The following is a 228,844-nucleotide window of genomic DNA, read 5'->3' on the forward strand; positions in this document are numbered from 1 at the left end:
CAGTTGGAAAAGGCAGAGCGAAAACATAGAAAGCTAGCGGTGATACTGATCGACTTGGACCGCTTTAAATTGATTAATGACAGTGTTGGGCATTATGCGGGCGATGAAATTTTAAAGCAGATTGTCCAGCGCATTCAGCATGTGTTGCCAATGGGAGCGCAGTTAGGAAGATTTCATGGAGATAAGTTTTGTCTGCTGCTACCGGGAGGGATGGATGCGGAAGCGGCATTTGAAACAGCGACGTGCATTGCAAAAGAAGTAGCGAAACCGATTTTGTATGAAAGCAAAGAATTTTTTATTACGGCGAGTATTGGCATTTGTTTTTATCCGGATGATGGGGTAGATAAACATTCATTGTTAAAAAATGCGGATATCGCCGTCAATATGGCGAAAAAAAGCGGAGGCAACCGAATTCAATTTTATGCTGCAAAAATGAACGAAGAAATGTTATATCGTTTAGAAATGGAAGGATATTTGCGGAAAGCGCTGGAAAATCAAGAGCTGTTTCTTTGTTACCAGCCGATCATGGATATACATACCGGTGCCATCATCGGCAATGAGGCGTTGATTCGTTGGCACCATCCGAAGTTGGGGCTTGTTAGACCAGGCGAATTTATTCCGTTGGCGGAAGAAACGGGGCTCATTCACGACATTGGCCGCTGGGTGCTGACGACTGCTTGCAGACAGACGAAAGAGTGGCAACAGCTAGGGAATGAGCAACTCTCTGTTTTTGTCAACGTATCAGCAACGCAATTTCAGCATGAACACTTTATTGATGATGTCAAACAGGCGTTAAAGCAATCACAGCTTTCCCCAAACTGTTTGCATTTAGAGCTGACAGAAAACTCGATGCTTCGTCATCTTTCGAGCAGCATTCAAGTGATGAACGAGCTAAAGCAGCTCGGTGTCGGCATTGCCGTCGATGATTTTGGGAGTGGATACGCTTCCTTTAGCTATTTAAAAAGGTTGCCGGCAACTACCTTAAAAATCGACCGCTCTTTTATCGAACAGCTTCATACCAATCAATCTGACACTGCGATTGTCAAGGCGATCATTACGATGGGCCATGGATTGGGACTAAAAACGATCGCCGAAGGAGTGGAAACGGTGGAGCAGCTGGAATTGTTAAAAATGCTTCATTGCCGCTACGCCCAAGGATATGTGTTATATCCGCCGCTGGCGGCAGAGGAGTTAGCGGGATATATGGTAGCACGGGAAAAATAAAAAAGCGGGGAAAGAATTCTCTCTTTCCCCTGTTTATCCAAGCTGAGTGCAAATAAACCGCTCTCCGTTATTAAATGTGATTTCAAAGTGATCTTTATATGTATTCCCGCGTTCGTAGTAGTGCTGAACGTTGCTGATTAGTTCGGTGTTGTCGTAAATAATGAAATTCACGCCTGTATATTTTGCAAACAACAATCCATTGTAGCAGTATAAACAATCATATAACGAAAAACCAAGCTGATTTAGCCATTGTACGAACTGAAAAAACGTTTGATCCGGAAGCGCTGCCAGCCACTGCTGATAAGCATAGGAAAAGCGTTTGCGAAAACGAACGCGGTCGCCGGTCTGAAGCGGAAACATGCCGATGCTCGTATCGACAGTTCCGTTTTCCAGCAAATAGCCGCACAGCCAATGGCCGTAACGGAACACTTCTATTTTCCCTTCTGTCATTTCCTCTAGCAATGATGCTTCTTCCTCTTCCTCATCAAAAAAAACCCACTCATCGTTTACAAATTCAACGGTTCCTTGTATATAGGCACGCTGTTGTTCATTGATGTATTGCAGGCGTTGTTCGATGTTCAAGTTTGCTCCTCCTCCTTATATTTCTTGTTTTTCCAGATCACCTTCTATTTATTCGTGCTGTTGTTGCCATCGGACAATTCATCGAAATGGGGGGGATTGCATAAAATGGAATCATGCCAATGCGGAGAAGGAGCATGTTGCTAACAGGAAAGACAAGTGTTGGTCGCTGACGTTCGAACAATATAGTTAGCTTTGTTGAAGGAAAGCGAGAAAAGTTCGGAGGATAGGATGTCAAGGAAATAACTTTTTTGTATTTATAAAGAAAGGATTGGTTCGTATGTGCGGCATCACCGGTTGGGTAAATTTTCAGCGTGATTTGCGAATAGAAAAAGAGATTATCTCGAATATGACCGAGACACTAGCAAAACGCGGACCTGATGACACGAATGCATGGTTTGGCCAACATGCTGCGTTTGGACATAAACGGCTTGTCGTCGTGGATCCGGCAGGCGGGAAACAGCCAATGACAAGGCAAAAAAACGGTTACAGTTATACCGTTGTTTATAATGGGGAATTGTACAATACGGAAGATATTCGAAAAGAGCTGTTAAAGAAAGGATATACTTTTCAAGGGCATTCGGATACCGAAGTGTTATTGAACGCTTATATCGAATGGAAAGAACGCTGTGTCGAGTGGTTCAACGGAATTTTTGCCTTTGCGATTTGGGACGAACAGCGGGAACAGCTGTTTTTAGCACGGGATCGTCTTGGCGTCAAGCCGCTTTTTTATCGTCACGGCGATGATGGTTTCTTGTTTGGTTCGGAAATTAAGGCTATCTTGGCACATCCGAACGTAAAGGCGGAAGTGGATTATGAAGGGTTGGCGGAAGTGTTCGGATTGGGTCCATCACGGACGCCAGGCCACGGAGTGTTTTGCGGGATCAAAGAATTGCGCCCGGCGCACGCGTTAACGTTTTCTCGTGAAGGGCTAAGAGTATGGCGCTACTGGAATGTGCAAAGTGACGTCCATCGAGATTCGTTGGCAGAAACGGTGGAAAAACTGCGTTCTCTCCTTATCGATGCGGTGACGCGCCAGCTTGTTTCCGATGTGCCTGTATGCACCTTTTTATCCGGTGGGGTCGATTCGAGTTCCATTACCGCCATTGCGGCGGCGGTGTTTGCCAAAGAAGGAAAAGGGCAGCTGCATACGTATTCCATTGATTACGAAGGCAATGACCAATATTTTAAAGCGAATGATTTCCAGCCCAATGCTGATGCTCCTTTTATTGAACTCATATCGAAAAAATTTCAAACCATTCATCACCGCTGCGTCATTAGTCAAGAAGACTTGTTTGACCATTTACGGGAGGCAGTGATTGTCCGGGACGTTCCAGGTATGGCTGATGTGGATTCTTCTTTGTTATGGTTTTGCAAACAAATTCGCAAAGATTTTGTCGTTAGCTTATCGGGAGAATGTGCCGATGAAATTTTTGGCGGCTACCCGTGGTTTCACCGTCCAGACGATTTGGCGCGGAGCGGATTTCCATGGATGCGTTCGACAGAAGCGCGCATCGATTTGCTAAAGGAAGACTGGAGAAAGAAATTGCGGCTGGATGAATATGTACAAACACGCTTTAGCGAAACGATTGCCGAGGTTCCAAGGCTCGAAGGGGAAAGCGCCGAGGAAGCGAAGCGGCGCGAACTGTTTTACTTAAACATGATTTGGTTTATGACGACGCTCCTTGACCGGAAAGACCGCATGAGCATGGGGGTTAGCCTAGAAGTCCGGGTGCCGTTTGCCGATCATCGGCTAGTCGAATATGTGTGGAACATTCCGTGGGAAATGAAAATGTATGGCAACCGTGAAAAAGGCATTTTGCGCAAGGCGCTCGAGGGAATTTTGCCGGAAGAAGTGCTCTATCGCAAAAAAAGTCCATATCCGAAAACGCACCATCCGCTTTATACGGAACTAGTGAAAAATTGGCTGAAAGAGCTGTTGAGCGATCGATCGTCGGTGCTTTACGAATTTTTCGATGCAAAAAAATTGGAAGAGTTAGTGGAAACAGAAGGGAAATCGTTCCAAGTGCCTTGGTTCGGGCAGCTAATGACAGGACCGCAGCTGTTGGCGTACCTCGGTCAAGTGCACGTATGGTTCCAACACTACGGCATTACGATAAAGGAATAGAGAAGAGCTGCGATAATGCAGCTCTTTTTATCATAAACGAGCGAGAACCCTCCGCTTCAACCAGAGGTAAGTGGGGAGGAGGTCAATTTGGTGAAAGGATTTGCTATTTATCTGTAATTATCGGATATTCTTTGCACAAAAACAAATTATCAAAGGGGTTTCAGAGGGAGCGGTAACACAGTATTATCTTCTGCTTTATAAATTCCTTCTTTTACAATTTTGTTAATATGGAACAAAGGGGGAATAACCGTTATGATAAAAATGGTATTACCCCTTTCCGATAAGGCAAACGATATTACGATTAAAGGGGGGAAACGGAAATGGGGAATCGAGTATTCAAACTGTTTATACTTTCGTTTCTTCTTTTTTATGCGTTTCCGGTACAAGCCGCTGAAAAAGAAGAACGAACATGGCAGGATGAAGCAATTTATTTTATCATGGTTGACCGCTTTAACAACATGGATCCAAGCAATGATGACGATGTCAACGTCAATGACCCGAAAGGCTATTTCGGCGGGGATTTAAAAGGAGTGACCGCCAAACTGGATTACATTAAAGACATGGGGTTTACGGCGATTTGGCTGACGCCGATTTTCAAAAACGAACCGGGCGGCTATCATGGCTATTGGATTGAAGATTTTTATAAAGTCGATCCGCATTTTGGCACGATGGAAGATTTAAAAAAGTTGGTCAAAGAAGCGCATAAGCGCGACATGAAAGTAATTTTAGACTTTGTTGCCAACCATACCGGCTATCATCATCCATGGCTGAATGATCTGGCAAAAAAAGATTGGTTCCATGAGAAAAAAGAAATTTTCGACTGGAATGACCAAAAGCAAGTGGAAAACGGCTGGGTGTACGGCCTGCCTGATTTAGCGCAGGAAAATCCCGAAGTGAAGCGTTATTTGATTGATGCGGCGAAATGGTGGATCAAACAGACAGATATTGACGGCTATCGTTTAGACACCGTCCGCCATGTGCCAAAATCGTTTTGGCAAGAGTTTTCCAAAGAAGTGAAGTCCGTAAAAAAAGACTTCCTCCTCCTTGGCGAAGTGTGGAGCGATGATCCACGCTATATCGCCGATTATGGTAAATATGGCATTGACGGATTCGTCGATTACCCGCTTTATAATGCGGTAACGAAGACATTGACGAAGCGCGATCAATCGTTGCGTCCGCTTTACGACGTATGGGAATATAATAAAACATTTTATGACCGCCCGTATTTGCTTGGCACCTTTTTAGATAACCATGATACGGTCCGGTTTACGAAGCTGGCGATTGACAATCGGCAAAATCCGATTTCACGAATCAAGCTGGCCATGTCTTATTTGTTCTCCGCTCCTGGCATTCCGATTATGTATTACGGAACGGAAATTGCCATGAACGGGGGACAAGACCCGGATAACCGCCGCTTAATGAATTTCCGCGCCGATCAGGAAATCATCGATTACATTAAAAAACTTGGCGAATTGCGGCAAAAACTTCCTTCCTTGCGGCGCGGCGATTTTACGTTGCTGTATGAAAAAGACGGCATGGCCGTATTTAAGCGCCATTATAAAGACGAAACAACGGTGATCGCGATTAACAATACGGAAAAAACGCAAAAGGTGCATATCACGAATGACCAGCTGGCGCCGGGAAAAGAGCTACGCGGGCTGCTTGCCGGCGATTTAGTGCGGAGCGACCGTGATGGCTATGATATTATTATCAATCGCGAAACAGCGGAAATTTACGCGCTTGCCGATAAAACAGGGATTAATGTTCCTTTCATCGTGGCGATTGTCGCTGTTTACGTATTATTTATGTTATTTTTGTATCTTGTCAAAAAGCGGTCGAAACAGGCGACGTAAGCCTAGCGTTCCAAAACAGCAAAATTTGCAAAAAAATAAATTTCCCTTTGTCGTCATCGGGAAGCCGCATCAAAAGGCGGAACAAATTATCCCGCATCGGATTGTCGAACGGTTTTCATGTGATTACTATCGAAAAAAATAAAAGCTGACCCAAACGATCGTAACAACCGATCGTTTGGAGTCAGCTTTGTTTTTTCCTATCTAGAAATACATTGCCGTAGACAGACTATTCATTCATCGTGGTATAACTAAGATTGCCGCCATTGGAGTCATCGTTATACACAAAAAAACTTGCAACAAATTGTTGCAAGTCAAGGAAGAGAGGGTGCCTTTTGCTATACGTGCAAAAGGTTGAGGAACTTGGATCAGAAGCAGCATGTATTTTTATCATAGCGGCTATATACCGGCAGCTCAACAAATATGTCAGAAAATATTACATAAAATTTACATGGTGATGAAGAATACTTCGTTTTCCGCTGCTTTCTACCCATTGATAATCTTTCCGCCATTTACATGTATCATTTGCCCCGTAATATAGGATGCCTCCTCGCTCGCTAAAAAGACGTAGCTTGGGGCGACTTCGCTCGGCTGTCCCGGCCGTTTCATCGGAGTGTTGGAGCCGAAGGTGGCGACTTGGTCGCTTGTGAATGTCGATGGAATAAGCGGAGTCCAAATCGGTCCCGGTGCAACGCCGTTGACGCGGATGCCTTGCCCGGCGAGCGATTTTGCCAGCGAACGCGTAAAGGCGACGATCGCTCCTTTCGTGGCCGAGTAGTCAATCAATTGTTCATTGCCTTCATAAGCGGTAATCGACGCCGTATTAATAATGGCGCTGCCTTTTTGCAAGTATGGAAGCGCTGCTTTTGTCAAATAAAAATAGCCGAAGACGTTCGTGCGGAATGTTTTTTCCAGCTGTTGTGAGGTGATGTTGAGCAAGCTTTTTTGCGGATGCTGCTCGGCGGCGTTATTGACGACGATGTCAAGTTTGCCAAATTGGTCGATCGTTTGTTGGACCGCTTGCTTGCAAAAGTTTTCATCGCCGACATCGCCAGCGATCAGCAAGCATGTTTTTCCTTCCTGCTCGACAAGCCGTTTTGTCTCTTGTGCGTCTTCGTGTTCGTTTAAATAAATAATCGCGATATCGGCGCCTTCTTTGGCGAAATGAATCGCGACCGCCCGGCCGATACCGCTGTCGCCACCGCTAATGATGGCGACTTTATTATGTAATTTCCCGCTTGCTTTGTATTGTTCGCTTACGGAAATTGGCTGCGGGTTCATTTCCGTTTGCAGTCCGGGCTGGTGGTTTTGGTGCTGCGGCGGCAGCGTTGTCTGTTGTTTCGTAACCATCTTCCATTCCTCCCTATGCATCATTTGTCATCGTTAGTATGGGATAAGGGAAGGGAAATATGTAATGTTGGCAAACAATCATTGCTGACCACATTGCATAAAAAAGCTGGCCGTTTTGGGCCAGCTTTTTACAGTACGTTGAAATAGCGCGCTTCTGGATGGGCGAAGACGATCGCGGAGACGGATGCTTCCGGCTCCATCATATATCCGTCCGTTAAATGGATGCCGATTTCTTCCGGATGCAGAAGGCGGAACAACTTTTCCTGATCCTCTAAGTTCGGACACGCCGGGTAGCCGAACGAGTAGCGCTGCCCTTGATATTTGGCGGCAAAGCGTTCTTCCATCGTAAAATCCGGGTCATCCGGAAAGCCCCAGCGGTCGCGCATAATTTGGTGAATGCACTCTGCAAATCCTTCCGCGATTTCGAGCGCCAATGCCTGAATCGCATGGCTTTTTAAAAATTCGCCGCTTTCTTTCCATCGCTGCGCCAGTTCGCGGATGCCTTTGCCAGCGGTGACGGCGAAAAAGCCGACGTAGTCAATTTGCCCGCTGTCTATCGGTTTTAAATAATCGGCGAGGCAAAGATACGGGGCCCGCGGCTGTCTTGGAAATTCAAACGTTTCGATCACTGTCTTCTTGTCTTCCAGAGAATAAATGTAAATGCGGTTTCCATCGCTTTGCGCCGGGAAAAATTGATATACCGCAGCTGGTGTAATCCATCGGTTTTGTTGAGCTTGTTGAAGCAGGTCATCGACGACTTGCTTTAGCATCAGCGCTTTTTCATCTTTTTCCTCAAGCAGCCGTTTCACTTTTCCTTTTAACCCAAGGTGATGTCCTAATACCATTTGCCAGTTGATGTACGGAACAATATGCGAAAGCGAAATATCTTTCAATATATGGCGTTCTAAATCTGTTGGCACAAACACGGGAACGTCGGTTGAGACGTTTGATTTTGTCGCAATAACCGTTGGCGCCGTTTTTTCTGTTTCCGTTTCTTGCTTTTTTGTTTTTGTATATTCGATTTCGTTGTGCTGCAATTGGTTGGCGAGCGCCAGCCCTTCCATCGCGTCTTTGGCGTATAGGACAATTCCATCGTATTCCGGAGCGATTTTGTTTTCTGTAAATTTACGCGTCAGCGCGGCGCCGCCGACTAAAATCGGCGTCGAAATGCCCGCCTGCCGCAAATCTTGCGCGGTGATGACCATTTGCTGCGCCGATTTGACAAGCAACCCCGATAAGCCGATGATATCCGGCTTTTCCGCCTGAACGGCTTCAATGAGCTGCTGCGGCGCCACTTTAATGCCCAAGTCAATGACATGGAAGCCGTTGTTGCTTAAAATAATGTCGACTAAGTTTTTGCCGATGTCATGCACATCGCCTTTCACGGTGGCGAGAATCACCTTTCCTTTTGTGCTGCTTTCTTTTTTCTCCATGTATGGCTCTAAAAAGGCGACCGCCGCTTTCATCACTTCTGCGCTTTGCAATACTTCGGCGACAATGAGCTGGTTATTGTTAAAGAGCCGGCCGACTTCGTCCATCCCGGCCATCAGCGGGCCGTTAATGATGTCGAGCGGGTCGGAATACGTTTGCAGCGCTTGTTCCAAATCGGTGAACAGCCCTTCTTTCGTGCCTTCAACGACATAGCCCGCAAGCCTTTCTTCTAAGCTAAGCTCTGTTTTCGCTTTTTTCGGCTCTTTTGTTTTGTCGCGGTAAAATTGGATAAACGTATTTAATGTTTCATCGTTCGTGTTAAACAGCAGTTCTTCCGCTAACCGCACTTCTTCTTCCGGAATTGAGGCGAAGCGCTCCAATTTTTCCGTGTTGACGATTGCGTAATCAAGCCCGGCCTGCGTGCAATGGTATAAAAAGACGGAGTTTAAAATTTCCCGTCCGACCGGCGGAAGCCCGAACGAGACGTTGCTGATGCCAAGCATCGTTAAACAGTGGGGCAGCCGCTCTTTAATGAGGCGGATGCCTTCGATCGTCTCTTTGGCAGAGCCGATGTATTGTTCATCGCCGGTACCGACCGGGAACACAAGCGGGTCGAAAATAATGTCATGCGGGGATACCCCGTATTTGTTGACAAGCAGATCATACGAGCGCAAAGCGATTTCCAGCTTCCGCTCGGCATGAATCGCCATTCCTTGTTCATCAATCGTGCCGACAACGACGGCGGCGCCGTATTTGTGAATGAGGGGCACGACTTTAGCAAACCGTTCTTCGCCGTCTTCCAAGTTGATCGAGTTAATGATTGCTTTTCCTTGTGAATAGGTGAGGGCGCGTTCAATGACCTGTTCGTCGGTCGAATCGATGACGAGCGGCACTTTCACTTTTTTAACGACTTGCTGAATGAATTTTTCCATATCCTCTTGTTCATTGCGGTCCGGGTCGGCCAGGCAGATGTCGATGACGTGCGCGCCGTTTTTCACTTGCGCGCGGGCGATTTCTGCCGCTTCTTCGTATTTTCCTTCAGCGATCAGCCGTTTAAATTTGCGCGAGCCGATCACGTTCGTCCGCTCGCCGACAAACAATGGCCGCATTGTTTCGTCGTAAATAAGCGGATCGATGCCGGAGACGGCATGAATGGCAAAAGACTGCGGAATTGGCCGCGGCGGAAGATCCCGGACCGCTTCGGCGATGGCGCGGATATGTTCCGGCGTCGTTCCGCAGCAGCCGCCGACGATGTTGATCCAGCCTTTTTCGGCAAAACGCTGGATTTTTTTCGCCAGCATTTCCGGCGTTTCATGGTAATGCCCTTCCTCATCAGGAAGACCAGCGTTCGGGTAGCAGCTGACCGCCGTATTGGCGAGGGAAGCGAGCGTGCGCAAATGGTCAGTCATAAACTCTGGGCCGGTCGCGCAGTTTAAGCCGACGGCAAACGGCTTCATATGCTGAACGGAGATGAAAAACGACTCAATCGTCTGTCCGGCCAGCGTCGTGCCCATCGGTTCAATTGTGCCGGAAATCATGATCGGCACCCGCCTGCCGACCGCTTCAAACGCCTTGGAAATGCCGATAAAGCCGGCTTTGACGTTTAAGGTGTCCTGACACGTTTCCAAAAGCAGCAAGTCGACGCCGCCCATTAATAGCCCGCGTGCTTGTTCTTCGTAGGCAGCGACTAATTGGTCAAACGTCACACCACCTGTGACGGACAGCGTTTTTGTCGTCGGTCCCATCGAACCGGCGACAAAGCGCGGCCAATCGGAAGTCGAGTAGGCGTCGGCGGCTTTGCGTGCGAGCTTGGCCGCTTCGATATTTAACTCAAGCGCTAAATGGCCGAGCTGATATTCATCTAACACGATGCTTGTTGCGCCAAACGTGTTCGTTTCAATAATGTCCGCGCCCGCCTGCAAGTACGCTTCATGAATGCGCTCGATCACATGTGGGGCGGTGAGCGTCAAATATTCGTTGCATCCTTCGTATGGTTCGCCGCCGAAATCGTCGGCCGAGAGCTTTGCATTTTGAATCATCGTTCCCATTGCGCCGTCAATGATGAGAATCTTTTTGGCAAGTTGTTGCTCGAGTGTTGTGTTAGCCATGGAGTACCTTCCTTTCTTGCGCGGCTTTTTCTTTTTCGTGAACATAGCGGACGAGTTCGACCGTCATTTCATAGCGTAAAAACGGCGTAATGAGGTAGATGCCGTTAAATAAGTCAAAAGCGGTGTCAATGAGCGATTTGGCGATCGCAATTCCTTCGCGCGCTGATTGCACTGGGTCGTTGCCGCATGCCGCCATGCGCGCGCGGATTTCTTCCGACAGCGTGATGCCCGGTACTTCATGGTGAAGGAAATCGGCGTTGCGCGCGCTCACTAGCGGCATAATGCCGATGTAAATAGGCGTCTCAAGATGTTTCGTCGCTTCGTACACTTCCTCGATTTGCCGTTCGGAATAAAGCGGCTGGGTAATAAAATAGTGGGCGCCGCATTGAATTTTTTTCTCCAGGCGCTCTACGGCCTTATCCAAATGGCGGACGTTCGGGTTAAAGGCCGCGGCGATCGAAAAATTCGTTTTTTGCCCGAGCGGTTTTCCCGAATACGAGAGCCCTTCATTAAACTGGCGAATGAGCCGAATCAAGTCAAACGACGATAAGTCGTAGACCGATGTCGCTCCAGGGAAATCGCCGATTTTCGATGGGTCGCCGGTAATGGCGAGCACATCGGTGATGCCGAGCGTATGCAAGCCCATTAGGTGCGACTGCAGCCCGATCAAGTTACGGTCGCGGCAGGTAATATGAATAAGCGGACGGATGCCAAGCTGCTCTTTGACGATGGAGCCGAGCGCCATGTTGCTGATTCGTGGGGTAGCCAGCGAGTTGTCAGCCAGTGTCAGCGCATCAATATTTGCTTCTTTCAACGCTTTGGCGCCCTCTAGAAATTTGGTAAGCCCTAATTTTTTCGGTGGATCGAGCTCGACGATCACCGAACGACGCTCGCGAACGATGTCTTGCAGCGGCGGCGTTGTGTTTGGTTCGTTCATTTGGATGGAAATTGGAACATGACGTTGTTTAACGACTTTTTCTTTAATTGGTGTTCGATCCACTAAGGCGTTTGCCATCGCTTCGATATGTTTTGGCGTCGTGCCGCAGCATCCGCCAATCAGGCGCACGCCTTGCTCACGGAAGGCGAGCGCTGTTTCTTTAAAATAATCGGTGTTTGTTTCATAGACAAGCCGCCCGTCGCGATAATCCGGCAGGCTTGCGTTCGGATACGCAGAGAGAAACGCTCTATTTGGCAGCGGCACTTCCTCCAGCGAACGGATCATATGGTACGGGCCGAGACGGCAGTTTAGACCGACGACATCAGCTCCCAACTGCTCCAAGCGCGCCAATGCTTCGGCAAGCGGAGTGCCGTCTTGCAAGACGCCGACTTCGTGGAGGGAGACGTGCGCGATAATCGGCTTATCCGTTTCTTTGCGCGCGATCGCAAGCACTGTCTCTAATTCTTCTAAATCGTAATACGTTTCGAGCAACAAGCCGTCGACGTCCTCGTTTAACAGCACAAACAATTGTTCGCGAAACGTCCGCTTTACCTCTTCGATGGAAACGGCGCTTTTATTGATGCTGCGCAACCCGCCGATCGTCCCAAGCACGTAGGCTTTATTTTTGGCCGCCTGTTTGGCGAGCCTTACCGCCGCGCGGTTAATCGCCGGCACCTCGTCTGCGAGTCCATAACGGGAGAGTTTGACGTAGTTGGCGCCGTACGTATTCGTTTGAATGACCTCGGCGCCCGCGGCGATATATGCTTCATGAATATGAATGATATCTTCCGGTTTCGATAAATTTAGTTCTTCAAAACATCGGTCGACGCCGTGCGAGTATAATAGCGTTCCCATCGCGCCATCGGCGATGAGGATGCGTTCTTTTAAATCTTGCAAAAGTCCCACGCTCATTCCCCCGTTCTATGAAAATGGTAAAAGAAAAAAGCCTTCTATAAGAAGAAGACTTTTTATGTATCGTCTCTTCTTATCTTCCAGGCGCTTTCGCCTGTCTGGATTTAGCACCTTGGCTTCCGCCAGGTTGCTGAGGGTTCACCGGGCCAGTCCCTCCCCCTCTCTTGATAAGAAATTCGCTATGAAGTTGTAGCCAAACGTTTCAACGATATAATTAATATATAATGTAAAGCATTTTCTGAAAATATTCAATATAATGGAATCGTTTTCAAGAAAATATTCCATCCTTCATGGAAAAAGCATTAGTGCTTGATATTTAATGAAAATAGGTTTATCCACTATAGTGAACGTATATGATTGGAATCAATAACTAGGTAGTAGTGTCGCAACGGCGGAAAGAGAATAAAAAACGCTTATAAAAAAGGAAAAAAAGCTCCCATGAAAACTTTACTCACAATAAGAGAACTTACGGCTTGCAAAAACTAATAATATTAGTTATAATAAAACTAACAATATTAGTTTCAAGAAAATGAGGTGAAACATTTGCGAATCATCCGCAAAAAAACGGTTTTTCAACTGACATTTTTGCCGCGTTTTTTTCCCGTAAATTGTTACTTGATTGACGAAATGGACGGATTGACCTTGATTGACGCTGCTCTGCCCTACAGCGTGAAAGGAATTTTGAAAGCGGCTGAAACCATCGGAAAACCTATCACGCGCATCCTTCTCACCCATGCACATGGGGATCATGTGGGAGCACTTGACGCGCTAAAACAAATTCTTCCGCATGTACCCGTTTATATTTCGGAACGTGACGCCCGCTTAATGTCTGGAGACAGGTCGCTGGGTCCGAACGAACCAAACACACCGATTCGTGGCGGAGTACCTAAAAAACTGCAGACACGAGCAGATGTTTTGCTAAAGGAGGGAGATCGAATCGGCTCGTTGCTGGCGATTGCCACACCGGGACATACGCCCGGTTCAATGACATTTCTCGACACGCGCAACAACGCCTGTATCGTCGGTGATGCATTTCAAACAAAAGGCGGGATTGCTGTATCGGGACAGGTACAACCATGGTTTCCCTTTCCGGCAATGGCTACATGGAATAAAGAAATGGCGCTCAAAAGTGCATACAAAATACGTGAGTACCATCCATCCTTGCTAGCGGTGGGACATGGGCATATGTTGGAGCAACCAGGTGTAGCCATCGACCGTGCCATTGCCAAAGCCGAACGGAGTTTCATACATCCCCCTACAGGAAAGGAGTGACGCAGATGTCTCCAAGAATCGGTTTAGATTTGTCAACGATTCTGCAAACTGCAACAGAAATTGCCGATAAAGACGGACTGGATGCCGTCACATTGGCTACATTGGCTAAAAAACTCGGCGTCCGCCCCCCATCCTTGTACAACCACATCGAAGGATTGCACGGTTTAAGAAAACAACTCGCGGTTTATGGCCTTGAACAACTTTACAGCACCCTGGCGCAAGCGGCCATCGGACGGTCCGGTGATGATGCGGTGCATGCGCTTGGGAAAGCTTATGTAACGTTTGCTCGAACCCATCCTGGCTTGTATGAAGCAACCTTGCAAGCGCCCGATTCACTAGATCCAGATATACAACGTGCAGGTCGTGAGATTGTGAACCTGACTCTGCGTGTGCTTCACGCATACGATCTTGATGACGAAACAGCACTGCATGCAGTGCGTGGTTTGCGAAGCATGTTCCATGGTTTCGCTTCCTTGGAACAGAAAGGAGAATTTAGAATTCCACTCGACCATGACGTGACACTCCGGTTTCTGATCGATACGTTCCTGACAGGGATTCGCCGAAAACAGAAATCGCTGGAGTGAATCCAGCCTCAAAATGACAAAACGACTGAATGATGTCAAAAAAGGAGAATGAACATGGAAATTAAACTGGCGAATCTATTTTTGCGTTTCCTTTTGGAAGTATGCGTTTTGGCCGCACTCGCATATTGGGGATTCAAGAACGGAGAAAATATGCTCGGTAAGATCGGTTTGATGGTTGGGATCCCGCTTTTGATCGCGCTGATTTGGGGGACGTTCGGTTCCCCCGGTGCGCCGTTACTCCTTCCAGAACCGTGGCACTTTATCTTGGAAGTGACGATTTTTGGGGCGGCATCCGTCACCTTGCATGCTGCCGGACATCCCAATCTTGCCAAGGTTTATGTGTTTGTCGTAGTATTGAACCGTTTTCTCATGTTCGTCTGGAAACAATGATCCAAATTCAAAGATTTTTTCGACGCCGGCGGCCTTCCTGTCACATACGGCATTTCCGGCAACGATATAGAGAGTCAATATATCGAAATAAGGATGCTAAAAGTGAGTCGATTTCATAAGACCATGCATGTTCGCTGTTCCAATTGGAAATCATGATCTTGTCCACCCCTTGGTAGTTGGTTTTGGTCACTGTATATGATCTTCAAGGTGGTGGATTTTTTATGTGCATTTATGCATCCATTATGCGTTTTGCAACACGTTCTAGAGAATAATATATATCCACTATAGTGGATAAAGGGGGAGGGGGGGCATGTTCCATGCATGATGCGATTCATTTCTTATTAGCAGGGTTACCTATTTTATTCGCTCTCATTTGTTTAGTTTGGCTTAAAATGTCTGCGCTGTACACCGCTGTCTGTTCGTATGGATTGGCTTTCGTATTGGCTTTTTTTTCTTTTGATGCCTCGGTGCAGAATTTATTTCATTTCTCCGTTCGTGGAATGCTGCTGGCGGTGACGGTCATTTATGTATTAGGGCTTGGGCTGTTTTTATACAACTTGCTGAATGAAAGCGGAGCGATGAATATGATGTCCTACGGTTTATCACGCTTTTGCCGCTCAAAAGCAGAACAGGGGCTGCTTATTTCTGCCGCTTTAGGTCCTTTTCTAGAAGCGGTCAGCGGATTTGGCATTGCTGTGGTGATTGCTGCCCCATTATATCTTTCGCTAGGATTTTCAGCGAAAAAGACAATGATGTTATCGTTATTGACGCAGTCGGCCGTGCCGTGGGGAGCGCTTGCCATCGGTACGGTCATTAATGCGGAGTTATCTGGAGTTCCTTTGCATCAATTGGGGGAGTATAGCGCGATGGTAAGTATGCCGCTTTTTCTTTTTTATGCGGTTATTATTGTGGCCATTAGCGGCGGCAAAAAGTCGATAAGACAATATTTTGATTCCATTATTATCGTTTCGTTCGTGCTGTCATTTGTGACATGGGCTTCCAGCGTGTATATATCTACCGAACTGGCGGGCGTATTGGCGGGAGGAGCTGCCGCTTTTTTGCTCATTGCCTATTGGAAACTAAAGGCGTTAATCAGCCAAAAGAGGGGCAAGGCCGCTACGACGCATGTAGTTATTGGGAGGGGAAACTTTTGGAAGGCAATGGTACCATATGCCGTTTTAACGATATATATATTCGTTTCCCATTTCTCTGCTGCATGTAAGAGCATAGTTACAAGCATCCTCGTTATTCAATGGCCAGAATATCATTTTCATTTGGAGCTGTTGTATAGCCCAGGTTTTGCCCTGTTCCTTGCTTCGCTGACAGCGATATGGCTATATCGGCTGACTAGCGTTCAACTAAAAACCTGTATAGAAAAAACCATCAAACAAGTATATCCCGCCGTAATAGCAACAACGGGCTTTATCGCGATGTCGAGCGTGATGGAGGGGGCGGGAATGACGAATTTCCTGGCTGCTAATATTGCCGCATTAGTAGGTTCGTGGTTTATCATCGCTTCTCCGCTCATCGGTGCGATCAGCGGATTTATGAGCGGCAGCAACAGCGCGGCTAACGCTATGTTTTCCCATTTTCAAAGCACGATGGCTGAGCAATTACATAGTCCCGCACTATTATATGCCACCGCACAAAATGTCTCCGCATCGAACATGACCATGGCATCTCCATCGAGAATCGCTTTAGCAGCTTCTATCACTAACCAGTCTGGACATGAAGGGCAATTTGTGCGAGACATTCTTCCGATTGCTTTTGCTGCTTTGTTGATCATTACGTCTAGTATTGTCGGGCTGGGGCTTTTTCTTTGAATAATTGTGTCTAAAACGCATAATGGAAATAGAGGGAAAGGGCATGAAAAAAGATGCTACGGGCGATTAGTGCCCGTAGCATCACGTTTTTATCGATAATTGACAAATTGCACATCAATCGGCAGGTCGGCTTCGCGAATCGCGGCGATAACCTTTTGCAAGTCATCTTTGCTTTTGCCGCTGACGCGGATTTGATCGTCCTGTATTTGGCTTTTCACTTTCAGGCCGGTGTTTTTTATGATCGTGTTGATTTTTTTCGCGTTTTCCTTGTCGATGCCTTGCACAAGTTTAGCGCGTTGGCGCACCGTCCCCCCAGAAGCCGGCTCAATTTTGCCGTATTGAATATTTTTCGTCGGCACGCCTCGTCTAATGAGCTTGCCAATCAGCACGTCCTTGAGCTGTTCCAATTTAAATTCATCGTCGGAAATAAGGACGAGTTCGTCTTTGTCTAGAGAAATGTCGCTTTTGCTGCCTTTAAAGTCGTAGCGGTTTTTAATTTCTTTCAGTGCGATGTTGATCGCATTGGTGACTTCCGATAAGTCAACTTTCGAAACAATATCAAAGGAACTTTCTTTTGACATACACGACCTCCAGCATTTTTTATTTTATTATAGTAAAATGTGGCAAGGGACACAATAAGAAAAGAAGGATTGGAGCTGAGTACGATGGAAGCGTTCTTGTGATGCAGGGAAAATGACGTTTTACGCGGAACTGTAAACTGGAGTGGGGAATAATAAGCGTGAAAATATAGACAAAGGAAGAGGTTGCGATGAAACGATTAATTCCTGGAGAAATCATGACATTAACGGTAAAACGGGAAGTGCCGTTTGGCTACTTTTTAACGAACGGCACGGACGAAGTGCTGCTACATAAAAGCGAAGCGAATGAAACACTTGCGGTGGACGACGAGGCAACGGTATTTTTATATCATGACCACGACGGGCGGCTATGCGCCACTATGAAAATGCCGAAAATCACGAACAACCGCTACGATTGGGTTGAAGTGGTGGACGTCGTTCCGAGATTGGGCGTTTTTGTCGATATTGGCATTTCTAAAGATATGCTCGTGTCCATCGATGATTTGCCGCCGCTTCGCTCGCAATGGCCACAGCGCGGCGACCAATTATATTGTTCATTAAAAACAGATAAACGCGGTCGCCTTCTTGCTAGGCTCGCTGATGAGGAAACGATGAAACAAATCGCCGTGAAAGCGCCGGAATCAGCGTTTAATCAGAATATTCGCGGCCGCGTCTACCGCGTGATTAAGGTAGGGGCATCCCTTATCTCCGATGTCGGTTATCTCGGTTTTGTGCATGAATCGCAGTGGCGAAACGCACCGCGGCTTGGGGAAGCAGTGGAAGGGCGGATTATCGCCGTCAAAGAGGATGGGACGGTGAACGTATCGCTCTTGCCGCGCAAGCAAGAAAGCATTGACGAAGACGCGGCGGCCATTTATGCGTACTTAGAAAGCCGCGGCGGGGCGATGCCGTATCATGACAAAAGCGATCCCGATGATATTCAAGCGCGCTTTCATATGAGCAAGGCCGCGTTTAAACGCGCTTTAGGCCGCTTAATGAAGGAAGGAAAAGTATATCAAGAAAATGGTTGGACGTATAAGAAGGAATGAAGAGGGCAGAGCCAGTCCGGCTTTGCTTTTTTTCTGCCAAAAAACTTAACAAATATCGAACCGTGCCGATAAACAATAATGGACACCATAAAAAGAAAGGGACGAACCAATGAAACAGCAAAGACGTATATGGCAACTTGGTATCGCGCTATTGGCTATGTTTGTGATGATGTCCGGCTGTTCGACGAAAGAGACAGCGGGAAAGAAAGACAGAATCAAAGTCGGGATTATGTTGTCAGACGTCGGACTTGGGGATCAATCGTTTAGCGACTCCGCGTTTCGCGGATTGATGAAAGCGCGTGATGAACTAGGCATTATTTTTGATTATCGTGAATTGAAAGATACGAAAACGTATGAACAAGGGCTAAAGGAGCTTATTGAAGATGGCAATGATATCGTCATTGGTCTTGGCTTCATGGTACAAGAAGATTTGGAAAAAGTGGCGAAACAATATCCAAAGCAACGCTTTATTTTAGTTGACGCTGTTTCTGATTTGCCAAACGTGACGTCCATTACGTTTAAAGAAGATGAAGGAAGCTTTCTTGCCGGAGTGGTAGCGGCGCTGACGACGAAAACAAACCGTCTCGGGTTTATCGGTGGGGCGGATGTGCCGTTGATTCATAAATTTGCGACGGGATTCGAAAAAGGGGTTCACGCCGTAAAGCCGTCCGCTTCTGTTCAAATTGTCTATGCCGGCGATTTTGGCAATGACAAGCTTGGCGCTAATATCGCCAAAGACATGTTTGCCAAAAAGTGCGACGTCGTGTATACGGCGGCTGGTTTTACCGGAGTCGGTGCGCTTCGGGAAGCGGAAGCGCACGGCGTGTATGCGATTGGCGTTGACAGCGACCAATATTTTTACGCGGAAAAAGCGGTCGTGACATCGATGGTCAAAAATGTCGATGTCGCGTTGTTCAATGTGTTGAAGGAATATGTACGAAACGGGAAGTTGCCGGCGGGAACGGTGGAGCTTGGCCTTGCGGAAAATGGCGTCGGCTTGGCGCCAATTCGCGTCATTCCTTGGGATGAGCAAAAACGGGAGCTTGTAGAACAATGGAGACAAAAAGTGATTGATGGTGAAGTGGCAACAAGATAGATTACAGGAAAAGGGGATTAGAATGACAATTCGCAAAAAATTATGGCTTCATTCGTTTCTTTCGCTTATTGCCGCGATGCTCCTAATGGGGTTCATTATCGTCAATATGTTGTCGATTCAGGCAACGAATAAAAATATCGTGCCGGTGTTGCTGACGGTCGAACGGCTCGAAGCAAGCATGAAATCGGCAAAGCAAAGCTTAAACAACGCCGCTTACAACATGACGGAAGGAAATAAGCAGGAAGTGCTGGCGCAAATCGAAACGACAGAAAAGTTGATTAACAAATTAGAAAAATCGTTGAAACAAAAGGAATTTCTCGCTCTATTAGCGAAAGCGAAACAAAAATTCGCCGATGTGCACACCGAGTCGCTCGCCGCGCTTGACCACCGCAACGCATCAGAGGCAAGACGGCAGGCGATGCGGATTGAAGGTGCGATTAATGACATCTATACGCTGCAATTGTATACAAACGATTACTACAACGAACTTCAGCGCGATTTGCAGGGGCAAATTCATTTTGTCATTTGGACGGCGGTCATCGGCAGCATTGCCCTTATCATGCTGTCAGGAGCGATAAGCCTGCGTCTGACGCGCTCGATTACGAATCCGCTCAAGCGGCTTGCCAACAACGCGGCTGAAATTGCAGGGGGCAATTTGCTCGTCGCGCGCATTGATTATAAACACAACGATGAGCTAGGTGCATTAAATGTGGCATTTCATACAATGGTCGAGGAGTTGAAGCGGCTGCTTCGCTCGGTAGAGGTGGCTAGCCAACAAGTCGAAACGTTTGCCAAAGAAATTGAAGCAGACAACCAAATGCTCACCGAGATTAACCGGCAAGTCGCGGTATCAACGAATGAACTGTCCGCGGGGGCGCAAAGCATCTCTGAAGAATTACAGCAAGCAGTACAGCAGATTGAAAAAATGGATGATACGTTTGCCAAAACAGCGGAGCGAACCAAGCAGACAGCACATTACAGCAAAGCGGCGGTCGAAGCAATTCAACATGGCCAGCAGGCAATAGAAAGGCAACTGCACGCTATCCGAGAAAGCAATGCAGCGATGTTGTCCATTGAAGAAGCAACGAATAAGTTTGCCAGCTATGCTGCTAACATTGAACAAATGGCAAAAGCGGTATCGGATATTGCGGAGCAAACGAATTTGCTGGCGTTAAACGCGGCGATTGAAGCCGCAAGAGCGGGAGAAGCGGGGAAAGGATTTGCCGTTGTCGCCGACGAAGTGCGCAAGTTGGCCGAGCAATCCGCGCAGGCGACAAAGCAAATTTTTGAAACGATTTCGCTGATTAAGCATGGCATTGCCTCGGTTTCCGCAGTTGTCGCCCAAGGAGTAAAAATCGCCGAGCAGCAATCGCAGTCGATTGAAACAACGACAAAGGCGTTTGCTGAAATCGAGGACAAAGTTGCTGGGATCTCCGCCGATATTCAAGCGCTTGTCGATGATGTTAGCATGTCGAAACAATTAGAAGAGAAAGTATTGCAAAATGTGGAAAGCATTAGCGCCGTCGTCGAACAGTCGGCGGCCGGCAGCGAAGAGATCGCCGCTTCGATGGCGGAACAGCTGACGGCGTTTGAAAAAATGGTGGAGAAAGTGACGAAACTGAGACAATTGACCGATGAGCTGCATGAGGTGATGGCGAAGTTTCGGATGGAATGACAATAAGGGCTGTCCAGCATAAAAGGACAGCCCGTTTTTTACAAATGATCCGTCTTCTTCGAATACGCAAATTTCCCCGCCTGGCGGTTTTTTTCGCGCAGCATGTTTTTCTCATGGCGTTTCGCGTTGTTGTCAAGCGCTTTTTTATCGTTATCGCTTGTACGGGACATAGCGGTGTGCACTCCTTTATATAAGATGTACACCGATAGTGTTTTCGAAACAAAGCGATTTTATTCTTCGATATATTTGTTCAAGAAAAAGAGCGCCAATGTGCCCGGACCGGCGTGTGCGCCGATCGCGCCGCCGATTTCAGAGATAAAGAAGCGCGTGCAACCATGTGTTTTTTCAATGAGCTGTTTCAACTCCAATGCCGCTTCTTCGTCGTCGCCGTGGCTGATGCCGATCACTTGTTTTTGCAGATCATCGCCGCGTTCGCCCATGATTTCGACCATGCGCTTTAACACTTTTTTGCGGCCGCGTAATTTCTCAAGCGGAATGAGTTTGCCGTCTTCGACATGGAGAAGCGGCTTAATGTTCAAAAGGCCGCCAACCATTGCTGATGCTTTGCTGATTCGCCCGCCGCGCGCCAGGTACTCAAGATTATCGACCGTAAAAATATGTTCCATATGGCGGCAGTAAGAAGCAATTGTTTCGCATAATAAGTTGTACGGCGTTCCTTTTTCTGCTAGTTCCGCCGCTTTCATCACCGCCAGTCCTTGTCCAAGCGAAGCGCACTTCGAATCGATGATCGTGAGCTGAAACTCAGGATATTCCTCGAGCAATTCATTGCGAATCGCCATCGCGGTTTGATATGTACCCGACAATTGCGAGGAAAACGCGATATATAGGCAAGGGCGGTTTTCTTTCGCATATTGCGTAAACAACTCTTTCATTTTCAGCGGATTCGCTTGCGCGGTTTTCACGATTTGTCCGTTTCGCATCGCGTCATATACTTGTTTTGGTTCGATGGTGATAAAGTCTTCGTATTCTTCGCCATTGAAATGGACAAGAAGCGGCAAAAATGCGATGTTGTGCTTCTGCAAATAAGAATATGGAAGATCACAGCCACTGTCCGTAATAATTTGAATTGACACTGTATCCACCTCTTATAAAGTTAAGATATCTTTTTAGTGTATCGATTATTATAAAGGAAAAACACAATTTTTTCATCCAGAGAAAAAGGCTGTGGAAAGGACTTCACAGCCTTTATTGCGTGAGCTGATCGAGCTCTTCTTGAAATTGACGCAACTGCGCTTTTTCCGCCGTATTGGAATGCGCGTAGGCCGACGATAAGGCGTTTTTGGCGATGGCAATCGCGCGGTCTAGGTCTATATCGGCTTGGCCGCTTGCCGCCTGTTTCGCCTGCATCACCGCTTTGCGCGCTTCTTGAAACAATCGGTTGCCCATCGTTATTCGCCTCCGAGCGATGTTTCGAACGCTTTTTGCGCCTTGCGCTCTTCCGCTTCGGCGTATGTCATATGATAAGGGATTCGTTCGTCATGTTTTTCTACCGCATCGACGCTTTGCTGGATGAAGCGTTTCGATTTGTTTCGTTTGCCCAAGACGTATTCCCCCTTTGGAAAAGTAAAGACGCAACGTTGCGTCATGGATAGTGTAACCGCAAAAGGGGGATTGTAATAAGGCAATTCGTTACAGCTTTAACATCGATTTTAAATATACGCCGATGCCGTCTTCCTCATTGGTGGCCGTTACATCATTAGCGATTTGTTTCAGCGGCTCAATGGCGTTGCCCATTGCGATGCCATGACCTGCCCATTCGATCATCTCTAAATCGTTATCTTCGTCGCCAAATGCGATGACCCGCTCCTTTGGAATATGGAAATAATCAGCGATTTGTTTCAGGCCAAACGCTTTATGGACACCGCTGCGGACAATCTCAATGATATGCCAAGGCTCATTCCAGCGTCTGTGGTGCAATACGTTCGCATGCACATCTGATAAATACGTTTGAATTTGTTCGATATGTTGTTTGTCCGTATGAATAAGGATGCTCGTTGGGTCATCTTTTAATGCATAGCGCAAGTCACCGATTTCGATGGTCGGGTTGCCAAGTCGGACAATATCAAGCAGCACTTCATCATGTTCATGAAAGTATACGTCATCCATCACTTCGGCCAAAATGTTTTTAATCGCGTACGTTTCGCTGAATTCGATAATGTCTTTCACTGTTGGGAGCGGGAGTGGAAAATGGCGGATTCCCCAAGAATGGTCGCGGGGATGATGCACGAATGCGCCGTTGAAGTTAACGATTGGTGTTGTCAGTCCAAGCTCTTCGTAATACATTTTACTGGCGCGGTACGGTCTTCCTGTGGCGATCACGACAAGATGTCCTTCTTCTTTGGCGCGCAAAATCATTTCCTTTGTAAATGGAGAAATCGTTTTGTCATCTTTTAGCAATGTACCGTCTAAATCTAAGGCAATTAAATATCGTTCCATAATGACTCCTTTACCTTCATTTTTTAATGAATGACCGTATGATTGACGATATGGTTGCGGTGATTTTAGTTTTTGTTACATTATAGTGTAACTCTTTTCCAAAATTTTTGTCTACATGTTACTATACCTTATGAGAAAAAGAAAAAAGGAGTTTTGTCGATCATGGTCATTATTGAAAAAGAGGAGATCGCCCAAATACCTGTATTGCACGTTGTTCAAAATAAGAAAAGGGAGGAACGGCTGCCGCTCATTTTATTTATTCACGGATTTACGAGCGCCAAGGAACATAATTTGCACTTTGGCTATTTGCTTGCCGAGGCGGGATACCGCGTGATTTTGCCGGATGCGCTGTATCATGGCGAAAGAGAACAAGCGTTGACCGAGACTCAGTTGCAATTGGCGTTTTGGAATATTGTGACACGTACCATTACGGAAATTAAGCAAATCAAAGAAGAATTAGAACTTCGCAAGCTCATTCAGCCGGACCGGGTAGGGCTTGCCGGTACCTCAATGGGCGGAATTGTCACATTTGGTGCGCTTGCCGTGTATCCATGGATTAAAGCGGCCGTTTCACTGATGGGAAATCCAATGTATGAAGCGTTTTTTGACGCCTTAATTGAAACAGGCAAAAAAATGGGAGTGACGATTCCGCTTTCCGATGAACAACTGAAGCAGGAAAAGGTGCAATTAATGAAATACGACCTTTCCAAACAGCCGGAGAAATTAGCCAATCGCCCGCTTCTCATTTGGCATGGAAAGTGTGACCAAGTTGTGCCTTATTCTTATACATATGAGTTTTATGAGCAGATAAAACCACTTTATCAAGGGAAAGAAGAAAATTTAAAATTTATTTCCGACGATACGGCTGGGCATAAAGTGACAAGGGAAGCGTTTTTAGAAACGGTGAAGTGGTTTATAAAACATGTGTAATAAAAAACGGCTGTGCTGTTTAAAGCATAGCCGTTACATGTTTTGGGAGGATAAAAGCGGTTTAACAGATTTTCCTAAAGGAAAAGCATGGCGTATCGTCCCGCCGGACAATATTTCGGTTCATTAAAAACCACTTAATTGCCGCAACGCTTCTTCGCTCATTCGATCCGGCGTCCACGGCGGATTCCATGTAATTTGCACTTGTACATCGCGGATTCCGTCGATATGTTCCAACGCCCGTTTCACACCGCCGACGATCGAGTCGTGCAGCGGACATCCCGGTGTCGTAAGCGTCATTAAAATATATATGTTGCCATCGTTAATTTGCAAATCATAAATTAATCCTAAATCAACGACATTGATCCCTAATTCAGGGTCAATCACTGTTCGCAGTTGTTCAAGTACTAATTCACGAATATCCATCACCATGGCCCCCTTATCATTTCCATAAAACAGAAATTATTGTACTCGTAAAGAAAAACGAAAATAATGTCATGGCGCTTTGGGCAGCGTAAAAGAGCGGGAGGCTGGAAACGGTTAACGCTATGACCACTCCGACGAGACTAACGGTAAATAATAGGCATTGGATGATCGTCCATTTTTTATTGATCATTTGCTTAAGCGTCGGAACGTTTTCTTGTCCGATTTTTTTGCTGTAGCGGTGCGTCCACCATAAAAACGGGACGATTTTATATAGATAGCCGATAATGCTGAACATAATCCAGCCGAGCACATAAGCGTAAATGACGGTCGCCATGCCGCGGTCATTGCCGGAAAGCGGCAAGAGGAATGCCGCCGTGTGCAAGGTTAAGCCAATGCCGATCGCCAGTAAAGCGAATTGAAACGGCCGGTCTAGTTTTTTCTTTACCCGTTTTTGCAGGATCGTCCATATATGGTAAGCAAATAAGGTAAATCCAGTCAATAAAAGACCGGCACCAGCGGCAAATGGGCCGCGTCCATCCTGGAAAAAGCTGATGAAGGTGACAACCAGTCCCGCCACATAGAAGGCATATACATATCGCGCCAGCTTCATCGAAAATCCGTGGGCGAGAGAGAACATTGGCACCATTTTATACGAAAATCCCATAATCAGCAGGGAAAACCAGCCACACACCCCAAATAAAATGTGTGTTTTCAGGATGAAAAGGTGATCGGCCACTTCGTTGCCGCTCCAAAAATGAAGGGCAAGCGTCAGTCCAAACAGGATGGTCAATAGTAAAAACGCAAGCGCGGAACCGACGAACAATGTCATGATATTTTTTTTCGCCTGTTTCCGCAGCGTCATCCCCATTTGGAAAAGGAAAAGAACAATGCCAAGTACAAGCAGTACCCCCGGGAACAATGCCGCATGGGTATAAAATGTCAAGCTTATGGAAAATGCGATGATGCCGGCTGCTGTTATAAAAAACTGCACAAATCCTAGCAGCTCGCTCCAAATTGGCGTCAAAAATGCGACTGGGACGAGCTGGTACATTGCTCCCATCGCGATCATTAGCGCAAAGCCGAGCACTGCCAAATGAGCTGCCGCCCAGATGTTCGGCAAGCGAAACACGCCGCTGGTCACTGCGGGTCCGGCGGCAAGCAATATCGCCTGTGCCGCAACAAAGGCAACGACGCCAAACACGATGAACAAAAGGGGAAGGCGAATATTCGTTTCATATGCTGTATTGGTTGGGATCATTGCTGTCATCCTTTTGTAATCGTAATTTGAAAGCTGCCGTCTTCCCGCTCCACTGTTTCATATTTATAGCCAAGTTCGTCAAGCTGTTCGTATAAAAACATCGGGCGGCGGTCGTTAATGATGGTTAACGTTTCCCCCGGCTGCAGTTTCCCTAACGCCGCCAATGTTCTCATCATTGGCTGCGGCGGCTCTAGTCCGCGATTATCAAGAATCATCATTCTCACCCCTGTTTGACGAACGTAACTTTCCAATGTTTTTTCTCGATCTGTTCCGCTTCATACGAAAATCCTTTTGCTTTCATAATCGGAAACAGCGGGATCGGTTTAAATGGCGCATGCAAAATAAAGATGTCTCCGGGCTGCAGCGGCTTAATGGCATTCATAATTTTTTCAAACGGTTCGATTTTCTTTTGTAAATCCTCACGAACATCTAACTCTACGATCGTTCCCACCATCATCCCTCCTTTACTGCTATGATAGTAATTTTCATTTTCATTTGTTGTGATTTGCATCACATTCATTAGAAAAAGATTTCTTTTTCTAATCCTTCTTTATCAATAAGGTAAAATCCATCTTCATTAATATCGATCAATCCTTTTCGTTTTAATTGACTGAGCGTTCGGCTTACTGTTTCCCGTGAGGTGCCGATCATATTGGCAAGCTCTCGGTTCGTCACATGAGCAGTCAAAAGGTAAAGCTTTCCTTGACGCACCGCATTTGTTTTCGTTAAGCGCAACAGAAGCATAATAATTTGTTCATACGTGTTATGGAGAATTTGTTCTTCTAAACGATTTTGCAAGTCAACGATTTTTTCGCCCATGACGCGAAATAATTTAATGCATAACTCTGGATAGCAAATTAACGTTTGTTCGAAGTCCGCGATTGGAATCACAATTAACGTTGCTTCGTCGATGACTTCCGCGTGCGCAGGGTACGTACCTTTTAAGAAAAAACCGGTATGCGGAAACATTTCACCTGTCTGCAAAATCGAAACAATTTGTTCTTTTCCGCTCATATCGGTTTTATAAATTTTTACCGTTCCGGAATGGATGAAATAGACGCGTTCTAACGGATCCCCTTGCATAAAAACAAATGTCCGTGGTTTATAAACGCGTACATGGGAAATCGATACGAGTGATTCCAGTTCATGATCGGATAACTCGCGAAAAAGCGGAACATTTTTTAGTCTCTCTTTCATCCAATCATTCGTCATGCTTCCATCTCCTTATACAAATTTTACAAAAATGTGTCTTTTACCAAGTGGAATTCCTTTTGATAAGAATAAAGGAACTACAAAGCTTTCCGTTATTTCTATACTACCATTTTATGAGTTTCTGCATATGCGAGCTGTGACATAAATCATAGTATGCGTTTGTCATGACTCACATTTTTTTTATTTTTGCAGCGTTACAATCAGGGTGAATCAAAGATAGGAGGTTGAGGATAGATGGAAGTGAACCCATCAGTCCGTCCGTCTTTACGTCCCGAACGGCGGACACAAAATAGTTTCCTTAAATCAATATTAGTTTTTACGATTTTAATCAGCTTTACCGTCCTGCTTGTCGGCGGATACTGGATTTTTAAAGAAATGGCGCCGCGGCCGAAAGAAGTGCGGAGCGAAAGCGGCAAAGTGTTGATGACAAAAGAAACGATTATCGGCGGACAGGCCGTATTTCAAAAGTATGGCTTGATGGATTACGGTACCGTACTTGGGCATGGATCTTACATGGGTCCAGATTATACAGCAGAGGCATTGAAGATTTACACAGAAGGAATGCAAGAGTATAAAGCAAAAGAACTTTATGATAAACCGTTCTCGCAACTATCCAAAGATGAAAAAACGATCATTCGTGATAAAGTAATTAAAGAAATGCGGAAAAACCGCTACAATCCGGTTACTGATGTGCTTGTGCTAACCGATGCGCAAGTGTATGGACTCGAAAAAGTCCGCGATTATTATCGCGATGTATTCACCAACGGTGACGGCTGGGGCTTGCAAAAAGGGCTAATTAAAGAATCAGATATGCCGAAAACACATCGCGCCTGGGTAGCGGACAGCGACCAAATTCGGCAAATTGCTGATTTCTTCTTCTGGACAGCTTGGTTATCAAGCACTCCAAGAATTGGGGACCACATTACGTACACAAACAACTGGCCATATTATGAAGATGCAGGAAATACGATGTCGTTTTCCGCCATGTGGTGGAGCGGAGCAAGCGTGACCATCTTAATTTTATTTGTCGGGATTATTTTGTTCTTCTTCCATCGCTATCAATTGAGCATGCAGGAAGCATATAAAGAAGGACAATTCCCGGTTATCGATTTGCGTAAGCAGCCATTGACTTCTTCGCAAGTGAAATCAGGAAAATACTTTACGATTGTTGCTGTGCTGTTTTTCGTTCAATCGATGTTTGGTGCGTTACTTGCCCATTATTATGTAGAGCCAGACAGCTTTTTCGGCATCAAATGGATTCATGATTTATTGCCGTTTAACATTGCGAAAGGCTACCATTTACAATTAGCGATTTTCTGGATTGCGACATCATGGCTAGGCATGGGGGTTTTTATCGCACCGCTGGTCGGCGGGCATGAGCCGAAAAAACAAGGGCTTCTCGTTGATATTTTGTTCTGGGCGCTTGTTGTTCTTGTCGGCGGCAGCATGATCGGTCAATGGCTCGGAGTAAACGGATATTTAGGAAACAGCTGGTTCTTGCTTGGCCATCAAGGTTGGGAATATCTTGAGCTTGGCCGCATTTGGCAAATTATATTAGTAGTAGGCATGTCTATTTGGTTATTTATCGTCTTCCGCGGCATTAAGAGCGGATTGAAACGGGAAAGCGATAAAGGCGGATTGATTCACTTATTGTTCTACTCGGCGATTGCGGTGCCGTTCTTTTACATCTTTGCGTTCTTTATGAAGCCGGACACGAACTTTACGATGGCCGATTTCTGGCGCTGGTGGATTATCCACTTGTGGGTAGAAGGAATTTTTGAAGTGTTTGCGGTTGTTGTGATCGGCTTTTTGTTGGTGCAAATGAAACTTGTCACAAAACAATCTACAGTAAGAGCGTTATATTTCCAATTTACGATCTTGCTTGGCAGCGGGGTCATTGGCATCGGTCACCACTATTATTACAATGGTTCGGCGGAAATATGGATCGCACTTGGTGCCGTCTTCTCGGCGCTCGAAGTCATTCCGCTTACATTGCTTATTTTAGAAGCATATGAACAGTATAAAATGATGCGTGATGGCGGGGTTAACTTCCCTTATAAATCGACATTCTGGTTCTTAATTTCTACAGCGATTTGGAACTTAGTCGGTGCGGGAGTGCTTGGATTCCTCATTAACTTGCCGGCAGTCAGCTACTTTGAACACGGACAATTTTTAACGCCGACTCACGGCCATGGGGCGATGATGGGAGTATACGGAATGTTCGGTATTGCCGTGCTGCTTTATTCATTGCGTAACATCGTGAAACCGGAAGCATGGAATGATAAATGGTTAAAATTCGCATGCTGGATGCTCAATATCGGGCTTGCAGGAATGATTGCAGTGACGCTGCTGCCAATCGGTATTCTGCAAATGAAAGAAGCGTTTGAACATGGCTATTGGGTATCGCGTTCTCCAGCGTTTTTACAACAGGATCTTGTACAAAACTTGATTACGATCCGTGCTGTTCCAGATACGATTTTCTTAATTGGTGTCATTGTGATTATGGTATTCAGCGTCAAATCGCTATTCCATTTGCGTAAACCGACACACGGTGAGAAAGAAGCGCTTCCGGTTGCCGATCTAACCAAAGAAGAATAAATAAAAAGAATCACAGCACAAATCGCTGTGATTTTTTTTATCTCTGTATGATAGCGCTTTCTATTTTGTTCATTGTTAGCTGCTTTTCGCTTCTTCTTTTTCTTCGTAACATTGAAAACAATACAACGTTTCTTTTTCGTCGCTAACGATGCCGTTTAAAAACCCGTGCAAACAATGTATCGGTTTGCCGCACTGCGAACAAAAGCCAACAAGCTCTTCCAACATCATTTCTCCTTTCATAAACGATTGAAAATTATCATTCGTAAGTTGTGATGTTCATCACTACGACAAACGACAAAAACGATTATGATGTGTATATAATTCATTATACTATAAAGGAGGCAACAATTATGAGACAATTTGCCATAAAAATTCATGCTCCTGATTATGAACCGCGCGAAAGACATCCTGCGATTTTTCGCTTATTCGATAGCTTGAAACCAGGTGAAGTGATGGAATTAACAAACGATCATGATCCGCGTCCGTTACATTATCAGTTTATGATGGAGCGTCCAGAACAGTTTACTTGGGAGTACTTAGAAGAAGGACCGGAAATTTGGCGAGTGGCAATCGGTAAAAAATAAATAAGATTTTTAGAAAAGATTCCTAGAAAATTACGGGAATCTTTTCTTTTCGTTGCCTTCATGATACAGTGAAACAGAGAGTTGGCGAAAGGGGACAGACGGTGAAAGGAATGACAGGGATTGTTCTTGCCGGGGGGCAGTCGCGGCGTTTTGGCAGCCCGAAAGCGTTTGCCAAGTTTAACGGAAAATATTTTTTTGAAATTGCTGTAGAAACGTTACGCACAGTGACAGAGGATATTTATATTGTTAGTCATCCTTCACTAGTAGACTGTTTTCGACAAAAGACAGTGGAAAAAGTGGTCATGGACGATGAACGATATCGTGGTCAAGGACCGCTTGCTGGAATTTATACGGCTATGAAAGAAAGCGAAGCGGAATGGATGTTTGTGCTTCCGTGCGATATGCCGCATATGCGGCCGGAAGTCGCGATAAAACTTGCGGAATATGTTAACGAGGAATTTGATGCGATTATATGCGCGCATTTTGGCCAAATTCAGCCGTTAGTTGGCATATATCATCGACGGACATGCGAGCAAATCGAAAAGTTGCTGCAAGCAAAGGATAACAGGATGAAGTCGCTTTTTCATCGTTGTCAAGTCCGCTATGTGACGGAACAAGATTTTTGGGAAGATGAGATCGTATTTCGCAATGTAAATGAACGAAATGAGTATGACGATATTGTGACATAAATGGTTTTGTGATTTATGTCACATGAGTATTCCTTCCTATGCAGTACAATGAAAGCAAGGAGGGGAAATAAGTGAGGGACTTTAACGAAAATCCGTTTATTGTGATTTGGGAATTAACAAGGGCATGTCAGTTAAAATGTCTTCATTGCCGGGCGGAAGCGCAATATCACCGCGATCCGCGCGAATTGACATTCGAAGAAGGGAAAAAGTTAATTGATGATATATATGAGATGGACCAGCCGCTTCTCGTGTTTACTGGCGGAGATCCGCTCATGCGCCCGGATGTATATGATCTTGCGAAATATGCGATTGACAAAGGCCTTCACGTTTCAATGACGCCAAGCGCGACGCCGAACGTTACAAAAGAAGCAATTCGAAAAGCGAAGGAAGTTGGGCTTTCACGTTGGGCGTTTAGTTTGGACGGGCCAAACGCGGAAATTCATGACCATTTCCGCGGAACACCTGGTTCCTTCGATTTGACGATCAAAGCGATTGAATATTTGCATGAGCTTGATATCCCGGTGCAAATTAACACCGTTATTTCTCGTTACAATGTTCATGCTCTTGATGAAATGGCAGAGTTGGTTGAAAAACTAAAATGTGTGCTTTGGAGCGTCTTTTTCCTTGTGCCGACAGGACGCGGAAAAGATTCGGACATGATTTCGCCGGTAGAGCATGAAAAAGTGTTTCGCTGGCTTTATGAAACGAGCAAGCGTGTCCCGTTTGACATAAAAACAACGGCAGGGCAGCATTACCGCCGTGTCGTGTTACAATCGAAAATGCGGGAAAAACAAATCACCGGCGCTGGAATTAACTATGAAGATGTGTTGATGAAAGGACTGACCGGTCAAGTCGACGGTCTTGGCCGTGCGCCAAAAGGAGTTAACGACGGCAACGGATTTGTTTTTATTTCTCATATTGGTGATGTCTATCCGAGCGGACTGCTTCCGGTAAAAGCCGGAAACGTCCGTGAAACGCCGCTCGCGGAAATTTACCGGAATTCGCCGATTTTCCAAGACTTGCGTAACCCTGATAAATATAAAGGAAAATGCGGTGTATGCGAATTCCGCTACGTTTGCGGCGGCTCGCGCTCGCGGGCGTATGCTGTTACCGGCGATTACTTAGAAAGTGAACCGTATTGCGTATACATTCCAAAAGCGTTGCGGCAAAAAGACAAGCGTTTATCTTAATCACAATGTTCACTGGCTCTCTTTTATTAGGGAGCCAGTTTTTTATTTGCGCGTTCACGGAAACGGTTTTCTAGACATGTTGACATGATAAAGATGGAAATCAACTTTTTACAATTATGTGACACTACAATAAAATGTGACAAACTTCACAAACATTCTTTTTTTATTTCCGTATGATGAACTCAAAAGCAGATAAATGTTATATAGCTGTGACCAAAAAGGAGGATTTTCGCGATGAATAAGCAAAAAGCCCTTTTGCCGATTACAACGTTGGCGATGACGTTTGCGTTTGCGGTATGGGCGGTATTTTCTCCGTTGGCAAGCACGTTTCAAGAAATGTATGGTTTGACTTCGACACAAAAAAGCATTTTAGTTGCGATTCCAGTTTTGCTTGGTTCCGTTATGCGCATCCCGCTTGGGATTTGGACGGACCGACTTGGCGGTAGACGGTTGTTTTCGCTGCTGCTATTGTTTTTGATTATTCCGCTAATTGGGGCGGGTTTTGCTAATTCGTATGCCATGTTAATGTTTTGGGCGTTCTTTATTGGAATGGCAGGGACGTCGTTTGCAATTTCTGTTACGTTCGTATCGCGCTTAACACCGCCAGAAAAACAAGGAACAGCGCTCGGCATTAACGCGATGGGCAATATTGGAACGGCAGTGGCAAGCTTCTCTGTTCCGTCGATCGCGGCAACATTTGGAGTACAATGGGCGTTTTGGGGAATGATTATCCCGGTTGTAGTCATGCTCCTTCTTGTTTGGTTCTTTACTCCGGATATGCCAAAGCCTAAGCAGCAAAAAACGATGCTTGATTCGTTATCTGTGTTGAAATATAAACATACGTGGACTTTATCGCTCTTTTATTTCGTTACATTCGGGGCATTTGTGGCATTCAGTATTTATCTGCCATCGCTGCTTATTGATTTATATGGTTTAACTCCGGTTGATGCCGGTCTTCGCGCCGCTGGATTCACCATTATTGCGACACTCGCAAGGCCGATTGGCGGAAACCTTGGCGATAAAATCGGTGCCGAACGGGTATTGAATTTTGTTTATGCTGGCATTACGATTGGAGCGCTTGTCATTGCGTTTGGCATGAAAAATATCATCTTGATGACAGCGGCATGCTTATTTATCGCGATGGTGGCTGGATTAGGAAACGGTGCGGTCTTTAAGCTGGTCCCGCAGCTGTTCCCGGCAGAAACAGGTGCTGTCACCGGTATCGTTGGCGCATGGGGCGGACTCGGCGGCTTTTTCCCACCAATTTTAATGGGGATTGTGAAAGACATAACAGGCTCTTATGTGCTCGGATTTATTCTCCTTAGCTTGTTTGCCCTTATTTGCTTCCTGCTTAACCGCACGGTTTTCGGCAAAAAAGTGGGCGAACTGTCAAATCCATATGTGTAACAAACAGCGGGTCGTTTCAAGCGATCCGCTTTTTTGCTTATATTATATAGCTAAATGTTTAAGTAAAACGTATTTCGTTCAATCCATCATTATCGACGGTAATCCAAACAACCATCTAAAAGGCTTGCAGACCGTGATGCTTCCGGCGAGCGGAGGCGCAGTCGTTGAGTTTACCGTCACACGCCCGGGCAGCTACCCGATCGTCACTCACCAATTCAACCACGCACAAAAAGGCGCCGTCGCAATATTAAAAGTAACGGAAACTGGTGAAGATGATGGCACAGAAACAAGCGGGCACTAACCGTTTCCCGTTCCGCCAAACGAGAAACGGCATGCCGCTACAAAAGATTCCCTTCTTCTATTGTAAAGGATTATAGAAAAATATAAGTGATGTACATCACACAACATAAAAGGAGAGATGAAAACTCTCCTTTTTGAAATGTGAAGTGATCCAGTAAATGGGACAAGGAAAAAACACCTCCTGAATCGAATATATAACTCAATTCGATTCAGGAGGTGTTTGTTTTATAAGGACAAGAGTTCATGATCCGGAGGAGATCAAGTGATCCAAATGGAAAAAGGAGAGATTTTATTCAATACAACAAATATCCGCCGGACAGTCTTCGCATTGAATTTCCTGTTTTAAATAGTTGAGGTCATGGATCGTGATTTTTCCTTTTTTAATGGAAAGAACGCCTTGCTGCTTTAACACGTTTAACATGCGGTTGACGCTTTCGCGGGTGGTGCCGCAAAAGTTGGCTAAATCTTGGTTTTTCAGTGTTAAGTCGATGAGGATGCTTCCGTTATCCAGCTTGACGCCATAGCTGTTGCACATACGGATGAGCGTAGAATATAGCGCTCCTTTTTTGCCGTGCATAATTAAATCGCGAAATTTCGTTTGTGTCCGACGCGCATGCATACTGACCCATTGCATATATTCATAGGTAAGCGAAGGATTGGTGAGGAGCTGCTGTTCTAAATCATTTTTTTTAATGACTGCTACTTCGCCATCTTCGATTACTTTTGCTGTTAATAAATAGCGAGGTTCTGTTGTAAACAATGTTAGCTCGCCGATAATTTCCCCAGGGCCGCAGATGCGGAAACACATCTCTTTTCCGTCAGCGCAAATTTTGCTTATTTGCACTTTACCCGAAAGGATGAGATATAATTCAGCGGCGACCATTCCTTCTTGGAATAAAAACGTCCCTTTTTGTATTTTAACTGTATGTTTGGCAGAACGAAGCAATTCGCGCAAATGGGCAAAGCGGTTTTGCGGGTTGAACGTTTTGGCTGCAAGCATCTGTTTCACCTCAATGGTTTGTAGTTACTTTCATTGTAAAAAACAATGAAAGTGTTTGGGAGTGATAAAAATCACAAATTTTTTCGATTCGTGATCGTTGTTATAAACTTTTCTAACTTTTCTAAAACTATTTGCATATTTAGTATGTTAAAATGTGAGTAGCATCACAACATTTTTCTTCCTTTTTTTATATAGTGGAACAAGAAACGGTGTTGTTGAAAGAGGTTTTGTGATGATGGAGTTTTGGTCACCGGTTTGGTTATCGATAAAGGTCGCATTTGTTTCTGGAGCAATGGTTGTGCTTTTCGGCATCATCACGGCCAAGTTGATGGCGCGCCGTCGGTTTCGTGGAAAAATCGTCATTGAAACACTGCTGATGCTTCCGCTCGTGCTGCCGCCATCGGTAGTCGGCTTTTTCCTTATCATTTTATTCGGAAAAAACAGCGTAATTGGCAAGGGAATTGAAACGTTGTTTCACGCACCGGTGATGTTTACATGGTACGCAGCGGTGATTGCGGCCATTGTTGTTTCCTTTCCGCTCATGTATCAATCCGCCAAGGCTGGATTGGAAGCGGTGGATGAAACGATTGAAGGAGCGGCGCGTATCGACGGAGCAAATGAATACCAAGTTTTTTGGTATATATCGATTCCGTTGGCGAAAAAGGCGCTTATTTCTGGGGCGATTTTGGCATTTGCCCGCAGTCTCGGCGAATTTGGCGCTACACTGATGTTTGCGGGAAATATTTCGGGGAAAACGCAAACGATGCCGACCGCCATTTATGTGGCGATTGAGTCGGGAGAAATGAATTTAGCGTGGGCGTGGGTCGTCGTTACAATGCTTTTGTCGTTTTTCCTGTTGTTGTGTGCGACCGCGTTTAAATCACATTGAAAGGAGGAAGAGGGATGGAGAAAAAAAAATCGGAGGCCGTTGCCGATCGCTGGAACCGACCGCTTCGTGATTTGCGCATTTCGGTAACGGATCAATGCAATTTTCGCTGTGTTTACTGCATGCCGGCAGAAATATTCGGTCCGAATTTTCGTTTTTTGCGTGAAGAAGAATTATTAACGATAGAGGAAATGGTGTTGCTTGCCGAAAGTTTTGCCGAGCTTGGCGTCGAGAAAATTCGCATTACCGGGGGAGAGCCGCTGCTAAGACGGGATTTGGATGTCTTAATTGAACGATTGACACACATTCCCGGCATTCGTGATATCGCGCTGACGACGAATGGTATCCATTTAGTGAAATGGGCCAAACGTTTAAAAGAAGCGGGGTTAAAGCGCGTCAATGTCAGCTTGGATGCGCTTGATGATGACGTATTTAAGAAAATGAACGGCGTCGGCGTCGGGGTGGCACCGGTGTTAAAAGGGATTGAGGCGGCCGAGGAAGCTGGGCTTGGCGTCAAAGTAAACATGGTCGTGAAAAAAGGAATGAACGACTCGCAAATTATTCCAATGGCCAATTATTTTAAAGAACGGGGCATTACGCTTCGTTTTATTGAGTTTATGGATGTCGGCACAACGAATGGATGGGATTTCTCACATGTTGTCACGAAAAAAGAAATGTATGAACAACTGCAGCAACTCCATCCGCTCGAGCCAGTGGAAAAAGCCTACTTCGGTGAGGTGGCAAGCCGCTACCGCTATGTTGGCACGAACGTGGAAGTCGGCTTTATCGCCTCGGTGACCGAATCGTTTTGTCGCAGCTGCACACGGGCGCGCATTTCCGCCGATGGTACGCTGTATACGTGCTTGTTTGCGTCAAGCGGTGTTTCGTTAAAAGAAAAGCTGCGTTCGGGAGCGGATAAAGGGGAGATCAAGAAAGTGATTGCATCCACATGGAACATGCGGACAGACCGCTACTCGGACGAACGGACGGAGCAAACGGCGAAAATGCGGAAGAAAATCGAAATGTCTTATATCGGCGGATAAACAAACCGGACTTGCTCGTTAGTGGAGCAGTCCGGTTGTTGTTTATTCTGTTTCATTAAGAACGCGTGGAAATAAAATGTTATTTTCCAAATGGATATGTTCAAATAAATCTTCTTCTAGCGCTTCTAGTCGATTGTAGACAAGGCGGTACGTACCGCATGCATCTTCCGGTGGGGTAAAGTCATTCGTAATTTCACGAATCGTTTTGATGATGTCGCCAGCAACGTCATGTTCATTGACAAGTTCGTGAACCACTTGTTTCATCGTTTCTCTGTTTTCCGGAGTCGGAGTTTCTTCAAATTGCAAAATAAGTGGGAAAGCGTAAGTTTCTTCTTTAACGGTATGCTGTTCCAATTCGGTTTTCAGCTCGTTAAACAGCTTATGAACTTGTGCAAGATGCGGATGATGCATTCCGTGGACGCGCATCACTTTTGTGACGTAAGGGCTGAGCTGCGGCAGTTCTTCCGCCAAGTAACGATGATGTTTTCCAATGATATGATCGATCAGCTCGCGATAAGAAGCTTCCTTCCAGTTTTTATCGATTTTTTCGAGCGATTGGGCATAAAGCGTGTTCAGCTCTTCTAAAATCGCTTGTCCGTCCAAACCGCGCTCTTTTATTGCCTCCTGCAATGGGCGCTGCCCTCCGCAGCAAAAATCAATTTTGTATGCTTTGAAAATATCGCTTGCCTTTGGGAATTGTGCTACGATATCACCGATGAGCGCTTGCTCTGTAAACCATTTTTCCATGGCTGATACCTCCATCTTTATCAATCATTACAACTTAAGCATATTTCTTTTCTTTTTTGCATGTCGTGATGTACATCACATAAATGAAGAAATTTTGAACAAATTGTGTTAGGAAAGAAATGAAACGGATAAATGTGAGGAACATCACAACTAACTTTGTTTCGTTTCCGTACAATAAAAAACAAGAAAGAAGAAAAGAGGGAATATGATGTTCCGATTGCTAAGGTCTGGCTAGTTGGAAACCGAAAATAAACAGTTAGAAAGTCGCCTAAAAGAAGTAGAGAAGCGGCTTGCTGAAAGAGAAGATACGATGCAGCAGTTTATTCGAAGAGTTTGGCGAAACGATCCAACAGCATGAGTTAGTAAGCGGCCAGCATACTGTCCTAGCGAAATAGTTGAAAAAATTATGAAAAAAGTTGATAATGTCAATAACGGTAACGAGAAGAGGGAGAAAAGCATGTTGGAAAAGCGAACTCCGATTCCGGTAACGGAAGCGATCGAAAGGGTCATGAAATATGCACGGGAAGGGGAAGCGGAAACGGTTCAGCTTGAGGAAGCATACGGTCGGTACTTGGCTGAAGAATTGCGCGCCGATCATGACGTTCCGCCGTTTGACCGCTCCCCATACGACGGTTTTGCCATTCGCGCTGTGGACTCCGCACAGGCGAAGCTGGACAACCCGGTCGAATTTGAGGTAATTGAAACGATTGGAGCGGGGCAAGTAGCTATGAAAACGGTTTCGCCATTTCAGGCAGTGCGCATCATGACAGGAGCGCAAATTCCCGCTGGATGCGACGCGGTTGTCATGCTTGAATTAGCGAAACGATATGAGCGGGATGGCAAAACATATATCTCGATCAAACGACCGTTCCGTCCGGGAGATAATATTTCGTTTCAAGGAGAGGATGCGAAAAAAGGCGATGCGCTTGTTCCAAAAGGTACGCGGATCAATCCCGGCGTGCAGGCGCTCCTCGCGACCTTTGGATATGCCGAGGTAAAAGTGGCGCGCAAGCCGCGCATCGGCATTTTCGTGACAGGCAGCGAGCTTTTGGATGTATCTGACCCGCTCGTGCCGGGAAAAATCCGCAACAGCAACGCCTATATGATTCAGGCACAAGTGGCCCGCAGCGGCGCGGAGCCGGTTTATTTCGGCAAATTAATGGACGATCTGGATACTTGTTTTGCCGCGATCCAATCCGCGCTCGATCAAGTGGATATGTTGATTACAACAGGAGGCGTCTCCGTCGGGGATTATGATTATTTGCCGGCCATTTATGAACGTCTCGGCGCTGAAATGCTGTTTAATAAAGTAGCGATGCGGCCGGGCAGCGTGACGACGGTTGCGCACCTTGACGGCAAGCTGTTGTTTGGGCTGTCGGGCAACCCATCCGCCTGCTATGTCGGCTATGAACTGTTTGTACGCCCCGTTGTGCGGACGTGGCTATTTTCCGCGAAACCGTATTTGAAAAAAGCAACGGCAACGTTGACGGTCGACTTTCCAAAGCCAAACCCGTTTACCCGCTTTGTCAGAAGTTACGTAGCGTTCGAAGACGGACGGTTAACGGTGGCGCCGGTTGGCATGGATAAATCGAATATTGTCACATCACTCGCGAAAGCGAACGCCCTGATGGTGCTTCCGGGAGGGACGCGCGGGTTTGCCAAAGGCGATACCGTCGAGGTGTGGCTGCTAGAAGACGAAGAGGGAAGCGACATATGAACGTCTGGCAAGTAGTCGGCTATAAAAACAGCGGCAAAACGACGCTGATTGAAAAATGGGTGAAAATCGCGTCTTCCGAAGGATACCGTGTTGGAACGATCAAACATCACGGACACGGCGGTGAGCCGGAAAGACGATATGCGAATGCCGACTCAGAGCGCCACGAGCGGGCGGGGGCGGTTTGTGTGTCGGTGGAAGGAGACGGATTGCTCGAGCTTCATGCCCGCCGGCCATCATGGTCGCTCGCGCAAATTTTATCGTTCTATCAACTGTTGCCGCTTGATTTTGTCCTTGTCGAGGGCTACAAAAGCGAACGATATCCAAAAGTAGTAATGGTGCGAAACGAAGAGGACTGGGATTCGCTCTCCCAGCTTTCGAACATTATTGCCGTTATTATGTGGCAACCTTTTTCACAGCCACCCTTTCTTTCATATCCTTTATTTTCCATTGATGACGAAGAAAGTTATTTACATTGGTTGATGAATGAGGTGAGAAAAAACGATGAATGAACGTCTTTTTGTCATTACGGACAAGCCGATTTCCGTCGAAGAAGTGATCCAAAAAGTGATGCGTCCGGAAGCTGGCGCGGTGGCCACGTTCATCGGCACGGTGCGCGAATGGACGAAGGGAAAGCGGACGTTATTTTTACAATATGAGGCGTATGTGTCGATGGCAGAAAAAATGCTCGCACAAATCGGTGCAGAAATTCAGGAAAAATGGCCGGAAACCAAAGTTGCCATTACCCACCGAATCGGCAGGCTGGATATCGGGGAGGCTGCTGTAGTCATCGCCGTATCATCGCCGCACCGAAACGACGCGTATGAGGCAAACCGGTACGCGATTGAGCGCATTAAACAAATTGTTCCGATATGGAAGAAGGAACACTGGGAAGATGGCACGGAATGGGTCGGCAATCAATTAGAGACAAAAGCGTACCCGACAGGGAGACCGGAAGAGGAGGATTTGCGATGATTACACTGCTTTTTTTCGCCCACTTGCAGGAGGCGGTTGGCGAAGAACGCGTCATCCTGCCGCATGTCCCAAAAACGGTAAAAGAATTAAAGGAAGAAGTGAAGCAACGTTACCATATTAGCCTAGAACAAGTGATGGTCGCGGTCAATGAGGAATATGCCGGCGATGAGCAAACGCTTCAGCCTGGCGATATTGTCGCCTTTATTCCACCGGTAAGCGGAGGATGAGAACAATGAAAAATCAGCAAAAGAAATGGATAGTTCCGAAACAACACGGGGCCTGGGCGATGTTGATTGTTCCATTTTTGTTAGGCGCATATGCAGGCGGATTTACATGGCTTCATGTCCCGCTGTTTGTCGGCTGGTTTTTCCTATACTTAGCGACATATTGCCATGATAGTTCTTTATTCATAAAAACGAGGTGCGCATGTTGACGCACCTCGTTTTTTAATAGCGCATTGCCGATGATCAAGCGTCTTTCAATTTGCTTCGTCAATGTGCATCGTTCATTTCCTTTCAAAGAGGGAGACTACTCGAAAAATGTTTAAAAATATTAAAAAAATAATTAAATATACATTTGATTTTATTTTTATACAGTATTATAATGATTACTACATGAAGTACAATTCGTCTGAGGAGGAGCGCCATGAATATTGCCATTATCGGTGCGACCGGCTACGGCGGTGCGGAATTGCTAAGGTTTTTACGCAACCATCCTCATGTGCGTCGTTGTCATCTTTATTCATCTTCGCAAGAAGGAATTCATCTTTCGGAAAGTTTCGCGCACGTCGGTGAAATAGCGGGAGCGGTGCTGCAAAAAATAGATGTCGAACAAATTGCCGATGAATGCGAGGTCGTTTTTTTCGCCACTCCGCCGGGAGTTTCCGGTACACTGGCGCCTGCATTGATCGACCGAGGAGTGAAAGTGATTGACTTATCGGGTGATTTTCGCTTAAAAGACGGATCGGTATACGAAACGTGGTACAAGCGGCAAGCGGCTTCCGATCATTATTTACAGCAGGCGGTATACGGGCTAACGGAGTGGAATAAGCCAAACATCCAAGAGGCGCAGCTTCTTTCCAACCCGGGATGCTATCCGACGGCGACATTGCTTGGTTTGGCGCCGCTTGTCAAAGAACAGCTTATCGAAGAAAATTCGATTATCGTCGATGCCAAATCGGGAGTATCGGGAGCGGGACGAAAGGCGTCATTGAACACCCATTTTTCGGAAGTGAACGAAAACGTCAAAATTTATAAAGTAAATTCCCATCAACATATTCCGGAAATCGAGCAAATGTTGCAAACGTGGAATGAACGCATTCAACCGATTACGTTCAGCACGCATTTAATTCCGATGACAAGAGGAATTATGGCAACGATTTACGCAAAAGCAAAGCAACCCCTGTCTGTAGACATGTTGGTAGATTTATATAAAACAAGTTATAAAGATTCCATGTTTGTCCGCATTCGTAAGCCTGGGCAATTTCCATCGACGAAAGAAGTATATGGTTCCAACTATTGCGATATCGGTGTTGCTTATGATGAACGGACAGGAAGAATTACCGTCGTTTCCGTCATTGACAACCTTGTCAAAGGGGCGGCGGGGCAGGCGATTCAAAATTTCAACGTGATGATGGGCTGGAACGAAGAAAGCGGACTTACGTACATGCCGATTTATCCGTAAGGAAGGAGAGCAAACGATGGCGATTGCAAAACAAGAAGCAAAGATAGTTTCCGTTGACGAAGGCACGGTAGTAACACCAAAGGGATTTAAAGCGGCCGGAGTTCATGCCGGCTTGCGTTATACGAAAAAAGATTTGGGCGTCATTCTATGCGAAGTGCCGGCATCTTGCGCCGCCGTTTATACACAGAACGATTTTCAGGCGGCACCGCTCAAAGTGACGCAGCAAAGCATCGCCGTAGAGCAAAAGCTGCAGGCGGTCGTTGTCAACAGCGCCTGCGCCAATGCGTGCACGGGCCAGCAAGGATTAAAAGATGCTTATGAAATGAGAGAGCTATGCGCGCAGCAATTCGGCATTGCCCCGCATCGTGTCGCTGTTGCTTCCACCGGAGTGATTGGGGAATTGCTGCCGATGGAAAAAATCCGCGCAGGAATCCAAAAGTTGCAGCCAGGAGATTCGCTCGACCATGCCGAGGCGTTTCAAACAGCGATTTTAACGACGGATACGGTGATGAAAAAAGCATGCTATCAAACGACGATCGACGGGAAAACCGTAACCATCGCTGGAGCGGCAAAAGGATCGGGAATGATCCATCCGAACATGGCGACGATGCTGGCGTTTATCACCACCGATGCCAATATTTCTTCACCGCTATTGCAAGAAGCGCTTCGTTCGATCACGGATGTGTCGTTCAATCAAATTACGGTAGACGGCGATACGTCCACGAACGATATGGTAATTGTTATGGCAAGCGGGCTTGCTGGAAATAAGGAATTAACGCCGAATCATCCAGATTGGAAAAACTTTTATGAAGCGCTGAAAAAAACATGTGAAGATTTAGCAAAGCAAATCGCCAAAGACGGTGAAGGGGCGACAAAGTTAATTGAAGTGCGGGTGAACGGGGCGAAATCGGATAACGATGCGAAAAAAATAGCCAAACAAATCGTTGGTTCTAATTTAGTAAAAACAGCGGTCTATGGTGCTGACGCCAACTGGGGAAGAATTATCTGTGCGATCGGCTACGCAGGCGCAATGGTGAATCCGGACAATGTCGATATTGCGATTGGACCGATTGTGATGCTAAAAGGAAGCGAACCGCAGCCGTTTTCCGAGGAAGAAGCGAGCGCCTATTTACAAAACGATGTGATCGTTATTGAGGTGGATCTGCATCTAGGCAGCGGCAAAGGAGTTGCCTGGGGATGTGATTTAACGTACGACTACGTGAAAATTAATGCAAGCTATCGCACGTAACAAGGGGAGAGAAAGATGGGAGAGACGGTTGTCATTAAATGCGGCGGCAGCGTATTAAGCGATTTGTCTTCAGAGTTTTTTACTAGTTTACAAGCGATGTATGCACAAGGCATGAATATTGTTCTCGTTCATGGCGGTGGCCCGGAGATCGGACAGATGTTAAAGCGGCTCGAAGTTCCCAGTGAGTTTGTGGACGGCTTGCGCAAAACGACAAAGGAAGTATTGGACGTCGTGGAAATGGTTTTGGCGGGAAAAGTGAATAAACAGCTTGTCGCAATCTTGCAGCAGCATGGCTTGCCGGCCGTCGGCGTTTCTGGCATCGATGCTGAGCTGCTCGAAGCGGAGCCAATCGATTTTATGAAGCTTGGCTACGTGGGCGAAGTGGTCAGGGTCAACGCCGCTTTGATTCATCACTTGCTGCAGCTGCGTTACATTCCGGTTATTTCGCCCCTCGGCGCGGATAAGGACGGACAAAAATACAATATTAACGCCGATACGGCGGCAGGGGCGATAGCGAAGGCGATCGAAGCAACGCAGCTTTTATTCGTGACGGATGTTCCGGGGATATTGCGGGACGGTGCGGTCGTCGAGCGGGCGACGGTCGAGGCGATTGAGCAGATGATCAAAGACGGCGTGATTACAGGCGGGATGATTCCGAAAGTAAAAGCAGCGCTGGCCGCGCTGTCGGAATCGCTGCATGAAGTGATGATCGTCAGCGGAAAAATGTCATTTTACCAAAACGGAAGTTGGTACGGAACAACGATTCAAAGCGAAGTGGGGGTATATTAATGGGAGCGCTATTTCCGACATATAACCGTTGGAGCATTTGTGTACAATCCGCCGAAGGAACGACGGTTACCGATATAAATGGGAAGCAATATTTAGATTTTGTTTCCGGAATTGCGGTTTGCAACCTCGGGCATCGCCATCCGGCCGTGCAAAAAGCGATCGAAGCGCAGCTAAATCAATTTTGGCATGTATCCAATTTATTTACGATTCCGTTGCAAGAAGAGGTGGCGCAGCTTCTTACGGCAAACAGCTGCGGCGACTACGTATTTTTCTGCAATAGCGGCGCGGAAGCGAACGAAGCGGCGCTGAAGCTGGCCCGCAAACATACCGGACGGCATAAAGTCATCACCTTTCAGCAGTCGTTTCACGGACGGACGTTCGCCACGATGGCGGCGACTGGTCAGGAAAAAGTCCATAAAGGATTTGGTCCACTTTTGCCGGAATTTGTTCATCTGCCGTTTAACGATGTGGAGGCGCTCGAAAAAGAAATGAACGAAGAAATTGCCGCGGTGATGGTGGAAATCGTACAAGGAGAAGGCGGCGTCAGACCGGCGGAGCCAACGTTTCTCCAAAAGGCGGCTGAACTTTGCCAGCAATACGGCGCCCTATTCATTGTCGATGAAGTGCAAACCGGCATCGGCCGCACCGGCAAACCGTTTGCCTATCAATATTTTAATATCGAACCGGATATTATTACGACGGCGAAAGGGTTAGGCAGCGGCATTCCAGTCGGCGCGATGATCGGCAAAGCGTTTTTGAAGGATACGTTCAGTGCCGGGGTGCACGGTTCGACGTTTGGCGGCAATGCGATTGCGATGGCAGCCGCGAAAGCAACGTTAGAAATTATTTTCCAGCCCGACTTTTTACAAAATGTCCAAGAAAAAGGAACATACTTTTTAGCGAAGCTTCAAGAAGCGCTCGGGGAATTGGAGTTCGTGAAAGAGGTGCGGGGACTTGGTTTATTAGTTGGCATTGAATGCCATGGAGAGATTGCGCATTTGCTTCCAGCCATTCATGAAAAAGGATTGCTTGTCTTATCAGCGGGACCAAATGTCGTCCGCTTGTTGCCGCCGTTGATCGTGACAAAGGAACAATTGGATCAAGCGGTGCAGATCGTGAAACAAACGATGCAAAAGGCGGGAGTCGCAGCGGCGAAATGATCGTCGGCTGCATTTTTATCCTTATTAATAAAAACTCGATCATGAGGTGTCATAAATGAAAGCATATTTGCATTTAGCCAACGGAAAGACGTTCACCGGACAATTGGCATCGCCGCTTCCCAATGGGGAAGTAAGCGGGGAGATCGTCTTTTTCACCGGCATGACCGGCTATCAAGAAGTATTGACAGACCCTTCTTATAAAAATCAAATTATTGTGTTCACGTACCCGCTCATCGGAAATTACGGAATTAATGCCAATGATTTTGAAAGCAAGCGTCCGCATGTGCAGGCGGTCGTGGTCTATGAGGTGAGCAATCAAGGATATCACTACGAAGCGAAGTATAGCTTGAAAGAATATTTGCAGCAATGGAACATCCCGCTATTAACCCATGTCGATACGCGCGCATTAGTGAAAGAAATCCGCAATGAAGGAACGATGATGGCGCAGTTGACGGTATCACCGTCGTGCACGTTCGTGGAGCCGGCTTACAATTTATTTCCAGTACGCGATGTGTCGACGCCGCAAATCGAAACGTACGGGGATGGCCAACTGCATCTCGTGTTAATCGATTTCGGCTACAAAAAATCGATTTTGCAGTCTCTCGTCACACGCGGATGCAAAGTGACGGTCGTTCCATACCATACTTCGCTGCAAACGGTCGAATCGTTAAAACCGGATGGCATCGTTCTATCCAACGGCCCGGGCGACCCGAAACAGCTTTCTCCGCATTTAGCCAACATCCGGCAACTCATCGACCGTTATCCGACGTTGGCGATTTGTCTAGGCCACCAGCTAGTGGCGCTTTCCTACGGGGCTGACACGGAAAAACTTCGCTTCGGACATCGGGGGGCCAATCAGCCTGTCTTTGATGCGGTGAAACAAAAAGTGTTTATGACCTCGCAAAACCATAGTTATGTCGTCAAAAAAGACAGTTTGGCGAACACCCCATTTCATATTCGCTTTACCAATGTCAATGACGGTTCTGTCGAAGGCATGGTGCACCGCCATAAACCGATTTTATCGGTGCAATACCATCCGGAGGCGCATCCAGGCCCTGGCGATACGGATCATATTTTTGACGAGTTTCTACAAACGGTGGTAAAGGGAGAGAAAGTCTATGCCTAAAGATACATCACTACAGTCGATTCTTATCATCGGATCCGGCCCGATTGTCATTGGCCAGGCCGCGGAGTTTGATTATTCCGGCACGCAAGCATGCATTGCCTTAAAAGAAGAAGGCTACCGCGTCATTTTAGTGAATAATAATCCGGCGACGATTATGACCGATGACGTTCATGCCGATGCCGTTTATTTTGAGCCGCTGACAGTAGACAGCGTCGAGGCGGTGATCGCCAAAGAACGGCCTGATGGGCTGCTCGCGACGTTCGGCGGACAGACGGGGTTAAACTTAGCGTTTCAGCTTTATGAAGCAGGAATTTTGGAAAAATACGGGGTGAAACTGCTCGGAACGCCGATTGAAGCGATTAAAAGAGGGGAAGACCGCGAAGCATTTCGCGCCTTGATGTATGAATTAGGCGAACCTGTTCCGGAAAGCGAAATTATTACCAATATCGACGAAGCGGTCGCATTTGCCGAAAAAATCGGCTTTCCGATCATTATTCGTCCTGCGTACACGCTCGGCGGAACCGGGGGCGGCATTGCCGAAAATATGGAGCAATTTGTGGCACTCGTCGAAAAAGGGCTAGCGGAAAGCCCGATTACACAATGCTTGATTGAGCGGAGCGTCGCCGGGTTTAAAGAAATTGAATATGAAGTGATGCGCGATCATACCGATACGTGCATTACTGTCTGCAATATGGAAAATGTCGATCCTGTCGGCATCCATACGGGCGATTCGATCGTCGTCGCCCCGTCACAGACGCTGACAGACGAGGAATATCAAATGCTTCGCTCCTCGGCGATTAAAATTATTTCCGCGCTTGGCATTATTGGCGGCTGCAATATTCAATTTGCCCTCGACCCGTTCAGCAAGCGCTATTATTTGATTGAAGTCAACCCGCGCGTCAGTCGTTCCTCGGCGCTTGCTTCCAAGGCGACCGGATATCCGATTGCCCGCATTGCCGCGAAATTGGCCGTCGGCTATACGCTGGCAGAACTGTTGAACCCGGTAACGAAAACGACGTATGCCAGCTTTGAACCAGCGCTCGATTACGTCGTCGTAAAATTTCCGCGCTTGCCGTTTGACAAATTTCCGCTTGCTGACCGCCAACTCGGCACGCAAATGAAAGCGACCGGAGAAGTGATGGCGATCGACCGTAACATGGAACGCGCGTTTCAAAAAGCGGTTTATTCGCTAGAAGGCAAAAATAACGGCCTGTATTTGCCGGAGCTGGCCGAAAAAACAGAAGCGGAACTGAAACAGCTGCTTGTAAACAGGGATGACCGTCGTTTCTTTGCCATTCTTGAGCTGTTCCGGCGCGGGGAAACGATCGATACCGTCTATGCGCTAACGAAAATCGACCGTTTCTTTTTGCATTCGTTTGATCAGCTCATCAAATTGGAAAAGAAAGCGAAAGAGACAAATCTAGACGAAATTGACGAAGCGACGTTCCGTCTTTTGAAGGAAAAAGGTTTTTCGGATGCATTTTTGGCGGAAGCGTGGGGCGTGAAAGAGAAAGACGTGAGGGAAAAGCGAAAACAGCTCGGTATCCTTCCAGCCTATAAAATGGTCGATACGTGTGCCGCCGAATTTCGTTCGGAAACGGATTATTATTATTCCGCTTATTTTGGCGAGGACGAACGGAAAAAAAGCGATAAGGAAAAGGTGCTGATTATCGGAGCCGGGCCGATCCGTATCGGCCAGGGAATCGAATTTGACTACAGTTCTGTCCACAGCGTCTATGCTCTGCAAGAAGAAGGATATGAAACGGTGCTAATGAACAACAATCCGGAAACGGTCAGCACCGACTTTGCCGTGGCGGACCGGCTTTATTTTGAACCGTTGACGTTAGAAGACGTGTTAAACGTCATTGAAGCGGAACAAATCAATAAAGTGATCGTTCAATTTGGCGGACAGACGGCCATCAATTTGGTGAAAGGGCTGGAGGAAGCCAATGTCCCGCTTCTTGGGGTTACGTACGATGTCATTGACCAGTTGGAAGATCGCGACCGTTTTTATCAGCTGTTAGAAGAGCTTGATATTCCGCACGTGCCGGGAATGATGGCCAATAACGAAACAGAGTTGCTTGCCAATGCTGAAAAAATCGGCTATCCGATACTGCTTCGTCCTTCTTATGTTATTGGCGGCAGAGGAATGTTTATTGTCAAAGACGAACAGCAGTTGGCAGCGCTGTTAGCGCAAGGGATGATTGCGTATCCGTTGCTGATTGATGCGTATTTAGACGGAAAAGAAGCGGAAGTCGATGTCGTGACCGATGGAAACGATATTTTGCTGCCGACCATTATAGAACATGTCGAAAAAGCAGGGGTGCATTCCGGAGACAGCTATGCATGGCTGCCGGCCCAAACGCTGACAAAGGAAGAGCAAAACAACATGATCGCTTATGCGGAAAAAATCGCGAAAAAGCTGCAATTTAAAGGGATTATGAACATCCAATATGTCCTGGCCAACGGGCAAGTCTATGTTCTCGAAGTCAATCCGCGCGCAAGCCGGACCGTACCGATTGTCAGCAAGGCAACAGGGATTCCGCTTGCGCAAATTGCGACAAAATTATTGCTTGGGAAATGTTTAAACGATGTTGTTGGCGAAAAACAGCGGCGTTTGGCGAACTTGCCATATATCGTTTTGAAGTATCCGGTATTTTCAACATATAAATTACCGGGGGTTGACCCGCTTGTCGGGCCGGAAATGAAATCGACCGGTGAGGGGATCAGCATTGCAGCGACAAAAGAGGAAGCAGCAACAAAAGCTTTTTATTCGTATTTAGGGAAAAAGCGCGAGGCGCGGGAAATTTATATAAATGGAGAAATAGATGAACCATTGCGTGAACAAATAAAAGAAAAACAATTAATCATTGTTTCTGGCGTGCCATTTTCCGAATGGGTGAAGCGAAAAGAAGCACTGGCGTTTCTCGATTTGCAAAAGGATGAAACAAGTTTTGAATATCGAACGATTGCGTTGTCCCGTCAAATCATGGTGTTTACCGAAAAAGAGACGCTTGCTCTCTTTTTGCAAGCGATCGGCGTGAATCCGTTTGCGGTTTCGTCGATTCAAGAGTGGCTTGAAAAGAAAAAACAAATGGAGAAAGCGGTGATCGTATGAACACAGTCGTTTCCCTAAAAGGAAAAGATTTTTTAACATTGATGGATATTTCGACAGAAGACATTCATTATTTACTGACGCTTGCTGCGCAATTAAAAGAAAAGCAGCTTGCCGGACAATCTTACACTCCGCTTATCGGGAAAACGTTGGCGATGATTTTTGAAAAACCGTCTACGCGTACGAGGGTATCATTTGAGGTAGGAATGATTCAGCTTGGCGGGAGCGCGCTTTATTTAAACAGCAATGATTTGCAGCTCGGACGCGGTGAAACGATCGCCGATACCGCACGAGTGTTGTCACAATATGTAGACGCGATTATGATTCGGACGTTTGCACATAGTAAAATTGAGGAGCTCGCTCAATATGCGACGATTCCGGTGATTAACGGATTGACTGACGATGATCATCCGTGCCAGGCGCTTGCCGATTTATTGACGATTTATGAAGTAAAGAAGACGTTAAAAGGATTGAAACTTGCTTATGTCGGCGATGGAAACAATGTCGCTCATGCGCTGATGATTGCCGCTGCTAAGGTCGGCATGGACTGCACCATCGCTTGCCCGCATGGCTATGAACCGAAAGAAACTTATGTAAATGCAGCCGTGCAAATTGGGAAACAATGCGGGGCAACCATTACGGTGACACACAACCCAATCGAAGCCGTTGCCGATGCCGACGTTATTTATACGGACGTATGGACGAGCATGGGCCAGGAACAAGAAAGCGAGCAGCGTCTTGCCGTATTCCAGCCGTTTCAGGTAAATGGTGAATTAGTGAAACATGCGAAACCGGATTATATGTTTTTGCATTGCCTGCCGGCCCATCGTGGGGAAGAAGTGGTCGCGGATGTGATTGATGGACCGAATTCGTACGTATTTCAGCAGGCGGGCAACCGCCTTCACGTGCAAAAAGCGATTTTAGTTTCTTTATTGAAATAGCACCGGGAATATACCCGGTGTTTTTTATGCAGCCATTATTTGTCCGGTTATGAATAAACGAGGGAGAGGGAATGATAAAAATGCACTCTAAATAAAGGGGGAATACGACAATGGGTCAATCACGCCATTTCAAACCAGGAGATAAAGCACCGAACAACGGGGTATACATCGAAATTGGCGAAACAGGAGATAATGTCAAAAATCCGAAAAAAATCAAGCTCAATGCAGGAGATACGTTTCCAGAAACATCGAATCATAATCGCCATTGGACATATGTGCGAAAACCGTAACGGCAATAAGCCAAGAAAACCGGCGTTGCTGCCGGTGGCCAACGTCAAAGGGGATAAAATAAGAGGTTAAGATGGGCTTTGGCCCATCATAAAGCCATTCCGGTCAAGGAGTGGCTTTCTATTTGAAATCACAAGGAAGCATCCGCTATAATATATACAAAGGTCAAAAAAGGTCAAAAAGGAGGGGAGTAGATGGATATTCAAAAATTTACCGAAAAAGTGCAAGAGGCATTGATGACGGCCCAGTCGACTGCCGTGAAACATCACCATCAGCAGCTCGATGTCGAACATTTGCTGCTGGCCTTATTGGAGCAAGAAGAAGGACTTGCCAAAAGAATATTCACACTGCTTCGTGTTAACATAGACGCATTCATTCATGAACTGCAAGTGTTGTTAAAGAAAAAGCCAGAGGTGCTAGGAACGGGAGCGGAAAGCGTTTATTTGTCTTCGCGGCTGCAGCGGGTGCTGACGAATGCGGAAAAAGAAGCGAAAACGATGCAAGACGAATATATTTCCGTCGAGCATTTGCTGCTTGCCATGGTGTCAGAAACGGATGATATCGGCGAGCTTTTCCGCCGTTATGGCATCCACCGTTCTTCATTATCGAAAGTACTGATGGAAATAAGGGGGAATCAGCGCGTGACAAGTCCAACGCCGGAAGCTACATATGAAGCGTTAAAAAAATATGGCCGCGATTTAGTCGCGGAAGTGAAAGCGGGAAAAATCGATCCGGTGATCGGCCGCGATAGCGAAATTCGCCGCGTTATTCGCATTTTATCGCGGAAAACGAAAAATAATCCGGTATTAATCGGCGAGCCGGGGGTCGGAAAAACGGCAATCGTCGAAGGACTGGCCCAACGCATTGTCCGCAAAGACGTTCCCGAAGGATTAAAAGACAAAACGATTTTTGCGTTAGATATGAGCTCGCTTGTGGCGGGCGCGAAATTCCGCGGCGAATTTGAAGAACGTCTTAAAGCGGTGTTAAACGAAATCAAGAAAAGTGAAGGGAGGATTATTTTATTTATCGATGAATTACATACGATTGTCGGTGCCGGCAAGGCAGAAGGAGCGATAGATGCGGGCAACATGTTAAAGCCGATGTTGGCGCGAGGCGAGCTGCATTGCATCGGTGCAACAACACTGGATGAATACCGGCAATATATCGAAAAAGATCCGGCGCTTGAACGACGTTTCCAGCAAGTGCTTGTTGAAGAACCGAGCGTGGAAGATACGATTTCGATTTTGCGTGGCTTAAAAGAGCGATTTGAAGTTCATCACGGTGTGAAAATTCATGACCGTGCCCTTGTTGCCGCCGCGACATTGGCGGACCGCTACATTTCCGACCGCTTTTTGCCGGATAAAGCGATTGACTTAGTTGATGAGGCGTGTGCGACGATTCGTACGGAAATGGACTCGATGCCATCGGAGTTGGATGAAGTGATGCGCCGCGTGATGCAGCTCGAAATCGAAGAAGCAGCGTTGCGAAAAGAAACGGATGAGGCGAGCAAAGAACGTCTTGAAGCGCTCACGAAGGAACTTGCGGATTTACGGGAAAAAGCAAACAGCATGAAAGCGCAATGGCAGCAGGAAAAAGAAGCGATTGGGCGCGTGCGCGACGTGCGCGAGGCGCTGGAAAAAGCAAAACGTGAGTTAGAAGAAGCGGAAAATGAATATGATTTGAACAAAGCGGCGGAACTTCGCCACGGCCGCATTCCGCAGCTTGAGAAACAATTAAAGCAGCTAGAACAAGAAATGAACGAAAATGATGAAGGAAGGCTGCTGCGCGAGGAAGTAACGGAAGAGGAAATCGCCGAAATCGTTTCGCGCTGGACGGGAATTCCGCTGACAAGGCTTGTCGAAGGAGAACGGGAAAAGCTATTGCGTTTGCATGAGCTGTTGCATGAACGGGTCATCGGCCAGGACGAAGCGGTGGAATTAGTGGCCGATGCGGTGCTGCGGGCGCGTGCCGGCATTAAAGATCCAAACCGCCCGATCGGTTCCTTTATCTTTTTAGGGCCGACCGGCGTCGGAAAGACAGAATTGGCGAAAACATTGGCACAAGCATTATTTGACAGCGAAGAACAAATGATTCGCATCGATATGTCGGAGTATATGGAAAAACATGCCGTTTCCCGTTTGATTGGCGCTCCTCCAGGCTATGTCGGCTATGAAGAAGGCGGACAGCTGACCGAAGCGGTGCGGCGCAAACCGTATTCCGTCATTCTGTTAGATGAAATTGAAAAAGCTCATCCAGAAGTGTTCAATATTTTATTGCAAATGCTCGATGACGGGCGGATCACCGATTCGCAAGGTCGCACTGTTGACTTTAAAAACACGGTCGTGATTATGACGTCCAATATCGGCTCCCATTTGCTGTTAGAAGGGATGACAGATGACGGGGAAATTAAAGAAGAAACGCGCGAGCAAGTCTTGCAGCAGCTGCGCGCCCATTTCCGTCCGGAATTTTTGAATCGCATCGACGATATTGTTTTGTTTAAGCCGCTGACGGTGAACGAAATAAAAGGGATTGTCGCGAAATTTGCCAGCGAATTATCGAAACGGCTCAGCGACCGCCATATTTCACTTTCTTTGACGGATAAGGCAAAAGAATATATCGCTGAAGCTGGATTTGACCCGGTTTACGGGGCGCGGCCGTTGAAACGGTTTATGCAAAAGCAAATTGAAACTCCGTTGGCGAAAGAAATCATCGCCGGACGGGTGAAAGATTACAGCACGGTAGTGGTCGATTACGAAAACGGGCAAATTGTGATAAAAACGCAATCATAGAAGAAGGCTGTCCACGTTTTGGACAGCCTTCTTCTATAAAGCAAGTAATTAATGATGGTGATGTTCTACCGGCTCATCCGGAATCAGACTAGCGACAATAAAGATGAGAACGGTCACAATGACGCCAAGCAAGGCCCCGGTAGAAAAATTATAGGTGATTCCTTGCATAGATCCCATCACATAGGTAGCCATCTGCACTAACAGAAACGTCCAGAAAAACGTCCAAAACAGCCGCATCTTCTTTCCTCCCATCATTTCAAATTCCTTTTCTTATCTTACCACAACTTGATCATTTAGGCATATACCCATACGTTTTTTTATGCGCCGCATATGGTATACTGTACAATTATGCATCGTAAAACAAGGGTGGATATCCATATGACGGTTCAACAACGGTTTTTTCAGCTCGATGACCAATGGTGCGTTATTCATCTGCCAGAACGGCCAAATGGGTTCGCTCTCTTTATTATTGGAGATACGAACCATTTTGTTAACGAACATACAAGTTATTGGATCGAGCACCAAGGTCGCCGCAATCTTCTTGATCAGATGCTCGAATATGGTTACACGGTATTTTACTCTCATCTGTATGGCCGGCATTGGGGGTGCCCAAAAGCGGTACGTCTGGCGAAGCAACTGATTTACTACGTATTAAAAAGTGAAATTTTAAACAATCGCATTTACATTCTCGCTGAAGGAATGGGTTCGCTCATTGCTTTGCAGCTTCTCGAAGCGATGCCGAAACAAATTCGCGCGGTTGTGATGTTAACTCCTTGTCTCGATTTGCGCGCCCAGCTCGAATATGAAAAGGAAAATCAATTTTTTTATAAACGCATGGTAAAGGAGATTGCGCATGCCTACGACATAGCAGAAACAAACGTCGAAAAAGCAGTTCCTTCACTGCTTCTCATCCCGCACCAAGTACCTATTAAAATATGGCAATTATCGGGAGTGACCCGTTATCCATCGTCGCTTCATTGCCGCAAGTATGAGCAATGGATGAAAGCGACGAATGATCATGTTTTTGTCATTTATTACTTACCAGAAAAGAAGTACCAATTGGCAAAGGCAATTGCTCAATTTTTTCAGAAATATAACGAGCTTCCGTAAATTCCTCTATCTTCGCTAAAAGCGATAGAGGAATTATTTTGATGGCTAAAAATAAAAGGCGCTTGCAGGCGGCGCCTTTTATTTTTTTAGCATGTCGACAAAGGAAGTGATTTTTTTCATTAACGGCTTTAATTGATCAAATGAGGCGACAAGCGTATCAATATTTTGGAGAAGTTGGATAAAATCAGGACCTTGTTGTGCAGGAGCATCATCTTTCATTGATGGGTTATCGTTTGACTGGCGGGACGGTGGAAAGGGACCGAACATTAAGCGTGAAAAACGGTCTAGCGGTTTGTCTTGCTGCTGTTGCTCATTGTCAGCCATCGTACTGCCCTCCCTTTTCATTTTCCTTATTAGCACTGTATGGTAAAGGGGGCAAAAGTGACTAGACAAATCACACGTTTTTATTGCATGCTTTTCATTTTTTCGATAAAATTAGTACCAAGTAATAATAATTGGTTATATAATTTTAAAGGAGATGTTCGGCGTGGGAGCAGGTATTATTGGAATCGGCCGGTATGTGCCGGAAAAAGTGGTAACCAACTTTGACTTGGAGAAAATGATGGATACGTCCGATGAATGGATTCGGACGCGAACAGGGATTGAAGAACGGAGAATTGCTGCAGACGACATGGACACTTCCGATATGGCCTATTTGGCGGCGAAAAAGGCATTGGAAGACGCGAAAATTGCTCCGCAAGACATTGATTTAATTTTAGTAGCGACAGTAACTCCTGACAGAGCGTTTCCATCTGTCGCCTGCATGCTGCAGGAGCGGCTTGGAGCCGTCAAAGCGGCGGCGTTGGACATTAGCGCGGCGTGTGCCGGTTTTATTTATGGTATGGTCACCGCAAGCCAATTTATTGACAATGGGGCGTATCGTTATATATTGGTAGTCGGGGCAGAAAAATTATCTAAAATCATGGATTGGAACGACCGCAATACAGCCGTGTTATTCGGCGATGGCGCCGGAGCGGTCGTTATGGGACCTGTTTCGCAAGGCCGCGGAATTTTGTCATTTGAATTAGGGGCTGATGGAACAGGAGGAAAACATTTATATAAAGAAGAATATATCGTGATGAATGGCCGGGAAGTATTTAAATTTGCCGTTCGGCAAATGGGAGAATCAAGCATTAATGTTTTAGAAAAAGCAGGCCTAACGAAAGAAGATGTCGATTTTCTTATTCCGCATCAGGCGAACATCCGCATTGTGGAAGCGGCAAGACAGCGCCTTGAGCTGCCGGAAGAGAAAATGTCGACAACAATCCGCAAATACGGCAATACGTCAGCCGCCTCGATTCCGATTTCGCTCGTTGAAGAGTTGGAAGCAGGGAAAATCAAAGAAGATGACTTGATTATTATGGTCGGATTTGGCGGAGGACTGACGTGGGGCGCAATCGCTTTGCGTTGGGGCCGATAATAGCTCAAGATCGATGAAAAAGGAGAGACGAAACAATGGAAAAAAGACGAGTCGTTGTTACAGGTCTTGGGGCAGTGACCCCGCTTGGAAACGATGTGGAAACAACATGGAAAAACATCGTTGCCGGCCAGTCCGGAATCGGGATTGTTACCCGTGTCAATCCCGATGAGTTTCCGGCGAAAGTAGCAGCGGAATTAAAAGACTTTAATCCGGAAAGCTTTATGGATCGCCGCGAAGCGCGGAAAATGGACCGTTTTACGCAATATGCGGTCGCCGCTTCGTTAATGGCGGTAAAAGATGCAAAACTGGAAATTACAGACGAAAACGCAGCAAGAGTCGGCGTTTGGATCGGCTCGGGAATCGGCGGCATGGAAACGTTTGAGCAGCAGTTTGAAATTTTCCAACAACGCGGCTACCGCCGGGTCAGCCCGTTTTTTGTACCGATGATGATCCCGGATATGGCAGCGGGGCAAGTATCTATTATTTTAGGTGCAAAAGGAATCAATTCTTGTACGGTTACCGCTTGCGCGACAGGAGCCAATTCGATCGGCGACGCGTTTAAAGTGATTCAGCGCGGCGATGCCGATGTGATGATTACCGGCGGCACGGAAGCGCCAATTACGAAAATGTCTTTTGCCGGATTTTGCGCCAACACCGCTTTATCGACGAATCCGGACCCGAAAACGGCAAGCCGCCCGTTTGATAAAAACCGGGATGGGTTTGTCATGGGCGAAGGCGCAGGCATTCTCGTATTAGAAGAACTAGAGCATGCGTTGCGCCGCGGGGCAACCATTTATGCGGAAATTGTCGGATACGGAGCAACAGGGGATGCGTATCACATTACCGCGCCGGCTCCAGGCGGCGAAGGCGGCGTGCGCGCGATGCGCCAGGCATTGCAGGATGCGGGAATGAAGCCGGAAGAGATCGATTATATTAACGCCCACGGCACGAGCACGGAATACAATGACAAATATGAAACGATGGCGATTAAAGAAGTGTTCGGCGACTATGCCTACAAACTCGCCGTTAGCTCGACGAAATCGATGACTGGCCATTTGCTTGGTGCGACCGGCGCCGTCGAGGCGATCTTTTCGATCTTGGCGATTAGAGATGGAGTCATCCCGCCGACGATTAACTATGAAACTCCGGATCCGGAATGCGATTTGGACTATGTGCCAAACGTGGCAAGAAAGCAGGAAGTAAACGCGGTGTTAAGCAATTCGTTTGGATTTGGCGGACATAATGCAACATTGATTTTTAGAAAATATGTAAAATGACGGTCAGGCTATCTCTCCAAACGGTGAGATAGCCTCTTTTTTCACCTCTTTTTCTGCTGCATCATACGATAGTGAAAAAGAGGTGAGAGGACGTGGCCGTTTGCCGGACAGACCGATGGCTCACGAAGGACTATGACCAGCCCATTCGTATATGCGAGCGCCTTACCCGTTATTTCCCTGATGCCGATGCTCGAGACATTTATCAATATTTGCTTCATTACGGTATGTATCGACCAACGAAAAATATAAAAGAGATCGTTGAAAAAATGAAACAGAATGATATGTGGGAACGGGTGGAGGCGGTTTACGAGAAGCGAAAAAAAGATTGGAACGGTCCGGACGTCCCCGTTTTCCTGTTTCCAGCGGACCCCTATAACCGGAAATTAGCGCGTGAATTTAATGGAAAAGGCGGCATCGCTTTTCATGACAAGCTCGTTCTTTTTCTATTGCCGCATCACACCGATAAAGAAATCGAAGCATTAGTGACACATGAATATAACCATGTTTGCCGCTTAAACAAACAAAAAAAGAAGCACGAAGAGATGACGCTTTTAGATGCGGTCATATTAGAAGGGCTTGCCGAAAGCGCTGTAGACCGTTATGTTGGAAAAGATTATCGGGCCAACTGGACTTCTTATTACTCGGATGAACAGCTTTATCGTTTTTGGCAGCGCTATGTAGCCCCGCATCGCTCGATTTCCACGCAGCATCCGTTATACTCCCGCATTCTTTACGGACTTGGTTTTTATCCGGACATGGTTGGGTATGCGGTTGGATATGCGATTGTCCGTCGTTGCTTGGAGAGGGGAAAAGAATTGGCCAAGTTGATGAATATGGATTCGGAGCAAATATTGCAGCTTGCCGCATTCGAAGGCGGCGAGTAGTCATGATTACCATCGGGTGCTCATATATGTAAAACTAGGATGGACAAGTTGAAATGAAAGAAGTGGGACCCGATGGTTCGCATATTTTTGTACTTAGTTGGCTTTGGCTTTTCCGTTGTCGGCGGAATGATGATGATTACTTACTTAAACATCATGACACCAGAGCGGGGATGGAGTGAATATTTTTTCTATATTTGCACGAGAAGCGAGTGTTATTTATTTCCTATTGGTGTATTGCTTATGTGGGGAAGTTTATATTTTCCCAGCCGAGAGCCATAATGGAGAAAAGAGGTTTGCATGGAATAAAATTCTTCCCCTCTGCCTATACTGATGGACAAACAGGTTTGGAAGTGAGGGGTATCGTATGCTGTATCTGCATGACATTTGGGTGAACTGGTTTGAAGGGGAAGAGAACGGATACAACGTATGTCATTTCCATGAGTGGCGAAAGGACGATCAAGTCGAATTGCTCGATCAGGTGCCGCTGTTAAAAGTTTCTTCCGCCTTATTTGACTATATTGAAAACAGCTTATCTGAGATTCCAAAACCACTTTTAGAGGATGTATATCAGAAGGCGTATGTGCGCAAAAATCATGAACGCATTCAGCTCGATTACTGTTTTGTGATAACAGACGGCTTTGGCATTCTTGCCGTCGACACGATTGGTTATAACATTCCGATTCGTAAAAGCCGTCTCATTCCAAGACAGGAACAGCTTGTGTATGAAATGGTAGCCGATCAGCATGAAGAACCATATCCGCTGCCAGCATACGAAAAAGAGTATCATATTTTATCTCCAGCCCCTGAGCTAATGCATGGGCTGACACGGAAAGAGCGGCAGTTGAAACAACTTTTATTTATGGCGCTTGATCAGCTCTACTCGACGAAAAATGTGGCAGAAGTGCGCTACTGGTATACGGAATGGGCGCCGCAAAAATACCCTGACATCCAAAAGATGTCATTTGAAGAGGCGTGGCAGCACTTATACGAGGAGACAAAATACGGATGGTCGGAGCGGCATGAGCAGCTTTGCGAAAAATTAATCAAAGGGCAGCCGTTTTTTGAAAAGATTTGGGAAATGGAGCAAGAACCAAAAGTCAATTAAATAGAAGCACAAACAATGATGGGATGTTTTTCGCTTTTTATTGGCCAATTCCGGCAGAAAAACGGATCATGAACGATTCATTTTATTGATTTATCAACACGCCTAAGGTGATGAAACATGAAAAGTGGCTGACATGATTTTACGTCAGCCACTTTTTTCTTTAGCGCCTTCTGCCAAGCCCCATCGCCTGTTCCATTTTTTCGAGCATTTCCGTTGCAGTCTTATTCGCTTTTTCCGCACCTTCATCGAGCACTTGGTCGAGCGTGCTGCTTTCGAGCAAGTCATAATATTTTTCTTGAATCGGCGTCAAGGTATCGATAATGACTTGAGCCAGGTCCGCCTTAAAGACGCCGTATCCTTTTCCTGCATATTCTTGTTCGAGCTCTTCGATCGTTTTGTTCGCTAAAATGGAATAAATGTTGAGCAGGTTGGAGATTCCCGGTTTCTTTTCTTTATCATAGCGGATGACACCTTCAGAGTCCGTGACCGCGCTTTTGATTTTCTTTTCGATCGTTTTCGCGTCATCCAAAAGGGTGATAAATGCTTTTTTATTTGGATCAGATTTGCTCATTTTTTTCATTGGGTCCGCCAGCGACATAATGCGCGCGCCGATTTTCGGAATGCGCGGTTCCGGAATCGTAAAGATTTCGCCATACCGCTTGTTAAACCGCTCCGCCAAGTCGCGCGTCAATTCAATATGCTGCTTTTGGTCCTCTCCGACAGGCACAATGTCGGTTTTATAGAGAAGAATGTCAGCCGCCATCAACGGTGGATAGGTGAGCAGCCCGGCGCTAACCGCTTCCTTGCCTGCTGATTTATCTTTAAACTGCGTCATTCTCTCGAGTTCGCCGATGTAGGCAATGCATTGCAGCATCCATCCCGCCTGCGCATGCGCCGGAACTTCCGATTGAATAAACAGTGTCGCTTTATTTGGATCAATGCCAACCGCCAAGTAGAGAGCAGCTAGGCTGCGAATGTTTTTTTGCAGCTCTTTTGGATCTTGCGGAACGGTAATCGCGTGCTGATCGACAATGCAAAAGTAACAGTTGTACTCGTGTTGAAGTTCCAAAAATTGGCGCATCGCTCCGATATAGTTGCCGAGCGTAATGACGCCGCTTGGCTGGATGCCGGAAAAGCTTGTTTTCATACAACCACTCCTTTATGTTGTAATATAAAAAGGCCCTACCCCCTAAAGTTAGGGACGGTAGGACCGCGTTGCCACCCTAGTTATTGCACGTTGCGTGCAATCACTTAGCCCATGTGCGCTTGCACATGGCGCCTTGATAACGCAAGGCAAACGTCCAAGCCTACTACTTGCGGTTCAGCCGGATGCTCGAAAGCCCATTCCATATTGCTAGCCGCTTGTTCGCACCAGCCACAAGCTCTCTGAAGGCATCGCAACATGTACTCTTCTTTCTCATCGCATGTTTCATATGATCGATTGCTTTATATTATAGAACAAAGCGATAGTTGCTGCAACTTTACCGTATGGCATATCCGGCGGCGATCATCAAAAGAAAAAGAATAAGGCTTGAAAACAAGAGCGGATACGTAATGGCAAATTTTTTTGGCTGAACCGGCTGTTCAGCGGATATGCCTTGCAGCTCCGCTAGATAACGTTCCGCTTTCGAACTGCTTTTGCGCAGCTTCCGAAGCCCATATGCAAAACCGTTAAAAAAACCTTGTTCGTACACGAATAAAAACCCGCCGATCACGAGAGGCAAAAGCGAAAGCAGAAACGTAACATTGACAAAAGAAAGAAACGTCCATTCTCCCCGAAATAGAACGATAAAGAAACTAATGATTAACATGGCTGCCGTAAGCAGGCATGTACTTCTAGCAACTACCTTCACTTTCTACCCCCTAAACAGCTAAATTTTCAGTTTAATTGTATCACAAATAAACTAAGAAGACTTCTGTTTCGGTGGCCAATCGGGAAATAAACTTTGTAGATATTATTAAAGAAATTATATTAAGAAAAAATATGAATTCTTGAAAAAGCCTATAAATATTTACTTTGAATTCTAAATTTACAGGAAAACATTATATTGTAAGCGTTTTCTTAAATAGGTTTTGAAAATTTTTTATTTACATTTAGGGAAACTCCCGTTAAAATTCAAAGTAACTGTATAGTTACTCAAAACAAAAAAATTAGAAAATTTCTATTCAAAAAAATAAAAAAATTCTTTTCAAATATATTAATACTATATATAATAATGGGTAAGTGAAATCTTCTGAAACATAACATTCAGAAGATTTGTAATAAATTACATACCATTAAGGGGGGACTTTTTAGTGAAGAAGAAACTATCATTGTTTCTTGTGCTTCTCCTGGCTGTAACCACGTTTCTAGCAGCCTGTGGAGGCAACAACGACACAGCAAAAGACAACAATGGCGGCACCGCAAATAAGCCGGCCGAAAAGAAAGAGCAAGTGTTGAACTTGCTGGAAACTCAGGAAATTCCATCGCTTGATTCCGCGCTTGCAACAGACGAAGTATCTTTCATTGTATTAAACAACGTGATGGAAGGTCTTTACCGTTTAGGCAAAGACAACAAACCTGTTCCAGGTGTGGCGGAAAGCTATGAAGTAAGCCAAGATGGAAAAGTTTACACATTCAAACTCCGCAAAGACGCAAAATGGTCGAACGGCGATCCTGTTACGGCGCATGACTTCGTATTTGCGTGGAGAAGAGTATTAGATCCAAAAACAGCATCTGAGTATGCTTACATCATGTATGACATTAAAAATGCGGAAGAAGTCAACCAAGGCAAATTGCCAGTTGATCAGCTTGGCGTAAAAGCGGTAGATGACCATACACTTCAAGTAGAATTGAAAAACCCAGTTCCATACTTCATAAGCTTAACGGTATTTGGATCGTTCATGCCGCAAAACGAAAAATTTGTAAAATCGCAAGGTGAGAAATATGGCTTGGAAGCAAACACGACGCTTTACAACGGTCCGTTCGTATTAAGCGAATGGAAACATGAACAAGGCTGGACATATAAGAAAAATCCAAACTATTGGGATAAAGACAGCGTGAAGCTAGAAACAATCAATGTCAAAGTCGTAAAAGATACCGCAACAGCTGTAAACCTTTACGAAACGAAAAAAGTCGACCGCGTTGGTCTAGCTGCAGAGTTTGTTGATAAATACAAAAATGACAAAAACTTCCACACATATCTTGAACCATCTATTTTCTGGCTGCGTATGAATACGAAAAACGAATTGTTGAAAAACGTCAATGCTCGTAAAGCAATCGCCATGGCGATTGACAAACAAGCGCTTGTTGACACGCTTTTAAACAACGGTACAGTTGTGGCAAACTACTTAGTTCCAAAAGACTTTGTTGAAGGGCCAAACGGAAAAGATTTCCGTGACGAAAACGGTGACTTAATGAAAACTGATGTAAAAGAAGCGAAAAATCTTTGGGAACAAGCGAAAAAAGAACTTGGCAAAGACAAATTCACCATTGAATTGTTAAACTACGACGACGACGTTGCGAAGAAAATCGGCGAATACTTAAAAGAACAGCTTGAAAAGAACTTGCCTGGCCTTACGGTCAACATTAAACAACAACCATTTAAACAAAAGCTTGAATTAGAAAGCAACATGCAATATGACCTATCCTTCTCTGGCTGGGGCCCGGACTATCAAGACCCAATGACATTTATCGATCTTTGGGTAACAAACAGCCCGCATAACCAAACAGGCTGGTCCAACCCAGAGTACGACAAGCTTGTTAAAGATGCGAAAACAACGTTGCTAAGCGACTTGCAAGCCCGCTGGGATGCAATGTTAAAAGCAGAAAAACTCTTGTTTGAAGAAATGCCGATCGCGCCGCTTTATCAACGTGGTAGAGCGTACTTGCAGCGCGAATACGTAAAAGATATTGTTATTCACCCATTTGGTGGAGATTTCAGCTATAAATGGGCATATATCGAGTAATAGTTCTGCAATAATTGCGGAGGAGAGTATATGTGAAAAAGCATATACTCTCCTTTTGACTGAAAAGGCGAAAAATGTCGAAAAACAACAAAGATTCAAATTATTATATTAAAAACATTTATTGGAGGGGGTGCTCCAATGGCGCGATATACGATCAAACGGCTTGTGTATATGGTCATTACGTTATTTATTATCGCGACGGTGACGTTCTTTTTAATGAAATTGCTTCCTGGTTCGCCATTGCAAAACCAAGAGAAATTAACGCCAGAACAACGGCAAATTATTTTAGAAAAATACGGGTTGAACGATCCCGTTCCTGTTCAATATGTCCGCTATTTAGGTAATTTGCTAAAAGGGGATTTAGGCGTTTCGTTCCAATATGATAACCGTCCCGTAACGGAATTAATCGGGGAACGAATCGGACCATCGGCGCAGCTCGGCTTTCAGGCGATTGTATTTGGTACTATTATTGGACTGTTGCTTGGCATTTTTGCGGCGATTCGCCATAACACGTGGGGAGATTATATGGCAACCGTTATTTCTGTATTAGGAATCTCCATTCCATCGTTTGTGCTTGCTGGATTTTTGCAGTACTTTATCGCCGTAAAATTACAATGGCTGCCAGTCGCGTTTTGGGAAGGGTTTGAATATACGATTCTGCCAACGCTTGCATTGTCGGCTGGAGTCATTGCCAATATCGCTCGCTTTATGCGGACGGAAATGCTGGAAGTATTAAGCTCTGACTATATTTTAACGGCAAGAGCAAAAGGAATTAGTAATGCGGCGGTGATTGTGAAACATGCGATCCGTAACTCGCTCATCCCGATTATTACGATTCTTGGTCCAATGGTTGTCAACTTAATGACGGGGACCCTTGTCATCGAGAACATTTTCGCTGTTCCTGGATTAGGGGAGCAATTTGTCCGTTCGATTGCACTAAACGATTACCCTGTTATTATGGGAACGACGTTGTTCTACTCCGCATTGCTCATTTTGGCGATTTTTATCGTTGACATGCTATATGGTGTCGTCGACCCACGTATTCGTTTAGCGGGAGGGAAAAAATGATGGCTAAACTAAACTATGAAAATCTTTCACTAGATCTGTTTCAACCCGCTCCACCGAACGTTAGTGAACATGAAAAAATTACCCGCCCAAGTTTGACATTTTGGCAAGACGCCTGGATTCGTTTGCGGAAGAATAAAGCAGCCATTGTTGGCTTAATCATGATTATTATTTTAACATTAACAGCGATTATCGCTCCGATGACGAGTAAGCACACGTATAAAGAACAAGATTTAAATCGTGCGAAATTACCGCCAAAAGTTCCTGTCTTAGAGCATATTAGCTGGCTCAACTTAGACGGGAAAGACGCAAACGGCGTTGATATATATAAAGAGAAAGGTATTAAAGAATACTATTGGTTTGGAACAGACGATTTAGGCCGTGATTTATGGACAAGAACGTGGTACGGAACGCGTATTTCCCTTTACATCGGGGTATTGGCCGCGTTAATCGATTTGTGTATCGGAATTGCGTACGGCGGCATTTCCGGTTATTACGGCGGCCGCGTCGATAATATTATGCAGCGGATTATTGAAATATTAAATGGTATTCCGCACTTAATCATCATCATTTTGTTTATTTTAATTTTTGAACCTGGAATTATCTCGATTACGATGGCGATGGTTATTGCCGGCTGGACGACGATGGCGCGGATCGTTCGCGGCCAAGTGCTGAAATTAAAAAATATGGAATATGTGCTTGCAGCCCGTACGTTAGGGGCATCCAACTCCCGGTTAATTTTTAAGCATTTAATTCCAAACGTCATCGGTCCGATCATTATTACGACGATGTTTACGATTCCAAGCGCGATTTTCACCGAAGCGTTTTTAAGCTTTATCGGTCTCGGAATTCGCCCGCCGGAAGCATCGCTTGGTTCATTAGTCAGCGATGGATATAAATCGATTCAAACATTTCCGCATATGATGATTATTCCAGCAATTGTCATCAGTTTATTAATTTTGAGCTTTAACTTAGTGGCAGACGGGCTGCGCGATGCGCTAGATCCGAAAATGCGCAAATAATGGACGGAAGGAGAGGAGAACATGGAGAAAATATTGGAAGTGAAAGATTTACACATCTCCTTCGACATACATGCAGGCGAGGTGCAGGCGGTCCGAGGCGTTAGCTTTGATTTATACAAAGGGGAGACGCTAGCGATTGTTGGCGAGTCCGGCTCGGGAAAGTCGGTGACGTCAAAAGCGTTGATGCGGCTGTTGCCAACTCCGCCAAGCCGAATTAAACAAGGAGAAATTTTATTTGAAGGAAAAGATTTAACAAAGCTTTCCGATAAAGAAATGCAAAATATCCGCGGCGCAAAGATTTCAATGATTTTCCAAGATCCGATGACGTCGTTAAACCCGACGATGACCATTGGCAAACAAATCATGGAAGCTATTTTAAAGCACCAGAAAATTTCTAAAGAAGAAGCGCGCAAGCGGGCGGTTGAACTATTGCAGCTTGTCGGCATCAAAAATGCGGAGCCGCGCATGAAACAATATCCGCACCAGTTTTCCGGCGGGATGCGGCAGCGTGTCGTGATTGCGATCGCTCTGGCGTGCAACCCGAAAATTTTAATTGCCGACGAGCCGACGACAGCATTAGACGTAACCATCCAGGCACAAATCCTGGAACTGATGAAAGATATTCAAAAGAAACTAGGAATGTCGATTATTTTCATTACACACGACCTTGGTGTCGTTGCCAATATGGCTGACCGTGTGGCGGTTATGTATGCGGGAAAAATTGTTGAGATCGGCACAGTCGATGAGATTTTCTATAATCCTAAGCACCCATATACATGGGGATTGCTTGCTTCGATGCCAAGCCTTGATCATAAAGATATGGAGCTTTACTCGATTCCAGGTACGCCGCCAGATTTATTGAATCCGCCAAAAGGCGATGCGTTTGCGCCAAGAAATCCATATGCACTAAAAATTGACTATGAATTAGAACCACCGATGTTTAAAGTGTCTGATACGCATTATGCAGCGACATGGCTACTCCATGAAAATGCACCAAAAGTAGAGCCGCCGCAAATCGTGCGCGACCGTATAGCTAAATTTGCGCAAATCGTTGCTCGGAAAGGAGGAGGACCTCGTGGCTAGACAAAAACTCCTCGAAGTAAAAAATTTAAAGCAGTATTTCCATGTCGGCAGAGGTGAAGTCGTTAAAGCGGTCGATGGAATCACCTTTGATATTTATAAAGGGGAAACGTTTGGGCTTGTCGGTGAGTCGGGATGCGGTAAATCGACGACCGGAAGAACGATTATCCGCTTATATGAAGCAACGGAAGGAGAAGTGCTATTTAACGGGGTTAACGTGCATGGCAAAAAGTCAAAAAAGGAATTAAAAGAATTAAACCGTAAAATGCAAATGATTTTCCAAGACCCATACGCCTCGTTAAATCCACGGATGACCGTTGCGGACATTATCGCGGAGGGTATCGATATTCACGGTCTGGCGAAAACGAAAGAAGAACGGATGCAGCGTGTATATGAGTTGCTCGAGACCGTTGGCTTAAACCGTGAACATGCGAACCGCTATCCGCATGAGTTTTCGGGCGGTCAACGTCAGCGGATCGGCATTGCCCGCGCGCTAGCGGTGGAACCGGAGTTTATTATTGCCGATGAGCCAATCTCCGCGCTTGATGTGTCGATTCAGGCGCAAGTGGTGAATTTAATGAAAAAACTGCAGCGCGAAAAAGGATTGACGTATTTGTTTATTGCGCATGATTTGTCGATGGTCAAATACATTAGCGACCGCATTGGTGTGATGTACTTTGGAAAAATGGTGGAGCTTGCGGATGCGGAAGAATTGTACCGCAATCCGATTCATCCATACACAAAAGCGCTCTTATCGGCAATCCCGCTTCCTGATCCGGAAACCGAACGGACGCGGAAACGGATTATTTACGATCCGTCGCAGCATAATTATAAAGAAGGGGAAGAGCTGGAATTTCGTGAAATTACCCCAGGCCATTTCGTATTATGCTCAGAGGCGGAATATAAAACATATCAATCGATGTATAAATAAAACGATCTCAGCTTAAGAGATCGTTTTATTTTTGCCGCCGACGAGATTCCAGCCGCTTTGTATATGTTTTGATTCATTGACGTGTTCTTTTCGTTTCGAACCTCCGAAAATGCGTTCACCAATACCGTTGGCAATAATCCCCATTAATGCGGTAATTCCGACGATCAATACAGAAGCGATGATGAAATCGATAAAATATTGCGCCATTGCTCCTTCCCCCTCAAATCGTTCTCATTTTATTGTAGATGATTTTTCTGTTTATTGGAAGAAGCGGAGAAAAATTAAGGAAGAAAATAAGAGAGTTTTTTGAAAAACTATATCTTTATTTATATATTTATTGTATAATATATCATGTTAGATTAATTTTAAATTACAATTAATTGATAATGAAGGCCCGTGGCTGAAGGCATCGGGATGAAGTGAGGATCGGTTTTGAACCGAGCCGATAGGACGCAAAGCACCAACGAGGTGTTTGTCTATGAAAGTCCAGCGAACAAGAGTGATCGTCTATACGAAGGTGTAGAAAAAGTGCTTTTATACGCTAGAACGTGCCGATTTCCATCCATAGGCTTCATGCGTCATTGATAGTTAGTTCGTTCTGTTGGTATAGAAGACAAGGTGATCCTTGTTGAAAGGGAGTGAGATAGATGGTGAAATTGTATATTTCGCCAAGTTGCACGTCATGCCGGAAAGCGAAAGCATGGCTAGAAAAACATAATATTCCTTATGTTGAACGCAATATTTTCTCCGAACCGTTAACGATTGAGGAGATTAAGGAAATTTTACGTATGACAGAAACAGGAACGGACGAAATTATTTCCACAAGATCTAAAGTGTTTCAAAAGCTGAATATAAATCTCGAAACATTGCCGCTTCAAGATTTATATGAGCTAATTCAAAAAAATCCGGGAATTTTGCGGAGACCGATTATTATCGATGAAAAACGGCTTCAAGTCGGTTACAACGAAGATGAAATTCGCCGTTTCTTGCCGCGCAAAGTGCGAGCATATCAGCTTCGCCAAGCGCAGCGGCTCGTTAACGAATAAGGGGAATAAACTTCTACATGGTCCGTCATGTAGAAGTTTTTTATTAAATAAACAAACGGACGCGGTTTAGGTCCAGCGTTGAAACTTGCGCCGATTGATCATGAAACCAAGCAGTACGGTCAATCCGGCTGTAACAAATGGGAATACTGATTTCCATGCAAAAGCACTATCATATAAATGGCGGATTTGCTGTTCGGCAGTGATCATTTTTCCGGCAGTATAGGCCAATAACGCTCCGCCGATGTAAATAAGGAAGGAGTAACGTTCCATCGCATAAAGGATAAGTTTGCTGCCTAAAATGATAATAGGAACAGAAAACAGGAAGCCAAAGACCACAAGAGCAGTATGACCTTGAGCAGCTCCAGCGATCGCGATCACATTATCTAACCCCATGGCTACATCGGCTATTACAATTGTCTGTACCGCCTTCCAAAGCGATGTTTCCGATTTAATCGATGCATGTGTTTCTTCTTTTTGAATGAGCAGCCTTAAGGAGATCCAAAGCAAAATACAGCCGCCAATTAGTTGTAAAAATGGAATTTTTAATAACATTACCACCATGATCGTCAGAATCATACGAATGAAAATGGCCAACGCTGTACCAAGCACAATCGCGATATTTCGCTTTTGTTCCGGCAGCTTTCGGCTTGCCAATGCGATGACCACAGCATTGTCCCCACCAAGAATAACATCAATGCCAATGATGAGCAGAATGGAAATCACATATTCGTCAATCATGTGTGTCCCTCGTTTCATTTGTTTTCATCACCATTATAGTAGGACGTGTTGTGTTTCATGCCCAATTTTTAAAAACGCGTTTTTTTATTTCCCTTCTTTCGCTTTTTGTCATAAAATAAAAGTACAAGACATAGTCTTGTATTTAAATAGAATTTTTGGGGGTAAAAATCCCTTCAATTTTATTCTTTTTCAGAAGGGAGAGTTCGGCAAGTGGAAATAGAACGCATTAATGAACATACAGTCAAATTTTATATTTCGTATGTTGATATAGAGGAGCGCGGTTTTGACCGCGAAGAAATTTGGTATAACCGTGAGCGCAGTGAAGAATTGTTTTGGGAAATGATGGATGAAGTCCATAGTGAAGGGGATTTTTCCCTTGAGGGTCCTCTTTGGATCCAGGTGCAGGCGTTAGAGAAAGGGTTAGAAGTGTTGGTGACGAAAGCGCAGTTATCAAAAGATGGAAGCAAGCTAGAACTCCCTCTTCCAGAAGACAAATTGCGTGAATTTTCCGTTCCAGTTGATGAAAAAATTGAGGCGATTTTGGATCACCATTTCCATATTTCGCGCGGCGATGAGTCGTTTGCGGACGAGGATGATCATGAAGTTCTCCAGTTTACCATTTGTTTTAAAGATATCGAAGACGTCATTGCCCTCGCCCATCGTGCTGATTTTACAGGATTTGTCAATCATCTTTTCCAATTTGAAGAACGTTACTATTTGTTTGTGCAATTTAACGAAGAAGATTATACAGAACATGAGATTGACAATATGCTAAGCTTGCTTTTAGAATATGGAACGGATTCGCAAGTAACCATTCACCGTTTAGAGGAATATGGGAAAGAAGTCATTCGTAACAATGCTTTAGAGACGCTTAAAACATATTTCCCATTGAATTAGCTGCGCCTGAAAAGTAGCCGCCGATTTCGCTGTTGGAAATCGGCGTTTTCTTCGCCATCAAGTTCAGAAAATAGGTAAGGTGAACTTTGTTGAGAAATGCGTTAAGAGTCATTATCTTTGCTTTGTTTGTAGCCGCTTTTTTATTTTTGGCCAATGATTATTGGGAAGGGAAGCTACTTGGTATTCTTAGTGTACTCATTTCTTTTTCGGTCGTTTTTATTGCGTTTGTTATTTCTTTGGAAAATCGGAAACCTGCCCATACGATTACGTGGTTAATCGTATTAGGAAGCTTTCCTTTGCTTGGTTTTTTGTTTTATTTAATGTTTGGAAGAAATTATTGGCAACAACGGCGTTTTAAAAAGAAAGCTGAGTTCGATGAAGAGATGTTTTTGCAATTTCAAGAGCAACGTCAAATGAATATGGAGCAAATGCCAATTGCGGAGCATCAGCGTCCGTTGCTTCAACTTGCTCATCAAATTGGCCAAAACCCTGTTTCCCTTGCGACGGAAACAAGGGTATTAACAAATGGACAAGAAACGTTTTCAACTATTTTTGAAGAGCTTGAAAAAGCGGCACATCATGTTCATCTTGAATATTACATTGTCCGCCATGATGAAGTGGGACAAAGATTAAAAGCCACTTTAATAAACAAAGCGAAACAGGGGGTACGCATCCGATTTCTTTATGATGCCGTTGGCAGCTGGAAATTGTCGAAAGCCTATATTCAAGAGTTGCGTGATGCGGGAGTAGAAATGATTCCTTTTTCGCCGGTTCGTCTTCCATTTTTAAATAATAAAATCAATTTTCGCAACCATCGGAAAATTATCGTTATTGACGGGACGATTGGTTTTGTCGGCGGTTTAAACATCGGTGATGAATATTTAGGCAAAGACAAATATTTTGGTTTTTGGCGTGATACACATTTATGGATTCGCGGAGAAGCGGTGAGGACGCTGCAGCTCATTTTTTTGCAAGATTGGTATTATATGACAGGTGAAAAATTATTTACTCCAGAGTATTTATCTCCTCAACTAGTTCATTATGAAGGGCAGGGGGGAGTGCAACTAATCGCCGGGGGGCCGGATCAAAAATGGGAGGTTATCAAGCACTTATATTTTGCGATGATTACGTCAGCACAACGGTCGATTTGGATTGCCTCCCCGTACTTTGTCCCTGATGAGGACATTTTAACAGCGTTGAAGGTTGCTGCTTTAAGCGGCATCGATGTTCGCATTTTAGCGCCAAAGCGGCCGGATAAAAAGATTGTTTTTTATGCGTCCAGATCTTATTTTCCGGAGTTACTGGAAGCTGGTGTAAAAATTTATGAATATGAGAAAGGATTTTTGCACAGCAAAGTAATGATCGTTGATGGCGAGCTGGCGTCCATTGGCACGGCGAATATGGATATGCGCAGCTTTCATCTGAATTTTGAGGTCAATGCGTTTTTATACCATACCGATAGTACGAACAAGCTTGCCGCTGATTTTATGGAAGATTTAAGCGATGCCAATGAAATCGATTATGAAGCATTCCAGCGGCGTCCATTATCGATTCGCGTCGTTGAATCGATATCACGGCTGTTGTCACCTTTGTTGTAAACATGCGCCCGGGCGATGCCCCGGCATTTTTTATTTCGGCGATAGGAAAAACCGCCGCTTTTGTTGAAATGTTCACTATACCCTTAATGATGAAAGGATGTGACCGCTTTGCTTATTGCCATGCTGCAAAACGGGGAAATGGTTTCGTTGGCAGGAAGGTGGACAAAAGAAAGACTGATTCTGTTAAAAAGAGAAACGTTCTTTTGCCCCGCGTGTAGGCAGGAAGTGGTATTAAAGCTCGGCAATCACCGCATTCCGCATTTTGCCCATAAAAAAGGTACCGCTTGTCCGTACGAACATGAACCAGAGTCCACCCGTCATGTAACAGGAAAATTGGATTTATTTGAATGGCTTAAGCGCCAAGGCATACCGGCCAAATTGGAGCCATATTTGCCGTCGGTACAGCAGCGGCCGGATATTTTACTTCAGTATCGCCATCATGCCTATGCTTTGGAATATCAATGTTCTGCGATTAGTGAACCGCTGTTTCAAAAACGCAACGACGCTTATCGCCTAGCAGGAATTCGCCCAATTTGGATCCTCGGCGCCCACCATTTGCGTTGCCAGTCCAATATGCCCCACCATGTTGCAATCCCCCGCTTTCAATGGATGTTTGCCCATCATTTTCCGTTTGTTCCCCGTCCGCTTCTTTTTTACTACTGTCCGCACACAAAACGGCTTACCCGCCTCGTTCGCCTTATTCCGCTATCCGTTCGCCGCGCATTTGCCATTCCGCTCGTTTTCCCGTTACATTCGCTTTCGTTCTCCGATTTGCTTTTTTCTTCTGCTGCTTCGCTGCCCCCGTCATTTTGGGACGAGTGGCTTCATCATAAAAAGCAATGGCGGCTTACGTTTACTTTATATCCAAATAAAACAACAAGGCTGATTTGCGCCGATTTTTACCGCTTTGGCATCATCCCTTCTCTTTTTCCCACGGAAGCAGGCTGGCCGCTTCACCATGGCTATTTGTTGGAAGCTCCGCCGTTTATTTGGCAAACGTACGTGCTGATTCCATTGCTGCGGTCGGAAGGGCGCACTGTCCCGCTTTATTCTATTTACCGTTTCATCGAGGAAAGAATACGGACTGGCCGAATTGCGCTCCGCGTGCTGCCGCTTGCCACAGGACAGCGCTATACACAGGCGGTTTATGAGTATTTGCAATTGCTCACAAAGCTGGGCTATATCGAGTGGGAAAACCGCCGTGCGCTTCGTTTCATCAAACCGCTTACGTTTCCGGCAACTATGGATGAAGTGATCAAACAAGACAAGCAGATGGCCGAACAAATAAAAATGACACCGTCACTTCGCGATTATGTACGGGAGCTGGAGCTGGGCAAAAACGGCAACTGGTCGTAAACATTTATTTTGTTAAAACAGGAAATGATAGTAAAAAAGCGAATATGATGTATGATATAATTTTCCAAAGGAGGTTGACAAAATGGAAGCGAAGCAAACGAAAAAATCGCTGCCGTTACGCAGCGAAATTCCTGTTGAGGAAACTTGGCGTTTAGAGGATATTTTCCCGACGGATGAAGCGTGGGAGCAGGAATTTCAAGAAGTGAAAAAAATGATTCCGAAATTAGCGGAGTATCAAGGCCGATTGGGAGAGTCGGCGGATGTGCTGTACGAAGCGCTTCAATACCAAGACGAAGTGTCGATGCGCCTTGGCAAGCTGTATACATATGCACATATGCGCTACGACCAAGATACGACAAACGCTTTTTACCAAGGGCTCAACGACCGGGCGACAAGCCTTTACAGCGAAGCTTCGAGCACAATGGCGTTTATCGTTCCGGAAATTTTAGCGATCGATGAGGCGAAATTGCGTTCGTTTTTAGAAGAGAAACAAGAATTAAAACTGTATGAACACGCGTTAGACGAAATTAACCGCCAGCGTCCGCACGTGCTGTCAGCAGAGGAAGAGGCGCTGCTTGCTCAGGCAGCAGAGGTGATGCAATCATCCTCGTCTACTTTTAGCATGCTGAATAATGCTGATTTAACGTTCCCGACGATTATTGACGAAAATGGCGAAGAAGTGGAAGTAACGCACGGACGCTTTATCCGCTTTTTGGAAAGCACGGACCGCCGCGTGCGCCGCGATGCGTTTAAAGCGGTGTACGATACGTATGAAAAATATAAAAATACGTTTGCCAGCACGCTCGCCGGCACGGTGAAAAAAGATAACTTTTTCGCGCGCGTCCGCCGCTACAAATCGGCACGGGAAGCGGCATTAAGCGGCAACAACATTCCGGAAAGTGTCTACGATAATTTGATTGAAACGGTCCACGAGCATTTGCCGCTGTTGCACCGTTATGTGCGCCTGCGCAAAAAAGTGCTTGGACTTGATGAGCTTCATATGTATGATCTGTACACGCCGCTTGTCCAAGACGTAAAAATGGAAGTCACGTATGAAGAAGCGAAAGAATATATGCTAAAAGCACTTGCTCCTCTTGGTGAAGAATACATCAGCATTGTGAAAGAAGGACTGGAAAACCGCTGGGTCGATGTGCGCGAAAATAAAGGAAAACGGAGCGGGGCTTATTCGTCAGGGGCATATGGCACCCATCCGTATATTTTGCTAAATTGGCAAGATAACGTGAATAATTTATTTACGTTAGTCCATGAATTCGGCCATTCTGTTCATAGCTATTACACGCGGAAAACGCAGCCATATCCGTATGCGAACTATTCGATTTTTGTCGCCGAAGTTGCATCGACATGCAATGAAGCGCTGTTAAATGACTATTTATTAAAAACGATGGATGAGGAGAAAAAGCGGCTCTATTTGCTGAACCATTATTTAGAAGGATTCCGCGGCACGGTCTTTCGCCAAACGATGTTTGCCGAGTTTGAACATATGATTCATATAAAGGCGCAGGAAGGGGAGGCGCTGACCGCTGATTCATTGACTTCGCTCTATTATGAATTAAATAAAAAATATTTTGGCGAGGACATTGTCGTTGATCAGGAAATTGGCTTAGAGTGGGCGCGCATTCCGCATTTTTATTACAATTATTATGTATATCAATATGCCACAGGTTTCAGCGCTGCGACAGCATTAAGCAAACAAATACTTGAAGAAGGCGAGCCGGCGGTGAAGCGCTATATTGAGTTTTTGAAGGCGGGAAGCTCTGACTATCCGATTGAGGTGCTGAAAAAAGCCGGGGTAGATATGACGAGCGCGGAACCGATTCGTCAAGCATGCCAAGTGTTTGCGGAGAAACTGGAGGAAATGGAAAAGCTGTTATCATAACTCGTTAAAAACGAATGTGGCGTCAAAGCCACATTCGTTTTTGATAAAACCCTTTAAATTGGTTGCGGCTGTTCCAAGTAGCGACAAAGCCGAAAATCGTAAAAAATAAAAGCGGCATCGTAATAAACATTGGAATAAGATGCATGAGGCCAAACAAATTAAGGCAAAATGCCATCAACATGGCGAACCCCCAAAGAAACAGTGCCATTCGCTTTTTCATGTTTTTCCCTCCTTAGCGGATTTCACTTTCATTATATGAACGGCGCCAAGAAATACATGCGTATTTATGACAATAATGTGAACAAAAGCACAAATCGGTTGTCAAACCTTGCTGTGATTTGTTAAGATAATATCGTGAACGAAATCACAAAACCTGATACCCCTTTGTTTGACCGTGAAAAATTTCTCCCATCCCCTTTGTTGTCTTGACAAAAAGAAAAAGCCCGGCATCCGGCCGGGCTTTTTCTTTATTTTTCATCACAAATATAGCGCCAAAACGTTCCGTGTTTTACCGGTACTTTTTTGACTTTTTGTTTCAGCTGCAGCTTTTTCATTTCCTTTTCGGCCTCATGGACAGTCATATTATAAACAACGGCAATCTCTTTCGTGGCGACGAATTTGAAATGGCTTAAAAATGACTCGAGCGGGGGAGGAGGGGACGGTTCTGGATGGAAGCCAAGCATTTCATAAATAAGTTCGACGTAAATTTCATAAGGATAACATCCGGAAATTTTAATGCCTTCATCCTCAATGTTTTCGTTAAAAAAGACGAGCGTTGGAATTTCATGGACATCCATCTCTGACGTAATTTTTAAGTCGCACTGAAACGCTTTTGCCGCGCTTGACGACTGTAAATCGCGAACGAATTCATCGATATCCAGTCCAACGTGTGCGGCACAATCAATTAACACAGAGATGTCCGATACATTTTGTTTTTCCAAAAACAATACTTCCTGCAACTTGCGCAAAAAACGGATTCCTGCGCGTTTCCCCTGCAATTCTGCCGCTTTGATAGCGATCGATGGGGCAAACGGGCTAGAAATCGGATTTTCCAGCCATAGGCTTCCATCACATGACATTCCCGAACGACTCGCCGTCCGCTCCCACACTTTGGCGATTGTTTCCGGCTTCTGGCGCTTCCGTGTATTGAGCGTCGCCAATTTTCCGCCTAGGACATGTTTCAATGTAAAAAAGCGTCCGTATTCAATCACCAGCTTTTTAATAATTGGTTCAAGCCCCCAGCATTCTGGACATAAAGGATCGATGAACAAATAAATCTCTAACGGTTTTTTCTCGTTGCTGCGCGGCTGGGAAGCACACCACCACTCCGGTGCCGGCTTCCCAGCTAACTTGTCATTCAAGGGAATGCTCCTTTCTCTCCAAATTGTCTGGGGTATTGATCATATGATGGGCCGTTAGCACGAGACGATGATAAAATTGCTCTCGTGCGGGGCCGGACAGGCCGATTTCATCCATTGCCGCGCGCATGCAGGAAAGCCATGCCTCAGCCCGGGTTGGCGTAATTTCAAACGGCATATGACGTGCCCGCAGCATTGGGTGTCCGTGCTCTTGCGTATAAAGGGGCGGCCCGCCTAAATATTGCGTTAAAAATTGCTTTTGCTTTCGCGCTGTTTCCGTTAAATCTTCTGGGAAGATGGGGCTTAAATCAGGATGTTTGGCAACGCGTTTATAAAAAGCTTCCACAAGCCTCGCAATCGTTTCTTCCCCACCGATCGCCTCGTAAAGTGTTTGCCATTGTTCAGCCATCGTTGAATGCTCCTTTGTGCGTAAAGTATGGTGTACAGTGATTTTACTGCTATTTTAGCAATGAAGTGTATTTATCTCAAACAAAGTGACTTGAAAAAAAGAAACAATTATTTCATAAAATGGATTACATGCAAACGCGTTAAGAGTAGTATGTGCGAAGTATTTTCTCTACATATGTTCTTGTTTCGGCAAACGGCGGAATTCCCCCGTAGCGGTCGACGTTCCCCGGACCGGCGTTGTATGCGGCAAGGGCAAGCGCGACATTGCCGTTATAGCGGTCTAATAGCTTACGCAAATATTTTGCGCCGCCTTCAATGTTTTGCACCGGATCGAATGGGTTATCGACCCCAAGCATCTTTGCGGTGCTCGGCATCAGCTGCATAAGGCCAATGGCACCTGCATGGCTGCGTGCGTTTGGATTAAAATTCGATTCGTGGCGAATAACGGCGCGAATCAGCTGCGCGTCCAAGCCATATTTTTCGGCAGCTTGGGCGATCAGTGTATCGATATCGTTATGTTTAAAGCTCGATGCCACTTCATGGCTGGCTGGCGCAGCCGTAGCTGTACCTTGATTTTCAGAGGCTTGCGGCACCTGCGCTATGTATTGCTGTAATAGCTGCGTAAACAACCATGGCTGATTTTGCTCCGGTGCGGTTGGGCGTTGGGTGGAGAAATTTTGCAACGCCTGAAGCTCTAATAGCAATTTGATGGTAGGAACGGTCATCGTTACTCCTCCGTTTGATATTTTTTTGCATAGAAGCGCTGAATTTTATTTGGCGCTGGCCGGATCGGAATGTGCAGCGAACGAAGCAGCTGTAAAAATTGCTGTTTTCCAGTTTCTGCATCTTCCGTTTCATATTCCAACTCGTAATCCTCTGTATGTAGGTAATAATTGCGATCAAGAAACAGCGTTCCGCCTTTGTACGTCCATTGAGCGCGATCGGTCGTTAACGTGCCGAAATGGCGGAGCGTTGCGGGCGGCACGCCGATCTCCTGAAGAATGGCTGCTACTTTGCCTTGAACAACGGCCGTGCCGTTTAAAAGGGCGTTTGCCTCTTCTTTCGTAAGCTGTTGATGTGTCTCAAGCAGCACTCCTTCTGCTTTCGTCTGTTTTAATGTTAATGTGTAACTGCCGTTTTTGACACGGATGCGCAAGGCTGCCAGCTTGTCCTTTAACGTGAATTGCGGCGTATCGAAATAATGATTTTCCTGGCGTTCAAAAGCGTGGTCATCAATGTGAAACAATTCGCGGATTTGCGTAAATTCCGTTTTGGTTAATAAATTTTTAAATTCGATTTCGATTTCTTGACGCATCGTTTCTCTCCTCTATCCATCCGTTTCAATTTTATTATCGGATGTTTATCATTGAATATCAATTATTTATTGCGCATAGGGTGATTATGGTAAAATAAAAAAGGATTGTTGATGTGGAAGGAGATTTAGCATGCATAAAAAATTAGTGGTCGAAAAAGTGGAAAGAAAAGATAGACAATTATATCTCATTAACGATCATCCCCCATTTTCGCTTAAAGAGGCGAGGCCCAAAGATCATATGCTTGTGGATTCCGATCATCTTTCGTTTATTTATATATTGGAAACGGACGAAGATTTTATTTACGTCGCGATTCCATATGAGTTTTGGAGCGATGTGAAACAAGCATTGGCAGAAGAGGCTGCCGTTGTGCTAAAAAGCGGAGAACTGGAACTGGAATTAACAAGCTTTAAGGAAGAGTTAACTTATTTGATCGAAAATATTGACGGCAACGCTAATTATGGCGAGCAAATGGAGCAGGCAGTAAAAGAAATTTTTCTTACATAACATTGGTAGGTGGTACGATGGTCAAACATTGGGATTTATTTTTGGCACCGTATAAGCAGGCAGTCGAAGAGTTAAAGGTAAAGCTCAAGGGGATGCGCGCCCAGTTTGAAATGTTGGGGGTGCATTCGCCGATCGAGTTTGTCACTGGCAGAGTCAAGCCAGTCGCCAGCATTTTGGATAAAGCGCAAAAGAAAAACATTCCGCTTGATAAATTAGAAGAACAAATGCAAGATATTGCCGGGCTGCGGATGATGTGCCAATTTGTCGATGATATTAAGACAGTAGTAGAGTTGCTGCGGAAACGAAACGACTTTGAAATCGTTGAGGAGCGGGATTACGTTACACAGAAAAAGGAAAGCGGCTATCGTTCCTATCATGTCGTCATCCGCTATCCTGTGCAGACGATACATGGTGAGAAGAAAATTTTGGCGGAAATTCAAATCCGCACCCTTGCCATGAATTTTTGGGCGACGATTGAACATTCATTAAATTACAAATACAGCGGCCGTTTTCCTGAAGATATTAAAGCAAGACTGCAACGCGCCGCTGAAGCAGCCTATCGTTTAGATGAAGAAATGTCGAAAATTCGTTTTGAAATTCAGGAAGCGCAAGCCGCTTTTTCACGAAAACAGGAAGCAAAAGGAGAACAATTATGAGAGGAACACAAGCGCCGCTGAAATTTGCAATCACCTCAAAAGGGGATGAAACATCCAACGCGTTGACACAAAAGATCAAAACGTATCTATTGGATTTTGATTTACAGTACGATGAGGATACTCCTGATCTTGTCATTTCCGTTGGCGGCGACGGGACGCTATTGTATGCGTTCCATCGTTATTGCCGACGCTTGGATAAAACGGCATTTGTTGGCGTGCATACGGGTCATTTAGGCTTTTATGCCGACTGGGTGCCGGAGGAAATTGAAAAGCTCGTGATCGCTATTGCGAAAACGCCGTATCAAGTCGTCGAATATCCGTTGTTGGAAGTGATTATTCGCTACATAAACGGGGGACGGGAGGCAAAATATCTTGCTTTAAATGAATGCACGGTAAAGAGTGTCAGCGGTACGCTTGTCATTGATGTAGAAATTCGCGGCGATCTATTTGAAACGTTCCGCGGCGATGGGTTATGCATCTCTACGCCAACAGGAAGCACGGCCTATAACAAGGCGCTGGGCGGCGCGATTTTGCATCCGTCGCTTGAAGCCATCCAAGTTACCGAGATGGCGTCGATTAACAACCGTGTATTCCGGACGATCGGATCGCCGCTTATCCTCCCTGCCCATCATACATGTATGTTAAAGCCGGTAAATGATGTCGATTTTCAAATTACGATTGACCATCTATCGCTTTTGCATAAAGATGTGAAATCGATCCAATGCCGCGTCGCAGATGAAAAAATCCGGTTTGCCCGTTTCCGGCCGTTTCCGTTTTGGAAGCGGGTGCGTGATTCCTTTATTGCGGATTGACAAATAAAAATAAAGGCAGGTAGACAATGTTGTCGCAGTTTACGCTCACTTGGGTGATTACAAAACAAGAGGAAGGCAAGCTTGTCCGCGAGTTTTTAAAAGAAAACGGCATTTCGAAAACGGCATTGACCGATATTAAATTTCATGGCGGAGCTATTTATGTCAATGATCAGCCGGTGACGGTCCGCTACCGCCTTAGCGAAGGGGAGACGCTGCGGGTCGTATTTCCTCCGGAACTTCCCAGCGAAGGAATGGCACCGGAGGCGATTCCGTTGGATATCGTATATGAGGATGAGTATGTATTGGTGGTCAACAAGCCGCCGTGGATGGCGACGATTCCCTCGCGCCAGCACCCTGGGGGGACGCTAGCCAACGCCTTGCTTTATCATTATCAAGAGCAGCAGCTAGCGTCGACGATTCACGTTGTCACCAGGCTTGACCGCGATACTTCCGGGCTTGTGCTGATCGCCAAGCACCGCCATATTCATCATCTTTTGTCCACTTTGCAAAAACAAGGCAAAGTGACAAGGCATTATGAAGCGATTTGTCACGGACGCGTCGGCAAGGACGAAGGGACCATTGATGCGCCCATCGCCCGCAAAAACGACAGCATTATTGCGCGGGAAGTTCGCGAAGACGGCCAGCGTGCCGTTACTCACTTTCGTGTGCTGCAGCGGTTTCCTGACTATACGCACTTGTCACTGCGGCTAGAGACAGGGCGCACTCACCAAATTCGCGTTCATTTGGCGCATATTGGCCATCCGCTCGCCGGGGATGAGTTGTATGGCGGAAGCCGGGAAGCGATCAGCCGCCAAGCGTTGCATAGCAAAGAGCTTTCGTTTTTTCATCCGTTGGAGAAACAGCAATATACGTTTTCCTGTCCGCTTCCGGATGATATGAAGCGGTTAATCGAGCGGATCCGATAATAGGGGACAGGCTCGTGCTAATCAAACGTTCTGAATTTTTCCGGAACATATGGTAAAGAAGATGGAACCGAGACCGTTTCCATTTCTGGATAGCGAAAAGCGGTCAACGCGCCGCCAAATACGCAGCCGGTGTCGATGTTGATCGTATGATTGATGATTCTAGGCTGTTTTACGGGAGTATGGCCGTATACAATCCATGCTTCTCCTTTGTAATGTTTCGCCCAGTCCCGTCTCACGGGCGTTCCGTCTGGATTCGTTTCCCCGGTAATATCACCATAAAGCACGAACGTTTGCACTTTTTTGTCGGTTCGCCCAATGTAGTCTTGACGGATTCCGGCATGGGCGATAATCAGGCGGCCGTTGTCAAGCTGGGCATATAGCGGCGCTGTTTCATACAGCTTCATAAATTTTTTGCGAATCATCGCCTGCTCGCCGGGCGGCAGCGCGCGATACTCCGCCACCGTTGTTTCAAGACCGTGGGCAATTTGCACGTTTCTTCCTAAAAAAAAGCGGTATAGTTTATTGCAATGATTGCCAGGAACGTAATATGCCAGATTTTTTCTAACAAGAGAATAGACGGTTTCTATCGTTCGCAATGATTGTGGGCCGCGGTCGGTTAAATCGCCGACAAAGCCGAGCTTTCGTCCATCGGGATGAACAGGAATGCCGCTATTCCATTGATAGCCAAGCTGTTTTGTAAGCATGACAAACTCGCTATAACATCCATGAATATCGCCAATAATATCGATTTGCATGAGGTTGTTCTCCTTTCTCAATGATTAGTATAAAGTAAAAAGCCGCTGATCATGCGGCTTTTTACTCCTCAGTGGAAAACATAAATTTTTTCGTGCGCGAATGAACATTGAGCACAAGGCCGATTGCCAGCATATAAGTGGCGAGCGAACTTCCCCCATAGCTAATGAAAGGAAGCGGAAGGCCGGTAATCGGCAACAGGCCGATCGTCATGCCGACGTTTTGAAATACTTGGAACGTAATCATGCCGATGACGCCGGCGCATAGGTAGCTTCCATATAAGTCGTTGCTTTCTAGCGCAATATGAACCATGCGGTAAACAAGCAGGAAAAAGAGAGAGATGACAATGCTCGCGCCAATAAATCCGAACTGCTCGGCGATGATGCCGAAAATAAAGTCGGTATGTGCTTCCGGGAGGTATACTTGAATGTTGCCAAATCCTTTTCCATACAATTCTCCTGATCCGATCGCAAGCAGGGAACGAATAAGCTGGAACCCTTGTTCATTCGAATATTCGTACGGGGCAAGCCAACCGTAGAAGCGGTTTAATTGATATTCCTCCAAAATATATTTATGGAAAAAATCAGGGAATTGAAAGAAAATAAATACAAGAATTGCCGCAGTCGCCACCCCGGAAAAGATGATGCCAAAAATAATGCGCCAGCGGATGCCGGAAACGAGCACAAGCGAGCCGGTAATTGCGACAAACACCATCGACATTCCTAAGTCTGGCTGTTTCATCAGCAAAATAAGCGGCGGAAAAACAGTTAAGGCGATTTTGCCAAGGAGCCTAAAGTCATCTTTCACGGTCGGTTCTGGATATTTCTCGCGATGATTGACGATAATGCGGCTAAGGACGATAATCATAAAAATTTTCATCAATTCCGATGGCTGAAAGTTTCCACCTGGAAGAGCATACCAGCATGTTGCCCCTTTAAGGGTGACTGCTCCGGGAACGTGCAATGCGAGCCCAAGCAACAGCAACATGCCAAATCCATATAAATACCAAGCGATTTGAAAAAAACGGTCATAGTCGATAATCATCGTTAAGGCGATCACAACGGCGCCAATTCCATACCACTGCAATTGCTTATAGGCGAAATTGACATTCTGCAATTTTTCCGGCAAGGTAGCCTCTGCACTATGAATTGCGATCGCGCTGACGATAGCCATTAAAAACAAAATAAACAACAAATTATAATCCAGTTTGGACTGTGATAAGCGATCTCGTTCCATATGATGATCCTCTCCGTCATAATAAAAACGTGCCATATATCATATTAACGAATTACGATATTTTTGCAAAGGGGTTTGCCTCATTTACTTTCCTAGTAACTTATCATATAATAAAGTTAACACTAGGTACTAATAACAAATATTAATTGTAATGGATATAGGAGGATGACGAATGAATTTATCGTTAAAGGGACGTACATATGTCGTGATGGGAGTGGCGAATAAACGCAGCATCGCCTGGGGAATCGCAAGATCTTTGCATGCGGCGGGGGCGCGCCTTGTTTTTACGTACGCCGGAGAGCGTTTTGAAAAAGAGGTGCGCGCGCTTGTCGATACGCTCGAAGACGAAAGCACCCTTCTGCTGCCGTGCGATGTGACAAAAGATGAGGAAATTGTTCAATGCTTTAAGCAAATTAAAGAACAAGTCGGCGTCATTCACGGCGTGGCCCATTGTATTGCCTATGCAAACAAAGAAGACTTAAATGGAGAGTATATGAAAGTGAGCCGCGAAGGCTTTTTGCTTGCCCATAATATTAGTGCTTATTCATTAACTGCGGTTGCCAGGGAAGCAAAAGAGCTGATGACGGAAGGTGGAAGCATTGTTACGCTGACATATCTTGGCGGCGAGCGCGTCGTCCAAAATTATAACATTATGGGAGTGGCAAAAGCGGCGCTCGATGCGAGCGTGAAATATTTAGCCAACGATTTAGGAAAATACGGCATCCGCGTCAATGCCATCTCTGCCGGACCGATTCGCACATTATCGGCAAAAGGGGTCAGCGATTTTAATTCGATCTTAAAACAAATCGAAGAACGCGCCCCGCTTCGCCGCACGACGACGCAAGAAGAAGTCGGCGATACAGCGTTGTTCTTATTTAGCGACCTGTCGCGCGGCATTACGGGCGAAATTATTCACGTTGATTCTGGATACCATATTTTAGGATATTAATGCAAAAGCGAAATTAGATATTGATTAAACAATCAGCGATACTTGCCGTAATATATTAGCAGACTGTTCCTTTATCGAGGGACAGTTTTTTTTGACGAACTTCAGGGCAAATCTCATGATTAAGCCGCATACATATATAAGGTAGCAGCCGAAATAAGGAGGGGGGACCACCGATGAAACGAAGCGATATCGTCGAAAACGAACCGCTTCTTTATATTGTGCAGCCCAAATTGGAGCGTACGGTCGCTTATATGCAGCGGACGTTTAAAAGCAAAGCGCCCGTCAAACAAGAATTGAAACATAAAAGCGAATGGGAGAACGGCGAAATTGTCCAAGAAAATCTAAATCAACAGCAGGGGAAGCAGTTTCAACAGATGTCATTAGAGGAACAATTATCATTTTTAGCAAGCCCACCTGCCTCTCTCTCTCATGTGAAATGCAAGCTTGTTAGCATCGATGGTGAAAAGGAAGGGATTATTCGTAAATATGACGGAACGGAAATCACCATCGATACGGTTTCGGGAACATTCGTTATTCCGAGAAAGGAGGTTGTTTCCGTTGCGTTAATCGGGCTATCGAGGAAGGAGGAAGAAGAACCGCGTGACGGCGACTGAACTTTTCCTTTTTATTTTAGGAACGTTTCGCCTAACGAGATTGATGATGTACGACTCGATTACGTCTTTTTTGCGAAAGCCTTTCCATGAAATTGTTGAAGAAACATTGCCTGACGGAACGGTACAATCGTTTTTGCATATTAAAGGGAGCGGATTGCAGCATTGGATTGGCGAGCTGTTAAGTTGCTATTGGTGCACGGGAATTTGGTGTGCGGCTATTCTTTATATCGGCAATATGCTTTACCCTGTATTATTTCACCCGCTGCTGATCATATTGGCGATTGCTGGCGGTGCCTCGCTAGTCGAGTGGGCGGTTGAAAAAGTAGATGCGTAAACAAGAGCGAGGAAAACGATAGGTTTCCCGCTCTTTTTTCGTTTGTTATAGAATGTCCACGAGTACAAGTAAAGCAAGATGCAGTTGCAATGTCATTTTATGTCGTTGCTACTTTTACATGTTTTTTATTATATTCGAAAAATCAAAACGTGATGAAAAAGGAGAAACACATTCTGTTTGCACCACATAAACTAATACTACATTAAACAGCTTGGAGGTTATAGCGATGAAAAAAAACATTCAATCTCCCAAACAAATTAAGGCAAAAAGAGTGCTTTCTCCCCAAACGCCGTCTGTAAAGCGGGCAGGAGGATGTGGCTGCGGCAGAACGAGAACGATAAAAAGAAATAATGGATGAACTGTGAAAAATGCCTATACCTCCATTGGTCTAGTTGCATAGTCTAACAATGCAACAAGGTGACAGGAAGGAGGAGTGGGCGTGTCCAATCGTAAAAAATCTCGTGTCATCCATGTTGATAAGCTAATTATTCACGCTGACGATGTGATCGTTATTCCAAAAGGACGCATTCGCGATCCATGGTTGTTTCCGCGTCGTTCTGATGTAGAAGCAATCGAAGATGTTCATAAAGAATTATCACACGATGATCATGAACATGATGATCATGAACGTGACGATCGTGAAGAGGAAAGAAGACCTTTTTCTTGGATCTAAACACTTAGCGAAAATTGATGGAGGAAACGTAAGTGGAGCGTTTTAAAAACTACGGTCTTTGGCTGGCCATTGGTTCTTTTGCTATTTTGGCATTACAAACATTTGGTGTTGATATCGATTTAGGGAAATACGAGCGGCTATACGAAGCATTTTTAAGCATTCTTGTCATGGCAGGGATTCTCAACAATCCGTCTCTTGGCCGCGGTTACTCCGATAAGGTGAATAAAGAAAAATAGGCTGTCCGATTCAACGGACAGCCTGTTTTTTGTAAAAAATTACAATTATATTTTCTCCCTAAAAAACCATTCTAACAATTGTAATCCCCTTAAAACAATCGGGAGGTAACCCAACATGACAGTTGCAACACAAGTAAAACAAACATTAGCAGGTTTAAAATCAGCACAAGCAAGCTTCGAAACATTCGCATTGCAGACAGAAAACCAAGCTGCAAAACAACTTTATCAACAAGCAGCGCAACAAACACAAGCGATCGTTGATTTAATCAGCTCGCGCGTGCAAGAAATTGAAAACGAAGAGCCACAATATAAACAACAATAACGTAGGAAGAGTAAGTGTTGGGATGATGATGGAAAAAGGTTGGTTACTGGCCAACCTTTTAAAAAAATACATAAATGAATGGGTTGATGAACATGAGAAAGTGGTTGCTCATGGCGCTGGCCGTCGGCATCGTGATGGGCGGTTGCGCCAAAGAAAACGGGGTAAAACAACAATCGATGCGAGGAACGAATCTAATTCGCACAAATACGGATGGAACAGCAAAACACGCCAATATAGATCAGCTGCCGGCAGAGCAGGCAGTAGCATATGTGCGTTCGCGGGATGATATTAAAGATGCCGTTGCCGTCAACACAAGTAAGAAACTGCTCGTCGCTTATCAAATCAAGCATATGGACCGCTTTTACCGTAAACAAATTGAAAAAGAAATACACGATCAGCTAAAACGCTTATTTCCCGATCATCAAATTACTTCATCTAGTGACTTGAAAATATTTTGGAAAACAAGGGAGCTAGTGGATGATTTAGAAAATAATAATTGGGATGAAGCAAAAACGAACAAGCAAATCGAAAAAATTAAGCGGCTAAGTGAAGATTCCGCATAAGGGGTGGCACTATGGCAAACGAAAAGCGAAAAAAACTTACTCCTGTACAACAGGAATATCATTTGTTTGAAAAAGAACGGGAAACGAAGCGTCCCGTCGTAAAAAACTGCTTGCGCGCTTTTCTTGTCGGCGGACTCATTTGTGTGATCGGGCAAGCCATTTCATACTGTTATATGTATTTTTTTGACTTTACCGAGCAAACGGTAGGAAACCCGACGGTGGCAACGATGGTATTTATTTCGATGATTTTAACTGGGCTTGGGGTATATGACCGCATTGCCCAATTTGCTGGTGCAGGAAGCGCCGTTCCGGTTACCGGCTTTGGGAATGCGGTGATTTCAGCAGCGATTGAGCACCGGACAGAAGGATTCGTGCTTGGGGTCGGCTCGAATATGTTCAAACTTGCCGGCTCGGTGATTTTATTCGGCACGTTTGCCGCCTTTGTCGTTGCCTTAGTCAAGACACTCGCCACGCAGTGGGGTGGTTTGTAATGTTAAAAGGGCATCGGACATGGGTGTTTGACAACAAACCAGTTATCGTTTCCACGGCAACGGTTGGCGGACCGTTTGAGGCAAACGGCCGCATCGCTGACGATTTCGATCTACTTCATGAAGATTTATGGCTTGGTGAAGATTCTTATGAAAAGGCCCATAAAGTGCTGTTGGAAGAAGCGATGTTTAAAGCAATGGAAAAGGCCGGAATAGAGAAAGAAAAAGTGCAATTTCTAATTGCCGGAGACCTCATTAATCAGATGACCCCAACGAGTTTTGCGGCAAGAACGATTGGCGTCCCGTACCTTGGCGTGTTTGGCGCCTGTTCCACCTCTATGGAAGGGCTGGCGCTAAGTGCTTTTATTGTGAATTACGGCGGGGCAGACTATATATTGACGGGAGCGGCGAGCCATAACACGGCGGTGGAAAAACAATTCCGCTACCCGACGGAATATGGCGGACAAAAACCGCCGACAGCCCAATGGACCGTAACAGGGGCAGGAGTAGCCCTCATTAGCCCGAAAGGAGACGGGCCGCGCATTACTGCAGCAACGATCGGCCGCGTCGTCGACATGGGTCTGAGCGATCCATTTAATATGGGAGGAGCGATGGCGCCGGCAGCGGTAGATACGATTGAGGCGCATTTGCGCGATATGCAAATCGATGCCTCTTACTATGATTTAATTGTTACTGGCGATTTAGGGAAAATTGGCCGCAATGTGTCGCTCGATTTGCTTCATCAGCATGGGGTGAAGATAGAGGAAGAACGTTATCAAGACTGCGGTTTGATTATTTATCGCGAAGGCCAGCCGGTGCTAGCGGGAGCGAGCGGTGCGGGGTGTTCTGCGGTGGTTGTATACGGGCATCTGTTAAATCGGATGAAACGGGGGGAATTTAAGCGAATTCTTGTCGTTGCCACGGGAGCGCTGTTATCTCCGCTTTCGTTCCAGCAAAACGAAACAATCCCGTGCATTGCTCACGCTGTGGCGATTGAGTATGGAGGTGAAGCGTAAGATGCTGGCGATGTTTTTTTGGGCATTCGTTGTTGGAGGCTTGATTTGTGTAATCGGACAAATTTTAATGGACGTGTTTAAATTAACACCTGCCCATACGTTGACAATATTAGTGGTTATTGGCGCCATTTTAGATGGATTCGGTTTGTACGAACCGCTTATTGATTTTGCCGGCGCCGGCGCGACGATCCCGATCACCAGTTTCGGCAACTCCCTTGTCCATGGGGCAATGCACGAAGCAGAAAAGCACGGGATTATCGGGGTGCTGACGGGAATGTTTGAAGTGACGAGCGCCGGCATTTCCGCAGCCATTGTTTTCGGCTTTATCGGCGCGTTATTATTCCGTCCGAAAGGATAGGAGGGAGAGAAATGACCGTTGCTTCACAAGTTAAGCAAAGTTTAGCAAGCTTAAAAAGCATTCATGCTGGATTGCAGGAACTCGCCCTTGTTTCACAGGATGAAAAAGCGCAGCGAACATTTCATGAAGCGATGATGATGACGGAAGAAATCATTGCCGACATTAAAAATCGCATCGGCAAACTGGAGCGAGAAGAGCCACAATATCAAGGACAGTAAGGAGCATGATCGATGCCTGTATGGTTAGAAGTAGCAATTCGTTCGATTTCCATCATTATTGGCTTGTTTATCATTACGCGAATACTGGGAAAAAAACCATTATCCAAACTCTCCTTTTTTGAGTATATTGTCGGCATTACTGTCGGTGATATCGCCGGAACGATGTCAATGGATTTAAGTATTAGTTTGCAGGAAGGCATCACAAGCATTTTAATTTGGTCGTTATTTCCCGTGCTCACTTCTCGCATTTCACTACGAAATAAAAAATTCCGTAATTTTGTGGAAGGAAATTCCACTATTTTTATCAAGAATGGAAAAATATTAGAGGAAAATTTAAAACGTGAAAAGTATACAGTAGACGAACTTCTTGAACAACTTCGCAAAAAAGACGTATTTCGTGTGGCAGATGTGGAATTTGCGGTGCTCGAGCCAAACGGTGATTTAAACGTGCTGTTGAAACGGGAAAAACAGCCGCTAACGGTCGGCGATGTATTTCCAAACCCGCCTTCGGAAAAAGAGCCGCAAACGGTCATTATGGACGGCATGATTTTGGACGAGCCGCTGGCGACAATGGGGTTAAGCCGCGGCTGGCTGAAGCAGCAGTTAGACAAGCAAGGAGTTGCCATCGAAAACGTATTTTTGGCGCAAGTCGATTCTTACGGACAGTTGACATTGGATTTGTATGATGACAAAATCCAAATTTCCGAGCCGCAAGAGAAAAAACTGCTGCTGGCGGCGATCAAAAAAGTGCAGGCAGACTTTGAATTATTCGCTTTGCAAACTGAGTCAAAAGAAGCAAAAGAGCTATATCGAACAAACGCTGAAAAAATGCAAACATTATTACAAAAAGTGGAGCCATTTTTAAGAAACTAAGGGAGGCATCATGATGGAACAAAAACGAACTCGAACAACCGATGAAGAAATTACGGTCGAATTGAAAAAAAGCGACCGTGGGCAAAAAGCGAATACGACAGATGAAGAAATATCGATCAAATTTATGCACAGCGGAAATAATGTCACACACCAGCCAAAAGATTATGAGGAGATTGAGTATTAAGCCTGGCTTTCTTGACGCCTTGCGAAAAAAGCCGCTCACGAAATAATCCGTGAGCGGCTTTTTTGTGTCTATATAGTCAACGATTGCAAAAATGCTTTTACTTCTTCCGGCGTTTTCGCGTTGGCGCTGTGGAGATGGGCAACTTTTTCCCCATTTTGGAACAGGAGCAAACTTGGGATGCCCAATACTTGATATTGTTCAGCGAGTTCTGGAAATTGATCACGGTTCATTTCAAACCAATCGTATTGCGAATATTCCTTCACAATGTCATCGATAAACATATTTAATCTCGTGCAGTCTGGGCACCATGTTGTATAAAATTTAACAATTACTGGTTTATCGCTGGAAATAATTTGCTGGAATTGCTCAGTCGTTTGTATTTCTTTCAATGTTCTTTCCTCCTTGAACAAAATGATATCGTTTATACTTTATCATATTTTGTTCGAGAAAAAGAATTTAAACGCCTTGGCACACTACGGTGTGTGCTGCATACACAAATGGTAAGGAAGGAGGGGAACGGAGTGAGCAAGGAGTTGGAAAAAGCGCTAGAAACATGGGCAAATTCTAAAAAAGAGGGACATGAGCAGTTTATCCAGTTGTTTGAACAGTGGGGAAAAAATTTCGATAAGCAAATTCAGGAAATCGAAAAGTTAAACAATCAATTTTTAAAGGATATACAAGGAAATTTGGATTATATCAACAAGTGGTTTGCCAAAAAAGAAAATGAATTTGCCAAGTTATTCCGCATCTTTGGATAATGCATTTCCACATGTGCCTATACCATTTGCAAGTACGATGAATACGATAAAGTAACAAAGCGTAAGGAGGTGCACCACTATGGGCTTTGGATGCTGCGGTTTCGGCTATGGCGGCTATGGCTATGGCGGCTATGGCGGTTTCGGCTATGGCAATAGCTTTGTGTTGATTGTTGTGTTGTTCATTTTGTTAATTATTGTTGGTGCTGCATTTGTAGGCTAATATCATGCAGCGGGTACGGGCTGTTCTATTCAACGGGCAGCTCGTACTTTTTCTTTCCGATGCATGCACTTCTTGTTTTTCATTTCATACGATATAAGAGGAAAAGGAGGATTTGGTAAATGGATAATCAATTTTTTAAAAATATCGAAAAGAAAACAGGCGTCAATATGAGAGACATATTGGAATTAGCAAACTCCTTACAAAATGCCAATTTTAAAGATGAAAAAACGGTTCGTCATGTCATTCAGCGTGTCGCGCAAATCGCCAATCGGAAAGTGCCAAAGCAGTTAGAAGACCAAATCGTCAAAACGATCGTTCAAAATGGAAAACAGCTTGATTTTAACACGATTGCCAACATGCTCAACAAAAAATAAGCAAAAGGGAGCCTTCCGAATTGGAGCTCCCTTATACCATTTCTGCGTATTTATTTCTCTGGAAAAGAGGAATAGAGCCAAAAAAGAAAAAAACATAAAAAAGAACCGTACCATTGCTTGATACGGTCTTTACCATGTTTTGACCATCGTGACATGCGGAATTCCGGCATCCATAAACACATCGGATACGGTTTCGTATCCGAGCTTTTGATAAAATGGTTCGGCATGTGTTTGCGCATTTAATTTTACTTTTGGGACACCTTGTTCTTTTGCGAATTGCTCGATCTTTTCCATAATCAGCTTTCCCGCCCCGCGGCCGCGGTATTGCGGCAGTACGCAAATTCGTTCAATTTTTCCAAGACCTTGATCAACGATGCGAAATCTGCCTGCGCCGACGGGCTTTCCTTCATCATACAGAACAAAATGGGTCGCTTCCTGATCGAATTCATCAATTTCCTCTTCTTCCGGGACATGTTGTTCTTCAATAAAGACCGTTCGCCGAACGAGCAGGGCGTCATTATATAAGGAAGCGTCACTTTTTTTCCCAATGGCCACATTCATGTTATTCCTGATCCTTTCCTCCAACCAAAAATGTTTCATATACCGTCCAAGAACCGTTTTCTAGTTGATATAGGAGATGGAAACGATCAACTGTTTCTTCAAAATACACGTCTTGCATCCGCAACTGTCCATACACATCCGCGTACTCCGCACTTGGCAAATCGCGGCCGATCGTAATATGAGGGACAAATACGAATTCTGGCTGGCCGGCGAAGATCCCGCTGTGGAGCCGTGCGTGGAGGCGCTGCAGCGTTTCATTCGGTTCTACCTTTAAATAAATGACATTGCTTGCCGGGTAAAACGAGCTGAATTTCGTCACTTTTAACGGGATGACATCCGTTTCGGCCGCGATTTTGCGCAGTTCTTTCACCATTTCTTTAATTTGCTGGTCATCCGCTTCAAAAGGTTCTTTTAAGGTTAAATGCGGCGGAATGAGGGCGTAATGGCTATCGTAGCGCTTTCTATAGGAATTAGCAAAGTCCTGTATCCGCTTTGAAGGAAACAAAGCAATACCGTATTTCATAAAAAATCCCTCCTTAAATGAAGTAGTACTTAATTATAACAAAATTTTGAAAAGTATTGTAGTGCTTACATAGAAAGGATCCAGGCAATGGCTCGTGGAACATCAGGCTGCCAATACGTCCACGCATGGTCGCCGTCAAATTCATTATATTTATACAAAAAACCTTTTTCGCTAAACGCTTCCCGTGCTTTCCGGTTTGGCGCAATAAAATCGCGTACGTGTCCATCTGTTGTTTTTACAGCGGTTTCCTTTGTCCCGACCGAATGATAAATTTGCAATAAGGATGGTTCAGAAAACTGGCGGATTTTTGCGATGATGTCTTCGTCTATATACGGTGACTGCATCGCGATTTTTCCAAATGTATGCGGATACAATAGTCCTGCCATCAAGGATACCGTACCGCCGAGCGAATCGCCAATGAGCGCACGCCCTTTTCCGATTTGATACGTAGGAAACGTTTGATCTAAAAACGGAATGAGCTCATGGGCTAAAAAGCGCAAATATTGGCTGTTTTTCTTTCCGTTTGGATGATATTTCTCATAACGGTCCTTAACATTATGATACGGAATTCCGATGACGATGGTGCGATCAATTTCGCCGTTTTCCATCAGCTGTTCGATCACGCTTTTTATTTTCCCGTACATAAAATAATCTTTTCCATCTTGCGCAATTAAAAGAGAATATTTATGAAGCGGGGAAAAGGTGCTTGGCAAATAAGCAAGCAGCGTTACTTCTTCTTCGAGCGCATTGCTGTAAATCGTATAATCCTGCATCGTTCCTTTTTGCGTCGCCATGATGTATCCTCCATAAACATAACGATTCACCTGTTATTGTAACATATTTTTGCTAGAACATGTTAATAAACGCCGTCTAATCGTGTGAGTTTTTGAAAAAATAAGCGGCTTTTTTGCTGTTTTTGTCATAAAATAAAGAAATGTACTGCCATCAGTTAGAACATATGAAAAACATGTTGATAAAAAATTACTTGCAAAATTATTATGAATGGGTTAAATTTTTAGATAATCAGACAAATGAATATCGGCAAGATGCATTCTTATCAAGAGAAGCGGAGGGAACTGGCCCTGTGAAGCTTCAGCAACCAGCCAAATATTGGCCAGGTGCTAAATCCAGCGAATTGAGTTTTCAATTCGGCAGATAAGAAGAAGCACTGACAATGGTTATGGAAAAGTCTTCTTCTTAGAAGACTTTTTTTATTTTACCAAAGAGGGAGAGAGATAAATGGAGAAACTAGAGACATTGTTAGCGCAAATCGGAAACCGCAGTGAAACGGTAACAGGGACGGTCAATCCGCCTGTCTACTTTTCGACGGCATACCGTCATAAAGGAATTGGACAGTCGTCTGGGTTTGACTACATCCGCACCGGCAACCCGACGCGCAAAATCGTCGAGGAAGCGATTGCCAAGCTCGAGGGCGGCGGTCAAGGCTATGCGTTCAGCTCCGGCATGGCCGCAATTCAGACAGTTCTTGCTTTATTTGAAAGCGGGGATGAATTTTTAGTTTCCGCCGACCTTTACGGAGGTACATATCGCCTGTTTGAACGGGGCTGGAGAAAATACGGGTTGTCTTTTCATTATGTAGATTTTCGCGACATACGATTAGTAGAGAACGCGATTACCGAAAAAACGAAGGCGATTTTTTTAGAAACGCCGACCAATCCGCTCATGCAGGAAACCGATATCGCTGAAGTAGCGAAGTTGGCGAAAAAATACGGTTTGCTTCTTATTGTCGATAATACGTTTTATACCCCGGTTCTGCAGCGCCCGATCGAACAGGGGGCCGATATAGTCATTCATAGCGCAACCAAATATTTGGGCGGCCATAACGACGTATTAGCCGGCCTTGTCGTTGCGAAGGGAGAGGAGCTTTGTCAACGCTTGGCGGAGTATCATAATGCGATCGGCGCCGTGCTTTCTCCGTTTGACTCGTGGCTATTGATTCGCGGCATGAAAACATTGGCGCTGCGGATGCGCCAGCATGAAGAAAACGCGAAACGCATCAGCGAGTTTTTAGCATCCCACGAAGATATTACCGATGTCTTATACCCGGGAAGAGGCGGCATGTTATCGTTCCGTTTGCGCGAGGAAAAATGGGTCAACCGCTTTTTGCAAAGCTTACGCTTAATTACGTTCGCCGAAAGTTTAGGAGGTGTGGAAAGCTTTATTACGTATCCAGCGACGCAAACGCATGCTGACATTCCGGAGGAAATCCGCATCGCCAACGGCGTCTGTAACCGGCTGTTGCGCTTTTCTGTCGGCATCGAACATGCCGAAGATTTAATCGCCGACTTGGCGCAAGCGTTGAAAAACATGAAAGAGGTGTAGGGGGATGGAACAACGTGTTTCTTTTCAAACGAAACTGCTTCATAACAAATGGAAAATCGATCGGCAAACAGGGGCAGTAAGTGTGCCGATTCAGCATGCTTCGACGTTCCATCAATTCGATTTTGACACATTTGGCAAATACGATTACAGCCGCTCCGGCAACCCGACGCGCGAGGCGCTCGAAGAAACGATTGCCGAACTGGAAGGCGGCGTGCGCGGCTTCGCTTTTTCCTCGGGGATGGCGGCGATTTCGACTGCGTTTCTTCTCTTGTCCAAAGGTGACCATGTGCTCGTGACCGAAGATGTTTACGGGGGCACGTATCGCATGATCACCGAAGTATTAAACCGTTTTGGCATTGAATATACGTTTGTCGATATGACCGATTTACATGAAGTGGCTACTCATATTCGTCCGAATACAAAAGTGATCTATGTCGAAACGCCGTCCAACCCGCTTTTAAAAGTAACTGATATCCAAGGAATTGTCAAACTCGCGAAAGCCAATGGCTGTTTGACGTTTTTAGATAACACATTTATGACTCCCGCGCTCCAGCGTCCGCTCGACCTTGGCGTCGATGTCGTTCTTCATAGCGCGACGAAGTTTTTGGCAGGGCATAGCGATGTCGTGGCGGGACTTGCCGTGGTGAAAGACGAGGAGTTGGCGAAACAGCTGTACAAATTGCAAAACGCGTTCGGCGCCGTGCTTGGCGTGCAAGATGCGTGGCTGGTGTTGCGCGGATTAAAGACGCTGCACGTCCGCCTCAAACAGTCATCCGAATCAGCGCTCGCCATCGCCCGCTATTTATCTAGCCATCCGAAAATAGAGGAAGTGTATTACCCAGGGCTCACGCACCATCCTGGCCATTCGATTCAACGCTATCAAGCCTCGGGATTTGGCGCAGTATTATCGTTCCGCCTCGCCGATGAAGAAGCGGTGAGAACGTTTGTGAAACACGTTCGCCTTCCTGTATTTGCTGTCAGCTTAGGCGCGGTCGAATCGATTTTGTCCTATCCGGCGAAAATGTCGCACGCCGCGATGCCGAAAGCGGAACGGGAGCGGCGCGGCATTACCGATGGTCTGCTGCGTCTTAGCGTTGGCTTGGAGGCGGTTGAAGATTTAATCGCCGATTTCGAGCAGGCATTATCCTATGTCAAAGAAACGCCATCCGCCGTTTCCGCACGCTGAAAGAAAAAGGTATGCGCCAAAAATATGGGCGCATACCTTTTTTGATGCTGCTGTTTTCGTTTCTTTTAGCAGGTTAAGGGGATTGGCGATGATAGGAGCCGCGCCGTGATCGTGTGGATCGCTGTTGGTAATTGCCCAATAGCGTCGATAATCGAAGGCGAGATGGTGAAATGAAAAAAATGATGGCCATAGAATAAAAATCTATTTATTTGAAAATTATGATAAAATAAAAATCAAGGTAAAAATAGGATAAGGGGGTAAAAGTTGTTTGCATGATTTCTGGATGAAAAAACTGCTCGAATTTTCGGTTACGATCGTCGTCATCGTTTTCAGCAGTTATGTTGTGTTTTACGCTATCCCGAATTTTCAGAAAGAAGGGTCGCTGCCTTTTCTTTATTATGCTGACGCGCATTATTCTTTTTTTGATTATGTGAAGGAGATTGCATCACCGTTTGACGTTACATTTCCGAACTACACAACAGGGAGACAAACAAACTTTTTCGAGTACATCCAAGAGCCATATATGTATTCCTTGACGTTGATCGTACTCTCCTTGTTGCTTACTATTGTGTGCGCGACCGTGCTCGCTTGTATCTATGTTTTATCTAACGAAACGATGAAGCGGATGATAGAACGTATTTCCGTATGGATGGAATCGGTTCCGGATTTATTATGGATTTTCGCGCTCCAGCTTTTTCTTGTATGGATATTTAAAAAGACGGGGATGGAAATCATTGCTATTTACGCGTTCGGCGATACAAAGGCGTATTTTTTGCCGGTTTTGTGCATGACGCTTGTGCCGACACTGCATTTTTTCCGCACGATTGTGCTGTTCGCCCAACGGGAACAAACGAAACCGTATATTGAGTTTGTTTATTCTCAAGGATTTCCAAAATGGTATATCGTAATATTTCACCTATTGCGCAATACGCTGTATCATTTGATTCATCAATTGCGTGTGCTGTTTGTGTTTATGATATCGACGCTGTTTTTGGTTGAGTTTGCGTTCAACATCTATGGGTTTACGGGTTTTATTTGGAAACCTGGTTTTTTAACTCCGCCAACGTTATGCCTATGGCTGCTTCTCCTGTACGTTCCGTTTTTTATCGTATTTTCCGTTATGAGCTATTTCATTTATCGTATCGTGGGAAGGGAAGCGTATGAATAACAGCGTATTTCGTTCAAAACGATTTTTGTTTGGAATCGGTTATTTTATTGTGCTGCTTGCTGCCAGTTTCTTTGTCGGCCAGCATCACGACTTGTTTTTTTCCGAGCACCAGACCCTCATCATGAATGAAAAAGGGGAAATTGTAAAAGAAACTCCTTTTGATCCATGGACCGCACCGCCTTTTGGCACGGACCGCCAAGGAAACAGCATGTTTTTCAAGCTGCTGGACGGCGCGCGATTTACCATTCTCATTGTGTTTAGCATATGTGCCATCCAAATGGTGCTAGGGATTTTGATTGGCAGTGCAACGGCTTACGCGCCTTCCTTTATTCGCAAGGGGATCGAGCAGATTTGTCAGACCTACCTTTACATTCCGACGATTTTATGGTCGATTGTTTTGATGATGCCGTTAATGGTGCAAAGCGGGCAGGAGGGGTATCGATTTTCGCTTGTTTTGTATCAATGCGCTGTGTTAGTCTGCGTGTCGCTGCCTCCGCTCATTCTTGCGATCGGAAAAGAGATGCAATGGATGAACAAACAAGAATATGTGATAAGCTCCCGATTGCTGGGGGCAGGAACGCTGCATGTATTTCGAAAACATGTTTGGCCGTATCTGCGGGAAACGATCGTCGTTCTGTTTTTGCAGCAAGTCGTGCAAACATTGATTCTATTAATCCATCTCGGGTTTTTTGAGATTATTATCGGGGGAAGAATAGAGAAAACAGATATCTTGACCGGCGAAGCATCCGTTCACCCGTTTGTGCACGAATGGTCGAGCATCATCGGGCTCAGCCGCGACGAACTGATTCACGCACCGTGGATCGCTTTGTCGCCGCTCGTCATGTATATGGTGACGATCTTTGTCACCAACGCGATGATAGAAGGGATGAAAGGCAGCGGAAAATGGCGGATGTATTCGGTACTAAATAACAAATAAGGCGGCGGAAATCTTCTTCCGCCGTCTCGTCAGGCGACCGTGTGATGCAGCTTCTTCAGTCCCGTCCATTACTTTCGATATTCGCTGGATTAAACAATGAAAAATTCCCTTCCCAAGCCGTTTTCATCGCCACCAAAAAATTTTTTAAAAAAGTATTTGACAAATCCGCTGCTCGTCCATATAATAAAAAATGTGTTCAACAGAATAACATGATTCCGTAGCTCAGCTGGGAGAGCGCCACCTTGACAGGGTGGAGGTCGCTGGTTCGAGCCCAGTCGGAATCATCACATGTCAGAGAACCGCGTCAGATTAACGTCTGATGCGGTTTTTTCTTTTCGTTGACTTGACGTTGACTGTGCTGCAGGGTAGCGGTTGCCCTCGTTGCACGGTAGCGAATGGGGACAACACGAAAATCATTATTTCTCAACTTACAATATTCTGAAGAGTGTGGTAGTATAGGTCTGTATAGACATTACTTCAGCCTGGAGGACGACAACATGAAACCTTTATATGAAACTCATCTTGAGGCACTTGCAGCGGTAAAAGCAACTGGACAGGACATGACTGATGCAGATATAGGGTTTTAGAAATGGCGTATGAAATGGGATATCCAAACCTGACTCTTTAGCCACATGGGTGATGGATTTATCCCCCTCCAAGCATAATTCAACAACCTGAATCTTGTACTCCTTATCAAAAATTCTCTTTTTTATGATTGGACACCTCGAACCGATTGTAATTAAGTTTATTACAATCTCCCTGTTCTCCGTGTCCAATTTTTAGACTAACATCAGTATAAAGTTGTTATAGTATATATAAATTTATAAATAATAATGATATACTATAAATTGAATAGTGATATACTTATAATCGAATAATCAAATAGTGCTATACTATAATTAAGATATAATTGCTGTAGAAAAGGTGCGTGGCGAGGACCCTGGATCGCTTTAGCTTAGGCAGGTGCGCCTGCATCCTTTCTGCAAATAATAATAGGGGATAAGGATGGGAAAAATGAGCAACAGACAAACTAGAACAGACGTTATCTTAATTGGTGCCGGAATCATGAGTGCGACTTTAGGGACACTGTTGAAAGAATTAGCACCGGAATGGGAGATTAAAGTGTTTGAGAAGCTCGGCAAACCAGGAGAAGAAAGCTCTAACGAATGGAATAATGCGGGAACGGGGCATGCTGCACTATGCGAGCTTAACTACACACCGGAGAAACCGGATGGATCTATTGATATTAACAAAGCTATAAGAATTAATGAACAGTTCCAAGTTTCCAGACAGTTTTGGGCTTACCTTGTAAAAAACAATCTGTTACAAAATCCGCAGGAATTCATCAGACCGTTGCCCCACATAAGTTTAGTCCAAGGGGAAAATAATGTGAGATTTTTAAAGAAACGTTTTGAAGCACTATCAAATAATCCATTATTCCAGGGAATGGAATTTTCTGATGACCCGGAAAAACTGAAAGAATGGATTCCGCTTATAATGGAAGGCCGTACATCGAATGAACCGATCGCGGCAACCAAAATCGACTCAGGTACGGATGTTAACTTTGGTGCTTTAACGCGCATGTTGTTTGACCACTTAAAGAGGAAAGATGTCGAAATAAACTATAAGCATAGTGTTGAGGATATTAAACGTACCAGCGACGGCCTGTGGGAATTGAAAGTGAAGGATCTCAATAGCGGTTCTGTTGAAATCCATAAGGCTAAATTCGTATTTATTGGAGCCGGCGGGGCAAGTCTGCACTTACTTCAAAAATCTGGTATTCCAGAAGGCAAACATATTGGTGGATTCCCTGTAAGCGGATTATTTATGGTATGTAATAATCCAAAAGTTGTAGAGCAACATCATGCAAAAGTTTACGGTAAAGCTAAAATTGGTGCGCCTCCGATGTCTGTTCCGCACCTTGATACACGGTATATCGACAACAAAAAAATGTTGCTCTTTGGACCGTTTGCAGGCTTCTCGCCTAAATTCTTAAAAAATGGCTCAAATATGGATTTGTTTGCTTCCGTAAAACTGCACAATCTCGTAACTTTGTTGGCGTCAGCTTTTAAAAACTTTTCTTTGGTAAAATACTTGGTCCAGCAGCTTATGTTAACGAAAGAAAAACGCATGAAAGAGTTGCGCGAGTTTATCCCGACGGCTAAATCAGAGGATTGGGATATAGTCGTCGCGGGCCAACGTGTGCAAATTATCAAAGATACTGAAGCTGGCGGTAAAGGAACGATTCAATTTGGTACGGAAGTTATTACTGCCGCTGATGGCTCGATCGCTGCATTGCTCGGCGCTTCTCCTGGTGCTTCTACTGCCGTACACGTAATGCTTGAGGTGATTAAAAAATGCTTCCCACAACATATGAAAGAGTGGGAACCGAAAATAAAAGAAATGATTCCTTCTTATGGCGTGTCACTAGCGGAAAACCCAGATCTTTTCCAAAAACTTCATACTTCAACAGCAGAGACGCTCGGTCTAAGCGAAAAAGAACTGGTTTATAGTTAATTCTTTGGATGCAGAAACGAAGCCAATAAATAAGAACCTAAAACTGTATATATTTAGAAAATCGAAGAGGCTATCTCAAAAGGTCGTTAAACTGACCTTTTGAGAGTAGCCTCTGTTTCTTTAACTTTATGAATATAGGAATTCCCATTGTGGCTACGATTCTGGGTTGGAAAGTCCGCCGAGATAAAAATTTATGAGGCGTTCAAAAGTTTCATATATTATTATATGTTACACAGGCTTTGCCGTTTCCTTCCGGGTGACTTCGTCAATTTTATCTACAAACATTTGGAAAACACGTCTTTTCTCTTCTAAATCACGAATAGATTCTTTCAGTTTTTCATATTTCTCTTCAAATGGTATATGGTAACGCTGGCGAATCGTTTTAATGATTTCTTCGTTCACTGTCGACTGAATCACTTGCTTTGTAATGTTGTATTTATACGCGTAAACTCTTAACTCTTGTTTGACTTGCTCATATTCTTGATTAATCTGGCTCAATACTTCAGATATATCTTTCTTCCATTCTTCAAGGGATTTCTGTATGTATGATTGTTTCGTCATTTCATCCATGAAAACACCTTCCCGCCGTCTATATAGTTGGTCCCTTCCTCATTTTAACGCAACTTTTTTACACCCCGTTTACTGAAAAATTACATTGTCATTTCATTTATGATTTATTTTAGGTGGGAACTATAATTGAACTACCCCCACTTACCGGCTAAAGCCGGTGGAAGTGGGGGATTCTTGTTTCCTCTGGCCGTAGTTGCTCAAAAGTTCCAAGAACCCCCTCCGTATCTTGCAGAAAAAGGATAGTGGTTTGGTTAATTAAAAGAACGTGTTGCAAAACGCATAATGGATGCATAAATGCATATAAAAAATCCACCACCTTGGAAATTATATACAGCGACCAAAAACAAGAGGTGGACACGCTCATGATTTCCAATTGGAACAGCGAACATGCATGGTCTTACGAAATCGATCCACTTGTACTGCATGTGTTATGCTGCATCCTTATGCATAACTTTGAGTTTTTACTCTAGTTTTGCAACACCATCATTCAACTAAAAATCACTTTGTTGAACTATCCCGATTGTTCATATGTTTGGAGAGTATGAGAAAACAGATTATCATGTTACTAGAAAAACGCTTAAGTCAATCAACCGGTTTACGGATGAGATAACCTGTTGGTACGCTAAAAAATCTTCAGATCACCAAGTTACGTTAAAAAGAAAAGGTGTGAATAAAATAAGATGGAACATGTATTAGAAGTACAAAGCGTTACGAAAAAAATAGATAACAAAACTATTGTAGATTCTCTTTCCTTTCATATAAGGCGGGGAGAAATATTAGGATTATTAGGTCCGAACGGTGCAGGAAAAACGACGACAATGCGAATGATAGTTGGTTTATCGTCAATCACAGAAGGAGAAATTTTCATTGAAGGGCACAGCATAAAGACGAACTTTAAACAAGCTATTTCGAAAATCGGAGTCGTCGTCGAAACCCCATCGTTTTATCCATTTTTAAGCGGCTACGATAATTTAAAATATTATGCCCGAATGGCAAAAGGAGTAACGGTTGAACGGATTAAAGAAATTGTGGAATTGCTTGGTCTTGAACATGCAATTCATAAAAAAACAAAAACATATTCCTTAGGGATGAGACAGCGGCTAGGGATTGCCCAAGCTCTTTTACATCGACCTTCCGTTTTGATTTTGGACGAACCTACGAATGGACTTGATCCCGCGGGAATTCGTGAAATGCGGGATTATTTAAAAAACGTTGCCCGTCATGAAGGAACAGCAATATTAGTATCGAGCCATTTGCTAGCAGAGATTGAACTGATGTGCGACCGCGTCGTAATCATTCAAAATGGCAAACATATAAAAACATATGACATTACGGAAAAATCGGCACAAGAAGAAATTACATTTATTGTGGGCGACGCGGAAAAAACAGTGCAAGTTTTGAGGAAAGAGTTCGGAGAAGCACGAATTCGCGTAAAAGACCATGCATTGTTCATATCAATGAAGGAAGAAGATATTCCTTCCGTAGTCAAAGCTCTCGTTTCTAACAACATTGATTTGTATTATATTTATCGCTCCAAACAAAGTCTTGAAGATATTTTTTTAGAAGCAACTGGAGGGAATATCATTGAATAACCTGATTTATAATGAGCTGTTAAAGATAGTAAAGCAAAAGTTTTTCATCGCATCGTGCATTATATTGTTCATTCCTGTTATTATCCTTGGAAGATGGGAATATGTAGATCTGCAAAAGGAGAAGCGAGCGGGGACAGATTGGAAACAAGAGCTGATAGAGCAAAATGAAAAAATTCAGCAAGAATTGACTAAAGGAAATTTATCGGCAAAGCGGCTGCAGGATGAATTGAAGTTGAATGAATATCGTCTGAAACACAACATTCCTCCGAATGCCCATCACAGCGCCCTTGGATTTATGAACAAATGTGCGGATTTAGTGCCAGTCGTCAGTTTAATACTCATTGCTTACGCTAGTTCTATGGTTTCCAAAGAGTATCAGTGGGGAACGATGAATCTTTTAATGGTAAGACCGGCAACCCGCACGGAAATTCTGCTTTCCAAATTCGCGGTAGTTGTGGCTTTATACATGATTTTGTGCGGAATATTGGCTTTATTTTCGTTAATGGAGGGGCTAATTTTATATGGATTTCGTATAGATTCGTATCCTACATTAAAGATAGTAGATGGAAAAGTGGTTGAGCAATCTGTCGTACTGGGCATTCTAAAATCTTATTTTTATCAGTTTTTTCCTGTTTTGTTCTTTGCGACCGTTGCGTTTACGATATCTACGATTTTGCGATCAAATGGTCCCTCAATTATCATAGCAATCGTCGCTTCTTCAGTCAGCGACCCTATTGCCCAATTGTTAAGTAAATACGATTGGAGCAAATACTTAGTTTTTGCCAATACAGATTTGCGTATGTATGAAGAGGGGGCACCGTTAATAGAGGGAATGACTCTTGGTTTTTCGGTAATGATATTGCTTATTTATATCTCCTTGTTGTTATTTCTTTCTTTATTTGTGTTTAAACGCAAAGACATATGATGCAAAAGAGGCTTGATATAGGATGCATTAGATTGGATAACAAAAATAAATGAACTTAATCCGGAAGATTGGATTAGCTGTAATTGGCACTATGTATGGTATAGGTCGTGTCGTTAAATCCAAAGTAGATAAAGTTATCGGCTCGAAACTTCATAGTGATAATGTATTGGTTACAGATGCTTGATGAACCTACAAGGCGTATGCCAAAGAAAAAGGATTGGAACATTATCGAATCAAATCTGCTGATGGCACACACGTCATAAAGGCATCTATCATATCCAAAACGTCAACAGCTTCCACAGATGTACGAAACAATGGATTGACCGATTCAAAGGGGTTGCGAGTAAGTACCTTGACAATTACTTGGTTTGTTTTTGTTCGTTGATAGAAGAGGATTATGAAACTACGATGCAGAATATTAAAGATATGCTTCTATCCTCTTTTTCATTTGAAATGAATGTTTGGACTTTAATTATCTGACAACCATAAATCCAGAACAAATCGCTCATACCAAAAAATACCTTTAAGAATACAATAGGTTTCTAATGAAAGCAGATAATAAAGTGAAGGAAATAAACAGATTGGAAAAACTTTCTAAAAATATTTAGAATTAAAAAAACAATAGTAGATAAATACTCTCTGGCTTGATAAGCCTGTTGAGGGTATATAAGGCATTAAAACCCGTAATAGAATTAATTAAGCAAAATGTGATAAACTTAAATAAAATACCAACCAAGGTAGTGATGTAAAATGATAGTAAGAAATATTAAAGTGAAAATAAAACATAATTTGGATATTGATGGTAAGGAAACTATTAATCACATTATTACACCAATACAAAATTTATTTGATGATATTCTTTTAAGAAACTTTAGTTGTCTGATGAAAAGCGAAGCAAATGAATATACCGTTTTGCTAAATAAAGACTTCATTGAGTTTTCCATTAATAGGTGGGAAGATTATAATATCATTTCGACTGTTTTGAACTCTCTTCGAATCTATAATTTTCGTGAAGAACCGGGTTTTGCCCTTATTTCAGAAATAAATTTTTCCAAAGAAGAGTTTAATTATTTATTCAATTTTGTTCCAGAAGGAGTAAATACTGAGTTTATAGGGTTTAAATATAGTCTAAAATCCCGCCCTTTTTTTATCTCTCTAGTGATAAATAATGACAAAAATATAAGTTGTAGAATAGTAACTTCTATAAATTGTAAGGAAGTTGAAATGATAGAGAGAAATCTTTTAGATTTGAAGCATTTCATTGATTCAGAGATCACTTTGCAAATTAAACGATTTTTGAGAGTGTGATTTAACAATGACACCAATATTGGATTGCTTTAATAACTATGTGGAATACATTGATTCCCCAGCCTCATATACTGTATCAAATCAGGAGTTATGGTTTGAGGACTACAAACAAATATACATCGAAGAAAATGTGGGTGAATTGGCTTCTTTATTATTTAATAAGTATGAGGATGGTATAAATAATTATGTTATTGTCAAACCTACTCCTAGTATTAATGAGGACAGTGAGGTTGACAATATGCGGGATGGGGAACTAAAGTCTGATGAAGAATTGTTTAAGGAGGCTTATGACTCTGTTGCTGCTCAAGATATAAATGATTTTAATATTGAGGGGTTTATTGACTATTGTGAGAACCTTTATAAAATGAATACTAAAGAATTTTTAAGATGGTTCAAGGAAAGGGATTATGAAGGAAATGTAGATATGCAATTATGGGCGTTATATGCAAAACAACTTGGCTTAGATGGTGAGTTAGATAATGACTAAGAAACGATATATACTGACTCAACAAGATGTTCAAAACGCCAAAATTCAGGATTTACATTTGATCGGTAAAATGACCCCGGACGATTATTACCGTTCTCTACTTAGAGCCATAAATCAGTTAGGCTTGAAGATCCAGAGTTCTGAATCAACAGGTTTCCCGCTGATTATTCAAAAACAGGATGAACCTGTAATAATTGAAGAACGGCCTTTTTTAGTAATGAGAATTTGTAATCCTTTACCGGAAAATAAAAAAGAAAAGCCAAGTGGATTAATTTTTGATGACTTAAGTTATTTGCAAGTGAAAGAAGTATTATTACAAGACATTAGAAATAAACATTTATATATTTTTGAGTATAGTTACCATTATGGAATATGGGACTACAGGGATGAAGATAGGGAAATTTATTTTTTTAGATATGACAGGGATATTTTATTAAAAAACCCGCCTAAGAAAGAAATTGAACATCTCCATGTTTACTACGATAAGCCTCACTTTAGTTCAAATTTTATTAGTTTTAGTAAGATAATTGAGTTTATAAGACTTAATTGGAATTTTTCTGTAAATCGTTTTGATATTAAAGAACTTACTTCATAAAAAGGAGACTAGAAAATTAAGGTAGTCTCCTTTTTATTTCCCCTATCCAATGTTACGATGAACCGCATCAAAAAAGTATTTTTGCTCACAAATTTGGCCACATAATTTAATAAATTTCCGATTACACAAGGAAATAAGCAAAACAAGAAAATGCACACAGCCCTTGATACGAGTAGAGTTGCGGATATTTTAGGAAATTATAGAAAATTCCTAAACGAATCTTGACAGGGTGGAGATATCCCTAGTTCGAGCCCGGGGCTGATCATACCGGGAATGAGCTGACCCTAAAAATTCCTTTGGAAAGGTTATCCGCTTATTTATGTTGTATTTGGGCAACAAAAGCCTCCTAATTAAATAGCACACATGACTGAATAAAAATTTAGGGAGGTAATATTTAACGATTGGAGTGGGAACTGTGAACAAAACAATTTATGTAGATTGGGGAGGACAAAACGTGAAGCTCACATGGATTCCTTCCGATCAGTTGCCCGATTTGAGTAAAGTCACAAGTGTGCATGGATTCTGTTTTTATGAAAATAAAATTCTATTAGTTCACATAAAAGGCAGAGGGTTTAGTATTCCAGGCGGACATGTAGAACAAGGCGAATCTCCAGAGCAAGCTTTTCACCGGGAAGCCTATGAAGAAGGTTGTGTAAAAGGAAATATTAAATATTTGGGAATGATTGAAGTGAGCCATGAGGATAATCCCTTATTTGACCCTAACGGCAAGTATCCGCTCATTGGATACCAATTGTTTTATAGGATGGATATCACCCAATGTTTACCATTTTCTCGTCAAAATGAATCCACTTCACGAATATGGGTTGAACCGGAAGAAGTTCCTTACGTGATCAATGACCATGAGTTATCCTTGTTGATTTTGGATGAAGCTTTAAAGAAGGCCTAATTTCAATACTACGATCGTATGGCTGATTGATGGAAAACGGCAATTCTTCCGTCGATCAGCTTTTTCTTTTATAGCGAGCCGATGGACGTATGCATCATGCCCGGCAGTGAATACGTCATGGTATCGTTTTTATTCATTTAATCTGTATAAAAAAGAGACTGACTACATAATTATTATGGAAAAGTCGGTAGAAAAAGATTTTACTACAATAGGCAAAAGAGCTCACTGGCTGTTAAGGGGTGGGGGATTATTGTTAGATTTTATTCATTATCAAAACGAAGCGTTTATTGTACAATAAAATATGGCGTTCCGTCATAAGAACGCAGACGTGGATTGGTATGTGACGTTGGATGATTTTTCTTGGTGCGGAGGAGTGCGATGGAACAGCATCATTTTTTCTTAAAAGCGAATTGGTCTGGCGGAAGAAATGGCAGCGGCTTTATTGACGCCGGTCAGTTGAAGACGAAAGTATCCGTTCCAACGGAAATGGATGGCCCGGGAATTGGGACAAATCCGGATGAAATGTTGTTAGGCGCAGCAGCAACATGTTATTTGATTACGCTGGCGGCGATGTTAGAACGTTCTTCGATTGCGGTCGATGAGCTCACAATGGAATCAGAAGGAATTGTGGAGGTAGAGCGAGGAGTAATTACCTACAAAACGATCATCCATCGCCCTGCGATTACATTGGCTGCCGGCGCGACAGACAAAGATGTCCAAAAAGCAGCGCTCCTTGCGGAAAAAGCGGAAAAAAGCTGCATGATATCAAGAGCGATAAAAGGAAATGTCGAGATGAAATTAGAAGCGGATATACGTATTTCATCATAATGAATAGAAAAGTAAAGAGGGAAAAGCGATGTCTGCAAATGATATGATTTATCAAGAATTAGTGAAAATTTGCGGGAAAGAAAATGTATTGCGTGATGAACCGCTGAAATACCATACGTTAGTGAAAATCGGCGGAAAGGCGGATTTTCTTGTCTGGCCGACGACGTATGAACAAGTCGTTGGCGTTATTCGCCTGAAAGAAAAATATCAGCTTCCTTTCACATTGCTTGGAAACGGATCGAATGTGATCGTCCGCGACGGCGGCATTCGCGGCATTGTCATGCAATTAAAACATCTTGCGGAAATAAAGGTGGAAGGGGAAAAAATTATTGCGCAAAGCGGCGCCGACATTAAAGCTGTTTCCCGATTCGCCTTGGAACATAGCTTGACAGGACTCGAATTTGCCTGCGGCATCCCTGGCTCTGTCGGCGGCGCGATTATGATGAACGCGGGCGCCTACGGCGGGGAAGTAAAAGACGTGCTGGACCATGTGAAGGTTGTCACGCAAAAAGGCGAGCTAAAAACGATGTATAAAGATGATTTGCAATTAGGCTACCGCACGAGCATTATCAGCAAGACGCGCGACATTGTGCTCGAAGTCGTGTTTCAGCTCGAAAAAGGCGATCGGCAAAAAATCAAAGCAAAAATGGACGATTTAACGTTCCAGCGTGAATCGAAGCAGCCGCTCGAGTACCCATCGGTCGGCAGCGTATTTAAACGCCCGCCTGGATATTTTGCCGGCAAACTCATTCAAGACAGCGGCCTGCAAGGAAAAGGAGTCGGCGGCGCAGAAGTGTCGACAAAACATGCCGGGTTTATCATTAATAAAAATAATGCGACTGCCGCCGATTATATCGCGACGATCGAAATGGTGCGCAAGACGGTGAAAGAGAAGTTTGGCGTCGAACTGGAATTAGAAGTAAAGATCATCGGGGAAGATTGATGAAAGGAAGAGAAATCCGAACTCAAACGGGGAGTTCGGATTTTTTCTTTTATGAAAGAAAAATCGGGTTAAGATTTGTCGGACATTGCTTCATACAAAACAAAGAAATAATGTACAATAATGTTAATCTATGTATATACGCATGCAATTAACCAAAAACCATCGGAAATCAATTAATAGATTTTTAGCGGAGAAGAGGGGGAAGAATGAAACTTTATTTTATTGTCAATCCAGCGGCGAAAAACGGGCGGTGCAAAAAGGTATGGAAAAGATTAGAGAAAGTTCTTCACGAAAAACATATTTCGTATCAAGTATTTTTTACCGCGAGGCAAGGTGATGGAAAAAGGATCGCCAGGAAAATCATGGAGAGTACGAGTGAAACTACCGCCATTATTGCCGTCGGCGGCGACGGCACGGTCCATGAGGTCGCAAACGGTGTCTTTCCATTTAAGCATGGTATTGTCGGCTATATACCAGCCGGCACGGGCAATGACTTTTCGCGCGACATCCACATTCCGAATCATCCCCGAAAAGCGCTGGAGCATATTCTCTTATTGCTGAAAAACCATTGTTTTTCTGCCTATGATATCGGCCAATTTGCAGGCCCACATGTACGAGAAGGGCTGTTTGTGAACAATTTAGGCTGCGGCTTTGACGCGCAAATTGCGCGAAAAGCGAACAGCTCTAAACTAAAGTCGCTGTTCAACCGCCTTGCTCTTGGTAAATTCGTCTATGTGTTTTATTTAATGAAAGAATTAATGTTCTATCAGCCGGCCAAAGTAGTTTTACAGATTGATGGAGAGAAGCATTTATTTGAGCGGACCTGGCTTGTCACGATATCAAACCATCCTTATTATGGGGGAGGAATGAAAATAGCGCCGTACGCAAAATCGGACGATGGTCTGTTCCAGATCATTGTCGTGGACAACATATCACGGTTAAAAATATTGCTGTTATTTGTGACGGTTTTTTGGGGCGGGCATACAAAAATGAAGGAAGTGAAAGTGCTTACTGGGAAACAGATTCACATACATACCAGTTCTCCTCTTCCTTTGCATGCCGATGGGGAAAATATCGGCTCGGGGAGCGTATCGGTTTGTGTGCAAGCGAATGCGCTGTCTGTTATTCGTGAAAAGGCAAACTAGTCAAGTATTTTGCAGGAATTACATGGATGGGAAGCGAAATAGAGAGCAGGAAAATGCAAGATAGGTGGAAAGCAAATGTCTAAGCAAGTGGTGCTGCTTGATGTAGTATGCTATATCATTTTTCCATTAGTTGTTTGGCATGCGGCGCGCGGACATATCGGCGACTATTATGCGATGCTCATTTCCGCCGTTCCCGGCATGGTGTACACCGTATACCGCTTTCTTTCCATTAGAAAAATCAACTTTTTTGGCATATTTATGATCGCTAATTTAGTCATTGAAACGCTGTTAGACGTGCTGGCCGGCTCTGCGCTGCAAATGTTATGGAACGAAGTATATTATTCGGTGGCATTGGCGATTTTGTTTCTGGCGACGATGGCGGCAAATAAGCCAATCATCCTTTATATCTCGCTGGACTTTGTGGAGATGCAGGGAGCAAATCGTCAAGTGATGAAACAGCGGTTTTTTCAAAAAGACGTCTTATCTTTGTTTCAATGGATAACATTGGCCTTTGCATTGCGTGATTTGCTTCTTGCTGGCATCAAAGCTTGGTTGATCGCACATTATGGCGTCGAAGCGTTTGATAAAGCAAGAATTCTTAGGCAAGTAATCAGTTGGGGAATATACGTGCTTTGCTTCATCGGATTTGTCCGTATTTCGAAGCTTATCAATGCCGGGCAGCAAGAACAGACCAGCATTCACCAATGAACAAAAAGGCATGGTCGCGGGATGAAAATAGAACTAAGCAAATTTTGCATAAATAATTCTGAATATTAGAAATAAAATATTATTGTTAAGGGACAACAAAGAATAGGGGGGAATACCGGTGGATAAGGGAGTATCACGTCGTGTGCTAGTGGCAAGTCTTGTCGGGAGTTCGATCGAATGGTTTGACTATTTCCTGTATGGAACGGTAGCCGCGCTTGTCTTTAATCAATTGTTTTTCCCAAGCGAAAATCCAACAGTAGGGCTGCTTTTATCCTATGCATCATTTGCGCTTTCCTTCTTTATTCGCCCACTAGGCGGCGTTATTTTCAGTCATATCGGCGATAAAATTGGGCGGAAAAAGACATTGATTTTTACGCTAAGCTTAATGGGACTTGCGACTGCAGGGATGGGGCTTCTTCCGACGTACGAAACAATAGGGGTATGGGCGCCGATTTTGTTAATTTTGCTTCGCCTAATTCAAGGGCTCGGCCTTGGCGGCGAATGGGGCGGCGCGCTGTTGCTTGCCGTAGAGTACGCTCCGAAAGAAAGACGCGGATTTTTCGGCAGCATTCCGCAAATGGGTGTGACGATTGGCCTGTTGCTAGGAACATTCGTTATGTCATTAATGACGCTAATGCCCGATGATGCCTTTATGACATGGGGCTGGCGGATTCCGTTTTTGTTAAGCACGTTCCTTGTCTTTTTTGGGTTATGGATTCGCAAAGGGATTGATGAGACACCGTCATTTAAGAAGATTCAAGAAAAAGGAGAAATTGCGAAAGTTCCGTTATTAGAGACGCTGAAGACACAGTGGAAAGAAGTGTTGATCGCGGTGGGCGGAAAAGTGGTCGAGACCGCTCCGTTCTATATTTTTGGAACGTTCATTGTTTCTTACGCGACAACATATTTAGGATTTTCAAAAACAGCGGCATTAAACGCGGTAACGATTGCGACCGTTTTTACGACAATTTTAATTCCAATTATGGGCAGCTGGTCCGATAAGGTCGGGCGCAAACCGCTTTATATTGGGGGAACCGTGTTGATGATCTTGTATGCGTTCCCGTATTTCTGGATGCTGCAGCAAGGCTCGGTTACGCTGATGATTATCGCGACGGTGATCGGGCTCGGCATCATTTGGGCGCCGATTACGGCCGTGTTAGGGACGATGTTTTCGGAAATATTTAAATCCAATGTGCGCTATACGGGCATTTCGCTCGGATACCAAATCGGGGCGGCGGTTGCTGGCGGAACGGCTCCGCTTATTGCGACCGCATTGCTAGCGGCGTATGACAATTCGTATGTACCTGTGGCCCTGTATATTATTTTCGCTTCGCTTATTTCGCTGATTGCCGTTTGGTCGGTTCGCGACCGGAAAAACGAAGCGCTGGACCACGACGTAACCAATAAAAGCGGAATCGCCTAGGCGGTTCCGTTTTTTCCTAACAGGGGGGAAGGGGCAATGATTGTTTTATCGGAAAGAGAAATCCAATCCGTCTATACGATAGAAGATGCCATTCGCGACGTGGAGGCGATATTGCGTGAGGAGCGCAGCGGAAAGCTGCAAAACCCGGAACGCACCGTGCTGAATTTCCCTGAGCGAGATGCCTCGGTTCTTTATATGCCATGCGCCGCATCATCGATGGCAGCAGTGAAAGTCGTCAGCATTTTTCCGCATAATCTGAAACATGGGAAGCCGACCACCCAAGGGGTGATCGTGGTAACAAATACGGAGACGGGCGAGCATGCGGCGCTGCTGAACGCCACGTACTTAACGAGGCTGCGGACGGGGGCGGTGTGCGCGATTGCCGCGAAATATTTAGCGCGGCGGGATGCTTCGCGGCTGGCGGTAATTGGAACGGGAGCGATGGCGAGGGAGCAGGTAGCGGGAATGCTTGCAGTAAGGCCGATTACGAAAATGTTTCTTTATAACCGAACGAAAGAAAAAGCGGAGCAATTTGCGGCATATATTCGGGAAGCGTATCCCGAGTGGCAAGGTACGATCCACGTGATGGATAATGCAGATGAGGCGGTACGTCAAGCGCATATCGTTATTTGCAGCACGCGCTCGACAACTCCAGTTTTTTCAGGAACGGCATTGCAGCCGGGGACGCATATTAATGCCATTGGCTCCTATCTTCCGCATATGCAGGAATTAGATGTAGAAACGATTTTGAAGGCGGATCGCATCGTGGTTGATACAAAGTCAGGAGTCAAACACGAAGCGGGCGAGCTTATTCAAGCAGCAAACACTGGAACATGGTCGTTTGAACAAATCGACGCTGAAGTCGGTGAATTGGTAACAGGCGAAAAAAGCGGAAGGCAACATGAGAAAGAGATCACGTTATTCAAATGTGTCGGTGTCGCTTCATTGGATCTTGCCGCCGCAATGGGAGTATATAAAAAAGCGGTAGAGAACGGAAAAGGAACGGCAATTTCGTTATAAAAAGAAAGGAAAGGTCTTTATCAAGAACTAAAATCTAAAAAGGTAAGCACATATTAGTCATGTTATGTGCCTATAGTTTATAAACCTCTGCGTAAGCAACACCATCAATGAAAAAGAGGATATATGCTCTTATATTGAACATAGTATCCTCTAATCATTATAGTATATTTAAATTACTTCCCGCTTTTTTCCTTTTTATCTTGTTTGTCTTCAGAAGCCTTGGCAGCATGATTGGCTGCTTTTTCTTCTTTTGTTTTTGTTACCCCAATTTGTAATTTTGCAGATAGTTGTTTTTCAACGTTATGGCGTGGCTGTTCTGTTACATGTTTAGCGGATGGTGCATGTTTTGCCGTTTTAGCTTTTGCCGTTGGCTGTTTTTGTTTGTTTGCTTGCGTTGTGGCGGTTGTTTTGCTTGTCACGCTTGCTTGTGCCGCATGAGGTTTTACCGCCGGCAGTTTTGCTGCTGTTTGATTTGTATTCGTTGTATCTGCTGTCGGTTGTTTGGCTGTATCAGTTGATTTGTCTGTCGTTTCTGTATCATTTGTTTGTTGCTCATTCATGTTTGTTGTTTTATTGTTGTCTGTTGTTTCGTCAGTTGGTTGTTGATTAACGTCAGTCGTTTCTTCAGATTGTTGTTTTTTCTCCCATTTTTCTAAACGTTTTTCCATTTTCGCTTCCAGTTTTTCTTTTGCCTTTTCAATGTTGCGGGCCAGCACTTCTTTTGCGTGAGGATTTTTGACTTTTTCTAGCGCTGCTTGTAAGGCAAGGATATTTTTCGAGAATTTTTCTTCCAGCTGCTTGCGCAACTCATCCGTGTTGATTGCTGTTTCGTCATCTTTTTGTTCCGTATCTTTTTGTTCTTCTTTTTGGCTTTCTTCATATGTTTTGAATGCTTCTTCTTGCTGCTGCAATGCTTTTTCTAAAACTTCTTTCGCCGCTTGTGTTTCGCCTTTTTCTAAAAGTGTTTTTGCTTCAGCGATGCGGTTTTCGGTAAAATCCGCAAGTAGCTTCGCTTTTTCGACATCATTGAAAGTGAGGGCCAACTCAATTTTTTCCATCATCGTTTTGACGAAGTAGAAAAAGTCGCCAGGTAAAAGTGATGGAGCTTTTGTGTTGGCATCAACTTGATTCGCGGTGTTTGTCTGCACTGTGGTGTCCGTGCTAGCGAATGTAGGAGAGCCGCTGAAGGAAAAAGCAACGATGGCAGCCAGCGCACCACTAGATAGGACGCGATAAATCGATTTTCGTTTGTTCATATGTACCCCTCCTGAAATATGTTCATTATTTGGTTTCGCTATATGTTTCGTAAAGAAATCCACTTTTTTTGTCTAAAAAGGAGAAAAACAAAAAGAATCGTTCCAGAGACATAGAAAGATGGAAAAGAAAGGAGAGTAACCATGTCATCGGTTCGGTGATGAACGGGGAAGGATGATGACAAAAGTTTGTGTTTTTTGTAATAAATTGTAATAAACGTTTCCATACGTGATCAGTGCAGAAGAATAAGAACGAAAAAACAGATGGCTGATAAAAACTAATTATTTAGAACAATCAAGGAAGAAACTATGCAAAATTGGCAATGAGATATCTTTTTGTTATAATAACGGACAGAGTGAATAGGCGATGGAGTTCGCCATAACTGCCGTTCGGGCTGATGACTCCTACCAATAAATCATTATTGGTAGGGGTTTGTTTTTTGATAAATTTAAGAACAAGGAGGAGGCTCAGTGGTTTATATTGTTGTCGGTCTCGCTGGAATTGTCGGCGCGCTGCTACGCTATTATTTAGGGTTGTTTGTGGGCGGCTGGTGGAACGGATTGTTTCCTTTGGCGACATGGCTGGCCAATATGATCGGCTGTTTTGCGTTAGGCTGGCTGACTACCTATTTGCCGCGGCTGCGCAATCTCCCTCCTTATGTGGTAACAGGACTGGGAACGGGACTAGTAGGATCATTTACGACTTTTTCTACGTTCAGCGTCGAGACTGTTCAGTTGCTGCGCACGTCCCATTGGACAATGGCGTTGTTTTATGTATTCCTCAGCCTATGCGGAGGATTGGCAATGTCATGGCTGGGATTTCGGTTTGGAGAAGGCGGCTTGCGTACCCGGAAAGAAACGGCGGAGTAGGGGGGAGCCTTATGTTATGGAATAGCGTACTTGTAGCAGTCGGCGGGTTTTTCGGCGCAATCGCGCGCTTTGGCGTCAGCAATTGGATCAAACGTAAATACCCTTCTTCCTTTCCGCTCGCTACATTATTGGTCAATTTAGTCGGCTCTTTTTTGCTTGGATATATTATTGGAAAAGGATGGGACGCTTCCTGGAACCTTCTTTTTGGAACAGGGTTTATGGGGGCGTTTACGACTTTTTCAACGTTTAAGCTTGAGAACATTACTTTATATAGGAACAAGCAATGGCAACTGCTCATTCTCTATCTTGTGGCCAGCTATATGCTTGGCATATTGCTCGCATTTCTTGGTATGAAAGCGGCGGGGATGTAAAAGAAGGAAACACTGTTGTGTAACGATCTATTTTTTTGTAATATCTCAAAGTAAAGTATAGATGGAGAGGTGAAACATGCCAACTTATTCAGACCGAACGAATGAGATTGTCGAAGTTTGTCTGCTCGCAGGGAAAATTATGCTCGAAAGCGGTGGGGAAACGTATCGCGTGGAAGATACGATGACGCGTATCGCCGCTTCCTTTGGCATTCCCCGTTCGCATAGCTATGTGACGCCGACAGGGATTATTTTTTCGATTGATAAAAAGAATTCGACACAGTTTATCCGCATTTCCGAGCGCTCGACTGATTTGCAGAAAGTAGCGCTGGTGAACAGCATTTCCCGCAAGATTAGCAATGGGGAGCTGTCGCTTGAGGAGGCGTACGAACAGTTAAAAGAAGTGGAAGCGCAGAAATTCACCTACCCTCTTTGGCAGCAAGTGGTCGCGGCAGCGATCGCGAGCGGTTGTTTTGCCGTTATGCTTGGCGGATGGAATAATTTTCTTCCTTCGCTTCTTTCCGGAGGGGCGGGGTTTTATTGCTTTGAAATGATTCATCGTCTTGTGAAAATCCGCTTTTTCGCCGAGTTTTTCGCTTCATTTGTTGCTGGCGGGTTGGCGCTGCTAATGCTGATGGCGGGGTTAGGAACGGATTTAGGAAAAATGATGATCGGGTCGGTGATGCCGTTAGTACCGGGATTAGCGATTACTAACGCGGTGCGGGATTTAATGGCAGGACATCTTATTGCCGGGCTATCCCGGGGAGCAGAGGCGTTTTTGACGGCGTTTGCCATCGGTACGGGCATTGCGCTTATTTTATCGATTCGTTAATAAGGGGAAGTGTGAATGATTGTTCAGCAATTATTGCTCAGTTTTATTGCTTCGGCTTTATTTGGGGTGATTTTTAACATTCCAAAAAAATTATTAATCAATAGCGGGTTTGTCGGAATGGTCGGCTGGATGGTCTATATTTTGTTTGCCGAACAGCATGTAAACCATGTGATGGCGACGTTTATTGCCGCTTTTTTCGTGGCGATGCTCAGCAATTTGTTTGCGCGGCTTTATAAGACGCCGGCCACCATTTTCAGCGTTTCCGGGATCATTCCGCTCGTGCCGGGGGGAACGGCGTTTGAAGCGATGCGCCATGTCGTTCTCAATGACTATAATACGGCGATATCGCTTGCGGCCAAAGCGTTTATGATTTCCGGAGCGATTGCGATGGGATTGATTTTTTCCGAAGTCGTCAATCAGCTGATCAAACGATGGCGGGCATGATGCGTCCTAAACTTCGAATCGCGAAGTTTAGGACTTTTTGTTGTAATTACCAGTAGTTTTTCTCGTTTAATCAATATGCCTAAGGTTGCAACATTTTTTTTGAATATTATAATAATGTGTAATAACTTTTTTGAAACGCTCCAATGTTTCGAAAAGTTGACTATGATATCAGCGGGGGAGAGCAGAATGAGGAACATCATCAACGAGATGGGGGAAGAGATATTAGAAATTTTCGACTATCTCCATCGTCATCCGGAAATTAGCTGGGAAGAGTGGAAAACGACACAGTTTATGAAGCAACAGCTGCTGCAGGAAGGGTATCGCGTCCAAACGTTTGCCGATTGTCCTGGTGTGGTTGGGGAAATCGGAAGTGGACCGTTGACGGTTGGACTGCGTAGCGATATGGATGCCCTTTGGCAGGAAGTAAACGGCGTATGGAAGGGGAATCATGCGTGCGGACATGATGCTCATATGACAATGGTGCTGGGGGTAGCAAAGCTGTTTAACCGCATTGGCTATAAGCCGCCTGGGAAATTAAAGCTTCTTTTCCAGCCAGCAGAGGAAACAGGAGCAGGGGCGTTGAAATTTGTGGAAAAAGGCGTAGTCGACGACATTGATTTTCTGTATGGCGTCCATTTGCGACCAATTCAGGAAGTGAAAAGCGGTTATGCGGCGCCGGCCATTTTGCACGGGGCAGCGCAATGCATTGAAGGACGGATTAGAGGGGTGGCAGCGCATGCCGCAAGGCCGCATCTCGGCGTCAATGTCATTGAAGTCGGCAGCGCGATCGTACAAGAGCTAAGCAAAATTCATATTGATCCGCAAGTTCCAGCGTCCATTAAAATGACGAGGTTTCATGCCGGAGAAAAAAATGCGAATATCATACCGGATTACGCCGAGTTTGCCCTTGATTTGCGCGCGCAGACAAACGAAGCGATGGACCAGTTAGTGGAGGGATTGAATCACGTTGTGAAAGGGATTGCCGCTATTTATGATGCCGAGATTGAGCTGCGTGCTAATGCGCGCATCGTCGCCGCGAATCCTGATCCGCAGGCGCAGCAATTCATGGAACGGGCGATTATCGACACGCTAGGCGAAGACAAATGCCTGCCGCCGGTCGTGACATCAGGAGGAGAAGATTTTCATTTTTATTCCTTTAAAAAACCGACGCTAAAAACGACGATGTTAGGGCTTGGCTGCGATTTAAAACCGGGATTGCATCATCCGCAAATGACATTCCGGCGCGAGGATTTATTAGTAGGCATTGAAATATTAGCAAAAACCATTATAGAAACATTTGATCATTTCACGTTGCAAGGAGAGGCAGAAAGTGAGTATCTTGCTGCGAAAAATTGAGACGATGGAAGAACTTAATGAAATGGCGCGATTGGAAGCGGAAATATGGGGAACCTCCCCGATTCCAACCCATCAGACGGTGACGGTGGCGAAAAACGGCGGCATTATCATCGGTGCCCTTGCCGATGAAAAAATGGGATGCAGATCATTCCTCTTTTTTGTTGGTAGCGATTCCCCTTCAGTTTCAGGAGCTGAAAGAAAGAAATCATTCACTGGTACTTGATTGGCGCTACAAAACCCGTGCTGTTTTTACTCTCCTCTTTCGCGATGGATGGGCGGTGGCGCATGTCATTCGCCGCGAACGTGAACCTGTATTATATTATGTGTGTGTAAGGCGTGACCAACTGCCGTTATAAGTAGGAGGAAAATACAAATGGGAATTAATGTAAAATACGTTATACTGCGCCATTTGCAAATGGAACTGAAATCGCCGTTTACGACAAGTTTTGGGACGTTTCGAAACAAAGAGTTTATTTTAGTGGAGGCAATCGACGAGGACGGGGTGTCTGGATGGGGGGAATCGGTCGCCTTTTCGTCCCCATGGTATAATGAGGAAACGGTAAAAACGAATTGGCATATGCTGGAGGACTTTTTATTGCCGCTTTTATTTCAAGCGCCTATTTCCCATCCGCAAGAGCTCGAGCAGCGTTTTTCGCCTATTCGCAAAAATCAAATGGCGAAAGCGGCGATAGAGGGAGCGATATGGGATTTATTTGCGAAAAAGCAGCAATTGCCATTACATAAAACACTCGGCGGAACAAAAAAGTACATTGAAGTCGGAGTAAGCATCGGCATTCAGCAAAGCGTCGCTGATTTGTTGCGGGTGATTGACCGATACGTGCAAAAAGGATACCGGCGCATTAAAATCAAAATTAAGCCTGGGTGGGACGTTGATATCATTCGCGAAGTCCGTCGCCGTTTTCCGGATGTTCCGCTGATGGCAGATGCGAATTCTGCCTATTCTTTGCAGGACATCGACCGTTTAAAAGCGCTAGATGAGTTTCAGCTGATGATGATTGAACAGCCGCTTGCCGCTGATGATATTATTGATCATGCGGCATTGCAGCGGCATATCAATACCCCAATTTGCTTAGATGAAAGCATTCACTCGATGGAAGACGTCCGAAAGGCAATTCAGCTTGGCAGCTGCCAAGTGGTGAACATAAAAATTGGACGGGTCGGGGGTTTGACGGAAGCGAAACGGATTCACGATCTTTGTCAAGCAAACGGCATCCCCGTCTGGTGCGGCGGCATGCTTGAAGCGGGGGTTGGACGGGCGCATAATATTGCAATGACGACGTTAGAAAACTTTACGATGCCAGGAGATACCGCCGCTTCTTCCCACTATTGGGAAAAAGACATTATTGTTCCGGAGGTTGTTGTTCAGGATGGAATGATAACTGTTCCGGAGAAGCCTGGCATTGGATATGAAATTGACCGTCGTCAAGTGGATCGGTATACTAGCTTTGCCAAAGTATATCGTGCTTGACGATTCAAAAAGGTGGTTCGTGAACTTAAAAATAAAGCTGGATTGTTGCGTAGCAGCACAATCCAGCTTTAAACGTGTACTAGACATGTTAGTTAGCAAGTTCTTTGATTCCTGTATTCGCTTTCACAAGAATTTCATCAAATTTTTTGCTGTCCTCTTTTTGCGAAGAAAGAAGCGTACCGATAATCGCAGCAATGAACCCTAGCGGAATCGAAACGATGCCAGGATTGGCAAGCTTAAAGAGCGGTTCGCCGACCAAAATAGCAGCGCCCGGTTCCGGCGACCAGACGTTTGGACTGAAGAAGACGAGCAACAATGCACTGAATAGACCGACGATCATCCCTGTAATGGCGCCGGTTGTATTAAAACGCCGCCAGAAAATAGTAAAGACGAGAATCGGCAAGTTGGCGCTCGCTGCGACGGCAAATGCTAGCGAAACAAGGAAGGCGACGTTCATTTTTTGCGCGAATAACGCTAGCAAAATCGATAAAATCGATACACCGACAGCCGCCCAGCGGGCCGCAACCATTTGTTCCTTTTCCGTCGCTTGGCCGCGGCGAAGAATATGGCTGTAAAAGTCATGGGCAAACGCGGATGCCGCAGATAAGACAAGACCGGCAACTACCGCCAAAATCGTCGCAAAGGCGACTGCGGAAATGAACGCGAAGAGGAAATCTCCGCCGAGCGTTTCCGCCAATAATGGTGCCGCCATATTTCCTGCTGGGTTGGCAGCGACAATTTTGTCATAGCCAACGAATGCGGCAGCACCGAATCCTAAGAAGATCGTCAATACGTAGAAAATGCCGATAACCCATGTCGCATAGACGACCGATTTGCGCGCGGTCGGTGCGTCTTTTACCGTGAAGAAGCGGATTAAAATATGCGGAAGTCCTGCTGTTCCTAAAATGAGCGCCAAATTGAGCGAGATCGTATCAAGCGGGTCTTTGAATTTGTTTCCTGGATTAAGAAACGCTTCGCCGAGTGGCGTAGCCGTCTTTACTTCGTTAAACATTTTGATGAGGCTGAAGTCAAATTTTGCAAAGACCATGATCGAAATAATAAACGTACCAAACATTAATAAGACCGCTTTTACGATTTGCACCCAGCTGGTTGCCATCATGCCGCCAAAAACGACGTAAATCGTCATTAGCACGCCAACAATGAGGACGGAGTATACATAATCAATTCCCAATAATAGCTTAATGAGGCCGCCGGCGCCGACAAGCTGAGCAATCATGTAAAACGTGGAAATAGCAATCGTATTCAAGGCGGCAACACCGCGTACTTTTTTATCATCGAACCGTGCGGCAATCATATCAGCCATCGTATATTTTCCGAGGTTGCGTAGCGGTTCGGCGACAATATAAAGCACGACTAAATAGGCAACAAGGAAGCCAATACTATAGAAGAAGCCGTCAAATCCGGCTAATGCAATCATTCCGGCAATTCCCAAGAATGAGGCAGCAGACATATAGTCGCCAGCAATGGCCAAACCGTTTTGCCAGCCGGTTAAGCTGCTGTCGGCTGTATAAAACTCGCTCGTTGTTTTTGTTCGTTTCGAAGCGAAGTAAGTGATGACAAGAGTCAGCGCCACGATGATTAAAAAGAGGAAAAAGGCTAATCCATGCATTATACACTTCCTCCTTCCTTCGCTTCTTGTTTAATTTGCTCAACCATTTCGTCAAATTTGGCTGATCGTTTAGAGTAAAGCGCACATAATGTCCATGTCATAATGAACTGGGCAAACGCAAACAACCACCCCCAACTGATCGGACCGATCGCAGGCGAATTTAACACTTTAGAATAAGAAGTCAAAATTGGGAGGGCAAAGTAAAAAATGAGGAAGAATAGTGTTAACGGCAAAATGAAATTTTTCTTTGCGCGCATCAGTTGCTGAAAAGAGGAAGATTGCGCAATTTGCGTATAATCGATCGATGTGCGTTCCTTGAGAGAACGTTCCTGTAATGCCATGGAAAAATCCCTCCTTAAGTTTATTTAGATTTAGTTGGAATGATCAAAAAACGATGTGTTCCCCCTTTCATTATTCAAAAAATTGCCACAAATTCATTATATATTTATCTGAAAAATTTGTAAATTAAAAATCTTCTTTGATATAGGGAATTATTTCGTAATTTTAATGCGTAAATGGTAAAAATTTTTTGTTGTTTTTGTTATTTTCTAACTTTACAAAAATTAATGAATCATGTAAAATCCTAATTGTATTATTCGACAAATTTCCGCAAAAAACGACAAGGAGAGACATTATAATGAGTTTATTGAGGAAAAAGCCTATACAAATGCTTTTAGGTGGGGCTGGTCAAAAAGGCGCTTCCTTAAAAAAGGAATTGGGTGCATTTGATTTAACGATGCTCGGTATTGGTGCGATTATTGGTACGGGAATTTTTGTGTTGACTGGGGTTGCCGCGGCAGAACATGCCGGTCCGGCATTGGTTCTTTCCTTTATTCTTTCCGGTCTTGCTTGTGTGTTTGCGGCGCTTTGCTATGCGGAGTTTGCTTCAACGGTTCCGGTATCAGGAAGCGCTTACACATATAGCTATGCAACGTTTGGAGAATTAATCGCCTGGATTTTAGGATGGGATTTAATTTTAGAATATGGCGTAGCCTCCTCAGCCGTTGCGGTCGGCTGGTCCGGCTACTTCCAAGGTCTGCTTTCGGGATTTGGCATCGAACTTCCAAAGGTGTTGACGAATGCCTATGATCCGGCAAAGGGAACGTTTATTGATCTACCGGCAATTTTGATTGTCCTTTTTATTACCTTTTTGCTAAATCTTGGTGTAAAAAAATCAGCTCGTTTTAATGCCATTATTGTTGTGATTAAAGTGGCGGTTGTATTACTGTTTTTGGCTGTTGGGGTATGGTACGTGAAGCCGGAAAACTGGTCGCCATTTATGCCGTTTGGGTTTTCCGGAGTAGCAACCGGTGCGGCGACAGTCTTCTTTGCATACATCGGTTTTGACGCGGTTTCGACCGCGGCGGAAGAAGTGCGTAACCCGCAGCGGAATATGCCGATCGGAATCATTGTTTCGCTGCTTGTTTGCACGTTATTATATATCGCGGTCTCGTTAGTGCTGACTGGAATTGTTCCATATGAACAATTGAATGTGAAAAATCCGGTTGCGTTCGCGTTAAACTATATTCACCAAGATTGGGTTGCAGGTTTTATTTCGCTAGGAGCGATTGCTGGGATCACAACGGTATTGCTGGTGATGATGTATGGGCAAACTCGCCTGTTTTACGCAATCAGCCGTGACGGCTTGTTGCCAAAGGTGTTCTCGAAAATAAATCCGACCCGTCAAGTGCCGTTTGTCAATACTTGGATTACAGGAGTCGTTGTTGCGATATTTGCAGGAGTGATTCCTTTAAATAAACTGGCCGAACTTACCAATATCGGAACATTATTTGCTTTCATCACTGTTTCTATCGGTGTTCTTGTTTTACGAAAAACACAGCCGCATTTAAAACGTGCTTTCCGCGTACCGCTCGTTCCGGTTATTCCATTATTGGCTGTCGCCTTTTGTGGATATTTAGTTCTTCAGCTTCCGCGAATGACATGGATAGGTTTCGCATCATGGCTTGCAATCGGCCTTGTCATTTACTTTGTATACGGCCGCAAGCACAGCACGCTCAACTATGAGAAAGAGACAGAAGAAAAAGTCGGATAATCGATCAGTCCACAAAGACCTTTGTCCTAGGGCAAAGGTCTTTGTTCTTATGCACGCAAATAAAAATGTAACAAATTTCCGATTGAATAACCACCAGATTTCCGTTAAGATGTACGAATGATATTCCTAGGGAGCGTTAGTTCGTCTCTCGGATAAATGGGGTGAAATCCATGTTTAGCATATTATTTTCATTAAAAAAGGAGAGAACGATCGAACAACAGGTAAGCGAAATCCAGAAAGGCAATCAAACGCTGCGTAATCAGCTTATTCAGCAATATAAACCGTTTATTATAAAAACCGTTTCAAACGTATGCAAGCGATTTATTCGTGAGGAGGATGATGAGCTGAGCATCGGGTTGATCGCGTTTAACGAAGCGATTGAGAAATATGCGCCGCATAAAGGGGGTTCTTTTATTTCCTTCGCCGAGCTGCTCATTAAAAGACGTTTAATTGATTACATCCGCAAAGAAGCTAGGGTTAGGGATATTGTATTACATACGGATGAAGATGATGAAAATGCTGTACAAACGTATTTAGATACAAAATTGTCAATAGACGAATTTTACAAACAAATCGAGCAGGAACAGCGCCGCGAGGAAATTATCCATTACCAGCAAGTGCTTAAGGAATTTGGCATTCACTTTTATGACCTTGTTGAGCAATCACCGAAACATAAAGATGCCCGCATTAACGCGATCAACGTGGCTAAATTGGTGGTTGATGATAAGGAGCTGTTAAAACAGCTTTTTCAAAAAAAGCAATTGCCCATTAAGCAATTGGAAAATATGGCCGAAGTGAGCCGCAAGACGATAGAGAGAAATAGAAAATACATTATTGCGGTGGCCGTTATTTTAGCGGGGGATTACGTTTATTTAAAGGATTATATAAAAGGGGTGCTTCCATCGTGAAAAAAGGGATTGTATTAGAACTAGACGAGGAATTTGTAACATTATTGACGCCGGAGGGGGAGTTTATTCAAGTAAGGAAAGAGAAGGACTATGAAATAGGAGAAGAAATCGAAGCGAGGGTGATGAAAAAACCCATTGTTTGTCGTCGTTCATTCCGATATGTCATAACAAGTTTGGTGGCAGCAGTGGCACTTTTAGTTGCAACATTGTTTCATTTTCCTTCTAGTGAAGTTTACGCTTACATGTCCATTGATATTAATCCAAGCATCGAAGTTGGAGTGGATGAGCAGCTAAAAGTATTAAAATTAAAGGCATACAACAAGGAAGGAAAAAAGATTATTTCACAGCTCTCTCATTGGAGGAAAAAAGCATTTGTTGACATTACCGAGGAAATTATCGAATTAAGTATGAAAAAAGGATATTTGCAAAAAGGTGGGCAAGTATTGATTACAACAGTGGAGAGAAAACACCGTGCTGCATCTTCACGGGAACTTTCTACAGAGTTAACGAAAATTCAACATTCGTATCAGCAGAAAAACATTATCGTAAAGACAGAAGAAAGCACGATGGAAGTACGAAATAAAGCGGTAAAAAAGGGAATGACAACGGGAAAACTGCTGCAAATTGAACAAAAGATCAAGTCAGTTTCGCCTAAGGAGAAAAAAACAGAAAAACCGTTGAAACAAAACGATGGGGAGAATGACCGGCAGACGAACAATTATTGGTTCAATGAAAAAGATGAGCAGAATCACGAAAAAAATAACGGTCATGAAAAAAATGAGCAGCAGATGATCAACTATCCATTACAGAAGAAAGATCAACAGGAAGAAAATAAAAGTAATGAAAAGAAAGAAATGCAACAAAATCATTATCCATCTGAGGAAGAAGATGGAGAGAAACAAAAAAAAAGTAACGATAAGGAATTTGGAGAAAAATGTAAATCATCTATAAAAAATAGTCAACCTCATAACCGTCATCGATCGTATGATCATCACTGGAAACATCATCAAAGAAAGAACAATAAACAGGACGAATATCATGGAAAACAAAACTATGACAAGAACTCCCAAAAAGCATTTAAACATGATGAACACGAAAATGAATGAGAAAATGAACAGGAAAAGCAAAACAACCACGTATTAGTAAGCAATAAGCCGAGTGAATCCACTCGGCTTTAGACGCCATATTATTCAGTTTTTTGGGAAGTCGAGCCGGCAAGCTGGCTTTGCGCTTGAGCGACTAATCGTTTTGTAATTTCTCCTCCGACAGAGCCGTTTGAGCGAGAAACGGTATTAGCCCCTAATTGCACGCCAAATTCTTGGGCAATTTCATATTTTATTTGTTCTAACGCCTGTTCAATTCCAGGAACAAGCAATTTATTGCTTGATCTTGCCATTGTCTTCAGCCTCCTCATGTATAAAATTTGTTGCATGTTTAGTATGTGGAATTAGAATAAGTCGTATAATGAAAATTAAAGAGATTTTTGTTAAATTTTGGTATAAATATTTAAAAATATTCTATTGTGGCGAGAAGGCTATAGCAGGAAAATGATTTTTGATTCCAATATATCACAAACGAAAAATGGAAAAATATGTGTCTTGTCTCATTGTAGGCAAGGTTTTTGTTTTTGTATGGTTAACGAAAAAACGGAAATGATAAACATGTAACATTAATGAAATAAGAGGCAGGAATGAACGATGGAATGGATAGAGCAAATGCCGAAACAGGCAAGGAAAGTGGCGGGAAAAGGGTGGGTGACTGCATCCCTTGCTTCAATTCCGCTAGTGATGACGCTTGGAAATTCAATGTTAATACCAGTGTTACCGACCATTGAAAAGCAACTACATATTACTTCATTTCAATCGAGCTTACTCATTACGATGTATTCGGTTGTGGCAATTATTTTTATCCCAATCGCTGGATATATGAGCGACCGGATTGGGAGAAAGAAAGTGATTATTCCAAGTTTATTGCTGGCAGCTATTGGAGGGCTTATTTCGGGATGGGCATCATGGAAGATGAACGAGCCGTATGGAATGATCATTGCCGGAAGGATGTTGCAAGGACTTGGAGCAGCGGGAGCGTTTCCGGTTGTGCTGCCGCTTGTCGGTGATTTATTTCCTGATGACAGTGAGGCGAGCAGTTGTCTAGGGACAATCGAAACAGCGAATACGTTTGGTAAAGTATTAAGCCCGATCTTAGGCGCGATATTCGCGAGCATCGTTTGGTTTTTACCGTTTTTCGCGTTTCCGCTGTTTTGTGCTATTTCGCTTCTGATGATGCTTTTGTTTGTAAAATCTCCTTCGAAACAGGATCATCCTCTTCCGTTTCAGCAATTTTTACAAAATGTTAAAACGATTTTTCAAAGAGAAGGGCGTTGGCTATATGCGATTTTTGCCATTGGAGGTTTATTAATGCTCGTTTTATTTGCCTTTCTTTTTTTCTTATCAAGCCGTCTTGAAGATTACGGCATCGATGGAATGAAAAAAGGATGGGTGCTTGCCATTCCGCTTGGTGCGCTTTGCGCAGCATCATTTATTACGGGAAAGAAAATCGGTGAAAATAAAACGTTAATGAAATGGATCATTGCCGCTGGTGGTATGCTGGCTGGGACGGCCATCATTGCCATCAAATTCTTTCCGTCTCTTTGGTGGATGGTTGCGCTTTTTTCGCTTTCCGGCGTTGGCATTGGCATGATGCTGCCGTGTTTGGATGCGTTGATTACGGAAGGAATTGAAAAAAAAGAGCGGGGAACGGTGACATCATTTTATAGCTCACTAAGATTTATTGGTGTCGCAGCGGGACCGCCGCTTGCTGCGCTGCTTATGAAAAAGGAGACATCCATGCTGCTGTTTTTGTTAGTTGCATTATGTTTTCTTGCCAGTGCCATCACATTTGTAGCGATTAAACCAGAAAAAGAAGGAGAGAAAGCAACAGGAAAACAGTAATATGTAAAGCAATGCCCTGGTATGATTGCTTATCGACTTCCTTTCGATGACGCGAAACATCCATACAAATTCTTTGATGAAAAGAGCGATGTAAAACCGAAATATAGCAGCACAAGCAGAGGAAAAGGGATATCACAATAGTGAGGATATCCCTTTTTTGCTTTTTGAAAACGTCAATAAATGTTGTTGCGAAACGAGGAAAGGAAAGCGAGACTTTAGGCTAATCTTGTCCATAGCTTGTATCAATGCTTGGGTGCATAAATGGAATACCTTGTGACTGCCGTTTTGCTTCAAGAAGCTCGCGATTTTCTTCTGTATTCCAGCCGATGTCGTTTGTCGGATGCACCCATTCGTCGCCTGCCATGATGCTCGGGTCGATATCATCACTCCAGTGATTCAGCGGCGAATTTGGCGAGTTATATTTGCTGTCGCCGATCACGACACCATATTTATTGACAAATGGAGGCTGCATTTTTATGCCAGTTCCTTTAAATGATGGGGCATGGATTTGATGAGGCATTGTCTCATCAAGAATTGGCGATTCGACTTTCTTATCTTCATCCATGTTTATCACCTCAATGGTAGTGTGAGCGAAAATATATATTGTTATGAATAAACCGTACAGTGTTTAAGGGAAAATAAGAAAAATGGCAAAGGGGGATGTCAATGAAAAGCAGTTCATTTCCTGTCGCCCATCTGCACGAGGGGGCGCTAAAAAAAGTGCAAGACTTAGAAAAACGTTTACGTGAGGAAACAGGAGAAGAAATCGTGCTTATTGCCTATAAACATAAAAACAATGCACAGGAGGGAGATAAATGAAGAGAAAAGTGAAATTTGATGCGGCGAAAAACAATAACAAAACGCCGACAGAAAGCTTGCCGGATACTGAATTTGCCGCTCAGTATGCCGGAGAAGAAGACATGATCCGTGGTGCGAACCGCAATTCGAAAAAAGGGCGCCAAGGAGAAGGGCAATGAAGCCAAGAGAAGAAGAAAAACGAGAGCGCGGACATAACGAAGCACACGAGGAAATGGCGTTTGAATTTGGTGACTTTAACGCCCACCAGCCGTTTCAGCTAATGGAAGAGAGAAAACAGCAGAAAAAGGCGAAAAAGCAAAAGTAGGGGACATCCCCTACTTTTTTATTGTAGTATTCGGAAAAGAAGATAGCGGTGCGGAAAAAATCATTGTTTGCCATTGAATCGGGTCAAAATAAGCGATCATAACAGTCGGGATGAAACGTATTTCTTTCGTTTCTGTATAGTGGGTGATGTCGATTGGGACAATTTCCATGACCGTATGTTTAAATAAATCCTTTTCATCCAGTTCCAGCGCGATAAATTCACGGCCGAGCAAATCAGGCTGCTCAAGCAGTTGGCGATACAACGCAGCGCGCAGCGATTTGTCCGTTTTTTCCTCCCACCACGGTTTGCGCGGCTTATGTTTTTGATTGCGCAAATAATCGTACTTCATTAACGCTTCAATGATTGGAAGTTCATCCAGTTTTTTTGTTTGCAAAAATTCATATAGACGGCGGAATAAGTCTTCGAGCTGATGCCCGATTTTCGCCCAACCGCGTTCGTCCCAGTAGGTGCCGAATTCTTGGAAGAAATCAAACGGCGACGGGAATACGTTGGTGACTAAATACTCGATTGTCTCATCCATCCGATGCGCGTTCCAATATTTCTCTAACACATCTTCCACTTGTTTAATGCGGATGATGTCATCAAAAGAAAGCACGTTATTTTGCAATACTTCATATGGTGCGTGGTCCATAAATACGTAGCCGTAGTCTTTTGCGCGCAGACGAAGACCGGTGCCGCGCAGCATTTTTAGAAAGCCAAGCTGCAATTCTTCCGGGCGGAGGGCAAAAACGTCGTTAAACGTTTTGCGGAACGATGTATAATCTTCTTCCGGAAGGCCGGCAATTAAATCGAGGTGCTGCGCAATCTTTCCACCTTCTTTAATCATTGTGACCGTGCGCGTGAGCTTGGCAAAATTTTGCTTGCGCATAATCAGCCGGTTAACTTCATCGTTGGTTGACTGAACGCCGATCTCAAAGCGGAACAGCCCCGGCGGCGCTTCTTTATTTAAGAACTCAATGACTTCCGGGCGCATAATATCGGCGGTAATTTCAAATTGAAATACGGTCCCAGGAACATGTTCGTCAATAAGAAATTGAAACATATCCATCGCGTAGCTGCGGCTGATGTTGAAAGTACGGTCGACAAATTTAATCGTGCGCGCGCCATGTTTCATTAAGTAGCGGATATCTTCTTTAATTTTTTCGCGGTCGAAATAGCGCACGCCGACCTCGATGGAAGATAGGCAAAACTGACAGCTGAACGGGCAGCCGCGGCTTGTTTCGACATAGACGATGCGTTTTGGCAAATGGGGAATATCATCTGGGAAACGAAACGGCGAAGGCATATCCGTTAAGCGAATCTTGTTTCGCTGCGGGTTAACCACGATGTTTCCATTGTCGCGGAACGCGAGTCCATGAATATGACGGAAATCGCGGTTTCCTCGCATCTCTAGCAAAAACTGTTTAAACGTTTCTTCCCCTTCACCAATGACAATAAAATCAAACTCCGGCACCGTCTCCATCCATTCGCGCACATCATAGGATACTTCCGGTCCACCCACGACGATCGCAATATCGGGAGCGACTTTTTTTAGCATTTTCACTACTTTGATCGTTTCTTCAATGTTCCAAATATAGCAGCTGAATCCGATAATATCTGGTTTTCGCTGATAAAGATCTGTGGCGATATTGATTGCGGGATCTTTAATGGTATATTCGACAAGCTCTATATCAAATTCCGGCTGGGCATACGCTTTCAAGTAACGAATCGCCAAATTCATATGAATATATTTCGCGTTTAGTGTTGTGCAAATAATTTTCATTGGAACAAACCCCTTTATCAAAGCATAGAAAAACAACATTTTAATATAACATATTTTAGACAAAAGAAAAAGGAGAAAAACTTGTCGAATATTGCAAAAATTTATTTCTACGGAATTTTAAAAAAATAGAGAAGGAGTAAAATTTTCCATAGAGAATATATATTAATTTGATATGGTTATGGAGAAGGAGAGATCTTTATGAACCATAATCTTTCTCCCCGTGAAGAACGAAACGTAATAGCGGACGTAAGATTGTTGGAAGAAGAAAATAGACGGCTAAAAGAACGGTTAAACAGTTATTCGATCATTTTTGAACGTTCATTAGATGCGATTGTCATTTTTAATAAACACGGTGAGTTTGTTGATGTGAACGAAGCAGCTTGTAAACTATTTGAAATGGATAAACGTGAGTTAATTGGCAAAAAATTATCGATGTTTCTCGAGTTAGTCCCACCGGATATTTTAATGTTTCAGCAGTCGATGTTACATAAATTTGGTTCGTTCAGCGACGAGTTGTTGATCAAGCTGGCAAACGGAAAAGTGAAGCATATTGAGTTTTCCATCAAAAAAGATGCGTTTAACGAATACGACTTGGTGATTATGCGTGATATTTCCGCCCATAAAGCGCTGGAGCGGGAGCGGATTATTCATGAGTTTTTGTTTAAAGATGTGTTTAACCGGGCGGTGGACAGCATTGTCATTTTCGATGAATTCGGCCGGTTTATCGATGTGAATCCCGCTTTTTGCATGAGTTTAAATCTAGAGAAAACAAAATTATTAAATCTATCGTTTCAGCAGTTCATCGCAAAAGAATATGTCGATGATTTTGTCCGCCTGCTTGCCGAGCTGAAAGAAAAAGGAACGGCAAAAGGGGAGCTGTCGCTCGTCCGTTTGGACGGCACGGTCAAAATGTTTGAACTGACAACGACATCCAATGTATATAGCGGTTTTTATATGGCGATTATGCGCGATGTGACTGATCGGAAAAATATGGAGATTAAACTGCAAAAAAGCGAAGAAAGGTTTCGTGCCATTTTCGAGCAGGCGCACGAGGCGATTTTAATTTGGGATGACTATGGGTATATTTTGAATGCCAACCGTGCCGCAAGCCGGACGTTCGAGTTGCCGTTGAACTTGCTTGTACGGAAAAATTTGCTTGATTTCCTTGACTATGACGATGAGAAAGTAAAGTGCATTTTTGCGAAGTTTCGCAAAAAAGGGGAAATCCGCGATGAACTGACGTTTCATATGCCGAACGGAGAAGACAAGCAGCTGGAATTTACGATGAAAAAGGGAGCAATTGATGGGTACCATTTGACGATTTTCCGCAACGTAACGGAACGGAGAAAAATAGAAAAGGAACTGCGCGAAAGCGAGCAAAAATTCCGCAGCATTTTTGACCACGCGATGAATGGAATATTATTATGGGGCCAAGGGTATCGCATTTTGGATGTTAACCCGATCGCCTGTGAAATATTCCAAGCGGAGAAAGAACAACTGCTTCACCGGCCAATTACAGAATTTATCCCGGAAAAGGCGCGCAAGCATTTCCAGAGGCTGATCCACCAAAGCGAGCGCGTTGGAGAGGCGTATGCCGAGGTCGACTTTTCCAATGATGGCAAGCAGAAAATTATTGAATTTGCACTCAAAAAGGAAATCATCCCTGGCGTCGGAATGATGATGCTCCGGGATATTACTGAAAGAAAGGAAATGGAGCTGCAGATAAGAAAATCAGACACCTTGAATATAGTAGGAGAACTGGCCGCGGGCATTGCTCATGAAATCCGCAATCCGATGACAGCGCTGAAAGGATTTATTCAGTTATTGCAAGGAAGCATTAAAGAAGATTATTCGATGTATTTTAACGTCATTATGTCTGAATTAAAACGGATTGAATCCATTATTACCGAGTTTCTCGTTCTTGCCAAGCCACAGGCGATTCAATATCAGCAAAACGACGTATGTAAAATCATGCAGGATACAATCGATTTGATCAACGTGCAAGCGATGATGCACAACGTGCAGATTGTCGCGGATTTCGCTCCGCAGCTCCCGCTTATTTATTGCGAGCCAAACCAACTAAAGCAAGTGTTTATCAATATATTAAAAAATGCGATTGAAGTGATGCCAAAGGGCGGGGATATTACAGTTCGCATTTGGCAGATCGATCGCAACCACATTCGCATTTCCATTACCGATCAAGGCTGCGGCATTCCGCAAGATAAAATTAAAAAGCTCGGCGAGCCGTTTTATACCACAAAAGAGCGCGGCACTGGACTAGGATTGATGGTTAGCTATAAAATTATTGAGGAACACCAAGGAAAAATTGATGTAGAAAGTGAAGTCGGCGTCGGTACGACGTTCTATATTACACTCCCGATCAAAAGGGTAGAGAAAGAGGACGATCATGAAACTTGAATTCAGCATCTATCCATCTGATTTACTCGGAAATATCTATGTAGTTTCCGACGGCGAAGCGATCGTCAGCGTCCAGCTGTTTGAGGAAGATTGGCGCGAGCTTTGCCAGCAATATGAAATGATAAAAAGCCGTTCTCCCTTATTAGAAAACGCTGTGTCGCAGCTCGATGAATATTTTCGCGGCAGACGGAAAGCGTTTGACCTGCCTTTGAAGTGGAAAGGAACGGACTTTCAGGAACAAGTATGGCAGGCGCTTTGTGAAATTCCGTACGGAACGACGGTCAGCTACAGTGATATTGCGAGCAAAATCGGTCGCCCGAAAGCGGTGCGGGCGGTTGGACAAGCAAACCGCGCCAACGAGCTGGCCATTCTCGTTCCTTGCCATCGGGTAATCGGGAAAAACCGCTCGCTGACGGGATACGCCGGCAGCCGCATCGATGTCAAGGCGCAGCTGCTCGAGCTCGAACAACGGTATAATATGACATAAAAAAACTAGAAGCAGTGGTCCGCTTCTAGTTTTTTATGAGCATGAATGAAACATTCCTATTTTTTTTGTATATGCGATAAAGCGAGCGCTCCTACTAAAATTGCCCCTTTAATAATATCTTGGGCGTAATACGGAACGTTCATCATCGTCAACCCGTTGAGCAGAACCCCCATTAAAATCGAGCCAAACAGCGTGCCGATGACATTCGGTTTTCCGGCGCCAAATACGGAAAAGCCGATATATGCGGCCGCTACGCCGTCCATTAGAAAGGAAGCGCCGGCCGATACTTGTCCCGTTCCGATGCGGGAGGCGAGAACAATGCCGCCAAGCGCCGCAAAAAAGCCGCTGATGACGTACGCATATGTGCGATAGCGGTTGACAGGAATCCCCGAAAGCCGTGCTGCTTCGCGATTTTCCCCCGTCATATAGAACAATCTCCCCGGTTTGGTGTACGTCAAAAACAAATGGGAAGCAATAACGATGATTAGCATAAGCAAAACGGAAAACGGAATGCCAAACACTTCCCCTTGGCCGATAAATAAAAAGGAAGGAATGAATTTGCCCGGCGCCGTTCCTCCGTCTGGAAGCGGCATGTCGTTGTAGATGGAAAATCCTTTCGTATATGTCAGCTGCACGCCGTTAATCGCATACATCGTCGCCAATGTAGCCAATAAATCCGGCAATTTCAATTTCACAATTAATAACGAGTTTAATAAGCCGACGGCGATTCCAAGCAAAAGCGGAACAAGCAACGTAACGAGAATTTCCTGGCGATATAATACGAGCGCCGCGGCGCTGGCGATGGTTGCTAGGCTGACAGTCGAGCCGACGGATAAATCAAATCCATCGACAATAAGAGAAAATGTAATGCCAATCGCAACGAGTGTAACGATGGAAATCGAGCGCAAAATATCGCTGAAATTTTCGTACGTAAAAAAGCGGTCTTGTGTGATGCCAAAATAAGCGATAACAACGAGAATGGCAAGCAATGTGCCATGTTTATACAAAAATTCAAGAAGAGATGGCGCTTGCCTTTTCTTGGCGACCGAAACGGCTGGCTGTGCCATCCACCTCACCTCCGCTGCAGTAATAAATGAGTTGTTCATAGGTGATATCATGGGCAGGCACGCGTTGGATCAGCTTGCCGTCCACCATGATGTAAATCGTATCGGCAATATCAAGCAGTTCTTGAAATTCGCTTGTTAAATACAAAATCGCTTTTCCCTCGTCGGCAAGGGAGCGGATGATCGAAAATACTTCTTGCTTGGCGTTGATGTCAATTCCTTTTGTCGGCTCGTCAAAAATAAATACGCGCGCATCGGTTTTTAACCATTTCCCGATCACGACTTTTTGCTGGTTGCCGCCGCTTAATTGCCGCACGCTTGCTGACAGGAAAGGCGGATGAATTTGCAAGGAATCGACAAGTTGCTTGGCAACGGCCGTCTCTTTCTTCTGCAGCACCCACTGCCATTTCGTCAATGAGGATAGCAGCCGGACGGTAAGATTGGTGCGAACCGATTCCTGCAGAAAAAGCCCTTGTTTTCTCCGTTCTTCCGGAATTAAGCAAATGCCGGCCGCAATCGCCTCTTTTGGGGAAGAAAACACATAACGTTTTCCGTCTATCCACCATTCGCCTGTCGTTTTGCTGCTGGCAATTAAACTTTCCGCCAATTCCGTTTTTCCTGCTCCGACAAGCCCGGCGATGCCGACAATTTCCCCTTTATGAACGTGCAGGTCGACCGTTGTGTTTGTTTTTGCGATATGGAGCTGTTTCACTTCAAAAAGAAGGTCATCCCCGTATGTGCGCGTTTCCCTTTGCGCGGCTGTATAAGAGCGTCCCACCATATAGCGGATCATTTCCTCTAGAGAAAGAGAGGCGACATCCCCATGGTGGACGACGTTCCCATCGCGCAAAATCGTGACGCGGTCGCAAATCTCTTTAATTTCCTTTAGTTTGTGAGAAATATAGATAAATGAAACACCTTGCCCTTTGAGCTCATTGATAATCGCAAACAGCCGCTTTGTTTCCGTCTCGCTCAGCGCGGCGGTCGGCTCATCCAAAATGATGTAGCGGGCCGAGGAGGACAGGACTTTTGCCAGAACAATCAGCTGTTTTTCATGCAGGGAACATTCGCGGATGAGCTTGGCCGGCGAAATCGACAGGCCGACGCGGCGCAACAACTCTGCAGCCCGCTCTTTTTGCTGTTTCCAAGAAAGAAAAGGCTTTTGTTTTGTCTTGGCGATCTCATCGGCGGCAATATTTTCATAGACGGTCAGTGCCGGAAAGAGAGCCGTATCGACTTCCTGAACCACTAAACCGATGCCCGCCTTTTTGGCATCGGCAGGCGAGGAAAACTGATATTCTTTTCCATCAATCGTAATCGTACCTTGATCAGGGGAAAGAGCGCCGGCCAGAATTTTCATTAATGTGCTTTTTCCGGCACCATTCATCCCTAAAAGGGCGTGAACTTCCCCATGTTGAACATGGAGGCTCACGCCGTTTAATACGTTGACAGCGCCAAATGATTTATAAATATTGTTCATGTAAAGGCCGTTCATTTGTTCTTCACCTGTGCTTCCAGCGTTTTCATCCAAGGGGAAATCGCCACATTCGACTGTCCCCATCCGGCGATGTATTGGTGAAGGTCTTTCATCGACACTTGTTGGTTAGGCAAGTCGGACCGTTTGACTAAATGCGGTTCGAGTGAGTAAATGTTTGGCGTTTTTTCCCCGGCGATTTTTTGATAAGCAAAGCGGACTTGGACGCGGCCGACTTCCGCCGGGTCTGTTGCGGTTGTAGCGACCCATGGGCTGTTTGGCTTTTGCATCATTTGCAAATCTTCATCGCTTAAATCAATGCCATATACTTTAATTTCACTGCGTCCTGCTTGTTCGATCGCGCGCGTTGCGCCTTTGGCAAATTCGTCCCAAGTCGCAAACACCGCATCAATATCGCCTTTATTCGGATATTTTTTCAAAATCGCTTCCATTTGCGTTTGCGTGTCCAAAGCGGTATTGGCGCTGGCTGTACCGAATTTCGCCACTTCTTTGATGTTCGGATAGCGCTTTTTAAACGCATCGTAAATCACATGGCGCCGCTCCATCGGCGTAAACCCGCCAACCCAAATCGTGACAATGTTTCCCTCGCCATTTAAGTCTTCGGCCAACGTTTTTAACGTTTTCCAGGCGAGGCTGTAGTCGTCTTGGTCAATGACCGTTACGCCTGGGATGTTTAAATCGTTGTCAAATGCGACGACAGGAATGCCTTTTTCGACCGCCTTTTTCACCGGTCCTTCGAGCGCATCGGCACGACCATGGTCTAAAAGAATCGCATCAACATTTTGCGTAATCGCTGTTTCGACATAGGAAGCCATTTTCGTTAAATCGTTGTCCGCGTTGTAAATTTGCACCTCGCCGCCGAATTTTTGCACTTGTTCTTTTACGCCGGCGATATATTGCGAAGAAAAGGTGCCGATCGACATTTGCATAATGGCGGCGATTTTAATCGGTTTCTTTAATTTGGCAGGGATTTCTGCCTGTTCGGTCGCTGCCGCCGTCGTTTTGCTTGTTGTCTCGGCCGTGCCGTTTTCTTGTTTGGCCGGTTTGGAACTGACGGCATCTTGTTCGTTCATGCAGCCGCTCAGGATGATGATAACGGAAAAAAGAAATGCGAATAAATAGTTCAGCCTAAATCGCTTCATGGTGTGCCTCCTTTGCAAATAGTGCTGACAGTTTGGTTTCATAATTGCCGCGAATAATGCCTTTTTCGGTAATGATAGCCGTAATGAGATGGTGCGGCGTGACGTCAAAGGCTGGATTATAGACGTTGACCCCTTCTGGGGCAATTCGCGTTCCGGCAAGATGGGTCACTTCTTCCGGATTGCGCTCCTCAATCGGAATTTCATCGCCTGTTTTTGTCGCTAAATCGATCGTCGACAGCGGCGCGGCTACATAAAACGGAATGCCGAACGCTTTGGCCAGCAAGGCAAGGCCAAACGTGCCGATTTTATTGGCCGTATCGCCATTAGCGGCAATGCGGTCAGCACCGACGATGACGGCGGTAATGTTTTTTGCTTTGATCGTCTGCGCTGCCATATTGTCGGTAATAAGCGTCACATCTACGCCGGCCTGCATCAATTCCCACGTCGTCAATCTTGCCCCTTGCAGGACAGGGCGTGTTTCCGATGCGTACACGTGCAGGTTCATTCCTTTTTCTTTCGCCAAATAAAACGGGGCAAGCGCTGTGCCGTACCGGGCGGTGGCGATCGAGCCGGCGTTGCAAATCGTTAAAATGCGATCGCCGTTTTGAAACAAAGAAAGCGCATGTTCCCCGATCCGTCGGCAAACGTCTTCATCTTCAATTTGAATGCGAATCGCTTCATGGACGAGCGTCGTTTTTGCTTCATTGACAGAGGAAACATGGGAGACGCTCGTAACGAGGCGGTCTAGCGCCCAAAACAGATTGACCGCCGTTGGCCGGGCGCTTGCTAAGTAGTCACGGTCTTTTTGCAGTTGTTTTTTGAAATTTTCCACTGATTCTGTTTCATATTGCTGAGCGGCAAGCGCGAGGCCGTAAGCGGCGGTAATGCCGATTGCCGGTGCGCCGCGCACTTTCAGCGACGCAATCGCCTCCCAAACGTCTTTAATATTTTTCAATTGCAAATATTCCGTCACTAAAGGCAACTTTTGCTGATTTAAAATCGTAATATGCGTGTCGTTCCACTCTACAGAGCGAGGAATTACGAATGGTTCTGCCATATGGTTCTTCCTTTCATTATGTTAATTCGCTGGTGTTAGCACGGTTTGTGCGAAAAGAGAACGAATTTCTTTGGTACTAGATAATGTTTCACGTTGCAAGATGAGGCTTCTGCCAAGACGAAGCGCATGTCGTTTTGCTTGCAAACGGTTCTCTTTATTTTCGATGCCGTCAAGATCAGCAACATGTGCCAACCCAATCGTGCGGCGGATTACTTCGCAGCCGGCAAAACCGATCGCATCGACAAAGGTGTTGTGCAGCACCTCTTCTAATAGTCCTTTCGTTTTTGCATACGGCTCGACATTGTGCGTATGCCAAAGTTCAGAAAAGATCGTCGCAAATACATCCCAAGTTTTGTCGATATGGGCAAATAACGGTTCTTGTTGTGGTTCTGGGCGGGACAACGCATTTAACAATAAGTTTGCGAAAAACTGACCGATATCAAAGCCGAACGGGCCGTAAAACGCAAATTCCGGATCGATAATTTTTGTTTCTTCTTCGCTGGCGAAAATGCTGCCTGTGTGTAAATCGCCGTGAATGAGCGCATCCCCTTCGGTTAAAAACTTGCGCTTTAATTTGGCAACTTCTAAATGAAGCTTGTCATCGTTCCAAAGCGCTTCGACATCGTCGCGCAGTTCTTCTTCAAAGTTGTTCGTTTCATGATTAAAAAACGGATCGGTAAATACGAGATCTTCCGTGATTTTGCACAGTTCGGGATTGACAAAGCTTTGCGCCAGCTGTTTTTTTTCTTGCTGATTCATGCCGAAATCCGACGTGTAAAATAACGTTTTTGCGATAAATTCGCCGATATGTCGGGATAGAAGCGGATATGTTTTTCCTTCGATTAAGCCTTTGCGGGCAATTTGCAAATGGGATAAATCTTCCATCACGGTAATGGCTAAAGATTCATCGGAATAGTAAACTTTTGGCACATATTGCGGCGCATAGCTTGCGAATGTGCGCAGCGCATTGCTTTCGATTACCGCGCGTTTTAAGGTGAGCGGCCAGCTTTCCCCAACGACTTTCGCATATGGAAGGGCTTGTTTGATGATAATTCCTTTTTTCGCTTCTTTATCGACGATGCGGAAAACGAGATTAAGGTTACCGTCCCCGATTTCCCGGCAGACAAGCGGCGCTCCTTCGCGGAAGAGGCCGAGGCGCACGGCTAAAGAAATGGCTCCTTGTTCTGTTAACGGTTCATAAACGGATGAATGTGAGATCGACATTGGAATAAAATCCCCCTTCATAACTAAATTAAAAAGCCTCTTTCTGCGTAGAAAGAGGCTTGAAGATTCCAATTCTTCGCACCTCTTATCTTCCAGAAAGAACGAGTCTTTCTGTTGGACTTAGCACCGTGCCCTGCGGAAGTTGGAACTTCCGGCGCCGAAAAAACGTGCGCCCTATCTCACGATAGTATTACGGTCGGTTGCTGGGCTTCATTGGGCCAATTCCCTCAGCCAACTCTTGATAAGAGTATTTTCAGTATATTCATTTTTCGAATTTTTGCTTATGTTAGAAAATATTTGTGCGTTTGATTCGAATCATACACGCTGACGAATTTATTTGTCAATACTTTTTGTAAAATTTTTTTCTGCCGCCTGATAATATTCAGGACGGCGGTCGGCAAAAATCGGGATGCGCGCCCGCACTTCCTGCACTTTTTGCAAATCGATTTGCGCCGTGAGTGCGCAAGGCTCCTCGCCCGCCTCGGCAATGATTTCTCCCCATGGATCGATGATCATGGAATGGCCGGCAAACACGTTGTTCGGGTCGCTGCCGGCGCGGTTGCAAGCGACGACATAGCATTGATTTTCAATGGCGCGCGCCGCAAGCAGCGTGCGCCAATGGGCAAGGCGGGGGAGCGGCCACTGGGCAACGACAAACAGCACTTCCGCCCCCTGGACCGCATGGACGCGGATCCATTCCGGAAAGCGGATGTCATAGCAAATGACACCGGCGCATAAGGTGTTTTCGAGCGTAAATAAACCGGTATCCTCCCCAGGCTGGAGGTAAAGATGTTCATCCATCAACTGAAAGAGGTGCAGTTTGCTGTATTCGCCAACGACTGTGCCGTTTCGGTCGACGACATACATCGTGTTTGTCACGCCTTTTGCCGTTTTTTTGGCGACTGAACCGGCGACAAGATGGACGCGGTACGATTTTGCCAGTTTGGTAATGAACGCTTTCACACGTTCGCCGTTTTCATCGGCGATTTCATCGAGACGAGTTAAGTCATAGCCAGTCGTCCATAGTTCAGGAAGAACGATGACATCCGGACGTTCTTTTGCAATTTTTTCTATTTCTCTTTCTACAACCTGTTCGTTTTCGTGCGGACTGCCGAAGACAATATCCAGCTGCAGGCAGGCAATTTTTAATGTCATTCGTGTTCACCTCGAAAAAATTTACTTTACATTTTGATTTTTACGATATATGATGTTGCACTAGAATTTCAAGAAATTTTTGAGAAGGTGTTAAGCATGACAAAACAATTTCCGTTATCCGACCTGTTAGAAGGGCTTCCAAAGCAGTTTTTCGCCTCATTAGTCGCGAAAGTAGCCAAAAAAATCGCGGAAGGATACGATGTCATCAATTTAGGGCAAGGAAATCCGGATCAGCCGACACCGCCACATATCGTTGAAGCGATGCAAAAGGCGGTGGCAAACCCGAAATATCACAAATATTCGCCGTTTCAAGGGTATTCTTTTTTGAAACAGGCGGTTGCCGAGTTTTACGAACGGGAATACGGCGTGACCGTTGACCCCGAAAAAGAAGTCGCCATTTTGTTCGGCGGCAAAGCGGGGCTTGTCGAGATTCCGCAATGCCTCGTGAATCCTGGTGATATCGTGCTCGTTCCTGACCCGGGGTATCCTGACTATTGGTCGGGGATTGCGCTGGCGCGTGCAAAAATGGTGATGATGCCATTGCGTGCCGAACATGGGTTTTTGCCTGATTATAGTGACATTCCTCGCCATATTGCAGAAAAAGCTAAACTTATGTTTTTAAATTATCCAAATAATCCAACCGGAGCGACTGCTTCGCAGGAATTTTTCGAGGAAACGGTGTCGTTTGCCGCCAAGCACGGGATTTGCGTCGTCCATGATTTTGCTTACGGTGCGATTGGCTTTGATGGAAAAAAACCGGTTAGCTTCCTTCAGGCAGAAGGGGCAAAAGACATCGGCGTGGAAATTTATACGTTTTCGAAAACGTATAATATGGCGGGCTGGCGCGTCGCATTTGCCGTCGGCAATGAAAGCGTGATTGCGGCGATTAATTTGCTTCAGGACCATTTATACGTCAGCCTGTTTGGCGCGATTCAAGAAGCGGCAGCAACCGCTCTTCTTTCCTCGCAGCGCTGTGTCGAAGAGCTTGTCGCCTTATATGAATCACGGCGCAATACGTTTATGGCGGCATTGCGGCAAATCGGCTGGGATGTCGCGCCACCGAAGGGCTCGTTTTTCGCGTGGCTGCCGGTGCCGCACGGCTGGACGTCGGAACGTTTTTCCGATTATTTGCTTGAAAAAGCGCATGTGGCTGTCGCGCCGGGAATCGGGTTTGGCGAGCATGGGGAAGGCTATGTGCGCGTTGGCTTATTGACGAGCGAAGCCCGTTTACAAGAAGCCGCGGAGCGGATTGGCAAGCTTTGTCTTTTTGAAAACAAAAAAATGATTGACAACGTTTAAAAATGCTGTCATAATTCAAATTAAATTTGCATGCACGAATAGTCCGAAAAGTGAATACAATATTGCAAGCATTCTTATCAAGAGTAGGTGGAGGGACAAGCCCAATGAAGCCCGGCAACCGGCTTGGCGGTGATCGCGAAGCACGGTGCTAATTCTTGCAGCGGAAACGCTGAGAGATAAGAAGAGTGTCAATTTCAATGCCTCTTCTTATGAAGAGGCTTTTTTGATGAAGAGAAAGAGGGATGAACATGAGTCAAGTCATTGCCACATATCTTATTCACGATGAGAAAGATATAAAGAAAAAAGCAGAAGGCATCGCCCTTGGCTTAACGGTTGGCACATGGACCGACCTGCCTCTATTGGAACAAGAGCAACTGCGCAAACATAAAGGGGAAGTCGTCCATATACAAGAGTTGGAAGAAAGCGAACGGGTAAATCAGTATTTTGGCAAACGGCTGAAGCGCGCGATCGTGCAAATCGCTTATCCGACAGTCAACTTCAGCGCTGACATTCCGGCGCTTTTGGCAACGGTGTTCGGCAAGCTGTCTTTAGACGGAGAAGTAAAATTGCTAGATGTAACGCTCCCTGACGCTTGGAAAAAACAGTTTCCGGGTCCGCGCTTCGGCATCGATGGGATTCGCCAAAAAGTCAATGTATATGACCGTCCGCTTCTCATGAGCATTTTTAAAGGCATTATCGGCCGCGATTTAGCATATTTAACCGAACAGCTGAAGCAGCAGGCGTTTGGCGGGGTCGATCTTGTCAAGGATGATGAAATTTTATTTGACAGCGATGTGCTGCCGTTTGAAAAACGGATTGCGGATGGGAAAGCGGTGCTCAACGAAGTGTTCGAACAGACGGGAAAACGAACGTTATATGCCGTCAATTTAACCGGCAAAATGTTCGAATTGAAAGAAAAAGCAAAACGCGCGGTGGAGCTGGGCGCGGATGTATTGCTGTTTAACGTTTTTGTATACGGGTTGGATGTATTGCAAGGATTACGCGAGGATGAAGAGATTGCCATTCCGATTATGGCTCATCCGGCATTCAGCGGCGCGCTTACCCCGTCGGAATTTTACGGTGTTAAAGCGTCCTTGCTGCTTGGCAAGCTGCTTCGTCTTGCCGGGGCCGACTTTGTCTTGTTCCCATCGCCGTACGGAAGCGTCGCGATCGACAAAGAAGAAGCGCTTGGCATCGCCAAAGAATTAACGGATGAGAAGGAGCCGTTAAAACAGGCGTTTCCGGTGCCGTCAGCGGGCATTCACCCAGGGCTGGTGCCGCTTCTGTTCCGCGATTTCGGCGTAAACAGCGTCGTCAACGCCGGCGGCGGCATTCACGGCCATCCAGACGGAGCGGCAGGGGGCGGCAAAGCGTTCCGCGCTGCCATCGATGCTGTGCTTGCCGGCAAATCTTTACATGAAGCGGCCCGTGACAATGAGGCGTTGCAAAAAGCGCTCGACCTGTGGGGCGCAGTAGAGGTGACATCATGACCAAACGAGTGATCTTTTGCGATTTTGACGGAACGATTACGGACAATGACAACATTATCGCGATTATGAAGCAGTTTGCGCCGCCCGAGTGGGAAGCGTTAAAAGATGATATATTGGCGCAGCGCATCTCCGTGCAGGAAGGGGTGGGGAAAATGTTTTCCCTGCTTCCATCGAGCCGGAAGGAGGAAATTACGGATTTCATTTTGCAAACCGCCCGCCTTCGCGACGGGTTTCGCGAATTTGTCGCATTTACAAAGGAGCACGACATTCCGCTTTATGTCGTCAGCGGTGGCATCGACTTTTTTGTCTATCCGCTGTTAGAAGGACTGGTCGAAAAAGAGCGCATTTTTTGCAACAGTGCTGATTTCAGCGGCGAGACGATCCGCATCACATGGCCGCATGCGTGCGATGGCCAGTGCCAAAACGGCTGTGGCTGCTGCAAGCCATCCTTGTTGAGAAAACTGGCCGTGCCGGATGCATTTCATATCGTGATCGGCGATTCGATCACTGATTTAGAAGTAGCGAAACGGGCTGACCACGTCCTCGCCCGCGACTTCCTGCTAGACAAGTGTCAGGAGCTCGATCTTCCGCACACGCCGTTTACAACGTTTTTCGATGTCATTCATTTTTTGCAGACGATGGAGGTAAACGTATGAGCATCGTTGTGAAAAAATGGAGGGAGTTGGCCGAAGTCAAGGCAGAGCTGGCAGAGCGCGATTGGTTTTTCGCGACGAGCGGCAACTTGTCCATCAAGGTAACGGAGAACCCGCTGACTTTTCTTGTCACCGCAAGCGGTAAAGACAAGCGCAAGCAGACAGACGAAGATTTTTTGCTTGTCGACGCGTTCGGGCATCCGGTCGAGAATACAAATTTAAAGCCGTCCGCGGAAACGCTGCTGCATGTGGAAATTTACAATCGGACAAATGCCGGCTGCAGCCTCCACGTCCATACAGTTGATAATAATATTATTTCCGAGCTGTACGGGGATAAAGGAGAAGTCGCATTTTCCGGACAGGAAATCATTAAAGCGTTCGGGCTGTGGGAAGAAGATGCGACGGTCCGCATCCCGATTATTCCGAATTATGCGCACATTCCGACGCTGGCCAAGGAATTCGCCAAACATGTCAACGGGGATGCCGGTGCGGTGTTGATCCGCAATCACGGCATTACCGTCTGGGCGCGGGACGCGTTTGAGGCAAAGAAGTTTTTAGAAGCGTGGGAGTTTTTATTCAGCTGGCACGTCAAGTGGCTGCTGCTGAAGCAGACCGCTGTGCTGCCGGTTGTTAAACCATAAAATTGATGGAGGGGGAAATTCCAATGGCAGTAATCAAAGTGAGAAAAACGGGAGAAGTGATTGAAGGGGATGAAAATGTCCGCAGCTTTTTAAACAAACAAGGCGTGTTGTACGAGCATTGGGACATTAACAAACTACCGGAACATTTGCGCGACAAATATGTATTGACCGACGAAGAAAAAGAGGAAATTTTGGCGACGTTTAAAGAAGAAATTGAAGATTTGGCGGCGAGAAGAGGCTACAAAACGTGGGATATTGTCGCCTTATCGGATGCGACGCCGAATTTAGATGAACTGTTGAAAAAGTTTGAACAAGTGCACATTCATACGGAAGATGAAGTGCGCGCTATTACTGCTGGCCATGGCATTTTTATCATCAAAGGGGACAGCGAAACCGGCTATTTTGATGTCGAATTGGAAGCTGGCGATGTCATTTCCGTGCCGGAAGGAAACCCGCATTATTTCACCTTAATGGACGACCGCCAAGTCGTCGCCGTCCGCTTGTTTATCGACCCGTCCGGCTGGGTTGCCCATCCGTATGAAGAAAAAGAAGAAGTAGGCCAGTAAGGCGATAACCCCCCTGTTTCCCTTCGGGCAGGGGGGTGTTTCATTAAAACGATTCGACTAAAAAAATCATAAATAATATGCCGATGATAAACGAATAGGTGGATGTCCGCTCATTTCCGTCTCCGTGGCTTTCTGGAATCAATTCTTTATAAATAATAAACAGCATCGCTCCTGCGGCAAAGGCAAGGCCATACGGAACCAGCTCGCGAAAGATGGAGGTTAAATAAAAGCCAAGCAGAGAAGTGACAATTTCCACCGCACCGGTTAATGTGGCGATGATAAACGCTTTCCATTTTCCGATTTGCTGGTTAATCAAAAAAAGCGCGACTAAAAATCCTTCCGGCGCGTTTTGCAAGCCAATCGCCAACGCGATTAAATTGCCGGTCTCCGCTACATTGGAAGCGTAACTAACCCCGACCGACAATCCTTCGGGAAGGTTATGCAACGTAATCGCCGCGATAATCAGCATCGCCTTTTCATCAAACTGGATTTCTTTTTGCGTATGCTCTAAATCGATATGCGGCACGGTCATCTCTAAAACCGTTAATGTAAGAACGCCAAGAAACAGTCCAACCGTTAAGGCGGCAAAGCCTCCCATTTCCAACGCCCCAGGGATTAAACTCATCATCGAAGCAGCCATCATAATGCCTGCGGAAAACGCCAGCAATATATCCCGCCAGCGGTGGGTAATCGATCTCGCCAAAAATAAAATCGGCACCGCTCCCAACCCGGTCGATAACGCCGACAATATACTGCCGATTAATACTTGTTTCATCGCATCCCCCTTTTCGTGCTTCCAGTATTTTTACCATATGCGTTCTCTGATCGAATGTGATAACCGCCTAAACAATAAATAGAACCTATTTCATACTATTAATATAATAAACCAAATCACCAAATGATGAGTATGGCTGTGCTTTAAAAAACATTTGCGCCATATCAAATAGTTAAAGTATAATGCAAGTAAGAAAACGGTGTTTTGTGGAAATCAACAGGACATGCCTTTATAAATTTAGCGACAAAAGGGTTTGATTGTGAATGGAGAAGGACATTAAGCAATCATTAAAATTGTTTATCGTTTTATCAAGAGCATATCGATCTGTTAGTGACCAAGCGAATAAATCGATTCAATCGTTCGGCGTCAATCCAACCGAGTTTGCCGTGTTAGAGCTGCTTTACCATAAAGGGGATCAGCCGCTGCAGCAAATCGGGGAGAAAATTTTGCTCGCGAGCGGAAGCATTACTTATGTGGTCGATAAGCTCGAAAGCAAAGGATTGATTGTACGGAGGGCATGTGAGAAAGACCGCCGCGTCACGTACGCTTCAATCACGGAAAAGGGAAGAGCGTTTATCGAAAACGTTTTTCCAGAGCATGCGCAGACGATTCACGAAACGGTTTCCGGCTTGACGGCTGAAGAAAAGGAACAGGCGATTTCGTTATTAAAAAAATTGGGATACGGAGCAAAAAGAGAATAATTTGCGATCGTTTAACATAAGTGGCTGCCGTGAGCAGCCACTTTTTTTATGCCAAATATTGCTCAAACCACCCGACAATAGGATAGAGCCGCTCAAGGCGAAGCGCCGGTGGACTGCTGCGGGACAGATCATGAGCGCAATATACTACAAAGCCGACAAAAACAGAGTGTTCGAAAATTTGTCATGAAGATTTGACAAGATGCGATAAAAAATTTCTTAAAAAACTTGCAAACAAAATGCTATATTGTAACACTATCGTAAAAAATGTTAATTTTTATCTTTTTCTTATACTTTGTCAATCTTTTTTTTGCAAGTAATAGATGGGAATGATTTATATCAATTACAAAACAGGATTAAATACCCGTGAAAGATATTTTTTTACAATATCAGTTTTTATCGGGGATCGATCTCGATTTTTTTATGAAAAAAATCTTTTCTTTCAGAAAACAATGGTAAATTAATCTAATTTACATATTTATCCACAAATATTACAAAAAACCCGTGTTATTATGTATGTGCAAGCAAGGGATGAGATTGAAGGAGGAGAAACCGTGAACAAAAAAGTCGTATTTTCACTTGCTGCATCTTTAGCGATTTTAGGAGGATCTTTTACAGCGAAAACAGAAGCAGCTGGGCCTGCTCCATGTCCGGCTATCCAAAACTATGAAGTTAAAACTGTCTATCCATCTAGTATTCAAGATATCGAAAAATGGGTGCAGTTTATTTTAGAACAAACAGGAAATGCAGAATTGACAAAACTGATACAGCAAAAACCAGCTACAACTACTGTCCAAAAACCGTCAACGAATGTACAAACTCCTGTAAGCAAGCCAGCAACGCAGGCGCCTGCACCGAGCCAAAAAGTAAATAATGAAGCAGGATTAAAGGCTTATGAACAACAAGTAGTAGACTTAACGAACAAAGAAAGAGCGAAATATGGTTTGCCGCCTTTAAAGGTTGATTTAGCGTTAAGCAAAGTGGCCCGTGAAAAGTCAAGAGACATGGCAGTGAACCATTATTTCTCCCATAACAGCCCGACATATGGCTCTCCGTTTGACATGATGAGAAAATTCGGCATTTCTTATACAGCCGCTGGAGAAAATATTGCGAAAGGCCAACGGACTCCGCAAGAAGTAGTGGCAGCTTGGATGAATAGCTCAGGCCATCGGGCAAACATTTTGAACAAAAACTACACTCATATCGGAGTAGGTTTTGAAGAAAACGGCTACATCTGGACACAGCAATTTATCAGAAAATAAGAATCAACGTTTCTATACCACACCACTAAGGTAAGCACTAGTGGTGTGGTTTTTTCGTGCACCCGGCATGGGTGCAGTCTAGGCCCACATATCGAAATCGTTCGTTTTTTTACAAGAATAACTGCCACGAAAGCCCGTGACGTTAGTCATCGGGATGAAGTGGCTGAATGATAAAATTATTAGAATATTCTTTATTATAATTGTAACCTATCTAATGTTTGGTTATCATGATATTAGATAGGGGTATTTAATGTCTAATGATCAATATATACATAAAGAAGGAATGGTTTATCTTCATCCATATCATGTGATTTTCTGTCCAAAATACAGACGAAAAGTGCTAGTCGGTGAGATGGAAAAAGATTTAAGAAAAATTTTTTATCAAGTGGCGAAAGAAAATGATGTGGAAATCAAATCTTTAGAAATCATGCCTGACCATGTTCATCTGTTTATTTCCTTTGACCCAAGAGTTCATATTCATACGTTAATCCGGAAATTTAAAGGTAGAAGCAGTCGTATTTTGCGTGAAAAATATCCGTCATTGAAAAGCAGACTGCCTTCCCTTTGGACTCGCAGCTATTTTTGTTGTACAGTTGGATGCATTTCAGAAGAAAACGTTATGAAATACATTGAAAATCAAAAGCATGTGTAAAGGAGGTGGGTTGCATTGGCGGGAGCGAAAACACCAAGCTATGTATTGACGTTGCGGCTCCAGACAGAAACATGGCAAGAACATATCCTCGAAAAGCGGTTTGAAATCGGCCGTCGTTTGTATAACGTCTGTTTAGAGGAATGTTTGAAGCGGTACAAAAAACTCCAACATGATTCCCGCTATCAAGACATCGCTCAACAGAAGCCCTCAAAAGAAAGAAATCGTCAACTTGCCGACTTACGAACCGAGTACGGACTCACCGAATATGCGATGCACGCTTTCGTTCAGCCAATGCAGCACCACTTCCGCAAACACATGGACTCGCATACGGCGCAAAAAATCGCCACCAGAGCATGGAAAGCGGTGGAAAAGCTCCTGTTTGGCGATGCCAAATGGGTGTATTTTAAACGGTTCGGCGAAATGGATTCGTTAGAGGGAAAATCGAATTCCGCAGGGATTCGCTTCAAAAGTCATGCCATCCATTGGAATGGGCTGATCCTCCCTGTCATCATCAAACCAAATGATGTGTATGCTCATCTCGCCTTGCAGGACCGAATCAAGTATTGCCGCATGGTGCGTAAACGGATTCGGGGAAAAGTAAAGTATTACGTCCAACTCATTTTGGAAGGGGTTCCGCCGCAAAAAATCAATCGGCAAACCGAAGAAGCCAAGCATCCCCGCTGTGAAGGGGTGGTCGGCATCGACATTGGCACGCAAACGATCGCCATTTGCGCTCCGAACGAAGTAAAATTGTTGGAACTCGCTCCAAGTGTGGAGGACATCCATCGGGAAAAAAGGCGGTTGCAGCGAAAACTAGACCGACAACGGAGAGCAAATAATCCACATAAGTACAACGAAGATGGAACCATCAAGCAAGGAAACAAAGAAAAGTGGGTGTGGAGCAAAAATTATATCAAAACAAAAAATCAATTAGCGGAACTGCAAAGGAAGTTAGCGGAAAAACGCAAGCAAGACCATAACAAATTAGCTAATTGGATCCTAACACTAGGCGATAACATCAAAGTTGAAACGATGAATTATAAAGCATTGCAAGCAAGAGCGAAAGAAACAACGATGAATGAGAAAACAGGAAGGTATAATAGAAAGAAACGATTTGGTAAAAGTATAGCGAATAAAGCTCCAAGCATGTTTTTAGCCATATTAGACAGAAAATTACGGTATGACGGAAAAACGCTCAAAAAAATAGATACATTCTCTGCGAAAGCAAGCCAATATAATCATATCACGGGTGAATATGTAAAAAAGAGGTTATTCGAACGATGGAACGATATGAATGGCTGTAAAATTCAACGAGATTTATATAGTGCGTTCCTCATCATGAATGCGAAAGATCACTTAAAAGAAATCGATAGAGAAAAATGTTTTGCGACATGGGAAAGATTTAAGCGACTCCATGATAAAGAAGTAGAACGGTTAAAAAATAGTGGTAATAAATTATTAAGCAGTATGGGAATTTAAATGATGAAAAGCGTCTTGAACCGGGCGCACAGGGCGCTAAGCACCAGTGAGGTGTTTGCCCATGAAAGTCTTGTGGAACAAGAGGGAGTGTCTATACGAAGGTATAGACGAAGCTCTTTGGTACACAAGAACCTGCCGACTTTAGTCGTGCAGAGGTTCAGGCCGCAGCTAAATACGGTTTCGCTCGAAGATTTGTCGGGACTACACCTAACGGACGAAATAATCTTTCCGCATTACGGCAGAGAAGATGTGTTTCCGGGTGATTCCTCCATCGAAGAGCGGCTGCAAACGTTTGAAACACAATTCCGATGTCGTGTAACGAGGCTCAAAGATTCAGAAGCGTTATTGATTAACGGAAATGAAAAAAGAAAAGTATAAAAAACGAACGTCCGAAAGCCCGGACGTTCGTTTTCGTTATGCCGACATTCTTTGTTTTTCTTCTGTTTGCTGCGCTGCTTTTTTTACTTGCGGATAGAAGAAGATGCCGCTTAAAAGCAGGATGACCCCAAGCATAAACGTTTTGATATCGGCGGTGCCGGCGATGATAACCCAGACCGAATAAATAGTTGCCAGAGCGGCAACGATTCCATCGATCATGCGGCCCCGTACTGCCCCCTTGTACGTTTCGCCGGTCAGCGTCAGCTTTAATTGGAAGACAGAGGCGATAAAATACGGGACAAGATACGCCAATGTCGCGATGTAGATGACAAAGTCAAACGCCGCTGACATCGAGTTGGAAATCGTCGAAAAAATAAAGATTTGCGCCAATCCATTCGAAAGAACTAAAGAAAAGCTTGGCACTTTCTTTTTATTTTCCTTTAAAAACGCTGGAATAAACAGACCTTGCTTTGCCGCCTGGTACGGCACTTCGGCGCTTAACAGCACCCAGCCAAGCGTTGAGCCGAGCAAGCTGATTAAACCGAGTCCCGCAAGAACGTAGCCGCCGCTTGGGCCTAAAATCGTAACAATCGCGTCAACAAGCGGTTTTTCCGACTGAATGAGTTCCTTTTGCGGCAATACCCCCATGACAAGGATACTAATGCCGATATAAATCGCAAGGGCAATCAACAAACCAAGGATTGTCGCGCGTTTGACGTCCGCTTGCTTGCGCGCACGAGATGCGAAAACAATCGCCGATTCGACGCCGATAAACGCCCACAATGTCGACACCGCTGCATTATTAATTTGTCCTAACAAGCCGATGGAATGACCGGTTTCATCATAACGCGGGACAACGAGCGAGCCGATGTTGCTTTTTTCAAACGCAAATAATGCAATGACGATAAATAGGAAAAATCCAAGCACTTTTGCTGCCGTAGCGAGAAAGTTCAGCTTTCCTGCACCTTCAATGCCGCGCAAAATGATGAAATGCATGCCCCAAAGCAGCGTCGTGCAAACGATAAAGGTGAGCAAGTTTCCTAGTTTTACGTCAAGCGAACCGATCGTAAATAACGTTTGCTTGCTTGTTAAAATTGGGAAAAACGTCGATAAATAGCTGGCGAATGTCGTAATAATCGCCACGTTGCCGGCAAAGTTGCCGATCCAATATCCCCATGAGGACATAAAGCCGGATAGAATCGAGATGTTCGATCCTTTTGGAAACAATTCTTTTGCATAAATTTGCGGTCCGCCGTTTAATTCCGGCTTACGGATCGCTAAGTTACCGAAGACAAGCGCCGTCATTAAGACGCCTGCGCCTGTTAATAGCCACGCGAAAATAACGCCAAGCGGACTTGCCGCTTCCGCGAGCGAGCGCGGCAGCATGAAAATACCTGAACCGACCATATTGCCAACGACAAGCGCCGTTAATAGCCATAATCCTAGCTTTGGTTGTTGCATGACGATGATGCTCCTTTCTTTATCTCAAAAAAAATACACCCTTGCGTTTTCAACGGGTGTAAAACATCCGTTTCCAACTGCCAAACGATAGCGCTCCGCCGTTTTTAACGGCGGCAGTGCTGCGCCTGTTTCGGATGCAGCCCCAGCCTGCGGCGCCAGAGAACACCGCAAACTGAACCCTTTCAGCGAAATTCATCGACCCTCTGCATCTCCTTTCGCTTACTATTGTTCATTGCGGCCTCTATCACAGCGACATTGATGAGAAAGAAAAAATATTCAATGGACGTAATTATTATACAAATTTCGACAAAGTTCGTCAACGAGCTTTTTGATTAGAAAAAAAGGATTTTCCGTGTATGAATGGAATACAATCTAAGATAAGGAAAACGAGAGAAAGGGAAGGGATTGCATTGAAATTTTCTGAGTTTCGCTATGAACGGCCGAACATCGAGAAGCTGAAAGCCTCATTTCAACAGGCGCTGCAATCGTTTCAAAAGGCAAGCAATGCGGAAGAACAGAACGAGGCGATGAAGGAAATCAATCAGCTTCGCAACGATTTCAGTACGATGGCGCAAATTTGTTATATTCGTCATACAATTGATACGAACGATGAATTTTATAAGCAGGAACAAGACTTTTTCGATGAGGTCGAGCCAATTGTTAAAGGCCTTGTGAACGATTATTACCGGGCGCTTGTTTCGTCTCCATTCCGTTCGCAGCTCGAGGAAAAATGGGGAAAACAGTTATTTGCGCTCGCCGAGACGGAATTAAAAACGTATTCTCCGGACATTGTGGAAGATCTGCAGCTGGAAAATAAGCTGACGAGCGAATATACGAAATTGGTCGCTTCGGCGAAAATTTTCTTTGAAGGGGAAGAACGGACGTTAGCGCAGCTCCAGCCGTTTGTCGAATCGCCAGACCGTGATATGCGCAAGCGGGCAAGTGAGGCGCGTTTTGCCTTTTTCCAAGAGCATGAGGAAAAGTTCGATGAAATTTACGATCAGCTTGTGAAAGTGCGCACCGCCATCGCGCAAAAGCTCGGATTTAAAAACTTTGTGGAACTTGGCTATGCCCGTTTAGGCCGAACGGATTATAACGCCGAGATGGTTGCGAAATTCCGCAAGCAAGTCGAAAAGCATATCGTTCCGATTGCCGTGAAGCTCCGCGAGCGGCAGCGGGAGCGCATCGGCGTCGAGAAGCTGAAATATTATGATGAAGCTTTTGTGTTCCCAACTGGCAACCCAATGCCAAAAGGGGACGCAAACTGGATTATCGAAAACGGGAAGAAAATGTACGAAGAACTGTCGCCGGAAACGGGCGAGTTTTTCCGATATATGATCGAGCATGAACTAATGGACCTTATTGCGAAAAAAGGAAAAGCGAGCGGCGGCTATTGCACCTATATTGAAAATTACAAAGCGCCGTTTATTTTTTCGAACTTTACCGGCACATCCGGAGACATCGATGTACTTACCCATGAAGCGGGGCACGCGTTTCAAGTGTACGAAAGCCGCCATTACGAAATTCCGGAATACAACTGGCCAACCTTGGAGGCATGCGAAATTCATTCGATGAGCATGGAGTTTTTCACATGGCCGTGGATGAAGTTATTCTTCAAGGAAGATGCGGAAAAATATCAATTTTATCATTTAAGCGACGCGCTCTTATTTTTGCCGTATGGCGTAGCGGTGGACGAATTCCAGCATTTCGTATACGAAAATCCGAACGCGACGCCGGCGGAACGAAAACAAGCATGGCGGGCAATCGAACGGAAATATATGCCGACAAAAGACTATGACGGCAACGATTATTTAGAACGCGGTGGCTTTTGGCAGCGGCAAAGCCATATTTATACCACTGCATTCTATTATATTGACTATACGCTTGCGCAAATTTGCGCCTTCCAATTTTGGAAACGTTCGCGTGAAAACTATAAAGAGGCGTGGAACGATTATTTGACATTATGCCGTCAAGGCGGAAGCAAGCCGTTTACCGAATTAGTCCGCGTCGCTAACCTTATTTCGCCGTTTGAAGACGGCTGCGTCCAATCGGTAGTTGGCGAGATCGAGGGATGGTTGAATAGTGTTGACGATCAGAGCTTATAGATGGAAATAATAGTTAGGGGGGAAGAAATCAAGCGAGATTTCTTCCTTATCTTTTAGGAAAAATATAGAGAAAAATATAATGGGAGGTGTAGACCTGGTTACTAAAATCGTTGTTGTGTACTGACCGATGGAAGGAATGGTGCACGACAGGTGCCGCCGCTAACAGCGAGCCACGGGGTGTCTTTCACAGCAGGTGAGACATTAGGATTCTCTTCCTGATGGAACTCAGGTGTTTCCTGAGCGGCAAGCTGTTTTGCTGGTTCCATCGCGATGAGTCGATTTTTATAGATTTTAGTAGCCGGGAAAACTATGTTGTCAAAAGAAGAAATCCTTCGTTTTTTATCACAAAATTTTCGATTATTAAAAGAAAACTACGGAGTCAAACGTATCGGCGTTTTTGGATCTTATAGCAGAAATGAACAAACAGCTGACAGCGATATAGACATTTTGGTGGAGTTTGAGCCTTCCGCCATCACATTTGACCATTATATGGATTTAAAAATTTTCTTAGAAGATCATTTTCATAAACCGGTCGACCTAGTGATACTGGATGACATTAAACCTGCGTTAAAACCATATATATTGGAGGATGTTCAATATGCCGAGGGAGCCTAAGGTTTTTTTGGAAGATATTCTTATGGCGATCGATAAAATCCAAAAGTATACGAAAAATATGGATTATGAATCTTTTTTAGATAATGAACTTGTATGTGATGCGGTTATTAAAAACATATTGGTGATTGGTGAAGCGGCGAAAAACATTCCACAAGAAATAAGGCAGAAGAATTCACAGATTGAGTGGAGAAAGATAGCAGGTATGCGTGATATGATGATCCACGGCTATTTTTCTGTCAATTATCGTATCGTCTGGGATGTGGTAATCAATAAAATTCCAGTACTTAAGCAGGATATTGAGAAATTGTTAAACGATACAAATATGTAGTGAACGGAGCAAATATAGTACGAATTGGGGGAAGGGGCATGAATGTTCGCAAAGCAACGACCGATGATGCGCACGCCATCGCCATCGTGCATGTCGAAAGCTGGAAAACGACATATGAAGGGATTGTGCCTGCGGAGTATTTGGCGCAATTAAGCGTAAGCGAAAAAGAACAGCTTTGGCAACGTGGATTAAATCAATCGAAACATTCGATTTTTGTCGTTGAAGAAGACGGAAACGTATGCGGATTTATTTCCGGGGGCAAGAACCGCGCTACACAAGGGAAAGAAGCGGAGTATGAAGGGGAAATATACGCCATCTATTTATTAAAAGAAGCACAAGGGAAAGGATACGGAACGAAGCTTGTCAAAGCGCTAGTGGATGATTTTCGACGTGATGGGATTCGTTCTATGATTGTGTGGGTGCTTGCCGACAATCCGTCGCGCCGTTTTTACGAACAGCTAGGGGGCGAGAAAATTGCCGAAGAGGTTGTCGATATTGGTGGGAAAAAGCTGGTGGAATGGTGCTATGGATGGAAAAGCATCGAATATTTCGCATGAATAAGTAGCTGCCTAGGCGAATGGCAGCTTTAAAAAAATTATTTAATGAGTGATTACTCACTTTAAAATATAATCGATATCGTGTAAAATATAAGTGAGTAATCACTCACTGTAGAAGGGGGAAAGTTCATGTCAGAGAGGCTTTGTATTCGTATGGAACATGTATCCAAACGCTTTGGGAAAAAGACGGTTATCGAAAATGTATCCCTTGACGTATACAAAGGAGAAATTTTTGGATTGCTTGGACCTTCTGGGGCGGGAAAAACGACGATTGTCAAAATGATTGCCGGCATTGACGAAGCTACTCATGGAACCATTCATGTGTTAAATACGAAGATGCCGAATCTTCACGTGATGAAGCGAATCGGTTTTATGGCACAGTCTGATGCGTTATATGGCGAATTAACGGCATTAGAAAACTTGCAGTTTTTTGCTTCCATTTACGGATTAAAAGGGAAAAAGCAAAAGCAGCGCATTCACGAAGTGATGGAGCTTGTCGATTTAACGGACCATGTAAAAAAGACCGTCAACCAGTATTCGGGTGGGATGAAGCGGCGATTGTCACTCGCTGTTTCCTTGTTACATGAGCCGGAAGTATTAATCTTAGACGAACCTACGGTCGGAATTGACCCATTGCTTCGCCAAGCGATTTGGGATGAGTTGGAGCGAATTCGTCAAAATGGTACCACCATTGTGGTGACAACCCATGTCATGGATGAAGCCGAGAAATGCCAGCGCCTCGCCATGATTCGCGATGGCCGTCTTATTGCCGTCGGAAGTCCGGCAGAGTTAAAGAAAGAGACGGGCTCACAAACTATTGAACAAGCATTTTTATATTTTGGAGGTGCACGGCAATGAGAGTTTGGGCCATTGTGGTACGCATCATTCGCCAGTTTTTCCGTGATAAACGAACGCTTGCGTTAATGATTGTGGCTCCCATGTTTGTGCTATTTTTAATGAATCTTGTGTTTAATGGAGAGGAATATAAACCAGCGATTGCCGTTAGTAAAAACGTTCCGGAAATTGTTGTGGAGAAGTTAGCGAAATACGATGCTGATGTTCAAGAACTTACGAAAGCAGCAGCTCGTAAACAGCTAGAAAAACAACAAATTGATGCGTTTATGGAAATGGATGAAGGAGCACCGAAAATTACGTTAGAAGGAAGCGATCCAACGGTTAATAAAGCCGTGCTTATGACTGTGCAAAAAGCGCTTCAAGAATTAGCACCGCAAACACAATCGTTGCGATTGAAAACAACGTACTTGCATGGTTCAGAAGACATGGCGCTATTTGATAATTTCGGCCCTGTGTTAATCGGATTTTTCGTTTTCTTTTTCGTTTTTTTAATTGCCGGTGTTTCTTTCCTGCGCGAACGTACAGGGGGAACGCTCGAACGCTTGCTAGCGACACCGCTAAAACGTTGGGAAATCGTGGCTGGCTACATTATTGGGTTTGGTTTATTTACGACGTTGCAAGCGAGCTTGATTGCATGGTTTGCTGTTGATATTCTTGACATGATGATGGAAGGTTCTTTCCTTTACGTGTTATTGATTACGTTTTTATTGGCGATGACCGCGTTAACATTAGGAACATTGCTGTCTGCGTTTGCCAACAATGAGCTGCAAATGATGCAGTTTATCCCGCTTGTCGTCGTACCGCAAATCTTCTTCTCTGGCTTGTTTAATTTAGATACGATGGCCGAATGGCTTCGTTCGCTAAGCGTGGTTATGCCGCTGACGTACGGAGCGGATGCGCTGCGGGAAATTATGATCCGCGGCAATGGCTGGAGCGAAATTGCCAAAGATGTATATGTTTTACTTGGTTTTGCTGTATTGTTTATGATATTAAATGTAGTGGCATTAAAAAAATATCGAAAATTGTAAGGGGTACAAAGAATGAACGAGCAGCAGTGGCTGAAAGAACTGTTGAAACTAAATGAGGAAGATGTGAAGCTTAGTGAAAAACAAATCAAAATTTTAGAAGCGGCGATTGAAATGTTCGCGGAAAAAGGCTATGCCGCCACTTCGACAAGCGAAATCGCCAAGAAGGCAGGCGTGGCGGAAGGGACGATTTTTCGCCATTATAAAACGAAAAAGGATTTGCTGCTAGCCATTGTCACTCCGACACTATTTAAATCTGTCGCCCCATTTTTAGCGAAAGAGTTTGTCAAAGAAGTGTTCGATAACCAGTATCAAAGCTATGAAGATTTTATTCGTGCTCTTTTGAAAAACCGTTATGAATTTGTAAAAAAATACCTCCCAGCGATTCGCATTTTCTGGCAGGAAATGGCGTTCCATGAGGAGATTAAGGAGCAATTTCAGCGCATTTTTACGGCACACGTATATCAAAAATTTAAGCGAATTATAGAACATTTTCAAACGAAAGGAGAAATTGCCGCGATTCCTATTGATTCGGTCATTCGCATGACGATCACGACGATTGCTGGATTTTTGGTGACACGGTTTATCGTGTTGCCGGACTATGAATGGGATGATGAAGCCGAAATGGAACGGACGGTCCAGTTTTTAATGAACGGTCTTGCGAAAAAAATGCCTAATTCGTAATGAACATTTACAACACTAATGCCAATCATATATATATAAAATAAGACCGAAGTGCCGCAACACCTCCGGTCATGCAATAGACGGTTCCCTTCAAGGGGGATCGGCAGTAGGACGGAAATAATCCACCCACCGCGTCAGTTCAAGGGTGGATTATTTCTTTTGGTTGTAAGACAGTATTGAAACGACGATCCATTGCGGATGTCAGTCAGCGTGACGTAATCGCCCTAACGGATATGTAAATCGTTGAAGAAGATATTCAAGTCATTCGTGTTGGAGATGATCGTGTTTAGGGAAGCTCCTTTTTCCTGAAGGTAGGTGGTATACTCATTTAGCATCTTTCCCACCCTTTGACTTATACGATGAGTTTGGAAAGGCACCGCTAAAGCATATCAGTTAAAAAATAACATTATATGACGAGTATATCATAAAAAAGACTAGATTGTTAGTCATATAACGTAGATTATATGTCTAGTTTAATCATATAAAAAGTAGGTATATAAAAAAAGACGAGGAAAAATCTCGTCTCGTTTTGTTGGGTATTGTTGAATGCAACATATTACAGATTATGCTAACTAAGAATGTATAGGATATGCACTTGTTTGTTAATATTTTTTGAGTATGTCCAAGTTTGATAGACTTTTGCACCAAAATTGAATAGAGATCTACATCGTAAAAAAGCTCTAAGAAGGATATCGTTGTTTTGTCGTTTTAATAAAGACTGAGATACCTTTAAATGAAGAACTTACTGCTTATTTTGGGTAAAATAGGGTATGTTTGGAATCACTTTTCCGATTCGTGATTCGTCTTGTAAAGCGACAAAGATGTTTCGGTTTTGCTCAACAGGCGGGGTGTGCAGAGATTGTGCGAGCGGAAGATATAATGATACTTGCGTACCCTTGTTGACTTCGCTCGCAATTTGGATCGTTCCACCCATCGATTCGACAATTCGATAGACGACCATCATTCCAAGCCCGGTACCTCTTCTTCCTTTTGTTGTAAAATATGGTTCTCCAAGGCGTTCGATTTGCTCTTTTGTCATTCCGACACCTGTATCAGAGATACGGATGAGTACTTGCTCTTTTTCGATAGAAGAGGAAACTTCGAGTGCGCCGCCATTTGGCATTGCTTCAATAGCGTTCTTTATAATGTTGAGTAAGCATTGTTGAAGCTTTTGGCGTTCCCCATTGACGTTACAAGGAATGAGCGATGTTTGAACTGCAACACTATTCATGTTTGCCAGCGGACGTACAATATCGATGACTCGTTCAATTTCTGTTTTCACATTTAGATTTTCTATACTTTCTGGAGCCGGTTTGGCGAATGTAAGATAATCAGTGATAATTGCTTGAGCACGATCTAATTCTTCGATGGCAATGTGAATGTATTGCTTCCGCTTTTCTTGCGATAAATCATTTTGCTCCAGTAATTGTATAAACCCTCGCGCGATTGTTAGCGGGTTGCGCACTTCATGGGCAATGGAAGCAGCTAAGTGGCTGACCATTTCCATTTTTTCCGCGCGAACAATTCGTTTTCTTAATGCGCTGTTTTTATATAAAACTTCCTTAAGATAGCATGTGAAAATCATACTGATTGGCTGAATAGACAAGTAGAGCCAAAGCGCTGAAGAAGCCGGCAATGTGTGATAAAATGATTGGGTCAAAACAACCAGAAGTATCTCGGAAACAGTTGATAATAGAAAAGCGAGTAAAATGCGCTGTTTTGAAGACAAGGCCAAAAACTTTTTCGATAAGGCAATGCTGGTCAGTATAACGAAGATCGATATAATAGAAGTCAGCATCAATTCTTTTCCACCAAAAAAAGCGCGGTAGCCAATCGTAACCATGCAAAGAAAAAGGCTGGCGATCGGCCCTTTATACAAACTGACTAACCAAAGAGGTACTTGATGTAAATCGTAAATATATTCTGTATTGGTATTGATAGGAAATGCCATACAAAGAATGATGATAACAGCGGAAGCAAGTGCTAAAATGTACTTCCTTGTTTTTTCAGGTTCGTTTCTTTCCTCAAGCCATAATGCAAGAATGAAAACTGGGATCAGAATGAAAAATAAATTTAATAAAACGTTTTTTACAATATCGAGGAACATATTGCCCCCTCCTTATTTAATATTGTAAAAAAAAGGAATGTCAGATGTTAAGTATGAATGATTAGTTTTTTTAACACAATATTTGTTTTTCGACATGGCTCTTCCTAATAAAAAAATAATGATGTTACAAAATTAGAATAAAAGTTTAAAATTATGTATAATTATACATGTAGTAAATGGCGGTTAAATCTATCTATATTAACGTAGCTGTTCTAATGAATGTGTAAAGAACCGATGTTTGCCTGGTTGAAATGAAAAAAGCTGTGTCGCCGTGCCGGTCGTCATCGTCCAAAAAAAGATCCAGCCCTATAAGCGGACGCAGTCGGGAAATGTTCCAGACGTCCGGCTTACCTCTGCAAACTGAAATCCGATAATAAAGAATGTTGTTAAAACAAGGCCAAGCAATACACCATTTGTGCATATGCATGCTATATCCCCTCCCTTATAGCTTATAAGCGATGCAAGAATAAGAAATATTGGGAAAATGATGAAAAATTCGAGTAAGAATACAGAAGCAAGCGTGCCTTTTAACGGTGTCTCTTGCTTTTTCACTTTTTTAGTGCTTGTTTTCGTTTGTTGCGATTGCGGTTTTGTTATCTTCTATACCTACTCCTAAAAAAACCCATACCAACTTTATCATACAAAATCATGTAGAAAATGGTAGGAGAATTTATCGAGTTCATAAATTGTTCATTTCTTATTTTGTCATCATAATAATTTTAAAAAATTGATATAACAATGATTTTTCTCACATATAGCCGAAAATAAATATGAAAATATTGTGAATATTATCTTCTATTGCAGCTGTCGAGCGGAAGCAGTCGGATCCATCCTACAACAGGTAGCGGCCTCAGCTTGCCCCCAGTCGCTGGCAGCAGACACCGCGCTTCCTTATTAGTAAGAAAATGATTATTTTTGGGATGCTAATAATAGGGGCACTTTTTGCCCGAGTTCGACAGTCACTAGACAAATAAAACACCCATAAACCTAGGCCAGATCAGGGATTATGGGTGTTTTTGTGTTGTTTATGTGTGTATCTAGGGTTTAGGAAGGATTTTGAGAAATCAACATCCATCGTTCTTCCGGATGATGTTCAACCGATCACGACATCTTTACATTTACGATTCCTCCACGCCAGTTGTTGACGATTCACGCATATCCATCTGCACCTGTTCATCCACCTAATCCATGCTACGAAGTACGAGTAACCTATCCACCTTCCCCTACCAGACGTGTCATCGTCAATACATTTGGGATCAATGCTGCGGGTGTTTCACAAGAGGGGAATACGGTACTCCATAATCAGTGGCCACCTACTCCCGTCTAAGTGAATAGATCGACTGTAATAGAGTGATAGGATAAAGAACATCTTTCGAATAGTAACTTCCGATAACGCTGATTATGCAGCATTCCAAACTTCTCCATAAAATCATCCCCCCGTGAAACATCAGGGGGGACGAGTATATCATAAAGGCGTCATTTTGAATTGCGTATAATGTATATTATATGTCTAGTTTCATCGTATAAAAAGTAGGTATATAAAAAAGACGAGGAAAAATCTCGTCTCAGCTTGTCGATAAAGCCGACAAGCTTTTTTATTATTGTTGGTTTTGAAAAATTACCCAAACATTTTTGATTAATAATTTCGATTAAATCAACGAACTCTGACTTATTTAATTCTCATATCTATTAAAAATTGGATTTATAAAAAAACTCCCCTATCCTTCAGCAGCGTTTCTCCACTTCATCCAAAATGTTGTTTTGAAACAATTATCTGTTTGGGGATTTTAAACCGGCAATCCTGAGGAAAAATAGGTTCTTACGTTCTTTTGATGAAAAGTCGAGATAATTGAGAATGAGCAGCTAAAAAATTCTAATTTGCACACTAATTTTCTCAATTAGCCTCTCCCTATCATCAAGATTACGTAAGAACCAAAAACTAATCGCCCTTGACAAATAAAGCTAATCTAGAAAATCACTAGTTGCTTTTTTGCGATTGATATGATTGATATATTTGTTCCAACTCACTTAATGTAAGCTGGTACAGACGAGGATCAGATTTTTTGTAAATTCCTGCTTCCAAAATCCTTTTCATATAAAATTGTTTTTTCTTTTTAATAGCTTCTCTCAGGAGTTTAGACATCGGGCTTCCTCCTTTCTCATGAAATTTTACCTAAGTTTCACTGGCGTATTTTGCAAAGTTCTTAACAGATCAAAGTCCAAAATTTCGAGCTAAAACTCTCCATTCTCCAACAGTTCGTCATGAAGCAAACCCGATTCAATCATCTTTTTTGCCAAATGTACCGATCCAACTCACACTTCCTCCTTTTATCACACACATATTTCATCATCTCACCTAATCACCAACGATAGGATTGGAATAAAAAATGACACAAGAACTGCAGACATAGTCATCCCTACACTTCCTATCGCTCCAGCCTCTTCTCCCCATTGAAATGATTTGCCCACACCGAGCGCCTGTGCGCATGCACCCATGGCCAAACCTTTTGCAATTTTACTTTTGATACTTAACCACTCTAAACATCTAGGGCCGAAAATGAGCGAAATAAGCGCGGAGGTTAATACAAATAAGATCGTTAAAGAAGGTATTCCTCCAAGCGCCTCCGCAGCAGACAAAGCAACTGGTATGGTAACGGATTTCGGAATTAGTGACGCAATGACTTCTGTCTTTAACTCCAAAACTTTAGCAGACAGCCAAACAAAAAATATTCCAAGAAAGCTTCCAAACATGATACTTACAAATATTTTATGGAAATGTTTTTTGAGGAACGGCCATTGCGAGTACAATGGGACAGCCATTGAAACTACTGCTGTTCCTTGAAGAAGTGAAAACAGTCGAGTGCCATTGGAGTACGTCTCATAATCCACCTGTAGTAAAAGCAACAGTATGACAAGTAGAATTGTTGCTGTATATAAAGGATTTAGCCATGACTTGTTAAACTTTTTAAATAGTTTTAAAGCAAGAAGATAGACTATCCATGTAATTAACACACTGAACAATGTATGCCCGACATAAGACATTAACATTCATCTTCCCCCTTTTTAAACTTTTCATATAATTCGGCTGCATATCCGGTTCCTAGCAGACCAAGCAAACTGCTGATGATCAAAACGACGATAAGTTTCCAAATCTGCCCTTGAAGTATGTTTAGTTTAAAGAAAATTCCCGTAATTGGTGGGATAAACAACAAAATCATATGCTTGAAATGGAGATCAGCAGCAGCGGAAACCCAATTTATCTTCACAAGTCCGGTACCAAGTGCAACTAGAAGAAGAATCATCCCCATAATACTTCCTGAAAAAGGAATGTGAAAAAATCTGACAATCACATTTCCAACAAGAAGCGCGGTTAGAATGATGAAAAACTGAAATATTAACCGGAACAGCGCGCATCACCTCCGTGTTTAGCCCGTTGTATGACTTTATTATATAAAAAACAAGTGCGATAATATCAATTTATGTAAATAAATCTAACATACATTTTCTTTTGAATAAGAATTTTATGTTAGATAATCTTACAAAAATATGGCCGATCAGGGCGAATTGACATATATTAAGGAGTAAGAGTAAGGAGTTATAAAGGAGTAGATGCCCATGTCAATAAAAGATGAAACCTACAAAGATAAAAAAGTCATTTCGATTGGTATTGTTAGTGAGATTACAGGATTATCGGAACGGCAAATCCGTTATTATGAGGAACGGAAATTGATTTTTCCGCATCGTACAAAGAAAGGAACAAGGAAATACTCTTTCAGTGACGTGGAACGATTAATGGAGATCGCTGAAAAGATTGAAGAAGGAGTTCAAACATTTGAAATTAGAAAAGAGATGTTAAAGAAAGAAAAGGCGGTAGTCCGGGAAAAAATGATTCGCGGGCAATTAAATGCAAGATTCGGTATTCCAAAATCATCATAACTCGATGATAAGTTACTATGTCCATAGTGGTATTACATCCAAACCAATAACAGGATCCATCTCTAATAACGAAATCGCCGGTAACCCCTCGTTCCTTCTTGTAGCATCATAGGTTCGCTTGTTATACGGGACCGCAAGCCCCAAAGCCTGAATCATGTTTCTACAAGTGGGGGCGAACTGTTTAGCCAACAGGGTCTAGGCCCCGCAGGTGCGGACGTTCTGCCCGGCTACCGTTATAATAAAACTATCACTTTTGGGACACCCTAATAGTTATTCTATATTCTCCAAATAAGCATTCAATTTTCGTATTGCATCTCGATATATTCTTATTTGCCTTTTCGCAAGCATGAAAAATTGCCAACTCCATTTACAAACCGAGGAGGCATTACGTTTTACACAGTTGGTGAGGCATTATTGTTTAGCTTTTACCATGAAGCATTACATATCGAAACGATTAAGCGATTATTATATCGATCTATTTCTTCTGAATAACCTGAAAATCTACACATAATGAGAGGTATGATTGTGCGTCTCTTTTTCACAAAAAAACCTCTCAGGCAGATAAGGGATGAATCAGCCTGAGAGGGTAACAAAATATCACTATCCGCTCAGCCTCTCGACGCCAAGCTGCCCGATGAAGACGCCCGAGCAGGCACCGCACTCAACGCCGGTTGCGACTCCTTTACCGACTCATCAGAAGTGATGCCGTGATACACCGGATCGAGACCTTGCTCCTCTTCCTCAGCGGACACCCGGATCCCCATCAGTTTATTGACCAACAAGCCCACAGCAAAGGCGGATACAAACCCCCATAACGAAGCCGCTGCCGCTCCCGCCAGTTGCACGGTCAACAGGTGGGTCTGACCGGTGGTCAGGATCCCTTCCTTCAGGTCAAACAAGCCAACGGCAATGGTGCCAAACAATCCGTTAAATCCATGTACGGCCACGGCACCCACGGGATCGTCCACCTTCAGCTTATCCACCCATTCGGTGCCCAACAACACGAGCACACCGGCCACCAACCCGATCACGATGGCAGCCGTCGCGGAGACGAAGGCACATCCCGCTGTGATCGCCACCAAACCGGACAGGAACCCGTTGATGGCCATTCCCGGATCGGCCGTCTTCAGACGTATGACGCTAAACAGGGTTGCCGACGCCCCTCCGGCGGCCGCAGCGAGGAACGTATTCAGCGCAATGTCCGCCAGCCGTCCATCCATCGCGTTCAAGGTGCTGCCCGCATTAAACCCGAACCATCCGAACCACAGAATAAACCCTCCGGCGGCTGCCAACGGGATGTTGCTTGGGGCGAACCCGCCTTTCCGGTCATATCGGTTGGCCCGCTGTCCCAAGATCATGGCCAACGCAAGGGCGGCAAACCCTCCCATCGCATGAATGGCCGCTGATCCGGCAAAATCTTTCATCCCCATTTTGGCCAGCCACCCGTCGGCCGACCAAATCCAGTGACCGGAAATGGGATACATCAAACCACAAACGGCAACTACGATCACTATGTATGAGGAAAACTTGATCCGTTCCGCCACAGCACCGGATATGATGGATGCAACGGCGATGGCAAATCCAATTTGCAACAACACGTAGGCTTCCATCGGCAGTCCTTGGGGACCGGTCGCACGGCCGAAACCGACGACACCGAAGGCATCTTTTCCGAACATCAGATGAATTCCGATCACATAAAAGGCCAGTGCGCCAAACGTCAGATCTACAATGATCTTCATCGTAGCGTTGACGGCGTTTTTACTGCGAACAAACCCTGCTTCCAATAAACTGAAGCCGCCCTCCATGAAAATCACCATGGCGGTCGCAATAACTATCCATACCGTATTCAATGCCGCAGTCATGCTCACTTTCATTTCCCCCGATTCACTTATTTGTTTAATTAGAGTATAAATCATCATGTCACTTTTATCAACCGTATATGTAAGATTAATTGACATGTTTTTGTATGATATTATTACAAACGTTAAAAGCGTTATTTTGAATTGCGTATAATTCAGATTATATGATTAGTTATATGACGAGTTTAATCATATAGAAAGTAGGTATTACTAAAAGATGAGGAAAAATCTCGTCTCATTTTGTCGGATATTGTTGAATGCAACAAAAATCATTATGACTATACAATACAATCATTTTTTTAGGTTAAAATCAGAAAAGTATTAATAATATTATTAATAATCACATTTTTTTAACAACTAACAAATGAGGGGGAAGAGGTAATGAAAGCTGCGAAAATTATTCAGCACAAAAAGCCATTGGAAATTTTAAATGTCCCAGATCCTAAACCAGGGCCGGAAGATGCAGTGATTAAAATCGAAGCTTGCGGGGTTTGCCGCAGCGACTGGCATGCGTGGCAAGGGGATTGGTCGTGGATCGGTTTATCCCCGGAATTACCGATAACACCTGGACATGAATTTGGAGGTGTAGTCGAAGAAGTTGGTAAAGATGTAAAGTCGTTTCGTCCGGGAGATCGTGTCACAGTTCCGTTCCATTCCGCTTGTGGACGATGTGAATACTGCAAAAAAGGTGTGCCAAATTTATGCGAAAACCTCCAAATTTATGGCTTGGTTTCTGGATTTGAAGGTGGATATGCGGAATATGTACTGGTTCGCAATGCCGATTTTAACCTGATCAGACTCCCTGAAAATGTTGACAGTTTAACAGCTGCTGCTTTAGGCTGCCGTTACATGACTGGATATCACGGTATTGTCAGAGGAAATGTCAAGCCTGGTGATTGGGTGGCCGTGCATGGAGCGGGTGGCGTAGGTCTTTCTGCTATTCAGGTAGCCAATGCATTAGGAGCTCAAGTTATAGCAGTTGATATTGATGATCAAAAACTTGAAATCGCAAAGCAGGAAGGCGCCACTGCGGTCGTCAATGCTAGAAAAGAAAACGTTGTCGAAGCAATTAAAGAAATCACAAAAGGAGGCGCACATGTCGGACTGGATGCTTTAGGCATCAAGGATACCGTTCTTAATTCGGTTCTGTCCTTAAGAAAAGGAGGAAGACATGTTCAAGTAGGTTTAACCACATCAGAAGAAGGCGGTTTTGTATCGCTTCCTGTTGACCTGATTACAGCATCTGAAATTGAGTTTGTAGGAAGCATCGGCAATCCTCATCCTGACTATCGCGGCCTACTGAGCTTGATTTCTTCCGGACGATTGAATCCGAAGCGCTTGGTTGAACGTGAAATCAGATTGGAAGATGTAAACGCTGTATTTGAAAATATGTCACAATATAATACGAAAGGGTTTAACGTAATCACTAAATTTTAATGGATCAACCAAACTAAAAGTAAACAAGTGTCACCTGTTGAAATTGTTGATGGGGTATTTATAGATAAAAAATCAGAATATTTTTTAAATAAAATCAAAAGGACAGTATAATATTTTTTGTAAACGGTTCCGAATATTAATAAAATAGGAGTGAAGTATATGCAAAATGTAAGTGCAAAAGGAATCGAATTAAGTCCTAGATTAGTAGAGTTTTTAAATGGTGTTAAAAAAATGTATATAAATGGCGAATGGGTAGACTCCGTTTCTGGTAAAACGTTTGAAACAGTCAATCCTGCAACTGGTGAAAAGTTAGCGGATGTAGCAGAAGCAGGTCCAGAGGATATTGATTTAGCAGTAAGAGCGGCAAGAGAAGCGTTTGATCATGGACCATGGTCAAGAATGAGTGCAGCTGAGAGAAGCCGCTTAATTTATAAGCTGGCTGATTTAATGGAAGAGCATAAATTAGAATTAGCGCAGCTTGAAACATTGGATAACGGGAAACCAATTCGTGAAACATCTAATGCAGACGTACCTTTAGCGATTGAACATCTCCGTTATTATGCAGGCTGGGCAACGAAAATTGTGGGGCAAACCATCCCTGTTCAAGGAAACTATTTTAACTATACGCGTCATGAACCAGTGGGGGTAGTCGGACAAATTATTCCGTGGAACTTCCCATTATTAATGGCTGCATGGAAACTAGGTGCTGCCCTTGCGACAGGTTGTACGGTTGTCTTAAAGCCTGCTGAACAAACACCTCTATCTGCTCTTTACTTAGCAAAATTAATAGAAGAAGTAGGATTCCCGAAAGGGGTTGTCAACATTGTACCTGGCTATGGTGAAACAGCAGGTGCGCCGCTAGTGGATCATCCATTAGTGGATAAAATTGCCTTCACAGGTTCAACGGCTGTCGGAAAACAAATTATGAAACAAGCAAGTGAATCATTAAAACGGGTAACACTTGAACTTGGCGGTAAATCTCCGAACATCATTTTACCTGATGCAGATTTGACTAAAGCAGTTCCTGGCGCATTTATGGGAATTATGTTTAACCAGGGTCAGGTATGCTGCGCAGGAAGCCGCTTATATGTTCAAAAGAAAATGTACGACAATGTAGTAGCTGATTTAGTGTCCCTTACAAAAACAATTAAACAAGGCAATGGTTTATTGCCAGAGACGACAATGGGCCCTCTCGTTTCAGAAGAACAGCAAAAACGCGTCAAAGGATATATTGATAAAGGAGTTGAGGAAGGAGCAGAACTAGTAGTAGGCGGTACTATCCCGTATGAACAAGGTTATTTTGTCGCTCCAACCGTTTTTGCTGATGTGAACCATTCGATGACCATCGCAAAAGAAGAAATTTTCGGCCCAGTTGTAGCGGCGATGCCGTTTGATGATCTGGATGATCTTGTTGCAAAAGCGAACGATTCGCTTTATGGTTTAGCGGCTGGTGTTTGGACGCAGGATATAAAGAAAGCCCACTACCTCGCGCATCGCATTAAAGCGGGTACGGTATGGGTGAACTGCTATAACGTATTTGATGCGGCAAGTCCATTCGGAGGCTATAAGCAGTCAGGCATCGGACGTGAATGTGGTAGCTACGCGTTAGATAACTATACAGAAGTGAAGAGTGTCTGGGTAAACATTGGCTAAGCCATTCAACTCTCCTATTCTCTAGATATATTTCAAATGTGTAAAAAAGCATCTGCTCATCGAAGCAGATGCTTTCTTTAATATCTACCTCAACATTTTTTATAATGCCATTCCATTCATGAAGGATCTCTTTCTTGTTCCCGCAAAACAATCATTTAGTAAGATTTGATTTTAGCTTCAAATTGTCTAAGCGTTAATTGATTTAACTCTGGAAAACCTTCTTCTTTCAAGGAAATGGTTTTTCCTTCGTAAACAGGGTAGACTCCTTGCCATCCCCCGACAATGGTATACAATTCTGTTCCCGGAACAGGTTTTAGAAAGCAAACATATCGACCCTCAGCCATCGGTCCTGGATAAACTCTGTTGAGAGGATGTAAAGGATCAGGAAGGGGTTCAATACCGGTTGATAATACGTTGATGATTTTGCTGCCGGTTCCCTTTAAATATTTGTCGACATGAAAGCTTTGTACAAAATTAACGAGCTTCCCACCTTGTACAGACTTATTTAACGGCTGCTTCTGAAAAGAAGTATCGAACCAACCATAAGCAATTAATGTTGAGCCGCTTACTAAATCCTTTAAGTTTGCGGCACGCTTGATATTTACTGCTTGTTTTGGAATGGCAATATGATGCGCCTGAACAGGTAAATGAAACGTAAATAGCAAACATATACAGATTAAAAAGTTAGACCATACTTTCATTCCATCACCTCAATATATCTTTGTTGAGCGCTACTATTGTTTAACCATCTTTCCCGTTTTATGCATGTTTCCTTTGTCCTCATCATTTATACGACGTAAAAAATTTCCCTTAAGTTTTCGTTTGTAAAATTTGCATGAAGAAAATGTTACAAAATGAAGGAAAAAAGAACTATGATAATACGGATAATTTGTTGTGTGTTTAAAAAATAATCAGGAATGTTCCGAAAATTCACTCTTTATCCTTTCTTTAGACCTATGAACAAATACCTCCACTCTACATTGATGCTATTTTTTCTCTTTACATATCTTTACAGCAGGTTAAAAATTTCCATTTATAATCATGCTCAGTTAAAGATTTTATTCAGGAGGGAAAAAAACATGAAAAATGAGAGACTTTTAGACGAATTAATCAAGAATTTTAATGAAGAAATCTTGAAAAAGAATATAGACCGCCGCAGCCTTCTTCATGGAGCCGGCAAGATTGCGGGGCTCTCGCTCGGTCTAGCCATCGCCCAGTCCCTAGGAGGATTTAAGGTGGATGCCGCCCCAAAATTCAGCGATTATCCATTTAAACTCGGCATTGCTTCCGGAGATCCTTTATCAAACAGTGTTGTATTATGGACAAGATTGGCTCCGGATCCGCTAAACGGCGGCGGAATGCCTCCCCATGTCGTTCCTGTCCATTGGGAGCTTGCAGCAGATGAACATTTCCGCAATGTGATCCGGCGCGGTACCGAAATGGCTTCACCTGACCTTGCGCATTCTGTCCATGTGGAAGTGAATGGCCTAAAACCGAACACCGTTTATTTTTATCGGTTTAAATGTGGAAACGAATTAAGCCCTGTTGGAAAAACAAAAACCATTCCGGCAGCAGGTGCAAAGGTATCTGGAATGGCGTTCGCTTTCGCCTCCTGTCAGCAGTTTGAGCACGGCTACTACACGGCGTATAAGCACATGGCGAAAGAGGATCTTGATCTAGTTTTCCACCTTGGCGATTACATATATGAATACGGACCGAACGAATATGTTTCATTCACCGGTAATGTCCGTACCCATAGCGGTCCGGAAACTATCACACTTGAGGACTACCGAAACCGTTATGCCCAATACCGCTCTGATGCAGACCTGAGAGCAGCTCATGCTGCCTTCCCGTGGGTCGTAACATGGGATGACCATGAAGTGGAAAACAATTATGCGAACGTTATTCCAGAAAACGGCCAATCGGTCGAAGCGTTTATCAAGCGCCGTGCCGCCGCGTACCAAGCTTACTACGAGCATATGCCGCTCCGTAGATCGTCGCTTCCGCATGAAGGCGGCATGCAATTGTACCGAGCTTTCGCTTACGGAGATTTAGCTTCTTTCTTTGTTCTTGATACGCGTCAGTACCGCGATGACCAGGCGAACGGAGATGGAATCAAGCCGCATTCCCCGGAATCTTTGGATCCTAAGCGCACCCTCCTCGGCGCGGAACAGGAGAAATGGCTTCTTGACAATCTTGGAAGCTCCAAAGCGCAATGGAACGTGCTTGTACAGCAGGTTTTCTTTTCCCAGCGGAACTTTGGGACAAGCACAGAGCCAAGATACAGCATGGATTCCTGGGATGGATATCCGGCCGCGCGCCAACGCATTATGGATTTCGTTGCAGACAAGAATATGAACAACTTGATTGTTCTAACCGGGGATGTCCATGCAAACTGGGCCTCTAACTTGACGACTGATTATAACGATCCTGATGCCCCGATTTTTGGCGCTGAGTTTGTTGGCACTTCGATTACTTCCGGAGGAAATGGTTCTGATTGGCGTGCAGACACGGAGAAAATTTTAGCGCAAAACCCGCACATCAAATTTTTTAACAATTACCGCGGCTATGTCCGCTGTCAAGTTACTCCGGAACAGTGGCGTGCGGATTACCGCATCGTTCCGTATGTGACTCAGCCGGGAGCGGATATTTGCACGAGAGCATCATTGGTTTATGAAAAAGATCAGAAAGGACTTAAAGAAGTATCATCCACTATGGTACCGATGGGTGTCCAAATGTCAATGGAAGTGGAAGAAGACCGCCATCGCGCCCACAGACGTGCCCATGAAAAACAAATGGAGAAAAAGAGAGGAAAGGTTACGAATTAATTCCGTCCGCGCCTGCTGAACGATATCAATTCCGCATTTGGCATCCGGGCATCTTTACTGGTCTGGATGCCAAATTTTCCGCAAAGGAGATGAACCTACAATGCTAAACAATATCGGTATTCCAGGTTTAATTTTAATACTCGTCATTGCTTTGATCATCTTTGGGCCTTCCAAGCTGCCGGAAATCGGCCGCGCATTTGGCCGTACGCTGACTGAATTCAAAAGTGCCGCGAAGGAACTAGTATCCGATAATAATAACGAGGAAACGAAAAAGTCTGTATTATCGGCTGTGAAAAAAGACAGCTAGTAAAAAAGAGAGCAGACGGGGCAGCCTGTCTGCTTCTTCTTTCCCAAAATTAGTAACTACAAACTAACAGCATTTGTTTCCAAAAAAGGAGGCAGCCAGCATGAAAAACAAAGATTTGCGTCTGATAGATCATTTGGAAGAGCTTCGCAAACGGGTGATTATTACGCTATTGGCGTTTATTGCGTCCTTCATTGGAAGTTTCGTTTTTGTACAGGATATTTATAAATGGCTTGTCAAGGATTTCGACGGGAAACTTGCCATCCTCGGCCCGAGTGACATCCTTTGGATATACATGATGATCGCAGCCGTGTTTGCGATCGCAGCAACTATACCTGTCGCCGCTTTCCAGACATGGCGGTTTGTCTCTCCTGCGCTGAATCCCGAAGAACGGAAAGTATCTTTGCGGTTTATCCCATGGTTGTTTCTATTATTTATCACGGGGATTTCATTTGGTTTCTTTGTGCTTTTCCCGGCCGTGCTCAGTTTTTTAACAAACCTGTCAGCAGAGCAATTCGAAACAATATTCACAGCGGAAAAATATTTTCGGTTCATGATCCATCTGACACTTCCATTTGGCTTTCTCTTTGAAATGCCGCTTGCGGTCATGTTTTTAACGAGACTCGGAATCCTGAATCCGAAGAGACTGGCAAAGGCGAGGAAACTATCCTATTTTTTTCTGGTTGTCATCTCCGTCCTCATCACGCCTCCGGATTTGATTTCGGATATTCTTGTTATCATTCCTTTGCTGGTGCTTTATGAAGTGAGTGTAACACTGTCCGGGATTGTTTATAAGAAAAAGCTGGTAAGTGAAGGGGCGCTGCATAACGCTGACCGGTTTGCAGAGAGCGGCTGAGCCGCAGGAACTGGATCAAACATCTGAAAAATTTCTTTCGCTTTGTGCTGAAAAAAACCGCCTTTCCCATTAAGGGATTAGGCGGTTTGTTTATGCAAAGGTTTGGCGACAATCACATCGTTTTCGACATCGATGCGAATCGCTTTGACTTGGTCGTTTTCGTCAAGCAAGACATCAGCGATTTTGTCTTCGACGTGTTCTTGGATGACGCGGCGGAGCGGACGAGCTCCGAATGCTGGATGGTAGCCGAGTTCCGCCAATTTTTCTTTCGCCGCTTGCGAAACGTCAAGGTCGATGTGCTGTTCGCGCATTGCCGCTTTTACTTCGTTAAGCATGAGGTCAACAATTTGCAGCATATGTTCTTTTTTCAGCGATTTGAATTCGATAATCGCATCGAAACGGTTTAAAAATTCTGGCTTGAAGTAGGCGTTTAACGACTCAAGGACGCTTGTGTGCGTTGGGCCTTGTTTTTCAAATCCGACCGTAATTTTTTTGTCCGTCACGCCGGCGTTGCTTGTTGCGATAATAACCGTATCTTTAAAGCTTACGGTGCGTCCTTGGCTGTCCGTGAGACGGCCGTCTTCTAAAATTTGCAGGAAGATGTGCTGGACGTCTGGGTGCGCTTTTTCAATCTCGTCAAGCAAGATAATGCTGTATGGGTTGCGGCGCACTTTTTCTGTAAGTTGGCCGGCTTCTTCGTGACCGACATAGCCAGGAGGCGAACCGATTAATTTCGATACCGAATGTTTTTCCATGTATTCGCTCATGTCGAGACGAATCATTGCATCTTTCGAGCCGAACAATTCTTCTGCCAACGTTTTCGCTAACTCTGTTTTCCCGACGCCAGTCGGACCGACGAATAAGAACGAACCGATCGGGCGGTGTTTTGCTTTTAATCCCGCGCGGCTGCGGCGGATTGCTTTTGCGACTTTTTTGACTGCTTCTTCTTGGCCGATCACTTTTTTCGCTAAGTTTTCTTCTAAATGTTTCATTTTTTCTTTTTCATCAGCTTGCAGTTTGCCGACAGGAATGCCTGTTTTTTCTTCGATAATGCGCTCGATGTCGGCAATATCGACGACTGGGCGTTCTTGATTTACGCCGTTTTGTAATTGTTTTTCTAATTTTAACTCTTCGTCACGCAATTTCGCTGCCAGTTCATAATTTTCTTCTTGCGCTGCTTTTGCTTTTTCTTTGGCGATTTGCGCAAGGCGTTCTTGAATTTGTTTTTCATCTGTTGGACCGATGCGCAAGTTCGCTTTTGAGCCGGCTTCGTCTAACAAGTCGATCGCTTTGTCCGGCAAGAAGCGGTCTTGAATGTAACGATGCGATAATTTAACGCACGCTTCAATCGCTTCGTCCGTATATTGGACGTGGTGGAATTGTTCATATTTCGGTTGAATCCCTTTTAAAATCGTAATCGCCTCTTCGACCGTTGGTTCATGCACGATAACTGGTTGGAAACGGCGTTCCAGCGCAGCGTCTTTTTCAATTTGGCGGTATTCTTTTAACGTTGTCGCACCGACGACTTGCAATTCCCCACGCGCAAGGGCTGGTTTTAAAATGTTGCCGGCGTCCATCGAGCCTTCTGCCGCACCGGCGCCGACGAGCAAGTGAATTTCGTCGATAAACAGAATGACGTTTTTCCGGCGTTGCAATTCAGAAATGAGCCGTTTCATTCTTTCTTCAAATTGACCGCGAATGCCTGTATTGGCGACAAGCGAGGCGACATCAAGCAAATATACTTCTTTATTTAATAGTTTTTCTGGAACTTGTCCTTCCGCGATTTTCAAGGCAAGCCCTTCGACAATCGCTGTTTTCCCGACGCCAGGTTCCCCGATTAATACCGGGTTGTTTTTATTGCGGCGGTTTAAAATTTCGATGACGCGTTCAATTTCTTTATCACGGCCGATGACCGGGTCAATCAGACCCGCTTTCGCAAGCTGTGTTAAGTTGCGGCCGAATTGGTCTAAGAAACCGCCGTTTCTTTTACCGTTCCGATTCCATTTGAATGGTTGTGACATGTTTGTTGATGGTGTGTCCATTTCCGAAATTGGCGAAAATCCGTCGATAAAGAAATCATCAAACGGGAACGACGAGAAATTATTGAAACCGAAATTGATCGGGACAGTCAGCTCTTGTTTTTGTTTTTCATAACATTCGTGGCAAAGATGCAATTGCTTTTTCTCATGATTGAATTGCAAACTTACAAATACCGTAGCTTCGTTTTGATGGCATACTTGACAAAGCATGAGGCATAACCTCCTTTTTTGTCAATTGACTTTGACTAACTTTGACTTTCTGACTTTATTATACTTTGACCTTTTTTGACTTTCAAGTGTTTTTTACAAAAAAATTTGTTGTAACCGTGAAATGTTTTTGAAGGAATAGTGAATAATGTACGGATAAGGAAAAGCTATGGTATAGTTAAGTCTAGAAAAATAGAACAAAGGGGAAATGAAAAAGTGAAAAAGCTTTCGTTGTTTTTGTCATTGATGTTAATATTGTTTTTATTTGCCGCCTGCAGCCAGGAAAAGCGAGAGGATAAACCGGCAATGCTTGAAGTTCAGCTTCAAACACCGGATCATATTGAATTAAATAAGGAAACGACCCTTTCTTGTATCGTGACATACGGTGGGGAAAAAGTGGATGACGCGGACGAAGTGAAGTTTGAAGTATGGAAACATGGAAGCGAGAAGCATGACATGTTAACCGCCAAAAATGATGGAGATGGCAAATATTCTGTGAAAAAGACGTTTACTGAACCGGGGACGTATTCCGTCGTCAGCCATGTGACAGCGCGAAATATGCATAATATGCCGAAAAAAGATATCGTTGTTGGCACACCGAGCGATCAGCCGCAAAATCACGCAGAGGAACAACACGGCGATGAACACCATCATGCCGATGTCGCGATGATGCTTCAAGAAAAACAATTTTCCGTAAATAAAGAAGCGCATTTAACGGTACATATTACTCATGACGGCCAGCCGCTGACGAAAGCGAAAGTTCATTTTGAAATTTGGCAAGGAAACAGCAAACACAAGTTTATCGAAGCAAGCGAAAAACAAGCAGGCCAATACGAAGCAACGACAACGTTTCAAGAAAAAGGGACATATTCTGTAAAAATTCATGTGGAAACGGAACAATTGCACGAACATCAAGTAGAGCAAATTACGGTGCAATGAAGGGATGCCCTATAGCGGCATCCTTTTTTTACTGTCATCCCGTCTTTATTGGACCATGCCGACATATATATGGGAGTGAATAGTGGACAAGGAGAGGGAGATGGCAGAAGTGGCTGGAAAATGGTCGGATGCTTGGCAAATCGCCGCCGTTTACGTCGGCACCGTCGTCGGTGCGGGATTTGCCACAGGAAAAGAAATTATCGAGTTTTTTACGCAATACGGAACGTCGGGAACGATCGGCATTATCATTAGCGGCATCTTGTTTACGTGGGGCGGCGCGCGCATGATGGTAATGGCGCGGAAAGTGAAGGCCGCTTCTTATCAACAGTTTAACCGCTATTTATTCGGAAAAGAAGTTAGTCCCGTTATTTCTATCATCATGACGTTGATGATTGTTGGAGTCACCGCCGTGATGATGGCCGGTGCAGGGGCGGTGTTTGAGGAGCAGCTTGGGCTGCCGCGGCAAGTCGGAATTGTAGCGACGTTATGTTTATCGCTGTTGGTCATGATGTACGATATAAAAGGGCTATTTGGCGTAAACGCCTTGATTGTTCCGATGATGGTGCTATTTAGCGCCATTGCGCTCGGAAAGCTGATCACCATGGGCGAATGGTGCGGAACGGGGCTGAAAGCGACAGACTACTCATTAAGAGCGTTTCTTTCCCCATTTTCGTATGCGGCGTTTAACTTGGCGATGGCGCAGCCTGTGCTCGTGCCGCTGGCTTGCGAAGTAGGGGACGAGCGCACGGTACGGCGCGGCGCGGTGCTTGGCGGGCTACTGCTTACCGGCATTTTATTAAGCAGCCATTTGGTACTCTTATCGTTTCCGTATGCAATGAATTACGATATTCCGATGGCGGAAGTCATCCGCTCGTTTTTCTCTGTTTTTTACTGGGTGTATATCATTGTGATTTACGGGGAAATTTTTACGTCCATTATCGGCGGCATTTTTGGCCTGCAGCGGCAGGCACGCACGCTCGTTTCTATTCCTAACGCCTTGTTTCTTGCCGTGCTGTTTATCGTGCTGTATATTGTCAGCTTATTCCGCTACAGTGAGCTCTTATCGTTTTTATATCCGCTATTTGGCTACATCAGTTTTGCGTTTCTTTTTCTATTATGGGTGCGCAAAGTGCCGCGCCCGTAACAGCAGCCGTTTTTCCGCAGTGGCGCGGAAAAACGGCTGTTTTTCTAATTATTGAAAAAAAGTGTTGTACGATGCTTTTTTTCAATGATTGTTTCGCCGCCGCACCATTGCTTCTGTCTTAGTATCCGTCTTTTTAAATCAATGCTGAATATGAAACGAATAAAATAAAAGGTCGATTGGAAGACTATCCCATGAACCTCTCCCACCTACACTCTGTTTAGAGGTGGTAGACTTCTCGGGAAATATGTTAAACGGCAAGTACGAGGGGATCGTTATGTCCATTTTCTCCTTTTTTAAAAAAACGAAGACAAACGGTGAGGAAAAAACGCTGCAACAATTATTGAATAAGCTGCGGCAATCGAGCGATTTCATTACAGTAGAGTTTGCCGTAAACGGCCATTTGCTTACCATTTACTATTTTGATTCGCTAGTTGATCCGAAGATACTGCAGCAACACGTTCTCTGCCATCTGCAAAATGACGTTCCGAAGTATCCAGATATTACGCTCGAGGATTTGCAAAAAATCATTCCGATTCAGCGGATTGAAGTAACGAACGATGTGCAGATGATCGAAGAAAAAATATTAAAAGGGTTTGTAGCTGTTCAGTTTCAAAAGACAGATAACCATGTTGCACTCATTAATGTAGCGAATGAAAGTTTAGGGTTGCGGCCAAACAATGATTCAGAAAATGAATTTAGTGTCGTCGGCCCGAAAGTTGGATTTGTCGAAAACGTTGGGACGAACTTGCATTTAATCAGAAGGCAAATCGTAACCCCAAATTTAGTGTTTCGGGAAATGCTGCTTGGTACGATGTCCAAAACGAAAGTGGTCATCGCGTATATCGATGGCATTACGAATAAGCAGACGATCGAAACCGTGATCCAGCGGCTCGAAAATATCCATTTTGACATTATTTTTGACAGCTCGTTTGTCTCACAAATGCTTTCCGATAACTCGAATTCTCCGTTTCCGCTTTTTATCTCGACGGAGCGGATTGAACGTGCCGTTTCTGCGCTCGCATCTGGTCAAGTTGTTATTCTTTGCGACGGCTCGCCGTATGTGATCATCGGCCCGTCGACTTTTTTCGATTTTTTTACCTCGCCGGAAGATTATTATTTGCCGTGGGTGCTCGGCTCCTTTTTCCGGCTGATCCGTTTTTTTGGCGTGATGTTTTCCGTGCTGGCCTCGCCGATTTATATTGCCGTATTAACGTACCATTATGAAATGATTCCGAAAGATTTGCTTGGGCCGATTATCTTTTCCCGTTCTAACGTGCCGTTTCCGCCGGTATTGGAAGTATTATTTTTAGAAATAACGATTGAATTGCTTCGCGAAGCAGGGGCGCGTCTGCCGACAAAAGTGGCGCAAACACTCGGGATTGTCGGCGGTATTGTTATCGGACAAGCTTCAGTGGAAGCGGGGTTGACAAGCACCATCTTGCTTATTATCGTTGCGCTCGCCGCTTTAGCTTCCTTTACGACACCGATTTTTAAAATGTCTAATACAATCCGCTTCATCCGCTTTCCCATTATTTTATTTGCGGCGTTTTGGGGCGGAGTCGGAATTATTTTCGCCGTCTGTTTCTTATTCATTCATTTAGGAAGGCTGCAATCATTTGGCAATCCGTATTTAGTTCCGTTTTATCCGCTGCGCATTCGCGATTTAAAAGATAGTTTGATCCGTTCCTCATACAGCCAAACAGCAGAGCGTCCGACGTTTCTGCGCCCGCTTTCTTTGTTCCGCTATAATCCGGCGGAAGCGAAACAAAAAGACGATATCGACGAGTAAGAAAGGGGTCGAATATGAAGCCGCTTCTAGTCATTGCCGCATTGCTGCTCTTGCTTGCCGGCTGCAAAAGTTCGCGCGTTATTGATGAAATTCAAATTATTCAAGAAATGGGCTATGACTATCATGACGGAAAATATGTGGGAACGGCAGTATACCCGACGTTTAAACAAGGACCGATGACGAAGCCGAATTTATTAACGACGTCTTCGTCAACGGTTTATGATTTAATTCCCCGCCTTTCTTCCAAGTCGGCATTGCCGATTGAAGAAGGGCAGCTTCGCCTAATTTTATTTGGCAAAGAATTTGCCAAACGGGGCGTTACGCAAATCACCCATAGTTTGGCCCGCAACAATAAAGTGGGAAGCCATTTGCTGTTGGGCGTATCGTCAGGAAGCGCGCAGGAGCTATTGGATATTACGGCGAACACCACTTTAAGCGATACGCTGTACTTGCCTAATTTAGTCGAACAAAATGTCCGTTCGATGAATTTGCCAAAAACGAATTTACATTTGTTTTTGTACAACTATTTTTCAAAAGGAAGCGATCCGTTTTTGCCTTATTTTGAGAAAAAGGGGAGTTTTGTAAAATTAGAAGGGCTCGCGTTGTTTAAAGATGGGAAATATGTGGGAAAAGTGAGTTTGCGTGATTCGTTTTTGGTAAAAATTTTATTAAATGAAACAAAAAATGGAGTGTATCAGTTAAAAGTAGGAAATCGCGGGAAGCAAGGCGAAGACCGGGTGATGCTCGAAAATTTATTTGCGACATCCAAATATGAGTGGAAAAGGAAAGGGCACCGCCATGTTCTGCATATTTTTGTTCATATTCACGCTTCTGTCAGAGATTATCCGTCTTGGCTCGATATGTCGCATAAAAAGATTTTCTCTATGGTGAAAAAGAAGATGGAAGATGAAATGGAGCACAATATTCGCCGCCTGCTCCGCTATTTTCAAGAAAAAGAGATTGACCCGCTTGGCATTGGCGAATTTGTCCGCAGCAAAACAAGACATTGGAATGCAGATGAATTTTATCGTGAATATAAAGATTTAGAAATCAAGCCGCATGTAACTGTCGACATTATACAAACAGGGATCGGTGAGTGACGCGAGCGGATGGGGAGGTATTTACATGAATCAAGCGGCGAAAGAACGATTCCTTATCTCGCCCTTTTTGGTGTTTTTTCTCATCCATGGCACCCAAGTGGGAATTGGAATGCTTAGTTTTCAACGCTTGGTGATGAAAGAGGCGGGACACGATGCGTGGATAGCTGTCATCATAACGGGAATCATTGCCCATTTATTAATTTGGGTCATGTATCAACTTTTCACACATTCCCCTAACGCTGAAGATATCATTTCTATACACAAACACTATTTCGGCAAATGGATCGGCTTTGTCTTTAGCTTCGCTTTGCTTGTTTATTTCTCTTTATTAGCGTTTACGGTATTGCAAACGTATATTGAGATTATTAAAATTTGGATGTTTCCCCTGATGGGGGCATGGCAGTTCAGCCTTATTTTTTTAGCGCTGACTTATTACACCGTATTAGGAGGATTTCGCGTTGTCACGGGGTTATGTTTTTGGAGCGTCGTGCTTCCGTTGCTCACCATTTTCCCAATATTGTTTTTCCCGCTTGAATACGCCCATTATCGCAATTTGCTGCCGGTATTTGACCATTCGATCGGTGAGATCTTTGCGGGTGCGAAAGCAATGTCACTGCAATATTTAGGAATGGAAATGCTGCTTGTATATTACTCGTTTATCCAACAGCCAGAAAAGTCGCATAAGTGGGCGCAATGGGGCAATGCGTTTACGACCCTTCTCTATTTAAGTATTATGCTGGTCGCGATTCTTTTTTATAATGAAGAACAAATTCAGCATATCACTTGGCCGACATTAACGCTGGCGAAAATTCCAGAAGTACCGTTTATTGAAAGGATGGAGTACATTATCATTTCCATTTATGTGCTGGTAGTATTTCCGATTATTTGCATCGCGGTATGGTCGGCTTCACGTATTGCAAAAAAATTGTTTTCCATCAAGCAGCGCCGTTCCGTTCCTGTGATTTTGTTATTATTATTTATCGGGACGTTGTGGTTCGGAGAAAAAGAACAAATCGAACGGCTAAACAAATGGACCTCTACGATCGGCCTGTATCTCGTCATTTTCTATATTCCTGCTTTATATATATATGTGAAGGCTGCCAATAAAATAAAAAAATAGTGCAACCAAAAAGCTGAATGTGGTATAGTTTTAAGAGGGAAAAACAGAAGAAAAATTCCGTACGAACGTACGGGAGAGGTTTCTAGAACAACCCTCTATAAAAAACTAGGGACGGCTATATCCTTAGGGGGTATAGCTTTTTTGTTTTAGAACGCCTCTTCTTCTGGAAAAAGCGGAAGGGAGTGCAACGAAAAATGAAAAAGGAAAAAGCGGTAGTCGTCTTTAGTGGCGGCCAGGATAGCACGACATGTTTATTTTGGGCGCTAAAGCAATTTGCGGAAGTAGAAGCGGTGACGTTTGATTACGGACAGCGCCATCGTCTGGAAATTGAAGTGGCGTCTGCGATCGCCAAGGAGCTTCATGTTCCTCACACGGTGCTCGATATGTCGCTATTGCATCAATTAGCGCCAAACGCCTTGACAAGAAGCGAGATTGCCATCGAACAAAAAGAGGGGCAATTGCCGTCTACGTTTGTCGATGGGCGAAATTTATTGTTTTTGTCGTTTGCTGCGGTGCTCGCCAAGCAAAAAGGAGCGCGCCATCTTGTCACAGGCGTATGTGAAACGGATTTCAGCGGCTATCCAGATTGCCGCGATATATTTATTAAGTCATTGAATGTAACGTTGAATTTAGCAATGGATTACCAATTTGTCATCCATACGCCGCTGATGTGGCTGTCCAAGGCGGACACGTGGAAGCTCGCCGATGAGCTCGGAGCGTTTGAATTTGTCCGCACGAAAACATTGACTTGCTATAACGGCATCATTGCCGACGGCTGCGGTGAATGCCCAGCTTGCGTGTTAAGAAAACGGGGGCTTGAACAATATTTGCAAGAAAAAGAAGGAGTGGGGCGGCGATGATATACCAGCTTTATCCGCAAGTGTTTCATGATTATCGCTATGAGTTGAATAAAGATATGCATATTGCCGCTGCCCATTTTATTCCCCACAAGCAGGCGGGTAAATGCGCGAACATTCATGGCCATACGTATGTCATCAACATTACGGTAGCTGGGGATGAATTGGATGAGACCGGCTTTTTAGTCAATTTTCAAAAACTAAAAGAGCTCATTCACGGAAAGCTCGACCATACGCTTTTGAATGAGCATCATGATTGGTTTGATACGAAAAACAGCAACGACTTTCCGACAACGGAAGTGGTAGCACGAAAAATATATGAAACGGTGCAAGCGTATTTGGACACACTGCCGCACAAGCCAAAATGCCTGCAAGTGTTCGTGCGGGAAACGCCAACAAGCTATGTTGTTTATCGGCCGAAAGCGGGGGATCGATAATGGCGAAAACGATTCCCGTGCTTGAAATTTTTGGACCGACGATCCAAGGGGAAGGGATGGTAATCGGGCAAAAGACGATGTTCGTCCGCACCGCCGGCTGCGACTACCGCTGCCGCTGGTGCGATTCCGCTTTTACATGGGACGGATCGGCAAAAGAGGAAATTCAGCCAATGACGGCGGAGCAAATTTGGGAGCGGCTGTATGAACTTGGCGGTGACCGCTTCAGCCATGTGACGCTCTCTGGAGGAAATCCAGTTCTCATTTCGGCGCTGGAAGAGCTCGTTTTGCTTTTGAAAAAGAAAGGGATTCGTCTTGCCGTCGAAACGCAAGGAAGCCGCTGGCAAGACTGGCTGTATCATATCGATGAGGTAACCATTTCACCAAAACCGCCAAGTTCAGGGATGGATACCGATTTTGCCATGCTCGATCACATTGTGGAAAAGTTGGCGGGCGCGGAACGGGCGTCTCATATAAGCTTAAAGGTCGTCGTGTTCGATGACATCGATTTCGACTATGCAAAAAGGGTGCACCAGCGTTATCCGGGCATCCCGTTTTATTTGCAAGTCGGCAACGCCGATACAGCAGAAGCGGACGATTCAGCGCTGCGCACGCAGCTTTTGGCAAGGCTGGAGTGGCTTGTGGAAAAAGTAGCGCAGTCAAACGAGCTGAACGACGTGCGCGTTTTGCCGCAATTGCACACCCTCCTATGGGGAAACAAACGCGGCGTATAAATTCAAAAATGATTGAGGAAAGGGGAAAAACGATGGCAGGCAGAAAAGAGGAAGAATTAAAAGATCTTACGCTATTAGGGAATCAAGGCACGAAATATTTATTCGAATACAGCCCAGAGGTGTTGGAAGTATTCGAAAACAAACACCCTGACCGCGATTATTTCGTGAAGTTCAATTGTCCGGAGTTTACAAGCTTGTGTCCAAAGACCGGACAACCGGACTTCGCGACGATTTACATTAGCTATATTCCTGATAAAAAATGTGTCGAAAGCAAATCATTGAAGTTGTATTTATTCAGCTTCCGCAACCATGGCGATTTCCATGAAGACTGCGTCAATATTATTATGAACGACTTAATTAAAGTGATGGAGCCGCGCTATATTGAGGTATGGGGGAAATTCACACCGCGCGGCGGCATTTCCATCGATCCGTATTGCAACTGGGGCCGCCCTGGAACGAAATATGAGAAAATGGCGGAATATCGCTTAATGAACCATGATTTGTATCCGGAAAAAGTCGATAATCGTTAATCGGCATTTTCCCATTCAAAAAGTGTTTGCTCATTTATAAGTATTGGCTTTGGAGCGCGGGACGGCGCTATGCTTGGAAAATGGAAAAAATATAAGCCAGCTGATGCAAACCAGCTTGCTCTCGCAATGTTTTACAGCGCGGCTTTTTGCCAAGCTGATACGCATATATATGAATGAATCGGGTCAGCTAGTGTGTATTTCTTAACTAAAAACGAAAAGAGGCTGTTTTAGAAAGCAGCCTCTTGTTTTCTTCCTTTATTCAACAATTTTGTAATTCTTATGATTGACGACGGTTCGTTCTTGCAAATCTAATTCTCGATAATTTTCCATATACGTTAAATCCACGATGACAGAGTTTTCATTAACTTTTTCCACAATCCCGCGCAATCCGTTTTTAAACTCAATAATATCGCCGACTTTCGCTTTTTTCATCATCCATATTCTCCTTTTTGCATTTTTTCTTTTGTTATAGTTTGCCTCATTTTCTTGTTTAAGTAAAGTTTTTTATGAAAAAAGAAAGGAGCTTGCAAAAAAGCTCCTTTCTTTATTTAGCAAATACGTGGTTTCCAATGACAACAGTGACTTGTCTTGTGCTCACCCATTTGCTTTTCGCCGTTTTTGGATTATAAAAGTACAAGGAGCCATTTCCTAAACCGCGAAAAGCAAGGGCTTCTTCAACGGCGCGATATGATTCACGGTCGGCTGGTTCATTAATCGTTCCATTTTGCACCGGCGTGAATGCATAATGGCCGCCAGAGGAGCGTTCATAAATGACATCGCGAATCGTATCCGGAAAATCCGGATGGTCGACACGGTTTAATACAACGGTTGCTACGGCAACCTTTCCAGCATACGGCTCTCCTTTCGCCTCAGCGTGAACAAGGCGGGCTAATAAATTTTTTTCACTTGCAGAAATGGTTGAATTCGGAATAACTAGCTTCTCGCCAGGGAACAATACATCAGTGTACTTGTTGTTTTGCTTTTGCAGCTGTTTTAGTGGAACCTCGTATTGTTTGGCAATCTTCCAAAGCGTTTCCCCTGATTTTACTGTATGTGTAGTTGCTGCATCCGCATGGCCTCCAAATAGAAAGGCGCTGCAGAAAACAGATGCTAGCATCCATTTCCTTATCTTTTTCATAAAATTACCTCCTTCTCGTTAACTTGTTACTAGAGTAACAAGGATTTTAGATTCTATCATTATCTAAATGTTGGAAAATCGCGGCATCCATTGATATTACTAGTTTGATAGGCAGGCTGGAAATTTCTCCGTCATGAAAAAATGCCGATTTTCACATAAGGAAATCGGCATTCATTAGAAATGGATGAACAGCTAACTTCGTGGGGTTTGAAGATAGTGATAAATAACGTCTCCCCCTCGCTGGGCAATGCCGCGGAAATGTTTAAAGTCGCTTTGTCTTACCAGAACATTGCGAAAAGGAAGAAAATCTTCTTTTTTTACTAGCAGCTCGGAAATCTTCCCGTGGCGCAATTCATCAAGAAGCTTAGCTGCTAATGCTTCATCCATCGTTTATCCACCTCAATCGATGAATGTGATGACAAACATTATCATAGCGCAATAACGCTTTAGGATAAATACCCATTTTTGTTTAGGTAAACACCCTTTGCTTGTTCTCACATACAATATGGATGGGTATGTATCATAGGCATGCCTGAAGAAAAATGAAGGGGAGAGGAACATGAATAACTGGGATTCGTATATGAATGATCCATTTTTTTCTAAACAAGGCTATGATGAAGAACAAAGAATAGATGATGAATCGGAGAGAGTAGACAACAATTTCCCACCGATGGAACAGATGCCAATTGCTTCTAACAATATCCCGCCGATGGCACCGATGCCGGTTGCTTCCAACATTGCCCCACCACCGGCACCGATGCCAACCGCCTTTTATCCAATGATGCCGATGTATTGCTGCCCGCCGATCCATTGGTGCCATCCATTCGCAGGAGGCATTCCGTATTTTGTACATGACGATATCGCTGGTCCTGACATGACTCCGCCAGCGATGCCGCTTGGCATGGAACCGATGCCAGATACGGCTGTCGGCGGCGCTAGCTTGCCGATGAGCGATAACAATGCCCCTGCAACGACGTCGCCGATGCAGGCTGAAGAAATGGCTGACCCGTATACAGGACAAATGCCGGAAACAGTTAGTGGGATGGAAAACCCTGTTGCTCCGGCATCGGAACCAATGTTTCCAACAGCAGGGATGGCTCCAGCTTTTCCTATGTGCAGTCCAATAATGCCTGTTGGGGCAATGCCGTATTATGGACCGACTTCCTACTATGGAGGTATGGCGCCGTACGGACCGTTTTTCCCAGTCCCATATATGCCGTACCGCTAACCTTTATAAAAGGACCGCACTGCTGCGGTCTTTTTTTGAGAAATGAATTCTTACCGTACAGATGATATACTAGAGAATGAAATAACCGATGAACACAACTGTTCTTGAGCAGTAAAAATGAACAGGGAAGAGGTTGGGAAGCAGTGGATTTCTCTAGGAAGGTCGTTATCATAACTGGTGGGGCGAATGGAATTGGCAAAGCGATCGCCACTATGTTTGCCGAAAAAGGAGCGAAAGTTGTCATTGCTGATATTGCGGAAGAAAAAGGAGAACAACTTGCGTTAGCGCTGCGGGAAAAAAGACGGGAAGCTCGTTTCATTCCAACAGATGTTCGAAAAGTGGACGAAATTGAACGCCTCATGAGAGTAACGTTTGAAACGTATGGATACTTACATTATTTAATTAATAATGCCGGTGTATCAAGATGGAAATCCCCATATGAGCTGACGGTGGAAGAATGGGAAGATGTGCTTCACACTAATTTGCGCAGTGTCTTTTTTGCCTCTCGTGAGGCGGCGAAATATATGCGGAAAAACGCAAACGGCGGAGCGATTGTCAACATTGCCTCTACAAGGGCGCTCATGTCTGAACCGAATTCGGAAGCGTACGCTGCTTCAAAAGGCGGAATTTTATCGCTGACCCATGCTTTAGCCGTTTCGCTTGCCGGAGATCATATCCGCGTAAATGCGGTCAGTCCCGGGTGGATTGAAACAGGGGATTATGGGAAGTTGCGAGAAATAGATCATGTGCAGCATCCGGCTGGGCGTGTCGGTAAACCGGAAGATATTGCGCGCGCTTGCCTTTATTTATGCCATGATGAAAACGATTTTATTACTGGGGCAAATATCGTCATTGACGGCGGGATGACGCGGAAAATGATTTATGTTGAGTAGATGGCACCTGTTTGTTAAAATATACAAAATGTAAGATGCTGCAAAGGATGGGGATCACAATGAAAATTCGCAAAGCAATCATATCGGACAAGCAAACGCCGACAAAAGTTTACATTTATGAAAATAAAAAAGAAGAATACATGGTGGTAGCGATCCCTGATCTGGAATGGTCCTTTTTCCTTCGTTACGAAGAAGAACCGGAAACATTAAGAGGGCGTTTAGCTTCTTCATTAAAAAGAGTAGTTGCACAAGAGCAACTCGAAATGCTTGTCAATAAATTGCTATATTGGGTGCATGAAATGTAATACAGCAAAAAACGCGAGAGATGAGCAGGCGGTGGGGCGCTTTTTAGCTTCGCCGCTTTTTCCCTATTCCAATATTGATTACCATTCTGCAAGTTAGGAGTTCGATGATACAGTGCTCGCAAAATCAAAAATTATTGCAATTTATTCAATATTTAGCATTTGTTGGTTGATTGTAACAGACGGAATTCTTCACTTCTCTCATATTAGTCATGATTTGTATATCATCATTAGCACGGCAAAAGGAGCTGTTTTTATTCTCATTTCCGTTATTTTCCTTTATCAGCTGTTAAAGAAACGTGAACAGCTGGAAAAGGTAATGGAAAATGAACAGCAGCTTTCCACGTTAATTAACTCAATGCCAGACTTTGTTTGTTTTAAAGATAGCGAAGGACGCTGGCTGCGCGTCAACGATTTTGGACGGTGGCTTTACTGCTTAGAAAACGTGGAGTATAAAGGAAAAACGGACCGTGAACTTGGCGAGCTGGTGCCGTTCTTTAAAGAGGCGTTTGAACAATGCATCGAATCCGATCAAAAAGCATGGGAAAAAGGAAAACTGACCCGTTGTGAAGAGTCGTTTCAAACCGCTAGCGGCGAGATTAAAACTTTCGATGTCATCAAAGTGCCGCTTTTTGAAGAAAACGGAGCCAAAAAAGGGCTGTTGACGATCGGACGTGATATTACGCAGCAAAAGTTAGCAGAATCGTTGTTATTAAAAAAAGAAAAGCTGTCTGTATTAGGTGAACTTGCCGCGGGAATCGCCCATGAAATTCGCAATCCGTTGACCTCTATGAAAGGATTTATTCAAGTCATGCAGGAAACTCGAGAAATAAACGAAACCTATTTGAATATTATATTGAGCGAGTTGGAGCGGATTAATCAAATTGTCAGCGAGCTGTTAGTGTTAGCGAAGCCGCAAAGCCATGACTATAAGCCATTTTTTCTTAGCGATGTGATCGGATATGTCATTAATTTAATCGGGCATGAGGCCACATTGAACAACGTTTCTATTTCCGTGCATAACAATGTGCCAAAAGCGTGCATGTATGGTGATCAGAATCAAATTATCCAAGTGTTTATCAATATCATGAAAAATGCGATTGAAGCAATGCCAAATGGAGGAGATATTCGTTTACGCGTATGGAAGGAAGAGAAAGTCATTCATATCACCATTTCTGATACTGGTGTCGGCATTTCGAAAGAACGGCTGCAAAAAATTGGTGAACCGTTTTTTACACTAAAAGAAAAAGGAATGGGGCTTGGACTTACCACCAGCATGAAAATTGTTCAGGAACATAAAGGAACGTTGGAAATCGAAAGTGAAATCGGCAAAGGTACAACGGTTCATTTAGCTTTTCCGATTTACGAAAAAAGATGACCTATTTTTTGTAGGTCATCTTTTTTACTAGCACGATCATTGTTCCACCCATGTTGTGATGGCCTCAACTGGCAGCCGCGTTGTACGGTGCGCAGGGGCAATGCTTTTTCCAATCGTAATAAGCATAATTGGAATATAGCGGTCGGAAATATGAAACGCCTGTTTAAATTGGTTGACGTCAAAACCGCCGATCGAGCATGTTGCCCATCCTTTTGCCGTCGCGGCCAGCATCAGTTGCATGGCGGCAAGCGCAGCGTTAAGGTATGCCGCGTCACGAACATACTGCTTATCGGTATATGCCATTTCAATTTGTCGAGCAATCTGTTCCTTTGTTTCTTTCGACATTTGTCCTTGTTGCACTAATGGATCATATACTGCGTCCGTGTTTTGATTTGCTTCTAAGTCGCCTAACACCGCAATTACAGCAGAGGCGTCGAGAATTTGCTGCTGATGGTAGGCGATTGGATATAGGCGCTGTTGCGCTGCTTTTCCGTGAATAACGACAAAATGCCAATGTTGCAAATTCCACGCTGACGGTGCTTTTCCCGCTATCTCAATGATATCGCGCAGCTCTTCTTTGCTAATGGAAACGTTAGGATCATATTTCCGCACAGATTTCCGTTCGTTAATAACGGCAAAAAAATCTTTTCCCGATGTAGTAGCCGTGCTGATCATTTTTACTGCCTCCATTTTGCTGTCTGGTTGTAAAATATTTTGTAACAAAAAGGACTTGTTATCAACATACATTTAACTTTTACTGTTGTCAATTTTTTTACTCGGAGATCCTTTAGGAATAATTTCTTAACTTTTCCATGTTTATTGACTGCTTGCCCTAAAAAATTTAGGTAAAAAAGCGTATTAACGATACAGACTTTTTGACCGAAAAAATAATTGAACGGCACATTTAGGACGAAGGAATAACACTCCGTCTTCATGAGGCAGTGTCGATACGCAAAAATACTGTTAATTTTTATCGCATAAAGGAATGAACCAAATGAATGACAATCGTTTTCTTCATGATATCATCATCGATGAGCAGCTATTGTTTACGATCATGAACAGATTATTTGATATTGTTTTTTTAATGAAAGTAGAGGAAGGGCCAAGATTCCGCTATGTTCGTGTGAGCGAGGACGCGCTTCCTTTAGCGAATTTAACGGAACAAGATATCGGAAAATGCATTGAGGACGTTTATCCGCAGGAAATTGCCGATCATTTAAACAAACAATACAAAAAGGCATTAGCGACTAGGGAAGTCGTTACATACCGCGATCAAATGAATGTAAAAGGTGAACCACGGATGGCCGAATCGATGATTGTTCCGATCGTGAAAGATGACGGAACGATTCCTTACATGATCTGTTTTACCCGCGATATTACGGAACAAATTACTCGCGAACAACAGTTTGCGGAAATTCACCAGCTATTCCATTTGCTTCTTGAGCAGTCACATGATGCGATCGTCATGTTTGATTTGACTGGGAGACTATTGCGGATCAATAAGGAAGTTGAACGTCTGTTCGGCTGGAGTGAAAACGAGGTGATGACAAAGAATATAGTTCATTTTTTACCAAAATATCGTGTCCAGTTGCTGAAAAGTCTGCAAATGCTTAGCATTGGTCAAAGCCTAAAGTCCGTTCGTTTATCGCTGCGCCGAAAAGACGGGAAACGTGCCTACGTTTTTGCCAATATTACTCCGGTTTTTAGAAAAGATGGTACGGTGGTGGCGGGATTGTCACTGCTTCGGGATATTACCGATGTTATCCATGTACAAAAACAACAGCGTCGGAGTGAAGAATTATATCGGAAAGTGATTGAATTTTTGCCTGATCCTATCATGATCCAAGTAGATGGAATCGTGCGTTATATGAATACGGCCGGGCTGACAATGTTAGAAGCAACGGGAATGGATTGTGTAAAAGGCAAAAGGGTAAGTGATTTCTTAACACCATATAACGAGCAGACGAATGAATGGTTACTAACTTCATTATCTGGGGCGGAAAAGGAAGTTACGGTGAAAGAGACAACAATTGATTACCACGGTCAAAACGCGCAGTTTCTCATTATCCGCGATTTGACAGAACAAAAAAAGAAAGAGAGAAAAATTAAATTTATGGCACAATATGATCCATTGACCGAGCTTCCGAACCGAAGTTATTTAAGAGAAATATTAAACGACTTGTTGCTTCATGTCGACAATATCGTTTTGCTGTTAATTGATATTCATCGTTTTCAGTTTATTAACGATTTTCTCGGTCATGAAAATGGCGATCAGCTGTTAAAGGAAGTGGCGCGGCGGTTGAAAAAACTGCAGTCTGAACAAATGTTTTTAGCAAGAGTCGGCGATGATGAATTTGTGGCGGTTTATAGGTATGAAAAAAAAGAAGAAGCAGAATGGCTGCTGACAACGCTTGATCGATCTTTAAATGAACCGTATTTCATCGCTGGGGAAAAGCTGAATGTTACGGTGCATATTGGCGTAAGCTATGCGTGCGATGCCAATCATTCCGCTGAGGGGCTGCTAAATAATGCGGGTAAAGCAGTGTATTATGCAAAAACAAATGGCATCAACCGGGTTGTCGAATATGAATCAAAGTTGCGGGACATTTTTGTCAAACGAATCCGCTTGGAAAATGACTTGAAAACAGCAGTGGGGAATAACGAATTTTCTCTTTATTATCAACCAAAGGTAAATCTTCACACAGGCGCCATCAGTGTAGAAGCGCTCATTCGCTGGAAGCATCCACAGCTTGGAATGGTGAGTCCGGCGGAGTTTATTCCAATTGCCGAGGAAACAAGTGTCATTGAGGAAATTGGAAAATGGGTGCTGCAACAGTCATGCCAAGATTATAAATGGCTGCATAGCAGCGGATTTTCGACGTTGAAAATCGCTGTCAATTTATCAGCGCGGCAATTTATTGATAGTTCTTTAAAAACGACAGTGGCCAATATCTTCGCTAACGCGAATGTTCCGCCATCCTCGTTTATGTTCGAAATTACGGAAACAACGATTATGAAAGAGCCAAATGAAGTCATTTGTATTTTACAGTCGTTAAAAGATCAAGGAATTACCATTGCGATTGATGATTTTGGCGTTAACTACTCTTCGTTAAATTATTTAAACCGATTTCCGATCGATGCGGTAAAAATAGATCGATCTTTTATAAGGGATTTTCATAAAAACGAAAAAGGAGCGGAAATCGTTGAAGCGATTATTTCCCTTGCCCATCGTTTAAACTTAAGCGTTACGGCTGAAGGCGTCGAAACGGAAGATCAAGTTCGTCTTTTAGCGGAAAAAGGCTGCGATGAGATGCAAGGATATTATTTCAGTCCTCCGGTGCCGCTTGAGAAATTGCCGAATGTATTGACAAAGCTTCATTCATGGGTTCGAAGCTGGAAATCATGAATCAACGGTAATAGGGGGCATAAGGGAGATGTTGTTTTCACAGGAAAACGGGCTAGGCGTTTTCCTTTTTTTTATGAAGTTGAAACCATTTGCGCATGCTAAACGTAGTTTAATGGGGACAATCATATGCAAAGGAGAGTGCGTAATGTTAATTGCTCAATTAGCAGCGATTTTATTTGCCACGAAAATCGCGGGGGATCTTGCCGTGCGGTGCGGCCAGCCGGCCGTGCTTGGCAAATTGCTGATCGGCATCGTGCTCGGGCCAAGCGTACTCGGGATTGTGGAAGACACGGAAATTTTAAAGGAGCTCAGTCAAATAGGTGTGATTTTGCTAATGTTTATTGCCGGATTAGAAACAGATATGGAGCAGTTCAGGCGTACAGGAAAAGCGGCGGCATATGTCGGCGTCCTTGGCATCATTGTTCCGCTCATCCTTGGATATGCAGCTGGAGTGGGAATGGGGTTATCGGTTGAAAAGGCAGTATTTCTCGGTCTGTTGCTGTCGGCGACAAGCGTCAGCATTTCGGTGCAGGCATTGAAGGAAATGGATCAGCTGAAATCGAAGGAAGGATCGGCAATTTTAGGGGCGGCAGTCATTGACGATATTCTCGTCATCATCGCGCTTGCATTTTTAATGAGCTTGACCGGCGGCGATGTTCATCTCGGTGCGGTCATTTTGAAAAAAGTTGCATTCTTTGCCGTCGCTATTTTATTGGCATGGAAAGCCGTGCCGCTTGTGCTGCGGATGTTTGCCCCGTTACGTGTGACGGAATCGGTTATTTCTGCTGGCTTAATTGTCTGCTTTGCGTTTGCCTATTTTGCGGAAGTCACAGGAGTGGCGGCGATTATCGGTTCGTATATCGCTGGATTAGCTGTCAGTTTTACCGATTATAGGCAAGAAGTGTTTGAAAAAGTCGAAACGATTGGTTATGCCATTTTTGTACCCGTCTTTTTTACTTCCATCGGGGTGGCCGTCGAATTTTCCGGCGTGTTTGAGCATATTTGGCTTCTGCTCGGATTAAGCGTATTAGCCGTATTGACGAAACTGGTCGGCGCCGCGTTGGGAGCAAAAATGGCTGGGTTTTCCTGGAATAGCGCGCTTGCTGTCGGAGCCGGAATGGTTTCCCGTGGTGAAGTAGCGTTAATTATTGCCGGAATCGGATTGGAGACAAAGCTGTTGCCGCCTAATTTGTTTGCTGTTCTTGTCGTGGTAGTGCTTGTAACAACAATTGTTACACCTCCGTTATTAAAGGTGATTTTCAAACGAAAGCAAGTTGCCACACGGGTGGCGTAACAAAAACGAAGGAGGCGAATGAGGATCGCGCCTCCTTTGTTCTTTTCACGAACGATTTTTTTTCGCTTGTTTTGCCGTATCAATACTATCTTTTGCCATTTCTGCTTCTGCTTTAGAAACGGTCGGGTTGGCTACTTCCTGGCTTACTTTATTTTGTCGCCCTTTTTTAGACATTGTTTTTTCCTCCTTTCTTCCATCTTACGTTATACAATATGTCTTCAAAATTCCATTTAATTCACAGTGATGTTTAGTTGGAATTTGATGGCGTGCGTTTTCAATATAGATTATTTTCGCATGAGGTACATTTTTCTTGATCAGCTTCTCATATGGATGCATATAGTAATCGCGGGCGCCATAAATAAGAAGGATTGGCATACGTAACAATCTCAGACGCTCCGTACAGGAATAGGCTAATCCTTTTTCGTACATGTTTACTAAATCTTTTTTATTGACTAATCGTACATATTGTTTTAGTTCCTGTTGTTCTTTTTTATTTTTTTCATGCGATTTGGCTAATACGTTCGCAAGTAAAGAAACAGCACCGATTTTTGCCGCATAAATGCCAAGCAAAAATTCATAACGCAGCAAAGCAGTGCATACTTCAGAGAATCCGCCAATTAAAATGAGCATTTTTACTTTATGAGGATAGCGTAAGGCAAACTCTAACGCAATGGATCCACCGTTAGAATAGGCGCAAATAATCGCTTGTTTTACGTGAAGTGTATTGAGCAAGCAGTAAATATCATCAGCTAGCAGCGGAATCGTAATTAGACGATTCGACGGGCTGCTTTTCCCGTTACCGCGCATATCGTACATAATGACGCGGAAGTGATTCGATAAAGATTGTTGATGGCGGAAAACGATATGCCCCATTCCAGGCGGATGAATGAATAAAAGCGGTGTGCCGCTCCCCATCTCTTCGTAGTAGAGACGAACGCCATCTTCTACCATAATATATGGCATGGTAACCCCCCCTGTTTGCACGCCCACTCATAGTATGAATCTGTATGGAGAAAAACATGAAAAAAAGAGCTGGCATTTCTTACTCAGCCAGCTCTTATTGCATCATATTTGGTGTAGGAATGTTTTTAAGAATAATGTGTAACCCTTCACTTACGGAATTTATCACATATCGTGATTCTTTTTTTACATCAGGATGAGCATGAGACATGGCAAAGCTATAAGGGGTTAGACGAAACATTGGAACATCGTTAAACGCATCGCCGAAACAAGCAATTTCATTAGGCTGCACGCGAAGATGCTCCATTAAAGTGCGAATTGCATTTCCTTTGCTGTAACATGCTTTTCATTCTAGAGGGGAGAAAAAGGAGCGCGAAATATACGCCACATTTCGTTGTTAAGAAAAAATCCATATTTAATTCATTGACGATTGATAGATCGTTGCGTAAGATGATAATATTGCAAACGTTTTATTAAGGGAGTGGGGCTTTGTGACAGAGTCCTTTCGAGTGGAAAAAGTGTTAAATAATAATGTGTTAATTGCTTCACATCCAATGTACGATGAAGTGGTATTGCTCGGAAAAGGGATTGGGTTCGGAAAGAAAAAAGGGGATTATATTGAGCAGAGTGCCGTTGAAAAATGGTTCATTTTAAAAAATGAGCGGGAACAAGAACGATATAAGAAATTGCTGCCGGAGCTTGATGAAGAATTTATCGGGCTAATGAATGAAGTGATCCAGCACATTAAACAGCGGCTAAATGTTCCGTTAAACGAGCATATTCATGTTGCGCTGACCGATCACATTTCATTCACACTAAAACGGTTGGAACAAGGGCTCGATTTAAAAAATCCTTTTTTAGTAGAAACGAAAAGCTTATATCCACTAGAATATGAAATTGCCTGTGAAGTTGTCGACATGATTAACCGAAAATTAGAAGTCGAGCTGCCGGAAGGGGAAGCTGGATTTATCGCACTCCATATTCATAGCGCGATTTCCAAGCAAAGCCTTTCTGAGGTCAATCAGCATTCCCAATTGATTGCCAAGCTTGTTCAACTTGTTGAACAACAGCTAAATATAACGATTGATCGTAACAGCATTCATTATTTGCGCTTTGTCCGCCATTTGCGCTACGCGATTGAACGAATCAAAAAAGGGGAAAAAGTCGAAGAACCAAAAAAATTGTCGAAAATCTTGAAAGAAGCATATCCGCTATGCTATAATACTGCTTGGAAATTAATAAAAGTGATGCAACAAACGTTACAAATGCCAGTAGACGACGCAGAAGCGGTATATTTGACAATGCATCTACAAAGACTTGCAACGAAGGAAGCAGAAACAATAGAATAAATTGTCTCGCTTTACGTGTTACTGATTCGATCAGGCATGAGTAAAGAAGGCAAAGTAGAACAAGCAAGGGGATCTATTATTCCTCTTGTTGTAAGCGTTCTATTTTTGTCATTCTTTGCTCATGCCTTTCGTTTTTGTTTATATGTCGTCAATAAGTCTGACATCTGACGTATTCTTTTTTCGAGAAAACCGCAAAAACAATTTCTTGTTTATCGTACATGAACATAACGTTTGTTGCAAAACTTATACACAGAGAAAAAGGAGGGCATTAAAATGAAAAGAGCATTTGGTACGTTGCAAAAAGTCGGTAAAGCGCTTATGTTGCCAGTAGCGATTTTACCGGCGGCAGGAATTTTGCTTGCATTTGGCAATGCCTTAAAAAATCCGGCTTTAACGGATAAAATTCCTGCGTTAAAAGCAGATTGGGTCGTGCTTGTTTCTAATGTCATGGAACAGGCAGGCGGAATTGTGTTTTCGAACTTGTCGCTCCTTTTTGCGGTTGGGGTAGCGATTGGATTAGCCGGCGGTGACGGGGTTGCCGGGCTTGCTGCCATTATTGGTTATTTAATTATGAATATCACCATGAGTGTGATATTAGGTGTTACGCCAGATATGGTCGGTGACAATCCTGCATTTGCCAATATATTAGGAATTCCGACATTACAAACTGGTGTATTCGGCGGTATTATTGTCGGTATATTAGCTGCTTATATGTATAATAAATATTTCAACATTGAGTTGCCACAGTATCTTGGCTTTTTTGCCGGAAAACGTTTTGTGCCAATTATTACAGCAGCATCTGCGGTATTGCTTGGAATCGTGATGACATGGGTATGGCCACCGGTTCAACATGGTTTAAATGCGTTTTCCCATAATATGATTGATGCGAATAAGGCATTAGCTGCATTTATTTTCGGGGTTATTGAGCGTGCGTTAATTCCGTTTGGATTGCATCATATTTTCTATGCGCCATTCTGGTTTGAATTTGGCGAATACGTGAATAAAGCTGGACAAGCAGTACACGGTGACCAAAAAATCTTTTTCGAGCAATTAAAAGATGGAGTGCCATTAACTGCAGGAACGTTTATGACCGGAAAATTCCCATTCATGATGTTCGGACTTCCAGCAGCGGCGCTGGCGATTTATCATGAAGCGCGTCCGGAAAACAAAAAAGTGGTAGCTGGTATTATGGGGTCAGCCGCTTTAACATCGTTTTTGACAGGGATTACAGAACCAATTGAATTCTCCTTCTTATTCGTTGCACCAGCGTTATTTGCGATCCATACGATTTTTGCAGGATTATCTTTTATGACTATGCATCTGTTAAACGTAAAAATTGGCATGACTTTCTCTGGCGGGGTTATTGACTTCCTGTTATTCGGAGTATTGCCAAACCGAACGGCATGGTGGCTTGTCATTCCGGTCGGATTAGTATTTGCGGTCATCTATTACTTCGGATTCCGCTTTGCGATCCGCAAATGGGATTTAGCAACACCAGGACGTGAAAAAGTGACAGAAGAAGCGCCGACGGTGAAAGCAGAAGCGAACGACCTTCCATACGAAGTGCTGGCGGCGCTTGGCGGCAAGGAAAATATTTCCCATTTAGACGCCTGCATCACCCGTTTGCGCGTCTCTGTCAATGATATTAAACAAGTCGATAAAGACCGCTTAAAAGCGTTAGGCGCAGCGGGCGTTTTGGAAGTTGGAAACAATGTACAAGCGATTTTCGGACCAAAATCCGATATATTAAAAGGACAAATTAAAGATATTATGGAAGGAAAAGTTCCAGAGCGGACAAAAGAAGAGCCGGCGGCAGCGGAGGAGACAAAAGACGCCGCAAAAGCGGAAACGATCGCATCGCCGCTGACAGGGGAAGTCGTTCCGCTTTCGGAAGTGCCAGACCAAGTTTTTTCACAAAAAATGATGGGCGATGGCTTTGCCATTATGCCGACAGACGGAACTGTCGTTTCTCCGGTTGACGGAAAAATTATCAATGTATTCCCGACAAAGCACGCAATTGGCATCGAATCGGCCGCAGGTCATGAAATTTTAATCCACGTTGGAATTGACACCGTCAAGCTGAACGGCCAAGGTTTCGAAGCGCTGGTGAAACAAGGCGATGAAGTGAAAAAAGGCCAGCCTATTTTAAAGGTGGACTTAGAATACGTGAAAAACAATGCTCCTTCGATTGTAACGCCAATTATTTTCACGAATTTGCAGGCGCAAGAAGCGATTCGTGTAACGAAACAGGGAGCGGTCACAAAAGGAGAAGACCGCATCGCTGAAATCGGTTAACGGTGCGAATTTTCTTCGACAAATTTCGTTGTTCTTCATTTGAAGAAAGACAATATTATTTGGTATGATGACAAAGAAAAAATATAAGGAAAAGGGGAATGACGACAATGGCTGAAAAAGTGTTTAAAGTAACTTCAGAATCGGGAATTCACGCTCGTCCGGCAACGATTCTTGTTCAAACAGCGAGCAGATTCAACAGTGACATTCATTTAGAGTATAACGGCAAAACGGTAAACTTAAAATCGATTATGGGTGTTATGTCTTTAGGCATTCCAAAAGGCGCTGAAATTAAAATTACTGTAGAAGGGGCAGATGCAGCAGAAGCGATGGCGGCGTTAACGGAAACATTATCTAAAGAAGGTCTTGCACAGTAATGACAAAAACAATTCAAGGAATTGCTGCATCGAGCGGTATCGCCATTGCGAAGGCATACCGCTTAGAAACCCCTGAATTCGTTGTAGAGAAAAAAGTTGTTTCCGATCCGCAGGCAGAAGTTGCACGTTTTGAAGCAGCAGTGGCGAAAGCAAAAGAAGAGCTAGAAATCATCAAACAACATGCTTTGCAACAATTAGGGGAAGATAAAGCTGCGATTTTTGCTGCGCACCTGCTTGTACTAAATGATCCAGAATTATTAAATCCAATCAAAGAAAAAATTGAGACAGAACAAGTGAACGCGGAATACGCGTTGGATGAAACAGCGGCGATGTTCATTTCCATGTTTGAAGCGATGGATAATGAGTATATGAAAGAACGCGCCGCTGACATCCGCGATGTCACAAAACGCGTGCTTGCCCATCTGCTTGGGGTGACGATTTCGAATCCAAGCTTGATTGCTGAAGAAGTTGTGATTATTGCCGAAGATTTAACTCCATCCGATACAGCTCAATTAAATCGCCAATATGTTAAAGGGTTTGCAACCGATATTGGAGGACGTACATCCCATTCCGCCATTATGGCAAGATCAATGGAGATCCCGGCTGTTGTCGGCACGAAACAAGTAACAGCGGAAGTGAAAAATGGCGATATCGTGATTATCGATGGATTGGATGGACAAGTTGTTGTAAATCCATCGGAAGATGTGCTCGCACAATATGAAGAAAAACGTACCCGCTATGAAGCGCAAAAGGCAGAATGGGCAAAACTTGTGCATGAAAAAACAGTGACAAGCGACGGCCATCATGTCGAACTTGCCGCAAATATTGGTACGCCGGATGATGTGAAAGGGGTACTGGAAAACGGGGCGGAAGGAATCGGACTGTACCGTACGGAATTTTTGTACATGGGCCGTTCCGAGCTGCCGACAGAGGAAGAACAGTTTGAAGCGTATAAAACGGTGCTGGAACGAATGGAAGGAAAGCCCGTTGTCGTGCGCACGCTTGACATCGGCGGTGATAAGGAATTGCCATATTTAGATCTGCCAAAAGAAATGAACCCGTTTTTAGGATTCCGCGCCATCCGTCTTTGCCTAGAAATGCAGGATATGTTCCGCACGCAGCTTCGCGCCTTGCTGCGGGCAAGCGTATACGGGAATTTAAAAATTATGTTCCCGATGATTGCAACGCTTGATGAATTTCGCCAAGCGAAGGCAATTCTTTTAGAAGAAAAAGAAAAATTGCAGCGTGAGGGTGTACCAGTGGCTGACGGTATTGAAGTCGGCATGATGGTGGAAATTCCGGCGGCCGCGGTGCTTGCCGACCAATTTGCTAAAGAAGTCGATTTCTTTAGCATCGGCACTAATGACTTAATTCAGTATACGATGGCGGCAGACCGCATGAACGAACGTGTTTCGTATCTTTACCAGCCGTACAATCCAGCAATTTTGCGCCTTATTAGCAACGTCATTGATGCTGCGCATAAAGAAGGAAAATGGGCTGGAATGTGCGGAGAAATGGCGGGCGATGCGATCGCCATTCCGATTTTGCTTGGTTTAGGATTGGACGAGTTCAGCATGAGTGCGACTTCCATTTTGCGGGCGCGCGCGCAAATGAAAAAATTATCGAAAGAAGAAGCGGCGCGCTTTAAAGAAACCGTCCTCTCGATGAGCACGGCCGAAGAGGTTGTGGCGTTTGTAAAACAAACGTTCCATATTGAATAAAAACTAGCGGTGAAGTGACTGCTTCACCGCTAGTTTTTTAAGCAAGAACGGAAGAGGTTGATTCGTAGCCAAACCGCTGCCGTACGGTAAGAGAAATTCCTAAAGCGATGGTTTTTGCCATTTGATAAACGATATGTAAATTCGTATATGGAAGCATCCCGACGTCTTCACAGTCTTCCATCATTACCCCCATGATGCTTATATCGCCGACAGCGGGAAGTTGTTTGCCAAGGGCAGAGCCAGGAGCAAGTGCTCCGGTGCGGATGACGATCGTATGGATATAGTCGGAAACACCGACAACGCTATCGATCGAGATCGTATATGTTGATGGGGTTGTGCGGATTTGTTTTATCGTTTCTTTTATGTTCGTCGCATCGACCGGCTGTTTCAAGTTTCCGATGACAGTCATATGTTTCGGGTAAAGGTTGGCTAACAGTGTTCCGACAAATGGACCTAAACTGTCTCCGTTAATGCGGTTGCTGCCGATGCATATCACAACGAGATGATCTACATATGGCGGAAGCAGCGAAAAAAGATAGTTGCGAATAAGCAAGGGAGCCAATGGATCGTTATAGGAAATGGGCTTCATCACCAGTCGTTCCTTTCAGTTATCCTCTCCCTTCTTATTCGCGCCGTTCGCAATGAAACCCTTCTCTGATAAACTATTAATTTTTTACAAATAGCGTTTAAACGGGTTTCGCCATTCCATAAGCACAGCATAATTGAGAGACTCTTCGTCTTCTAAATAATTTTCGATGACTTGAAGAGGGGTGCGGCCGCATCGCAATAAAAAGGTGATAACAGGATCTTTCAGCTCTCCTTTTAATACTTTTTCGAGATATTGCGTTGCCGATAGATGCTCGGCATGGCGGTGATAGCCCGGCATTCTCCCCCCGCCGAGGAGACGGTCGACATTCAAGCGGACGACCACTTCATACATCGATTGCATGAGCCATTTTCCAAGACCTAGTTTTCGGTAAGGCGGGGAAACGCAAATATCGACAACATATAACGTGTTTCCATCAGGACGGTGATTGCGGATATAGCCGCCGTCTGTAATTTCTTCCCATGTGTGCGCAGGATGGTTTGGGTCAAAATCGACAAGCAGGCCGGTCATCGACCCGACAACGCGTCCGTCCACTTCCACGCAAAGTGCCCCTTCAGGAAAAAGAGAAACATGATTGGCAAGCTGCTCTTCATTCCACCATAGTTCGGACGGAAACGGCGGCGGAAAACTTTCTTGCTGGACGCGGATTAATTGCGGGAAATCCTTTTTCGTATAGTTGCGAATAATCGCTTTATGCGGGACATCGCCATCAAAAACATAAAGTTCTTTCCAATACATCTTCATTCCCCCTGCCTATCAATGTATCATTATTTCCATCATATAAGAATGGTGGTAAAATCAGCAAGAAAAAAACTGCTGTTTATACAGCAGTTTAGCCGCTATGTTGATTGATATAATGATCAATTAATGATTCGATTTGCTGTTCGTCCGGTTTTTCTCCGGTGAAACGGAATGTTACTTCATCCATCAGCACCCCGTCGCGGTATACATGCAGTGCCCCTTTTTGCTGGATGACGCTATATTCGATATCAAAAATATATCCATCTCGTTCGATAGCCCCATATCGTTTCTCACCTGCCTGTCCGTTAAAGATTCCTTTCTTATTGTCTCGTTTTTGCCCGTGTTTCATGCGTTGAATAAGAAGCTGCTCCTATAGACGTATGACGATAGTCCTTTATATAATGAAGACAAAGTTCGACAAAAAGACAAAAAAGGGGAGAAACAAAGTGGTATTTAAAACATTGCGGACAAAGTTGACCATCTTAATGGCATTGCTAATGATTGTTTCTCTGGTCGCTATTCAGATCGTCGGGGTGGTCGAAGCAAAAAAACAGATCCGCCAGGACGTCGAAAAACGCGCACAATCCATTTTAAACGGGGTGCTAGGCGATATTCGCGACAGTTTTCAAAGCGAGGAAAATAGCTTGCTTCAGTTTAGCGAATCGCCTATCGTCGAGGAAATGATCAAAAAGGAAGATGCTTGGCCGCTGCTTAACCGGCAGTTTCGCACGTTTTTAAAAATCCACGAAAATATTCAACTTGCTTACATTGGCACGGCCGAGAAAAAAATGTATACGACGCCGGCAGCGCAGTTGCCTGACGGCTATGACCCGACTTCGCGTCCATGGTATAAAAAAGCGGAAGAAAATCCGGATCGAGTCGTTTGGACCGAACCATACATCGATGCGATAACGGGAAAAAATATCGTGACATTGGCGAAAGCGGTAACAGAAAACGGCCGCGTCAACGCTGTGCTCGGGATTGACATGACGCTGGATACAGTGACGAGAATTGTCAACAATAGCGAGGTTGGCTACCATGGGTACCCTGTGCTGTTTGACAGCAAGGGAGTCGCGATCGTTCATCCGCAATATAAGGGAAAAAATATGGCGAAAAACGCGGCGGTCCAATATATGTTAAGGAATAAAAGCGGCTTTTATACATATACATCCGGAAGCGAAAAGCGGGTGATGTATTTCACCACGATTCCTGAACTCGGATGGAAAGTCGGCACCGTATATAAAGAAAAAGATTTATTGGCGATGAGCAATTCCCTTGCTATGAAAATGTTTATCATCACCGTGGTCGCATTATTGATCGCGATTGTCGTTATTTATTTTCTCGCCCGTTCGATTTCGAAACCGGTCATTGCACTTCAGCACCAAACCGAAAAAGTCGCAGAAGGCGATTTAACGGTGCATGTGCGCGTAAAATCAAAAGACGAAATAGGCCAGTTGGCCGATCATTTCAATCATATGATTGCGCAAATGCGCGCGCTTATTCAGCAAGTCAATGAATCGGTAGACGAGCTCGCCGCCTCCGCTGACCATCTTAGTTCCGTTTCTGAGGAAACGATGGCGACAAGCGAACAAGTGGCCAGCGCCATTAACGATATTGCCAAAGGAACGACGGAGCAAGCGAACGATTTAGATACGATCAATGAACGGATCTCGGCGTTGTCCGCACAAATCGAAACGGTAACACAGTCGACGGCAAATATGCAAACATTGTCGAATGAAACGAAAGCGGCTAGTTATGATGGCCTCGAAAATTTAAATGTGCTGCAGTCAAAGTCGGATGAGGCGAAAAAAGAATTGGTTGCCGTGGAAGAAGTAATGAATGATTTAGTCAAAAAGATGGAAGAAATTGATGGGGTGATTCAAACGATTACCGCCATTTCCGGACAGACGAATTTGCTTGCCTTAAACGCGAGCATTGAAGCGGCTCGGGCGGGGGAACATGGAAAAGGATTTGCCGTCGTCGCAGAAGAGGTGCGCAAATTAGCCGAGCAGTCCGCAAGAGCAACCGAGCTGATTCGCCAAACGATCGCAATGATTCAGCAGCAAGTGAGCTTGGCGATGCAGGCGGTGAATCATTCGAAAGACATGTACGAGCAGCAGCAGCAAGCCGTTCATACAACAGGTGATTCATTTGTCAAGATCGTTACGATGATGGAAGAGTTAACAACAGCGATTGCCGAGATTACAGAGGAAGCGAAGCGGATGAACGAAGGCAAAGATGACGTTATCAGAGCGATGCAAAATATTTCTGCCATTGCCCAGCAGTCCGCCGCAGCGGCGGAAGAAGTAGCGGCATCTGCCGATGACCAGCTGCAGGCGTTAGGGACGGTGACGGAATCGGCAGAAAAATTAAGCGAGATGAGCCGGGAACTGCAACAACTTGTAGAAAGATTTAAAATATAATCATCTTATCAACGTTGCTATGTTCTTCGTTGATTGTTTGCGTGGCACTCTATCGTTGCCGCGTTTTTTTATTTTTCAAAAAAAATAGACTATTGGAGATTTTTATGCTTAATCATCGATTTTAATGAGTGATAGTGCTAAAATATACATTGAAAACGTTTATAAAGTTATTTCCTTGTTTATTTGGGAACAATGATAGGAGAACAAGCAGATCCCGTCCGCATTTTTCTTGATGGGCACGGGGGCGCAAAACGATCCCAAATGAACGAAAATTAGTTGGAGGTTTTTCGTAATGGCAAAGCAAACGATGAACTGTGCAGAACCATGGAGCCAATTTTATGGCCCAAACCTCGGGTACGTGATGGAAATGTATGAGCAGTATCTCGAGAATCCAGACGCTGTTGATCCCGAGTTGCGGCAATTATTTGAACAATGGGGAGCCCCGACAACGGAAGCAGAACCGTTTGCGTCAAGCGAGGAGATCGCTAAAACGCATCAGACGTTCCGCCTTCCGGAAAATCCAACGGTATTTAGCAAACTCGTCGCTGCTGTCAAACTAGCGGACAATATCCGCCATTACGGACATTTAGCAGCCGATATAAATCCATTAGACAAGCGAAATAAAGGAATACGCCGCATCGAATTAAGCGAATTTGATTTGACCGAGGAAGATTTAAAACAAATTCCTGTCGCGTTTATTTGTCCGCATGCGCCTGCGCATGTGAAAAATGGATTGGATGCCATTAATCATTTGCGGAAAGTATATACAGATAAAATTGCGTTTGAATTTTCGCAAGTACATAATTTAGAAGAAAGAAACTGGCTGATTCAACAAATTGAGTCGGGGGCATATTATCCAAGCTTAGTAAACGAAGAAAGGGTGGCATTGCTCCGCCGCCTCACGGAAGTGGAAGGATTTGAAAAATTTATTCATCGCACATTTGTCGGGCAAAAACGGTTTTCGATTGAAGGCTTAGATGCCATGGTGCCGCTATTGGACGAACTCGTTCGCCAATCGATTGAAAAAGAAGTAAAAGCAGTGAATATTGGCATGGCGCACCGCGGCCGTTTAAATGTGCTTGCCCATGTCCTTGGCAAACCGTATGAAATGATTTTTGCCGAATTCCAGCACGCGGAAAGCAAAGATTTTATTCCTTCGGAAGGATCGGTAGCTATCACATACGGCTGGACGGGGGATGTGAAATACCACTTAGGGGCGGCCCGCCGTCTGCGCAATAAAAATGAACATACGATGAGAATTACGTTAGCAAACAACCCAAGCCATTTGGAAGTCGTCAACCCGGTCGTGTTAGGCTTTACGCGCGCGGCTCAGGAAAATCGTACAAACCCTGGCATGCCGTCTCAAGATACAGATTCGTCGTTTGCCATTATGATTCACGGAGACGCGGCATTCCCTGGGCAAGGAATTGTGGCGGAAACATTAAATTTGAGTCAATTGCAAGGATATCAGACGGGCGGATCGGTTCATATTATTGCCAATAATATGATCGGTTTCACGACAGAAAGCCATGATTCCCGTTCGACCAAGTATGCGTCCGATATTGCCAAAGGATTTGAAGTGCCGATTGTGCATGTGAACGCCGATGATCCGGAAGCCTGCTTGGCGGTGGCAAACCTTGCTTTTGCTTACCGGCAGCGCTTCAAAAAAGATTTTGTCATTGATTTAATTGGCTATCGCCGTTTCGGCCATAACGAAATGGATGAACCGATGGCGACAAACCCGACGATGTACAGCATCATTCAGCAGCATCCAACCGTTCGTCAGCTTTATGCGCAAAAACTCATCGAAAAAGGCATTGTTACAAAAGAAGCGGTAGAAGAAATGGAACAGGAAGTGGCGGAAAGACTGAAAATTGCGTATGAAAAAGTTCCAAAAGATGAGTCAAAGCTCGATTTTATTATGGATCCGCCGAAACCGGTTGCAAGCAAATTGCCGGTTGTCAAAACGTCTGTGGAAAAAGATATATTGCAGCGGCTAAACAAAGAATTGTTGCAGTTCCCTGCTGATTTTCACGTGTTTAATAAGTTAGAGCGCATCTTAAAGCGGCGTGACGGCGTGTTTGACGGCAACGGGAAAGTGGACTGGGCGCACGCGGAAATTCTTGCTTTTGCAACGATTTTACGGGACGGCGTGCCGATCCGCCTCACTGGGCAGGATTCGCAGCGCGGTACGTTCGCTCAGCGTCATCTTGTGCTTCATGATACGAAAACGGGCAAAGAGTTTGTTCCGCTGCACCACATTAGCGATGCGAAAGCTTCCTTTGTCGTCTACAACAGCCCGTTGACAGAAGCGGCTGTGCTTGGATATGAATACGGCTATAACGTCTTTGCTCCGGAAACGCTTGTACTGTGGGAAGCGCAGTTTGGCGATTTTGCCAATATGGCGCAAGTGATGTTCGATCAGTTTATTTCGTCCGGACGCGCGAAATGGGGACAAAAATCCGGTCTCGTCATGTTGCTGCCGCACGGTTATGAAGGGCAAGGACCAGAACATTCAAGCGGCCGTTTAGAACGGTTTTTACAATTAGCAGCGGAAAATAACTGGACGGTAGCTAACTTGTCAACTGCCGCTCAATATTTCCATATTTTGCGCCGGCAAGCAAGCATTTTGCAAAGGGAAGAAGTCCGTCCGTTAGTGCTGATGACGCCAAAAAGCTTGCTGCGCCACCCGTTGGCGGCGTCGGAGGCGGAAGAGTTTACAAACGGTCAGTTCCGTCCGGTCCTTGAACAAACAGGGCTTGGCAAAGACCATGAAAAAGTCGAGAGAATTATTTTAGGTACTGGAAAACTGATGATTGATTTAGCGGAGCAAATCAATAAAATGGAAGGGCTTGATTGGCTCCACGTCGTACGCGTCGAAGAATTATATCCATTCCCGAAAGAAGAGCTGCAGGCGATTTTCGTCCGTTATCCAAATGTCAAAGAAATCGTCTGGGTGCAAGAAGAACCAAAAAACATGGGAAGCTGGTGTTATATGGAGCCAAGACTGCGGGAAATCGCGCCGGAGGGAGTGGACGTCAGCTATATCGGCCGACGCAGACGGGCAAGCCCGGCAGAAGGCGATCCTGTTGTTCACCGGAAAGAGCAAGAACGCATTATTCGCTGTGCATTAACGAAAAAAGAACAATAACGCAAGATTTGAGGAGGGCATCAACGTGGCTGAAGTCAAAGTTCCAGAATTAGCAGAGTCTATCACAGAAGGAACCATTGCGCAATGGTTGAAAAAACCTGGTGACTACGTCGAAAAAGGCGAATCAATCTGCGAGTTGGAAACGGATAAAGTGAACGTCGAAATTATGGCGGAAGAATCTGGAGTATTGCAGCAAGTTTTAGCGAATGAAGGGGACACGGTTGCCGTAGGGCAAGCAATCGCTGTCATTGGCGAAGGACAGGCTGTACAAGAAGCAGCAAGCCAAGCGGCGCCGGAGGCGGTGCAAGAAACAAAAGAAACAGCGGTAAAAACGGAAGAAAAACAAGAACAGCCAGTCATGGCGGGCAATCAGCCGGCGCAGCGTCCGATTGCTTCGCCGGCGGCGCGGAAAATCGCACGCGAAAAAGGCATCGATTTAACACAAGTTCCTACGGTCGATCCGCTAGGACGCGTTCGCAAACAAGATGTCGAGTCCTTTGCCCAGCAGCAAGTTCAGCCGCAAGCGCAGCCGGCCGCATTGACCCCGCCGGTTCAACAGCCGTCTCCAGCGGCATTCAAACAAGATGACGGCAAACCGGTCGTCCGTGAGAAAATGTCGCGCCGCCGTCAGACAATTGCTAAACGCTTACTAGAAGTGACACAATCTACGGCGATGTTGACAACGTTCAATGAAATTGATATGTCGGCTGTCATCGAACTGCGCAAACGGAAAAAAGATAAATTTTTTGAAGAACACGACGTCCGTCTCGGATTTATGTCCTTCTTCGTCAAAGCGGCGGTAGCGGCGCTGAAAAAATACCCTTATGTGAATGCGGAAATTCAAGGCGACGAAATTATTTTGAAAAAATACTATGATATTGGTGTCGCCGTTTCTACCGATGAGGGCTTAGTCGTTCCGGTGGTGCGCGACTGCGACCGGAAAAACTTTGCCGAAATCGAAAGAGATATTGCTGACTTGGCGGCAAAAGCGCGCAACAATAAACTATCGCTAAGCGATTTGCAAGGCGGAACGTTTACAATAACAAACGGCGGGGTATTTGGTTCGCTCTTCTCTACTCCGCTTCTTAACGGACCGCAAGTTGGTATTTTAGGCATGCATTCGATCAAGCTTCGTCCGGTCGCGATTGACGAAGAACGAATCGAGAACCGTCCAATGATGTATGTGGCGTTATCGTATGACCATCGAATCATTGACGGGAAAGAAGCAGTAGGCTTCTTAAAAACGGTAAAAGACTTAATCGAAAATCCAGAAGACCTTCTATTAGAAAGCTGATGAAAAGGAGGCAGACTCCAAAAAATCGTTTTTTGGGGTCGCCTCTTTTTTTGTTTTATGGAAAACAAAGCGCCACTGTGAAAAGGAATGATTCGTTTGGTTTGAAGGAAAAATAGACAGAAAAGGAGGGATAACATGCCAGAGCGCGGAAGAAACGATCATCCTCATAATTTTCATTTCGATGGGGAGCGAGAGGGAATCATAAACGATGCACTCGCGACAGAGGGGGATACATTAGGAGTGCGAAGCGATATAGACCCGTTGCAGCTAGCCAATCAAGAAAATCCATTTCATGTAGCGAAAGTGAATGTAGACGAAGAAATGAAACAATTTCGTTCCATAATGGATGGAGAAAGAAGAGGCTGACTCAAAAGTAAGGGTGTCCCCAAAGCGATCACTTTTGGGACACTCTCTTTTGACCGAAATCAGGTTATGCGACACCATATTTTTTACCAGGTCCGGTACGGAAGTGATCCAGGTGAGTGGTGCATCAAGATCTGATAGATCGGAATAGCGTACGCTATTACGGAAAGGGCGATGGAGACACCGATCCAGAATGACCATCTTTCCAGAATTCGTGGTGGATGTTCCGCCTGTTCGTTGACAACGCCAATCGGATATTCGATTGTTTTTTCGGATTTCGGTGCCAAGAACAACAAATTGAACCAGATATACAGTACCAGTAAGATGGCTACAAACAGGATGACGCCTCCTGCAGCGATTACCTGGTTATAAGAAAGCCATGTAACAGCAAGTTCATGTCCACCGTAAGTGGAGTAACTGGTGCGCCGAGGTGCGCCAAGGAGCCCGACAATATGCATAATCACCGCCATCAAGAACATGCCGATTGCCCACAGGACTGCCTGGATGATGGCAAGCCTGTTCAATTGCTTCGTGAAAACCCGTCCGGTTAAGACTGGAATCAGCCAGTAGGAAATAGCAAAGAATGTCAATAATACTGTAGATGCGATTGTCAGATGGAAATGGCCTGTGACAAACCACGTATTATGCACCATCTGGTTCAGCTGGTAACTCGCATTAATGATGCCGCCGGCCCCGGCCGGTATGAAGATGATCATGCCCATGACGGCAGTGAAAAAGCGGGCATCCTTCCATGGCAGTTTTTTCACCCATCCGAACAGTCCTTTTCCGCCGCGGGACCTTCCAGCCAGTTCAAATGTGGCTAAAATTGCGAATGCCGTCATCAAGGACGGGATGACAACCATCATCGTCAAAATGACCTGAAGAAATTTCCAGAATGATCCAATTCCCGGTTCGTTCAATTGGTGATGGAAGCCGACTGGAACTGAGAATAAAATAAACAAGATAAAGGTCAGCCTTGGAAGCGAGTTGCTGAAAATTTTACCGCCAACGACCTGCGGAATGTTGACATACCAATAAATATAAGCTGGCAGAAGCCAGAAATAAACGAGTGCATGACCAAAATACCAGAACAATGTCCGGCTCAAGCTGACATTCACCCGATCAACGATGCCGAATGACCACGGAATAAGCTGGAAGACTACTTCAATGGCGACAAACAAACTGGCGTGAAGCCATAAAATCAACGTAGCCACAGCCATATAAGCGAATAACGGAGAGGATTGATTTTTATGATTCTTGCGCCAGCGAATGTATGTTGCAAAGATTCCGAAAGCACCGAACCAGCTTCCCACGATCAGCAGTGCAGTACCTATGTAAAACCACGGTGAGGCTTTCATTGGTGCATAAAACGTATACAGCACTGTGCTATCATTCGTTAGAATAGTAATTGTGGCCATAACGGTTCCGACAGCCATCAAGTAAAATCCGATCCAGCCGAGTATCCTTGCGGCAGGCGTAAGTTTGCCGTCAAGTGTGCGCGCAACCCCTGAATATAGATAACCAATAATGAAAAACGTTGTAAAAACTAGTGCAAGAAGCACGCCATGTGCTGTGAGCAATTGATAATAGTTCAGCCAATTCGGTAATTGAATCCAGCCGCTCCGTTGCGTGACCTGCAGCAATCCGGCAATCGCACCAAGAAAAACAGCGAAAAAAGAAAATCCAATATGCGCTAAAATTAGATTGGAATCTTTCTTTTCAAATCGGAAATCGGTAAAAGCGTTGTTACGTCCGCCAGTTTCAGCGATAGTATCGTTCGTACTCATGTTTCATTCCCCTTCCTTACACTGTGTCTTTCACAATGACTCTTCCGTACATCGCCTGATGGCCGATTCCGCAATACTCATGGCACACAAACAGAAACTCTCCCGGCTCGTTGAATGTCTGTGTATATTCCGCAACATGTCCCGGTATGAGCATCAAGTTGGTGGTTGTGCCTGGTATCATGAAGCCGTGGACAACATCCTTGCTTGTGATCTGAAAATGGACTGTAGCCCCTTTAGGAACAGTAATGGTATTAGGATTATAGCCGAATGTGTAGGAGATGATCGTCGCCCTGTATTCGTTCGGACCGATTTTTTTCAGTCCGGGACTGTTAAATGGAGCAGCCGTTTCCACGTTTTCCGGTTCCATTTTCATTTTCATGCCGTTAGGCGGATGAAGCCCCATCGAGACAGCCATGATTCCTGTGACAAGGAGAAAAACGATCAAAGCTCCTGTTCCGACGGCCAGCCAGATCTTTTCGTATTTAGGCATATGCAGCATACTGTTTCCCCTCACTTCTAAACTTTAGTGATATAGAGATAAAAAACAACGAGCCATAACAGTAAGATGAAAGCTCCAATAATAAAAACGCCTACAAACGTCCCTTTTAATCTTTCATCATAAGCAGCTGCTTCCTTATCTTTTGTACGGTTATCCATTCCAACCTCTCCTTTTTCTGTAGATCAAATAGTAGACTACCCATCAGTATGGACAGGACAGGATTTTTTATACATCCAAAACGCTGCATGGAAGCCATTCCTTCTTTTTTAAAAAAGTGGCGCATATCAGCGTATCACTTCTTAAGATAGATCAAGAGATTTGTATGGTATTATCCCCTACCGTTCTACAGCGAAAAAAGAGAACATCTGATATGATGTTCTTAGGCGTCTGCTTGGGAGGGGATTTTTTGTGGCGAAGAAAGGACAAACTTTCGCGCCTCTCTTTTCATTTATAAAAGAAAGAAGGAAAAGCAATAAAATGCAGCGAATAACTTTAAATAAAAACATGTATGACGAGGGGGAAATACTATGGAGTTGGGCTTATCAGGAAAAACTGCACTTGTTGTCGCATCCAGTCAAGGCCTTGGGAAAGCCATTGCCCGCCAGCTTGTGCTCGAAGGGGCAAACGTGATGATTACCAGCCGGAACGAAGAAAAACTGCAGCAAGTAGAAAAAGAATTGCGTGATTTACATAAAGGACAAGTGTCTCATGTTCAAGCCGATATCACAAAAGCGGAAGAGATCCGCAGTCTCGTGCAGAAAACGGTAGACACTTATGGAACCATTGATTTATTAGTGAACAACGCCGGTGGTCCTCCGGCGGGAACGTTTGAAACGATCAGCGACGAAGACTGGTATCATGCGTTTGAATTGAATCTACTCAGCTATATCCGTATGATTCGCGAAGTGCTCCCATACTTGAAGAAAAAGGGCGGGAAAATTGTCAATATCGCTTCTTCTTCCATTAAGGAACCGATTCCAGGCTTGCTTTTATCCAATACGTTCCGCACTGGCATCGTCGGTTTAACCAAAACATTAGCTGTAGAATTCGCACCGTACAATATTTTAATTAATACGGTAGCGCCAGGTCGAATTGCGACAGAGCGGGTTGCCTTTTTAGACAAAATCAATGCTGAAAAATTGGGGATTTCCAAAGAGGAAATGGAAGCGCGAATGAAAAGTGCGATTCCTCTCGGCCGTTATGGCACACCGGAAGAATTTGCTAATGTGGTTACCTTCCTTCTTTCCGAGGCAAATTCATATATTACCGGCCAATCGCTGATTGTGGACGGAGGAATGGTGAAAGCAATTTAAGAAATTAAAGAAGAGCGACTCCCTTGGTTTTCTTCCAAGGAGTATTTTTTGTGAACGCGCAGAGAGGGGAATGCAAAATGAAAACGATCGGTTTTATCGGGCTCGGCGTAATGGGAAAAAGCATGGCACGCCATTTATTAAAAGCGGGATATCCGTTGCTCGTTTACACCCGGACGAAAGAGAAAGCCAATGATCTTATCGAAGAAGGAGCGGTTTGGAAAGAAACGGTTGCGGAGCTTGCCAAAGAAGCCGACGTGGTGATTACGATGGTTGGATATCCGCAAGATGTCGAAGAAGTATATTTTGGTGACGAAGGAATTTTGGCGAATGCGAAAGAAGGAAGCTATGTCATTGATATGACCACTTCTACCCCGACGCTTGCGGAAAAAATTTATCAAGAAGCGAAAAAAAGAAATATTTACGCGCTTGACGCCCCGGTTTCCGGCGGCGATATTGGCGCGAGACAAGGAACATTGACGATTATGGTTGGCGGGGATGAAGAAGTGTTTTCGGCGTGCAAGCCGATTTTAGAAAGATTGGGAACGAACATTATTCATCAAGGGAAAGCAGGAGCTGGCCAGCACACAAAAATGTGCAACCAAATTGCGATCGCATCCAACATGATCGGCGTTTGCGAAGCGCTTGCCTATGCGAAGCGTTCAGGATTGGATCCATTGAAAGTGTTAGAAAGCATCTCCCAGGGAGCGGCGGGGAGCTGGTCGCTGAGCAATTTAGCCCCTCGCATGCTTTCCGGTGATTTCAAGCCAGGTTTTTATGTGAAGCATTTTATTAAAGATATGAAAATTGCATTAGAAGAAGCAGAAAAAATGAATTTGCAGCTGCCAGGGCTGGCGCTGGCAAAATCAATGTATGAAGAACTGGCGAAAGCCGGGGAGGAAAACAGCGGCACACAAGCTTTATATAAACGCTACATTCAAGAATAAAACGGCATCATCCTTGTGATGCCGTTTTATTGTTATTATCAAAAAATATTGAATATTTACTTAAATGAGGGTATAGTAAAAATAAGGTTACATACTAACCGGTTAGTATAAAAGGGAGGGGAAACAATGGATTTTTCGTATTCACCGAAAGTCAAAGAGCTGATTAAGAAGTTAAGCGCTTTCATGGAAGATTACATTTATCCGAATGAAAAGGTGTATGAGGAGCAACTGAATGCGCAAGAGTCGAGATGGTCTGTTCCGCCGATTATGGAGGAATTAAAGGCGAAGGCGAAAAAAGAAGGGCTTTGGAATTTATTTTTGCCGGACAGCGAATACGGGGCAGGGCTGACGAACTTGGAGTATGCGCCGCTTTGCGAGATCATGGGGCGCTCGCTGATTGCGCCGGAAGTATTTAATTGCAGCGCTCCTGATACGGGAAATATGGAAGTGCTCGTCCGTTACGGCACAGAAGAGCAGAAGCAAAAATGGCTGATTCCGTTATTAAACGGGGAAATCCGTTCCTGTTTTTCCATGACAGAGCCAGACGTTGCCTCCAGTGATGCGACGAACATTTCTGCAAGCATTGTCCGCGACGGAGACGAATATGTTATTACTGGACGGAAATGGTGGTCGTCAGGCGCTGGCGATCCGCGCTGCAAAGTTGCGATTGTCATGGGGAAAACGAATCCGGATGCCCCGAAACACGAACAGCAGTCGATGATTATTGTTCCGCTCGACACGCCAGGAGTAAAAATTGAGCGGATGCTTCCGGTGTTTGGCTATGACCATGCTCCGCACGGCCATGCGGAAATTACGTATGACCATGTCCGCGTCCCGAAAGAAAACATTATTTGGGGAGAAGGAAAAGGATTTGCCATTGCCCAAGGCCGCCTTGGCCCGGGGAGAATTCATCATTGCATGCGGTTGATCGGAGCGGCCGAGCGGGCACTTGAGCTGATGTGCCAGCGCGTGCAAAAGCGGGTCACATTTGGGAAAGCGCTTGCAGAACAAGGAGTCATTCGCGATTGGATTGCCCAGTCACGGATCGAAATTGAACAAGCACGGCTGCTTACATTGAAAGCGGCATACATGATGGATACGGTCGGCAATAAAGAGGCGAGAAAAGAAATTGCCATGATTAAAGTGGTGGCGCCAAACGTTGCCTTAAAAGTGATTGACCGGGCGATTCAGGCATTTGGCGCCGCTGGAATCAGCAATGATTTCCCGCTTGCCGCGCAATGGGCGAATGCGCGCACATTGCGGCTTGCGGACGGGCCGGATGAAGTGCATAAGGAGCAAATCGCCAAATTAGAATTACGACAATATCAATAAAAGGGGAGAGGCATAATGCATGTACTAGATTTATTTAAAATACCAGGAAAGACGGCCATCGTTACCGGAGGGGGACGCGGGCTTGGTGAACAGATCGCCACCGGCCTGGCAGAAGCAGGCGCCAACGTCGTTGTATGTTCGCGAAAGCTGGAAGCATGCGAACAAGTGAAAGAAAAGTTAGAACAGCTTGGCGTAAAAGCGCTCGCATTAAAATGCGATGTCACAAATCCGGAGGATGTACAGCGCGTCGTCCAAACAACGGTGGATGAATTTGGGCAAATTGACATTTTAGTCAATAACAGCGGCGCGACATGGGGAGCACCGGTGGAAGAAATGCCGCTTGAGGCGTGGCAAAAAGTCATCAACGTCAATGTGACCGGAACGTTTCTCATGAGTCAAGCGGTCGGCAAAGTAATGATCAAACAACGGAGCGGCAAAATCATCAATATCGCTTCTGTCGCAGGACTTGGCGGAACGAATCCGGAAATATTAAATACGATTGGTTATAACACAAGCAAAGGGGCCGTCATTACGTTTACGAAAGACTTGGCCGTAAAATGGGGAAGATACGGAATTCATGTCAATGCGGTCGCGCCGGGTTTTTTCCCAACGAAAATGTCCAAAGTCGTCCTTGAGCAAGTCGGGCAGAAAGTGTTGCAAAATACGCCATTAGGACGATTTGGTGGAGAAGATGATTTAAAAGGTGCGGTATTATTTTTAGCGTCTCCGGCCTCCGACTTTGTGACAGGAGCGTTAATTGTTGTCGATGGAGGCAGCCACGCCTCAGGTGCTTAAAAAGGGAGGAAAGGGAGAATGAATGAAAAGAAGGCGGCTACATTATATCCAGAGCATGTATCGTTTCAGTTCGATATTCCCAACATCACATTATGTGATATTTTGCAAGAACGGGCCAAGCAATATCGCGACAATCCAGCTTTGACTTTCTATGATAAAGTGATTACGTACGGCGAACTTGCCCATGCCGTGGAGAAGTTTGCCTCGAGCCTGCAGCAGCAAGGCGTCCAAAAAGGCGACCGCGTTGCCATTATGCTGCCAAACTGCCCGCAGTATGTGATCGCTTACTATGCGATTTTGCGCATCGGTGCGATTGTGACGCAAGTAAATCCGATGCTTGTGGAGCGCGAGTTAATCCACTTGCTGACGGATTCCGGAGCGGAAACAATCGTGATTTATGATGCCCTTTACCCACGGCTGCAGGCGGTGCGTGATCATACGCCAGTGAAGCGGGCCATTGTCGTCAGCTTTCAGCCATCATCCTCTAGTTCCCTAGATGCGAACGATGTGACATTTGAACAGTTTCTCGCCCAAGGAAGCGGGAACGTGCAGCCTGTTCCGATTGAGCCGGAGCATGATGTTGCCGTGCTGCAATATACGGGCGGAACGACGGGACGTTCAAAAGGAGCGATGTTAACCCACCGCAATATTTTAGCGAACGTCATGCAATGTGCCGAATTTTTCAAAGGTACCTATGAGTTTGGAAAAGAACGGTATTTTACGGTAATTCCGCTTTTCCATGTGTTTGCGATGACATCGGGAATGAATATGGCGATTTATGTCGGCGCCAACAACATTTTATTGCCGCGTTTTGAACTGAAGGAAGTGTTAGAGACAATTAAAGAGAAGCAGCCGACTGTGTTCCCTGGGGTGCCGACAATGTATGTTGCAATTACGAATACGCCAGGGGTAGAGCAATACGGCATCAACAGCATTAAAACGTGCAACAGCGGCAGCGCGCCAATGCCACTCGAGCTAATGCGGGAATTTGAAGCGAAAACCGGCGCGACCGTGTTAGAGGGATACGGTTTGTCGGAGGCATCGCCAGTAACACACTGCAATCCGCCGTTTGCTGAAAGAAAGCCAGGGACGGTTGGAATTGGCATGCCGATGACAGAATATAAAATCGTTGATGTTGCCACGGGAACAGAAGAACTTAAGCCAGGAGAGGTAGGAGAGTTAATTATTCGCGGCCCGCAAGTAATGAAAGGATATTGGAACATGCCAGAAGAAACAGCGGTGGCACTGCGGGATGGATGGCTGTATACGGGTGACTTGGCAACCGTAGATGAAGATGGATATGTAACGATCGTCGATCGGAAAAAAGATATGATTATTGCCGGCGGTTACAATATTTATCCGCGTGAAATCGAAGAAGTGCTTTACGAACACCCGGCAGTAAAAGAAGCGGTAGCGATTGGCGTGCCGGATGTATACCGCGGTGAAACAGTAAAAGCGATTATCGTATTAAAAGACGGCAAACAGGCGAGCGAAGAGGAGATTATCGCGCATTGCCGCAAAAATTTAGCCGCCTACAAAGTGCCGCGCATTGTCGAGTTTCGCTCCGAATTGCCAAAAACAAACGTCGGCAAGATTTTGCGCCGCGCTCTCCGTGAAGAGGCTCTTCGTTCGAAATGAGAAAAAAATGCGCTCTTCCCAAACGGTCGAGCCCCATTGCCTGTTGTCAGACGGGCTTGACCGTTTTATGATAGAATGGCAATAACCAACATGATAGAGGGAAAGGTGGAAGAGCGTGAAAGAAAAAATTATGGCGGCAAGCATCGAGCTATTTGAACAAAAAGGGTTTAGCGAAACTTCCATTCAAGATATTGTGGATATGCTTGGCGTGACAAAGGGAACGTTTTATTACTATTTTAAAAGCAAAGAAGAATTATTAATGGATATTCATCTTCGTTATATTGAAGGGCTGCTCGAAAAGCAAAAAAACATTATGGAAGATGCTACAAAGACGGTTAAAGAAAAAGTGCTTGAAATCGTCTACATGCTCATCCATAACATCGAGAAACAAGGAAGACAGGCGCGCATTTTTTTCCGGGAAATGAAGCATTTAAGCGAAGAACATTTAAAGAAAATTGTAGAAAATCGGGACTTGTTTCGTTACAACCTGCAATCGTTAATAGAAGAAGGAATGAGAAACGGTGAACTACGTGACGATTTACCTCCTTCTATTGCAACGCTGACCGTTTTAGGGGCAGTAAACTGGAGCTACCAATGGTTTCAGCCTGATGGGGAATTGAGCGATTTTGAGGTAGCGAAACATATGGCTGTGATTTTACTGGAAGGAATGGAGAAAAAGTGAAGAGTGCGGCTGCTTGGTGTTTGTGTGCCAAGTAGCGTACTCGAAACATACTGACCAGTCAGTAAAAAAAGAGGAGACATGGAAAGGAGGAAAGACATGACGGCGATCATTCCTGTACGTAAAGGAGAAGAACTGCCCGTTGAAAAACTGACCGATTTTTTAAGAAAAACACTACCGGATTTCCCGGAAGGAACGCTGCAAGTCAGACAATTTTCTGCCGGACGTTCCAATTTAACGTATTTGCTGTCATGCGGAGAGTGGGAAGCCGTTTTGCGGCGGCCGCCGTTTGGCCCCGTTCCGCCGAAAGCGCATGATATGAAGCGGGAAAGCACATGGTTGACGGAAATTCATCCACTTTTTCCGCTGGCGCCGAAACCGTTATTATTTTGCGAGGATGAATCGATTATTGGCAGTCCATTTTTTGTGATGGAGCGGCGCCGTGGCATCGTGCTAGATACGGAGTTCCCGGCACACATCGCCCCGACAGAAGAATTATGCCGGAAAATCTCGGAAACGATGGTTGACACGCTCGTACAAGTACATCAGCTTGATTATACAAAAACGCGTCTTGTCGAGATGGTAAAGCCGGAAGGATTTATGGAGCGGCAAGTCCACGGCTGGATTCAACGCTATGAGCGGGCGAAAACGGATGAGATTAAAGAAGTGGAAGCGCTGACGAAATGGCTTGTGGGTCATATTCCGGAAAACAGCGAAGCGACGATTATCCACTATGATTATAAATTAAACAACGCACTGTTTGCCGAAGATGATGTCACACAAATGGTCGGTTTGTTTGACTGGGAAATGTCGACCGTCGGCGATCCGCTTGCTGATCTGGCCGTAGCGATGAGCTACTGGATTGAAAAGGACGATCCGCCACTGTTGAAAAACGGATTTGGCAGAACGCCGGTTACTGTTTATCCTGGCTTTTATACGCGCGAGGAATTTATTCGGGCATACGCTGAAAAAAGTGGACGGGATATTTCGGATATGCACTTTTATTTAACGTTTGCTTATTTTAAACTCGCTGTCATTTGCCAGCAAATTTATTATCGCTATCGCCGCGGACAGACGAATGACGAACGCTTCCGCGATTTTGGGAAGTTTGTTCAATCACTCGTCCAACACGCATGGCAGTTAGCAATGCGCTGAGGTGAATCCATGGCAAAAGTACATGTCGTCTTTCGCAAAGAAGATATTGATGAAACAGCTTTAACAGATGGGAAAATAGCGGTTGTGTTTGACATTTTGCTCGCTACTTCCACGATTACCGCAGCACTTTCGTTTGGCGCTGCTTCTGTCATTCCGGTGCGAAATGCTGAGGAAGCGCGGGAAAAAGCCCGCCTCCTTCCAAACGGGAGCTATGAGCTTGTCGGCGAGTACGAAGGCCGGACGATTGATGGCTTTCGGCCTACGACACCGCTTTTTTTGCAAAAGTTCTGCCCGGGAAAAACGATTATTTTATCAACGACGAATGGCACGGTGGCCATCCGCAAGGCGATGCATGCCAATCATCTTTACGTCGGGAGCCTGCTGAACGGACCGGCGCTTAGCGAGCATATTTGCCGAAGGCATGTATCAGAAACGATTGTCGCGATTTGCTCCGGTTCATCGGGGCGATTTTGTCTAGAAGATTTTTATGGAGCGGGCTATTTTATTTCCTGCCTGCTGCAAAACGGTGTTTCTGCCCGCGACTTATCTGATAGCGCCATGGCGGCGTGGCTTTTTTACGAAAAATACAAGACGGAAAACGAGGGGAAAACGGTACTTGCTTCTTCGCGGGTAGGGCAGTGGATGACGGCGCATGGCCTGGAGCGGGATATCGATTATATTAATCAGCACGGCGCACTTTCCGTTGTTCCCGTATTTGAAAAAACAGGATTGGGAGGAGAAATTCACGATGCAACGAGGCGGTCATTTTCTGTATGAAGAGGCGCGTTGCCCATTTAACGAACTGATCGATCATGAGGCGATGGAACGCAACCGCCGCATTGCTGACTTACAGAACAAAACGCAGCTAGCTATATAAGTTTAATTTCTTTCACAGAAAGACTAGAAGAAGCAATGGAGAGGAGAAGCAGAGATGAAAATGGTGCAATTTACGGAGTACGGCGGTCCGGAAGTATTGCAGGTGATCGAGGTGGACCGCCCTGTGCCAACAGGACGGCGCGTATTGATCAAAGTGGAGGCGATTGGCGTAAACTACGCCGATACGGCGCGCCGCGAAGGCCGTTACGTTGTCCCAACTCCGCTTCCGTTTGTGCCGGGAACGGAGGTAGCCGGTGTTGTCTGTGAAGTCGGCGAAGAAACAAGTACTGTACGTGTTGGACAGCGCGTCGTTGCTTTAATCGAATCGGGAGGATATGCGGAATATGCCAGCGTCGATGAGCGCGCTGTCATTCCGCTTCCCGATGGATTGGATGTGCAACAGGCTGTCGCCCTTCCCGTCCAAGGATTAAGTGCTTACCATATTTTAAAAACGATGGGACGCTTAGAACAGGGGGAAACGGTGCTCATCCATGCGGCGGCAGGTGGCGTCGGCACGCTTGCGGTTCAGCTTGCAAAACTTTTTGGCGCTGGCAAAGTGATCGCTACCGCCAGCACCGAGGAAAAACGAGAGCTGGCAAGACAACTTGGCGCTGATGTCGCTGTTGACTACACAAAAGAAAGCTGGAAGGACGAAGTGATGAGGGCGACAGACGGAAAAGGCGTCGATGTGGCGCTCGAGATGGCCGGCGGCGACATTTTTCATCAGACACTGGAATGTCTGGCCCCGTTTGGCCGGCTTGTCGTCTACGGCGTGGCGAGCGGACAGTTTACGCGCATGAACCCGGCGCGGCTGATGGGAAAAAATTTAGCGGTCATCGGCTTCTTTTTGCCGCAAATTATGAGAAAGCAAACGTTATATCAGCAAAGTTTGCATGAATTATTAACATATGTACAAACCGGAAAGCTGACATTGACGATTGGCGGCGTCTACCCGCTTGAACAAGCTGCGAACGTGCATCGCTTGCTTCAGTCACGAAAAACGCATGGAAAGCTCATTCTTGTTCCATAGCTCGTCAAACAAAAAAACAGTGGGCGCTTTTGTTTATCGCGCCCACTGTTTTTCCTTTATGTATCGCTCTAAACGGTTGAGAGCTTCTTTCAGCACATCAAAGGAATACGCGTACGAAAGGCGCACATGTCCTTCGCCATATTTGGAAAAAGCGCTACCGGGAACGAGTGCGACGCCGGCTTTATGGACCACATCAAGGGCAAAATCAAAAGAGGATAAGCCGAACGGAGCGATCGATGGAAATAAGTAAAAGGCGCCGTCAGGCTTTTCCACTTGAAGCCCCATGCGGACAAGGCGGTCGTACGTATATTCCATCCGCTGTTTATATTGGTTGCGCATCGCCTCCGCGTCATTTTTTCCCGCCGTTAAAGCGACCAGCGCCGCCTTTTGCGACACTGAAGAGGTGCAGGAAACGCTATATTGGTGCACTTTAATCATATGTTTCGTCACAAAGGAGGGAGCGAATACGAACCCGATGCGCCAGCCTGTCATCGAGTGAGATTTGCTCAACCCATTGATCACAATCGTTTGTTCGCGTAGCCATTTGGCGATGGAATGGTGTTTGCCATCATAAACAAGCTCGCTATAAATTTCATCGGAAACAATCCAGATTGGCTGCCCCTTTACTAGTTCAGCGATTTCCCGCAGCGCTTGTTCCGATAAAGTCACTCCCGTCGGGTTTGAAGGGTATGGGAGTACGATACAGCGTGTCCGCTCATTCAAGTAAGGAGCGATTAACTCCGCTGATAAGCGGAATCCATTGGCGCGCGTATCGACATATACTGGCTTTGCCCCGCATAATTGAATGAGCGGCTCATACCCTGGATAGACGGGACCAGGCAAAATCACTTCCGTTCCCTCTTCCAAAATCGTGCGAAAGGTAATGTCAAGCGCTTGGCTTGCACCAACGGTGGCGATCACTTCATCGGGCTCATATTGTAATCCGTATTTTTCACTAACGAAGCGGCACGCTGCCTGCCGCAGTTCGAGAAAGCCGGCATTATGGGTGTAAGTGGTAAAATTGGCGGTAATCGCTTCTTTCCCTGCTTCTTTGACGTGCTCGGGTGTCGGAAAATCCGGCTGTCCAATCGTTAATGAAATTAAATCAGGATGGTCTGCCACCATGTTAAAAAATTTGCGGATTCCGGATATTTCAATATTTTTGACACGAGAATGAATCAAATGTTCCACTGGTTGTCCATCCTTCCATGTGATCGTTTTGTGATCGTTTGTCCTCATTTTATCATGTTTACCGCTAGAAATGGAAAAATAAAAGTGAGTCCCCTTCGTTTCTTATTAGAACTTTTTAACGAGAAAGGGACTCACCTTATTGGACGATAAGACTCTGGCGTTTCACACTCGATCATGTTTCTCTCCTTTTACGCACCGTATTTTTTTAAAAGTTCATTATATTGGGCGGAAAGTTCGAAAAAGAGGGCCTTATTGCGTGCGACAAGAGCTTCATCAATTTTTTCCATCAGCTTTCGTTTTTGAAACTGAAAGATTGCTTGCTCTAACACTTTCTCGGCAAGCGGACCATAGCTGTTTTTCTCTTCCGGTTGGTTAAATAAAATGGCGCCTTCGTGAGGATACTGTTTTTCATACATATGTGATTCCTCCCTATTTGGGAACCGATAAGTTCCCTTTTTTATATTATCATCATTTTTTACAAAAAAGTAAAGAAAATTTTGATAAATATTTTTTGTCATTTTTTTTTCTTTACACCATACATATTCTCTATTTTAGTTGGGGTATAACAGTTTTTCGGTTATCATAAGTAAAGGAAGCAAATTATGGACAATAAGGTGGTTTTTATGATCCGAACATGCGTCATTACAAAAGATTTTGAGGTTATATATGATGTTTCGCTTCCATTTGTAAACAGTTCCGATGTTTCGTGGTATTGGGTGGATTTCCAAGAACCAACAGAAGACGAGGCAAAGCTGCTTGCCGATTTCTTTCATTTCCACCCGTTGGCGATTGAGGACTGTTTAGAGTATGTGCAGCGGCCAAAGCTCGATTTTTATGACCGGTATTTGTTTATTGTGTTGCATGCTATTGAAGGAAACACTCTTGAAGCAGAAGAAGTGGACTTGTTTGTCGGGCAAAATTTTATTGTTTCGTTTCATAAGCAATCGATTCATGCCGTAAACGAAGTATGGACGAGAATTCAACATGAGGAAGACTTCCAGCAAGGCCCTTTTCATGTGATGTACCGCATTATCGATAAGCTTGTCGATGACTATTTTCCACTGATTTACCATATTGAAGATGTATTGAATGAATTAGAGGAAAATACGAATGATGAGACGATTCAAGAAATTATTGAAAAAGTGTTTGATATTCGCGGCGACTTATCGAAGCTGCGCCGAACGATTGTGCCGATGCGCGATTTATTGTATCGAATTATTCACTCCGACCGCCTGCAGCGGATGAAAGAGCGTCAGTTGTATTTTCATGATATTTACGATCATTTATTGAAACTGTCGGAAATGATTGAAACGAACCGAGAGATTACGTCGGATATTCGCGATAGCTATTTATCGCTAAATTCGAATCGAATGAACAACATCATGATGGCACTCACCGCCATTACGACCATTTTTATGCCGTTAACGTTTATTGTCGGTATATACGGAATGAACTTTAATTATATGCCGGAACTACATTGGAAATATGGCTATTTTGCTGTTCTCGGGGTCATGGCCTTCATTGCGCTTTCGATGTTTTTCTGGTTTAAACGAAACGGCTGGTTCCAGTTTCTTAAAGGCGGCGAATTCAAGGGTAAGCGGTAATGGATATGTCTTCCATCCTCGTTGTTGCGTATACATGATATAAAGGAAAAAAGTACATAAAGGGAGAGATACAATGAAACGGATTGCTGTTATTGGGCAGTCAGGAGATATTCCTGCTGAAGTGCGGTATGTAGCCGAGGAAGTAGGGGCAGAAATCGCCAAGCGCAAAGCGGTTTTATTAACAGGCGGAGGGAGCGGTGTCATGGAGGCGGCATCGAAAGGAGCGAAAGAAGCAGGGGGGCTTGTCGTCGGCATTTTAGCGGGCGATCGCGTCGATGTCGCAAACGATTATATCGATATTCCCATTACAACAGGCCTTTATTTTGACTTCCGCAGTTTGATCCTTGTCCATTCCGCCGATGCGCTCATTATGATTCGCGGCGGGAACGGAACATTGGGCGAGTTATCGGCGGCATATATGAATAAAAAACCAGTGGTGATTATTGAAACGACTGGGGGATGGGCGGCAAAAATAAAAGAGGTTGTCTATGAAGGCGGCTATTTAGACGAACGTCGTACAGTGGAAATCGCCTTTTGTCGCTCGGCAAAAGAAGCGGTAGAACTGGCGTTTCAGCGAATGGAAGAGCCGATCGATGTGATGAAAAATACGGGGCAAATCGGAGATTAATCAACGGGAACCGCTGTATGAGACAGGCCGTCAGTTTCATATATATGTATGGTAGAAAGAATGTCAGAAAGGGGGAAGCTGATGGCCAAAGGTATTTGGGGAGTAGATTCGGCACAAGCCGTAACGGAACAACTGTTTCAATGTGTCAGAAACGAACTTGGCTACCCTAAATTTTGGGGGCGTTATTTATCGGATGTCCCGAACGTTTCCGATGGCTTGACGAAAGAAGAGATAACACGCATCCGAAATTACGGAATCAAAGTGCTGCCGATTTATAATGCGTTCCGTGAAGCGGTTGGATATGCAAACGGACAAGTGGCAGCGCGCAACGCAATGTTCCATGCGCGGCGCCTCGGCATTCCAAAAAATAAGGTGTTATTTGCAAACATTGAAGATTTTTTTGCCGTTGATGCATCATGGATTGCCGCCTGGGTGGAAACATTGTATCCGATAGGTTATCGCCCAGGACTTTATGCCGATCCGACGAAAGGGGATTTCGCGACAGCTTATTGTGAGGCGGTACAAAGAAACAATCAAGTGGCCGTGCAAGCGATTATTTGGAGCGCAGCGCCGAGACCGGGGACGACAAAAGAGCAGAAGGCACCACGCTATCAGCCGGCTTCCCCAAATTGCAGCGCGAACGTCTGGGCTTGGCAATACGGCCGTGATGCCGAGTCGTGTCCGGTGGATACCAATTTGGCGGATCGCCGTCTCCTTGATTTTTTATATTGATTGACAGAATAGTTGCGGCTGTTTCGCTGCAACTATTTTTTATGTTGTTTCTTATTGCCACAGGGAAGCAGTGCAGAAGTAAAATGTGTTGAAAAATATTCTGATTTTATGCCTCCAACGCTATAATGATTATAGGTTGTATCGACTATATTAAAAATAGGAAGGAAGTATGGTTCGATGTCGGAAAAATCATCTATTTTGCTGGAAAGTGGGACAAATGAATTGGAAATTATTGAGTTTTTGCTTGGTGATCAGCGTTTCGCCATTAATGTGATGAAAGTAAGGGAAATTGTACTCCCTCTTCCAATTACGAAAATTCCTCATTCCCACCCTTATATGGAAGGAATTATTGAGCTTCGCGGGGAAGTTCTGCCGGTTATCGATTTGGCAAAAGCGCTTCGTTTTCCTGCTTCCGCCCACCCTGAGCAAGACAAGTTTATTGTTGCTGAATTCAATAAACAAAAGATTGTCTTTCACGTACATAACGTTACGCGCATTTACCGCATTTCCTGGACGCAAATCGAAAAGCCGTCGCAAATGCACCAAGGTTTAGAAGGGCAAGTGATCGGCATTGTCAAACTAGAAGGGCAAATGCTTTTGCTTTTGGATTTTGAAAAAATCATGGTTGATATGAACCCGGATTTAGGCATAAACGTGCAGCAAGTCAAAAAACTTGGAAAGCGGGAGCGTTCCCAAAAAAGGATCATCGTTGCCGAAGATTCTCCATTATTGCGAAAGCTGCTTCATGATACATTATCGGAAGCTGGCTATGAACGCGTCGAGTTTTTTGAAAACGGAGCAGAAGCGCTTGGCTATTTGCAATCGGTTGTTGCCAACGGGAAAGATATTGCCGAGGAAGTGCAGCTTGTTATTACCGATATTGAAATGCCGCAAATGGACGGCCATCATTTGACAAAACGGATTCGAGAGGATGAGAGGTTAAAGAAACTCCCCGTTATCATTTTCTCTTCCCTTATTACAGATGGTCTTCGCCATAAGGGAACGGAAGTCGGCGCAACAGCCCAAGTAAGTAAGCCGGAAATTGGCGAGCTGATCGAAATGATTGACAACCATATTTTATAACGCCGCTGTGAGATGTACTCCTTACAGATTACCAAACTTTGAATAGCTGTCTGGCAGAAAAAATAAGGAGGGGGAGCGGATGAATGAGTATGTAGCGCAATTTGTAAACAGCATTCGGGAACAGCTAAAGCGGTGGAAAGCAGGGCAAACTGTTTCCCGCGAGGAGCTGCTCCGCTTCCTCCGTTCCGTGGCAAGAACAGCAACCATTATTGGACGGGATGACATCGGAGCACAGGCGCATCAGCTTTTCAATGAATTGGAAGGGCAGCCGCAACAAAAGTGGACGGTAGACGAGGCAGCCTCCTATATTTATCCCATAGTGAAACTTTGTTACGAGAAGGGGGAAGAATCTTTTGCTGTTGCCGCCATTGCCGAGGAAACTAGTTCAGGCGATGCCCCGATGATCTGGCTTGTTGGAGACGACGTCCTATTTTTTATGTACATCAAAGAAGGGCTTAAGCAAGCGGGATGGCAAGTTGCTGCGGTGCCGCAAATCGAAAAAGCGCTTTCCTTTGTCTACGAAGAGCCACCGGACTGCATGGTGATCGACGTTTGTGAGAAGGAACTGCAAAATCTTCATCTGCTTCAGCTATTGGAAAATGCGCAAAAACAACTGTTTGTACCGATTGTGATGATTAGCGACGACCGCCGCAAAGAAATGCGGTTGAAAAGTTATCAGTTAGGAGTGAACGATTTCATTGCCAAACCGTTTGCCATCGATGAATTTATTGTGCGAGTGCGCCGTTTATTGAAGAAGAAAAAAAGGATCGACCAATTGGTGTTAGTAGATGAATTGACACAAGTATATAATCGTAAGTATTTAATAAAAGCATATGAAAGCTTGAGGAGCGATTTGAAGCGGTTTCACGAACTAAGTTGCATAGCGATGCTTGATTTAGATCATTTTAAACAAATTAATGATCGTTTTGGCCATCTCGTCGGCGATATCGTGCTGCAGGAATTTGCCCGCTTTCTTTGCCGGAAGACACGGACAGGGGACACCGTTGTCCGCTTCGGCGGCGAGGAGTTTATCGTTTTATTGCCAAAAACAGAGGTCGGCGATGCTTTACGCGTGGTCGAGCGATTGCGGAACGATTTTAGCGCGTATTTGATTGAAACCGACGGCCAGCAAATTTCCTGCACGTTCTCAGGCGGGCTTGTTGAAATCAATGATCCTTCCAAGCCGCTTGAATATTGGCTGGAGCTAGCAGATCAAGCGCTATATGCCGCAAAGCAGCAAGGAGGAAACGGCATAACGGTCGCTAAGCCTGCGGATTAGTGCTGCAATCAAAAATAGATGGCAGCACCAGCTTCGTCTATAAATATTTAGCCCTCGCTTTGTCAAGACAGGAAAACGGCTCCCGACTTTCGGGAGCCGTTTTTAGTAGCTTTCGCCAAGCCGTTTAAATACCGGCTTTGCCTGCGGTTGTTTTCGTTTCGGCGGGGTTTCGCGGATCCCGGTGTAGGCTTGCAGTAGCGCTTTCGCCTGGGATAGGGGCATTCTTGTGACAGGATTGCGGTAAGAATCATTTAATGCTCCAAGATGTGGAAGGGTGGCGAAGTCTTTTTTTGTCGGGGGAATATGAAAATAGTAATCGCCGACGGAGACAAGAACGTCGGACTGCTGCTGGCTGTATTTTGGGTTGCGGGAAAAATGAAGGCCGATTTTTTTCGCCTTTCCTTCCTGCAGCAGCTTTTCAATTGCTTTTTTCTTTAAAAGGTAGAGAAAAGAAGGATTCAATGCCGTTTTGGCATGACGATTGACGGTAAAAATCGCTTTTGCAATGTTGTCCACCGTCAGTTCCAACGGTTTCATCAGCATATCTCCTTTTTTATTATTTTATTTTATTATACAAAATGAACATATGTTTGCAAAACGGCTTTTTTGGATGGAGAATGCGGCTGCTGGGCAAATGAAATGTTGTATTTTTCCGCTGCCGTTTAACCTTTATGCACGATGCTGCAATGTAAAAATAGTCAGTTCCGGCGGCGACAAAAAGCGGAGCGGCACTCTTGTCGTCCCAAGTCCGCGGTTTACATATAGCGTTAAATGACGAATACGGTAAAATCCTTCATAATATTTTTCCGACAGCGGCGGCGTAATTAGCGGGCCGATAAACGGAAGCTGAATTTGCCCACCGTGGCTATGCCCGGATAGTTGCAAATGAACGGGATAGCGGCTTGTTTGTATGGCACCGTCCGGCTCATGCAGCAGGATGATCGTATAAGTGGAATCGGGAATTGACTCAACCATCTTCGCGAAGTTTGGCCTGCCAAGCATCATATCATCGCTGCCGGCGATGGCGATGAACGGCCCATTCTGTCGCCGAATGAGAACGTGCTCATTGACAAGCATGCGAAAGCCGGCTTTCTCCATAATATGGCGATATATATCGGTTCCATATCCACCGTGATCATGATTTCCGTAAATGCTAAATTTTCCGAGCGGAGCGCGAATGTGGGAAAGTGTTTCAGCAACTGCATCAATGTGCGGATACTTGTTTGGCTCATCCAGTAAATCGCCGGTAAACAATACGATATCAGGCTGTAATTCGTTTATTTTCGCGATCGTATGGCGAAAGCGTTGTAATCCATAGTAATGACCTAAATGGACATCGCTAAATTGCAACAGTTTTGTCCCGTTAAACTCTTTTGGGATCAGCGGGTGGGAAATAATATGGTGGGTAACGGTTAATTGCGCCGGCTCAATAAAACGGGCGTAACTATAGCTGGATGTCGTTGCCAATATTCCGCCGACGCCGGTAAGCATCATTTTTTTTAAAAATGTGCGTCGGTTCATTTTTGCGGTTTCCAAATGTTCCATCATCATGCCGTCCTTTCACAATTAGTTTTATTATAGCGGAAAATAAAAGAAAAGAACAATAGGATGAAAATAATGTTAGAAAATTCAATACTTTTGTAGTAAGATGAAAATGAATGAATAATCAGTCAATATGCGGAGGAGGAGAAACATGAACGGAAAAGTCATTATTGTAACCGGCGGTTCGAGCGGAATGGGAAAGTATATGGCAAAGCGATTTGCGGCAGACGGCGCCAACGTCGTCATTACCGGAAGACGGCTCGAGGCGCTAGAGGAAGCGAAAAAAGAGATTGAATCCCCAAACGGAAAAGTGCTGCCGATCCAAATGGATGTGCGCGATCCGGAATTAGTGGCGGAAATGGTCAAACGGACGGATGCGGAGTTTGGCAGAATTGATGCACTCATTAATAACGCGGCGGGCAATTTTATTTGTCCAGCGGAAAAGCTATCGATTAATGGCTGGAATAGCGTCATCAACATCGTATTAAATGGTACATTTTATTGCAGCCGCGAGGTCGGGAACTACTGGATTCAACGCGGCCAAAAAGGCTCGATCATCAACATTGTTGCTACATAT

At 44.5% G+C, this 228,844-nt stretch carries 233 protein-coding genes, 1 tRNA gene, 7 pseudogenes, 6 riboswitches and 1 other annotated feature (2 of these 248 cut by a window edge); of the genes and pseudogenes, 165 read left to right on the forward strand and 76 right to left on the reverse strand.

All coding sequences use genetic code 11. The annotated features are described in order from the left end of the window. Positions 1-1,224, forward strand: the 3' portion of a protein-coding gene (locus AC1WMD_RS00980; RefSeq protein ID WP_494255963.1) for an EAL domain-containing protein. It extends 1,647 nt beyond the left edge of the window; only the last 1,224 of its 2,871 coding nucleotides appear in the window; its start codon lies beyond the left edge, outside the window; it ends in the stop codon at positions 1,222-1,224. A gap of 33 nt (positions 1,225-1,257) precedes the next feature. Here the strand turns inward: AC1WMD_RS00980 and AC1WMD_RS00985 are convergent, their stop codons facing one another. Further along, on the reverse strand, positions 1,258-1,806 hold the full coding sequence (locus AC1WMD_RS00985; protein WP_043903747.1) for a DUF2777 domain-containing protein: 549 nt from the start codon (positions 1,804-1,806) through the stop codon (positions 1,258-1,260). Positions 1,807-2,083: 277 nt separating this feature from the next. Here AC1WMD_RS00985 and asnB point away from each other — a divergent pair, with 277 nt between their 5' ends. Then, entirely contained in the window at positions 2,084-3,931 is a 1,848-nt protein-coding gene (gene asnB / locus AC1WMD_RS00990) for an asparagine synthase (glutamine-hydrolyzing) (protein ID WP_494255769.1), read from the forward strand. Positions 3,932-4,251: 320 nt separating this feature from the next. Continuing rightward, a complete protein-coding gene (locus tag AC1WMD_RS00995; protein ID WP_494255770.1) occupies positions 4,252-5,784 on the forward strand; it encodes an alpha-amylase family glycosyl hydrolase in 1,533 nt (510 codons plus the stop codon). Positions 5,785-6,267: 483 nt separating this feature from the next. On the opposite strand, the gene AC1WMD_RS01000 is transcribed toward AC1WMD_RS00995, so the two are convergent. The 3 genes from AC1WMD_RS01000 to AC1WMD_RS01010 form a co-directional block, all read right to left on the reverse strand. Beyond that, the gene (locus AC1WMD_RS01000) at positions 6,268-7,131 is read right to left on the reverse strand and encodes an SDR family oxidoreductase (protein ID WP_043903750.1); all 864 of its coding nucleotides are present in this window, start codon (positions 7,129-7,131) and stop codon (positions 6,268-6,270) included. A gap of 128 nt (positions 7,132-7,259) precedes the next feature. Further along, positions 7,260-10,670 (reverse strand): methionine synthase, encoded by a 3,411-nt coding sequence (gene metH / locus AC1WMD_RS01005; RefSeq protein WP_494255771.1) that lies wholly within the window; start codon positions 10,668-10,670, stop codon positions 7,260-7,262. Then, on the reverse strand, positions 10,663-12,513 hold the full coding sequence (locus tag AC1WMD_RS01010) for a bifunctional homocysteine S-methyltransferase/methylenetetrahydrofolate reductase (protein WP_043903752.1): 1,851 nt from the start codon (positions 12,511-12,513) through the stop codon (positions 10,663-10,665). Before AC1WMD_RS01010 ends, metH begins: the two co-directional genes overlap by 8 nt. 76 nt (positions 12,514-12,589) lie before the next feature. Beyond that, a riboswitch (SAM riboswitch) is annotated at positions 12,590-12,693 on the reverse strand. Positions 12,694-13,062: 369 nt separating this feature from the next. On the opposite strand from AC1WMD_RS01010, the gene AC1WMD_RS01015 reads away from it, so the two are divergent. The 3 genes from AC1WMD_RS01015 to AC1WMD_RS01025 are packed head-to-tail and all read left to right on the forward strand — an operon-like array spanning position 13,063 to position 14,765. After that, positions 13,063-13,791: an MBL fold metallo-hydrolase gene (locus AC1WMD_RS01015; protein WP_043903753.1), complete on the forward strand. Its 729-nt coding sequence runs from the start codon at positions 13,063-13,065 to the stop codon at positions 13,789-13,791. Between the two features lie 5 nt (positions 13,792-13,796). After that, positions 13,797-14,375 carry a TetR-like C-terminal domain-containing protein gene (locus AC1WMD_RS01020; protein ID WP_494255772.1) on the forward strand — a complete coding sequence of 193 codons (579 nt, stop codon included), beginning with the start codon at positions 13,797-13,799 and terminating at the stop codon, positions 14,373-14,375. 54 nt (positions 14,376-14,429) lie between these two features. Then, entirely contained in the window at positions 14,430-14,765 is a 336-nt protein-coding gene (locus AC1WMD_RS01025) for a YrdB family protein (RefSeq protein WP_494255773.1), read from the forward strand. A gap of 8 nt (positions 14,766-14,773) precedes the next feature. Here AC1WMD_RS01025 and AC1WMD_RS01030 read toward each other — a convergent pair. Beyond that, a pseudogene (locus AC1WMD_RS01030) lies at positions 14,774-14,919 on the reverse strand (ISNCY family transposase); the annotation flags it as partial. 163 nt (positions 14,920-15,082) lie between these two features. Between AC1WMD_RS01030 and AC1WMD_RS01035 the strand changes: the two are divergent. After that, positions 15,083-16,588: an L-lactate permease gene (locus tag AC1WMD_RS01035; RefSeq protein WP_494255774.1), complete on the forward strand. Its 1,506-nt coding sequence runs from the start codon at positions 15,083-15,085 to the stop codon at positions 16,586-16,588. Positions 16,589-16,677: 89 nt separating this feature from the next. Here AC1WMD_RS01035 and AC1WMD_RS01040 read toward each other — a convergent pair whose 3' ends face one another. Beyond that, on the reverse strand, positions 16,678-17,169 hold the full coding sequence (locus AC1WMD_RS01040; RefSeq protein WP_043903755.1) for a YajQ family cyclic di-GMP-binding protein: 492 nt from the start codon (positions 17,167-17,169) through the stop codon (positions 16,678-16,680). 188 nt (positions 17,170-17,357) lie between these two features. Here AC1WMD_RS01040 and AC1WMD_RS01045 point away from each other — a divergent pair, with 188 nt between their 5' ends. The 3 genes from AC1WMD_RS01045 to AC1WMD_RS01055 all read left to right on the forward strand — a co-directional run bounded on the left by AC1WMD_RS01045 (position 17,358) and on the right by AC1WMD_RS01055 (position 20,986). Beyond that, positions 17,358-18,215, forward strand: coding sequence for a CvfB family protein (locus AC1WMD_RS01045; protein WP_494255775.1), 858 nt, complete (start codon positions 17,358-17,360; stop codon positions 18,213-18,215). 109 nt (positions 18,216-18,324) lie between these two features. Beyond that, positions 18,325-19,311, forward strand: coding sequence for a BMP family lipoprotein (locus AC1WMD_RS01050; RefSeq protein ID WP_043903757.1), 987 nt, complete (start codon positions 18,325-18,327; stop codon positions 19,309-19,311). Positions 19,312-19,333: 22 nt separating this feature from the next. Next, positions 19,334-20,986 carry a methyl-accepting chemotaxis protein gene (locus AC1WMD_RS01055; RefSeq protein WP_043903758.1) on the forward strand — a complete coding sequence of 551 codons (1,653 nt, stop codon included), beginning with the start codon at positions 19,334-19,336 and terminating at the stop codon, positions 20,984-20,986. Between the two features lie 38 nt (positions 20,987-21,024). Here the strand turns inward: AC1WMD_RS01055 and AC1WMD_RS01060 are convergent, their stop codons facing one another. The 5 genes from AC1WMD_RS01060 to AC1WMD_RS01080 form a co-directional block, all read right to left on the reverse strand. Further along, positions 21,025-21,156, reverse strand: a complete 132-nt coding sequence (locus AC1WMD_RS01060; protein WP_088124107.1) for a DUF3941 domain-containing protein — start codon at positions 21,154-21,156, stop codon at positions 21,025-21,027. Between the two features lie 60 nt (positions 21,157-21,216). After that, complete coding sequence (locus AC1WMD_RS01065) at positions 21,217-22,080, reverse strand: DegV family protein (RefSeq protein ID WP_494255776.1); 864 nt, start codon at positions 22,078-22,080, stop codon at positions 21,217-21,219. Positions 22,081-22,192: 112 nt separating this feature from the next. Further along, positions 22,193-22,393 (reverse strand): DUF3813 domain-containing protein, encoded by a 201-nt coding sequence (locus AC1WMD_RS01070; protein ID WP_043903760.1) that lies wholly within the window; start codon positions 22,391-22,393, stop codon positions 22,193-22,195. Positions 22,394-22,395: 2 nt separating this feature from the next. Beyond that, entirely contained in the window at positions 22,396-22,548 is a 153-nt protein-coding gene (locus AC1WMD_RS01075; protein ID WP_017436366.1) for a hypothetical protein, read from the reverse strand. 88 nt (positions 22,549-22,636) lie between these two features. Continuing rightward, the gene (locus AC1WMD_RS01080; protein ID WP_043903761.1) at positions 22,637-23,443 is read right to left on the reverse strand and encodes a Cof-type HAD-IIB family hydrolase; all 807 of its coding nucleotides are present in this window, start codon (positions 23,441-23,443) and stop codon (positions 22,637-22,639) included. A 162-nt stretch (positions 23,444-23,605) separates the two neighbouring features. On the opposite strand from AC1WMD_RS01080, the gene yjfP reads away from it, so the two are divergent. Beyond that, positions 23,606-24,373 carry an esterase gene (yjfP, locus tag AC1WMD_RS01085; protein WP_043903762.1) on the forward strand — a complete coding sequence of 256 codons (768 nt, stop codon included), beginning with the start codon at positions 23,606-23,608 and terminating at the stop codon, positions 24,371-24,373. 123 nt (positions 24,374-24,496) lie between these two features. On the opposite strand, the gene AC1WMD_RS01090 is transcribed toward yjfP, so the two are convergent. The 5 genes from AC1WMD_RS01090 to AC1WMD_RS01110 all read right to left on the reverse strand — a co-directional run bounded on the left by AC1WMD_RS01090 (position 24,497) and on the right by AC1WMD_RS01110 (position 27,266). Beyond that, positions 24,497-24,796, reverse strand: coding sequence for a metal-sulfur cluster assembly factor (locus tag AC1WMD_RS01090; RefSeq protein WP_043903763.1), 300 nt, complete (start codon positions 24,794-24,796; stop codon positions 24,497-24,499). Positions 24,797-24,812: 16 nt separating this feature from the next. Continuing rightward, positions 24,813-26,054, reverse strand: coding sequence for a hypothetical protein (locus AC1WMD_RS01095; RefSeq protein WP_494255777.1), 1,242 nt, complete (start codon positions 26,052-26,054; stop codon positions 24,813-24,815). A gap of 5 nt (positions 26,055-26,059) precedes the next feature. After that, the gene (locus AC1WMD_RS01100; protein WP_043903765.1) at positions 26,060-26,269 is read right to left on the reverse strand and encodes a DUF2249 domain-containing protein; all 210 of its coding nucleotides are present in this window, start codon (positions 26,267-26,269) and stop codon (positions 26,060-26,062) included. Between the two features lie 5 nt (positions 26,270-26,274). Continuing rightward, positions 26,275-26,508, reverse strand: coding sequence for a DUF2249 domain-containing protein (locus tag AC1WMD_RS01105; RefSeq protein WP_043906487.1), 234 nt, complete (start codon positions 26,506-26,508; stop codon positions 26,275-26,277). A gap of 65 nt (positions 26,509-26,573) precedes the next feature. After that, positions 26,574-27,266, reverse strand: coding sequence for a Crp/Fnr family transcriptional regulator (locus AC1WMD_RS01110; protein ID WP_043903766.1), 693 nt, complete (start codon positions 27,264-27,266; stop codon positions 26,574-26,576). A 234-nt stretch (positions 27,267-27,500) separates the two neighbouring features. On the opposite strand from AC1WMD_RS01110, the gene AC1WMD_RS01115 reads away from it, so the two are divergent. Further along, positions 27,501-29,864, forward strand: coding sequence for a nitric-oxide reductase large subunit (locus tag AC1WMD_RS01115; protein ID WP_494255778.1), 2,364 nt, complete (start codon positions 27,501-27,503; stop codon positions 29,862-29,864). A 75-nt stretch (positions 29,865-29,939) separates the two neighbouring features. On the opposite strand, the gene AC1WMD_RS01120 is transcribed toward AC1WMD_RS01115, so the two are convergent. Beyond that, positions 29,940-30,086 carry a hypothetical protein gene (locus tag AC1WMD_RS01120; RefSeq protein ID WP_186003906.1) on the reverse strand — a complete coding sequence of 49 codons (147 nt, stop codon included), beginning with the start codon at positions 30,084-30,086 and terminating at the stop codon, positions 29,940-29,942. Between the two features lie 128 nt (positions 30,087-30,214). On the opposite strand from AC1WMD_RS01120, the gene AC1WMD_RS01125 reads away from it, so the two are divergent. From AC1WMD_RS01125 to AC1WMD_RS01145, 5 genes and pseudogenes are all read left to right on the forward strand, one after another. Further along, positions 30,215-30,448: a DUF2249 domain-containing protein gene (locus AC1WMD_RS01125; protein ID WP_494255779.1), complete on the forward strand. Its 234-nt coding sequence runs from the start codon at positions 30,215-30,217 to the stop codon at positions 30,446-30,448. 110 nt (positions 30,449-30,558) lie between these two features. Then, complete coding sequence (locus AC1WMD_RS01130; RefSeq protein ID WP_494255964.1) at positions 30,559-31,137, forward strand: molybdenum cofactor guanylyltransferase; 579 nt, start codon at positions 30,559-30,561, stop codon at positions 31,135-31,137. A gap of 71 nt (positions 31,138-31,208) precedes the next feature. Next, positions 31,209-32,327, forward strand: a complete 1,119-nt coding sequence (locus AC1WMD_RS01135) for a TIGR04053 family radical SAM/SPASM domain-containing protein (RefSeq protein ID WP_494255780.1) — start codon at positions 31,209-31,211, stop codon at positions 32,325-32,327. A gap of 234 nt (positions 32,328-32,561) precedes the next feature. Continuing rightward, entirely contained in the window at positions 32,562-33,734 is a 1,173-nt protein-coding gene (locus AC1WMD_RS01140; protein ID WP_494255781.1) for an MFS transporter, read from the forward strand. Positions 33,735-33,819: 85 nt separating this feature from the next. Beyond that, positions 33,820-34,035 (forward strand): annotated as a pseudogene (locus tag AC1WMD_RS01145) (cupredoxin domain-containing protein); the annotation flags it as partial. A gap of 288 nt (positions 34,036-34,323) precedes the next feature. Here AC1WMD_RS01145 and AC1WMD_RS01150 read toward each other — a convergent pair. Further along, the gene (locus AC1WMD_RS01150) at positions 34,324-35,034 is read right to left on the reverse strand and encodes a Crp/Fnr family transcriptional regulator (protein WP_494255782.1); all 711 of its coding nucleotides are present in this window, start codon (positions 35,032-35,034) and stop codon (positions 34,324-34,326) included. 232 nt (positions 35,035-35,266) lie between these two features. On the opposite strand from AC1WMD_RS01150, the gene modB reads away from it, so the two are divergent. Together modB and moaA are read left to right on the forward strand one after the other, a co-directional pair. Further along, entirely contained in the window at positions 35,267-35,923 is a 657-nt protein-coding gene (modB, locus tag AC1WMD_RS01155) for a molybdate ABC transporter permease subunit (RefSeq protein WP_494255783.1), read from the forward strand. A 14-nt stretch (positions 35,924-35,937) separates the two neighbouring features. After that, positions 35,938-36,963 (forward strand): GTP 3',8-cyclase MoaA, encoded by a 1,026-nt coding sequence (gene moaA / locus AC1WMD_RS01160; protein ID WP_043903775.1) that lies wholly within the window; start codon positions 35,938-35,940, stop codon positions 36,961-36,963. Between the two features lie 42 nt (positions 36,964-37,005). On the opposite strand, the gene ric is transcribed toward moaA, so the two are convergent. Beyond that, positions 37,006-37,710 (reverse strand): iron-sulfur cluster repair di-iron protein, encoded by a 705-nt coding sequence (gene ric / locus AC1WMD_RS01165; RefSeq protein WP_494255784.1) that lies wholly within the window; start codon positions 37,708-37,710, stop codon positions 37,006-37,008. A 457-nt stretch (positions 37,711-38,167) separates the two neighbouring features. On the opposite strand from ric, the gene AC1WMD_RS01170 reads away from it, so the two are divergent. The 14 genes and pseudogenes from AC1WMD_RS01170 (at position 38,168) to clpB (ending at position 53,539) form a co-directional block, all read left to right on the forward strand. Then, a complete protein-coding gene (locus tag AC1WMD_RS01170) occupies positions 38,168-39,427 on the forward strand; it encodes a molybdopterin molybdotransferase MoeA (protein WP_494255785.1) in 1,260 nt (419 codons plus the stop codon). After that, positions 39,424-39,936, forward strand: coding sequence for a molybdopterin-guanine dinucleotide biosynthesis protein B (gene mobB / locus AC1WMD_RS01175; RefSeq protein ID WP_494255786.1), 513 nt, complete (start codon positions 39,424-39,426; stop codon positions 39,934-39,936). Before AC1WMD_RS01170 ends, mobB begins: the two co-directional genes overlap by 4 nt. Further along, positions 39,929-40,399 carry a molybdenum cofactor biosynthesis protein MoaE gene (locus AC1WMD_RS01180; RefSeq protein ID WP_494255787.1) on the forward strand — a complete coding sequence of 157 codons (471 nt, stop codon included), beginning with the start codon at positions 39,929-39,931 and terminating at the stop codon, positions 40,397-40,399. The genes mobB and AC1WMD_RS01180 overlap by 8 nt, the downstream gene beginning before the upstream one ends. Further along, entirely contained in the window at positions 40,396-40,626 is a 231-nt protein-coding gene (gene moaD, locus AC1WMD_RS01185) for a molybdopterin converting factor subunit 1 (RefSeq protein ID WP_043903780.1), read from the forward strand. Before AC1WMD_RS01180 ends, moaD begins: the two co-directional genes overlap by 4 nt. Positions 40,627-40,631: 5 nt before the next feature. Next, positions 40,632-40,787 (forward strand): annotated as a pseudogene (locus AC1WMD_RS01190) (YwiC-like family protein); the annotation flags it as partial. 257 nt (positions 40,788-41,044) lie between these two features. After that, positions 41,045-42,082: an N-acetyl-gamma-glutamyl-phosphate reductase gene (argC, locus tag AC1WMD_RS01195; protein WP_043903782.1), complete on the forward strand. Its 1,038-nt coding sequence runs from the start codon at positions 41,045-41,047 to the stop codon at positions 42,080-42,082. 16 nt (positions 42,083-42,098) lie between these two features. Then, positions 42,099-43,331 carry a bifunctional ornithine acetyltransferase/N-acetylglutamate synthase gene (argJ, locus tag AC1WMD_RS01200; RefSeq protein WP_043903783.1) on the forward strand — a complete coding sequence of 411 codons (1,233 nt, stop codon included), beginning with the start codon at positions 42,099-42,101 and terminating at the stop codon, positions 43,329-43,331. Positions 43,332-43,346: 15 nt separating this feature from the next. Further along, a complete protein-coding gene (gene argB / locus AC1WMD_RS01205; protein ID WP_494255788.1) occupies positions 43,347-44,120 on the forward strand; it encodes an acetylglutamate kinase in 774 nt (257 codons plus the stop codon). Next, positions 44,120-45,280 (forward strand): acetylornithine transaminase, encoded by a 1,161-nt coding sequence (argD, locus tag AC1WMD_RS01210; RefSeq protein ID WP_494255789.1) that lies wholly within the window; start codon positions 44,120-44,122, stop codon positions 45,278-45,280. Before argB ends, argD begins: the two co-directional genes overlap by 1 nt. A 55-nt stretch (positions 45,281-45,335) precedes the next feature. After that, positions 45,336-46,406 carry a carbamoyl phosphate synthase small subunit gene (locus tag AC1WMD_RS01215; protein WP_494255790.1) on the forward strand — a complete coding sequence of 357 codons (1,071 nt, stop codon included), beginning with the start codon at positions 45,336-45,338 and terminating at the stop codon, positions 46,404-46,406. Continuing rightward, the gene (gene carB / locus AC1WMD_RS01220) at positions 46,399-49,524 is read left to right on the forward strand and encodes a carbamoyl-phosphate synthase (glutamine-hydrolyzing) large subunit (RefSeq protein ID WP_494255791.1); all 3,126 of its coding nucleotides are present in this window, start codon (positions 46,399-46,401) and stop codon (positions 49,522-49,524) included. Before AC1WMD_RS01215 ends, carB begins: the two co-directional genes overlap by 8 nt. After that, the gene (gene argF, locus AC1WMD_RS01225) at positions 49,521-50,462 is read left to right on the forward strand and encodes an ornithine carbamoyltransferase (protein WP_494255792.1); all 942 of its coding nucleotides are present in this window, start codon (positions 49,521-49,523) and stop codon (positions 50,460-50,462) included. The genes carB and argF overlap by 4 nt, the downstream gene beginning before the upstream one ends. 110 nt (positions 50,463-50,572) lie before the next feature. After that, a complete protein-coding gene (locus tag AC1WMD_RS01230; RefSeq protein ID WP_043903789.1) occupies positions 50,573-50,752 on the forward strand; it encodes a YjzC family protein in 180 nt (59 codons plus the stop codon). A 192-nt stretch (positions 50,753-50,944) separates the two neighbouring features. Further along, positions 50,945-53,539 carry an ATP-dependent chaperone ClpB gene (gene clpB, locus AC1WMD_RS01235; RefSeq protein WP_494255793.1) on the forward strand — a complete coding sequence of 865 codons (2,595 nt, stop codon included), beginning with the start codon at positions 50,945-50,947 and terminating at the stop codon, positions 53,537-53,539. Between the two features lie 48 nt (positions 53,540-53,587). Here clpB and AC1WMD_RS01240 read toward each other — a convergent pair whose 3' ends face one another. Continuing rightward, the gene (locus tag AC1WMD_RS01240) at positions 53,588-53,776 is read right to left on the reverse strand and encodes a YjzD family protein (RefSeq protein ID WP_017436329.1); all 189 of its coding nucleotides are present in this window, start codon (positions 53,774-53,776) and stop codon (positions 53,588-53,590) included. Positions 53,777-53,917: 141 nt separating this feature from the next. Here AC1WMD_RS01240 and AC1WMD_RS01245 point away from each other — a divergent pair, with 141 nt between their 5' ends. Next, positions 53,918-54,649: a hypothetical protein gene (locus AC1WMD_RS01245; protein WP_494255794.1), complete on the forward strand. Its 732-nt coding sequence runs from the start codon at positions 53,918-53,920 to the stop codon at positions 54,647-54,649. Between the two features lie 78 nt (positions 54,650-54,727). Here the strand turns inward: AC1WMD_RS01245 and AC1WMD_RS01250 are convergent, their stop codons facing one another. Beyond that, the gene (locus AC1WMD_RS01250; protein ID WP_494255795.1) at positions 54,728-54,973 is read right to left on the reverse strand and encodes a hypothetical protein; all 246 of its coding nucleotides are present in this window, start codon (positions 54,971-54,973) and stop codon (positions 54,728-54,730) included. Positions 54,974-55,136: 163 nt separating this feature from the next. Between AC1WMD_RS01250 and AC1WMD_RS01255 the strand changes: the two genes are divergently transcribed. From AC1WMD_RS01255 to AC1WMD_RS01275, 5 genes are all read left to right on the forward strand, one after another. Then, positions 55,137-56,069: a beta-ketoacyl-ACP synthase III gene (locus AC1WMD_RS01255; protein ID WP_494255796.1), complete on the forward strand. Its 933-nt coding sequence runs from the start codon at positions 55,137-55,139 to the stop codon at positions 56,067-56,069. 35 nt (positions 56,070-56,104) lie between these two features. Beyond that, positions 56,105-57,346, forward strand: coding sequence for a beta-ketoacyl-ACP synthase II (gene fabF / locus AC1WMD_RS01260; protein ID WP_494255797.1), 1,242 nt, complete (start codon positions 56,105-56,107; stop codon positions 57,344-57,346). Positions 57,347-57,438: 92 nt separating this feature from the next. Then, the gene (locus AC1WMD_RS01265) at positions 57,439-58,230 is read left to right on the forward strand and encodes a DUF2268 domain-containing putative Zn-dependent protease (RefSeq protein WP_494255798.1); all 792 of its coding nucleotides are present in this window, start codon (positions 57,439-57,441) and stop codon (positions 58,228-58,230) included. 72 nt (positions 58,231-58,302) lie between these two features. Then, positions 58,303-58,509 carry a YuzI family membrane protein gene (locus AC1WMD_RS01270; protein WP_043903796.1) on the forward strand — a complete coding sequence of 69 codons (207 nt, stop codon included), beginning with the start codon at positions 58,303-58,305 and terminating at the stop codon, positions 58,507-58,509. Positions 58,510-58,594: 85 nt separating this feature from the next. Then, on the forward strand, positions 58,595-59,335 hold the full coding sequence (locus AC1WMD_RS01275; RefSeq protein ID WP_043903797.1) for a YjbA family protein: 741 nt from the start codon (positions 58,595-58,597) through the stop codon (positions 59,333-59,335). Between the two features lie 160 nt (positions 59,336-59,495). Here AC1WMD_RS01275 and trpS read toward each other — a convergent pair whose 3' ends face one another. Together trpS and AC1WMD_RS01285 are read right to left on the reverse strand one after the other, a co-directional pair. Continuing rightward, positions 59,496-60,482, reverse strand: a complete 987-nt coding sequence (gene trpS, locus AC1WMD_RS01280) for a tryptophan--tRNA ligase (protein WP_043903798.1) — start codon at positions 60,480-60,482, stop codon at positions 59,496-59,498. 47 nt (positions 60,483-60,529) lie between these two features. Further along, positions 60,530-60,765: a binding site (T-box leader), on the reverse strand. Between the two features lie 51 nt (positions 60,766-60,816). After that, positions 60,817-61,188: a DUF3899 domain-containing protein gene (locus tag AC1WMD_RS01285; protein ID WP_043903799.1), complete on the reverse strand. Its 372-nt coding sequence runs from the start codon at positions 61,186-61,188 to the stop codon at positions 60,817-60,819. Positions 61,189-61,630: 442 nt separating this feature from the next. Here AC1WMD_RS01285 and AC1WMD_RS01290 point away from each other — a divergent pair, with 442 nt between their 5' ends. From AC1WMD_RS01290 to oppF, 5 genes are all read left to right on the forward strand, one after another. After that, complete coding sequence (locus AC1WMD_RS01290; RefSeq protein WP_494255799.1) at positions 61,631-63,283, forward strand: peptide ABC transporter substrate-binding protein; 1,653 nt, start codon at positions 61,631-61,633, stop codon at positions 63,281-63,283. Positions 63,284-63,421: 138 nt separating this feature from the next. After that, entirely contained in the window at positions 63,422-64,351 is a 930-nt protein-coding gene (gene opp3b / locus AC1WMD_RS01295; protein WP_494255800.1) for an oligopeptide ABC transporter permease, read from the forward strand. Next, on the forward strand, positions 64,348-65,370 hold the full coding sequence (opp3C, locus tag AC1WMD_RS01300; protein ID WP_494255801.1) for an oligopeptide ABC transporter permease: 1,023 nt from the start codon (positions 64,348-64,350) through the stop codon (positions 65,368-65,370). Before opp3b ends, opp3C begins: the two co-directional genes overlap by 4 nt. A gap of 21 nt (positions 65,371-65,391) precedes the next feature. Continuing rightward, a complete protein-coding gene (locus tag AC1WMD_RS01305; RefSeq protein WP_494255802.1) occupies positions 65,392-66,453 on the forward strand; it encodes an ABC transporter ATP-binding protein in 1,062 nt (353 codons plus the stop codon). After that, on the forward strand, positions 66,446-67,381 hold the full coding sequence (gene oppF / locus AC1WMD_RS01310) for an oligopeptide ABC transporter ATP-binding protein OppF (protein ID WP_043903803.1): 936 nt from the start codon (positions 66,446-66,448) through the stop codon (positions 67,379-67,381). Before AC1WMD_RS01305 ends, oppF begins: the two co-directional genes overlap by 8 nt. A 12-nt stretch (positions 67,382-67,393) precedes the next feature. On the opposite strand, the gene AC1WMD_RS01315 is transcribed toward oppF, so the two are convergent. Next, complete coding sequence (locus AC1WMD_RS01315) at positions 67,394-67,588, reverse strand: hypothetical protein (protein WP_494255803.1); 195 nt, start codon at positions 67,586-67,588, stop codon at positions 67,394-67,396. A gap of 440 nt (positions 67,589-68,028) precedes the next feature. Between AC1WMD_RS01315 and spxA the strand changes: the two genes are divergently transcribed. After that, positions 68,029-68,427, forward strand: coding sequence for a transcriptional regulator SpxA (spxA, locus tag AC1WMD_RS01320; RefSeq protein WP_017436313.1), 399 nt, complete (start codon positions 68,029-68,031; stop codon positions 68,425-68,427). Between the two features lie 66 nt (positions 68,428-68,493). Here the strand turns inward: spxA and AC1WMD_RS01325 are convergent, their stop codons facing one another. Then, entirely contained in the window at positions 68,494-69,165 is a 672-nt protein-coding gene (locus AC1WMD_RS01325) for a TerC family protein (protein WP_043903805.1), read from the reverse strand. Positions 69,166-69,375: 210 nt separating this feature from the next. Here AC1WMD_RS01325 and mecA point away from each other — a divergent pair, with 210 nt between their 5' ends. The 4 genes from mecA (at position 69,376) to pepF (ending at position 74,913) form a co-directional block, all read left to right on the forward strand. Further along, on the forward strand, positions 69,376-70,062 hold the full coding sequence (gene mecA, locus AC1WMD_RS01330; RefSeq protein WP_043903806.1) for an adaptor protein MecA: 687 nt from the start codon (positions 69,376-69,378) through the stop codon (positions 70,060-70,062). Positions 70,063-70,151: 89 nt separating this feature from the next. Next, on the forward strand, positions 70,152-71,660 hold the full coding sequence (gene cls / locus AC1WMD_RS01335) for a cardiolipin synthase (protein ID WP_043903807.1): 1,509 nt from the start codon (positions 70,152-70,154) through the stop codon (positions 71,658-71,660). Between the two features lie 108 nt (positions 71,661-71,768). Beyond that, positions 71,769-73,016, forward strand: coding sequence for a competence protein CoiA (locus tag AC1WMD_RS01340; RefSeq protein ID WP_494255804.1), 1,248 nt, complete (start codon positions 71,769-71,771; stop codon positions 73,014-73,016). A gap of 82 nt (positions 73,017-73,098) precedes the next feature. Next, a complete protein-coding gene (pepF, locus tag AC1WMD_RS01345) occupies positions 73,099-74,913 on the forward strand; it encodes an oligoendopeptidase F (protein WP_494255805.1) in 1,815 nt (604 codons plus the stop codon). Positions 74,914-74,935: 22 nt separating this feature from the next. On the opposite strand, the gene AC1WMD_RS01350 is transcribed toward pepF, so the two are convergent. The 5 genes from AC1WMD_RS01350 to AC1WMD_RS01370 form a co-directional block, all read right to left on the reverse strand. After that, positions 74,936-75,133, reverse strand: a complete 198-nt coding sequence (locus AC1WMD_RS01350; RefSeq protein WP_043903810.1) for a hypothetical protein — start codon at positions 75,131-75,133, stop codon at positions 74,936-74,938. 247 nt (positions 75,134-75,380) lie between these two features. Then, on the reverse strand, positions 75,381-76,274 hold the full coding sequence (spxH, locus tag AC1WMD_RS01355) for a ClpXP adapter protein SpxH (protein WP_494255806.1): 894 nt from the start codon (positions 76,272-76,274) through the stop codon (positions 75,381-75,383). After that, complete coding sequence (locus AC1WMD_RS01360; RefSeq protein WP_043903812.1) at positions 76,267-76,680, reverse strand: globin domain-containing protein; 414 nt, start codon at positions 76,678-76,680, stop codon at positions 76,267-76,269. The genes spxH and AC1WMD_RS01360 overlap by 8 nt, the downstream gene beginning before the upstream one ends. Positions 76,681-76,819: 139 nt before the next feature. Continuing rightward, the gene (locus AC1WMD_RS01365; RefSeq protein WP_494255807.1) at positions 76,820-77,404 is read right to left on the reverse strand and encodes a lytic transglycosylase domain-containing protein; all 585 of its coding nucleotides are present in this window, start codon (positions 77,402-77,404) and stop codon (positions 76,820-76,822) included. Positions 77,405-77,406: 2 nt separating this feature from the next. Continuing rightward, positions 77,407-77,994 carry a CYTH domain-containing protein gene (locus AC1WMD_RS01370; protein ID WP_494255808.1) on the reverse strand — a complete coding sequence of 196 codons (588 nt, stop codon included), beginning with the start codon at positions 77,992-77,994 and terminating at the stop codon, positions 77,407-77,409. 130 nt (positions 77,995-78,124) lie between these two features. On the opposite strand from AC1WMD_RS01370, the gene AC1WMD_RS01375 reads away from it, so the two are divergent. The 4 genes from AC1WMD_RS01375 to AC1WMD_RS01390 are packed head-to-tail and all read left to right on the forward strand — an operon-like array spanning position 78,125 to position 80,893. Continuing rightward, positions 78,125-78,499, forward strand: a complete 375-nt coding sequence (locus AC1WMD_RS01375; RefSeq protein WP_043903815.1) for a UPF0738 family protein — start codon at positions 78,125-78,127, stop codon at positions 78,497-78,499. Between the two features lie 17 nt (positions 78,500-78,516). Next, positions 78,517-79,155, forward strand: a complete 639-nt coding sequence (yjbM, locus tag AC1WMD_RS01380; RefSeq protein ID WP_166911402.1) for a GTP diphosphokinase — start codon at positions 78,517-78,519, stop codon at positions 79,153-79,155. Beyond that, positions 79,152-79,967, forward strand: coding sequence for an NAD kinase (locus AC1WMD_RS01385; RefSeq protein ID WP_043903817.1), 816 nt, complete (start codon positions 79,152-79,154; stop codon positions 79,965-79,967). Before yjbM ends, AC1WMD_RS01385 begins: the two co-directional genes overlap by 4 nt. 29 nt (positions 79,968-79,996) lie before the next feature. Further along, positions 79,997-80,893: an RluA family pseudouridine synthase gene (locus AC1WMD_RS01390; RefSeq protein WP_494255965.1), complete on the forward strand. Its 897-nt coding sequence runs from the start codon at positions 79,997-79,999 to the stop codon at positions 80,891-80,893. Between the two features lie 17 nt (positions 80,894-80,910). Here the strand turns inward: AC1WMD_RS01390 and prpE are convergent, their stop codons facing one another. Beyond that, positions 80,911-81,648, reverse strand: coding sequence for a bis(5'-nucleosyl)-tetraphosphatase PrpE (gene prpE, locus AC1WMD_RS01395; RefSeq protein WP_494255809.1), 738 nt, complete (start codon positions 81,646-81,648; stop codon positions 80,911-80,913). Positions 81,649-81,709: 61 nt separating this feature from the next. Next, positions 81,710-82,882, reverse strand: coding sequence for an FtsW/RodA/SpoVE family cell cycle protein (locus AC1WMD_RS01400; protein WP_494255810.1), 1,173 nt, complete (start codon positions 82,880-82,882; stop codon positions 81,710-81,712). A gap of 172 nt (positions 82,883-83,054) precedes the next feature. On the opposite strand from AC1WMD_RS01400, the gene fabI reads away from it, so the two are divergent. The 13 genes from fabI to AC1WMD_RS01465 all read left to right on the forward strand — a co-directional run bounded on the left by fabI (position 83,055) and on the right by AC1WMD_RS01465 (position 89,710). After that, positions 83,055-83,831, forward strand: a complete 777-nt coding sequence (gene fabI, locus AC1WMD_RS01405) for an enoyl-ACP reductase FabI (protein ID WP_494255811.1) — start codon at positions 83,055-83,057, stop codon at positions 83,829-83,831. Positions 83,832-84,004: 173 nt separating this feature from the next. Beyond that, positions 84,005-84,445, forward strand: coding sequence for a hypothetical protein (locus AC1WMD_RS01410; protein WP_494255812.1), 441 nt, complete (start codon positions 84,005-84,007; stop codon positions 84,443-84,445). Further along, positions 84,432-84,779, forward strand: coding sequence for a DUF1360 domain-containing protein (locus tag AC1WMD_RS01415; protein ID WP_494255813.1), 348 nt, complete (start codon positions 84,432-84,434; stop codon positions 84,777-84,779). The genes AC1WMD_RS01410 and AC1WMD_RS01415 overlap by 14 nt, the downstream gene beginning before the upstream one ends. A 439-nt stretch (positions 84,780-85,218) precedes the next feature. Further along, entirely contained in the window at positions 85,219-85,452 is a 234-nt protein-coding gene (locus AC1WMD_RS01420; protein WP_186003908.1) for a hypothetical protein, read from the forward strand. A 32-nt stretch (positions 85,453-85,484) separates the two neighbouring features. Continuing rightward, entirely contained in the window at positions 85,485-85,688 is a 204-nt protein-coding gene (locus AC1WMD_RS01425; RefSeq protein ID WP_494255814.1) for a holin, read from the forward strand. A gap of 115 nt (positions 85,689-85,803) precedes the next feature. Then, positions 85,804-86,010 (forward strand): DUF1657 domain-containing protein, encoded by a 207-nt coding sequence (locus tag AC1WMD_RS01430; RefSeq protein ID WP_494255815.1) that lies wholly within the window; start codon positions 85,804-85,806, stop codon positions 86,008-86,010. 92 nt (positions 86,011-86,102) lie between these two features. Next, positions 86,103-86,573, forward strand: coding sequence for a YhcN/YlaJ family sporulation lipoprotein (locus AC1WMD_RS01435; protein WP_494255816.1), 471 nt, complete (start codon positions 86,103-86,105; stop codon positions 86,571-86,573). A gap of 11 nt (positions 86,574-86,584) precedes the next feature. After that, entirely contained in the window at positions 86,585-87,064 is a 480-nt protein-coding gene (gene spoVAC, locus AC1WMD_RS01440; RefSeq protein ID WP_494255817.1) for a stage V sporulation protein AC, read from the forward strand. After that, positions 87,064-88,077 carry a stage V sporulation protein AD gene (spoVAD, locus tag AC1WMD_RS01445; RefSeq protein ID WP_494255818.1) on the forward strand — a complete coding sequence of 338 codons (1,014 nt, stop codon included), beginning with the start codon at positions 87,064-87,066 and terminating at the stop codon, positions 88,075-88,077. Before spoVAC ends, spoVAD begins: the two co-directional genes overlap by 1 nt. Before the next feature lies 1 nt (position 88,078). Beyond that, positions 88,079-88,435: a stage V sporulation protein AE gene (spoVAE, locus tag AC1WMD_RS01450; RefSeq protein ID WP_494255819.1), complete on the forward strand. Its 357-nt coding sequence runs from the start codon at positions 88,079-88,081 to the stop codon at positions 88,433-88,435. Positions 88,436-88,446: 11 nt separating this feature from the next. Further along, positions 88,447-88,653 (forward strand): DUF1657 domain-containing protein, encoded by a 207-nt coding sequence (locus tag AC1WMD_RS01455; RefSeq protein ID WP_494255820.1) that lies wholly within the window; start codon positions 88,447-88,449, stop codon positions 88,651-88,653. Positions 88,654-88,665: 12 nt separating this feature from the next. After that, entirely contained in the window at positions 88,666-89,526 is an 861-nt protein-coding gene (locus AC1WMD_RS01460; RefSeq protein WP_043903831.1) for a DUF421 domain-containing protein, read from the forward strand. Positions 89,527-89,536: 10 nt separating this feature from the next. Continuing rightward, positions 89,537-89,710 carry a hypothetical protein gene (locus AC1WMD_RS01465; protein ID WP_494255974.1) on the forward strand — a complete coding sequence of 58 codons (174 nt, stop codon included), beginning with the start codon at positions 89,537-89,539 and terminating at the stop codon, positions 89,708-89,710. 68 nt (positions 89,711-89,778) lie between these two features. On the opposite strand, the gene AC1WMD_RS01470 is transcribed toward AC1WMD_RS01465, so the two are convergent. Beyond that, on the reverse strand, positions 89,779-90,099 hold the full coding sequence (locus tag AC1WMD_RS01470; RefSeq protein ID WP_494255821.1) for a thioredoxin family protein: 321 nt from the start codon (positions 90,097-90,099) through the stop codon (positions 89,779-89,781). 132 nt (positions 90,100-90,231) lie between these two features. On the opposite strand from AC1WMD_RS01470, the gene AC1WMD_RS01475 reads away from it, so the two are divergent. From AC1WMD_RS01475 to spoVIF, 3 genes and pseudogenes are all read left to right on the forward strand, one after another. After that, complete coding sequence (locus AC1WMD_RS01475) at positions 90,232-90,468, forward strand: hypothetical protein (RefSeq protein ID WP_494255822.1); 237 nt, start codon at positions 90,232-90,234, stop codon at positions 90,466-90,468. A gap of 133 nt (positions 90,469-90,601) precedes the next feature. After that, positions 90,602-90,688: pseudogene (locus AC1WMD_RS01480) on the forward strand (YjcZ family sporulation protein); the annotation flags it as partial. Positions 90,689-90,807: 119 nt separating this feature from the next. Then, entirely contained in the window at positions 90,808-91,062 is a 255-nt protein-coding gene (spoVIF, locus tag AC1WMD_RS01485) for a sporulation-specific transcription regulator SpoVIF (protein WP_043903834.1), read from the forward strand. Positions 91,063-91,191: 129 nt separating this feature from the next. Here the strand turns inward: spoVIF and AC1WMD_RS01490 are convergent, their stop codons facing one another. From AC1WMD_RS01490 to AC1WMD_RS01500, 3 genes are all read right to left on the reverse strand, one after another. Beyond that, positions 91,192-91,623 carry a GNAT family N-acetyltransferase gene (locus AC1WMD_RS01490; RefSeq protein WP_043903835.1) on the reverse strand — a complete coding sequence of 144 codons (432 nt, stop codon included), beginning with the start codon at positions 91,621-91,623 and terminating at the stop codon, positions 91,192-91,194. A 1-nt stretch (position 91,624) separates the two neighbouring features. Next, positions 91,625-92,146 carry a YjcG family protein gene (locus AC1WMD_RS01495; RefSeq protein ID WP_043903836.1) on the reverse strand — a complete coding sequence of 174 codons (522 nt, stop codon included), beginning with the start codon at positions 92,144-92,146 and terminating at the stop codon, positions 91,625-91,627. A gap of 65 nt (positions 92,147-92,211) precedes the next feature. Further along, positions 92,212-92,940: a GTNG_0744 family esterase gene (locus AC1WMD_RS01500; protein ID WP_494255823.1), complete on the reverse strand. Its 729-nt coding sequence runs from the start codon at positions 92,938-92,940 to the stop codon at positions 92,212-92,214. Between the two features lie 257 nt (positions 92,941-93,197). After that, positions 93,198-93,308, forward strand: a riboswitch (SAM riboswitch). Between the two features lie 77 nt (positions 93,309-93,385). On the opposite strand from AC1WMD_RS01500, the gene AC1WMD_RS01505 reads away from it, so the two are divergent. The 6 genes from AC1WMD_RS01505 (at position 93,386) to AC1WMD_RS01530 (ending at position 100,297) form a co-directional block, all read left to right on the forward strand. After that, complete coding sequence (locus tag AC1WMD_RS01505) at positions 93,386-94,489, forward strand: methionine biosynthesis PLP-dependent protein (RefSeq protein ID WP_494255824.1); 1,104 nt, start codon at positions 93,386-93,388, stop codon at positions 94,487-94,489. A gap of 4 nt (positions 94,490-94,493) precedes the next feature. Then, positions 94,494-95,675: a cystathionine beta-lyase gene (gene metC / locus AC1WMD_RS01510; RefSeq protein WP_494255825.1), complete on the forward strand. Its 1,182-nt coding sequence runs from the start codon at positions 94,494-94,496 to the stop codon at positions 95,673-95,675. A 268-nt stretch (positions 95,676-95,943) separates the two neighbouring features. Next, complete coding sequence (locus AC1WMD_RS01515) at positions 95,944-96,843, forward strand: ABC transporter permease subunit (protein WP_494255826.1); 900 nt, start codon at positions 95,944-95,946, stop codon at positions 96,841-96,843. Then, entirely contained in the window at positions 96,836-97,780 is a 945-nt protein-coding gene (locus AC1WMD_RS01520; RefSeq protein WP_494255827.1) for an ABC transporter permease subunit, read from the forward strand. Before AC1WMD_RS01515 ends, AC1WMD_RS01520 begins: the two co-directional genes overlap by 8 nt. A gap of 211 nt (positions 97,781-97,991) precedes the next feature. Continuing rightward, a tRNA-Val gene (locus AC1WMD_RS01525) sits at positions 97,992-98,064 on the forward strand. Positions 98,065-98,794: 730 nt separating this feature from the next. Then, entirely contained in the window at positions 98,795-100,297 is a 1,503-nt protein-coding gene (locus AC1WMD_RS01530) for a malate:quinone oxidoreductase (RefSeq protein ID WP_043906491.1), read from the forward strand. A gap of 228 nt (positions 100,298-100,525) precedes the next feature. On the opposite strand, the gene AC1WMD_RS01535 is transcribed toward AC1WMD_RS01530, so the two are convergent. Next, on the reverse strand, positions 100,526-100,867 hold the full coding sequence (locus AC1WMD_RS01535) for a hypothetical protein (protein ID WP_494255828.1): 342 nt from the start codon (positions 100,865-100,867) through the stop codon (positions 100,526-100,528). A 680-nt stretch (positions 100,868-101,547) separates the two neighbouring features. Between AC1WMD_RS01535 and AC1WMD_RS01540 the strand changes: the two genes are divergently transcribed. The 13 genes and pseudogenes from AC1WMD_RS01540 to AC1WMD_RS01600 all read left to right on the forward strand — a co-directional run bounded on the left by AC1WMD_RS01540 (position 101,548) and on the right by AC1WMD_RS01600 (position 112,748). Further along, a complete protein-coding gene (locus AC1WMD_RS01540) occupies positions 101,548-102,459 on the forward strand; it encodes an ABC transporter ATP-binding protein (RefSeq protein WP_494255829.1) in 912 nt (303 codons plus the stop codon). Next, positions 102,452-103,384 carry an ABC transporter permease gene (locus AC1WMD_RS01545; protein WP_494255830.1) on the forward strand — a complete coding sequence of 311 codons (933 nt, stop codon included), beginning with the start codon at positions 102,452-102,454 and terminating at the stop codon, positions 103,382-103,384. Before AC1WMD_RS01540 ends, AC1WMD_RS01545 begins: the two co-directional genes overlap by 8 nt. A 100-nt stretch (positions 103,385-103,484) precedes the next feature. Further along, positions 103,485-103,864, forward strand: a pseudogene (locus AC1WMD_RS01550) (IS1595 family transposase); the annotation flags it as partial. 270 nt (positions 103,865-104,134) lie between these two features. After that, positions 104,135-104,692, forward strand: a complete 558-nt coding sequence (locus AC1WMD_RS01555) for a hypothetical protein (RefSeq protein WP_494255831.1) — start codon at positions 104,135-104,137, stop codon at positions 104,690-104,692. 7 nt (positions 104,693-104,699) lie between these two features. Further along, positions 104,700-105,179, forward strand: coding sequence for a hypothetical protein (locus AC1WMD_RS01560; protein WP_494255832.1), 480 nt, complete (start codon positions 104,700-104,702; stop codon positions 105,177-105,179). Then, positions 105,172-105,774 (forward strand): hypothetical protein, encoded by a 603-nt coding sequence (locus AC1WMD_RS01565; RefSeq protein WP_494255833.1) that lies wholly within the window; start codon positions 105,172-105,174, stop codon positions 105,772-105,774. Before AC1WMD_RS01560 ends, AC1WMD_RS01565 begins: the two co-directional genes overlap by 8 nt. Before the next feature lie 454 nt (positions 105,775-106,228). Next, on the forward strand, positions 106,229-106,681 hold the full coding sequence (locus AC1WMD_RS01570; protein WP_494255834.1) for an NUDIX hydrolase: 453 nt from the start codon (positions 106,229-106,231) through the stop codon (positions 106,679-106,681). Positions 106,682-107,059: 378 nt separating this feature from the next. Beyond that, positions 107,060-107,509, forward strand: coding sequence for an OsmC family protein (locus AC1WMD_RS01575; protein ID WP_043903844.1), 450 nt, complete (start codon positions 107,060-107,062; stop codon positions 107,507-107,509). Between the two features lie 28 nt (positions 107,510-107,537). Continuing rightward, positions 107,538-108,452: a UDP-N-acetylmuramate dehydrogenase gene (gene murB / locus AC1WMD_RS01580; protein WP_043903845.1), complete on the forward strand. Its 915-nt coding sequence runs from the start codon at positions 107,538-107,540 to the stop codon at positions 108,450-108,452. Between the two features lie 206 nt (positions 108,453-108,658). Further along, the gene (locus tag AC1WMD_RS01585) at positions 108,659-109,597 is read left to right on the forward strand and encodes a diacylglycerol/lipid kinase family protein (RefSeq protein ID WP_494255835.1); all 939 of its coding nucleotides are present in this window, start codon (positions 108,659-108,661) and stop codon (positions 109,595-109,597) included. 75 nt (positions 109,598-109,672) lie between these two features. Further along, positions 109,673-110,305, forward strand: coding sequence for a VC0807 family protein (locus AC1WMD_RS01590; RefSeq protein WP_494255836.1), 633 nt, complete (start codon positions 109,673-109,675; stop codon positions 110,303-110,305). Positions 110,306-110,423: 118 nt separating this feature from the next. Further along, positions 110,424-111,728 carry an MFS transporter gene (locus tag AC1WMD_RS01595; RefSeq protein ID WP_043903848.1) on the forward strand — a complete coding sequence of 435 codons (1,305 nt, stop codon included), beginning with the start codon at positions 110,424-110,426 and terminating at the stop codon, positions 111,726-111,728. Between the two features lie 36 nt (positions 111,729-111,764). Continuing rightward, the gene (locus AC1WMD_RS01600) at positions 111,765-112,748 is read left to right on the forward strand and encodes an ornithine cyclodeaminase family protein (RefSeq protein ID WP_043903849.1); all 984 of its coding nucleotides are present in this window, start codon (positions 111,765-111,767) and stop codon (positions 112,746-112,748) included. 173 nt (positions 112,749-112,921) lie between these two features. On the opposite strand, the gene AC1WMD_RS01605 is transcribed toward AC1WMD_RS01600, so the two are convergent. Then, entirely contained in the window at positions 112,922-114,004 is a 1,083-nt protein-coding gene (locus AC1WMD_RS01605) for a DUF5667 domain-containing protein (RefSeq protein ID WP_494255837.1), read from the reverse strand. Between the two features lie 351 nt (positions 114,005-114,355). Next, a riboswitch (Fluoride riboswitch) is annotated at positions 114,356-114,416 on the forward strand. A 56-nt stretch (positions 114,417-114,472) separates the two neighbouring features. Here AC1WMD_RS01605 and crcB (AC1WMD_RS01610) point away from each other — a divergent pair. From crcB (AC1WMD_RS01610) to menC, 7 genes are all read left to right on the forward strand, one after another. Continuing rightward, positions 114,473-114,871 (forward strand): fluoride efflux transporter CrcB, encoded by a 399-nt coding sequence (crcB, locus tag AC1WMD_RS01610; protein WP_043903850.1) that lies wholly within the window; start codon positions 114,473-114,475, stop codon positions 114,869-114,871. 11 nt (positions 114,872-114,882) lie between these two features. After that, a complete protein-coding gene (gene crcB / locus AC1WMD_RS01615) occupies positions 114,883-115,242 on the forward strand; it encodes a fluoride efflux transporter CrcB (RefSeq protein WP_043903851.1) in 360 nt (119 codons plus the stop codon). Positions 115,243-115,318: 76 nt separating this feature from the next. Then, complete coding sequence (locus AC1WMD_RS01620) at positions 115,319-116,071, forward strand: threonine/serine exporter family protein (RefSeq protein ID WP_494255838.1); 753 nt, start codon at positions 115,319-115,321, stop codon at positions 116,069-116,071. Between the two features lie 15 nt (positions 116,072-116,086). Then, the gene (locus AC1WMD_RS01625) at positions 116,087-116,515 is read left to right on the forward strand and encodes a threonine/serine exporter family protein (protein ID WP_043903853.1); all 429 of its coding nucleotides are present in this window, start codon (positions 116,087-116,089) and stop codon (positions 116,513-116,515) included. Between the two features lie 186 nt (positions 116,516-116,701). After that, positions 116,702-117,871, forward strand: a complete 1,170-nt coding sequence (locus AC1WMD_RS01630; RefSeq protein ID WP_043903854.1) for a M20 peptidase aminoacylase family protein — start codon at positions 116,702-116,704, stop codon at positions 117,869-117,871. Then, positions 117,846-118,094, forward strand: a complete 249-nt coding sequence (locus AC1WMD_RS01635) for a hypothetical protein (protein WP_494255839.1) — start codon at positions 117,846-117,848, stop codon at positions 118,092-118,094. Before AC1WMD_RS01630 ends, AC1WMD_RS01635 begins: the two co-directional genes overlap by 26 nt. A 150-nt stretch (positions 118,095-118,244) precedes the next feature. Continuing rightward, the gene (gene menC, locus AC1WMD_RS01640) at positions 118,245-119,360 is read left to right on the forward strand and encodes an o-succinylbenzoate synthase (RefSeq protein WP_043903856.1); all 1,116 of its coding nucleotides are present in this window, start codon (positions 118,245-118,247) and stop codon (positions 119,358-119,360) included. Positions 119,361-119,448: 88 nt separating this feature from the next. Here the strand turns inward: menC and AC1WMD_RS01645 are convergent, their stop codons facing one another. Continuing rightward, a complete protein-coding gene (locus tag AC1WMD_RS01645) occupies positions 119,449-120,990 on the reverse strand; it encodes a solute symporter family protein (RefSeq protein WP_043903857.1) in 1,542 nt (513 codons plus the stop codon). Further along, entirely contained in the window at positions 120,990-121,331 is a 342-nt protein-coding gene (locus tag AC1WMD_RS01650; RefSeq protein ID WP_043903858.1) for a DUF485 domain-containing protein, read from the reverse strand. The genes AC1WMD_RS01645 and AC1WMD_RS01650 overlap by 1 nt, the downstream gene beginning before the upstream one ends. A gap of 296 nt (positions 121,332-121,627) precedes the next feature. Here AC1WMD_RS01650 and bcaP point away from each other — a divergent pair, with 296 nt between their 5' ends. From bcaP to AC1WMD_RS01665, 3 genes are all read left to right on the forward strand, one after another. Continuing rightward, the gene (gene bcaP, locus AC1WMD_RS01655) at positions 121,628-123,043 is read left to right on the forward strand and encodes a branched-chain amino acid transporter BcaP (RefSeq protein WP_494255840.1); all 1,416 of its coding nucleotides are present in this window, start codon (positions 121,628-121,630) and stop codon (positions 123,041-123,043) included. A 161-nt stretch (positions 123,044-123,204) separates the two neighbouring features. Next, on the forward strand, positions 123,205-123,951 hold the full coding sequence (gene sigI / locus AC1WMD_RS01660) for an RNA polymerase sigma factor SigI (RefSeq protein WP_260676110.1): 747 nt from the start codon (positions 123,205-123,207) through the stop codon (positions 123,949-123,951). Next, complete coding sequence (locus AC1WMD_RS01665) at positions 123,948-125,057, forward strand: anti-sigma factor domain-containing protein (RefSeq protein WP_494255841.1); 1,110 nt, start codon at positions 123,948-123,950, stop codon at positions 125,055-125,057. Before sigI ends, AC1WMD_RS01665 begins: the two co-directional genes overlap by 4 nt. 80 nt (positions 125,058-125,137) lie before the next feature. On the opposite strand, the gene AC1WMD_RS01670 is transcribed toward AC1WMD_RS01665, so the two are convergent. Beyond that, positions 125,138-125,347 (reverse strand): alpha/beta-type small acid-soluble spore protein, encoded by a 210-nt coding sequence (locus tag AC1WMD_RS01670; RefSeq protein WP_043903862.1) that lies wholly within the window; start codon positions 125,345-125,347, stop codon positions 125,138-125,140. Positions 125,348-125,648: 301 nt separating this feature from the next. Here AC1WMD_RS01670 and AC1WMD_RS01675 point away from each other — a divergent pair, with 301 nt between their 5' ends. Next, positions 125,649-126,899, forward strand: coding sequence for an MFS transporter (locus AC1WMD_RS01675; RefSeq protein WP_494255842.1), 1,251 nt, complete (start codon positions 125,649-125,651; stop codon positions 126,897-126,899). A gap of 220 nt (positions 126,900-127,119) precedes the next feature. Here AC1WMD_RS01675 and AC1WMD_RS01680 read toward each other — a convergent pair whose 3' ends face one another. Next, a complete protein-coding gene (locus AC1WMD_RS01680) occupies positions 127,120-127,464 on the reverse strand; it encodes a DUF3905 domain-containing protein (protein WP_494255843.1) in 345 nt (114 codons plus the stop codon). Between the two features lie 101 nt (positions 127,465-127,565). Between AC1WMD_RS01680 and AC1WMD_RS01685 the strand changes: the two genes are divergently transcribed. From AC1WMD_RS01685 to AC1WMD_RS01695, 3 genes are read left to right on the forward strand one after another with little or no spacing between them, the layout of a single operon-like run. Next, a complete protein-coding gene (locus AC1WMD_RS01685; RefSeq protein ID WP_186003910.1) occupies positions 127,566-127,718 on the forward strand; it encodes a hypothetical protein in 153 nt (50 codons plus the stop codon). After that, the gene (gene ykzP, locus AC1WMD_RS01690) at positions 127,715-127,876 is read left to right on the forward strand and encodes a protein YkzP (RefSeq protein WP_043903871.1); all 162 of its coding nucleotides are present in this window, start codon (positions 127,715-127,717) and stop codon (positions 127,874-127,876) included. Before AC1WMD_RS01685 ends, ykzP begins: the two co-directional genes overlap by 4 nt. Further along, positions 127,873-128,022, forward strand: coding sequence for a hypothetical protein (locus AC1WMD_RS01695; RefSeq protein WP_494255844.1), 150 nt, complete (start codon positions 127,873-127,875; stop codon positions 128,020-128,022). The genes ykzP and AC1WMD_RS01695 overlap by 4 nt, the downstream gene beginning before the upstream one ends. A 10-nt stretch (positions 128,023-128,032) precedes the next feature. On the opposite strand, the gene AC1WMD_RS01700 is transcribed toward AC1WMD_RS01695, so the two are convergent. Further along, entirely contained in the window at positions 128,033-129,805 is a 1,773-nt protein-coding gene (locus AC1WMD_RS01700) for a B12-binding domain-containing radical SAM protein (RefSeq protein ID WP_043903872.1), read from the reverse strand. 198 nt (positions 129,806-130,003) lie between these two features. Here AC1WMD_RS01700 and AC1WMD_RS01705 point away from each other — a divergent pair, with 198 nt between their 5' ends. Together AC1WMD_RS01705 and AC1WMD_RS01710 are read left to right on the forward strand one after the other, a co-directional pair. After that, on the forward strand, positions 130,004-132,223 hold the full coding sequence (locus AC1WMD_RS01705; protein ID WP_043903873.1) for a PAS domain-containing sensor histidine kinase: 2,220 nt from the start codon (positions 130,004-130,006) through the stop codon (positions 132,221-132,223). Then, positions 132,213-132,710, forward strand: coding sequence for a methylated-DNA--[protein]-cysteine S-methyltransferase (locus tag AC1WMD_RS01710; RefSeq protein WP_043903874.1), 498 nt, complete (start codon positions 132,213-132,215; stop codon positions 132,708-132,710). The genes AC1WMD_RS01705 and AC1WMD_RS01710 overlap by 11 nt, the downstream gene beginning before the upstream one ends. 56 nt (positions 132,711-132,766) lie before the next feature. On the opposite strand, the gene AC1WMD_RS01715 is transcribed toward AC1WMD_RS01710, so the two are convergent. The 6 genes from AC1WMD_RS01715 to AC1WMD_RS01740 all read right to left on the reverse strand — a co-directional run bounded on the left by AC1WMD_RS01715 (position 132,767) and on the right by AC1WMD_RS01740 (position 139,847). Next, positions 132,767-133,777 carry an ABC transporter permease gene (locus AC1WMD_RS01715; protein WP_043903875.1) on the reverse strand — a complete coding sequence of 337 codons (1,011 nt, stop codon included), beginning with the start codon at positions 133,775-133,777 and terminating at the stop codon, positions 132,767-132,769. Further along, entirely contained in the window at positions 133,722-135,269 is a 1,548-nt protein-coding gene (locus AC1WMD_RS01720) for a sugar ABC transporter ATP-binding protein (RefSeq protein ID WP_043903876.1), read from the reverse strand. Before AC1WMD_RS01720 ends, AC1WMD_RS01715 begins: the two co-directional genes overlap by 56 nt. Further along, a complete protein-coding gene (locus AC1WMD_RS01725) occupies positions 135,266-136,411 on the reverse strand; it encodes a sugar ABC transporter substrate-binding protein (protein WP_043903877.1) in 1,146 nt (381 codons plus the stop codon). Before AC1WMD_RS01725 ends, AC1WMD_RS01720 begins: the two co-directional genes overlap by 4 nt. Beyond that, positions 136,398-137,468 (reverse strand): S-methyl-5-thioribose-1-phosphate isomerase, encoded by a 1,071-nt coding sequence (gene mtnA, locus AC1WMD_RS01730; protein ID WP_494255845.1) that lies wholly within the window; start codon positions 137,466-137,468, stop codon positions 136,398-136,400. The genes AC1WMD_RS01725 and mtnA overlap by 14 nt, the downstream gene beginning before the upstream one ends. A gap of 21 nt (positions 137,469-137,489) precedes the next feature. Continuing rightward, positions 137,490-138,692: an S-methyl-5-thioribose kinase gene (mtnK, locus tag AC1WMD_RS01735; protein ID WP_494255846.1), complete on the reverse strand. Its 1,203-nt coding sequence runs from the start codon at positions 138,690-138,692 to the stop codon at positions 137,490-137,492. Between the two features lie 82 nt (positions 138,693-138,774). Further along, a riboswitch (SAM riboswitch) is annotated at positions 138,775-138,940 on the reverse strand. A gap of 85 nt (positions 138,941-139,025) precedes the next feature. Next, positions 139,026-139,847, reverse strand: coding sequence for a carbon-nitrogen family hydrolase (locus AC1WMD_RS01740; RefSeq protein WP_043903880.1), 822 nt, complete (start codon positions 139,845-139,847; stop codon positions 139,026-139,028). A gap of 96 nt (positions 139,848-139,943) precedes the next feature. On the opposite strand from AC1WMD_RS01740, the gene AC1WMD_RS01745 reads away from it, so the two are divergent. From AC1WMD_RS01745 to mtnD, 5 genes are all read left to right on the forward strand, one after another. After that, positions 139,944-141,146 carry a pyridoxal phosphate-dependent aminotransferase gene (locus tag AC1WMD_RS01745; protein ID WP_043903881.1) on the forward strand — a complete coding sequence of 401 codons (1,203 nt, stop codon included), beginning with the start codon at positions 139,944-139,946 and terminating at the stop codon, positions 141,144-141,146. 71 nt (positions 141,147-141,217) lie between these two features. After that, positions 141,218-141,329: riboswitch (SAM riboswitch) on the forward strand. 65 nt (positions 141,330-141,394) lie between these two features. Next, a complete protein-coding gene (mtnW, locus tag AC1WMD_RS01750; RefSeq protein WP_043903882.1) occupies positions 141,395-142,636 on the forward strand; it encodes a 2,3-diketo-5-methylthiopentyl-1-phosphate enolase in 1,242 nt (413 codons plus the stop codon). Then, positions 142,633-143,292 carry a 2-hydroxy-3-keto-5-methylthiopentenyl-1-phosphate phosphatase gene (gene mtnX, locus AC1WMD_RS01755; RefSeq protein WP_043903883.1) on the forward strand — a complete coding sequence of 220 codons (660 nt, stop codon included), beginning with the start codon at positions 142,633-142,635 and terminating at the stop codon, positions 143,290-143,292. Before mtnW ends, mtnX begins: the two co-directional genes overlap by 4 nt. Next, entirely contained in the window at positions 143,289-143,930 is a 642-nt protein-coding gene (locus AC1WMD_RS01760) for a methylthioribulose 1-phosphate dehydratase (RefSeq protein WP_043903884.1), read from the forward strand. The genes mtnX and AC1WMD_RS01760 overlap by 4 nt, the downstream gene beginning before the upstream one ends. Positions 143,931-143,953: 23 nt before the next feature. Beyond that, the gene (gene mtnD, locus AC1WMD_RS01765) at positions 143,954-144,496 is read left to right on the forward strand and encodes an acireductone dioxygenase (RefSeq protein WP_166911249.1); all 543 of its coding nucleotides are present in this window, start codon (positions 143,954-143,956) and stop codon (positions 144,494-144,496) included. Positions 144,497-144,539: 43 nt separating this feature from the next. Here the strand turns inward: mtnD and AC1WMD_RS01770 are convergent, their stop codons facing one another. Then, complete coding sequence (locus tag AC1WMD_RS01770) at positions 144,540-145,271, reverse strand: ZIP family metal transporter (protein WP_494255847.1); 732 nt, start codon at positions 145,269-145,271, stop codon at positions 144,540-144,542. A gap of 263 nt (positions 145,272-145,534) precedes the next feature. Here AC1WMD_RS01770 and AC1WMD_RS01775 point away from each other — a divergent pair, with 263 nt between their 5' ends. The 4 genes from AC1WMD_RS01775 (at position 145,535) to AC1WMD_RS01790 (ending at position 149,362) form a co-directional block, all read left to right on the forward strand. Continuing rightward, positions 145,535-145,972 carry a MarR family winged helix-turn-helix transcriptional regulator gene (locus AC1WMD_RS01775; RefSeq protein ID WP_494255848.1) on the forward strand — a complete coding sequence of 146 codons (438 nt, stop codon included), beginning with the start codon at positions 145,535-145,537 and terminating at the stop codon, positions 145,970-145,972. A 551-nt stretch (positions 145,973-146,523) separates the two neighbouring features. Next, positions 146,524-147,231, forward strand: coding sequence for a CAP domain-containing protein (locus tag AC1WMD_RS01780; protein WP_494255849.1), 708 nt, complete (start codon positions 146,524-146,526; stop codon positions 147,229-147,231). A gap of 250 nt (positions 147,232-147,481) precedes the next feature. Then, positions 147,482-147,883: an IS200/IS605 family transposase gene (gene tnpA / locus AC1WMD_RS01785; RefSeq protein WP_494255850.1), complete on the forward strand. Its 402-nt coding sequence runs from the start codon at positions 147,482-147,484 to the stop codon at positions 147,881-147,883. 15 nt (positions 147,884-147,898) lie between these two features. After that, a complete protein-coding gene (locus tag AC1WMD_RS01790; RefSeq protein WP_494255851.1) occupies positions 147,899-149,362 on the forward strand; it encodes an RNA-guided endonuclease TnpB family protein in 1,464 nt (487 codons plus the stop codon). 414 nt (positions 149,363-149,776) lie between these two features. Here the strand turns inward: AC1WMD_RS01790 and AC1WMD_RS01795 are convergent, their stop codons facing one another. After that, complete coding sequence (locus tag AC1WMD_RS01795) at positions 149,777-151,201, reverse strand: amino acid permease (protein ID WP_494255852.1); 1,425 nt, start codon at positions 151,199-151,201, stop codon at positions 149,777-149,779. Positions 151,202-151,281: 80 nt separating this feature from the next. Beyond that, positions 151,282-151,453: riboswitch (Lysine riboswitch) on the reverse strand. A gap of 158 nt (positions 151,454-151,611) precedes the next feature. Here AC1WMD_RS01795 and AC1WMD_RS01800 point away from each other — a divergent pair. From AC1WMD_RS01800 to AC1WMD_RS01830, 7 genes are all read left to right on the forward strand, one after another. Beyond that, positions 151,612-153,306: a M3 family oligoendopeptidase gene (locus tag AC1WMD_RS01800; RefSeq protein ID WP_494255853.1), complete on the forward strand. Its 1,695-nt coding sequence runs from the start codon at positions 151,612-151,614 to the stop codon at positions 153,304-153,306. 309 nt (positions 153,307-153,615) lie between these two features. Continuing rightward, positions 153,616-153,921 carry a nucleotidyltransferase family protein gene (locus AC1WMD_RS01805; RefSeq protein ID WP_043903891.1) on the forward strand — a complete coding sequence of 102 codons (306 nt, stop codon included), beginning with the start codon at positions 153,616-153,618 and terminating at the stop codon, positions 153,919-153,921. After that, complete coding sequence (locus AC1WMD_RS01810) at positions 153,905-154,249, forward strand: HepT-like ribonuclease domain-containing protein (protein ID WP_043903892.1); 345 nt, start codon at positions 153,905-153,907, stop codon at positions 154,247-154,249. Before AC1WMD_RS01805 ends, AC1WMD_RS01810 begins: the two co-directional genes overlap by 17 nt. A gap of 38 nt (positions 154,250-154,287) precedes the next feature. Then, on the forward strand, positions 154,288-154,806 hold the full coding sequence (locus AC1WMD_RS01815; protein WP_494255854.1) for a GNAT family N-acetyltransferase: 519 nt from the start codon (positions 154,288-154,290) through the stop codon (positions 154,804-154,806). A 129-nt stretch (positions 154,807-154,935) separates the two neighbouring features. Further along, entirely contained in the window at positions 154,936-155,664 is a 729-nt protein-coding gene (locus AC1WMD_RS01820; RefSeq protein WP_043903894.1) for an ABC transporter ATP-binding protein, read from the forward strand. Next, on the forward strand, positions 155,661-156,689 hold the full coding sequence (locus AC1WMD_RS01825; RefSeq protein WP_043903895.1) for an ABC transporter permease: 1,029 nt from the start codon (positions 155,661-155,663) through the stop codon (positions 156,687-156,689). The genes AC1WMD_RS01820 and AC1WMD_RS01825 overlap by 4 nt, the downstream gene beginning before the upstream one ends. Positions 156,690-156,701: 12 nt before the next feature. Then, entirely contained in the window at positions 156,702-157,370 is a 669-nt protein-coding gene (locus AC1WMD_RS01830) for a TetR/AcrR family transcriptional regulator (protein ID WP_494255855.1), read from the forward strand. Positions 157,371-158,112: 742 nt separating this feature from the next. On the opposite strand, the gene AC1WMD_RS01835 is transcribed toward AC1WMD_RS01830, so the two are convergent. The 5 genes and pseudogenes from AC1WMD_RS01835 to AC1WMD_RS01855 all read right to left on the reverse strand — a co-directional run bounded on the left by AC1WMD_RS01835 (position 158,113) and on the right by AC1WMD_RS01855 (position 162,827). Further along, a complete protein-coding gene (locus AC1WMD_RS01835; RefSeq protein WP_494255856.1) occupies positions 158,113-159,477 on the reverse strand; it encodes a sensor histidine kinase in 1,365 nt (454 codons plus the stop codon). A 217-nt stretch (positions 159,478-159,694) separates the two neighbouring features. Beyond that, positions 159,695-159,900 (reverse strand): annotated as a pseudogene (locus tag AC1WMD_RS01840) (cytochrome C); the annotation flags it as partial. A gap of 1,555 nt (positions 159,901-161,455) precedes the next feature. Then, positions 161,456-161,620 (reverse strand): Fur-regulated basic protein FbpA, encoded by a 165-nt coding sequence (locus AC1WMD_RS01845; RefSeq protein ID WP_088124110.1) that lies wholly within the window; start codon positions 161,618-161,620, stop codon positions 161,456-161,458. A gap of 209 nt (positions 161,621-161,829) precedes the next feature. Further along, on the reverse strand, positions 161,830-162,525 hold the full coding sequence (locus tag AC1WMD_RS01850; protein ID WP_494255857.1) for an LrgB family protein: 696 nt from the start codon (positions 162,523-162,525) through the stop codon (positions 161,830-161,832). Next, positions 162,519-162,827: a CidA/LrgA family protein gene (locus tag AC1WMD_RS01855; protein WP_268801765.1), complete on the reverse strand. Its 309-nt coding sequence runs from the start codon at positions 162,825-162,827 to the stop codon at positions 162,519-162,521. The genes AC1WMD_RS01850 and AC1WMD_RS01855 overlap by 7 nt, the downstream gene beginning before the upstream one ends. Positions 162,828-163,092: 265 nt before the next feature. On the opposite strand from AC1WMD_RS01855, the gene AC1WMD_RS01860 reads away from it, so the two are divergent. Further along, positions 163,093-163,413, forward strand: coding sequence for a MerR family transcriptional regulator (locus AC1WMD_RS01860; protein WP_043903899.1), 321 nt, complete (start codon positions 163,093-163,095; stop codon positions 163,411-163,413). A 608-nt stretch (positions 163,414-164,021) separates the two neighbouring features. On the opposite strand, the gene AC1WMD_RS01865 is transcribed toward AC1WMD_RS01860, so the two are convergent. Beyond that, positions 164,022-165,275, reverse strand: coding sequence for an ammonium transporter (locus AC1WMD_RS01865; protein ID WP_494255966.1), 1,254 nt, complete (start codon positions 165,273-165,275; stop codon positions 164,022-164,024). Positions 165,276-165,653: 378 nt separating this feature from the next. Here AC1WMD_RS01865 and AC1WMD_RS01870 point away from each other — a divergent pair, with 378 nt between their 5' ends. Both AC1WMD_RS01870 and AC1WMD_RS01875 read left to right on the forward strand, forming a co-directional pair. Continuing rightward, entirely contained in the window at positions 165,654-166,709 is a 1,056-nt protein-coding gene (locus tag AC1WMD_RS01870) for a zinc-dependent alcohol dehydrogenase family protein (protein ID WP_043903900.1), read from the forward strand. Between the two features lie 159 nt (positions 166,710-166,868). Next, complete coding sequence (locus tag AC1WMD_RS01875) at positions 166,869-168,362, forward strand: aldehyde dehydrogenase family protein (RefSeq protein WP_494255858.1); 1,494 nt, start codon at positions 166,869-166,871, stop codon at positions 168,360-168,362. Between the two features lie 155 nt (positions 168,363-168,517). Here AC1WMD_RS01875 and AC1WMD_RS01880 read toward each other — a convergent pair whose 3' ends face one another. Further along, positions 168,518-169,063, reverse strand: coding sequence for a hypothetical protein (locus tag AC1WMD_RS01880; protein WP_494255859.1), 546 nt, complete (start codon positions 169,061-169,063; stop codon positions 168,518-168,520). 378 nt (positions 169,064-169,441) lie between these two features. Between AC1WMD_RS01880 and phoD the strand changes: the two genes are divergently transcribed. The 3 genes from phoD to tatC all read left to right on the forward strand — a co-directional run bounded on the left by phoD (position 169,442) and on the right by tatC (position 172,350). Beyond that, a complete protein-coding gene (gene phoD / locus AC1WMD_RS01885; protein ID WP_494255860.1) occupies positions 169,442-171,190 on the forward strand; it encodes an alkaline phosphatase PhoD in 1,749 nt (582 codons plus the stop codon). 100 nt (positions 171,191-171,290) lie between these two features. Continuing rightward, a complete protein-coding gene (gene tatAD / locus AC1WMD_RS01890; protein ID WP_043903904.1) occupies positions 171,291-171,497 on the forward strand; it encodes a sec-independent protein translocase protein TatAD in 207 nt (68 codons plus the stop codon). Between the two features lie 100 nt (positions 171,498-171,597). Beyond that, positions 171,598-172,350, forward strand: coding sequence for a twin-arginine translocase subunit TatC (tatC, locus tag AC1WMD_RS01895; RefSeq protein WP_494255861.1), 753 nt, complete (start codon positions 171,598-171,600; stop codon positions 172,348-172,350). Between the two features lie 77 nt (positions 172,351-172,427). Here the strand turns inward: tatC and AC1WMD_RS01900 are convergent, their stop codons facing one another. Continuing rightward, positions 172,428-174,599, reverse strand: a complete 2,172-nt coding sequence (locus tag AC1WMD_RS01900; protein WP_494255862.1) for an ATP-dependent Clp protease ATP-binding subunit — start codon at positions 174,597-174,599, stop codon at positions 172,428-172,430. A 213-nt stretch (positions 174,600-174,812) separates the two neighbouring features. Here AC1WMD_RS01900 and AC1WMD_RS01905 point away from each other — a divergent pair, with 213 nt between their 5' ends. From AC1WMD_RS01905 to queF, 9 genes are all read left to right on the forward strand, one after another. Further along, the gene (locus tag AC1WMD_RS01905) at positions 174,813-175,535 is read left to right on the forward strand and encodes a FixH family protein (RefSeq protein WP_494255863.1); all 723 of its coding nucleotides are present in this window, start codon (positions 174,813-174,815) and stop codon (positions 175,533-175,535) included. 100 nt (positions 175,536-175,635) lie between these two features. Continuing rightward, entirely contained in the window at positions 175,636-176,679 is a 1,044-nt protein-coding gene (locus tag AC1WMD_RS01910; protein WP_494255864.1) for a YkvI family membrane protein, read from the forward strand. A gap of 274 nt (positions 176,680-176,953) precedes the next feature. Further along, a complete protein-coding gene (locus AC1WMD_RS01915; protein ID WP_043903909.1) occupies positions 176,954-178,468 on the forward strand; it encodes a spore germination protein in 1,515 nt (504 codons plus the stop codon). Positions 178,469-178,482: 14 nt separating this feature from the next. Next, positions 178,483-179,568, forward strand: a complete 1,086-nt coding sequence (locus AC1WMD_RS01920) for a Ger(x)C family spore germination protein (protein WP_043903910.1) — start codon at positions 178,483-178,485, stop codon at positions 179,566-179,568. A gap of 25 nt (positions 179,569-179,593) precedes the next feature. Further along, positions 179,594-180,688: a GerAB/ArcD/ProY family transporter gene (locus AC1WMD_RS01925; protein WP_494255865.1), complete on the forward strand. Its 1,095-nt coding sequence runs from the start codon at positions 179,594-179,596 to the stop codon at positions 180,686-180,688. A gap of 194 nt (positions 180,689-180,882) precedes the next feature. Continuing rightward, positions 180,883-181,548, forward strand: a complete 666-nt coding sequence (queC, locus tag AC1WMD_RS01930) for a 7-cyano-7-deazaguanine synthase QueC (protein ID WP_043903912.1) — start codon at positions 180,883-180,885, stop codon at positions 181,546-181,548. Then, positions 181,545-181,982, forward strand: coding sequence for a 6-carboxytetrahydropterin synthase QueD (gene queD / locus AC1WMD_RS01935; protein ID WP_043903913.1), 438 nt, complete (start codon positions 181,545-181,547; stop codon positions 181,980-181,982). The genes queC and queD overlap by 4 nt, the downstream gene beginning before the upstream one ends. Continuing rightward, the gene (gene queE / locus AC1WMD_RS01940; protein WP_043903914.1) at positions 181,982-182,713 is read left to right on the forward strand and encodes a 7-carboxy-7-deazaguanine synthase QueE; all 732 of its coding nucleotides are present in this window, start codon (positions 181,982-181,984) and stop codon (positions 182,711-182,713) included. Before queD ends, queE begins: the two co-directional genes overlap by 1 nt. 32 nt (positions 182,714-182,745) lie before the next feature. Next, positions 182,746-183,243, forward strand: coding sequence for a preQ(1) synthase (gene queF / locus AC1WMD_RS01945; RefSeq protein WP_017434571.1), 498 nt, complete (start codon positions 182,746-182,748; stop codon positions 183,241-183,243). Between the two features lie 255 nt (positions 183,244-183,498). On the opposite strand, the gene AC1WMD_RS01950 is transcribed toward queF, so the two are convergent. The 3 genes from AC1WMD_RS01950 to ykzS form a co-directional block, all read right to left on the reverse strand. After that, positions 183,499-183,675, reverse strand: a complete 177-nt coding sequence (locus tag AC1WMD_RS01950) for a YkvS family protein (protein WP_070104947.1) — start codon at positions 183,673-183,675, stop codon at positions 183,499-183,501. Positions 183,676-183,787: 112 nt separating this feature from the next. Continuing rightward, positions 183,788-184,381, reverse strand: a complete 594-nt coding sequence (locus AC1WMD_RS01955; protein ID WP_043903916.1) for a cell wall hydrolase — start codon at positions 184,379-184,381, stop codon at positions 183,788-183,790. Positions 184,382-184,573: 192 nt separating this feature from the next. Beyond that, positions 184,574-184,768, reverse strand: a complete 195-nt coding sequence (gene ykzS / locus AC1WMD_RS01960; protein WP_043903917.1) for a protein YkzS — start codon at positions 184,766-184,768, stop codon at positions 184,574-184,576. 172 nt (positions 184,769-184,940) lie between these two features. Between ykzS and AC1WMD_RS01965 the strand changes: the two genes are divergently transcribed. The 4 genes from AC1WMD_RS01965 to AC1WMD_RS01980 all read left to right on the forward strand — a co-directional run bounded on the left by AC1WMD_RS01965 (position 184,941) and on the right by AC1WMD_RS01980 (position 188,182). After that, entirely contained in the window at positions 184,941-185,609 is a 669-nt protein-coding gene (locus AC1WMD_RS01965; RefSeq protein WP_494255866.1) for a hypothetical protein, read from the forward strand. A gap of 143 nt (positions 185,610-185,752) precedes the next feature. Further along, positions 185,753-186,502 (forward strand): SDR family NAD(P)-dependent oxidoreductase, encoded by a 750-nt coding sequence (locus AC1WMD_RS01970; RefSeq protein ID WP_043903918.1) that lies wholly within the window; start codon positions 185,753-185,755, stop codon positions 186,500-186,502. A gap of 59 nt (positions 186,503-186,561) precedes the next feature. Next, on the forward strand, positions 186,562-186,807 hold the full coding sequence (locus AC1WMD_RS01975) for a YueH family protein (RefSeq protein ID WP_043903919.1): 246 nt from the start codon (positions 186,562-186,564) through the stop codon (positions 186,805-186,807). Between the two features lie 112 nt (positions 186,808-186,919). Next, positions 186,920-188,182, forward strand: a complete 1,263-nt coding sequence (locus AC1WMD_RS01980) for an ATP-binding protein (RefSeq protein WP_043903920.1) — start codon at positions 186,920-186,922, stop codon at positions 188,180-188,182. 36 nt (positions 188,183-188,218) lie between these two features. Here AC1WMD_RS01980 and AC1WMD_RS01985 read toward each other — a convergent pair whose 3' ends face one another. Beyond that, on the reverse strand, positions 188,219-188,857 hold the full coding sequence (locus AC1WMD_RS01985) for a nitroreductase family protein (protein WP_043903921.1): 639 nt from the start codon (positions 188,855-188,857) through the stop codon (positions 188,219-188,221). Between the two features lie 319 nt (positions 188,858-189,176). Here AC1WMD_RS01985 and AC1WMD_RS01990 point away from each other — a divergent pair, with 319 nt between their 5' ends. Further along, positions 189,177-191,588 carry a GGDEF domain-containing phosphodiesterase gene (locus AC1WMD_RS01990; protein ID WP_043903922.1) on the forward strand — a complete coding sequence of 804 codons (2,412 nt, stop codon included), beginning with the start codon at positions 189,177-189,179 and terminating at the stop codon, positions 191,586-191,588. Positions 191,589-191,733: 145 nt separating this feature from the next. Next, entirely contained in the window at positions 191,734-192,882 is a 1,149-nt protein-coding gene (locus AC1WMD_RS01995; RefSeq protein WP_043903923.1) for a cation:proton antiporter, read from the forward strand. A 45-nt stretch (positions 192,883-192,927) separates the two neighbouring features. Here the strand turns inward: AC1WMD_RS01995 and AC1WMD_RS02000 are convergent, their stop codons facing one another. The 3 genes and pseudogenes from AC1WMD_RS02000 to AC1WMD_RS02010 all read right to left on the reverse strand — a co-directional run. Continuing rightward, entirely contained in the window at positions 192,928-193,056 is a 129-nt protein-coding gene (locus AC1WMD_RS02000; protein ID WP_008878800.1) for a hypothetical protein, read from the reverse strand. A 24-nt stretch (positions 193,057-193,080) separates the two neighbouring features. Then, positions 193,081-193,845, reverse strand: coding sequence for an alpha/beta fold hydrolase (locus AC1WMD_RS02005; protein WP_494255867.1), 765 nt, complete (start codon positions 193,843-193,845; stop codon positions 193,081-193,083). Between the two features lie 94 nt (positions 193,846-193,939). Then, positions 193,940-194,176 (reverse strand): annotated as a pseudogene (locus tag AC1WMD_RS02010) (HAD family hydrolase); the annotation flags it as partial. A gap of 157 nt (positions 194,177-194,333) precedes the next feature. On the opposite strand from AC1WMD_RS02010, the gene glcT reads away from it, so the two are divergent. The 4 genes from glcT (at position 194,334) to ptsP (ending at position 199,581) form a co-directional block, all read left to right on the forward strand. Further along, positions 194,334-195,191, forward strand: coding sequence for a glucose PTS transporter transcription antiterminator GlcT (glcT, locus tag AC1WMD_RS02015; RefSeq protein WP_043903926.1), 858 nt, complete (start codon positions 194,334-194,336; stop codon positions 195,189-195,191). A 273-nt stretch (positions 195,192-195,464) separates the two neighbouring features. Further along, positions 195,465-197,486, forward strand: a complete 2,022-nt coding sequence (gene ptsG / locus AC1WMD_RS02020; RefSeq protein ID WP_043903927.1) for a glucose-specific PTS transporter subunit IIBC — start codon at positions 195,465-195,467, stop codon at positions 197,484-197,486. Positions 197,487-197,593: 107 nt separating this feature from the next. After that, entirely contained in the window at positions 197,594-197,860 is a 267-nt protein-coding gene (locus tag AC1WMD_RS02025; RefSeq protein WP_043903928.1) for a phosphocarrier protein HPr, read from the forward strand. Continuing rightward, entirely contained in the window at positions 197,860-199,581 is a 1,722-nt protein-coding gene (ptsP, locus tag AC1WMD_RS02030; RefSeq protein WP_043903929.1) for a phosphoenolpyruvate--protein phosphotransferase, read from the forward strand. The genes AC1WMD_RS02025 and ptsP overlap by 1 nt, the downstream gene beginning before the upstream one ends. Before the next feature lie 37 nt (positions 199,582-199,618). Here the strand turns inward: ptsP and yyaC are convergent, their stop codons facing one another. The 3 genes from yyaC to AC1WMD_RS02045 all read right to left on the reverse strand — a co-directional run bounded on the left by yyaC (position 199,619) and on the right by AC1WMD_RS02045 (position 201,278). After that, the gene (gene yyaC / locus AC1WMD_RS02035) at positions 199,619-200,170 is read right to left on the reverse strand and encodes a spore protease YyaC (protein WP_494255868.1); all 552 of its coding nucleotides are present in this window, start codon (positions 200,168-200,170) and stop codon (positions 199,619-199,621) included. 84 nt (positions 200,171-200,254) lie between these two features. Further along, on the reverse strand, positions 200,255-200,926 hold the full coding sequence (locus AC1WMD_RS02040; protein WP_494255869.1) for a GNAT family N-acetyltransferase: 672 nt from the start codon (positions 200,924-200,926) through the stop codon (positions 200,255-200,257). Positions 200,927-201,020: 94 nt separating this feature from the next. Next, the gene (locus tag AC1WMD_RS02045; protein ID WP_186003912.1) at positions 201,021-201,278 is read right to left on the reverse strand and encodes a YbxH family protein; all 258 of its coding nucleotides are present in this window, start codon (positions 201,276-201,278) and stop codon (positions 201,021-201,023) included. 136 nt (positions 201,279-201,414) lie between these two features. On the opposite strand from AC1WMD_RS02045, the gene AC1WMD_RS02050 reads away from it, so the two are divergent. The 4 genes from AC1WMD_RS02050 (at position 201,415) to AC1WMD_RS02065 (ending at position 208,163) form a co-directional block, all read left to right on the forward strand. Next, positions 201,415-203,352 carry a methyl-accepting chemotaxis protein gene (locus AC1WMD_RS02050; protein WP_494255967.1) on the forward strand — a complete coding sequence of 646 codons (1,938 nt, stop codon included), beginning with the start codon at positions 201,415-201,417 and terminating at the stop codon, positions 203,350-203,352. Between the two features lie 292 nt (positions 203,353-203,644). Further along, positions 203,645-206,503, forward strand: a complete 2,859-nt coding sequence (locus AC1WMD_RS02055) for a 2-oxoglutarate dehydrogenase E1 component (protein WP_043903932.1) — start codon at positions 203,645-203,647, stop codon at positions 206,501-206,503. Between the two features lie 25 nt (positions 206,504-206,528). Continuing rightward, complete coding sequence (odhB, locus tag AC1WMD_RS02060; RefSeq protein WP_494255870.1) at positions 206,529-207,797, forward strand: 2-oxoglutarate dehydrogenase complex dihydrolipoyllysine-residue succinyltransferase; 1,269 nt, start codon at positions 206,529-206,531, stop codon at positions 207,795-207,797. Between the two features lie 135 nt (positions 207,798-207,932). Further along, on the forward strand, positions 207,933-208,163 hold the full coding sequence (locus AC1WMD_RS02065) for a hypothetical protein (protein WP_043903934.1): 231 nt from the start codon (positions 207,933-207,935) through the stop codon (positions 208,161-208,163). 83 nt (positions 208,164-208,246) lie between these two features. Here AC1WMD_RS02065 and AC1WMD_RS02070 read toward each other — a convergent pair whose 3' ends face one another. The 3 genes from AC1WMD_RS02070 to AC1WMD_RS02080 are packed head-to-tail and all read right to left on the reverse strand — an operon-like array spanning position 208,247 to position 210,604. Next, on the reverse strand, positions 208,247-209,947 hold the full coding sequence (locus tag AC1WMD_RS02070; RefSeq protein WP_017434595.1) for a b(o/a)3-type cytochrome-c oxidase subunit 1: 1,701 nt from the start codon (positions 209,945-209,947) through the stop codon (positions 208,247-208,249). A 16-nt stretch (positions 209,948-209,963) separates the two neighbouring features. Next, positions 209,964-210,446, reverse strand: coding sequence for a cytochrome c oxidase subunit II (locus AC1WMD_RS02075; protein WP_017434596.1), 483 nt, complete (start codon positions 210,444-210,446; stop codon positions 209,964-209,966). Between the two features lie 17 nt (positions 210,447-210,463). Next, positions 210,464-210,604 (reverse strand): cytochrome c oxidase subunit 2A, encoded by a 141-nt coding sequence (locus tag AC1WMD_RS02080; RefSeq protein ID WP_017434597.1) that lies wholly within the window; start codon positions 210,602-210,604, stop codon positions 210,464-210,466. A gap of 369 nt (positions 210,605-210,973) precedes the next feature. Between AC1WMD_RS02080 and AC1WMD_RS02085 the strand changes: the two genes are divergently transcribed. The 10 genes from AC1WMD_RS02085 to AC1WMD_RS02130 all read left to right on the forward strand — a co-directional run bounded on the left by AC1WMD_RS02085 (position 210,974) and on the right by AC1WMD_RS02130 (position 220,208). Then, positions 210,974-211,759 carry an SDR family oxidoreductase gene (locus tag AC1WMD_RS02085; protein WP_043903936.1) on the forward strand — a complete coding sequence of 262 codons (786 nt, stop codon included), beginning with the start codon at positions 210,974-210,976 and terminating at the stop codon, positions 211,757-211,759. Positions 211,760-211,836: 77 nt separating this feature from the next. Next, positions 211,837-212,703: an NAD(P)-dependent oxidoreductase gene (locus tag AC1WMD_RS02090; RefSeq protein ID WP_043903937.1), complete on the forward strand. Its 867-nt coding sequence runs from the start codon at positions 211,837-211,839 to the stop codon at positions 212,701-212,703. A gap of 126 nt (positions 212,704-212,829) precedes the next feature. Then, entirely contained in the window at positions 212,830-214,035 is a 1,206-nt protein-coding gene (locus AC1WMD_RS02095; RefSeq protein ID WP_043903938.1) for an acyl-CoA dehydrogenase, read from the forward strand. Positions 214,036-214,050: 15 nt separating this feature from the next. Continuing rightward, the gene (locus tag AC1WMD_RS02100; protein ID WP_042407346.1) at positions 214,051-214,830 is read left to right on the forward strand and encodes an SDR family oxidoreductase; all 780 of its coding nucleotides are present in this window, start codon (positions 214,051-214,053) and stop codon (positions 214,828-214,830) included. A gap of 18 nt (positions 214,831-214,848) precedes the next feature. Continuing rightward, positions 214,849-216,468, forward strand: coding sequence for a long-chain-fatty-acid--CoA ligase (locus AC1WMD_RS02105; protein ID WP_494255871.1), 1,620 nt, complete (start codon positions 214,849-214,851; stop codon positions 216,466-216,468). A gap of 115 nt (positions 216,469-216,583) precedes the next feature. Continuing rightward, on the forward strand, positions 216,584-217,150 hold the full coding sequence (locus AC1WMD_RS02110) for a TetR/AcrR family transcriptional regulator (protein WP_494255872.1): 567 nt from the start codon (positions 216,584-216,586) through the stop codon (positions 217,148-217,150). 96 nt (positions 217,151-217,246) lie between these two features. Further along, positions 217,247-218,302 (forward strand): phosphotransferase family protein, encoded by a 1,056-nt coding sequence (locus AC1WMD_RS02115; protein ID WP_043903941.1) that lies wholly within the window; start codon positions 217,247-217,249, stop codon positions 218,300-218,302. 9 nt (positions 218,303-218,311) lie between these two features. After that, on the forward strand, positions 218,312-219,079 hold the full coding sequence (locus AC1WMD_RS02120; RefSeq protein ID WP_043903942.1) for a 2-phosphosulfolactate phosphatase: 768 nt from the start codon (positions 218,312-218,314) through the stop codon (positions 219,077-219,079). Continuing rightward, positions 219,051-219,179, forward strand: coding sequence for a hypothetical protein (locus tag AC1WMD_RS02125; protein WP_260676114.1), 129 nt, complete (start codon positions 219,051-219,053; stop codon positions 219,177-219,179). The genes AC1WMD_RS02120 and AC1WMD_RS02125 overlap by 29 nt, the downstream gene beginning before the upstream one ends. Positions 219,180-219,233: 54 nt before the next feature. Beyond that, a complete protein-coding gene (locus tag AC1WMD_RS02130; protein ID WP_043903943.1) occupies positions 219,234-220,208 on the forward strand; it encodes a quinone oxidoreductase family protein in 975 nt (324 codons plus the stop codon). 33 nt (positions 220,209-220,241) lie between these two features. Here the strand turns inward: AC1WMD_RS02130 and AC1WMD_RS02135 are convergent, their stop codons facing one another. Both AC1WMD_RS02135 and AC1WMD_RS02140 read right to left on the reverse strand, forming a co-directional pair. Continuing rightward, a complete protein-coding gene (locus AC1WMD_RS02135; protein ID WP_043903944.1) occupies positions 220,242-221,399 on the reverse strand; it encodes an aminotransferase A in 1,158 nt (385 codons plus the stop codon). A gap of 188 nt (positions 221,400-221,587) precedes the next feature. Continuing rightward, entirely contained in the window at positions 221,588-221,815 is a 228-nt protein-coding gene (locus AC1WMD_RS02140; RefSeq protein WP_043903945.1) for an IDEAL domain-containing protein, read from the reverse strand. A gap of 207 nt (positions 221,816-222,022) precedes the next feature. Here AC1WMD_RS02140 and corA point away from each other — a divergent pair, with 207 nt between their 5' ends. From corA to AC1WMD_RS02165, 5 genes are all read left to right on the forward strand, one after another. Continuing rightward, positions 222,023-223,003, forward strand: coding sequence for a magnesium/cobalt transporter CorA (corA, locus tag AC1WMD_RS02145; protein WP_043903946.1), 981 nt, complete (start codon positions 222,023-222,025; stop codon positions 223,001-223,003). A gap of 73 nt (positions 223,004-223,076) precedes the next feature. Beyond that, positions 223,077-223,631 (forward strand): TIGR00725 family protein, encoded by a 555-nt coding sequence (locus tag AC1WMD_RS02150; RefSeq protein WP_043903947.1) that lies wholly within the window; start codon positions 223,077-223,079, stop codon positions 223,629-223,631. An 81-nt stretch (positions 223,632-223,712) separates the two neighbouring features. Then, positions 223,713-224,363: a glycoside hydrolase domain-containing protein gene (locus AC1WMD_RS02155; protein ID WP_494255873.1), complete on the forward strand. Its 651-nt coding sequence runs from the start codon at positions 223,713-223,715 to the stop codon at positions 224,361-224,363. Between the two features lie 177 nt (positions 224,364-224,540). Then, a complete protein-coding gene (locus AC1WMD_RS02160) occupies positions 224,541-225,446 on the forward strand; it encodes a chemotaxis protein (protein ID WP_043903949.1) in 906 nt (301 codons plus the stop codon). Positions 225,447-225,525: 79 nt separating this feature from the next. Further along, positions 225,526-226,725, forward strand: coding sequence for a GGDEF domain-containing response regulator (locus AC1WMD_RS02165; protein ID WP_043903950.1), 1,200 nt, complete (start codon positions 225,526-225,528; stop codon positions 226,723-226,725). 102 nt (positions 226,726-226,827) lie between these two features. On the opposite strand, the gene AC1WMD_RS02170 is transcribed toward AC1WMD_RS02165, so the two are convergent. Together AC1WMD_RS02170 and AC1WMD_RS02175 are read right to left on the reverse strand one after the other, a co-directional pair. Further along, positions 226,828-227,262: a YkyB family protein gene (locus AC1WMD_RS02170; protein ID WP_043903951.1), complete on the reverse strand. Its 435-nt coding sequence runs from the start codon at positions 227,260-227,262 to the stop codon at positions 226,828-226,830. 132 nt (positions 227,263-227,394) lie between these two features. Next, positions 227,395-228,270: a metallophosphoesterase gene (locus tag AC1WMD_RS02175; protein WP_494255874.1), complete on the reverse strand. Its 876-nt coding sequence runs from the start codon at positions 228,268-228,270 to the stop codon at positions 227,395-227,397. A gap of 148 nt (positions 228,271-228,418) precedes the next feature. Here AC1WMD_RS02175 and fadH point away from each other — a divergent pair, with 148 nt between their 5' ends. Beyond that, positions 228,419-228,844, forward strand: partial view of a 2,4-dienoyl-CoA reductase gene (gene fadH, locus AC1WMD_RS02180; RefSeq protein WP_043903953.1) — the 5' portion only. The gene runs 339 nt beyond the window's last position; 426 of the gene's 765 nt are visible here — the first part of the coding sequence; the start codon lies at positions 228,419-228,421; its stop codon lies off the right edge, out of view.

The organism is Parageobacillus sp. NEAU-HV-2 (assembly GCF_059115485.1).

Excerpts from the sequence above, each read along its gene's own strand:
- AC1WMD_RS01950 (WP_070104947.1), bottom strand. The coding sequence starts at position 183,675 with ATGAAAAAAGCGAAAGTCGGCGATATTATTGAGTTTAAAAACGGATTG.
- AC1WMD_RS01920 (WP_043903910.1), top strand. The coding sequence starts at position 178,483 with ATGAAGCCGCTTCTAGTCATTGCCGCATTGCTGCTCTTGCTTGCCGGC.
- AC1WMD_RS01585 (WP_494255835.1), top strand. The coding sequence starts at position 108,659 with ATGAAACTTTATTTTATTGTCAATCCAGCGGCGAAAAACGGGCGGTGC.
- argJ (WP_043903783.1), top strand. The coding sequence starts at position 42,099 with ATGGCGATTGCAAAACAAGAAGCAAAGATAGTTTCCGTTGACGAAGGC.
- AC1WMD_RS01705 (WP_043903873.1), top strand. The coding sequence starts at position 130,004 with ATGAACCATAATCTTTCTCCCCGTGAAGAACGAAACGTAATAGCGGAC.
- AC1WMD_RS01055 (WP_043903758.1), top strand. The coding sequence starts at position 19,334 with ATGACAATTCGCAAAAAATTATGGCTTCATTCGTTTCTTTCGCTTATT.
- AC1WMD_RS02095 (WP_043903938.1), top strand. The coding sequence starts at position 212,830 with ATGGATTTTTCGTATTCACCGAAAGTCAAAGAGCTGATTAAGAAGTTA.
- AC1WMD_RS01650 (WP_043903858.1), bottom strand. The coding sequence starts at position 121,331 with ATGGCATTACAGGAACGTTCTCTCAAGGAACGCACATCGATCGATTAT.
- AC1WMD_RS01070 (WP_043903760.1), bottom strand. The coding sequence starts at position 22,393 with ATGGGCAACCGATTGTTTCAAGAAGCGCGCAAAGCGGTGATGCAGGCG.
- AC1WMD_RS01315 (WP_494255803.1), bottom strand. The coding sequence starts at position 67,588 with ATGGCGCAATATTTTATCGATTTCATCATCGCTTCTGTATTGATCGTC.
- AC1WMD_RS01620 (WP_494255838.1), top strand. The coding sequence starts at position 115,319 with ATGCCAACTTATTCAGACCGAACGAATGAGATTGTCGAAGTTTGTCTG.
- argB (WP_494255788.1), top strand. The coding sequence starts at position 43,347 with ATGGGAGAGACGGTTGTCATTAAATGCGGCGGCAGCGTATTAAGCGAT.
- AC1WMD_RS02105 (WP_494255871.1), top strand. The coding sequence starts at position 214,849 with ATGAATGAAAAGAAGGCGGCTACATTATATCCAGAGCATGTATCGTTT.
- AC1WMD_RS02155 (WP_494255873.1), top strand. The coding sequence starts at position 223,713 with ATGGCCAAAGGTATTTGGGGAGTAGATTCGGCACAAGCCGTAACGGAA.
- AC1WMD_RS02125 (WP_260676114.1), top strand. The coding sequence starts at position 219,051 with ATGCAACGAGGCGGTCATTTTCTGTATGAAGAGGCGCGTTGCCCATTT.
- metH (WP_494255771.1), bottom strand. The coding sequence starts at position 10,670 with ATGGCTAACACAACACTCGAGCAACAACTTGCCAAAAAGATTCTCATC.
- AC1WMD_RS01245 (WP_494255794.1), top strand. The coding sequence starts at position 53,918 with ATGACGGTTCAACAACGGTTTTTTCAGCTCGATGACCAATGGTGCGTT.
- AC1WMD_RS01045 (WP_494255775.1), top strand. The coding sequence starts at position 17,358 with ATGAAACGATTAATTCCTGGAGAAATCATGACATTAACGGTAAAACGG.
- AC1WMD_RS01490 (WP_043903835.1), bottom strand. The coding sequence starts at position 91,623 with ATGAATGTGGCCATTGGGAAAAAAAGTGACGCTTCCTTATATAATGAC.
- metC (WP_494255825.1), top strand. The coding sequence starts at position 94,494 with ATGGAACAACGTGTTTCTTTTCAAACGAAACTGCTTCATAACAAATGG.
- AC1WMD_RS01125 (WP_494255779.1), top strand. The coding sequence starts at position 30,215 with ATGAGACAATTTGCCATAAAAATTCATGCTCCTGATTATGAACCGCGC.
- AC1WMD_RS02165 (WP_043903950.1), top strand. The coding sequence starts at position 225,526 with ATGAATGAGTATGTAGCGCAATTTGTAAACAGCATTCGGGAACAGCTA.
- AC1WMD_RS01670 (WP_043903862.1), bottom strand. The coding sequence starts at position 125,347 with ATGGCAAGATCAAGCAATAAATTGCTTGTTCCTGGAATTGAACAGGCG.
- AC1WMD_RS02070 (WP_017434595.1), bottom strand. The coding sequence starts at position 209,947 with ATGAGTACGAACGATACTATCGCTGAAACTGGCGGACGTAACAACGCT.
- AC1WMD_RS01270 (WP_043903796.1), top strand. The coding sequence starts at position 58,303 with ATGGTTCGCATATTTTTGTACTTAGTTGGCTTTGGCTTTTCCGTTGTC.
- AC1WMD_RS01520 (WP_494255827.1), top strand. The coding sequence starts at position 96,836 with ATGAATAACAGCGTATTTCGTTCAAAACGATTTTTGTTTGGAATCGGT.
- AC1WMD_RS01875 (WP_494255858.1), top strand. The coding sequence starts at position 166,869 with ATGCAAAATGTAAGTGCAAAAGGAATCGAATTAAGTCCTAGATTAGTA.
- AC1WMD_RS01900 (WP_494255862.1), bottom strand. The coding sequence starts at position 174,599 with ATGCTTTGTCAAGTATGCCATCAAAACGAAGCTACGGTATTTGTAAGT.
- AC1WMD_RS01695 (WP_494255844.1), top strand. The coding sequence starts at position 127,873 with ATGAAGCCAAGAGAAGAAGAAAAACGAGAGCGCGGACATAACGAAGCA.
- AC1WMD_RS01460 (WP_043903831.1), top strand. The coding sequence starts at position 88,666 with ATGCCTGTATGGTTAGAAGTAGCAATTCGTTCGATTTCCATCATTATT.
- AC1WMD_RS01590 (WP_494255836.1), top strand. The coding sequence starts at position 109,673 with ATGTCTAAGCAAGTGGTGCTGCTTGATGTAGTATGCTATATCATTTTT.
- AC1WMD_RS01810 (WP_043903892.1), top strand. The coding sequence starts at position 153,905 with ATGCCGAGGGAGCCTAAGGTTTTTTTGGAAGATATTCTTATGGCGATC.
- menC (WP_043903856.1), top strand. The coding sequence starts at position 118,245 with ATGGGAATTAATGTAAAATACGTTATACTGCGCCATTTGCAAATGGAA.
- AC1WMD_RS01740 (WP_043903880.1), bottom strand. The coding sequence starts at position 139,847 with ATGACATTAAAAATTGCCTGCCTGCAGCTGGATATTGTCTTCGGCAGT.
- AC1WMD_RS01095 (WP_494255777.1), bottom strand. The coding sequence starts at position 26,054 with ATGATCCCAACCAATACAGCATATGAAACGAATATTCGCCTTCCCCTT.
- AC1WMD_RS01150 (WP_494255782.1), bottom strand. The coding sequence starts at position 35,034 with ATGCTTGCAGCCAAAACGTTCAACCCGCAAAACCGCTTTGCCCATTTG.
- AC1WMD_RS01965 (WP_494255866.1), top strand. The coding sequence starts at position 184,941 with ATGAATAACTGGGATTCGTATATGAATGATCCATTTTTTTCTAAACAA.
- AC1WMD_RS01540 (WP_494255829.1), top strand. The coding sequence starts at position 101,548 with ATGGAACATGTATTAGAAGTACAAAGCGTTACGAAAAAAATAGATAAC.
- AC1WMD_RS02175 (WP_494255874.1), bottom strand. The coding sequence starts at position 228,270 with ATGGAACATTTGGAAACCGCAAAAATGAACCGACGCACATTTTTAAAA.
- AC1WMD_RS01360 (WP_043903812.1), bottom strand. The coding sequence starts at position 76,680 with ATGGCTGAACAATGGCAAACACTTTACGAGGCGATCGGTGGGGAAGAA.
- AC1WMD_RS01850 (WP_494255857.1), bottom strand. The coding sequence starts at position 162,525 with ATGTTAATGTCTTATGTCGGGCATACATTGTTCAGTGTGTTAATTACA.
- AC1WMD_RS01370 (WP_494255808.1), bottom strand. The coding sequence starts at position 77,994 with ATGCGTCAAGAAATCGAAATCGAATTTAAAAATTTATTAACCAAAACG.
- AC1WMD_RS01130 (WP_494255964.1), top strand. The coding sequence starts at position 30,559 with ATGACAGGGATTGTTCTTGCCGGGGGGCAGTCGCGGCGTTTTGGCAGC.
- AC1WMD_RS01240 (WP_017436329.1), bottom strand. The coding sequence starts at position 53,776 with ATGCGGCTGTTTTGGACGTTTTTCTGGACGTTTCTGTTAGTGCAGATG.
- AC1WMD_RS01845 (WP_088124110.1), bottom strand. The coding sequence starts at position 161,620 with ATGTCTAAACTCCTGAGAGAAGCTATTAAAAAGAAAAAACAATTTTAT.
- AC1WMD_RS01495 (WP_043903836.1), bottom strand. The coding sequence starts at position 92,146 with ATGAAATACGGTATTGCTTTGTTTCCTTCAAAGCGGATACAGGACTTT.
- AC1WMD_RS01325 (WP_043903805.1), bottom strand. The coding sequence starts at position 69,165 with ATGATTGACGAATATGTGATTTCCATTCTGCTCATCATTGGCATTGAT.
- AC1WMD_RS02100 (WP_042407346.1), top strand. The coding sequence starts at position 214,051 with ATGCATGTACTAGATTTATTTAAAATACCAGGAAAGACGGCCATCGTT.
- mobB (WP_494255786.1), top strand. The coding sequence starts at position 39,424 with ATGAACGTCTGGCAAGTAGTCGGCTATAAAAACAGCGGCAAAACGACG.
- AC1WMD_RS01805 (WP_043903891.1), top strand. The coding sequence starts at position 153,616 with ATGTTGTCAAAAGAAGAAATCCTTCGTTTTTTATCACAAAATTTTCGA.
- AC1WMD_RS01990 (WP_043903922.1), top strand. The coding sequence starts at position 189,177 with ATGAATGACAATCGTTTTCTTCATGATATCATCATCGATGAGCAGCTA.
- AC1WMD_RS02150 (WP_043903947.1), top strand. The coding sequence starts at position 223,077 with ATGAAACGGATTGCTGTTATTGGGCAGTCAGGAGATATTCCTGCTGAA.
- AC1WMD_RS01500 (WP_494255823.1), bottom strand. The coding sequence starts at position 92,940 with ATGGCGACGCAAAAAGGAACGATGCAGGATTATACGATTTACAGCAAT.
- AC1WMD_RS01645 (WP_043903857.1), bottom strand. The coding sequence starts at position 120,990 with ATGCATGGATTAGCCTTTTTCCTCTTTTTAATCATCGTGGCGCTGACT.
- AC1WMD_RS02075 (WP_017434596.1), bottom strand. The coding sequence starts at position 210,446 with ATGCTGCATATGCCTAAATACGAAAAGATCTGGCTGGCCGTCGGAACA.
- AC1WMD_RS01435 (WP_494255816.1), top strand. The coding sequence starts at position 86,103 with ATGAGAAAGTGGTTGCTCATGGCGCTGGCCGTCGGCATCGTGATGGGC.
- murB (WP_043903845.1), top strand. The coding sequence starts at position 107,538 with ATGTCTGCAAATGATATGATTTATCAAGAATTAGTGAAAATTTGCGGG.
- AC1WMD_RS01535 (WP_494255828.1), bottom strand. The coding sequence starts at position 100,867 with ATGGATGAAATGACGAAACAATCATACATACAGAAATCCCTTGAAGAA.
- AC1WMD_RS01140 (WP_494255781.1), top strand. The coding sequence starts at position 32,562 with ATGAATAAGCAAAAAGCCCTTTTGCCGATTACAACGTTGGCGATGACG.
- AC1WMD_RS01170 (WP_494255785.1), top strand. The coding sequence starts at position 38,168 with ATGTTGGAAAAGCGAACTCCGATTCCGGTAACGGAAGCGATCGAAAGG.
- spoVIF (WP_043903834.1), top strand. The coding sequence starts at position 90,808 with ATGGATAATCAATTTTTTAAAAATATCGAAAAGAAAACAGGCGTCAAT.
- AC1WMD_RS01710 (WP_043903874.1), top strand. The coding sequence starts at position 132,213 with ATGAAACTTGAATTCAGCATCTATCCATCTGATTTACTCGGAAATATC.
- AC1WMD_RS01565 (WP_494255833.1), top strand. The coding sequence starts at position 105,172 with ATGACTAAGAAACGATATATACTGACTCAACAAGATGTTCAAAACGCC.
- AC1WMD_RS02050 (WP_494255967.1), top strand. The coding sequence starts at position 201,415 with ATGGCATTGCTAATGATTGTTTCTCTGGTCGCTATTCAGATCGTCGGG.
- AC1WMD_RS01375 (WP_043903815.1), top strand. The coding sequence starts at position 78,125 with ATGCATAAAAAATTAGTGGTCGAAAAAGTGGAAAGAAAAGATAGACAA.
- AC1WMD_RS01000 (WP_043903750.1), bottom strand. The coding sequence starts at position 7,131 with ATGGTTACGAAACAACAGACAACGCTGCCGCCGCAGCACCAAAACCAC.
- trpS (WP_043903798.1), bottom strand. The coding sequence starts at position 60,482 with ATGAAAACAAGCTTTTCCGGCATCCAGCCAAGCGGCGTCATTACGCTC.
- yjbM (WP_166911402.1), top strand. The coding sequence starts at position 78,517 with ATGGTCAAACATTGGGATTTATTTTTGGCACCGTATAAGCAGGCAGTC.
- AC1WMD_RS01575 (WP_043903844.1), top strand. The coding sequence starts at position 107,060 with ATGGAACAGCATCATTTTTTCTTAAAAGCGAATTGGTCTGGCGGAAGA.
- AC1WMD_RS01865 (WP_494255966.1), bottom strand. The coding sequence starts at position 165,275 with ATGACTGCGGCATTGAATACGGTATGGATAGTTATTGCGACCGCCATG.
- AC1WMD_RS02170 (WP_043903951.1), bottom strand. The coding sequence starts at position 227,262 with ATGAAACCGTTGGAACTGACGGTGGACAACATTGCAAAAGCGATTTTT.
- ykzP (WP_043903871.1), top strand. The coding sequence starts at position 127,715 with ATGAAGAGAAAAGTGAAATTTGATGCGGCGAAAAACAATAACAAAACG.
- AC1WMD_RS01835 (WP_494255856.1), bottom strand. The coding sequence starts at position 159,477 with ATGTTCCTCGATATTGTAAAAAACGTTTTATTAAATTTATTTTTCATT.
- mtnD (WP_166911249.1), top strand. The coding sequence starts at position 143,954 with ATGGCAGTAATCAAAGTGAGAAAAACGGGAGAAGTGATTGAAGGGGAT.
- AC1WMD_RS02045 (WP_186003912.1), bottom strand. The coding sequence starts at position 201,278 with ATGAAACACGGGCAAAAACGAGACAATAAGAAAGGAATCTTTAACGGA.
- spxA (WP_017436313.1), top strand. The coding sequence starts at position 68,029 with ATGGTGAAATTGTATATTTCGCCAAGTTGCACGTCATGCCGGAAAGCG.
- AC1WMD_RS01105 (WP_043906487.1), bottom strand. The coding sequence starts at position 26,508 with ATGGTGGGAACGATCGTAGAGTTAGATGTTCGTGAGGATTTACAAAAG.
- queF (WP_017434571.1), top strand. The coding sequence starts at position 182,746 with ATGGCAGGCAGAAAAGAGGAAGAATTAAAAGATCTTACGCTATTAGGG.
- spoVAE (WP_494255819.1), top strand. The coding sequence starts at position 88,079 with ATGCTGGCGATGTTTTTTTGGGCATTCGTTGTTGGAGGCTTGATTTGT.
- AC1WMD_RS01100 (WP_043903765.1), bottom strand. The coding sequence starts at position 26,269 with ATGATTCTTGATAATCGCGGACTAGAGCCGCCGCAGCCAATGATGAGA.
- AC1WMD_RS01685 (WP_186003910.1), top strand. The coding sequence starts at position 127,566 with ATGAAAAGCAGTTCATTTCCTGTCGCCCATCTGCACGAGGGGGCGCTA.
- AC1WMD_RS01820 (WP_043903894.1), top strand. The coding sequence starts at position 154,936 with ATGTCAGAGAGGCTTTGTATTCGTATGGAACATGTATCCAAACGCTTT.
- AC1WMD_RS01365 (WP_494255807.1), bottom strand. The coding sequence starts at position 77,404 with ATGACCGTTCCTACCATCAAATTGCTATTAGAGCTTCAGGCGTTGCAA.
- AC1WMD_RS02130 (WP_043903943.1), top strand. The coding sequence starts at position 219,234 with ATGAAAATGGTGCAATTTACGGAGTACGGCGGTCCGGAAGTATTGCAG.
- AC1WMD_RS01505 (WP_494255824.1), top strand. The coding sequence starts at position 93,386 with ATGGAGAAACTAGAGACATTGTTAGCGCAAATCGGAAACCGCAGTGAA.
- spoVAD (WP_494255818.1), top strand. The coding sequence starts at position 87,064 with ATGTTAAAAGGGCATCGGACATGGGTGTTTGACAACAAACCAGTTATC.
- AC1WMD_RS01795 (WP_494255852.1), bottom strand. The coding sequence starts at position 151,201 with ATGCAACAACCAAAGCTAGGATTATGGCTATTAACGGCGCTTGTCGTT.
- fabF (WP_494255797.1), top strand. The coding sequence starts at position 56,105 with ATGGAAAAAAGACGAGTCGTTGTTACAGGTCTTGGGGCAGTGACCCCG.
- AC1WMD_RS01180 (WP_494255787.1), top strand. The coding sequence starts at position 39,929 with ATGAATGAACGTCTTTTTGTCATTACGGACAAGCCGATTTCCGTCGAA.
- ric (WP_494255784.1), bottom strand. The coding sequence starts at position 37,710 with ATGGAAAAATGGTTTACAGAGCAAGCGCTCATCGGTGATATCGTAGCA.
- AC1WMD_RS01775 (WP_494255848.1), top strand. The coding sequence starts at position 145,535 with ATGGAGAAGGACATTAAGCAATCATTAAAATTGTTTATCGTTTTATCA.
- mtnW (WP_043903882.1), top strand. The coding sequence starts at position 141,395 with ATGAGTCAAGTCATTGCCACATATCTTATTCACGATGAGAAAGATATA.
- AC1WMD_RS01530 (WP_043906491.1), top strand. The coding sequence starts at position 98,795 with ATGAGCAACAGACAAACTAGAACAGACGTTATCTTAATTGGTGCCGGA.
- AC1WMD_RS01745 (WP_043903881.1), top strand. The coding sequence starts at position 139,944 with ATGACAAAACAATTTCCGTTATCCGACCTGTTAGAAGGGCTTCCAAAG.
- yyaC (WP_494255868.1), bottom strand. The coding sequence starts at position 200,170 with ATGAAGCCCATTTCCTATAACGATCCATTGGCTCCCTTGCTTATTCGC.
- AC1WMD_RS01715 (WP_043903875.1), bottom strand. The coding sequence starts at position 133,777 with ATGGCACAGCCAGCCGTTTCGGTCGCCAAGAAAAGGCAAGCGCCATCT.
- AC1WMD_RS01910 (WP_494255864.1), top strand. The coding sequence starts at position 175,636 with ATGGCAGAAGTGGCTGGAAAATGGTCGGATGCTTGGCAAATCGCCGCC.
- AC1WMD_RS01430 (WP_494255815.1), top strand. The coding sequence starts at position 85,804 with ATGACAGTTGCAACACAAGTAAAACAAACATTAGCAGGTTTAAAATCA.
- queD (WP_043903913.1), top strand. The coding sequence starts at position 181,545 with ATGATATACCAGCTTTATCCGCAAGTGTTTCATGATTATCGCTATGAG.
- AC1WMD_RS01630 (WP_043903854.1), top strand. The coding sequence starts at position 116,702 with ATGAGGAACATCATCAACGAGATGGGGGAAGAGATATTAGAAATTTTC.
- AC1WMD_RS01455 (WP_494255820.1), top strand. The coding sequence starts at position 88,447 with ATGACCGTTGCTTCACAAGTTAAGCAAAGTTTAGCAAGCTTAAAAAGC.
- tnpA (WP_494255850.1), top strand. The coding sequence starts at position 147,482 with ATGTCTAATGATCAATATATACATAAAGAAGGAATGGTTTATCTTCAT.
- mtnX (WP_043903883.1), top strand. The coding sequence starts at position 142,633 with ATGACCAAACGAGTGATCTTTTGCGATTTTGACGGAACGATTACGGAC.
- AC1WMD_RS01035 (WP_494255774.1), top strand. The coding sequence starts at position 15,083 with ATGCATGATGCGATTCATTTCTTATTAGCAGGGTTACCTATTTTATTC.
- corA (WP_043903946.1), top strand. The coding sequence starts at position 222,023 with ATGATCCGAACATGCGTCATTACAAAAGATTTTGAGGTTATATATGAT.
- AC1WMD_RS01115 (WP_494255778.1), top strand. The coding sequence starts at position 27,501 with ATGGAAGTGAACCCATCAGTCCGTCCGTCTTTACGTCCCGAACGGCGG.
- AC1WMD_RS02065 (WP_043903934.1), top strand. The coding sequence starts at position 207,933 with ATGCCAGAGCGCGGAAGAAACGATCATCCTCATAATTTTCATTTCGAT.
- moaD (WP_043903780.1), top strand. The coding sequence starts at position 40,396 with ATGATTACACTGCTTTTTTTCGCCCACTTGCAGGAGGCGGTTGGCGAA.
- ptsG (WP_043903927.1), top strand. The coding sequence starts at position 195,465 with ATGAAAAGAGCATTTGGTACGTTGCAAAAAGTCGGTAAAGCGCTTATG.
- AC1WMD_RS01400 (WP_494255810.1), bottom strand. The coding sequence starts at position 82,882 with ATGGAACGAGATCGCTTATCACAGTCCAAACTGGATTATAATTTGTTG.
- AC1WMD_RS01925 (WP_494255865.1), top strand. The coding sequence starts at position 179,594 with ATGAATCAAGCGGCGAAAGAACGATTCCTTATCTCGCCCTTTTTGGTG.
- AC1WMD_RS02040 (WP_494255869.1), bottom strand. The coding sequence starts at position 200,926 with ATGTATTGGAAAGAACTTTATGTTTTTGATGGCGATGTCCCGCATAAA.
- AC1WMD_RS01915 (WP_043903909.1), top strand. The coding sequence starts at position 176,954 with ATGTCCATTTTCTCCTTTTTTAAAAAAACGAAGACAAACGGTGAGGAA.
- AC1WMD_RS01050 (WP_043903757.1), top strand. The coding sequence starts at position 18,325 with ATGAAACAGCAAAGACGTATATGGCAACTTGGTATCGCGCTATTGGCT.
- AC1WMD_RS01985 (WP_043903921.1), bottom strand. The coding sequence starts at position 188,857 with ATGATCAGCACGGCTACTACATCGGGAAAAGATTTTTTTGCCGTTATT.
- phoD (WP_494255860.1), top strand. The coding sequence starts at position 169,442 with ATGAAAAATGAGAGACTTTTAGACGAATTAATCAAGAATTTTAATGAA.
- AC1WMD_RS01025 (WP_494255773.1), top strand. The coding sequence starts at position 14,430 with ATGGAAATTAAACTGGCGAATCTATTTTTGCGTTTCCTTTTGGAAGTA.
- opp3C (WP_494255801.1), top strand. The coding sequence starts at position 64,348 with ATGATGGCTAAACTAAACTATGAAAATCTTTCACTAGATCTGTTTCAA.
- AC1WMD_RS01880 (WP_494255859.1), bottom strand. The coding sequence starts at position 169,063 with ATGAAAGTATGGTCTAACTTTTTAATCTGTATATGTTTGCTATTTACG.
- AC1WMD_RS01465 (WP_494255974.1), top strand. The coding sequence starts at position 89,537 with ATGATGGAACAAAAACGAACTCGAACAACCGATGAAGAAATTACGGTC.
- spoVAC (WP_494255817.1), top strand. The coding sequence starts at position 86,585 with ATGGCAAACGAAAAGCGAAAAAAACTTACTCCTGTACAACAGGAATAT.
- AC1WMD_RS02025 (WP_043903928.1), top strand. The coding sequence starts at position 197,594 with ATGGCTGAAAAAGTGTTTAAAGTAACTTCAGAATCGGGAATTCACGCT.
- mtnA (WP_494255845.1), bottom strand. The coding sequence starts at position 137,468 with ATGGCAGAACCATTCGTAATTCCTCGCTCTGTAGAGTGGAACGACACG.
- AC1WMD_RS01995 (WP_043903923.1), top strand. The coding sequence starts at position 191,734 with ATGTTAATTGCTCAATTAGCAGCGATTTTATTTGCCACGAAAATCGCG.
- pepF (WP_494255805.1), top strand. The coding sequence starts at position 73,099 with ATGGAAGCGAAGCAAACGAAAAAATCGCTGCCGTTACGCAGCGAAATT.
- asnB (WP_494255769.1), top strand. The coding sequence starts at position 2,084 with ATGTGCGGCATCACCGGTTGGGTAAATTTTCAGCGTGATTTGCGAATA.
- AC1WMD_RS01700 (WP_043903872.1), bottom strand. The coding sequence starts at position 129,805 with ATGAAAATTATTTGCACAACACTAAACGCGAAATATATTCATATGAAT.
- moaA (WP_043903775.1), top strand. The coding sequence starts at position 35,938 with ATGGAGAAAAAAAAATCGGAGGCCGTTGCCGATCGCTGGAACCGACCG.
- AC1WMD_RS01600 (WP_043903849.1), top strand. The coding sequence starts at position 111,765 with ATGATTGTTTTATCGGAAAGAGAAATCCAATCCGTCTATACGATAGAA.
- ykzS (WP_043903917.1), bottom strand. The coding sequence starts at position 184,768 with ATGGATGAAGCATTAGCAGCTAAGCTTCTTGATGAATTGCGCCACGGG.
- AC1WMD_RS01040 (WP_043903755.1), bottom strand. The coding sequence starts at position 17,169 with ATGTCAAAAGAAAGTTCCTTTGATATTGTTTCGAAAGTTGACTTATCG.
- bcaP (WP_494255840.1), top strand. The coding sequence starts at position 121,628 with ATGAGTTTATTGAGGAAAAAGCCTATACAAATGCTTTTAGGTGGGGCT.
- AC1WMD_RS01215 (WP_494255790.1), top strand. The coding sequence starts at position 45,336 with ATGAAAGCATATTTGCATTTAGCCAACGGAAAGACGTTCACCGGACAA.
- AC1WMD_RS01230 (WP_043903789.1), top strand. The coding sequence starts at position 50,573 with ATGGGTCAATCACGCCATTTCAAACCAGGAGATAAAGCACCGAACAAC.
- AC1WMD_RS01815 (WP_494255854.1), top strand. The coding sequence starts at position 154,288 with ATGAATGTTCGCAAAGCAACGACCGATGATGCGCACGCCATCGCCATC.
- carB (WP_494255791.1), top strand. The coding sequence starts at position 46,399 with ATGCCTAAAGATACATCACTACAGTCGATTCTTATCATCGGATCCGGC.
- yjfP (WP_043903762.1), top strand. The coding sequence starts at position 23,606 with ATGGTCATTATTGAAAAAGAGGAGATCGCCCAAATACCTGTATTGCAC.
- AC1WMD_RS01275 (WP_043903797.1), top strand. The coding sequence starts at position 58,595 with ATGCTGTATCTGCATGACATTTGGGTGAACTGGTTTGAAGGGGAAGAG.
- AC1WMD_RS01825 (WP_043903895.1), top strand. The coding sequence starts at position 155,661 with ATGAGAGTTTGGGCCATTGTGGTACGCATCATTCGCCAGTTTTTCCGT.
- AC1WMD_RS01555 (WP_494255831.1), top strand. The coding sequence starts at position 104,135 with ATGATAGTAAGAAATATTAAAGTGAAAATAAAACATAATTTGGATATT.
- AC1WMD_RS01250 (WP_494255795.1), bottom strand. The coding sequence starts at position 54,973 with ATGGCTGACAATGAGCAACAGCAGCAAGACAAACCGCTAGACCGTTTT.
- ptsP (WP_043903929.1), top strand. The coding sequence starts at position 197,860 with ATGACAAAAACAATTCAAGGAATTGCTGCATCGAGCGGTATCGCCATT.
- AC1WMD_RS01350 (WP_043903810.1), bottom strand. The coding sequence starts at position 75,133 with ATGAAAAAGCGAATGGCACTGTTTCTTTGGGGGTTCGCCATGTTGATG.
- AC1WMD_RS01975 (WP_043903919.1), top strand. The coding sequence starts at position 186,562 with ATGAAAATTCGCAAAGCAATCATATCGGACAAGCAAACGCCGACAAAA.
- modB (WP_494255783.1), top strand. The coding sequence starts at position 35,267 with ATGATGGAGTTTTGGTCACCGGTTTGGTTATCGATAAAGGTCGCATTT.
- AC1WMD_RS02055 (WP_043903932.1), top strand. The coding sequence starts at position 203,645 with ATGGCAAAGCAAACGATGAACTGTGCAGAACCATGGAGCCAATTTTAT.
- tatAD (WP_043903904.1), top strand. The coding sequence starts at position 171,291 with ATGCTAAACAATATCGGTATTCCAGGTTTAATTTTAATACTCGTCATT.
- crcB (WP_043903851.1), top strand. The coding sequence starts at position 114,883 with ATGTTATGGAATAGCGTACTTGTAGCAGTCGGCGGGTTTTTCGGCGCA.
- AC1WMD_RS01605 (WP_494255837.1), bottom strand. The coding sequence starts at position 114,004 with ATGAACAAACGAAAATCGATTTATCGCGTCCTATCTAGTGGTGCGCTG.
- AC1WMD_RS01080 (WP_043903761.1), bottom strand. The coding sequence starts at position 23,443 with ATGGAACGATATTTAATTGCCTTAGATTTAGACGGTACATTGCTAAAA.
- AC1WMD_RS01090 (WP_043903763.1), bottom strand. The coding sequence starts at position 24,796 with ATGGATATTCGTGAATTAGTACTTGAACAACTGCGAACAGTGATTGAC.
- AC1WMD_RS01675 (WP_494255842.1), top strand. The coding sequence starts at position 125,649 with ATGGAATGGATAGAGCAAATGCCGAAACAGGCAAGGAAAGTGGCGGGA.
- AC1WMD_RS01770 (WP_494255847.1), bottom strand. The coding sequence starts at position 145,271 with ATGAAACAAGTATTAATCGGCAGTATATTGTCGGCGTTATCGACCGGG.
- AC1WMD_RS01720 (WP_043903876.1), bottom strand. The coding sequence starts at position 135,269 with ATGAACGGCCTTTACATGAACAATATTTATAAATCATTTGGCGCTGTC.
- AC1WMD_RS02080 (WP_017434597.1), bottom strand. The coding sequence starts at position 210,604 with ATGGATAACCGTACAAAAGATAAGGAAGCAGCTGCTTATGATGAAAGA.
- AC1WMD_RS01060 (WP_088124107.1), bottom strand. The coding sequence starts at position 21,156 with ATGTCCCGTACAAGCGATAACGATAAAAAAGCGCTTGACAACAACGCG.
- AC1WMD_RS01830 (WP_494255855.1), top strand. The coding sequence starts at position 156,702 with ATGAACGAGCAGCAGTGGCTGAAAGAACTGTTGAAACTAAATGAGGAA.
- AC1WMD_RS02000 (WP_008878800.1), bottom strand. The coding sequence starts at position 193,056 with ATGTCTAAAAAAGGGCGACAAAATAAAGTAAGCCAGGAAGTAGCCAAC.
- mtnK (WP_494255846.1), bottom strand. The coding sequence starts at position 138,692 with ATGTCGATCTCACATTCATCCGTTTATGAACCGTTAACAGAACAAGGA.
- clpB (WP_494255793.1), top strand. The coding sequence starts at position 50,945 with ATGGATATTCAAAAATTTACCGAAAAAGTGCAAGAGGCATTGATGACG.
- queC (WP_043903912.1), top strand. The coding sequence starts at position 180,883 with ATGAAAAAGGAAAAAGCGGTAGTCGTCTTTAGTGGCGGCCAGGATAGC.
- AC1WMD_RS02005 (WP_494255867.1), bottom strand. The coding sequence starts at position 193,845 with ATGCCATATATTATGGTAGAAGATGGCGTTCGTCTCTACTACGAAGAG.
- AC1WMD_RS01860 (WP_043903899.1), top strand. The coding sequence starts at position 163,093 with ATGTCAATAAAAGATGAAACCTACAAAGATAAAAAAGTCATTTCGATT.
- AC1WMD_RS02085 (WP_043903936.1), top strand. The coding sequence starts at position 210,974 with ATGGAGTTGGGCTTATCAGGAAAAACTGCACTTGTTGTCGCATCCAGT.
- AC1WMD_RS02140 (WP_043903945.1), bottom strand. The coding sequence starts at position 221,815 with ATGTATGAAAAACAGTATCCTCACGAAGGCGCCATTTTATTTAACCAA.
- AC1WMD_RS01560 (WP_494255832.1), top strand. The coding sequence starts at position 104,700 with ATGACACCAATATTGGATTGCTTTAATAACTATGTGGAATACATTGAT.
- AC1WMD_RS01870 (WP_043903900.1), top strand. The coding sequence starts at position 165,654 with ATGAAAGCTGCGAAAATTATTCAGCACAAAAAGCCATTGGAAATTTTA.
- AC1WMD_RS01725 (WP_043903877.1), bottom strand. The coding sequence starts at position 136,411 with ATGAAGCGATTTAGGCTGAACTATTTATTCGCATTTCTTTTTTCCGTT.
- argF (WP_494255792.1), top strand. The coding sequence starts at position 49,521 with ATGAACACAGTCGTTTCCCTAAAAGGAAAAGATTTTTTAACATTGATG.
- queE (WP_043903914.1), top strand. The coding sequence starts at position 181,982 with ATGGCGAAAACGATTCCCGTGCTTGAAATTTTTGGACCGACGATCCAA.
- AC1WMD_RS01020 (WP_494255772.1), top strand. The coding sequence starts at position 13,797 with ATGTCTCCAAGAATCGGTTTAGATTTGTCAACGATTCTGCAAACTGCA.
- argD (WP_494255789.1), top strand. The coding sequence starts at position 44,120 with ATGGGAGCGCTATTTCCGACATATAACCGTTGGAGCATTTGTGTACAA.
- AC1WMD_RS02090 (WP_043903937.1), top strand. The coding sequence starts at position 211,837 with ATGAAAACGATCGGTTTTATCGGGCTCGGCGTAATGGGAAAAAGCATG.
- prpE (WP_494255809.1), bottom strand. The coding sequence starts at position 81,648 with ATGCAAATCGATATTATTGGCGATATTCATGGATGTTATAGCGAGTTT.
- argC (WP_043903782.1), top strand. The coding sequence starts at position 41,045 with ATGAATATTGCCATTATCGGTGCGACCGGCTACGGCGGTGCGGAATTG.
- AC1WMD_RS01680 (WP_494255843.1), bottom strand. The coding sequence starts at position 127,464 with ATGGATGAAGATAAGAAAGTCGAATCGCCAATTCTTGATGAGACAATG.
- AC1WMD_RS00995 (WP_494255770.1), top strand. The coding sequence starts at position 4,252 with ATGGGGAATCGAGTATTCAAACTGTTTATACTTTCGTTTCTTCTTTTT.
- tatC (WP_494255861.1), top strand. The coding sequence starts at position 171,598 with ATGAAAAACAAAGATTTGCGTCTGATAGATCATTTGGAAGAGCTTCGC.
- AC1WMD_RS01305 (WP_494255802.1), top strand. The coding sequence starts at position 65,392 with ATGGAGAAAATATTGGAAGTGAAAGATTTACACATCTCCTTCGACATA.
- AC1WMD_RS02115 (WP_043903941.1), top strand. The coding sequence starts at position 217,247 with ATGACGGCGATCATTCCTGTACGTAAAGGAGAAGAACTGCCCGTTGAA.
- AC1WMD_RS01110 (WP_043903766.1), bottom strand. The coding sequence starts at position 27,266 with ATGACGAATGATTGGATGAAAGAGAGACTAAAAAATGTTCCGCTTTTT.
- opp3b (WP_494255800.1), top strand. The coding sequence starts at position 63,422 with ATGGCGCGATATACGATCAAACGGCTTGTGTATATGGTCATTACGTTA.
- AC1WMD_RS01760 (WP_043903884.1), top strand. The coding sequence starts at position 143,289 with ATGAGCATCGTTGTGAAAAAATGGAGGGAGTTGGCCGAAGTCAAGGCA.
- fabI (WP_494255811.1), top strand. The coding sequence starts at position 83,055 with ATGAATTTATCGTTAAAGGGACGTACATATGTCGTGATGGGAGTGGCG.
- AC1WMD_RS02160 (WP_043903949.1), top strand. The coding sequence starts at position 224,541 with ATGTCGGAAAAATCATCTATTTTGCTGGAAAGTGGGACAAATGAATTG.
- AC1WMD_RS01410 (WP_494255812.1), top strand. The coding sequence starts at position 84,005 with ATGAAACGAAGCGATATCGTCGAAAACGAACCGCTTCTTTATATTGTG.
- AC1WMD_RS01385 (WP_043903817.1), top strand. The coding sequence starts at position 79,152 with ATGAGAGGAACACAAGCGCCGCTGAAATTTGCAATCACCTCAAAAGGG.
- AC1WMD_RS01625 (WP_043903853.1), top strand. The coding sequence starts at position 116,087 with ATGATTGTTCAGCAATTATTGCTCAGTTTTATTGCTTCGGCTTTATTT.
- AC1WMD_RS02120 (WP_043903942.1), top strand. The coding sequence starts at position 218,312 with ATGGCAAAAGTACATGTCGTCTTTCGCAAAGAAGATATTGATGAAACA.
- AC1WMD_RS01955 (WP_043903916.1), bottom strand. The coding sequence starts at position 184,381 with ATGAAAAAGATAAGGAAATGGATGCTAGCATCTGTTTTCTGCAGCGCC.